Origin of the sequence: Roseovarius dicentrarchi (genome assembly GCF_003316635.1) — a bacterium.
Lineage (GTDB): Bacteria > Pseudomonadota > Alphaproteobacteria > Rhodobacterales > Rhodobacteraceae > Roseovarius > Roseovarius dicentrarchi.
The window spans coordinates 1-201329 of sequence record NZ_QNQP01000006.1 but is presented as its reverse complement, the minus strand read 5'-3'; the positions used below and the strand labels follow the sequence as shown (position 1 = coordinate 201329).

Annotated in this window: 180 protein-coding genes, 1 tRNA gene and 6 pseudogenes; 106 read left to right on the top strand and 81 right to left on the bottom strand. The window is 62.8% G+C overall.

What is annotated here, in order from left to right:
* The coding region (locus tag DQ230_RS06680; RefSeq protein WP_162497383.1) for a type I restriction endonuclease subunit R at nt 1-829 on the top strand (829 nt) is incomplete at its 5' end.
* A gap of 53 nt (nt 830-882) precedes the next feature.
* Here DQ230_RS06680 and DQ230_RS06675 read toward each other — a convergent pair.
* From DQ230_RS06675 to DQ230_RS06665, 3 genes are all read right to left on the bottom strand, one after another.
* Nucleotides 883-2271, bottom strand: a complete 1389-nt coding sequence (locus DQ230_RS06675; protein ID WP_113911790.1) for a tyrosine-type recombinase/integrase — start codon at nt 2269-2271, stop codon at nt 883-885.
* Nucleotides 2272-2372: 101 nt separating this feature from the next.
* A tRNA-Thr gene (locus DQ230_RS06670) sits at nt 2373-2448 on the bottom strand.
* A 45-nt stretch (nt 2449-2493) separates the two neighbouring features.
* Nucleotides 2494-3369 (bottom strand): hypothetical protein, encoded by an 876-nt coding sequence (locus DQ230_RS06665; RefSeq protein WP_113911808.1) that lies wholly within the window; start codon nt 3367-3369, stop codon nt 2494-2496.
* 158 nt (nt 3370-3527) lie between these two features.
* Here DQ230_RS06665 and uvrB point away from each other — a divergent pair, with 158 nt between their 5' ends.
* Both uvrB and DQ230_RS06655 read left to right on the top strand, forming a co-directional pair.
* On the top strand, nt 3528-5726 hold the full coding sequence (uvrB, locus tag DQ230_RS06660; protein ID WP_113911789.1) for an excinuclease ABC subunit UvrB: 2199 nt from the start codon (nt 3528-3530) through the stop codon (nt 5724-5726).
* 80 nt (nt 5727-5806) lie between these two features.
* Nucleotides 5807-5992 (top strand): PLDc N-terminal domain-containing protein, encoded by a 186-nt coding sequence (locus DQ230_RS06655; RefSeq protein ID WP_113911788.1) that lies wholly within the window; start codon nt 5807-5809, stop codon nt 5990-5992.
* A gap of 77 nt (nt 5993-6069) precedes the next feature.
* On the opposite strand, the pseudogene DQ230_RS06650 reads toward DQ230_RS06655, so the two are convergent.
* Nucleotides 6070-6340: pseudogene (locus DQ230_RS06650) on the bottom strand (TFIIB-type zinc ribbon-containing protein).
* 169 nt (nt 6341-6509) lie between these two features.
* Between DQ230_RS06650 and DQ230_RS06645 the strand changes: the two are divergent.
* The 3 genes from DQ230_RS06645 to DQ230_RS06635 are packed head-to-tail and all read left to right on the top strand — an operon-like array spanning nt 6510 to nt 8523.
* Nucleotides 6510-7235 carry a precorrin-6A/cobalt-precorrin-6A reductase gene (locus tag DQ230_RS06645; RefSeq protein ID WP_113911787.1) on the top strand — a complete coding sequence of 242 codons (726 nt, stop codon included), beginning with the start codon at nt 6510-6512 and terminating at the stop codon, nt 7233-7235.
* Nucleotides 7217-7858, top strand: coding sequence for a DNA-3-methyladenine glycosylase family protein (locus DQ230_RS06640; protein WP_113911786.1), 642 nt, complete (start codon nt 7217-7219; stop codon nt 7856-7858). The genes DQ230_RS06645 and DQ230_RS06640 overlap by 19 nt, the downstream gene beginning before the upstream one ends.
* Entirely contained in the window at nt 7855-8523 is a 669-nt protein-coding gene (locus DQ230_RS06635; RefSeq protein ID WP_113911785.1) for an alpha/beta hydrolase, read from the top strand. Before DQ230_RS06640 ends, DQ230_RS06635 begins: the two co-directional genes overlap by 4 nt.
* A 22-nt stretch (nt 8524-8545) precedes the next feature.
* Here DQ230_RS06635 and DQ230_RS06630 read toward each other — a convergent pair whose 3' ends face one another.
* The 5 genes from DQ230_RS06630 to cysS all read right to left on the bottom strand — a co-directional run bounded on the left by DQ230_RS06630 (nt 8546) and on the right by cysS (nt 15010).
* Nucleotides 8546-9766: an MFS transporter gene (locus DQ230_RS06630; protein ID WP_113911784.1), complete on the bottom strand. Its 1221-nt coding sequence runs from the start codon at nt 9764-9766 to the stop codon at nt 8546-8548.
* Between the two features lie 48 nt (nt 9767-9814).
* Complete coding sequence (gene cobA, locus DQ230_RS06625) at nt 9815-10666, bottom strand: uroporphyrinogen-III C-methyltransferase (RefSeq protein ID WP_113911783.1); 852 nt, start codon at nt 10664-10666, stop codon at nt 9815-9817.
* A gap of 214 nt (nt 10667-10880) precedes the next feature.
* A complete protein-coding gene (locus DQ230_RS06620; protein WP_113911782.1) occupies nt 10881-11660 on the bottom strand; it encodes a squalene/phytoene synthase family protein in 780 nt (259 codons plus the stop codon).
* The gene (gene cimA, locus DQ230_RS06615; protein ID WP_113911781.1) at nt 11653-13263 is read right to left on the bottom strand and encodes a citramalate synthase; all 1611 of its coding nucleotides are present in this window, start codon (nt 13261-13263) and stop codon (nt 11653-11655) included. The genes DQ230_RS06620 and cimA overlap by 8 nt, the downstream gene beginning before the upstream one ends.
* Nucleotides 13264-13612: 349 nt before the next feature.
* On the bottom strand, nt 13613-15010 hold the full coding sequence (gene cysS / locus DQ230_RS06610; RefSeq protein WP_113911780.1) for a cysteine--tRNA ligase: 1398 nt from the start codon (nt 15008-15010) through the stop codon (nt 13613-13615).
* A 328-nt stretch (nt 15011-15338) separates the two neighbouring features.
* On the opposite strand from cysS, the gene DQ230_RS06605 reads away from it, so the two are divergent.
* The 10 genes from DQ230_RS06605 (at nt 15339) to DQ230_RS06560 (ending at nt 31460) form a co-directional block, all read left to right on the top strand.
* Nucleotides 15339-16877, top strand: coding sequence for a trimethylamine methyltransferase family protein (locus tag DQ230_RS06605; RefSeq protein WP_113911779.1), 1539 nt, complete (start codon nt 15339-15341; stop codon nt 16875-16877).
* A gap of 46 nt (nt 16878-16923) precedes the next feature.
* A complete protein-coding gene (locus tag DQ230_RS06600; protein WP_113911778.1) occupies nt 16924-17769 on the top strand; it encodes an EamA family transporter in 846 nt (281 codons plus the stop codon).
* An 87-nt stretch (nt 17770-17856) separates the two neighbouring features.
* Nucleotides 17857-21429 carry a hydantoinase B/oxoprolinase family protein gene (locus DQ230_RS06595; RefSeq protein ID WP_113911777.1) on the top strand — a complete coding sequence of 1191 codons (3573 nt, stop codon included), beginning with the start codon at nt 17857-17859 and terminating at the stop codon, nt 21427-21429.
* Between the two features lie 99 nt (nt 21430-21528).
* On the top strand, nt 21529-22278 hold the full coding sequence (locus DQ230_RS06590; RefSeq protein ID WP_113911776.1) for a sulfite exporter TauE/SafE family protein: 750 nt from the start codon (nt 21529-21531) through the stop codon (nt 22276-22278).
* Nucleotides 22279-22396: 118 nt separating this feature from the next.
* A complete protein-coding gene (locus DQ230_RS06585; protein ID WP_113911775.1) occupies nt 22397-24667 on the top strand; it encodes an acyl-CoA dehydrogenase in 2271 nt (756 codons plus the stop codon).
* On the top strand, nt 24664-25962 hold the full coding sequence (locus tag DQ230_RS06580; RefSeq protein ID WP_113911774.1) for an acetyl-CoA C-acetyltransferase: 1299 nt from the start codon (nt 24664-24666) through the stop codon (nt 25960-25962). The genes DQ230_RS06585 and DQ230_RS06580 overlap by 4 nt, the downstream gene beginning before the upstream one ends.
* Nucleotides 25959-28028: a 3-hydroxyacyl-CoA dehydrogenase NAD-binding domain-containing protein gene (locus tag DQ230_RS06575; protein WP_113911773.1), complete on the top strand. Its 2070-nt coding sequence runs from the start codon at nt 25959-25961 to the stop codon at nt 28026-28028. Before DQ230_RS06580 ends, DQ230_RS06575 begins: the two co-directional genes overlap by 4 nt.
* Before the next feature lie 209 nt (nt 28029-28237).
* Nucleotides 28238-29353 carry a GDP-mannose 4,6-dehydratase gene (gene gmd / locus DQ230_RS06570; protein ID WP_113911772.1) on the top strand — a complete coding sequence of 372 codons (1116 nt, stop codon included), beginning with the start codon at nt 28238-28240 and terminating at the stop codon, nt 29351-29353.
* Complete coding sequence (locus tag DQ230_RS06565) at nt 29350-30297, top strand: GDP-L-fucose synthase family protein (protein WP_113911771.1); 948 nt, start codon at nt 29350-29352, stop codon at nt 30295-30297. The genes gmd and DQ230_RS06565 overlap by 4 nt, the downstream gene beginning before the upstream one ends.
* On the top strand, nt 30294-31460 hold the full coding sequence (locus DQ230_RS06560; RefSeq protein WP_113911770.1) for a DegT/DnrJ/EryC1/StrS family aminotransferase: 1167 nt from the start codon (nt 30294-30296) through the stop codon (nt 31458-31460). The genes DQ230_RS06565 and DQ230_RS06560 overlap by 4 nt, the downstream gene beginning before the upstream one ends.
* A 75-nt stretch (nt 31461-31535) precedes the next feature.
* Here the strand turns inward: DQ230_RS06560 and DQ230_RS06555 are convergent, their stop codons facing one another.
* From DQ230_RS06555 to DQ230_RS06505, 11 genes are all read right to left on the bottom strand, one after another.
* Nucleotides 31536-34637: an efflux RND transporter permease subunit gene (locus DQ230_RS06555; RefSeq protein WP_113911769.1), complete on the bottom strand. Its 3102-nt coding sequence runs from the start codon at nt 34635-34637 to the stop codon at nt 31536-31538.
* 65 nt (nt 34638-34702) lie between these two features.
* On the bottom strand, nt 34703-35890 hold the full coding sequence (locus DQ230_RS06550) for an efflux RND transporter periplasmic adaptor subunit (protein WP_113911768.1): 1188 nt from the start codon (nt 35888-35890) through the stop codon (nt 34703-34705).
* A 198-nt stretch (nt 35891-36088) separates the two neighbouring features.
* Nucleotides 36089-36655, bottom strand: coding sequence for a PqiC family protein (locus DQ230_RS06545; protein ID WP_113911767.1), 567 nt, complete (start codon nt 36653-36655; stop codon nt 36089-36091).
* A 4-nt stretch (nt 36656-36659) separates the two neighbouring features.
* Nucleotides 36660-38753 (bottom strand): PqiB family protein, encoded by a 2094-nt coding sequence (locus DQ230_RS06540; RefSeq protein ID WP_238987441.1) that lies wholly within the window; start codon nt 38751-38753, stop codon nt 36660-36662.
* Nucleotides 38750-39400: a paraquat-inducible protein A gene (locus DQ230_RS06535; RefSeq protein ID WP_238987440.1), complete on the bottom strand. Its 651-nt coding sequence runs from the start codon at nt 39398-39400 to the stop codon at nt 38750-38752. Before DQ230_RS06535 ends, DQ230_RS06540 begins: the two co-directional genes overlap by 4 nt.
* On the bottom strand, nt 39397-40038 hold the full coding sequence (locus DQ230_RS06530) for a paraquat-inducible protein A (RefSeq protein WP_113911765.1): 642 nt from the start codon (nt 40036-40038) through the stop codon (nt 39397-39399). The genes DQ230_RS06535 and DQ230_RS06530 overlap by 4 nt, the downstream gene beginning before the upstream one ends.
* A 190-nt stretch (nt 40039-40228) precedes the next feature.
* A complete protein-coding gene (locus tag DQ230_RS06525; protein ID WP_113911764.1) occupies nt 40229-40960 on the bottom strand; it encodes an MBL fold metallo-hydrolase in 732 nt (243 codons plus the stop codon).
* Complete coding sequence (locus DQ230_RS17505; RefSeq protein ID WP_113911763.1) at nt 40957-42000, bottom strand: ABC transporter ATP-binding protein; 1044 nt, start codon at nt 41998-42000, stop codon at nt 40957-40959. The genes DQ230_RS06525 and DQ230_RS17505 overlap by 4 nt, the downstream gene beginning before the upstream one ends.
* Entirely contained in the window at nt 41997-42770 is a 774-nt protein-coding gene (locus DQ230_RS06515) for an ABC transporter permease (RefSeq protein ID WP_113911762.1), read from the bottom strand. The genes DQ230_RS17505 and DQ230_RS06515 overlap by 4 nt, the downstream gene beginning before the upstream one ends.
* The gene (locus DQ230_RS06510; protein WP_238987439.1) at nt 42767-43657 is read right to left on the bottom strand and encodes an ABC transporter permease; all 891 of its coding nucleotides are present in this window, start codon (nt 43655-43657) and stop codon (nt 42767-42769) included. Before DQ230_RS06510 ends, DQ230_RS06515 begins: the two co-directional genes overlap by 4 nt.
* Nucleotides 43629-44687: an extracellular solute-binding protein gene (locus DQ230_RS06505; protein WP_238987438.1), complete on the bottom strand. Its 1059-nt coding sequence runs from the start codon at nt 44685-44687 to the stop codon at nt 43629-43631. The genes DQ230_RS06510 and DQ230_RS06505 overlap by 29 nt, the downstream gene beginning before the upstream one ends.
* 116 nt (nt 44688-44803) lie before the next feature.
* Between DQ230_RS06505 and DQ230_RS06500 the strand changes: the two genes are divergently transcribed.
* The 4 genes from DQ230_RS06500 to DQ230_RS06485 all read left to right on the top strand — a co-directional run bounded on the left by DQ230_RS06500 (nt 44804) and on the right by DQ230_RS06485 (nt 49182).
* Nucleotides 44804-45424, top strand: a complete 621-nt coding sequence (locus DQ230_RS06500) for a TetR/AcrR family transcriptional regulator (RefSeq protein WP_113911760.1) — start codon at nt 44804-44806, stop codon at nt 45422-45424.
* A 344-nt stretch (nt 45425-45768) separates the two neighbouring features.
* The gene (locus DQ230_RS06495; protein WP_113911759.1) at nt 45769-47877 is read left to right on the top strand and encodes a sensor histidine kinase; all 2109 of its coding nucleotides are present in this window, start codon (nt 45769-45771) and stop codon (nt 47875-47877) included.
* The gene (locus DQ230_RS06490; protein ID WP_113911758.1) at nt 47874-48521 is read left to right on the top strand and encodes a LuxR C-terminal-related transcriptional regulator; all 648 of its coding nucleotides are present in this window, start codon (nt 47874-47876) and stop codon (nt 48519-48521) included. Before DQ230_RS06495 ends, DQ230_RS06490 begins: the two co-directional genes overlap by 4 nt.
* A gap of 91 nt (nt 48522-48612) precedes the next feature.
* Nucleotides 48613-49182 carry a L,D-transpeptidase gene (locus DQ230_RS06485; protein WP_113911757.1) on the top strand — a complete coding sequence of 190 codons (570 nt, stop codon included), beginning with the start codon at nt 48613-48615 and terminating at the stop codon, nt 49180-49182.
* A 32-nt stretch (nt 49183-49214) separates the two neighbouring features.
* On the opposite strand, the gene DQ230_RS06480 is transcribed toward DQ230_RS06485, so the two are convergent.
* From DQ230_RS06480 to DQ230_RS06465, 4 genes are all read right to left on the bottom strand, one after another.
* Nucleotides 49215-50066: an ABC transporter permease gene (locus DQ230_RS06480; protein WP_113911756.1), complete on the bottom strand. Its 852-nt coding sequence runs from the start codon at nt 50064-50066 to the stop codon at nt 49215-49217.
* 3 nt (nt 50067-50069) lie between these two features.
* Nucleotides 50070-50927 (bottom strand): ABC transporter permease, encoded by an 858-nt coding sequence (locus DQ230_RS06475; RefSeq protein WP_113911755.1) that lies wholly within the window; start codon nt 50925-50927, stop codon nt 50070-50072.
* A gap of 3 nt (nt 50928-50930) precedes the next feature.
* Nucleotides 50931-52028, bottom strand: coding sequence for an ABC transporter ATP-binding protein (locus DQ230_RS06470; protein ID WP_113911754.1), 1098 nt, complete (start codon nt 52026-52028; stop codon nt 50931-50933).
* Between the two features lie 61 nt (nt 52029-52089).
* Nucleotides 52090-53157, bottom strand: coding sequence for an extracellular solute-binding protein (locus tag DQ230_RS06465; protein ID WP_203228017.1), 1068 nt, complete (start codon nt 53155-53157; stop codon nt 52090-52092).
* Nucleotides 53158-53474: 317 nt separating this feature from the next.
* Here DQ230_RS06465 and DQ230_RS06460 point away from each other — a divergent pair, with 317 nt between their 5' ends.
* The 3 genes from DQ230_RS06460 (at nt 53475) to mnmH (ending at nt 57460) form a co-directional block, all read left to right on the top strand.
* Nucleotides 53475-55076 carry a GMC family oxidoreductase N-terminal domain-containing protein gene (locus tag DQ230_RS06460; RefSeq protein WP_113911753.1) on the top strand — a complete coding sequence of 534 codons (1602 nt, stop codon included), beginning with the start codon at nt 53475-53477 and terminating at the stop codon, nt 55074-55076.
* A 6-nt stretch (nt 55077-55082) separates the two neighbouring features.
* Entirely contained in the window at nt 55083-56186 is a 1104-nt protein-coding gene (locus tag DQ230_RS06455) for a mandelate racemase/muconate lactonizing enzyme family protein (RefSeq protein ID WP_113911752.1), read from the top strand.
* A 203-nt stretch (nt 56187-56389) separates the two neighbouring features.
* Nucleotides 56390-57460 (top strand): tRNA 2-selenouridine(34) synthase MnmH, encoded by a 1071-nt coding sequence (gene mnmH / locus DQ230_RS06450; protein WP_113911751.1) that lies wholly within the window; start codon nt 56390-56392, stop codon nt 57458-57460.
* Here mnmH and selD read toward each other — a convergent pair.
* A complete protein-coding gene (selD, locus tag DQ230_RS06445) occupies nt 57429-59651 on the bottom strand; it encodes a selenide, water dikinase SelD (protein ID WP_113911804.1) in 2223 nt (740 codons plus the stop codon). The two genes, mnmH and selD, sit on opposite strands and share 32 nt — an antisense overlap.
* Before the next feature lie 121 nt (nt 59652-59772).
* Here selD and DQ230_RS06440 point away from each other — a divergent pair, with 121 nt between their 5' ends.
* From DQ230_RS06440 to DQ230_RS06405, 7 genes are all read left to right on the top strand, one after another.
* Nucleotides 59773-60747: a KpsF/GutQ family sugar-phosphate isomerase gene (locus tag DQ230_RS06440; protein ID WP_113911750.1), complete on the top strand. Its 975-nt coding sequence runs from the start codon at nt 59773-59775 to the stop codon at nt 60745-60747.
* 67 nt (nt 60748-60814) lie between these two features.
* Nucleotides 60815-61603, top strand: a complete 789-nt coding sequence (locus tag DQ230_RS06435; protein WP_113911749.1) for a 3-deoxy-manno-octulosonate cytidylyltransferase — start codon at nt 60815-60817, stop codon at nt 61601-61603.
* Complete coding sequence (kdsA, locus tag DQ230_RS06430; RefSeq protein ID WP_113911748.1) at nt 61600-62445, top strand: 3-deoxy-8-phosphooctulonate synthase; 846 nt, start codon at nt 61600-61602, stop codon at nt 62443-62445. Before DQ230_RS06435 ends, kdsA begins: the two co-directional genes overlap by 4 nt.
* 21 nt (nt 62446-62466) lie before the next feature.
* Nucleotides 62467-63351: a DMT family transporter gene (locus DQ230_RS06425; protein ID WP_162497382.1), complete on the top strand. Its 885-nt coding sequence runs from the start codon at nt 62467-62469 to the stop codon at nt 63349-63351.
* 84 nt (nt 63352-63435) lie between these two features.
* On the top strand, nt 63436-64920 hold the full coding sequence (locus tag DQ230_RS06420) for a M81 family metallopeptidase (protein ID WP_113911746.1): 1485 nt from the start codon (nt 63436-63438) through the stop codon (nt 64918-64920).
* 33 nt (nt 64921-64953) lie between these two features.
* Entirely contained in the window at nt 64954-65952 is a 999-nt protein-coding gene (locus DQ230_RS06415) for an MDR family oxidoreductase (RefSeq protein WP_113911745.1), read from the top strand.
* Nucleotides 65953-66408: 456 nt separating this feature from the next.
* The gene (locus tag DQ230_RS06405; RefSeq protein WP_203228015.1) at nt 66409-67785 is read left to right on the top strand and encodes a DNA-packaging protein; all 1377 of its coding nucleotides are present in this window, start codon (nt 66409-66411) and stop codon (nt 67783-67785) included.
* Between the two features lie 50 nt (nt 67786-67835).
* On the opposite strand, the gene DQ230_RS06400 is transcribed toward DQ230_RS06405, so the two are convergent.
* A complete protein-coding gene (locus DQ230_RS06400; RefSeq protein WP_113911743.1) occupies nt 67836-68438 on the bottom strand; it encodes a dimethylsulfonioproprionate lyase family protein in 603 nt (200 codons plus the stop codon).
* Nucleotides 68439-68631: 193 nt separating this feature from the next.
* Here DQ230_RS06400 and DQ230_RS06395 point away from each other — a divergent pair, with 193 nt between their 5' ends.
* The 16 genes from DQ230_RS06395 to cysE all read left to right on the top strand — a co-directional run bounded on the left by DQ230_RS06395 (nt 68632) and on the right by cysE (nt 81981).
* Nucleotides 68632-69837 carry a phage portal protein gene (locus DQ230_RS06395; protein WP_113911742.1) on the top strand — a complete coding sequence of 402 codons (1206 nt, stop codon included), beginning with the start codon at nt 68632-68634 and terminating at the stop codon, nt 69835-69837.
* Nucleotides 69830-70069 carry a GTA head formation protein, RCAP_rcc01685 family gene (locus tag DQ230_RS06390; protein ID WP_108691442.1) on the top strand — a complete coding sequence of 80 codons (240 nt, stop codon included), beginning with the start codon at nt 69830-69832 and terminating at the stop codon, nt 70067-70069. The genes DQ230_RS06395 and DQ230_RS06390 overlap by 8 nt, the downstream gene beginning before the upstream one ends.
* 21 nt (nt 70070-70090) lie before the next feature.
* Nucleotides 70091-70645, top strand: coding sequence for an HK97 family phage prohead protease (locus tag DQ230_RS06385; protein WP_113911741.1), 555 nt, complete (start codon nt 70091-70093; stop codon nt 70643-70645).
* Between the two features lie 36 nt (nt 70646-70681).
* Nucleotides 70682-71872 (top strand): phage major capsid protein, encoded by a 1191-nt coding sequence (locus DQ230_RS06380; RefSeq protein WP_113911740.1) that lies wholly within the window; start codon nt 70682-70684, stop codon nt 71870-71872.
* Nucleotides 71873-72024: 152 nt separating this feature from the next.
* A complete protein-coding gene (locus DQ230_RS06375; RefSeq protein ID WP_113911739.1) occupies nt 72025-72624 on the top strand; it encodes a head-tail connector protein in 600 nt (199 codons plus the stop codon).
* Nucleotides 72624-72962: a phage head closure protein gene (locus tag DQ230_RS06370; RefSeq protein ID WP_113911738.1), complete on the top strand. Its 339-nt coding sequence runs from the start codon at nt 72624-72626 to the stop codon at nt 72960-72962. The genes DQ230_RS06375 and DQ230_RS06370 overlap by 1 nt, the downstream gene beginning before the upstream one ends.
* Entirely contained in the window at nt 72959-73366 is a 408-nt protein-coding gene (locus tag DQ230_RS06365; protein WP_113911737.1) for a DUF3168 domain-containing protein, read from the top strand. The genes DQ230_RS06370 and DQ230_RS06365 overlap by 4 nt, the downstream gene beginning before the upstream one ends.
* A gap of 22 nt (nt 73367-73388) precedes the next feature.
* On the top strand, nt 73389-73802 hold the full coding sequence (locus DQ230_RS06360; protein WP_108691448.1) for a phage major tail protein, TP901-1 family: 414 nt from the start codon (nt 73389-73391) through the stop codon (nt 73800-73802).
* A 1-nt stretch (nt 73803) separates the two neighbouring features.
* Nucleotides 73804-74124, top strand: a complete 321-nt coding sequence (locus DQ230_RS06355; protein WP_113911736.1) for a gene transfer agent family protein — start codon at nt 73804-73806, stop codon at nt 74122-74124.
* The gene (locus DQ230_RS06350) at nt 74121-74321 is read left to right on the top strand and encodes a rcc01693 family protein (RefSeq protein WP_113911735.1); all 201 of its coding nucleotides are present in this window, start codon (nt 74121-74123) and stop codon (nt 74319-74321) included. The genes DQ230_RS06355 and DQ230_RS06350 overlap by 4 nt, the downstream gene beginning before the upstream one ends.
* Nucleotides 74314-74973: a phage tail tape measure protein gene (locus DQ230_RS06345; RefSeq protein ID WP_113911734.1), complete on the top strand. Its 660-nt coding sequence runs from the start codon at nt 74314-74316 to the stop codon at nt 74971-74973. Before DQ230_RS06350 ends, DQ230_RS06345 begins: the two co-directional genes overlap by 8 nt.
* A gap of 12 nt (nt 74974-74985) precedes the next feature.
* Nucleotides 74986-75618 carry a DUF2460 domain-containing protein gene (locus DQ230_RS06340; RefSeq protein WP_113911733.1) on the top strand — a complete coding sequence of 211 codons (633 nt, stop codon included), beginning with the start codon at nt 74986-74988 and terminating at the stop codon, nt 75616-75618.
* Nucleotides 75615-76502 (top strand): DUF2163 domain-containing protein, encoded by an 888-nt coding sequence (locus tag DQ230_RS06335; protein ID WP_113911732.1) that lies wholly within the window; start codon nt 75615-75617, stop codon nt 76500-76502. The genes DQ230_RS06340 and DQ230_RS06335 overlap by 4 nt, the downstream gene beginning before the upstream one ends.
* Nucleotides 76499-76948, top strand: a complete 450-nt coding sequence (locus tag DQ230_RS06330; protein WP_113911731.1) for an NlpC/P60 family protein — start codon at nt 76499-76501, stop codon at nt 76946-76948. Before DQ230_RS06335 ends, DQ230_RS06330 begins: the two co-directional genes overlap by 4 nt.
* The gene (locus DQ230_RS06325; RefSeq protein ID WP_113911730.1) at nt 76948-80970 is read left to right on the top strand and encodes a baseplate multidomain protein megatron; all 4023 of its coding nucleotides are present in this window, start codon (nt 76948-76950) and stop codon (nt 80968-80970) included. The genes DQ230_RS06330 and DQ230_RS06325 overlap by 1 nt, the downstream gene beginning before the upstream one ends.
* A 204-nt stretch (nt 80971-81174) precedes the next feature.
* Nucleotides 81175-81981 carry a serine O-acetyltransferase gene (gene cysE, locus DQ230_RS06320; protein WP_113911729.1) on the top strand — a complete coding sequence of 269 codons (807 nt, stop codon included), beginning with the start codon at nt 81175-81177 and terminating at the stop codon, nt 81979-81981.
* A 73-nt stretch (nt 81982-82054) separates the two neighbouring features.
* Here the strand turns inward: cysE and DQ230_RS06315 are convergent, their stop codons facing one another.
* Nucleotides 82055-82975, bottom strand: a complete 921-nt coding sequence (locus DQ230_RS06315; RefSeq protein ID WP_162497381.1) for a hypothetical protein — start codon at nt 82973-82975, stop codon at nt 82055-82057.
* A gap of 779 nt (nt 82976-83754) precedes the next feature.
* On the opposite strand from DQ230_RS06315, the pseudogene DQ230_RS17345 reads away from it, so the two are divergent.
* From DQ230_RS17345 to istB, 3 genes and pseudogenes are all read left to right on the top strand, one after another.
* A pseudogene (locus tag DQ230_RS17345) lies at nt 83755-84012 on the top strand (DDE-type integrase/transposase/recombinase); the annotation flags it as partial.
* Between the two features lie 107 nt (nt 84013-84119).
* Nucleotides 84120-85652 carry an IS21 family transposase gene (gene istA / locus DQ230_RS06310; RefSeq protein WP_113911727.1) on the top strand — a complete coding sequence of 511 codons (1533 nt, stop codon included), beginning with the start codon at nt 84120-84122 and terminating at the stop codon, nt 85650-85652.
* Nucleotides 85642-86436: an IS21-like element helper ATPase IstB gene (gene istB, locus DQ230_RS06305; RefSeq protein ID WP_113911802.1), complete on the top strand. Its 795-nt coding sequence runs from the start codon at nt 85642-85644 to the stop codon at nt 86434-86436. Before istA ends, istB begins: the two co-directional genes overlap by 11 nt.
* Nucleotides 86437-87083: 647 nt before the next feature.
* Here istB and DQ230_RS06300 read toward each other — a convergent pair.
* From DQ230_RS06300 to DQ230_RS17430, 4 genes are all read right to left on the bottom strand, one after another.
* Entirely contained in the window at nt 87084-88706 is a 1623-nt protein-coding gene (locus DQ230_RS06300) for a GMC family oxidoreductase (protein WP_113911726.1), read from the bottom strand.
* 46 nt (nt 88707-88752) lie between these two features.
* Complete coding sequence (locus DQ230_RS06295) at nt 88753-89160, bottom strand: sugar dehydrogenase complex small subunit (protein ID WP_162497380.1); 408 nt, start codon at nt 89158-89160, stop codon at nt 88753-88755.
* 148 nt (nt 89161-89308) lie between these two features.
* Nucleotides 89309-90661: a cytochrome c gene (locus DQ230_RS06290; protein WP_162497379.1), complete on the bottom strand. Its 1353-nt coding sequence runs from the start codon at nt 90659-90661 to the stop codon at nt 89309-89311.
* Between the two features lie 364 nt (nt 90662-91025).
* Nucleotides 91026-91160 carry a hypothetical protein gene (locus DQ230_RS17430; protein WP_275263522.1) on the bottom strand — a complete coding sequence of 45 codons (135 nt, stop codon included), beginning with the start codon at nt 91158-91160 and terminating at the stop codon, nt 91026-91028.
* Nucleotides 91161-91866: 706 nt separating this feature from the next.
* On the opposite strand from DQ230_RS17430, the pseudogene DQ230_RS06285 reads away from it, so the two are divergent.
* Nucleotides 91867-92030 (top strand): annotated as a pseudogene (locus DQ230_RS06285) (integrase core domain-containing protein); the annotation flags it as partial.
* 35 nt (nt 92031-92065) lie between these two features.
* On the opposite strand, the pseudogene DQ230_RS06280 reads toward DQ230_RS06285, so the two are convergent.
* The 4 genes and pseudogenes from DQ230_RS06280 to DQ230_RS06265 form a co-directional block, all read right to left on the bottom strand.
* Nucleotides 92066-92209, bottom strand: a pseudogene (locus tag DQ230_RS06280) (transposase); the annotation flags it as partial.
* Nucleotides 92210-92244: 35 nt separating this feature from the next.
* Nucleotides 92245-92961 carry an RES family NAD+ phosphorylase gene (locus DQ230_RS06275; protein ID WP_203228014.1) on the bottom strand — a complete coding sequence of 239 codons (717 nt, stop codon included), beginning with the start codon at nt 92959-92961 and terminating at the stop codon, nt 92245-92247.
* Nucleotides 92958-93371 carry an MbcA/ParS/Xre antitoxin family protein gene (locus DQ230_RS06270; protein WP_113911722.1) on the bottom strand — a complete coding sequence of 138 codons (414 nt, stop codon included), beginning with the start codon at nt 93369-93371 and terminating at the stop codon, nt 92958-92960. Before DQ230_RS06270 ends, DQ230_RS06275 begins: the two co-directional genes overlap by 4 nt.
* A gap of 79 nt (nt 93372-93450) precedes the next feature.
* Nucleotides 93451-93672 carry a hypothetical protein gene (locus tag DQ230_RS06265; RefSeq protein ID WP_113911721.1) on the bottom strand — a complete coding sequence of 74 codons (222 nt, stop codon included), beginning with the start codon at nt 93670-93672 and terminating at the stop codon, nt 93451-93453.
* Between the two features lie 246 nt (nt 93673-93918).
* On the opposite strand from DQ230_RS06265, the gene DQ230_RS06260 reads away from it, so the two are divergent.
* Nucleotides 93919-94344 (top strand): class I SAM-dependent methyltransferase, encoded by a 426-nt coding sequence (locus DQ230_RS06260; RefSeq protein ID WP_113911720.1) that lies wholly within the window; start codon nt 93919-93921, stop codon nt 94342-94344.
* A 358-nt stretch (nt 94345-94702) separates the two neighbouring features.
* Here the strand turns inward: DQ230_RS06260 and DQ230_RS17335 are convergent, their stop codons facing one another.
* The 4 genes from DQ230_RS17335 to secA form a co-directional block, all read right to left on the bottom strand.
* Nucleotides 94703-95095, bottom strand: coding sequence for an Arm DNA-binding domain-containing protein (locus tag DQ230_RS17335; protein WP_238987443.1), 393 nt, complete (start codon nt 95093-95095; stop codon nt 94703-94705).
* Nucleotides 95096-95224: 129 nt separating this feature from the next.
* Nucleotides 95225-96784 carry a substrate-binding domain-containing protein gene (locus DQ230_RS06250; protein ID WP_203228013.1) on the bottom strand — a complete coding sequence of 520 codons (1560 nt, stop codon included), beginning with the start codon at nt 96782-96784 and terminating at the stop codon, nt 95225-95227.
* 23 nt (nt 96785-96807) lie between these two features.
* Nucleotides 96808-97827, bottom strand: a complete 1020-nt coding sequence (locus tag DQ230_RS06245; RefSeq protein WP_113911717.1) for a hypothetical protein — start codon at nt 97825-97827, stop codon at nt 96808-96810.
* 126 nt (nt 97828-97953) lie between these two features.
* Nucleotides 97954-100674 (bottom strand): preprotein translocase subunit SecA, encoded by a 2721-nt coding sequence (gene secA, locus DQ230_RS06240; RefSeq protein WP_113911716.1) that lies wholly within the window; start codon nt 100672-100674, stop codon nt 97954-97956.
* Nucleotides 100675-100869: 195 nt separating this feature from the next.
* Between secA and DQ230_RS06235 the strand changes: the two genes are divergently transcribed.
* Genes DQ230_RS06235 through DQ230_RS06225 form a run of 3 tightly spaced genes read left to right on the top strand, consistent with a single transcriptional unit; the run spans nt 100870 to nt 103361 of the window.
* Nucleotides 100870-101730 (top strand): peptidylprolyl isomerase, encoded by an 861-nt coding sequence (locus DQ230_RS06235; protein WP_113911715.1) that lies wholly within the window; start codon nt 100870-100872, stop codon nt 101728-101730.
* Between the two features lie 6 nt (nt 101731-101736).
* Nucleotides 101737-102966 (top strand): bifunctional glutamate N-acetyltransferase/amino-acid acetyltransferase ArgJ, encoded by a 1230-nt coding sequence (gene argJ, locus DQ230_RS06230; protein ID WP_113911714.1) that lies wholly within the window; start codon nt 101737-101739, stop codon nt 102964-102966.
* Nucleotides 102963-103361: a (deoxy)nucleoside triphosphate pyrophosphohydrolase gene (locus DQ230_RS06225; protein ID WP_113911713.1), complete on the top strand. Its 399-nt coding sequence runs from the start codon at nt 102963-102965 to the stop codon at nt 103359-103361. Before argJ ends, DQ230_RS06225 begins: the two co-directional genes overlap by 4 nt.
* Before the next feature lie 76 nt (nt 103362-103437).
* On the opposite strand, the gene infB is transcribed toward DQ230_RS06225, so the two are convergent.
* From infB to pip, 6 genes are all read right to left on the bottom strand, one after another.
* A complete protein-coding gene (gene infB / locus DQ230_RS06220; protein ID WP_113911712.1) occupies nt 103438-105924 on the bottom strand; it encodes a translation initiation factor IF-2 in 2487 nt (828 codons plus the stop codon).
* Complete coding sequence (locus DQ230_RS06215; protein ID WP_113911801.1) at nt 105921-106553, bottom strand: RNA-binding protein; 633 nt, start codon at nt 106551-106553, stop codon at nt 105921-105923. The genes infB and DQ230_RS06215 overlap by 4 nt, the downstream gene beginning before the upstream one ends.
* Before the next feature lie 22 nt (nt 106554-106575).
* The gene (gene nusA, locus DQ230_RS06210; RefSeq protein WP_113911711.1) at nt 106576-108186 is read right to left on the bottom strand and encodes a transcription termination factor NusA; all 1611 of its coding nucleotides are present in this window, start codon (nt 108184-108186) and stop codon (nt 106576-106578) included.
* 5 nt (nt 108187-108191) lie between these two features.
* Complete coding sequence (gene rimP, locus DQ230_RS06205) at nt 108192-108782, bottom strand: ribosome maturation factor RimP (protein ID WP_113911710.1); 591 nt, start codon at nt 108780-108782, stop codon at nt 108192-108194.
* Nucleotides 108783-108947: 165 nt separating this feature from the next.
* A complete protein-coding gene (locus DQ230_RS06200) occupies nt 108948-110498 on the bottom strand; it encodes a Hint domain-containing protein (RefSeq protein WP_203228012.1) in 1551 nt (516 codons plus the stop codon).
* Between the two features lie 89 nt (nt 110499-110587).
* Nucleotides 110588-111559 carry a prolyl aminopeptidase gene (gene pip / locus DQ230_RS06195; RefSeq protein WP_113911708.1) on the bottom strand — a complete coding sequence of 324 codons (972 nt, stop codon included), beginning with the start codon at nt 111557-111559 and terminating at the stop codon, nt 110588-110590.
* A 78-nt stretch (nt 111560-111637) separates the two neighbouring features.
* Between pip and ubiG the strand changes: the two genes are divergently transcribed.
* Entirely contained in the window at nt 111638-112384 is a 747-nt protein-coding gene (gene ubiG, locus DQ230_RS06190; protein ID WP_113911707.1) for a bifunctional 2-polyprenyl-6-hydroxyphenol methylase/3-demethylubiquinol 3-O-methyltransferase UbiG, read from the top strand.
* On the opposite strand, the gene DQ230_RS06185 is transcribed toward ubiG, so the two are convergent.
* The 4 genes from DQ230_RS06185 to DQ230_RS06170 are packed head-to-tail and all read right to left on the bottom strand — an operon-like array spanning nt 112381 to nt 114676.
* Nucleotides 112381-112827: a MarR family winged helix-turn-helix transcriptional regulator gene (locus DQ230_RS06185; protein ID WP_113911706.1), complete on the bottom strand. Its 447-nt coding sequence runs from the start codon at nt 112825-112827 to the stop codon at nt 112381-112383. The two genes, ubiG and DQ230_RS06185, sit on opposite strands and share 4 nt — an antisense overlap.
* Nucleotides 112827-113657 (bottom strand): carbon-nitrogen hydrolase family protein, encoded by an 831-nt coding sequence (locus tag DQ230_RS06180; RefSeq protein WP_113911705.1) that lies wholly within the window; start codon nt 113655-113657, stop codon nt 112827-112829. Before DQ230_RS06180 ends, DQ230_RS06185 begins: the two co-directional genes overlap by 1 nt.
* Nucleotides 113654-113911, bottom strand: coding sequence for a glutaredoxin 3 (grxC, locus tag DQ230_RS06175; protein WP_113911704.1), 258 nt, complete (start codon nt 113909-113911; stop codon nt 113654-113656). Before grxC ends, DQ230_RS06180 begins: the two co-directional genes overlap by 4 nt.
* A 36-nt stretch (nt 113912-113947) precedes the next feature.
* Nucleotides 113948-114676 carry a ComF family protein gene (locus DQ230_RS06170; RefSeq protein ID WP_113911800.1) on the bottom strand — a complete coding sequence of 243 codons (729 nt, stop codon included), beginning with the start codon at nt 114674-114676 and terminating at the stop codon, nt 113948-113950.
* A gap of 44 nt (nt 114677-114720) precedes the next feature.
* On the opposite strand from DQ230_RS06170, the gene DQ230_RS06165 reads away from it, so the two are divergent.
* Nucleotides 114721-115539 carry a methyltransferase domain-containing protein gene (locus DQ230_RS06165; RefSeq protein WP_113911703.1) on the top strand — a complete coding sequence of 273 codons (819 nt, stop codon included), beginning with the start codon at nt 114721-114723 and terminating at the stop codon, nt 115537-115539.
* Between the two features lie 59 nt (nt 115540-115598).
* Complete coding sequence (gene hemH / locus DQ230_RS06160; protein WP_113911702.1) at nt 115599-116669, top strand: ferrochelatase; 1071 nt, start codon at nt 115599-115601, stop codon at nt 116667-116669.
* A gap of 72 nt (nt 116670-116741) precedes the next feature.
* Here the strand turns inward: hemH and DQ230_RS06155 are convergent, their stop codons facing one another.
* Together DQ230_RS06155 and DQ230_RS06150 are read right to left on the bottom strand one after the other, a co-directional pair.
* The gene (locus DQ230_RS06155; protein WP_113911701.1) at nt 116742-116930 is read right to left on the bottom strand and encodes a hypothetical protein; all 189 of its coding nucleotides are present in this window, start codon (nt 116928-116930) and stop codon (nt 116742-116744) included.
* A 144-nt stretch (nt 116931-117074) separates the two neighbouring features.
* Entirely contained in the window at nt 117075-117668 is a 594-nt protein-coding gene (locus DQ230_RS06150) for a L,D-transpeptidase (RefSeq protein ID WP_113911700.1), read from the bottom strand.
* Between the two features lie 175 nt (nt 117669-117843).
* Here DQ230_RS06150 and dalA point away from each other — a divergent pair, with 175 nt between their 5' ends.
* A complete protein-coding gene (dalA, locus tag DQ230_RS06145) occupies nt 117844-118362 on the top strand; it encodes a divisome-associated lipoprotein DalA (protein WP_113911699.1) in 519 nt (172 codons plus the stop codon).
* A 122-nt stretch (nt 118363-118484) separates the two neighbouring features.
* On the opposite strand, the gene DQ230_RS06140 is transcribed toward dalA, so the two are convergent.
* From DQ230_RS06140 to hslO, 5 genes are all read right to left on the bottom strand, one after another.
* On the bottom strand, nt 118485-118982 hold the full coding sequence (locus tag DQ230_RS06140) for a L,D-transpeptidase family protein (RefSeq protein WP_113911698.1): 498 nt from the start codon (nt 118980-118982) through the stop codon (nt 118485-118487).
* Nucleotides 118983-119062: 80 nt separating this feature from the next.
* Nucleotides 119063-120277: a class I SAM-dependent RNA methyltransferase gene (locus DQ230_RS06135; RefSeq protein ID WP_203228011.1), complete on the bottom strand. Its 1215-nt coding sequence runs from the start codon at nt 120275-120277 to the stop codon at nt 119063-119065.
* Nucleotides 120274-121428: a CCA tRNA nucleotidyltransferase gene (locus DQ230_RS06130; protein ID WP_113911697.1), complete on the bottom strand. Its 1155-nt coding sequence runs from the start codon at nt 121426-121428 to the stop codon at nt 120274-120276. Before DQ230_RS06130 ends, DQ230_RS06135 begins: the two co-directional genes overlap by 4 nt.
* Nucleotides 121425-122030, bottom strand: a complete 606-nt coding sequence (locus DQ230_RS06125; RefSeq protein ID WP_113911696.1) for a CoA pyrophosphatase — start codon at nt 122028-122030, stop codon at nt 121425-121427. The genes DQ230_RS06130 and DQ230_RS06125 overlap by 4 nt, the downstream gene beginning before the upstream one ends.
* Nucleotides 122027-123022: an Hsp33 family molecular chaperone HslO gene (hslO, locus tag DQ230_RS06120; protein WP_113911695.1), complete on the bottom strand. Its 996-nt coding sequence runs from the start codon at nt 123020-123022 to the stop codon at nt 122027-122029. Before hslO ends, DQ230_RS06125 begins: the two co-directional genes overlap by 4 nt.
* Nucleotides 123023-123104: 82 nt before the next feature.
* On the opposite strand from hslO, the gene DQ230_RS06115 reads away from it, so the two are divergent.
* Complete coding sequence (locus tag DQ230_RS06115; protein WP_113911694.1) at nt 123105-123548, top strand: NUDIX domain-containing protein; 444 nt, start codon at nt 123105-123107, stop codon at nt 123546-123548.
* Here the strand turns inward: DQ230_RS06115 and DQ230_RS06110 are convergent.
* On the bottom strand, nt 123523-124749 hold the full coding sequence (locus tag DQ230_RS06110) for a PP2C family protein-serine/threonine phosphatase (RefSeq protein WP_113911798.1): 1227 nt from the start codon (nt 124747-124749) through the stop codon (nt 123523-123525). The genes DQ230_RS06115 and DQ230_RS06110 overlap by 26 nt on opposite strands.
* Before the next feature lie 204 nt (nt 124750-124953).
* On the opposite strand from DQ230_RS06110, the gene DQ230_RS06105 reads away from it, so the two are divergent.
* Nucleotides 124954-125277 (top strand): Hpt domain-containing protein, encoded by a 324-nt coding sequence (locus tag DQ230_RS06105; RefSeq protein ID WP_113911693.1) that lies wholly within the window; start codon nt 124954-124956, stop codon nt 125275-125277.
* Between the two features lie 62 nt (nt 125278-125339).
* On the opposite strand, the gene ilvA is transcribed toward DQ230_RS06105, so the two are convergent.
* On the bottom strand, nt 125340-126578 hold the full coding sequence (gene ilvA, locus DQ230_RS06100) for a threonine ammonia-lyase IlvA (protein WP_113911692.1): 1239 nt from the start codon (nt 126576-126578) through the stop codon (nt 125340-125342).
* 245 nt (nt 126579-126823) lie between these two features.
* On the opposite strand from ilvA, the gene DQ230_RS06095 reads away from it, so the two are divergent.
* Nucleotides 126824-128050, top strand: coding sequence for an argininosuccinate synthase (locus DQ230_RS06095; RefSeq protein ID WP_113911691.1), 1227 nt, complete (start codon nt 126824-126826; stop codon nt 128048-128050).
* Between the two features lie 89 nt (nt 128051-128139).
* On the opposite strand, the gene DQ230_RS06090 is transcribed toward DQ230_RS06095, so the two are convergent.
* Nucleotides 128140-128691, bottom strand: coding sequence for an ActR/PrrA/RegA family redox response regulator transcription factor (locus tag DQ230_RS06090; RefSeq protein ID WP_113911690.1), 552 nt, complete (start codon nt 128689-128691; stop codon nt 128140-128142).
* 82 nt (nt 128692-128773) lie between these two features.
* A complete protein-coding gene (locus DQ230_RS06085) occupies nt 128774-129397 on the bottom strand; it encodes an SCO family protein (RefSeq protein ID WP_113911689.1) in 624 nt (207 codons plus the stop codon).
* 115 nt (nt 129398-129512) lie between these two features.
* Here DQ230_RS06085 and regB point away from each other — a divergent pair, with 115 nt between their 5' ends.
* From regB to hslU, 9 genes and pseudogenes are all read left to right on the top strand, one after another.
* Nucleotides 129513-130910, top strand: a complete 1398-nt coding sequence (regB, locus tag DQ230_RS06080; protein ID WP_113911797.1) for a sensor histidine kinase RegB — start codon at nt 129513-129515, stop codon at nt 130908-130910.
* Nucleotides 130911-131017: 107 nt separating this feature from the next.
* Nucleotides 131018-132529, top strand: a complete 1512-nt coding sequence (locus DQ230_RS06075) for a PAS-domain containing protein (protein ID WP_113911688.1) — start codon at nt 131018-131020, stop codon at nt 132527-132529.
* A 40-nt stretch (nt 132530-132569) separates the two neighbouring features.
* The gene (tsaE, locus tag DQ230_RS06070) at nt 132570-133049 is read left to right on the top strand and encodes a tRNA (adenosine(37)-N6)-threonylcarbamoyltransferase complex ATPase subunit type 1 TsaE (protein WP_113911687.1); all 480 of its coding nucleotides are present in this window, start codon (nt 132570-132572) and stop codon (nt 133047-133049) included.
* Nucleotides 133050-133251: 202 nt separating this feature from the next.
* On the top strand, nt 133252-133944 hold the full coding sequence (locus DQ230_RS06065) for a nucleotidyltransferase family protein (protein ID WP_113911686.1): 693 nt from the start codon (nt 133252-133254) through the stop codon (nt 133942-133944).
* Nucleotides 133937-136864: a double-strand break repair protein AddB gene (addB, locus tag DQ230_RS06060; RefSeq protein ID WP_113911685.1), complete on the top strand. Its 2928-nt coding sequence runs from the start codon at nt 133937-133939 to the stop codon at nt 136862-136864. Before DQ230_RS06065 ends, addB begins: the two co-directional genes overlap by 8 nt.
* Entirely contained in the window at nt 136861-140214 is a 3354-nt protein-coding gene (addA, locus tag DQ230_RS06055; protein ID WP_113911684.1) for a double-strand break repair helicase AddA, read from the top strand. The genes addB and addA overlap by 4 nt, the downstream gene beginning before the upstream one ends.
* 49 nt (nt 140215-140263) lie before the next feature.
* A pseudogene (gene trxA, locus DQ230_RS06050) lies at nt 140264-140590 on the top strand (thioredoxin); the annotation flags it as partial.
* A gap of 125 nt (nt 140591-140715) precedes the next feature.
* Nucleotides 140716-141273: an ATP-dependent protease subunit HslV gene (hslV, locus tag DQ230_RS06045; RefSeq protein WP_113911682.1), complete on the top strand. Its 558-nt coding sequence runs from the start codon at nt 140716-140718 to the stop codon at nt 141271-141273.
* Between the two features lie 18 nt (nt 141274-141291).
* A complete protein-coding gene (gene hslU / locus DQ230_RS06040; protein WP_113911681.1) occupies nt 141292-142602 on the top strand; it encodes an ATP-dependent protease ATPase subunit HslU in 1311 nt (436 codons plus the stop codon).
* 72 nt (nt 142603-142674) lie between these two features.
* Here hslU and DQ230_RS06035 read toward each other — a convergent pair whose 3' ends face one another.
* The 3 genes from DQ230_RS06035 to DQ230_RS06025 are packed head-to-tail and all read right to left on the bottom strand — an operon-like array spanning nt 142675 to nt 144958.
* On the bottom strand, nt 142675-143271 hold the full coding sequence (locus tag DQ230_RS06035; protein ID WP_113911680.1) for a Smr/MutS family protein: 597 nt from the start codon (nt 143269-143271) through the stop codon (nt 142675-142677).
* Nucleotides 143271-144305, bottom strand: a complete 1035-nt coding sequence (gene mltA / locus DQ230_RS06030) for a murein transglycosylase A (protein ID WP_113911679.1) — start codon at nt 144303-144305, stop codon at nt 143271-143273. The genes DQ230_RS06035 and mltA overlap by 1 nt, the downstream gene beginning before the upstream one ends.
* Entirely contained in the window at nt 144302-144958 is a 657-nt protein-coding gene (locus DQ230_RS06025) for a Tim44/TimA family putative adaptor protein (RefSeq protein ID WP_113911678.1), read from the bottom strand. Before DQ230_RS06025 ends, mltA begins: the two co-directional genes overlap by 4 nt.
* 112 nt (nt 144959-145070) lie before the next feature.
* Between DQ230_RS06025 and DQ230_RS06020 the strand changes: the two genes are divergently transcribed.
* Both DQ230_RS06020 and secB read left to right on the top strand, forming a co-directional pair.
* Entirely contained in the window at nt 145071-145544 is a 474-nt protein-coding gene (locus DQ230_RS06020) for an FxsA family protein (protein ID WP_113911677.1), read from the top strand.
* A 72-nt stretch (nt 145545-145616) separates the two neighbouring features.
* Nucleotides 145617-146129, top strand: coding sequence for a protein-export chaperone SecB (secB, locus tag DQ230_RS06015; RefSeq protein ID WP_113911676.1), 513 nt, complete (start codon nt 145617-145619; stop codon nt 146127-146129).
* Between the two features lie 50 nt (nt 146130-146179).
* Here the strand turns inward: secB and dnaQ are convergent, their stop codons facing one another.
* From dnaQ to DQ230_RS05995, 4 genes are read right to left on the bottom strand one after another with little or no spacing between them, the layout of a single operon-like run.
* Complete coding sequence (dnaQ, locus tag DQ230_RS06010) at nt 146180-146872, bottom strand: DNA polymerase III subunit epsilon (RefSeq protein WP_113911675.1); 693 nt, start codon at nt 146870-146872, stop codon at nt 146180-146182.
* Nucleotides 146865-147458 (bottom strand): dephospho-CoA kinase, encoded by a 594-nt coding sequence (gene coaE / locus DQ230_RS06005; protein ID WP_113911674.1) that lies wholly within the window; start codon nt 147456-147458, stop codon nt 146865-146867. Before coaE ends, dnaQ begins: the two co-directional genes overlap by 8 nt.
* Nucleotides 147455-148288 (bottom strand): shikimate dehydrogenase, encoded by an 834-nt coding sequence (locus DQ230_RS06000; RefSeq protein ID WP_113911673.1) that lies wholly within the window; start codon nt 148286-148288, stop codon nt 147455-147457. Before DQ230_RS06000 ends, coaE begins: the two co-directional genes overlap by 4 nt.
* Complete coding sequence (locus DQ230_RS05995; RefSeq protein ID WP_113911672.1) at nt 148285-148884, bottom strand: Maf family protein; 600 nt, start codon at nt 148882-148884, stop codon at nt 148285-148287. Before DQ230_RS05995 ends, DQ230_RS06000 begins: the two co-directional genes overlap by 4 nt.
* Nucleotides 148885-149299: 415 nt before the next feature.
* On the opposite strand from DQ230_RS05995, the gene hemJ reads away from it, so the two are divergent.
* The 7 genes from hemJ to DQ230_RS05960 all read left to right on the top strand — a co-directional run bounded on the left by hemJ (nt 149300) and on the right by DQ230_RS05960 (nt 156656).
* The gene (gene hemJ / locus DQ230_RS05990) at nt 149300-149749 is read left to right on the top strand and encodes a protoporphyrinogen oxidase HemJ (RefSeq protein WP_113911671.1); all 450 of its coding nucleotides are present in this window, start codon (nt 149300-149302) and stop codon (nt 149747-149749) included.
* Between the two features lie 118 nt (nt 149750-149867).
* Entirely contained in the window at nt 149868-151142 is a 1275-nt protein-coding gene (gene rho, locus DQ230_RS05985) for a transcription termination factor Rho (protein ID WP_203228010.1), read from the top strand.
* Between the two features lie 25 nt (nt 151143-151167).
* A complete protein-coding gene (mnmE, locus tag DQ230_RS05980) occupies nt 151168-152451 on the top strand; it encodes a tRNA uridine-5-carboxymethylaminomethyl(34) synthesis GTPase MnmE (RefSeq protein ID WP_113911670.1) in 1284 nt (427 codons plus the stop codon).
* A 12-nt stretch (nt 152452-152463) separates the two neighbouring features.
* Nucleotides 152464-154332 (top strand): tRNA uridine-5-carboxymethylaminomethyl(34) synthesis enzyme MnmG, encoded by a 1869-nt coding sequence (mnmG, locus tag DQ230_RS05975; protein WP_113911669.1) that lies wholly within the window; start codon nt 152464-152466, stop codon nt 154330-154332.
* A complete protein-coding gene (rsmG, locus tag DQ230_RS05970; RefSeq protein ID WP_113911668.1) occupies nt 154329-154937 on the top strand; it encodes a 16S rRNA (guanine(527)-N(7))-methyltransferase RsmG in 609 nt (202 codons plus the stop codon). Before mnmG ends, rsmG begins: the two co-directional genes overlap by 4 nt.
* Nucleotides 154930-155739: a ParA family protein gene (locus tag DQ230_RS05965; protein ID WP_113911667.1), complete on the top strand. Its 810-nt coding sequence runs from the start codon at nt 154930-154932 to the stop codon at nt 155737-155739. The genes rsmG and DQ230_RS05965 overlap by 8 nt, the downstream gene beginning before the upstream one ends.
* A gap of 14 nt (nt 155740-155753) precedes the next feature.
* Nucleotides 155754-156656 (top strand): ParB/RepB/Spo0J family partition protein, encoded by a 903-nt coding sequence (locus DQ230_RS05960; protein WP_113911665.1) that lies wholly within the window; start codon nt 155754-155756, stop codon nt 156654-156656.
* Between the two features lie 3 nt (nt 156657-156659).
* On the opposite strand, the gene hemW is transcribed toward DQ230_RS05960, so the two are convergent.
* Genes hemW through rph form a run of 3 tightly spaced genes read right to left on the bottom strand, consistent with a single transcriptional unit; the run spans nt 156660 to nt 159127 of the window.
* Entirely contained in the window at nt 156660-157817 is a 1158-nt protein-coding gene (hemW, locus tag DQ230_RS05955) for a radical SAM family heme chaperone HemW (protein ID WP_203228009.1), read from the bottom strand.
* Nucleotides 157810-158418: an RdgB/HAM1 family non-canonical purine NTP pyrophosphatase gene (gene rdgB / locus DQ230_RS05950; RefSeq protein WP_113911663.1), complete on the bottom strand. Its 609-nt coding sequence runs from the start codon at nt 158416-158418 to the stop codon at nt 157810-157812. The genes hemW and rdgB overlap by 8 nt, the downstream gene beginning before the upstream one ends.
* Nucleotides 158411-159127 (bottom strand): ribonuclease PH, encoded by a 717-nt coding sequence (gene rph / locus DQ230_RS05945; protein WP_113911661.1) that lies wholly within the window; start codon nt 159125-159127, stop codon nt 158411-158413. The genes rdgB and rph overlap by 8 nt, the downstream gene beginning before the upstream one ends.
* A gap of 117 nt (nt 159128-159244) precedes the next feature.
* Between rph and hrcA the strand changes: the two genes are divergently transcribed.
* Both hrcA and DQ230_RS05935 read left to right on the top strand, forming a co-directional pair.
* A complete protein-coding gene (gene hrcA, locus DQ230_RS05940) occupies nt 159245-160309 on the top strand; it encodes a heat-inducible transcriptional repressor HrcA (RefSeq protein ID WP_113911659.1) in 1065 nt (354 codons plus the stop codon).
* Nucleotides 160310-160320: 11 nt separating this feature from the next.
* Nucleotides 160321-160881 (top strand): nucleotide exchange factor GrpE, encoded by a 561-nt coding sequence (locus DQ230_RS05935; protein WP_113911657.1) that lies wholly within the window; start codon nt 160321-160323, stop codon nt 160879-160881.
* 65 nt (nt 160882-160946) lie between these two features.
* Here DQ230_RS05935 and mutS read toward each other — a convergent pair whose 3' ends face one another.
* Nucleotides 160947-163568: a DNA mismatch repair protein MutS gene (gene mutS / locus DQ230_RS05930; protein WP_113911794.1), complete on the bottom strand. Its 2622-nt coding sequence runs from the start codon at nt 163566-163568 to the stop codon at nt 160947-160949.
* A 159-nt stretch (nt 163569-163727) separates the two neighbouring features.
* Between mutS and DQ230_RS05925 the strand changes: the two genes are divergently transcribed.
* On the top strand, nt 163728-165983 hold the full coding sequence (locus DQ230_RS05925) for an NADP-dependent malic enzyme (protein WP_113911655.1): 2256 nt from the start codon (nt 163728-163730) through the stop codon (nt 165981-165983).
* 60 nt (nt 165984-166043) lie between these two features.
* Here DQ230_RS05925 and DQ230_RS05920 read toward each other — a convergent pair whose 3' ends face one another.
* From DQ230_RS05920 to DQ230_RS05910, 3 genes are all read right to left on the bottom strand, one after another.
* Nucleotides 166044-166916 (bottom strand): DMT family transporter, encoded by an 873-nt coding sequence (locus DQ230_RS05920; protein WP_113911653.1) that lies wholly within the window; start codon nt 166914-166916, stop codon nt 166044-166046.
* Between the two features lie 90 nt (nt 166917-167006).
* Nucleotides 167007-167294: an HU family DNA-binding protein gene (locus DQ230_RS05915; RefSeq protein WP_113911651.1), complete on the bottom strand. Its 288-nt coding sequence runs from the start codon at nt 167292-167294 to the stop codon at nt 167007-167009.
* A gap of 119 nt (nt 167295-167413) precedes the next feature.
* A complete protein-coding gene (locus DQ230_RS05910) occupies nt 167414-168892 on the bottom strand; it encodes an AMP nucleosidase (RefSeq protein WP_113911649.1) in 1479 nt (492 codons plus the stop codon).
* A gap of 97 nt (nt 168893-168989) precedes the next feature.
* Here DQ230_RS05910 and DQ230_RS05905 point away from each other — a divergent pair, with 97 nt between their 5' ends.
* Nucleotides 168990-169844 (top strand): SDR family oxidoreductase, encoded by an 855-nt coding sequence (locus tag DQ230_RS05905; RefSeq protein ID WP_113911647.1) that lies wholly within the window; start codon nt 168990-168992, stop codon nt 169842-169844.
* Nucleotides 169845-169924: 80 nt separating this feature from the next.
* Nucleotides 169925-171217 carry a nicotinate phosphoribosyltransferase gene (pncB, locus tag DQ230_RS05900; RefSeq protein WP_113911645.1) on the top strand — a complete coding sequence of 431 codons (1293 nt, stop codon included), beginning with the start codon at nt 169925-169927 and terminating at the stop codon, nt 171215-171217.
* Between the two features lie 13 nt (nt 171218-171230).
* Here pncB and DQ230_RS05895 read toward each other — a convergent pair whose 3' ends face one another.
* The gene (locus DQ230_RS05895; protein WP_113911643.1) at nt 171231-171581 is read right to left on the bottom strand and encodes a PRC-barrel domain-containing protein; all 351 of its coding nucleotides are present in this window, start codon (nt 171579-171581) and stop codon (nt 171231-171233) included.
* A 130-nt stretch (nt 171582-171711) separates the two neighbouring features.
* Between DQ230_RS05895 and DQ230_RS05890 the strand changes: the two genes are divergently transcribed.
* The 13 genes from DQ230_RS05890 to DQ230_RS05830 all read left to right on the top strand — a co-directional run bounded on the left by DQ230_RS05890 (nt 171712) and on the right by DQ230_RS05830 (nt 184548).
* Nucleotides 171712-172362: a histidine phosphatase family protein gene (locus DQ230_RS05890; protein WP_113911641.1), complete on the top strand. Its 651-nt coding sequence runs from the start codon at nt 171712-171714 to the stop codon at nt 172360-172362.
* Nucleotides 172363-172379: 17 nt separating this feature from the next.
* On the top strand, nt 172380-172997 hold the full coding sequence (locus tag DQ230_RS05885; protein WP_113911639.1) for a glutathione S-transferase family protein: 618 nt from the start codon (nt 172380-172382) through the stop codon (nt 172995-172997).
* Nucleotides 172998-173010: 13 nt separating this feature from the next.
* Nucleotides 173011-174060 (top strand): saccharopine dehydrogenase, encoded by a 1050-nt coding sequence (locus tag DQ230_RS05880; RefSeq protein ID WP_113911637.1) that lies wholly within the window; start codon nt 173011-173013, stop codon nt 174058-174060.
* 51 nt (nt 174061-174111) lie between these two features.
* The gene (mtgA, locus tag DQ230_RS05875) at nt 174112-174831 is read left to right on the top strand and encodes a monofunctional biosynthetic peptidoglycan transglycosylase (protein WP_113911635.1); all 720 of its coding nucleotides are present in this window, start codon (nt 174112-174114) and stop codon (nt 174829-174831) included.
* Nucleotides 174832-174888: 57 nt separating this feature from the next.
* Nucleotides 174889-175554 (top strand): FtsZ-binding protein FzlA, encoded by a 666-nt coding sequence (fzlA, locus tag DQ230_RS05870; RefSeq protein ID WP_113911633.1) that lies wholly within the window; start codon nt 174889-174891, stop codon nt 175552-175554.
* 37 nt (nt 175555-175591) lie between these two features.
* On the top strand, nt 175592-176665 hold the full coding sequence (gene queG, locus DQ230_RS05865) for a tRNA epoxyqueuosine(34) reductase QueG (RefSeq protein WP_113911631.1): 1074 nt from the start codon (nt 175592-175594) through the stop codon (nt 176663-176665).
* A 29-nt stretch (nt 176666-176694) separates the two neighbouring features.
* Nucleotides 176695-178698 carry a hydantoinase/oxoprolinase N-terminal domain-containing protein gene (locus tag DQ230_RS05860; protein ID WP_113911629.1) on the top strand — a complete coding sequence of 668 codons (2004 nt, stop codon included), beginning with the start codon at nt 176695-176697 and terminating at the stop codon, nt 178696-178698.
* 79 nt (nt 178699-178777) lie between these two features.
* Nucleotides 178778-179971 (top strand): glycine C-acetyltransferase, encoded by a 1194-nt coding sequence (locus tag DQ230_RS05855; protein ID WP_113911627.1) that lies wholly within the window; start codon nt 178778-178780, stop codon nt 179969-179971.
* Between the two features lie 11 nt (nt 179972-179982).
* Nucleotides 179983-181008: an L-threonine 3-dehydrogenase gene (gene tdh, locus DQ230_RS05850; protein ID WP_203228018.1), complete on the top strand. Its 1026-nt coding sequence runs from the start codon at nt 179983-179985 to the stop codon at nt 181006-181008.
* A 161-nt stretch (nt 181009-181169) separates the two neighbouring features.
* On the top strand, nt 181170-181619 hold the full coding sequence (gene msrB, locus DQ230_RS05845) for a peptide-methionine (R)-S-oxide reductase MsrB (RefSeq protein WP_113911624.1): 450 nt from the start codon (nt 181170-181172) through the stop codon (nt 181617-181619).
* On the top strand, nt 181616-182113 hold the full coding sequence (gene msrA / locus DQ230_RS05840) for a peptide-methionine (S)-S-oxide reductase MsrA (RefSeq protein WP_113911622.1): 498 nt from the start codon (nt 181616-181618) through the stop codon (nt 182111-182113). Before msrB ends, msrA begins: the two co-directional genes overlap by 4 nt.
* Nucleotides 182114-182183: 70 nt before the next feature.
* Nucleotides 182184-183227: an EamA family transporter gene (locus tag DQ230_RS05835; RefSeq protein ID WP_113911620.1), complete on the top strand. Its 1044-nt coding sequence runs from the start codon at nt 182184-182186 to the stop codon at nt 183225-183227.
* Nucleotides 183169-184548, top strand: coding sequence for an NAD-dependent succinate-semialdehyde dehydrogenase (locus DQ230_RS05830; protein WP_113911618.1), 1380 nt, complete (start codon nt 183169-183171; stop codon nt 184546-184548). The genes DQ230_RS05835 and DQ230_RS05830 overlap by 59 nt, the downstream gene beginning before the upstream one ends.
* 2 nt (nt 184549-184550) lie before the next feature.
* Here DQ230_RS05830 and DQ230_RS05825 read toward each other — a convergent pair whose 3' ends face one another.
* The 5 genes from DQ230_RS05825 to DQ230_RS05805 form a co-directional block, all read right to left on the bottom strand.
* Nucleotides 184551-185876 (bottom strand): NAD(P)/FAD-dependent oxidoreductase, encoded by a 1326-nt coding sequence (locus DQ230_RS05825; RefSeq protein WP_113911616.1) that lies wholly within the window; start codon nt 185874-185876, stop codon nt 184551-184553.
* On the bottom strand, nt 185873-186685 hold the full coding sequence (locus tag DQ230_RS05820; protein WP_113911614.1) for an ABC transporter permease: 813 nt from the start codon (nt 186683-186685) through the stop codon (nt 185873-185875). Before DQ230_RS05820 ends, DQ230_RS05825 begins: the two co-directional genes overlap by 4 nt.
* On the bottom strand, nt 186682-187572 hold the full coding sequence (locus tag DQ230_RS05815; protein WP_113911612.1) for an ABC transporter permease subunit: 891 nt from the start codon (nt 187570-187572) through the stop codon (nt 186682-186684). Before DQ230_RS05815 ends, DQ230_RS05820 begins: the two co-directional genes overlap by 4 nt.
* A gap of 3 nt (nt 187573-187575) precedes the next feature.
* Nucleotides 187576-188697: an ABC transporter ATP-binding protein gene (locus DQ230_RS05810; RefSeq protein ID WP_113911610.1), complete on the bottom strand. Its 1122-nt coding sequence runs from the start codon at nt 188695-188697 to the stop codon at nt 187576-187578.
* 64 nt (nt 188698-188761) lie between these two features.
* Nucleotides 188762-189847 (bottom strand): polyamine ABC transporter substrate-binding protein, encoded by a 1086-nt coding sequence (locus tag DQ230_RS05805; RefSeq protein ID WP_113911608.1) that lies wholly within the window; start codon nt 189845-189847, stop codon nt 188762-188764.
* Nucleotides 189848-189993: 146 nt separating this feature from the next.
* Between DQ230_RS05805 and DQ230_RS05800 the strand changes: the two genes are divergently transcribed.
* Nucleotides 189994-190680 carry a GntR family transcriptional regulator gene (locus DQ230_RS05800; protein WP_113911607.1) on the top strand — a complete coding sequence of 229 codons (687 nt, stop codon included), beginning with the start codon at nt 189994-189996 and terminating at the stop codon, nt 190678-190680.
* Between the two features lie 109 nt (nt 190681-190789).
* Nucleotides 190790-192184 (top strand): aspartate aminotransferase family protein, encoded by a 1395-nt coding sequence (locus DQ230_RS05795; protein WP_113911605.1) that lies wholly within the window; start codon nt 190790-190792, stop codon nt 192182-192184.
* Between the two features lie 111 nt (nt 192185-192295).
* Here DQ230_RS05795 and DQ230_RS05790 read toward each other — a convergent pair whose 3' ends face one another.
* Complete coding sequence (locus DQ230_RS05790) at nt 192296-193480, bottom strand: M24 family metallopeptidase (protein WP_113911603.1); 1185 nt, start codon at nt 193478-193480, stop codon at nt 192296-192298.
* 132 nt (nt 193481-193612) lie between these two features.
* Here DQ230_RS05790 and DQ230_RS05785 point away from each other — a divergent pair, with 132 nt between their 5' ends.
* The 7 genes and pseudogenes from DQ230_RS05785 to DQ230_RS17325 all read left to right on the top strand — a co-directional run.
* Nucleotides 193613-194089: an Lrp/AsnC family transcriptional regulator gene (locus DQ230_RS05785; protein ID WP_113911793.1), complete on the top strand. Its 477-nt coding sequence runs from the start codon at nt 193613-193615 to the stop codon at nt 194087-194089.
* A gap of 116 nt (nt 194090-194205) precedes the next feature.
* On the top strand, nt 194206-195576 hold the full coding sequence (locus tag DQ230_RS05780; protein ID WP_113911601.1) for an aspartate aminotransferase family protein: 1371 nt from the start codon (nt 194206-194208) through the stop codon (nt 195574-195576).
* A 315-nt stretch (nt 195577-195891) separates the two neighbouring features.
* Nucleotides 195892-196995: an ABC transporter ATP-binding protein gene (locus DQ230_RS05775; protein ID WP_113911599.1), complete on the top strand. Its 1104-nt coding sequence runs from the start codon at nt 195892-195894 to the stop codon at nt 196993-196995.
* A gap of 106 nt (nt 196996-197101) precedes the next feature.
* Nucleotides 197102-198214, top strand: coding sequence for an extracellular solute-binding protein (locus DQ230_RS05770; protein ID WP_113911597.1), 1113 nt, complete (start codon nt 197102-197104; stop codon nt 198212-198214).
* Nucleotides 198215-198312: 98 nt separating this feature from the next.
* Entirely contained in the window at nt 198313-198600 is a 288-nt protein-coding gene (locus DQ230_RS05765) for a DUF1330 domain-containing protein (protein WP_113911595.1), read from the top strand.
* A gap of 4 nt (nt 198601-198604) precedes the next feature.
* Complete coding sequence (locus DQ230_RS17330; protein WP_113911593.1) at nt 198605-200275, top strand: ABC transporter permease; 1671 nt, start codon at nt 198605-198607, stop codon at nt 200273-200275.
* Between the two features lie 12 nt (nt 200276-200287).
* Nucleotides 200288-201166 (top strand): annotated as a pseudogene (locus DQ230_RS17325) (ABC transporter permease); the annotation flags it as partial.
* Between the last annotated feature and the right edge of the window lie 163 nt (nt 201167-201329).

Here is a 201329-nt window from a genome sequence, read left to right as displayed (position 1 = left end):
ACACTTTCCATCAATATCACCTGCTCATTCCTCCGCGCTATTCGGCGCGGATGCTAACGTCGCAGGTGGGTCAATTTTACTCGCTCATAACCCACCCAAGTGGGTCAATTTTGCATGCCGATTCACATTCAAGGGCGATCTGACCAGCCATGACAGGCTTGAACTGGAAGGCACCGTCAGGCTGGCCGTCGAGCGTTTCAATCTGGATGAGGACGAGGCGCAACAAGAAGAGTTCCGGCAGCTCTTGAAGAGCTTTCAACGGTTCTACGCCTTCGTCGCGCAGGTTGCGTTTCTCAATGACGCGTGGCTGGAAAAGCTCTACGCCTATACTGCTTGGCTGTCCCGTCTTTTGCCTTCACGGGACGTTCCTGCAGACATCACGATCACGGACGACATGCTGACCCTCTCGGCATTCCGGCTTCAACAAGGCGAACAAGGCAATGCCTCCCTCGTGGCCGGTGAAACCAAGAAACTCGTCCCGATTTCCGAGTTCGGTGCCAACCCCTACACCGAAGAGGAAGAGAAGTCGCTTTCCGCGATCATCGACTCGTTCAATGAGCGTCACGGCACAAACTTTAGCCGGGAGGACTTCCTGCGCTTCGAGAGGGTGAACCGCGAAATCCTTGACGACGATATGCTCGACATGATGCGCAACAACCCCGCAGACGTCGTTTACAACGCGTTCTCGCAGGCCTTCTTTCAGGGCATGGTCAGGATGTTCCAGCAGGACAACGAAATGCGCAGTGTGGTCATGACTGACAAAGACGCCCGTGAACAGGCTACGCGGCACTTCTTCAAGCGGGCGCAAAGGCAAGCGCAAGGCGGTTAAGGCTGCACTGAGGATGCGCTCTACGCCGATTCTAAGCGCCCCTCACCATTATATCAGGGCGCGGCCTTTTCGATCCACCTGTGAAGCTCTCTCACACGCGCCTCAACGCTGCCGTAGGTCTTGTCGCCGGTCGACCTCGGAGAGTGACCCGCGAATGGGTCTCGGACGGCTTCGGAAGCACCTGCATCACGCAGCTTGTCGAGCAGTCTATGGCGCAGACTGTGAACTACCAGCCTATCGTCAGTGGCCACCGCGCGGACATGTTTCATAAGTGTCTTGGAGAGGTTGGCGGCTGCCGTCGCGGTCGCGTTCTCGTTGTTCTTCACCTTGGCGTAGGCGGGGAAGACGGCATCGTGCAGGGATGCACCTTCAGAGCGGCGCTGGGCGATGTGTTTTCGAGCGGCATCAAGACCCTCTCCGGTCAACGGCAGGGTCCGCATTCCGCCCAAGTCCTTGATGCGGCGGAACTCGTTTGGTCTGATATGCACGACAGGAATGCCACCGGTCTGGGAACCTTCGAGGTCGACGTCTTTCATTTGGAGAAAACCGATTTCCGAAAGCCTGCATCCGGTAACCACAAGCAAACGCCAGAGGGTCGCTAGTTCGGGTATGCGCGAACGCTCGTCAATTCGAGCCGTGATGTCCGACAGTATCTTGTCGGGCATGGAAGTGACAACCTCGACTGCCTTTAGCTGGTCTTTTTCGGGAAAGGGGAGCCTCATAAACGGGTTGGTGACAGGCTTGTCGAAGTCTACAAACGAGATGGCGTGGTTAACTATCGCCTTCAGATCGGTGGTCATCCTTTGCATCGTGTCGACCGCATAGGGTTTTCCGGTGTTCTCGTTACGATATGCCTTCAGAGCGTCCAGCCAAGCCTGCCCATGAGCTTTCCTGAGATCAACGAGCGCAAGCTCCTTGGCGTTCAACCCGGCTTGCGTGAGGCGCTCGTAAGCTCGGTCTAGGCGCTGCATTTTCTTGATGTTGGCCGCGATGCCCTTGTCCTTCACATACTTGTTGCGGGCATCTTCAAGCGTAAACGCAGGGGGTCCGGCCTCTGGATTGATTAGGACGCTACGGACCAAGGGGTCCATCTTCGGTCCCATTTGCTCAAGAATGAGGTCTCGTGCCTCCCACTCGTCCAGACCGGTCACCCCGGTCAGAAACTCTGTGCGCTGCCTGAGGGCGTCCTTGTAGCGTTCCTCGGGTGACCTCACGTCGGCACCCTTTCGCGCCCTGTAGGTGTCAACCAAGGCCTGCCATTCGCGCATGAGGGCTTCAAATTCTTTGTGGAAATCGACAGTCGCCGTGTCGGAGTTTTTCATCGTGATCTCGAAGAACTGCTTCCCGGACGCCTGATAGACATCAACAGGGAGACGACGCCGGAACTTGATCGAGCCGTTCTTGAGGGCAATGAGATGCTTGAGCTTCATCGTGATGGCCATGAATGTGAGCGTCCTGTGTGCGATAATGTGTGCGAAATCGCAACATCACAAGGAGCTAAGAGCCTGAAAGCCAACGAAACTTAGATTTCTGAGAAATCCAATGGTGCCCCCACACGGACTCGAACCGCGGACCTACTGATTACAAATCAGTTGCTCTACCAGCTGAGCTATAGGGGCAACGACGCGCCAATTAGCAGGGCGCGGAGGCGTTGGCAAGTGGGCTTATGGGGTAAGAAGCGTAATTCCTGAAATTTCCCCGATCCGGGCGACATCCTCGTCGTAAAGGTCGCTCAGATCGTCGACCAGATCTTCGGTCCAGCCGGGCAGGTCCACCTCTTCCTCGATCACGCTTTCGTCGGCGTATTTATCCAGAAAGGCCGATATCACCCGGCGCGTCTGCGCTTCGGTCATGCCGGGGTGGTCTGCCAGGTATGTCTGTAGCCGGGTCATGCCGACGGGGGTCATGATCTCGGCCAGAAGGTCATGCTCGCCTTCCAGCGGGACGGTGTGATCCACGCCCGCCATGTCGCGCAGGATCTGGCCCCAGATCAGCGGCGTATCCTCGTTGCACCAGACGGTGATCGGGATGTCCGGAACGGTGCTGCGGACCTGCGCAATCATGTCGGACCAGCGCATTTCGGCGGGATCGGTGCCGCCGAGATAGCCGGTCATGCTGTCATATTTCGTCTGCGCCAGAATCGCCGGCAGAAAGGTTGCCGGGTTGCAGATTGCAAAGAACATCTCGATCTCGTCTTCGGCGAAAATCTCGCGGAACATCTGCGTGCGGCGTGGGGCCGAGGTGTAGAATGCGCCGCCCGAGGCCGCCATCTTGGGCGTGCCGAAAAAGCCGGGATTGGACAGGATCAAACGGTCTGGCCGCTGCTCGAACCCCATCGCGTCCATCACCACGTCGCGCGTGTCGGGGGCAATGGCGCCCTGCGCAGCGGCGTGCAGGATGTCGCGCAGCAATTTGCGGTAATCCTTTGGGTAGGGCACCTGCGTGCCGCGCTGCGTGAGCATGTCCCGATTGGCGGTCAGGCATTTCACCAGCCGGTCCTCATCGGTGATATGGGCGCCTGCGTGAAGAACGAGCTGCATGGTATGACGGTCCGGATAAGGGGTGACGGGTTTGGCCCCATGTATAAGTGCCTTTGTGGCGCAGATAAACCGCTTATCAACGGCGCCGCGTCCGGGGCCATGGGTTGAACCCTGCGAAAAAAGCATCAAATGTGGCAGGCCCGAAGGAGTCCCCGACAATGCCTTACGCCCATTCCGACAGCCAGCCCCCCGTTCTGGCCAATCCCGCGCCCGATGTGCGCGAGCGGCCCAAGCTGGAGGGCGGCAAAGCGTTCGAGCTGGTGACGGAATTCTCGCCCGCGGGCGACCAGCCGACGGCGATTGCCGAAATCAGCCGGTCGATTCTGGACGGCGACCGCGATCAGGTGCTGCTGGGCGCCACCGGCACGGGCAAGACCTACACCATGGCCAAGGTGATCGAGGCGACGCAGCGCCCCGCCATCATCCTGGCCCCGAACAAGACGCTGGCAGCGCAGCTTTTCGGCGAATTCAAAGGGTTTTTCCCCAATAACGCGGTCGAATATTTCGTCAGCTACTACGACTATTATCAGCCCGAAGCCTATGTCGCGCGCAGCGATACCTTCATCGAGAAGGAATCCCAGATCAACGAGCAGATCGACCGCATGCGCCACTCGGCCACGCGCGCGCTGCTGGAGAGGGACGATGTGATCATCATCGCGTCGGTGTCCTGCATCTATGGCATCGGCAGCGTGGAAACCTACGGCGCAATGACGCAGGATCTGACCGTGGGCACCGACTACGACCAGCGGCAGGTGATGGCCGATCTGGTGGCGCAGCAATACAAGCGCAACGATGCCGCGTTTCAGCGCGGCAGTTTCCGGGTGCGCGGCGACAGTTTGGAGGTGTTTCCGGCCCACCTTGAGGACCGCGCCTGGCGTTTGTCCTTCTTCGGCAACGAATTGGAGGGGATCACCGAATTTGACCCCCTGACGGGCGAGAAAACCGGCACGTTCGAGAAAATCCGCATCTACGCCAACAGCCACTACGTCACGCCCAAACCCACCATGCAGCAGGCCATTCTGGGCATCAAGAAAGAGCTGCGCGTGCGTCTGGATCAGCTGGTCGGCGAGGGCAAACTGCTGGAGGCGCAGCGGCTGGAGCAGCGCACCAATTTCGATCTGGAAATGCTGGAGGCAACCGGCGTCTGCAACGGGATCGAGAACTATTCGCGCTACCTGACGGGCCGCGCACCGGGCGAGCCGCCCCCGACGCTGTTTGAATTCATTCCCGATAACGCCATCGTTTTCGCGGACGAATCCCACGTCTCCGTCCCGCAGATCGGCGCGATGTACAAGGGCGACTACCGCCGCAAATTCACGCTGGCCGAACATGGATTCCGCCTGCCCTCCTGCATGGATAACCGCCCCCTGAAATTTGAGGAATGGGACGCGATGCGCCCGCAGTCGGTGTTCGTCAGCGCGACCCCCGCGAAATGGGAGATCGAGCAGACCGGCGGTGTTTTCACCGAACAGGTGATCCGCCCCACCGGCCTCTTGGATCCGGCAATCGAAATCCGGCCGGTGGAAACCCAGGTCGACGATCTGATCGACGAGGTGCGCCGCGTGACCGCCGATGGATTCCGCACGCTGGTCACCACCCTGACGAAACGCATGGCCGAGGATCTGACCGAATACATGCACGAGCAGGGCATCAAGGTGCGCTACATGCACTCGGAAATCGACACGATCGAGCGGATCGAGATCCTGCGCGATCTGCGTCTGGGCGCCTTTGACGTGCTGATCGGCATCAACCTTTTGCGCGAGGGGCTGGATATTCCCGAATGCGGTCTGGTTGCCATTCTGGACGCGGACAAGGAAGGCTTCCTGCGCTCCGAAACCTCGCTGATCCAGACCATCGGCCGCGCCGCGCGTAACGCCGATGGCCGGGTGATCATGTATGCCGACCGCATCACCGGCTCCATGGAACGCGCGATGAGCGAGACGGATCGCCGCCGCGAAAAACAGATCGCCTATAACGAAAAACACGGCATCACCCCCGCCACGGTCAAGAAGAACGTCGAGGATATTCTGGCCGGTCTTTACAAGGGCGACGTGGACATGAGCCGCGTCACAGCCAAGATCGACAAGCCGATGCACGGCGCCAACCTGACTGCCCACCTGGACGCGCTGCGCGTGGACATGCGCAAGGCCGCCGAGAACCTTGAGTTTGAGGAGGCCGCCCGCCTGCGCGACGAGGTCAAGCGGCTGGAGGCGGTCGATCTGGCCATCTCGGACGATCCGCTGGCCCGCCAGTCAGCCGTTGAAGAAGCGGTGGCTGCCGGGTCGAAATCGCGTGGCAGGTCCACCGCCGGCAAGCCCGGACAACGTGGCGGCAACGTGAAGCGGCGCAAAAGATAGCAGACAGCGCGCCGCGCCGCCGGAACCCTTTGCCAGATATCCGCGTTGCACACCCAATGGTTCATCACGGGAGACACGCTATGGAATATGGCATTTTCGGCATTATCATTCTGGTTCTGGATATTTACGCAATCTACCAGACCCTCACGTCAGCCGCCTCGACACTGGCCAAGGTGATCTGGACGCTGGTCATTCTGATCCTGCCGGTTCTGGGCTTTATCGCCTGGCTTATCGCAGGTCCGCGCGGCGCATCGGCGCGCGTGTAAAATCGGCAATACCACGAGAAAAGAGCGGGCCATTGCGCCCGCTCTTTATTATTGCCAATCGGTAAATGTCCGTTCGATCAGAAGTCGAACAAATCTTCCAGAAATCCGCCGCGCTTTTTGCGTTTGCGAGGCCGGTCATCATATTCCCGGTCCGAAGGCCCGCGCGCGCCGCGGTCGTCGTAACCGCGATCCGGCGCAGGTGGCGGCGCCTCGACAGCCGAGCGTTCGATGATCTTGTCCAGCTCGCCCCGATCCAGCCAGACCCCCGCGACATTGCGGGCAATAGTCGATTTCGACCCCCGCCCGATCCGACATTACCAGTTCCGCGCCATCAACGGGACATTTCATCGCTCTCTCCTCCTGTGTTGCAGATTTTATGTGGGAAGGCAGGGGCCGCACCGCAATGCAGGGCTTGCGATATTTCGCGTTTTTGGCGATTGGCGCCGCCCTGCGGTGCCGCTAACCTGCGCCGCATGACATGCCCCGCCGCCCTGCACCGCGCCCAAGGATGCGCCCCGTGACCCTGCTGCTTATGGCCGGCACCGGAGAGGCGCGGCAGATCGCAGGCGCCTTGCAAACCGGCGGCGCCGATTTCACCGTCTGGCTGCCCGGTGACGGGCGCCTTGGCCGCGACTGGTCTGAGAACGACTGGCCGGGTGATCCCGCACGCGGCGCATTGGCCGATTGCTTGCGCAATCCGCGCATCGGCGCCGTTCTGGACGCATCGCACCCGTTTGCCACTGATACGATCCACCGCGCCAGCCAGCATTGCGGCGCGCATGGCCTGCCCTACTGCCTGCTATGGCGGCCCGAATGGCGCCCCCGCCCCGGTGACCGCTGGACCCATGTGGCCAGCGAAGCAGATGCCGCGCGGCATATACCGCCGGGCGCCACCATCTTCGCCGCGACAGGGCGCGATTGCCTGACGCATTTCGCCGCGATTGGGGCCGCGCATGTCTATTGCCGCCAGATCGGCGCGCCGGATGCGCCGTTTCCCTTTGCGGGCGGCGAATACCTGATCCAGCAGCCCCCCTTTTCGGTAGAGGATGAAACCACCCTGTTCCGGCGCCTTGGCATTGACTGGCTGGTGCTGCGCAACACCGGCAGCACCCGTGCCGAGACCAAGCTGACGGCGGCGCGCCAGCTGGGGCTGAACGTGCTGATGATAGACCGTCCCGCCCCGCCCGATGCACCGCGCGTTGCAACAGTTGCGGAGGCGCTGAAATGGGCGCAGGCGCTGTGACGCATATCATCGAAACCCCCGCCGATGTCGCCGCAGGCGCTGCCGCCCTCTGTGCGGCATGCCCCCGCATGGCACACGCCTATGCCCAGACCGGCCCGCTGCCCCTGCGCCGCAAACCCGGCGGCTTTGCCGAACTGCTGTCGGCCATTGTCAGCCAGCAGGTCAGCGTGGCCTCGGCCAATGCGATCTGGGGCCGGATGCAGGCGGCGGGGCTGACCGCCCCCGCGTCTGTCCTTGCCGCTGGCGAAGACGGGCTGCGCGCCGCCGGCCTCAGCCGCCAGAAGATCCGCTATGCGCAGGAACTGGCCCGCGTCGGCATCGACTTTGACGCGCTGCGCACCGCCACCAGCGACGAGGTTATCAAGACGTTGACGCAGGTGCCCGGCATCGGCACATGGACCGCCGAAATCTATGCGATGTTCAGCCTTGGTCATGCCGATGTGTTCGCCCATGGCGATCTGGCCCTGCAAGAGGCGGCGCGCATCCTGTACGCCCTGCCCGAGCGGCCAAGGGAACGCGCGATGCGCGATATCGCCAGCGCATGGCGCCCCTACAGATCGGTTGCCGCCCGCCTGCTTTGGGCCTACTACCGGACCTGCAAACAAAGGGAAGGCATCAGATGACGCGCGTATTGAACTCGGGCCGCAAAGAGCCTGTTTCGGGTGAAACCAGATCCATCGTTGTGTTCCTGCATGGCTACGGCGCCAATGGGCCTGACCTGCTGGGCCTTGCCGATCCGCTGGCGCCGCACCTGCCCGACACGCTGTTCGTCGCGCCCGACGCCCCCGAAACCGTGCCGGGGATGCCGAACGGATTCCAGTGGTTCCCGATCCCGTGGATCGACGGCAGCAGCGAAGAAGAGGCCGAGCGCGGGCTGCTGGCCGCATCGGACGATCTGAACGCGTTTCTGGATGCGCTGATGGTGGACGAGGACGTGCTGCCCGAACAGGTGGTGCTGTTCGGCTTTTCCCAGGGCACCATGATGGCGCTGCATGTCGCGCCCCGGCGCGAGGATGAGGTGGCGGGCATCGTTGCATTTTCAGGCCGCCTGCTGCGCCCCGATCTGCTGGCGGACGAGGCGGTCAGCCGCCCGCCGATCCTGCTGGTGCATGGGGACGCCGATGAGGTGGTCCCGGCGCAATCCCTGCCCGAAGCCGCCGAGGCGCTGCAATCGGCAGGTTGGAAGGATGTCTACGCCCATGTGATGAAGGGCACCGGCCACGGAATCGCCCCTGACGGGCTGGAAGTGGCGCTGGCGTTTATGGCGGACAAGCTGGGGCTGGGGTAACGTCCCACGCCGCCCCGGCGGCTCAGGCCATATCATCCTTGGGCCGCATCACCAGCCAGATCAGCGCGCCGCCGGCCAACACCAGAAACGGCGCCATGGCGATGTTGACCGCCATCCAGCCAGCCTCGGCGCCGCCGCCCGAACAGTTCATCAACCCGCCCGATGCCAGCGATGCAACCGTGACGCCGCCAAACACCAGCAGATCGTTCAGCCCCTGCATGCGCCCCCGTTCGTGCGGTGCGTGCGCGCTGGCCAGCATCGAGGTGGCGCCGATAAAGCCGAAGTTCCAGCCGATGCCCAGCAGCACCAATGCGATGTAAAAATTCTCCAGATCAACGCCCTGAATGGCGACCACGCCGGCGCCGGCAAGGATCGCAATCCCGGCGCCCAGAATCCTCTCGACCCCGAACCGGGCGATCAGATGGCCGGTGAAAAACGACGGGATATACATCGCCAGCACATGCGCCGTCACCACATCCGCCGCGCTTGCCTTGTCAAAGCCGCAGCCGACAACCGCCAGCGGCGTTGACGTCATCACAAGGTTCATCAGCGCATAGGATACCATCGCGCAAATCACCGCGACGGCGATGCGCGGCGTCTTCAGCAGCTCCAGCCGGGTGCGGCCACGCGGGGCATCAACGCTGGGCAGGGGCGGTTTGGGAATGTTCAGGAACAAAAACAGCACCGATCCGACGATGTTCAGCACGATAACGGCCAGATAGGTGCCCAGAAACGGCACCACCATCGCATCCGCCGTCACCTTGACCAGTTGCGGCCCGATGATGGCGCTGGCAAGACCCCCGGCCAGCACATAGGAAATCGCCTTGGGGCGGAACGCATCGCTGGCGGTATCGGCAGCGGCAAAGCGGTAGAAACCTTGCGCGCTCATGTAAACGCCGGTCAGCAGGCTGCCCAGCAGGAACAGCGGGAATGACGCGGCATATAGGCCGTAGGCGCCCACCGCGCCGCCCAATGCGCCGCCCATGGTCCCAATGAAAAACCCCGTGCGGCGCCCGTATTTCTGCATGATCGCCGAAATCGGCGTCGCCGACAGCATCGACCCGATGATGATCATCGAAATCGGCAGCGTCGCCCAGCACGGGTTGCTCGCCAGCCCCGTCCCCGCGAGCCCGCCGACGACAAAGATCATCGGCATCTGCGCGCCCAGAAATCCGTGCGCAATGACCAGTACGGTCACGTTGCGGCGGGCAAGGGCGGGGTCGGTGGCGGCGGCATCTGTCATGCCGCAGAGTGCTAGTCAGGTTCGCCCCCCTTGGCAAGCGCCATGGCGTCAGGCGACCGCGGCCACCATATCCCTGCCCAGCGGGTCCATATCGCGCACCGGCTGCCCCTCAATCTGACCCTGCCAGTCCAGCACCTGCCGCATCAGCACCGATTTGCCGATGCACAGCAGCGCGGGCGGCTCCAGCCCGCTGGCCGCGATATCGGCGGGCATGTCGGCCAGCGTCGTCTCGATCACTTGCTGCCGGGGCGTGGTGGCGTTGCAGACCACCGCGCACGGCTCGGCCGGGTCGCGGCCATTGGCGATCAGGGAGGCGGAGATTTGCGCGGCATGTTTCATGCCCATGTAGATCACCAGCAGCTGGCTACCATGCGCCAGCGCCTTCCAGTCCAGCGACGCGGTGAGGCCGCCGGTATGGTCATGCCCGGTGACAAAGGTCACCGACTGGTTCACGTCGCGGTGCGTCACCGGAATGCCCGCATAGGCCAGCCCGCCGATGCCCGCCGTGATGCCCGGAATGATGCGCACCGGCACACCGTGCTGCACCAGCGTCTGCGCCTCTTCCCCGCCCCGGCCAAAGACGAACGGATCGCCGCCCTTCAGCCGCAGCACCCGCTTGCCCGCGCGGGCCAGATCGACCAGTTGCAGGGAAATGTCGCGTTGCAGTGCCGACGGTTTGCCGCCGCGTTTGCCGACATAGACCTTTTCCGCCTGTGGCGCCCAGTCCAGGATGCACTCCTGCACCAGCGCGTCGTAGACCACGACATCGGCCTGCCGCAGCGCATTCAGCGCGTGGATGGTCAGAAGGCCCGGATCACCGGGGCCGGCACCGCACAGCCAGACCCATCCGGGCTGGAACGAGGGCCACTGATGTGGCGGGAGGGGGAGTTGATCCAACATGGAAGCCATATTGCGCAGCACGCAGCCCTTGCATAGTGGGCGCGCAGGCCGATGCGACCAATGCGCCGAAACATGGTTCACCGGCGGGCGGCTTCATGGGCGGAAACGTTCGCGCGACCCCGGCGCAATCGGCAGTTCATTCCGAGAAATCACAAATGACAGAACAGAATTCTAATTTGATGCGAAATGCTGCGCAGCATCCGCAATACTGTTCCTACCATCGTCCGGCGATGGACCGACCCAAAAGCGTCAGACTGGACCGAATCGGCGATGACTCCAGCCCGCCTTGCGCGGCGCGTTCGGGATGCGCCACCGCGCGGCGCAGGACGCTGTCGGCCTGCCACGCTGCCAGCAGCGCGGGCCGCGCCGCGGCGCTGACGCCAGACCGCCCCACGCGCGCCGCGCGAAGGCGTCGCAGCCCGGTTTCGGCAAGCGCCCTGATGCCTTCGGGCCGGCCGTCCAGCAGCGGTATGCGCCCCGCATCCTCCAGCGCCGGGATCGCGCGCAGCCAGTTGGCAACCCCGGCGGCATAGCCCGCATCCATGATGACGGACGCCTCAACCGCGCCCAGCGCGCGGGCGGCGGCCAGCATCAGGTTGCCGCTGGTTTTTTCCAGATAATCCGTCAGATGCGCGTCATCCTCGAACGGGTCGCGGTAGATATCCCACTGCCGCGCGACAATCAGCGAATCCAGCAGTGCGGCACCCTCGGCGTCCAACATCCCGGCCAGCGGCGTGACCACCTCGTGCCGGCGCACGGTGCCGCCTTGGGCAATCTCGTCCAGCGCATCGCGCCACCATTGCAGGCGCATTTCGGCAATGATCGATTCCTGCGTCATCCACGGCGCGCGCGACACCTCGACGTTGAAGGCATAAATCGCAAACAGCACCGGGCGCGCCGCCACCGGGGCGGCCATCGCCGCACGGAACCGGTCAGGATCACCGCGCTCGACGATGCCGGCACAGCCGATCAGGTCCTGGCTCAGCTCAGGCATATTGCAGCAGCTTCCAGTTGATCGCATCCAGCAGCGCGTCAAAGGACGCATCGACAATGTTGGCGCTGACGCCGACGGTGGACCACCGATTGCCCTGCCCGTCCTCGCTGTCGATGATGACGCGGGTCACCGCCTCTGTCCCGCCTTGGGTGATGCGCACCTTGAAATCGACAAGGCGCATGTCGTCGATGCCACTTTGATAGCGGCCCAGATCCTTGGCCAGTGCCTTGGACAGCGCGTTGACCGGGCCGCGGTCGCTGCCCGTCTCGTCCATCGATTCGCTGACAGACAGCTTTTTCTCGCCGTCGACCTTCACCACGACGACCGCCTCGGACAGGCTGACCATCTGGTTGCGCTTGTTCTTGCGCCGCTCGACCGTGACCTTGTAGCGCTTGACCTCGAAAAACTCGGGCAGGATGCCCAGCGCGCGCCGCGCCAGCAGCTCGAAACTGGCCTGCGCGCTGTCGTAGGTATAGCCCAGCGCCTCGCGCTCCTTGATCTGGTCAAGGATCAGCGCCAGCGCCGGATCGCCGGGTGCGACGTCGATCCCCGCCTCGGACAGGCGGCGGCGCAGGTTCGACTGGCCAGCCTGATTGGACATCGGGATGATGCGCGTATTGCCGACCTGGGCGGGGTCGATATGCTCATACGTCGAGGGGTCTTTCAGGATCGCGCTGGCATGCAGCCCGGCCTTGTGCGCAAAGGCCGACGCGCCGACATAGGCGGCCTGCCGCATCGGCACGCGGTTCAGGATATCATCCAGCTTGCGACTGATCCGGCTGAGATCCTCCAGCGCGCCCAGCGTGACGCCGGTTTCATATGTGCCGGCGTAGGGTTCCTTGAGCAGCAGCGTCGGGATCAGCGATGTAAGGTTCGCATTGCCGCAGCGCTCGCCCAGCCCGTTCAGCGTGCCCTGAATTTGGCGCGCGCCTGCATCAACGGCAGCCAGCGCGCCCGCTACGGCATTTTCCGTGTCGTTATGGGTGTGGATGCCCAGCCGGTCGCCGGGGATGCCCGCCGCGATCACCTCGGCCGTGATGCGGCCTATCTCGGACGGTAGCGTGCCGCCGTTGGTGTCGCACAGCACGATCCAGCGCGCACCTGCATCCAGCGCGGCGCGGCACACCTCCAGCGCGTAGGCCGGGTTCGCCTTGTAGCCGTCAAAGAAATGCTCGGCGTCCAGCAGAGCCTCGCGCCCCTCTGCCACGAGATGCGCGACCGAGGCGGCGATATTTTGAGTATTTTCCGCCAAGGTGATGCCCAGGGCGCGGGTCACGTGGAAATCATGCGCCTTGCCAACCAGGCAGACGGCGGGCGTGCCGGCGTTCATCACGGCGGCCAGCACGTCATCATTTTCGGCGCTGCGACCTGTGCGTTTGGTCATACCGAAAGCGGTCATCGTCGCGCGGGTTTTCGGCGCGGCATCGAAAAACGCGCTGTCAGTCGGGTTGGCGCCGGGCCAGCCGCCCTCGATATAATCGACGCCGAGCGCGTCCAGCATTTGGGCAATGCGCTGTTTTTCGGCGGTGGAGAATTGAACGCCTTGCGTTTGCTGGCCATCGCGCAGGGTGGTGTCATAGAGGGTAAGGCGGGCGCGGGTCATGGCGCAACACCGGCGATCTGCCCGCGCGGAACCAAGGCGCGCCGTGGCGCGCCGCCGCGCAGCGCCCGACCGCCCCCCGGGCGGGCGCTTTCGCAACGTCCGACCACTGCGGGACCGTTCGATGCACTTGCACCATAAAGCACATTGTTCACCGGGCAGCAGCGCCCCCCCGCGGTCGGGCGCTGCGCGGTCACTTGGCGGTCGTTGGCTACATCCGGGGTTGTCAGGCGCACGCTCGGCTTCGAGCGCCCCGCCCGTGGGAACCACGGGCAGCCCCAGACCGCCCCCACGGGCGGGGGCTTTGCCCCCACCCTCGGCCGGGGGCCGCCCTTGGTGGCTGATGGCGCGGTCATTTGAGGGCGCCCAGTTTGGAGGGGTCGAAACCAACTTCTGGAGTCAGAAGGACCTCGTCCTTGTTCATTCTAACACTGACGTTTGCCAACGTCAGAATATGCTTTATCCGGTCAACTTCGGTAAAATCCTTGCTATCTTTCGCCTCAAATCGCTTGGCTTGAAGATCTTTTGCGATAGCTGCTAAAGTAATATGGGCGTCACGATGCTTTGCCACGCGGGTCGCTAATTGTTTATCGTCAAAAATACCCAAGAAGACTACGTTTCGGGCCAATTTATCAGCATCGCCTGAACCGTTCAATTTGCTGAGGCAGTTGATTGCCGCATGAGTATTCAAATCGTCACAGAGTGCATCAATGATTGCGGTTTCTGGCTCAAGACGACTGGCGTTATCCAGATTTCCGTATTGAGCAATATGCTCAATGAAGCCGTGGATTCGGGATTGGGCTTCGACCGATTTCTCCGCCGTCCAATCCATCGGCTTCCTGTAATGCGTGCTTAAAAACACAAACCGGATCACCTCGCCCGGCACGCCCTGATCCAGCAGATCGCGCACGGTGAAAAAATTGCCCAGCGATTTGGACATCTTCTTGCCCTCGACCTGCAACATCTCGTTATGCATCCAGACCTGCGCGAACCCGCTGCCCGGATGGGCGCAGCAGCTTTGGGCGATTTCGTTCTCGTGGTGCGGGAACATCAGGTCGTTGCCGCCGCCGTGGATGTCAAAGCTGGCACCCAGCAACTCATACGACATCGCGGAACATTCGATATGCCAGCCGGGGCGGCCCCAGCCCCAGGGCGAGTCCCAGCCGGGCTGATCGCCGCTGGACGGCTTCCACAGGACGAAATCCATCGGGTTACGCTTGTAGGGGGCCACCTCGACCCGCGCGCCGGCGATCATGTCGTCGATGCTGCGGCCCGACAGGGCGCCGTATTCGGTATAGCTTTCGACGGCGAACAGCACGTGGCCCTCGGCGGCGTAGGCGTGGCCCTTGGCGATCAGATCCTCGATCATTGCCACCATTTGCGGGATAAACTGCGTCGCGCGGGGCATCTGGTCCGGCTCCAGCGCGCCGAGGCTGCCCATGTCGTCCAGAAACCACTGGATCGTCTCGTTGGTGATGTCCCCGATGGGGCGGCCGGACTCGGCCGCGCGCGTGTTGATCTTGTCGTCGACGTCGGTGAAGTTGCGCACGTAGGTCACGGCGTCCTTGCCATAGACATGACGCAAGAGGCGGTAGAGCACGTCGAACACCACCACCGGGCGCGCATTGCCCAGATGCGCGCGGTCGTAAACGGTAGGCCCGCAGACATACATCCGCACGTTTTCCGGATCGAGGGGGGTGAACTCCTCCTTGCGGCGGGTTTTGGTGTTGTGCAGCTTGATCTTGGTCATGGGGCCTCGCGGGGGGATGGTTGCGGCGGGCTTAGCAATTTCGGCCCTTTAATGGAATAGCCCAGATCGCCGCGCCTTGTGGACAGGGCCGGTAGGGGCCGGGATGGCGGTCTGAAAACGACACAAGTCGCAATCAGGACAGACAGGCCCCTGTTTGTGTGGCGTCATCGCCTGATAACAGGGAGAGGTGGCCATGACGCCATTCAGCAAAATTGCCCTTGTCGTGCGCACCATCGGTGCCGCAAGGGGGCGTGCCGCACGCGGTGGGCCGGGGCGCGGTATCTGACGCCGCCTACCCCCCTCAGCATTTTGCAAGCGAGCCCCTGACATGAACGCAATTCCCCCCCGCCGCACCGGTGGACGCGCCGCGCGGCGCGCCGAACGCTCCGCCCCGATCCTTGCCAACATGCGCTCGGTCCGCCCCGGCATGGAGGGCGGGCGCTACAGCCCGCTGACCGATGCCGAGGTGCTGCGCATCCACCACACCGCGCTGGACGCGCTGGAACAGATCGGCCTGGCCGACGCGCCGCCCAGCGGCGTAGAATACCTGACCGGCGCGGGCGCGATCCTGGGCGATGACGGGCGCATCCGGTTTCCCCGCGCGCTGATCGAGGAGACCATTGCCAAGGCGAACCGCAGCGTCACCCTGTTTGGCCGCGATCCGCAGCATGACATGCAGCTATCGGGCAGCCGCGTGCATTACGGCACGGCGGGCGCCGCTGTGCATATGGTGGACGTGGACGGGCGCAATTACCGCGAATGCACGGTGCAGGACTTGCATGATGCGGCGCGGATTGCCGACACTCTGGACAATATCCATTTCGTCCAGCGCCCCATGGTCTGCCGCGACATTCCCGACAACATGGAAATGGACCTGAACACCATCTACGCCTGCTGCGCCGGCACGACCAAACATGTCGGCGTGTCCTTTACCGAGCGCGCCTTTGCCCGCGAGGGCCTGAAAATGCTGCACATGATCGCAGGCAGCGAGGCGGCATGGCGCGAGCGGCCTTTCGTGTCGAACTCGAACTGCTTCGTCGTGCCGCCGATGAAATTCGCCACCGAATCCTGCGAGGTGATGGAGGAGGTCATCATGGGCGGCATGCCCGTGCTGCTGCTGAGCGCCGGTATGGCGGGCGCAACCGCGCCCTCGACCATTGCGGGGGCCATCGTGCAGGCGACGGCGGAATGCCTTGCCGGGCTGGTTTACGTGAACGCGGTGAAGCCGGGCCATCCGGCGATCTTTGGCACCTGGCCCTTCGGGCTGGATCTGCGCACCGGCGCGATGACCGGCGGCTCGGGCGAGCAGGCTTTGCTGACGGCAGGCTGCGCGCAGATGCACCGGTTCTATAATCTGCCCGGCGGCGCGGCGGCGGGCATCACCGATGCCAAACTGCCCGACATGCAGGCCGGGTGGGAGGCGATGTGCTCGAACGTCATGGCGGGGCTGTCGGGGCTGAACATGGTCTATGAGGCCGCGGGCATGCACGCCTCCTTGCTGGGGTTCTGCCTTGAATCGCTGATCCTTGGGGATGATCTGATCGGCCACGCCCAGCGCTGTGTGCGCGGCATCGAGGTGGATGACGAGACGCTGGCGCTGGAGCAGATCCGCGAGGTGTGCATTGATGGCCCCGGTCACTATCTGGGCACGGCGCAGACGCTGGCGCGGATGCAGTCCGATTATCAGTACCCCAAGATCGGCAACCGGATGAGCCCCAAGGCATGGGACGAGGACGGCAAGCCGGACCTGAACACGGATGCAACCCGGCGCAAGGAGGCGATCCTGTCGGAACCGTCCGCTGCGCGGTTCGCGTCAGACGTGGATCAGGCGATTCGGCAGGCGTTCAAGATTCACCTTCCAACCTGACACGCCCCCGGCGTAGGTTGCCCGCGTAGCAACCAAGGGGCGCGCGATGAGCACCACAGTTTTTGTCGCGGTTCTGGGCGCGGCCATCCTGCACGCCGGCTGGAACGCATTGGTCAAGGGCGGCGCGGACAAGCTGGTGGCGATGGGCGCCGTCGTCATCGGCCACGCGCCGCTGGCCCTGCTGGCGCTGTTTTTCGTGCCGCTGCCGGCGGCGGAATGCCTGCCCTTTCTGCTGGGCGGCATCACGCTGCATGTCGGATACCAGATATTCCTGATGCGCGCCTATCAGACGGGCGACCTGACCCAGGTCTATCCCATCGCGCGCGGATCCGCGCCGCTGATAGTGGCGCTGTTTTCGATGCTGGTTCTGGGCGTCCATCTGGAACGGATGGAGGTTCTGGCCATCGCCATCATCGGTATCGGCATCCTCAGCCTTGCGATTGTGCGGCGCAGCGATGGCCAGCGCAATCCGAACGCGGCCGCGCTGGCGCTGACAACAGGGCTGTTCATCGCGTCATATTCGCTGGTTGACGGGCTGGGTGCGCGGCTGTCCGGCTCGGCTGTGGCGTATTTTTCGTGGATGGCGCTGATCAATGCGGTGCTGATGGCGCTGTATCTGGTGGCGCGCAGGCCCGGAACGCTGCGGCGGATCGCGCGGCAGGGGCGCCTGCCGCTTCTGGTGGGCGGGCCTGCGTCCTATGTGGCGTATTCGGTGGTGACCTGGGCCTTTACCCAGGCGCCCATCGCGCTGGTCACGGCGCTGCGCGAGACCAGCATCGTGTTTGCCCTGCTGATCGGGGTCGTGGTGATGAAGGAACGGCTGGACCTGGCCAAGCTGTTTTCGACCGCCGCGACCCTGTCGGGCGCGATGCTGCTGCGCTTTAGCCGCTGACAGCGGCCCTTGCAGGGGCCGCCTGCGTTTCATTAGGGTCGGGCCGGCAGGCGTCATTCGCGCTCGCATAGCAAGGAGAGACATCCGATGTGGCAATTCTGGGTTGATCGCGGCGGCACGTTTACCGATATCGTCGCCAAGACGCCGGAGGGCGCGCTGCGCACCCACAAGCTGCTGTCGGACAACCCCGAGATCTACCCCGACGCCGCCGTTCACGGGATCCGCACATTGCTGGGGCTGGGTGCGGATGATCCCATCCCGCCCGGCCAGATCGGCGCGGTCAAGATGGGCACGACCGTCGCCACCAACGCCCTGCTGGAGCGCAAGGGCGAGCGAACGCTGCTCTTGATCACCAAGGGCCTGCGCGATCTGCTGCGCATCGGCTATCAGAACCGGCCACGCCTGTTTGATCTGAACATCCAGCTGCCCGAATTGCTGTATGAGGACGTGATCGAGGTGGATGCACGCATCGCGGCGGATGGCGAGGTCATCGCGCCGCTTGATCCCGGCCCCGTTCGGGAGGCGCTGATTGCCGCCCATGCCAAAGGCTATCGTTCGGTCGCGATTGCGCTGATGCATAGTTACCGCTTTCCTTCGGACGAAAAGGCATTGGGCCGGATCGCGGCGGAGGCGGGGTTTAGCCAGGTATCGCTCAGCCACGAGGCCAGCCCGCTGATCAAGCTGGTCGCGCGCGGCGATACGGCGGTGGTCGATGCCTACCTGTCGCCCATCCTGCGCCGCTATGTGCGGCAGGTGGCGGATGCGCTGGGCGCGGGCAGCGGCGGGTGCGAGCGGCTGATGTTCATGCGCTCCAGCGGCGGGCTGACCGATGCGGCGCTGTTCGAGGGGCGCGATGCGATCCTGTCAGGCCCCGCAGGCGGGGTGGTGGGCATGGTGCGCACCGCCGCCGAACTGGGGTATGAGCGGCTGATCGGCTTTGACATGGGCGGCACCTCGACCGATGTGTGCCATTATGCCGGCGAATTCGAGCGCAGCTTCGAGACCGAAGTCGCGGGCGTGCGAATGCGCGCGCCGATGATGTCGATTCACACGGTTGCGGCGGGGGGCGGGTCGATCCTGTCCTACCGCGACGGGCGGATGCAGGTCGGCCCCGATAGTGCCGGCGCCAACCCCGGGCCCACCGCCTACCGGCGCGGCGGGCCGCTGACGGTGACCGATTGCAACGTGCTGCTGGGCAAGCTTCAGCCGGATCTGTTTCCGCCGGTATTCGGCCCCGAAGCCGATCAGCCGCTGGATGTAGAAGCCGTGCGCGCGAAATTCGACGACATGGCGCAGCAGATTGGCGGCGACCGGTCGGTTCAGGAGATTGCCGAAGGATTTCTGCGCATCGCCGTGGAAAACATGGCCAACGCGATCAAGAAGATCAGCGTGCAGCGCGGCTATGACGTGACCAAATACACAATGAACTGCTTTGGCGGCGCGGGCGGGCAGCATGCCTGCCTTGTGGCCGATGCGCTGGGCATGACGACCGTGTTCATTCACCCCTTCGCCGGCGTTCTGTCGGCTTTTGGCATGGGGCTGGCCGATGTGCGCGCGATGCGCGAGCATCAATTCGGCAAGGGGTTTGACGCGCTGGCCGAGGCGGAAGAAGCCCTCACCGCGCTGGTCGAGGACGCGGTGAACGAGGTTGCCGGCCAAGGCATCCCCGAGGCGCAGATCACCGTCGCCAAAATGGCCCATATCCGCCCTGACGGTGCGCAGCAGACGCTGGAGGTGCCTTTCGGATCACCCTCCGACATGACGCAGGCGTTCGAGGCCGCGCATCAGCAACGCTTCGGCTTTGTTCCCAAGGGGGCAAAGCTGCTGATCGACGTTCTGACCGCCGAGGCCATCGGCGCCACCGGCGAGGGCGCGCCTCTGCCCGATACCGGCGGCGGGGCAGAGGCGGGCCAGACCGCGCCGATGTGGTCGGGCGGCGCAATGTGCGACGTGCCGGTGGTGGACCGCACCACAATGGCCAGGGGCGACACCCTGCAAGGCCCGGCGATCCTGACGGAGCCGACGGGAACCACCGTGCTGGAACATGGCTGGGCCGCCGAATGTGCTGCCGGGGGCAACCTGATCCTGCGCCGCACCATCCCCCTGCCCCGGCAGGAGGCGATCGGCACGCAGGTGGACCCGGTCATGCTGGAGGTGTTCAACAACCTCTTCATGTCCATCGCTGACCAGATGGGCGCGACGCTGGCGAACACCGCCTATTCGGTGAACATCAAGGAACGCTATGATTTTTCCTGCGCCATTTTCGACGCGGCGGGCGATCTGGTGGCCAACGCGCCGCATGTTCCTGTGCATCTGGGGTCAATGTCCGAAAGCGTCCGCACGGTGCTGCGCCAGAACGCCGGGAAAATCCGCCCCGGTGACGTGTTCATGATGAACAACCCCTATAATGGCGGCACCCACCTGCCCGATGTGACCGTCATCACCCCGGTGTTTGACGAGGGCGGCACGCACATCATCTATACCGTCGCCAGCCGGGGCCATCACGCCGATATCGGCGGCAAGACGCCCGGATCGTCCCCCCCCGACAGCCGCAGCATCACCGAGGAAGGCGTGCTGATCGACAATTTCCTGCTGGTGGCCGAGGGGCAGTTGCAGGACGCTCAGGCGCGCGATTTGCTGGCCTCCGGCCCTTATCCGTGCCGCAATATCGACCAGAACATGGCCGATCTGGCCGCGCAGATCGCCGCCAATGCAACCGGCGTGGAGGAATTGCAGAAAATCACGCGGCAATTCGGGCTGGACGCCGTGCATGCCTACATGACCCATGTGCAGGACAACGCCGAGGAAAGCGTGCGCCGCGTTCTGGACGTGCTGCATGATTGCCAGTTTACCTATCCGCTGGACAGCGGCGCGCAGATCAAGGTGTCCATCACCGTGGACAAGGCAAGCCGGCGGGCCAAGATTGATTTCACCGGCACATCCGCGCAGAGCGAATTCAACTATAACGCGCCCCTGGCGATCTGCCGCGCCGTGGTGCTGTATGTGTTCCGAACGCTGGTGGGCAGTGACATTCCGATGAACGAGGGCTGCCTGAAACCGCTGGATCTGGTGGTGCCCGAGGGCAGCATGATCAACCCGCGCGCGCCCGCAGCGGTGATTTCGGGCAATACCGAGGTCAGTCAGGCGATTGCCGATACGCTTTACGGGGCGCTGGGGGTGATCGCGGGCAGTCAGGGGACGATGAACAATTTTGTCTATGGCAACGACGTGCATCAGAATTACGAAACGATCTGCGGCGGCACCGGCGCCGGCGACGGGTTTGACGGCACCGACGCGGTGCACAGCCATATGACGAATACCCGCATGACCGACCCCGAAGTGCTGGAGTCGCGCTTTCCCGTCCGGGTCGATGAATTTTCCATCCGCCACGGCTCGGGCGGCGCTGGTGCATACACGGGCGGCAACGGCATCATCCGGCGCCTGCGGTTTCTGGAGCCGATGACCGTCACCGTCCTGTCGTCGCACCGGATCGTGCCGCCCCATGGCGCGGCGGGCGGTGGCCCCGGCGCGTTGGGCGAAAACAGCATCGCGCGCGCGGATGGCACAACCCGGCAGCTCTCAGGCAATGACGAGGCGCAGCTGAGCGCCGGTGATGTGTTCGTGATGAAAACACCGGGCGGCGGCGGCTATGGCCGTTAGTGCCGCGCGCAACAGGGGTCGCGACGCCCACCCTTACGGCCCTTTTGCTGCGGCGCGCGGCGGGCTAAGGCCGGGCGCCTGCCTAATGAAGTGCTGACCATGACCCTGCCCGACATCATCTTGCTGGCGCTTGCCGCGTTTTTTGCCGGCGGCGTGAATGCCATCGCAGGCGGCGGCAGTTTCCTGACCTTTCCGGCGCTGGTCTTCACCGGCGTTCCGACGATTGCGGCAAATGCCACCAGCGCGGTGGCCGTCTTTCCCGGCTACCTGAGCGGCGCGCTGGGGTTCTTGCGCGAATTGCGCGCATTGCCCGTGCGGCAAACCGCGCTGCTGATGGCGGTGGCGGCGCTGGGGGGCTTCATCGGCTCGCTGCTGTTGCTGGTATCGTCGCCCGGTGTCTTTGCGCTGGTGATTCCGTGGCTCTTGGGCTTTGCCACGCTGCTGTTTGCCTTTGGCAGGCATGTGGCCACCTGGGCGCAGCGGCATGTGGATGCAGACGGCTGGCAGGCCCGCGCCGCCAACCTGATCGTGTGCATCTACGGCGGCTACTTTAACGGCGGTCTGGGCATTGTCCTGCTGGCCATGCTGGCGGGGCTGGGCATGCGCGATCTGAACCAGATGAACGGGCTGAAAAACGGCATGTCCTTTGTGGTGTCTGCCGCGTCGGTCGCCACCTTTGCGCTGGCGGGGATCGTGGTCTGGCCGCAAGCGGTGCTGATGATGGTGGCTGCCACGCTGGGCGGATATGCCGGCGCGCGCGTGTCGCGGCGCCTGCCGCCGCAGGTGATCCGCGCGGCTGTGGTGGCGATCGGCGCTGCCATGACGCTGGTGTTTTTCCTGCGGATCTAACGCCGGGCTGGACATGAGGGCGCGAGTGGGTTGATGATGGATCAGGCGGCGCTGCTGCCGCCCGGCCCGGAACACAGCCGCCCCCTGGCGCGTTGTCTTTCGGTAATCGGAGATCGCCATGCCCTCCTTCCGCGCAAACTATATCACCCGTCCCATCCACCGCTGGGCCAAGAAGGCCCTGCCGGCGCTATCGGATACCGAGCGCGAGGCGCTGAACGCCGGTGACGTCTGGTGGGAGGCAGAGCTGTTTTCGGGCAATCCGAACTGGGATATTCTGCACGCCGTCAAGGCGCCCAAGCTGACGGCGCAGGAGCAGGCGTTCATCGACGGCCCCTGCCATACGCTGTGCGGCATGATCGACGATTGGAAGATCAATCAGGAAACCGCCGATCTGCCGCCCGACGTCTGGCAATTCCTGCGTGATAACGGTTTTTTCGGCATGATCATCCCCGAGGCGCATGGCGGGCTGGGATTTTCCGCCTTTGCCCATAGCGAGGTGATCCGCTTCATCTCGACCCGGTCGGTCGCCGTGGCGGTGACCGTGATGGTCCCCAACTCGCTGGGACCGGGCGAATTGCTGCACCAGTTCGGAACGCAAGCGCAGCAGGATTACTGGCTGCCCCGCCTTGCCGACGGGCGCGAGCTGCCCGCCTTTGGCCTGACCAGCGCCGAGGCGGGATCGGACGCCAGCGCGATGGTTGATGACGGCGTCATCTGCAAGGGCGACTGGCAAGGCGAGGAAGTGCTGGGCATCCGCCTGAACTGGACCAAACGGTATATCACCCTGTCGCCGGTCTGCACCGTGCTGGGGCTGGCGTTCAAGCTGCGCGATCCGGATGGATTGCTGGGCGGGGCAAAGGAGATCGGCATCACCTGCGCGCTGGTGCCGACGCATCTGGACGGGGTCGAGATTGGGCGACGGCACATCCCCTCCACCACCATGTTCATGAACGGGCCGACCACCGGCAAGGATGTGTTCATCCCGCTGGAAAATATCATCGGCGGCCCCGATTATGCCGGACGCGGCTGGATGATGCTGATGAGCGCGCTTGCCGCCGGGCGCGGCATTTCCCTGCCCTCGATGGGCTGCGCAGCCATCGCGCTGGCCGCGCACACCACCGGCGCCTATGCGCGTATTCGCCAGCAGTTTCGCCTGCCTATCGGCAAATTCGGCGGTGTGCAGATGTGCATGGGCCGGCTCGCCGCCGATGCCTATGCGATGGACGCCGCCCGCCATCTGACTTGCGCGGGGCTGGATCAGGGCAAATCCCTGTCGGTGATCTCCGCCATCATGAAGGCGCACGCGACCTACCGCATGCGCGATGCGCTGAATGACGCGATGGACGTGCATTCCGGCAAGGCGGTGATCGACGGGCCGTCGAACTACCTCTTGCCGCTATATCGCGCGGTGCCGATCGGGATCACGGTGGAGGGCGCGAATATCGTCACCCGCAGCCTGATCATATTCGGGCAGGGATCGATCCGCGCGCATCCGCACATGCTGGACAACATGATGGCCCTGCAAGAGCCGGATCGCAACAAATCGCTGGAGATGTTCGATAAATCCATATGGGCGCATATCGGCCATACCACGACCACGCTGTTCCGCGCATGGGGCCGTGCCCTGACCGGGGGCCGCTTTGCGCCTGCGCCGGATGCGGGGGGCGCGACGCATATCTACCGCCGTCTGTCACGCTGGTCGGCGGCCTATGCGCTGACGGCTGATTTCTGTTTCCTGACGCTGGGCGGTGCGCTGAAGCGCAAGGAGATGATCTCGGCCCGGATGGGCGATGTCCTGTCGGAGATGTTTATCCTTTCCGCCGCATTGAAGCGCTGGCAGGACGAGGGTCGGCAGGACGCCGACCTGCCGGTGCTGACCTACGCCGCCGAGGCCGGGTTTCAGCGCATCCAGACCGCGCTGGACGATGTGATCGTCAACCTGCCCGCGCGCTGGGCGGCGTGGCTGCTGCGCGCCATCACATGGCCGGGTCGCCGCGAAAAGGGGCCGAGCGACAGACTGATCGCCGAATGCAGCGATCTGATCTATGCCCCGTCGCCCACGCGCGACCGCATCACCGGGGGCATCGGCGGCGGGTGCCTGCATCCGGGCATCACGTTGCTGAATGACTGCTACGCGCAGGTCACCGCAATGGCCCCGGTGATGACGCGCCTGCGCGACGCGCGCAAGACCCCGCAAGAGGCGCTGGAGGCCGGTATTCTGAGCGACGCGGAAATGCAGCAGATCACCGCGATGCAGGATCTGGTCGCCCGCGTGATCGCCGTCGATGATTTCACGCCGGACGAACTGCCCCGCTATTTCAACGGCTACAGCCAGAACGCGCAGAACCCCCATGCGCAGGACAAAACCCCGAAGGAGGCCGCGCAATGACGCAACCCCATGGCCAGCGTGTCTATCTTGTCGATGGCGCGCGCACCCCGTTCCTGAAGGCGCGCGGCGCGCCCGGCCCGTTCACCCCCGTCGATCTGGCGGTGCAATGCGGCCGCCCCCTGCTGGCGCGCCAGCCGTTCGAGCGGGATGCCTTCGATCTGGTGATCTTGGGCTGCGTGAACGTGCTGGCAGATGAAATGAACCCGGCCCGCGTTGCCGCGCTGCGGCTGGGGCTGGGCGAACGGACGGTGGCCTTTACCGTGCAGTTCAACTGCGGCTCCGGCATGCAGAGCATCGACACCGCGTATCGCTATATCCGGTCCGGCACGCATGACATGATCCTTGCGGGCGGGGCCGAATCGCTCAGCCATGCCCCGCTGACCCTGCGCCAGTCGGCGGCTGAATGGATGGGCAAATTCGCCGCGGCGCGCAGCCCGGTCGATAAGGTGCGCGCGATGTCGGGGCTGCGGCCCGAGTTCTTCAAGCCCGTGATCGGGCTGGAGCGCGGGCTGACCGACCCGATCACCGATCTGGGCATGGGCCAGACCGCCGAGATCCTGGCGCATCGCTTCGGCATCGACCGGCGGGCGGCGGATACCTATGCGATGCAAAGCCATCACCGCCTTGCACAGGCGCAGAAGGACGGGACGCTGGCGGGCGAGGTCGTACCGGCCTTTGCCCCCGATGGCACGGTGTACGACCATGACGACGGCGTGCGCCCGGACAGCGATATGGAGGGGCTGGCCAAACCAAAACCAGTGTTCGAGAAGCCCTACGGCAAGGTCACGGCCGGCAATTCCAGCCAGATCACCGATGGCGCGAGCTGGGTCATCGTCGCCTCGCAAAAGGCCGTCGATCTGCACGGGCTGGAGCCGCTGGCAGAGATCACCGACAGCGAATGGGCGGGCCTTGACCCCGCCGTGATGGGCCTTGGCCCGGTTCTGGCCGCGACGCCGATTGCGCAGCGGCACGGGTTCGGCGTGAATGACATTGACCTGTGGGAGCTGAACGAGGCATTCGCGGCGCAGGTTCTGGCCTGTCTGGCCGCATGGAACGACGACGCGTTCTGTAGCGAGGTTCTGGGCTATGACGCCGCCTTTGGCCGGATCGACCGGGACCGTCTGAACGTCGATGGCGGGGCGATTTCGCTGGGGCATCCCGTCGGCACCAGCGGCAACCGGATCGTGCTGCATCTGGCGAATGCGATGAAGAAACGAGGGCTCAAGCGCGGCATCGCAACCGAGTGTATCGGTGGCGGTCTGGGCGGCGCCATGCTGTTGGAGGCTGCGGTATGACCGGTTTCGTGATGGACTTTCTGGGCGCAGAGCTGCGCGAGACGGGCGGCGCGGGCGAGCGCATCGGCAACTGGCGCACGGGGCGGGATACGGCAGGCATCCTGTGGCTGGCAATGGATTGCGAGGGCAGCAGCACCAACGTGATTTCCCGCAAGGTGCTGGAGGAATTGAACACGCACCTGGCCGCTGCCGAGGCGGATCTGCCCCGCGCGCTGGTCATCCGCTCGGCCAAGGATGGCGGGTTTGCGGCGGGCGCCGATATCGCCGAATTCAAGGAGGTTGCCAGCGATCCCGAAACCCTGCTGCGCGAGGGGCACGCGGTGTTTGACCGGCTGGCCGCGCTGGCCTGCCCGACGATCTGCGTCGTGCATGGCGCCTGTCTGGGCGGCGGGTTCGAACTGGCGCTGGCCTGCGATATCCGCATCGGGGTGCGCGGCGCGTCGTTCGCGTTCCCGGAGGTGCAGCTGGGCCTGCATCCGGGGCTGGGCGGCACGTTCCGGTCCGTGGCGCTGATCGACCCTGTCGAGGCGATGACGCTGATGCTGACCGGAAAATCCGCGCATACAAAGAAGGCAAAAGCGCTGGGTCTGCTGGATGCCGTGGTAAAGGAACGCCATGTTGCCGCCGCCGTGCAGGCCGCCGCGAATGGCGATCTGGAGGAGCATGAACAGGGGCTGAAGGCGCGCGCCTTCAGCCTTGGCACCGCGCGCAGCTATGCGGCGCGGCAGATGCGCAGCCAGACCGAGAAAAAGGCGCCGAAAGCGCATTACCCCGCGCCCCACGCCCTGATTGACCTGTGGGAGGAGCATGGCGACGATCCCGCCGCGATGCAAAAGGCCGAGATCGAATCCTTTGGCAAACTGCTGCAAACCGACACATCGAAAAATCTGCAACGCGCCTTTTTCCTGCGCCAGCGGTTGCGCGGCAATGCCAAGGGCAAGGACGGCATCCAGAATGTGCATGTGATCGGTGCCGGCGCCATGGGCGCCGAGATTGCGGCGATGGCGGCGATCCGGGGCAAGCGGGTAACGTTGGGCGATACCTCCAACGCGGCGCTGGGGCGCGCGATGAAGCTGGCGGCGGAGATATGCGTCTCCAAACACCTTGGCGGTATCGAAAAGCGCAACGCGCTGGACCGGCTGATGCCCGACCCCGAAGGCTATGGCATCGCTACCGCCGACCTGATCATCGAGGCCGGGCCGGAGACGATGGAGATCAAGCGCAGCATCTACGAAGGGCTGGCATCGCGCATGAAGGACGGCGCGATACTGGCCAGCAACACGTCCAGCCTGTCGGTGGACGAGCTGGCCACCGACGCGCCCGATGCGGCGCGCTTTGCGGGGCTGCATTTCTTCAATCCGGTGTCGAGGATCGACCTTGTCGAGGTGGTCAAAGGCCCGGACACATCGCAGGAAACCGCCGCCCGCCTTGCCGCGTTCTGCGGCGCGATCGGCAAGCTGCCGGTGCATGTGGGCGACTATCCCGGCTTCCTCGTCAACCGCGCGCTGGTGCCCTACCTGATGGAGGCGATGGCGCTGCTGGACGACGGCGTGCCGAAGGAGGTGATCGACAGCGCCGCGCTGAAATTCGGCATGCCGATGGGGCCGGTGACGCTGGCCGATCAGGTGGGGCTGGATATCGGGCTGCATGTTGCCCAAAGCCTGTCCGAGGGGCTGGAGAAGCCGATGGCACCGATCAGCCAGACCCTGCGGGACAAGGTCGCCGCAGGCGAGACAGGCAAAAAGGCCGGCAAGGGCTTTTACGACTGGTCGGACGGCGCGCCGAACCCGCAAAGTGACAAGGATGGCCCCGACGACCTGACCGACCGGCTGATATTGCCCATGCTGGATGCCTGTGTCGAGGTTCTGCGCCGGGGCGTTGTTGCCGCCGAGGATGACATCGACGCCGCGATGATATTTGCCACCGGCTGGGCGCCGTTCCGGGGCGGTCCGATGCATTACGCACGGTCCCGCGGAATTGACGCGGTGGTGCAGCGCCTGCATGATCTGAGCGCCGCGCACGGCCCACGCTTTGACCCCGACCCCGGCTGGCAGTCGCTGAGCTGAGGCAAGCGCGATCTGGCACCCGGCCGGACAGTTGCCAGCGCGCAAACTGACCGCGCCAAACGCAAGGCGGCGTGATCCTGCCGTCGGGCACCTGCACATATCCGACAGGACCGGCCACCTTGCATGGACAGGCCCGGTGTCTTATCCGGTTAGGTGAAAACAGGGCATATTCGTGTGGTTGCCCCTGCGGCATTTAACGGAGACGGTTTATGAAAAAGGCGTTTGTGACGGGCACCACGGGTCAGGACGGCTCGTATCTGGTCGAGCTGCTACTGGACAAGGGATATGAAGTGCACGGTTTGAAACGCCGGGCATCATCGCTGAACACCCAGCGGCTGAACCATCTGTTTCAGGACATCCACGAAGAGCCGCGCTTTCGCCTGCATTACGGCGATCTGACGGACACATCGAACCTGACGCGCCTGCTGTCCGAAATCCAGCCCGACGAGATCTACAACCTCGGCGCGCAAAGCCATGTCGCCGTCAGTTTCGAGGCACCGGAATATACCGCCGATGTCGACGCGGTCGGCACGCTGCGCCTGGTGGAGGCGATGCGATTTCTGGGGATGGAGAAAACCTGCCGATTCTATCAGGCCTCCACCTCGGAACTCTACGGCCTTGTACAGGAAACCCCGCAATCCGAGACAACGCCGTTTCACCCGCGCAGCCCCTATGCGGTGGCCAAGATGTATGCCTACTGGATCGCCGTCAATTACCGCGAGGCCTACGGCATGTATGCCTGCAACGGCATCCTGTTCAACCACGAGAGCCCCCGCCGCGGCAAGACGTTTGTGACCCGCAAGATTACCCGCGGCATGGCCAATATCGCCCAGGGGCTGGAGGATACGCTGTACATGGGCAATATCGACAGCCTGCGCGACTGGGGCCACGCAAAGGACTACGTGCGCATGCAGTGGATGATGCTGCAACAGGTCACGCCCGAGGATTTCGTTATCGCCACCGGCGTGCAGCATTCGGTGCGCGAATTCATCACATGGGCCGCCGCCGATCTGGGCATCACGCTCAGGTTCGAGGGGACCGGCACGGATGAGGTCGCCATCGTCGATGCGGTCACGGGCGATGATGCGCCCGGTGTCAAACCGGGACAGGTCGTGATGAAGATCGACCCGCGTTATTTCCGGCCCGCCGAGGTCGAGACGCTCTTGGGCGATCCGTCCAAGGCCAAGGCCAAGCTGGGCTGGGTGCCGGAAATCACCGCCCGCGACATGTGCAGCGAAATGGTGGCCGAGGATCTGCGCGCGGCGCGCAGTCACAGCCTTCTGGCCGCGCATGGCTACGCCAGCCATATGGGCCAAAGCCAATGAGCGCGGCAGCACCCCATCGCGGCACCCTGCTTCTGACCGGCGGAAGCGGCATGGTGGGCAGCAATATCCGCGAGCATCCGCGCGCGGCGGAATGGACCATTCTGGCGCCCGGCAGTCGCGAGCTGGACCTGACCGACACCGCCGCGACCTATGACTATATCCAGCGCACGCAGCCCGACATCATCGTTCATGCCGCCGGCAAGGTCGGCGGCATCCAGATGAACATGGCCAATCCGGTGGATTTTCTGGACGTCAACGCCGTGATCGGGCGCAACGTCATCATGGGCGCGCGCGCCGCGAAGATCCCGCAGATGATCAACCTGGCCTCGACCTGCATCTACCCCCGCGCCGCGCCCAACCCGCTGGTCGAGGATGCGATGCTGACCGGCCCGCTGGAGCCGACGAACGAAGGCTATTCGCTGGCCAAGATCATGGCGCTGCGCCTGTGCCAGTATATCCGCGCGGAAACGCCCGAGCTGCTGTACAAGACGCTGATCCCCTGCAACCTTTACGGTCGCCATGACACGTTCGATCCGGCAGCATCCCACATGGTCCCCGCCGTCATCGCCAAGCTGCACGCGGCGCGTGAGGCGGGCATTGACACGATGGATATCTGGGGCGACGGCACCGCGCGCCGCGAATTCATGTATGCCCGTGATCTGGCCGGTGCGGTCCTGCGCGCCGCCGCCGACATGGAGGCGCTGCCCGATCTGATGAATATCGGCGTCGGCCACGATCATTCGGTCACCGACTATTACAACGCCGCCGCCAAGGTTGTTGGCTGGCAGGGCAGCTTTGAGCATGACCTGTCCAAGCCGACCGGCATGAAGCAAAAGCTGTGCGATACCACCCGCCAGACCGATTGGGGCTGGCAACCCCAGACCAGCCTGCATGACGGCATGGCACTTACCTATCAATTCTTCCTGGAAAGGCAGTCTGCATGAGCGCCCGTTTCCCCCTCGCCACGTCATCCTGGGACCAGGCCGAACAGGACGCATTGCAACGCGTCATCGCGTCCGACCGGTTCACCATGGGCGCAGAAGTGGCCGAATTTGAACGTCGGTTCGCCGCCCATTTCGGCACCAATCACGCGATTATGGTCAATTCGGGATCGTCGGCAAACCTGTTGATGGTCGCCGCCCTGACCTATACATCGAACCCCGATCTGAAACTGTCCCCCGGCGACGAGGTGATCGTGCCTGCCGTGTCGTGGTCCACCACCTACAATCCGCTGCACCAATACGGGCTGAAGCTGAAATTCGTCGATGTCGATCTGGAAACGCTGAACTACGATCTGGACGCGCTGGCGGGCGCCGTGACGGACCGCACCCGCGCGATGATGGTGGTCAACCTTCTGGGCAATCCCAATGATTTCGACCGCATCGCCGACATTACCAAGGGCCGCAATATCACGATGATCGAGGATAATTGCGAATCCATGGGCGCCACGCTGGGCGGCAAAAAATGCGGCACATTCGGCGTCATGGGCAGTTTTTCCACCTTCTTCTCGCACCATATTTCCACCATGGAAGGCGGCGTTGTCGTCACCGACGACGAGGAACTGTATCACGTCATGCTGGCCCTGCGCGCCCATGGCTGGACCCGCAACCTGCCAAAGGAAAACCACGTCACCGGCACCAAAAGCGATGATCCCTTCGAGGAAAGCTTTCGCTTCGTTCTGCCCGGCTACAACCTGCGCCCGCTGGAGATGTCCGGCGCGCTGGGGATCGCGCAACTGGCCAAGCTGGACGGGCTGATCGCCGGGCGCCGCCGCAACGCGGCCCTTTTCGTGGACGCCATGCAGGACCATCCGAAATTCACCATTCAGCGCGAGATCGGCCAAAGCAGCTGGTTCGGGTTCAGCCTGATGCTGCGCCCAGAACTGGCCGATAGCCGCGCCGATGTGGTGCGCGGGCTGGACGCGCTCGGGTTCGAGTGCCGCCCTATTGTTGCGGGCAACTTCGCGCGCAAGGAAATCGTCAAACACTTCAATTACGAGGTGCATGGCGACCTGACCAACGCCGACTACCTCGACAAACGCGGCCTGTTCGTGGGCAACCATCATTACCCTGTGGACGAGGCAGTGGCCGAGCTGGCCAGGTTCTGATCTGAACAGACTGCCTGACGAAACAGCCGCCGATGATATCATCGGCGGCTGTTTTTTTGTGGCTCTGGTGCGGCGCTACGTCTTCTTGCGCTGCGTCAGGCGCGCGATGATCGCAAAGAACAGCGGCACGAACAGAACGCCCAGAACAGTGGCCGTAATGGTGCCGGACAAAACGCCCGTGCCGATCGCCGTGCGCCCGCCCGACCCCGCGCCGGTGCTGAGAACCAGCGGCGTTACACCCAGCGAAAATGCCAGCGACGTCATGATGATAGGGCGGAAACGCTGCCGCGCGGCGTCAACCGCCGCCTCCCATATCGTCTCGCCCGCCTCGCGTTTATCGCGTGCAAATTCGACGATCAGGATCGCGTTCTTGCCCGTCAGGCCGATCACCGCCAACAGGCCGACCTGAAAGAACACGCCATTCTCGAAACCGCCGAAATAGGCCCCTCCCAGCGCACCCAGAACGCCGATGGGCATGGCCAGCATCACCGCGAACGGGATCGACCACGATTCATACAGCGCCGCCAGCGCAAGGAAGATCGCCGCCAGCGACAGCGCATATAGCAGCGGCGCCTGACTGCCTGATTCCTGCTCCTCCAGAGACAGGCCTGTCAGCGAAATCTGGAAACCGGGCGGCAGCTGTTCGGCCAGCCGGTAGATTTCATCAATCGCGTCACCGGTGGACACGCCCGGCGCGGGCGAGCCCTGAATTTGCATCGACGGCACACCGTTATAGCGGTTCACGCCCTGCGGTCCCTGGCTCCAGCCGGCCGTGACAAAGTTTGAAAACGGCACCAGCCCGCCACTGGCATTGCGCACGCGCCATTTTTCAATGTCAGACGGGGTACTGCGCGCGTCAGGCTCGCCCTGGACATAGACCCGCTTGATGCGGCCTTCGTCCACGAAATCATTGACGTATTGCCCGGCCCACGCGGTGCTGAGCAATGTGCCGACATCGGTGGCCGACACGCCCATCGCCCCGGCACGGCGCCAGTCGATATCCAGATTGAACTGCGCTGCATCCTCCAGCCCGCTGGGGCGGGCGCTGGCGATCAGCTCGCTTTGAGCGGCCATGCCCAGCATCTGATTGCGCGCCTGAAGCAGTTGTTCATGGCTTTGGCCGCCGCGCGCCTGCACGTAGAAATCAAAGCCTGACACGTTGCCCAGCTCGATCACCGACGGCGGCACGATGGGGAACACCATCGCGCCCTTGATCTGGCTGAACGCCCCGAAGGATCGCCCGGCCAGCGCCTGAACGCTCTGCGCGGCGTCTTTGCGGTCTGCCCAGTCTTTCAGCCGGACAAAGGCAAGCCCCAGGTTCTGGCCCTGACCGGCAAAGCTGAACCCGACCACGCCGAACACCGATTCGACCACGTCCGTTTCCTGCGTCAGGTAATACTCCTCGACCTGTTTGATCACGTCCAGCGTCTGTTCGGCTGTGGTGCCGGTGGGGCCCTGGATCAGCGTGAACATGATGCCCTGATCCTCTTCGGGCAGGAACCCCTCGGGCGTGCGGATGAACAGGCCCACCATGATCGCGACGATCACCAGATAGACAATGCCCATCCGGAACGGCCGCTTGACCATCCAGCCCACCGTGCCCGCGTAGCGGCCCAGCAGGCGATCAAAACCGCGGTTGAACAGGCCAAACGGGCCGCGCTGCGTGGCGCCGTCGTGGTTGGCCTTGAGCATGGTCGCGCACAGGGCCGGCGTCAGGGTCAGCGCCACCAGCACCGACAGCGCCATCGCCGAAATGATCGTGACCGAAAATTGCTGATAGATCACACCGGTGGAGCCGGGAAAGAAGGCCATAGGCACGAACACCGCCGACAGCACCACCCCGATGCCGATCAGCGCGCCGGTGATCTGGTCCATGGATTTCTTGGTGGCTTCCTTGGGCGACAGCCCCTCCTGCTCCATGATCCGCTCGACGTTTTCCACCACCACGATGGCGTCATCGACCAGCAGACCGATGGCCAGAACCATGGCCAGCATGGTCAGCGTGTTGATCGAAAAGCCCATCAGCGACAGGATGCCGAATGTGCCCAGCAGCACCACGGGCACCGCCAGCGTCGGGATCAGCGTCGCGCGCAGGTTTTGCAGGAACAGATACATCACGAAGAAAACCAGAATGATCGCTTCGATCAGGGTCTTGATCACTTCCTCGATCGAGATCTCGACAAAGGGCGTGGTGTCATAGGGGATGACGTATTTGATGCCTTCGGGGAAAAACTCGGCCAGCTCGTCCACCCGCGCCTCTACCGCCTTGGCCGTGTCCAGCGCGTTCGCGCCGGAGGCCAGGCTGATCGCCATGCCCGAGGCGGCCTGCTGGTTATAGCGCGAAATCGTGCCGTAGTTTTCGGCGCCGATTTCCACCCGCGCAACGTCATTGATCAGCACCAGGCCGCCATCGGTTTCGGCGCGGATGACGATCTGGCGGAAATCCTCGGGCGTGGTCAGCAGCGATTGCGCGGTGATCGTGGCGTTCAGCACCTGACCGTCCACCGCAGGGCGCGAGCCGAATTCACCGGCGGAAATCTGGGCGTTCTGCGCGCGCACGGCATTGACCACATCCGCCGGCGTCAGCTCGAACGCGGCCAGTTTGGCCGGGTCCAGCCAGATGCGCATGGCATACTGCGCGCCAAACACCTGCACGTTGCCGACGCCGTCAACGCGGCTCAGCTCGTTCACCATGTTGGTGCTCAGGTAATCGCCCAGATCGGTCGCGTCATAATCGCCGTTCTCGGCAATCAGCGCGATCACCATCAGGAAGCCCGAGGACGATTTTTGCACCGTCACGCCCTGCCGCTGTACCGGCTCTGGCAGCAGCGCTGTGGCCTGCGCCAGCTTGTTCTGCACCTGCACCTGCGCGATATCGGCGTCTGTTCCCGTCTCGAATGTCAGCGTGATACTGGCGCCGCCCGCACTGGTCGAACTGGAAGAAATATAGCGCAGCCCGTCCAGACCGGTCATCTGCTGTTCGATCACCTGCGTCACGGTATTGGCCACCGTTTCGGCGCTGGCACCGGGGTAGGATGCGTTGACGGAAACGGTGGGCGGCGCGATTTCGGGATACTGCGCCACCGGCAAGGTGACGATGGACAGAATGCCGATCCCCATGATGAAGATCGAAATGACCCAGGCAAAGATCGGTCGGTCAATGAAAAAACGTGCCATGCTTGGGCGCTCCGGGGTCAGGTCGGGGTCAGGTATGCAGCAGAAGGCCCGCTGCGCAATGGGGCTTATTCGGCAGTGTCGGGGTCTGCCGGCGCGGGCGCGGCATCGGTCGCCGCGCCTTCGGCATCGGCGCTCTGGCGTTCTTCGGGGGTCACCTTTGCGCCGGGCGATGCCTTTTGCAGCCCTTCGACGATGATCCGGTCGCCGCTCTCGACCCCGCCGGTCACAACCCAGTCAAGGCCCAGATCCTGCTGCACGGTCAGAACGCGCTGCTCGACCGTGCCATCGGGGCCGACAACCATCGCCGTCGGCTGGCCGCGCCGGTTGCGCGAGACGCCTTCTTGCGGGATCAGAAAAGCGCCCTTGGCCTGTCCGCTGGGCATTTCGGCCTGGACATACATGCCGGGCAGCAGCAGCTTGTCGGGATTGGCGAAGGTGATGCGCAGCACGACGACGCCGGTCAGCGGATCCACAACCGGCTCGGCGGCGGTCAGCTGGCCGGATTGTTCGAACGTGGTGCCGTCGGCCAGCGTCAGCTTGACCTCCTGCACGCCGGTGGTGGCACGCGCGTCGCGGTCACCGCGCCGGAAATCGAGGATTTCCGCCGCCGATTGCGTGACGTCCACATAGATCGGATCAATGTTGCGCACCGTGGCCAGCGGCGCTTGCTGACTGGCGGTGACCAGTGCGCCGGGGCTGACCATGGAGCGGCCGATTTCACCCGAAAGACGCGCCCGGATCACGGTGCGGTCCTGCTCGATCTCGGCCGATTGCAGCTGCGCCTGCGCGGCCTGAAGGCTGGCAACCGCGCTGTCGCGGTCGGCCACGGCGGTATCCAGCGCCTGCTCGCTGACGACATTGCGCTGCGACAGGGTCTCCAGGCGGTCAGCCTCGCGGCTGGTCGCCTTGACCTGCGCTTCGGCCTGCGCAACGGCGGCCTTGGCCTGCGCAACGGCGGCATCATAGCTGGCCGGGTCGATTTTATAGAGGATGTCCCCCTCCTCGACGCGCCCGCCCTCGTCGAACAGACGTTCGGTGATGATGCCGGCAACCTGCGGGCGCACCTCTGCCTCGGCGGAGGCGACGACGCGGCCCGGCAGCGTGGTCGTCAGATCAACGTCCTGCGCCTCGACAGTGACCACGGTCACGGCGGGGGGCGGCATGTCGCCCTGCTGCGCCAGCGCCGGGACGCTCATCAATAGCGGCGCGATCAGCAGCGCCGCCCGGCGCGCGTGGGTGAGGAGGTAGGTCATAAGTGCAGAATCCAGACAAAAAGCGAATGTAATCGACCGGGCGGAGAATAGCCCATTAAAAGCAGGGAGCAAGAGGCCCACCCGCACCATTGCGTGAGACAGCCCGGCACAAAGACCGCCGGCACCGATCGCAGCGCCGGCAAGGGGACCCGATTTTTCGCGAAAAATCGCCGCCCGCCCCGCAGGGTGCGCGCAAGGTCAGCGCAGGCCCCTGGCCGCAATCTCGCCCGCCAGCTGGCGCATCGCCGCGCCGCGCGCCGCCGCGATATCCTGCGCGGTAAATGCGCCGCCGATGGGCGTGACCAGCGAAAACAGGTTCGCGCGGTCGCGGCCACTCTCCGGCGCGACAAAATACTGACCCGACAGGCGGAAGGTGCCATCCGCATGGGCCAGCATTTCCTCGATCCGCAGCTCAACCTCGACCTGCGCGCGGTCCAAAAACGGCCACGGCTCGGACGCGACGCGCGCGCCGGTGATCTGCGCCAGATAGCGCGTCAGCTCCAGCGTGATGGCGCGGCCCGGCTCGTCGGCCCACAGCAGCCCGGCGCCGGGGCTGATGACGCCATCCAGTCCGGCGATATAGATGTCTTCGGCCGCCGCATAGGTCGGAAGGGAGACCGCGCGCAGGGCCACGGTGCCGTAGGCGATACGCTGCTTTTGCACCACATCGGCGCGCGGCACGGCGACGCGCGCATCGGGGGTGCCGCCGCAGGCCGCCAGCAGGGTGGTCGCGGCCAAAATGGCCAGTGGTCCTGATTTCAACATGGCATCATCTTCCTGTCAGTAGGGAATTTGGATTGCGTTCAATGGCTTTGGCCAGTGACGACACGGCCTGCGCCGCCCGCTGCACCTCGCGCAGGGTGTCGCGCGCATCGCGGCCAAGGCCGGCGTTGGCCTGATAGCCCTCGATCGTGGTGCCCGCCTGTGCCAGAATCCGCCGCGCCTGTTCGATCAGGCGGGGCAGGTCCGCGCTGGCGCCGGCAACGGCATCGGCGGCGTTGCTGGCCGAATTCAGCGTGTTCTTGGCCGTTTCGACCACGCCGGCCTCGCGCAGCTGGGTCAGAACGGCGCTCAGCTCGGTCAGAGAGGTGTTCAGGCTGGCGGGCAGTTCGCGCGTGCTGGACTGGTTCAGATAGCTGTCGACGGTGGTCAGCAGCTCGGTCATCTGGCCGGCCATCTTGTCGATGGCGACCTCTTCGATATTGGCGGCAACCGCGTTGATCCGCGCGATCAGGTCCGGCACGCCCTCGACCGCGGAATTCACGCCGCCCGCCGCCTCGGCCGCGTCGTCCAGCGCCTTGCCCAGACGGGCCGACAGTTCCTGACTGTTGAAGCTTTCGATCAGGGTCGCCATCTGGTCGATCACGCCGCTCAGCTGGTTCGGCAAAGCCTTGATATCGTCGGACGTGATGACGCCGCGCGCATCGGCCAGCAAACCGTTCAGGTTATCGGGCGCGTTGCGAATCCCCTCGCTGGTGATCAGCGCGTTGAAGTTGCCCAGCAGGCTGATCGCCTGTTCCATGATTTCCTCAACCGGCAGATTGTTGATGCGGTTGAACACCCCCTCGGCGGTGGCCGACACGTCGGATATGTCGCTGCTGGTGGTCGGGATACGCGCGCCGCCCTCGTCCATGCGGACAATTTCGGCGGGCGGCGCATCGGGCACCTGCGCCAGTTCCACCTTGAGGCCGCCGGTCAGGATCGACGTAGTTGCCAGCCGGGCGCGCAGCCCCTCGCGCACCCGCTCGGCCAGAAATTCCATCGCCGCCGTGTCATCGGCCGCACCATCGAGGCCCAGCCGTCCGGGCCGGATCGACAGGGTGGCCACCAGACGAACGCGGTTGTCGCCGAAGGTTTCAGGATCAACCAGACCGTTCAGCGCCGACACCCGGCCAATGTTCAGGCCGGCCATTTCCACGGGCGCATCCACGGCAAGCCCGGCGATGTTCTCCTCGAACACCGCCGACAGGGTAACGGTATTGCCCTCATCCCCCGAGAAGACGGCGGCCCGTGCCGATGCCTCGTCGGCGTAGATCGACATGACGGATCCCGGCTCCAACGGCTCCCCGCCCGATACCATCGTGGCGAAGGTGACGCCGCCCGAAATCAGCGATGCGATGGACGAAAAGTCCAGCGCCGCGCCGCCCGGTCCCAGCGAAAAGGAAAAACCGGAGGTGTCCCAGAACCGGGTTGCACTGTCGACCAGACGGTCGTGCGGCTCGTAGATGATGGCCTCGGCTTCGGCGGTGCTGCCATCCTCGGAAATCGCGGTTTTGCCGATCCGGCCCACTGCGATGCCCCGGTAGATTACCGGCGCGCCTTCGGTCAGTGATGTCTTGCCGGTGGCGCGCAGGGTCAGCAGCAGACCCTTTTGGTTCAACCGCTCCAGCGGGGCGTCGGTCAGACCCTCGAATTCGGTGTGCATGCCGCCGGGCGTGCTGTCCCACAACCCTTCGATAAAGACGCCCGACAGAACCGTATCCAGCCCCGAAACACCCTGCGCCGTGACCTGCGGGCGCACCACCCAGAACTGCGCGTCGGCATCCACGAATTCGGCAACATCCTTGTTCAGGCGCACAGATACCAGAACCCGGTCCAGCCCATCGGTAAAGCCGATCTTTTCGACCATGCCGACGGTGACATCGCGGTAATGCAATTCCGTCGATCCCGCCGATATGCCCGAGCCGTTGTCGAAAGCGATCTCAATCAGCGGGCCGCGATCCATATACGTCTTGACCGCCACGCCGATGACAGCCAGCAGCGCGATGGCCGGAATGATCCAGACCACAGACAGCCGCCGGAACGGGCTGGAGCCGGCAGGCTTGACCGGCGGAAGGGGCGGGTTTTCAGTGCCGTGTGTCACGCAGGGCGTTCCTTTTCAGCGATGGGTTCGGGCGGCAGATCCGGCTTAGGCGTGCGGCCCGTGTCCCAGATCAGCCTGCTGTCGAAGCTTTGTGCAGATATCATGGTAAAGATGACGGACAAGGCGAAAAAGATACTCGCGCGGCCGGGCGATATATTTACCAGTGTTTGCAACTGCACCAGCGCCGACAGCACCGCGACGACAAACACGTCGATCATCGACCAGCGCCCGATATATTCAACCACCTCATACAGCCGCTGGCGCAGCCCGTCGGAAATTTGCGGCCCGTGCTGCACGCCGATCACAAGGCCCAGAATGATCACGAATTTGGCCATCGGGATCACGGCGCTGGCGATCAGGATGATGATCGCGACGCCCCAGTTGCCATGCTGCGCCAGTTCGACCGCGCCGCCGATGATGGTGTTGCTCTGGGTCGAAACCAGCGTTTTCGTCTCCAGCATCGGGTAAAGGTTGCCGGGGATGTAGCAGGCCACACCCAGCACCCACCACGCCATCACCTTTTGCAGTGACATCGGATCGCGCGATTGCACCCTGCCGCCGCAGCGCGGGCAGATTTCCGTCCCCGCCGGGGACACGCGCGTGCAGCGCTTGCAGCCGATCAGGCCCATTTCACGTGCTGTTTTCATGGCTCCAGCGATTTCCAGATCGAATAGCGGCACATCAGGCTGTCGGTCAGCACAAAGATGATCATCAGCGCCGCGAACATCCACGCGGCGGGGCCAAGGCTGACCTCGGCCAGATCGCTCAGCTTCACCAGCGCCACGGCGCAGCCGATGGCAAAGATTTCGGCCATCGACCATGGGGTCAGGTCTTCGGCAAGGCGGAATGCCTGCCGGGCCAGTGGCGCGGGCGGCTTGTCCTGAATGATCGGCACCAGCACATAGATCAGCAGGATCAGCCGCGCCATCGGGATGAAGATGATGAACGCCAGAATGGCGGGCGTCAGAATGGCCAGCATTCCGGTAAAGGCAAAGCTGGTCTGCACAATCGACGTGCCGTGGTGCAGCCCCCCTGCCCCGATGGACAGGAACGGGAAAAACATCGCGCCGGTGATCAGGATCAGGATGCTGGAGGCCAGCGCGATCAGACGCTTGCCCGCCCTGCGGCGCGGGGCAATCAGCGTGGTGTGGCACCTTTGGCAATAGGCGCGCTCGTTCCGGGCCACCTGCGGCGTGGCATAGACCAGATCGCAATGCGGACAGGCGATAAGCTGGTCCAGCTCATCGTCGGAAAGGTGTGATTGAGGTGCGCGCGTCTGGATCATTCGGCGCACATTGTCGCTGGAGTTTGCGGCAACCGCAAGCTGGGTTGATGCGCGCAAGGCTATCGGCGGCCAGGCAGCGTGGCGATTTCGGCGTTAGGGTGATGTTTTCAAACGCATATATCCGACTTCACGTCTTTGCAAGGTTCCGGGCGCAGGTGGCCGGATTGCCGCCAACGCGCGCATACAGCCCCTAAAGCCGCTCGCGCGCGTTCAGCCAATCCCTGATGATCTGGCGGTGCCGGTCTGCACCATAGCTGGAAAAGTGGCCGCCATGCACAACACGAACCGGCAGATCATACAGCCGCACCATCGAGCGGTGATAATCAGCCGCATCGGCGTGATATGTATCCTCGATCAGCGGGCCGTCATAGACGATGTCGCCGGAAAACAGGATGCCGGTCGGGGCCTCCCACAGGGCGATGCCGCCGGGCGAATGGCCGGGGGTGTGGATCACCTCAAATTGGCGGTCGCCCAGATCAATCATGTCGCCATCGGCCAGGATGCGGGTCGCGGGGGCGGATTTGACCCTGTAATCCTGCGATGTATAGGGCAGCGGCGGCAGTTGCGTGAAAATATCGTCGGTGACGTAGGGATCGGCCAGCGTCGCGGCGTTGGTGGGATCGGCCAGAATATGCGCCTCGGCCTCGTGCACGCAGCGGTCGTCGAATTCGTGGTGGCACCCGATATGGTCGAAATGCGTATGGCTGGCCACGGCGGTCAGCGCGCGTTCGGTCACCAGCGGCACCCATTCGCGCAGGCTGACTACACCCATGCCGCTATCGACCAGCATATCGCGGTCGCGCCCCCGGACGTGCCACATGTTGCAGCGATAGAATTCCTGGATATGAGGCTCGCAGATATAGGTCACATCATCGGCGCGTTTTTCGGTGCGATACCAGTCTTCGGGTTTGGCGCGTTTCATCTTGTGGCCTCGAAAATGGACAGGTCGGCAGGATCGGCGGACAGGCAGACGGTGCTGCCCTGTTCAGGCCTTGCATTTGGCGGCAGATGCGCGATCAGCACAAGCTCCGGCGCGGCCACAGGTGCCAGTTGGCAGCGGAAATGCGTGCCGAAAAACGCCGCATCCATGATCCGCGCCTGCCCCATGTCCCAACCGCCCTTGCCCGTGCCGATCTGTTCGGGGCGCAGGCAGAGCGTCAGCGCGCCCGCGGGCGTGCCATCCGGCGCAGGCAGGGGGCCGATGGCAGTCTCTATTACAGCGCCTTTGCGGGTTCCGGGTATGCGGTTCATCTCGCCCATGAAGCCGGCGGCGAACAGCGATCCGGGCTGGCGATAGACCCGGTCGGGCGCACCGCAATCCTCGATCCGGCCGCTGTTCATCACCACGATGCGGTCGGCGATGGCCATAGCCTCCTCCTGATCGTGGGTGACGTGGACGAAGGTGGTGCCGATCTTGCGCTGGATCTGCTTCAGCTCGTCCTGCATGGCGCGGCGCAGGCTGAGGTCCAGCGCGCCCAAGGGTTCGTCCAGCAGCAGCACGTCGGGATCGACAGCCAGACTGCGAGCCAGCGCAACGCGCTGGCGCTGGCCACCCGACAGCGCATATGGGCGCTTTTTCGCGGCCTCCTTCAGCCCGACAAGGTCGAGAAGGTCATCCGCCTTGGCATCGCGCGCCGCCTTGGCGACGCCGGCCATGCGGGGGCCAAAGCCGACATTGTCGCGCAGGGACATATGCGGAAACAGGGCGTAATCCTGAAACATCGTGGTTGTGGGCCGCTTGGCCGGGGCAACGCCGGTCATGTCGCGCCCGCCGATCAGGACGGTGCCGCGCGACGGCTTGATAAACCCGCCGAGGACCGACAGCAGGGTCGTCTTGCCACAGCCCGAGGGACCCAGCAGGACGATGTATTCGCCCGCTTCGATATCAAGGTTAATATCATCGAGCGCGCGAAAATCACCGAACTCATGGCTGATGCCGGACAGGGAAATGGGTGCGGTCAACGGCGTTTCCTTCCGAAGATGAAGATTTCCAGCCCGATCACCAGCGCAACCGAGACGAGGAAGACGAGGCTGCCGATAGCGTTGGTGCGCGGCGACAGACCCGAGCGCAGAAGGCTCCAGATTTCGACCGGCAGGGTCACGTCAAACCGGGTCATCAGGAACGCGATGATGAATTCATCCCAGCTGAGCGTCAGGCACAGGAAAAACGCGGCAAGGATCGCGGGGGCCAGCATCGGGATCGTCACCAGTGTCAGAACGCGGCCCTCGGACGCGCCAAGGTCGCGCGCGGCGCGCTCGGCGTTTTCCTGCTGCGCGCCCATCGACGCGTAGATGATGGCAAAGGCCAGCGGCAGGTTGATGACGACATGGCCAACGCCGGCGGCCCACAGCGACGGGCCGGGGCCGTAATTGTTGAACACAATCAACAGGCCCAGCCCGATGATCAGGTAGCTGACCGTCATCGGCGCAATCAGCAGCCCGCGCAGAAGCAGCGCGCCGGGCAGCACGTGCCGCGCAAGGCCGTAAGCGGCAAGGAACCCCAAGGCGCAGGACAGCGCGGCAGAGCCTGCGCCGACCAGCAGCGAATTGCCCAGCGCCGACATCAGCCGCGTGTCGCCCAGCACATCGGCATACCATTTCAGCGTCGGCCCGTTGAAGGGCGGCACCGGCAGGCGCCCGTCCTGAAACGAGAACAGCACCAGCGTCACCACCGGCAGAAATATGAACGCGTAGGCCAGCGCCATGTAGATCCAGGGGATCGCGCGCCTCATAGCCGGTCCAGACGCAGCCAGCGGGAGGCGGCCAGATAGGCCAGCGTCACCAGCGCCATCAGCACGATGGACATCGCGGCGGCCAGCGGGAAATTGGCCCCGCGCCCCAGCTGCACCATGATGATCTGCGGGCCTGTCAGCTCGTTATTGCCGCCCAGAATTTGCGGCGTGATATAATCGCCGATGCACAGAACGAAGGTCAGGAAGGCGCCGGTTGCGATGCCCGGCATGGTGAGCGGCAGCACGACATGCCGAAACGCCTGCCAGCTGGACGCGCCCAAATCTATTGCCGCGCGGCGGTAATTGGCGGGCAGTTGCACCAGATTGGCGTAGATCGTCAGCGTCAGCAGCATGACGAAGAAATGCACAAACCCGGTGACGGTGGCAAACCGGGTAGAGGCCAGCGTCAGCGGCTCGGATATCACACCCAGCCCCAGCAACGTCTGGTTAATCACCCCCTCGCGCGACAGCACCAGAAGCCACGCGTAGGAGCGCACCACATAGGACGTCCAGAACGGCAGGATCGCCAGGAGCAGCGCCAGCCGCTGCCAGCGGGCGGGCACGCGGTAGGCGATGATCCACGCCAGCGGATAGGCCAGCACGATTGACACGATGGTAACGGTCAGGGTGATTTCCAGCGACACGGTGATGGCGCGCAAAAGGTAGCTTTGCCCGAACAGCCGCGTGTAGTTTTCCAGCGAAAACCCCCAGACCAGTTCGCGCCCGTCAAGCGTGGCAAGGCTCATCGCGGCCATGACGCCGAACGGCACCACAAAGAACGCCAGCGTCCAGATCAGGGCCGGGGCGACAAAGCCCCAGCCGCGTATCGTGTCGGGCCGTGCCATCAGCGCCGGGCCATCAATGCTGAAGCATTTCCAGCCAGACATCCTGCATCTGGCCGTCCAGATCGGCATCGGGCGCCGGGTAAAGCTGCGCGCGCTTCAGATATTCGGGCTGATCATCCCAGCGCAGCACCTTTTTCTGCGCGTCGCTCAGATGCGCGCCCGCCTTTTGGTTCGCGGGCATGCCCCAGTAGCAGGAAGAGGTGGCCAGCCGCGCCTGCCCTTCGGGGCCGGTGATGTATTTGACGAATTCCACCGCCAGATCCTTGTTCTCGCTGGTTTCCAGCACGCCGATGGATTGCGCCCAGCGCACGGCGCCCTGATCGGGGATGGTCCATGTCAGCTCGGGCTGTTCTTCGGCCAGAACGGCGGTCAGCCATTCGCCGCCGCCGATGACGATATCAACCTCGCCCGTGGCCAGCGCGGTCTGGCTGGCGACCACCTCGCCCACCGAGCGGGCGTTGTCCTTCATGGTAAAGAGGGTTTCCTTCAGCGTCGGCAGATCGTTTGCGGTGATGTTGCCGGTGTCGATGTCATTTGCAATCGCGGCAAGGCCCATGACCGGCAGGTAGTAGTCATAGACAGCGATGCGGTCCTTGTATTTCTCGCTCCAGATCGTCGACAGATCCTGCATGTCGGCGGCGTCGACCTTGTCCGAATTGAACGACACGGTGTTGTAGCCGAATTTCTCGGTCACCGCGTAGGTTTTGCCGTCCACTTGCGTTTGCGCCTCCATCGCGACGCCGGGGAAAAAATCGGTTGTTGCCAGCTGATCGGCCGGCAGCTCGGCCATCAGGCCCGCGTCGACCGCACGCGGCACGTCGATGGCGTCGATTACCAGAACATCCCAGTCACCGGGGCGCGACTGTTCCAGCAAGGCCAGCGCGGTGGCGGTGCCCTCGTATTCGCGCAGGTTGACGCGGATTCCATGCTCCTGCTCGAACGGTTCGATCAGGGCGGGGTCGGTGTGGTCGCACCAGACCAGCGCGTTAAGGTCTTCGGCGGCCATCGCGGCGGCGGGCAGCGCCAGCATCGTGGAGCTCAGTAAGGCACGGCGCAGGGGGCGATATGTCATGGTCATCTCTCCTGGTTGGGGTGGGGTGACTGCTGCGCCCCTTGGCTGAAAAAATGAGTTGCTTCAAATTTGAAGTCAACTGTAAAAACGGGCGCGGACTGCGAAAGGGACAAAATATGACGGGACTGCGCGCCAGACATAAGGCAGACCGGCAGGCGCGCATCCTGAAGGCCGCCGTCACGCTGTTTCGCCGCGACGGATACCGCGCCGCCCGGATCGAGGATCTGGCCGGAATGGCAGATGTCTCACCGGGCACGGTTTACAACTATTACGGCTCCAAGGGGGATATCCTGATCGCCACCGTCGCGATGGAAGTCGAAGAAGTGCTGAGCGCGGGCGCCGCCATCGTCGCCGACCCGCCCAAGGGCGCGCAGCAGGCAATCACGGCGCTGATCGCGGTCTATTACGATCATTCGCTGGAATATCTGAGCAAGGAAATGTGGCGCACCGCAATGGCCCTGTCGGTCGAGGCACCGCATACACCCAACGGCGCGCGATACTCGCAGCTGGATGGCGCGCTGAGCGCGCAGGTGGTCGCGCTGATCGCCGGCTTGCAGCAGCGCGGCGAGGTGATGGCGGGGCTGGACGTCCAATCGCTGGGCGAGATTGTGTTCAACAATCTGAATGCCATGTTCATGGATTTCGTCAAGGATGACGCGATGACGCGCCAGACACTAAAACTGCGCGTCGCCCGCCAAACCGAAACGCTGGCGCGCCTGATCGCGCCGCGCGGATAAATCCCTCCATCCCCTGAACAGGGGAGTGTCAGACAGCCCGATTTGACCGACACTGTCTGCGGTATCCCGATGGCTTCGCAGTGCGTCGGGGATGCCGGTCAGTGTAATTTAAACAAGTCCTTTTGATCCATTTATTGTCGGCGCAGGGGTTCTGCCGCTCGGTCATGCCAGGTTATCGGCACGCCCGGTGGCGGACCCCTGCTAGCCGCGCGGGCGATGAACTGCGCAGGGCGCCCCCCCGAAGCCTTGCCCGGACGGCGCACCAAATTTCAGCCCCGCGCGTCAAAGCGCTTGACCGGGCGGCGGGGACGCGGCTGGATAGACCGAACCAAGGACCCTGCCCTATGAGCCTTCTGCGCCGTGATCTGCCCCATTCCCCTGCAACGACGCTGGCCATTGCGGCACTGCTGGCCGTTCTGGGGCCTGCGCTGGCGATCTGGCTGGCCACCGGGCAGCCGCAGCTGGATCTGCCGGAGGGCGCCGTGCCGGTCCGGCTGGGCGCGCAGGATGTGACGCCGGCCGATCTGATCGAAGAGCCTGACACGCTGGGCAGTTTCGCCGCGATGTCCGCCTTTTACCAGCGCCAGACGCAACTGGCCGAGGTTTTGGGCCAGGATAGCGTTGCGGCGGTCTGGCGCCTGCCGGGCGGCGGCACGGATGCGGGCGAACTGGTGCCACGCCTGCGTAGTTTGGGCGATCTGCCATTCGTATTCTGGTTTCAGCAAGGGGTGGCCATTCTGGCGCTGCTGGTCGGCGGCTGGGTTCTGGCGCTGAGGGCCAGCATGCCGGGCGCCGCGATGTTTGGGCTGACATCGCTGTTCCTGCCCCTGTTCACCCTGCCCGCATCTGTCTATTCGACGCGGTTTGTCGCGCTGGACGGCAGCCTGTTTCGCGTGCTTTCGGGGATCAACCATTTTGGCGCGGTGGCGTTTGGCACGGCGCTGGTCGCGCTGTTTCTGTTGTATCCCCGGCCCTTGATCCGGGGCCGCTGGCTGTGGCTGATCGCCGCCTTGTATGGCGCGCTATACGTGGGCGATCAGCTGGCGCTGTGGCCGATGACCATCGTGCCGCTGATCGTGATGAGCCAGATGCTGGGCGCGATCATCATCGCAACCCTTCAATGGATACGCGCCCGCGGCGAGCCGCTGGACCGGGCCGGCCTGCGCTGGTTTTTCCTGACATCGTTGCTGGGCTGTTCGCTGTTCATTGCCCTGTCGGTGATGCCGCCGACGCTGGGGCTGAGCGATGCGGGCCTTGTGCAGCAGGGCTATGCGTTCGGGTTTTTCAACCTGATGCATATCGGCCTTGCCTTTGCCGTGACGCGCTGGCGGGTGTTCGATCTGGATCGCTACGCCTATTATGTCTGGCTGTGGCTGGCGGGGGCCGCGCTGATCCTGGCGGTGGATCTGGCGCTGGTTGGCTGGCTGAACCGGCAGCCTTGGGCGTCGCTGTCGATGTCGCTGCTGGTTGCGGGGTTCCTGTATTTTCCGCTGCGCCAGATGCTGCTGCGCTGGCTGTTCACCCCGCGCCGGGCCACGATCGAGGGACATACGGCCGATCTGCTGGGGGTCGCGCTGGCGCCCACGAATGCGCAGCAGGATCGCCGCTGGGACGCGCTGCTGACGGCGATCTATGCGCCTGCCGTGGCAATCGAGCGGCCGGAGCCGGGGCCGGATGCGCCCCGCATTGCCGAAAACGGGCTGGCGCTGGAGCTGCCGGGCGCCGCCGGTCTGGCGCCGCGCCGGCTGCGCTATGCGGCAGGGGGACGGCGATTGTTCAACCGCAGCGATGTGGCCACCGCGCGCACCCTGATCGACATTCACGGCATGGTCAGCCATAGCCGCGATTCCTACGAATCCGGCGTGCGCGGCGAACGCGAGCGGATCAGCCGCGACGTGCATGACAATATCGGCGCCCAACTGCTGAGCGCGCTGCACACCGCCGACGGGCGCCGCAAGGATGACCTTCTGCGCGATACGCTGGGCGATCTGCGCGGGATCATCAACGCCGGCTTCAACGCGCGGTTCGATCTGGCGGAAATCGCCGCCGACCTGCGCACCGAACTGGCCGACCGGCTGGAGCTGCACGATATCGCGCTGCATTGGCCGCAGCCGGGCGCGCCCGACCTGTCCGACATTCAGCTGGATTTCCGTCAGGCCAACAGCTTGCGCGCCATCCTGCGCGAGGCGGCCAGCAACACCATCAAACATTCCGGCGCCACCCGGCTGGAGGTGGCCCTGTCCTGCGAGGGCGGACAATTACGGCTGGTGATGCGCGATGACGGCTGCGGCTTTGCGGCCCCCGGCGGCGCTGGCAACGGTCTGGCAAACATCGCCGAACGGGCGCGCCTGCTGAACGGATCGGCACGTATCAGCACCGATGACGGCGGCACCGAAATGGCGCTGAGCGTGCTACTGAGCGCGCCCGAACCGGCCCGGCAGGGTGCCGCATGACCGCGCGCGTTCTGATCGTCGAAGACATCCGCGCCAGCCGCCTTTTTCTGGCCGACCGGGTGCGCGCGGTGTTTCCGGGCGCCGAAATCTGCGAGGCGTGCGACGTGCGCAGCGCTCTGGAGGCATGCGGGCGCTATCAATTTTCCATCGCGCTGGTGGATATCGGCCTGCCCGATGGCGACGGCTATGACGTGTTGCGCAAACTGGCACAGTGCCAGACCTCCGTTCTGCCCATCGTCACCACGGTCATGGGCAGCGACAGCGCCATCGTCGCTGCGCTGTCAGCGGGCGCCCAAGGCTACATCCTCAAAAGCGATCCGCCCGGCCTGATCGAGCGGCATTTGCAGCTGATCGGCGACGGCGTGCCGCCCCTGTCGCCCGCCATCGCGCGGCGCGTCATGGCCCACTTCCGCGCCACCGGCCCGATTGCCGAGGATGGCGGCGCGCTGACCCCGCGCGAGGCCGAGGTTCTGGGCCTGATCGCGCGCGGCCTGCGCGTGGCCGATGTGGCGCTGGCACTGGATCTGGCGCCCTCCACCGTGGCCAGCCATATCAAGGCGATCTACCGCAAGCTCAACATCTCCAGCCGGGCCGAGGCCACGTATCAGGCCGCGCGCATGGGCCTGATCGCTGGCAAGGATTAGCCAGATTACAGGGCACGGCGCCCATTCCTTAAGCTGCCCTTAAGGCTGCTGCGATCCCTTTCGGCCCAAAGACAGAGCAGAAAGGAGAATCATGTCCAATCACATGACAAGACGCCGCGCGCTGATGTCCGGCCTTGCAATCGCCGGTGGGGCCGCAGGCGGGCTGGCCATGCCCACGGTGCTGCGCGCGGACGAATTCAGCCGCCGCAACGCGTCCAGCTTCGTCGTGCAGAACTGGCAGGACCATTTTGACGATCTCGGCGTGGCAACAATCGTGTCGGACACGCAGTCGCGCGCCCTGCATTACTGGAGCGGCGACGGCAAGGATTACCGCGTCTATCCCACCTCCGTGCCCATCAGCGAAGAATTGACCAAGCGCGGCTATACCAAGATCGTGCGCAAAAAGGTCGGTCCCGACTGGACGCCGACCGCGTCGATGATGAAGCGGTTTCCGCATTACAAATACATGCCGCCCGGCCCCGATAACCCGCTGGGAACGCACGCAATGTACCTCAGCTGGCCCGCCTACCTGATCCACGGCACGCATGACACGCGCAAGATCGGGCGCAAATCGTCCGACGGATGCATTGGCCTCTATAATGCCAAGATCGAAGAGCTGTTCGCGCTCTGCCCCGTTGGCACGCAGGTTCGCCTGATCTGACCGCAGCGGCGGCGCCCTGTTGCGGCGCCGCCCTAGCTGCGTTTCTGAAACGCGATCAGGATCAGCGCCAGAACGAATGATCCCAGCATCAGCAGCAGCGACACCGCGTTCAGCAGCGGGGTCGACCCCTCCTTCAGGCGGTCAAACATCGCAATGGTCAGCGGCGCGTCCGAGCCGACCAGCATCAAGGTGGTGTTGAAATTCTCGAAACTCATCAAAAACGCCACCACCGCCGCGCCGACGATGGCGGGCATCAGGAACGGGATGGTGATGGTGCGCACCGCCGTCAGGCGGCTGGCACCAAGGTTCAGCGCCGCCTCCTCCAGCGAGGTGTCGAATTTTTGCAGGCGGGCTGAGATGACCAGTGTGGCGATTGTGGTGATAAACGAAAACTGGCCCAGGATGACCAGACCCAGACCGGGCCGCAGAAACGCCGAATCGATTTTCGCAACATCCCAAAGCTGATTGGCCATGGTGGATGAAAACACCAGAATCGAAATGCCCAGCACGATCCCCGGCACCACCAGCGGAAGCAGCATCAGAATATACAGCAGGCCGCGCCCGCGAAACTTGTAGCGGTTGAACAAAAACGCGTTGGACGTGCCGACCGCAACGGACAAGGCCGCGACGCAAACGCCGACAAACGCCGAGGTGCCGATCGCGCCAAGGATGGCCTGTTCGTGAAAGACGCCGATCTTGGGCGCCGCGCTGCCGAAAAACCAGTCCAGCGTGAAGCCCTGCCACGGCAGCGACGGAAACTGGCTGTCGTTGAACGCAAACACCGCGACAACCGCCAGCGGCAGCGTCAGGTAGACAAAGAACAACACGACATAGCTGGTCCAGATGACCGTCAGCGCGCGGGGTGTGGGGATGGTGGGTATCATGGCTTATCCCATTGTCCGCTCAAGCGTCTGGCCGGTCAGGCGCAGCACGATCCAGATGATGAAGGATGACAGGAACAGCAGCATGAACCCGAACGCCGCGCCCAGCTCCCAGTTGAACCTGACGATGAACTGCGAATAGATCATTTCGGTAAACCACAGGCTGTCCTTGCCGCCCAGCATGGTGGGCGTCAGGTAGTTGCCCAGTGACAGCATGAACACCACGATGCAGCCCGAAACGATGCCCGGCACCGCATGGGGAATGACGATTTCGCGCATGACGGACCAGCCCGATCCGCCCAGATCATAGCCCGCCTCGATCACCGCATCGTCCAGACTGTCCAGCGTCGTGACCAGCGGCACCACCATGAACAGCATGGAGGTATAGACCAGCCCGACCATGATGGCCGCGTCGTTATACAGCATTTCAACCGGGCCCGAGACGATGCCCGTCCATTGCAGGAATTGCGAGATGACGCCGGTTTCGCGCAACAGGATCATCCAGCCAAAAGTGCGCACCAGCTCGGACACCCAGAACGGGATCAGGCACAGCAGAAACAGCGCGGACCGCGCACGACCCCGCACCATTTTTGCGATATAGTAGGAAACCGGGAATGCGATCAGCAATGTGATCGCCGTGGCCAGAACGGACATGACGGCGGTGCGCATGAAGGTGCGCATATACAGCGGCTCGGTCGCGATGGTGGCGTAATTGGCGATGCTGGTCTGATATTCGCCCACGCCGACGCGTTCGCGCAGCGACAGCAGCAGCATATCGATATGCGGGATGATGATCAGCAACGTCAGCCACAGCAAAAGCGGCAACAGCAGCAGGATAAATCCCAGACGGGCGCTGGCGGCCATGCCCTAACCCTCGCCCGCGGCAAAGCAGTTGGCGTTTTCGGCAGTCCAGCCGATATGCACCGGCACGCCGCGCTTGAGATCGGAAAACTCGCCCGATTGCGGCAAGGTCACTTCGACCTCGCCGCCGCTTTCATAGCTTTCCACCAGAATACGGCTGGCCGCACCGTTGAACAGCAGGCTGCTGACGCGGCCAAAAATGCGGTTGTCGAATTGCGCCAGATCGGCGTCGTCATGGGCCAGCCGGATCGCTTCGGGGCGCACGAATATATCGACGGTGGCGCCCTTGGCCTGGGGCGATTTGGCGGCGGCGCGCATGGTCAGGCCGGTTTCTGTTCGCAGCTCGACCGTGCTGCCGCTTGTGCGTTCGACCGTGCCGCGCCAGCGGTTGCTGTCGCCGACAAAGCTGGCAACGAAGGGGGTTTGCGGGCGGAAATACAGATCCTGACCGGTGCCGACCTGCTCAAACTTGCCCTTGTTCATGACGGCAATGCGGTCTGACATCACCAGCGCCTCGGACTGGTCGTGGGTGATGTAGACGAAGGTGGTGTCAAACTCGGCCTGTAGCGCCTTCAGCTCGATCTTCATCCGCTCGCGCAGCTTCAGGTCCAGCGCGCCCAAGGGTTCGTCCAGCAGCAGAACGTCCGGCTCCAGCACCATGCAGCGGGCGATGGCGATCCGCTGGCGCTGGCCGCCCGACAGCTCGTCCACCTTGCGCTTGCCCACGCCGGGCAGGCCGATCCGCTCCAGCACCTCGTCCACCTTGCGGGAAATTTCTGGCTTGGCCATGCCCGCGCGGCGCAGGCCATAGCCGATATTGGCCTCGACATTCATCATCGGGAACAGCGCCAGATGCTGAAACACCATGTTGACCGGACGCTTGTTCGGCGGCACGTCCAAAACCGAGCGGCCCTTGATCTGAATATCCCCGGAGGTGGGCTCAAGAAAACCGGCGATCATGCGCATGATCGTCGTCTTGCCACAGCCCGAAGGCCCCAGGATCGAGAAAAAAGACCCGGCAGGCACCGAGAAAGAGACATCGTCAACCGCCAGCGTCTCGCCAAAGCGGCGGGTCAGGTCGGTGCATTCCAGGTCAGGCGTCATGGGGATTTCCGTATAAACAGGATACGGGCGGCCCGTGGCAGGGCCGCCCGTCAATTTCAGATTATTGCGCGACCTTGACGCGGTCCAGAATGCCGCCTTCGATCACTTCCAGACCTGCGGGGACCGGCGGATACCACTTGATATTATCCACGGCCTCGGGCGGGAAGCTGCCCTGATACTGTGCCTTCATCTCGTCCGACGCAAATTCATCCGCGCCCTTGGAAGCGGTGAAATTTCCAGCCGATTCGGTGATCATCGCGGCCACTTCGGGCTGCATCACGAAGTTGATCCAGTCATAGGCGGCCTGATCGGATTGCCCCTTGGCGGGCAGCGCGAACGTGTCGATCCAGCCCAGCGCGCCGGAGGCGGGCGCGACAAAGTTGATGTCGGCATTGTCGCTGTTCAGCTTCCAGCCGCCGGTATCCCATGCCATTGCCGCCGTCACCTCGCCCGAGCGGACAAGGTTCAGCAGCTCGTCACCGCCGGACCAGTAGGTTTTGACCACCGGCTTGCATTCGACCAGCTTGGCCTCGACCTGCTGCATGATATCGGTATAGGCGGCCTCGTCGCCATAGGCGGCGAAGGGGTCAAGGCCCATCGCAAAGGCAAAGCCGATCAGCGTCGGGCGCTTGAGGCGGTAGGATACCTTGCCCTCCAGCGCGGGATCGCACAGGTCGGTGTAATCCTTGACCATGTCGGCCTGCGCGGTGTTCACGATCAGGCCGCTGGTTCCCCAGATGTGCGGAACGGCATAGACATCGCCGCCGACGGTCGAATTTGTCTTGGTCGCGTCCAGCATCGAGGCGACGAACAGTTCGGTCTTGATCTGGCTCATGTCGATGGGCTTGTAGATGCCGAATTCGGCCTGCGGGCCGGCGATGCGGTCCTGGCTGGGCTGGGCCAGATCAAAGCCGCCGCCGCCGGTGGCGCGCAGCTTGGCAATCATTTCCTCGTTATTGGACATCGTGACTTCGACGGTGTGGCCGGTTTCGGCCTCGAATTTCTCGATGACGTTTTCGGGCGCGTAACCGCCCCATGTCAGCAGGCGCAGCGTATCGGCCTGCGCGGCGCCGGCCAGCAGCGCCGTGGTGGCGACGCCCGCGGTCAGCATTGTCAGAAGGTTTTTCATGTCTTTCTCCCTTTGTCTTTCTGGAAATCCACGCCACATTCCTATTTTATAATTGCAACAGTTTAGTGACATGCGCGGAAACCGCCGCCTGATAAAATTTGGCAGGGTCGTGCTGTGGCACAATAGGCCCAAGTTACGCCCCACCGTCAACCGAGGACGGCAGGACTACGTCCTAAAATTTAACTTTCGGTAAAATTCTCTGGTGCATCCTGTGAAATCGGGGCTGCCTGATACGCCGTTCGCCATGCGGGCCTTCTACAGCGGCGCCGGTTACGTGGTGCTTGCGTCGATTGTTCGTCATGATACCCCTGACGCTGATGGAACAGTTTCAATATATCATCGTCGGTGCAGGATCGGCCGGGGCGGCGCTGGCGGGGCGGCTGGCCGGGGCGGGCAAATCCGTCCTGCTGCTGGAGGCGGGCGGCGCGGGACGGCACCCGTGGGTCAATATCCCGCTGGGCTATGGCAAGGTGTTCCACGACGCGCGTTTCAACTGGAAATACAGCACGGAGCCAGAGCCGGAGCTGAACGATCGCGCCATATACTGGCCGCGCGGCAAGGTTTTGGGCGGATCATCGGCGATCAATGCCATGGTCTGGGTGCGCGGGCATCCCGACGATTACGCCGAATGGGGCGCCGCCGCGCCCGGCTGGGGCTGGGCGGATGTGGCCCCGGTGTTCCGCAGGATCGAGCGGTGGTCGCGCGGCGCCTGCGCGCACCGGGGCGGCGACGGCCCCTTGTCCGTGACGGATATGACCGGCGCGATGCATCCGCTGACGCGCGCCTATGTCGCGGCGGCGGCGCAGGCGGGCATCCCGACCAACACCGATTACAACGGCGCTGCGATGGAAGGGGCGGGTTTGTACCAGATCAGCACCGCAGGCGGACGCCGCGCCTCGACCGCGCAGGCCTATCTGCTGGCCGCGCGCAAGCTGAAGAACCTGCGCATCGAGACGGGCGCGATGGCGACCCGCATCCTGATGGAGGGGCGGCGCGCGACCGGGATCGAATACATCAAGCGCGGCAAAGCGCACTCTGCCCATGCGCAGGAGGTGATCCTGTGCGGCGGGGCGATCAACTCGCCCCAGTTGCTGATGCTGTCGGGCATCGGACCTGCCGGACATTTGCGCGAAACGGACATCGACGTGGTCCATGACGCGCCCCATGTGGGCCGGAACCTGATGGACCATCTGGGCAGCGATCATCTGTTTCGCACGCGCACGCCCAGCCTGAACCAGGTGCTGCGCCCGTGGTGGGGCAAGGCGCTGGCGGGGTTGCAATATGTCGCGGCGCAGCGCGGCCCGCTGGCGATGAGCCTCAATCAGGCCGGCGGATTCATCCGGCTGGCCGCCGGGGATGGCCCGCCAGACACGCAACTGTATTTCTCGCCGCTCAGCTATTCCAGCGCGCCCACGGGCAAGCGGCCCTTGATGAGCCCCGATCCCTTTCCGGCGGTGCGCATCGGGTTCAACCCCTGCAAGCCCACCAGCACGGGCAGCATTACCCTGCGCAGCAGTGATCCACTGGCGCCGCCCGTCATGCGCGGCGGGTATCTGGCCACCGAACACGACCGCGCGCTGATGATCGCAGGCACGCGCGAAGTGCGGCGCATCGCGTCCATGCCGGCACTGAAAGGCGTGATAGAGGCTGAACTGGACCCCGGCCCCGATTGCGCCAGCGATGACGAGATCCTCGACTTCGCCCGGCGCGAGGCTTGGACAGTGTTTCACCAATGCGGCACCTGCCGGATGGGGCAGGAGGCCGCCACTTCGGTCGTTGATCCGCAGCTGCGCGTGCATGGCATCGGCGGGCTGCGCGTTGCCGATGCGTCGATTTTCCCCACAATCCCCACAGGCAACACCAACGCCCCCGCCGTCATGGTGGGCGAGCGCGCGTTTGACCTGATCTGCCAAGGTTAGAGTGCGATGAAAATCCGGCAAATCGAAACCTTCACCACCGAATTCGTCGGTTTTGTCCGCCTGACGGGCGAGGATGGCAGCATCGGCTGGGGGCAGGTGTCAACCTACCACTCGGACATCACCTGCACGGTTCTGCACCGGCAGGTCGCGCCGCATGTTCTGGGCCGCGATACCACCGATCTGGATGATCTGCTGGATCTGGTGGCCGAGCGGGAGCATAAATTTCCCGGCTCTTACCTTCGCCGGGCAATGGCGGGGTTTGACACCGCGCTTTGGGATCTGCGCGGGCGGCAGGCGGGCAAGCCGGTGACCGAATTGCTGGACGGCACGCCGGGGCGCATCCGCGCCTATGCCAGCTCGATGAAGCGCGACATTACGCCAAAGGATGAGGCCGAGCGCATGAAGCGGCTGCGCGATACGCACGGCTTTGACGCGTTCAAGGTGCGCGCAGGCGCCGAGGTGGGGCGCGGGCGCGATGAATGGCCGGGCCGGACGGAAGAGATCATCCCGCTGATGCGACGCGAAATGGGCGAGGATGCCGCCCTGCTGATCGACGCCAATAGCTGTTACGCACCCGACCGCGCCATCGACGTGGGCCGGATGCTGGAGGATCACGGGTTTTGCCATTTTGAGGAGCCTTGCCCCTATTGGGAGCTGGAGCAGACCAAAGAGGTGACAGACGCGCTGGATATCGACGTGACGGGGGGCGAACAGGAGTGCGATCTGCCCACATGGCGGCGCATGATCGACATGCGCGCGGTGGATATCGTGCAGCCAGATATTCTCTATCTGGGCGGTATCGCGCGCACGTTGCGGGTGGCAAAAATGGCCGGGGCCGCAAACCTGCCGGTCACGCCGCATTGCGCGAACCTGTCGCTGGTCACGCTGTTCACCATGCATCTGCTCCGCGCCATTCCGAACGCCGGAAAATACCTGGAGTTTTCGATTGAGGGCGCGGATTACTACCCGTGGCAGGAGGGGCTGTTCACCTCGGACCCATATGTCATCAAAGACGGGCATGCGACCGTAACAGGCGCCCCCGGCTGGGGGATCGAGGTGGCGCCGGACTGGCTGGCACGGTCGCAATACAGTGTCTCAACCGCCGGTTAGGGTCGGTTTATGCAGTTCAGCCGGTGATCTGCCACAACAAATCTGGCGCTCTGGCCGTGTCCTTGGCAGGCTCCCGCATTGACGAGAAGCGCATAAAACGTGCGCAAGGCGCGGATCGTCCTGTCAGCGCCACGCACACTGCGCTATCTGAAGGGCATGATAGTATTCCCCGCAAAGGCGCCCATGCGCGCAGGTGACCGGCAATGAAACTGACCCTGACAGACATCGCCCAACTGGCGGCGTTGCCGGTCGATACGATCATCGACGCACGCTCGCCCGCCGAATACGCCGAGGACCACCTGCCCGGCGCGATCAACCTGCCCAGTCTCAGCAATGCCGAACGGGCCGAGGTCGGCACGATTTACGTGCAGCAGGACCGGTTCAAGGCGCGGCGCATCGGCGCGGCGCTGGTTGCGCGCAATGTGGCGGCGCATCTGGAGGGGCCGCTGGCGGGCAAGGATGGCAGTTGGCGCCCGATGGTCTATTGCTGGCGCGGCGGGCAAAGGTCAGGCTCGTTCGCGTCGATATTGGAGCAGATCGGCTGGCGCGTGTCGCTGCTGGAGGGCGGCTATCGCGCCTATCGGCGGCTGGTGGTTCAGATGCTCTACGAGGCGCCTTTGGCGCTGACGCCGGTACTGCTGGACGGCAATACCGGCACGGCGAAAACGCGGCTGCTGGAGCTGCTGGAGGACGCGGGCGTTCAGGTGATCGACCTTGAGGGGCTGGCCAATCATCGCGGCTCGGCCTTGGGCGCGCGGGCGGGCGGGCAGCCTTCGCAGAAGCTGTTCGACGGCCGGCTGGCGCAGCGTATCGCGGCGCTGGACCCGGCCCGCCCCGTGGTGATCGAGGCGGAATCGCACAAGGTGGGCGCGCGCGTGGTGCCGCCCAGCCTGTGGAGCGCGATGAAGGCCGCGCCGGTGGTGCGCGTCACGGCGCCAGTGGCGGCGCGCGCGGCCTATCTGGCCGACGCATATGGCGATATGACCGATCAGCCGGATCTGCTGAAGGGCAGTCTGGATCTGCTGCGCAATCTGCGCGGGCATGAGACGGTGGACCACTGGCAACGGATGGTCGATGCCCGCGATTTCAACACGCTGGCGCGGGAATTGATCGTGCAGCATTACGATCCGGGCTATGATCGCGCCCGCGTGCGGCATGACATGGCCCGGCCTGAGACGGTGGATTTGCCTGCATTGGATGATGCGGCATTGCAGGCCGCCCTGCCCGGTCTGATCGAGGCGATCAATCGCGCGTCAGGCGCGGGCGCAGGGTAACACGCGGCGGCGCGTCCAGCATTTCACCGATTTTGACGGCGGGGATGCCGCTGGCGTGCATTTCGGCAAGGGCCTGTTTCGCGGCGTCTGGTCGAAGCGCCGCAAGGAATCCGCCTGCGGTTTGCGGATCGAACAGGATTTCATGTGCGCCGGGGCGCAGCCCCTCAATATCGGGCTCTGACCATGCGCGATTGGCATCGTGCAGCGATGACCGGTGGCCCGCGTCCAGCAACGCCCGCGCGCCCTCCAGCAGCGGTATGGCGTCCATCTCCAGCGCCGCGCCACAACCGCTGGCACGGCAGATCGCCAGTAGATGCCCGGCAAGGCCGAAGCCGGTGACATCGGTCATCGCGTGCGCCGATATCAGGCTCTGCGCGGCGATTTTGGGACTGGTTGCCATGCGATCCAGCGCGCCGCGCACAACATCACCATCGGCGGCGCCGCGCATATCGGCGGCCAGTATGACGCCGGTGCCCAGCGCGCCGGTCAGGATCAGGTGATCACCGGGCTGCGCCCCGTCGACGCCGATGGGCGCGCGGCCCTCGGGCATCAGGCCGGTGACGGTGAACCCTATCGTCAGTTCGGCGCCTTGGGTGGTGTGCCCGCCAATGATCTCGGCGCCTGCATCGTCCATGACACCTTGGGCGGCGGCCATGATTTCGGCCAGTGTGCGGGCCTGAAGCGGGCCGCTCATCCGGGGCAGCACCAGATTGACCAGCGCCGCCTGCGGCGCGGCGCCCATGGCCCAGACGTCGCCCAGCGCGTGCAGCGCGGTGATACGCGTCATCTGCCACGGATCACCGGTATAGGCGCGCAGGTGGTCGGTGCTGATGACCTGCACCTGCCCGCCGATGCGCAGCGCGCCGGCATCGTCGCCGGGGCGGATCAGCACATCCTCGCGCGGGGCGGTGTGCTGTCCGGTGCGCGCGCCTGCAAGGGCGGTGTTCAGCGCCTCGGGGCCGACCTTGGCGCCGCAGCCGCCGCAGATCATGGGGTGATCGGACAGCTCCTGTGCCACGCCCTGGGCTGTCTCTTGCGGCAGGGGCGGCGTGGGCATGGTAGGCAGATCGCGGAATTTTTGCATGAATTGCTGGTCGATCCGGTCCTTCCAGTGCCAAAGGCCCGGAAGGTGGACGCCCAGCGCGCCACGGTCGGCTATCGCGGCTTTGCCGCCCAGCGAAATCAGCTTGAGATAGCTTTTTTGCGGTTTGAACCGGCGGTAGTGGCCCTTTTCGGTCAGCGCCGCGCGCAAGTTGTCATGCAGGACCGGCGCGGCGCGCACGGCGTACACCCCCGCCTTGGGACGGGGCGCATGGGTCAGGTGGGCGCAGTCGCCCGCCGCAAAGATCGCCGGATCACAGGTGCTGCGCAAGTCCGGCCCGACCGAGATGAAGCCATCGCTCAGATCCAGCCCCGTCTGTGCCAGCCAGGGCCAAGGCCGCGCACCGGCGGCACTGATGCACAGCGCGGCGGGAATGGCGGTGCCATTCGCGAATGTGACACTATCACGGGTGATTTGCGCGATTTCGGCGCCTTCGGTCAGGGCGATACCCGCCCTCTTCATCTGCGCGCGCAGCAGGCGGGCGGTGCTGGCGGCAACACCGGCGAGCGCCGTCCCTGTGTCGATGACATGCACGCGGGGCGCGCGGTGGACTTGCGCCAGCCGGTGGCGCATCGCCAGCGCCAGCTCGATCCCGGCCACGCCGCCGCCCAGAACGGCGCAGTCGGGCGCGGTTTTACCCGCTGTCACGTCGGCAACGAAACGCGCCCAGCGATCGGCATAGGGGCCGAGCGGTTTGGCCGCGATACCGTACTGCTGGAACCCCGGCAGATCGGCAGGGGCGGAGGTGATGCCGATGTCTATGGACAGCACGTCATAGGCAATGTCTGGCCTACCCGGCACTTGCACCCGGCGCGCACCCCGGTCGATCCCGGTCGCGTGGCCGACGATCAGCCGCGCACCGGCAAAGCGGGCAAGGCGCCCCAGGTCGATGTCCAGCGCATCGCGCGGATAGTGGCCCGCGATATGGCCGGGCAACATGCCGGTATAGGGCGCCTTGGGGTTCGGGTCGATCAGGGTCAGGCGCGCGCCGGGCAGCGGATTCATCCCCCATTTGCGCAGCACCAGCGCATGGGCATGACCACCGCCGATCAGCACAAGGTCGCGTGTAAGGGGGAGATTGCTGTTCATGACAGCCCGGATTTGCCCGATATCGCGGCGACTGTCGAGTGCGGGAAACTGGCGCAGCCATTGACGCCCTGCCCCATCCGCATCAAACCGGACATAAGCAGCCATGACGCAAGGAGCAGCCATGACACAGGCAGGCACGGATCAGCACGACAGCGCCGCCGCGGCGCGCGATGTTCTGGCGCTGGAGGCGGACGCGCTGCGGCAACTGGCGGACGCCCTGCCCGATGATTTCAGCGCGGCGGTGGATCTGATCCTGAACACCAAGGGGCGCGTGATCGTGTCGGGTGTCGGAAAATCAGGCCATGTGGGGCGCAAGATTTCGGCCACCCTGGCCAGCACCGGAACGCCCAGCTATTTCGTCCATGCGGGCGAGGCCAGCCATGGCGATCTGGGGATGATCACCACGGGCGATGTCTGCCTGCTGATGTCCAATTCGGGCGAGACGCCGGAACTGGCCGACGAGATCGCCTATTGCGCGCGGTTTGGCATTCCGGTGATCGGCATGTCCAGTAAACCCGGCAGCACCCTGATGAAGGCCGCCGGTCTGCGCCTGACCTTGCCGCCGGTGCCGGAGGCGTGTCCGATGGGCATGGCGCCGACCACCTCGACCACCATGATGATGGCGCTGGGCGATGCGCTGGCGGTGGCGCTGATGCGCGCGCGGGGCTTCGAGGTGGCGCATTACCGTGATTTTCATCCCGGCGGCAAACTGGGCGCGCAGATGAGCCGGGTTTCCGACCTCATGCATGGGCAGGATTCGCTGCCGCTGGTGGGGGCGGATATGGCGATGCCGGAAACGTTGCTGACCATGTCGGCCAAGAATTTCGGGATCGCGGCCGTGACCGACGACGCGGGCGAATTGATCGGGATCATCACCGATGGCGATTTACGCCGCAACATGACGCATCTGATGGAGCGCACCGCCGGCGCCATTGCCACGCGTGATCCGGTGACGGTGACGCCCGATATGCTGGCCGCCAGCGCGCTGGCCCTGATGAACGGGCGCAAGATTTCGGTCCTTTTGGTGGTGGACGCGGAGCGCCGCCCTATCGGCGTGCTGCATATCCACGATTGTTTGCGCGCCGGGGTAGCGTGATGCAGCGCGATTGCCCAGCCCTGTGCGATATGGTCTAAGGCGCGCGAAACAGCCTCTGAGGTGACGCATGAAAACGGTGATCTTCATTCCGGCGCGATACGCCTCGACGCGCTATCCGGGCAAGCCGCTGGTCGAGCTGCGCCAGAAGGACGGCAGCATGCGCAGCCTGATCCGGATGAGCTGGGACGCGGCCTGCGCCATTGAGGGGGTCGATGCGGTCTATGTCGCCACCGATGATGCGCGCATAGCCGATCATGCGCGCGGGTTTGGCGCCGAGGTGGTGATGACATCCGAGGCCTGCGAAAACGGCACGGCGCGCTGCGCCGATGCGCTGGCGCAGCTGGAGCAGCAGCCCGATCTGGTGGTAAATTTTCAGGGCGATGCGCCGCTGACCCCGCCGTGGTTCGTGGAAAAGCTGATTGCCGCGATGAAGGCCGACCCGAGCGTGCAGATGGCCACGCCAGTGCTGCGCTGTGACCGGCAAACCTATGAGAATTTCATCGAGGACCGGCAGAATGGCCGCGTTGGCGGCACGACGGCGGTGTTTGATCGACGCATGAATGCGCTTTATTTCTCCAAGGAAGTGCTGCCCTATATCGCCCCCGGCAAGCTGCCCGAGCCGATCCCGGTGTTTCACCATGTCGGCGTTTATGGCTACCGGCCCGCTGCGCTGAAATCCTATATGGATGCGCCTGTGTCGGAGCTGGAGACCCTTGAGGGGCTGGAGCAGCTGCGGTTCCTTGCGTCCGGCATCCCGGTGCGCTGCGTCGAGGTGGACGCGCGCGGGCGGGTGTTCTGGGAGTTGAACAATCCCGGCGACGTCGCCCGCATCGAGGCGGCATTGGAGGCACTATGATCGAAACACGCAGCATCACCGTTGGCGATATTTCCATCGGGGCAAGGCATCCCTTTGCGCTGATCACCGGGCCGTGCCAGCTGGAGAGCCTGGACCACGCGCGCATGATGGCCGGGCGGATCGCGGAGGCTTGCGAGGCGACCGGCACCAAGTTCATCTTCAAGGCCAGCTATGACAAGGCGAACCGGTCGTCCCTGTCCACCCAGCGCGGGCTGGGGATGGACGAGGGGCTGACAATTCTCGCCAAGATCCGCGACGAATTCGGCTGCCCGGTGCTGACCGATGTGCATGACGCGCATCAATGCGGCCCGGCGGGCGAGGTGGTGGACGTGATCCAGATCCCCGCGTTCCTGTGCCGACAAACCGATCTGCTGCTGGCCGCGGGCGAGACGGGCTGCGCGATCAACGTCAAGAAGGGCCAGTTCCTGGCGCCCTGGGACATGGGCAACGTGGCCGAGAAGATCGCCAGCACCGGCAACGAGCGCATCATGCTGTGCGATCGCGGCACGTCGTTTGGCTATAACACGCTGGTCAGCGATTTTCGCGGCCTGCCGGTCATGGCGCGCACCGGTTATCCGGTGGTGTTCGACGCGACCCATTCGGTCCAGCAGCCCGGCGGGCAAGGCACAACATCCGGCGGGCAGCGCGAATTAGCACCGGTTCTGGCGCGGGCGGCTGTCGCGGTGGGGGTTTCGGCGCTGTTTATCGAAACGCATGAAGACCCGGACAATGCGCCCAGTGACGGGCCGAACATGATCCCGGTGGACAGGATGCAGGCGCTGATCGGGCAGTTGCGGTCCTTGGACGATCTGACGAAATCACAAGACGAGATCGCGCTTTGACGCATCTTGCGGAGCGGTGAGGTGCAGGGCAGGCCCGCACCGCTGACCCTGGCGCTGGTGGCGCTGGTCGGCATCCTGTGGGGGCTGAACTGGCCGGCGGTCAAATTCATGCTGGCGGAGGTGCCGCCCTTTACCCTGCGCGCGGCGGGGTTCACCGGCGGCGCGGTGGTGCTGTGGGGTATCGTCCGGGCCCTTGGGCATCGCCTGACCCCTGCACGCGGCGAGGTTGGCCCCATCATCGCGGCCGGGCTGTTCGTGCTGTTTGGCTTCAACATCCTGACCGCGCTGGGCCAGCTGTTTACCGAGGCATCGCGGGCTGCGATCATCGCCTACACCATGCCGGCGATGACGGCGGTTCTGGCGTCGGTTTTTCTGGGCGATGCGCTGACGGCGCGGCGCATTCTGGCCGTTCTGGTCGGGCTGGCGGGGCTGGCCGTGCTGGCCTCGGGCGATATGGCCGCGCTGATCGCGTCACCGCTGGGGCCGGTTCTGATGCTGCTGGCGGCGCTGTCATGGTCCGTTGGCAATGTGCTGGTGCAGGGGCGGCAATGGTCGCTGTCGCCGCTGGCGCTGACCTTCTGGTTTTTCATCGTGTCGCTGGTGCTGGCATGGCCGCTGGCGCTGTGGCTGGAGCCGCCCGGCGCGCGTGCGGTGCCGCCGCTGCCCGTGATCGCGGTGTTTGCGTTCCATGTCGCGGGGCCGATGGCGACGTGCTACCTGCTGTGGGCGGTTCTGCTGCGCCGCCTGCCCGCGACGGTGGCGGCAATTTCGATCCTCACGGCGCCGGTGGTGGGCGTTCTGTCGTCATTCCTGCTGCTGGGCGAGGCCGCATCGTGGCAGAAAATGCTGGCGCTGGGGCTGATTGTCTTGTCCATCGGCATCACGCTGTCCGGCAGGCGGAGGTGATTATTGCGCAGCCGCGCGATCCGTGATCGTTATATGTGTGCGGGCATCGCCCTGTCCCATTCCATAGCCCAAGGAGCCCCCCTCATGCGTATCGTCGCCGCCCGGTTCAACCACGAAACCAACACATTCTCGCCCGTGGCGACACCGCTGGAGGCGTTTGCGCCGGTGCATGGCCCCGATGCCCTGGCATTCGGCAAGGGGTCCGCGACCGCGCTGGGCGCGTTCATCGAATACGCCGAGGCGCAGGGCGCCGATCTGGTCACGCCGCTGGCGGCCACGGCCAACCCCAGCGGCAAAGCAACTGCCGAAGTGTTCGAGGCGCTGGCGGCGCCGATTGTGGCGGCCGCCCGAGCGGGCTGTGACGCGATCCTGCTGGATCTGCACGGCGCCATGGTGGCCGAGGGCATCGACGATTGCGAGGGCGAATTGCTGGCGCGTGTGCGCGCTGCGGCGCCGGGCGTGCCCTTGGGTGTGGCGCTGGACCTGCATGGCAATATCACGCAGCGTATGGTCGATAATTGCGATTGCATCGTTGGATTCAAGACGTATCCGCATATCGACATGTACCAGACGGGGCGGCATGTGGCGCAGATTGTCGATGCGATGCTGCATGACGGCTTGAAGCCGGTGATGGCGCGGGTCCATCCGCCGATACTGGCGCATACGCTGAAGATGAACACCGAAGAGCCGTGCCTGATGACCGATCTGGTCGCTGCCGCGCGCGAAGGCGAGGCGCGCGATGGGGTGCTGGGCGCGACGATCTTTGGCGGATTTCCGATTGCCGATCTGGCGGAAACGGGCGTGTCTGTTGTCACGGTAGCTGGTGACGCGGGCGCGGCCAAGCGGCTGGCCGACGATCTGGCGCAGATGGCGTGGGACGGACGCGAGGGGTTTGTCTATCACGAGGCGCCACTGGAGGCGTCGCTGGCCGAGGCGGTGCGCGCCGCCGAGGGGCCGGGCGACGGGCCTGTGCTGCTGCTGGATCATGGCGACAACTGCATGTCGGGCGGCACCTGCGACACGGTGGATGTGCTGCAAGCGGCGCTTGAGGCCGGGATGCGGGGCATCATTGCCGGTCCGATCTGCGATCTCGAAACGGTGGCGCAGATGATCGAGGCCGGGACCGGCGCGGCGGTTACCGTGCAACTGGGCAACAAGGTGCCGCTGCCCGGCCTGCCGTCCAAGGCGCCGCTGGCGCTGACAGGCACGGTCGGCGCGATCAGCGATGGCAGCTATGTGGTGACCGGGCCGATCTATACCGGGCAGACCTGCCATATGGGCCGCGCTGCGGTGCTGGAGACCGGCGGCGCGACCGTTCTGGTGACCGAACTGCCGCACGAGCCCTGGGATCTGGGCGTGTTCGGCTGCGCGGGGATTGACCCTGTGTCGGCGCGATATCTGATCCTGAAGTCGCGGATGTATTGCCGCCCCGTCTTTGGCCCCTTGTCGCGGGCGGTGATCGAGTGCGCAAGCGAGGGGATCACCAGCTCGAATTTCGATCTGTTCCCGTTCGAAAAACTGCAAAGGCCGATTTTTCCCATCGACCGTGATATGAGTTGGACAGCCTGACAGCTCGCCAACCGGATATGAAGGAGATGACAGATGACTTTTAGCGCTTTGGTCGTTGAAAAGGACGAAGACAGCGGCAAGACCAGCGCCGCGATCCAGCAGATTTCGCTGGACGATTTGCCCGAGGGTGAGGTGACGGTTGCGGTCGAATATACCACGGTCAATTACAAGGACGGTCTGTGCATGGGGCCGGGCGCGGGTTTGGTGCGGAATTATCCGCATGTTCCGGGCATTGATTTTGCCGGCACAGTCGAGACGTCCAGCGACGGGCGCTACAAACCCGGCGACAAGGTGGTCCTGACCGGCTGGCGCGTGGGTGAGGCGCATTGGGGCGGTTATGCGCAAAAGGCGCGGGTAAGGGCCGACTGGCTGGTGCCGCTGCCTGAGGGGCTGGACACGCGGCGCGCGATGGCGGTGGGCACAGCCGGTTTGACCGCGATGCTGGCGATCATGGCGCTGGAGGATCACGGCCTGACGCCCGGCGCCGATCCGGTGCTGGTGACGGGCGCATCCGGCGGGGTGGGCAGCGTTGCCATCGCCGTGCTGGCACAGCTGGGCTACAAGGTGGCGGCGGTGACGGGGCGGCCCGAGACCGGCGATTATCTGCGCGATCTGGGCGCGACGCAGATCGTGCCGCGCGAGGATCTGACGGAAGTCACCAAAAAGCCGCTGGAGGGCGAGCAGTGGGCCGGCTGCATCGATGCGGTGGCCGGCGCGATGCTGGGCCGGGTTTTGAAACAGATGAAATACGGCGCGTCGGTTGCCGCCATCGGGCTGGCGGGGGGCGCGGCGATCGAGGGGGCACTGATCACGCCGTTCATCCTGCGCGGGGTCAAACTGCTGGGGATTGATTCCGTTCGGCAACCCTATTCGCGCCGCGTCGAAGCGTGGAAGCGCATCGCGCTGCATCTGCCGATGGACAAGCTGGAGGCGATGATTCAGCCCGCCGTACTGGCCGATCTGCCCGGTCTGGGGCGCGATATTCTGGATGGAAACGTCAAGGGTCGCATCGTGGTCGACGTGAATGGCTGAGGCGGCATTCGTTAAGAAAGTGTAACAGTTACGGCCTGTTAGGCGGACGCAAAGACGTCAAGCGCATTGACTCTGCGAACGGTTTTGCGTATAGGTTGTGACATGCTGGAAGAAGTGGGCAAGCGGCCACGGGGGGGTTCCCCGGTGGTCGCTTTTTCATTTCGCGCGGGCGGTGGGGCAAGCAACGCAATCGCATGAGGCAGTGATCACGTATGACTTTGATAACACCCGAAGAGGGACCTTCGGGTCTGAGCGCAACTGTCACCACACTGGAACGGCAGCTGCGCGGAATGTGCGAGGATCTGGAGGCCCTGTCAGAACAGGTCAGGGCGCAGCAGTTCGACGATATCAAGAGCCAGAGCCGGATACTGGGCGACATCCGGCAGTGGTTGAAAATGGCAATCGAAGCGGAGACACAACTTGAGCAACGCAAAAAGAAAGAGCAGGGAATCGTCAATGGATACGCGCTCGACATGGACGCCGCACGGGATTCGATCGGGTGCCGACTGGATCGCCTCAGAAGAGCCAGATGTCCGGGACGCTTTCCTAGATAGTCTGGACGAGGGCGAGCTGCTGGCGCTGCCCTATCTGTTCGAGTTCTGGGCGATGGAGCATCAGCTCCCGCCGGAGGGCGACTGGCGGTCCTGGGTCATCATGGGCGGGCGCGGCGCGGGGAAAACCCGCGCCGGGGCCGAGTGGGTGCGCAGCATGGTCGAGGGGGCGACGCCACTGGATGCCGGGCCGTGCAGGCGGCTGGCGCTGGTGGGCGAGACGGTGGCGCAGGTTCGGGACGTCATGGTGTTCGGCGAGAGCGGGATACTGGCCTGCTCGCCGCCCGACCGGCGGCCTGAATGGCAAGCGACGAAGGGGCGTCTGGTCTGGCCCAATGGCGCGATTGCGCAGGTGTTCTCCGCGCATGAGCCGGAGGGGCTGCGCGGGCCGCAGTTTGACGGGGCCTGGGTGGACGAGATGGCCAAGTGGAAGAAGGCGCGCGAGACGTGGGATATGTTGCAGTTTGCCCTGCGTTTGGGGGAGCGACCGAGGGTCTGCGTGACGACGACGCCGCGTAATGTGGGGGTGTTGAGGGAACTCTTAAAGTCGCCATCGACCGTGGTGACCAGCGCGCCAACCGAAGCGAATAAGGCGTTTCTGGCGGAAAGCTTTCTGGAGGAAGTGCGCGCGCGCTATGCCGGAACACGGCTGGGGCGACAGGAACTGGACGGTATTTTGATGGAGGATGCCGAAGGGGCGCTGTGGACGACCAGCGCGCTGGAGGCGGCGCGCGTGGATCTGGCGCCCCAGATGGATCGGATCGTCGTGGCGGTCGATCCGCCGGTGACGGGGGGCGCCAAGTCGGACGAATGCGGGATCATCGTGGTCGGTGCGGTGACGCGCGGGCCGGTGCAGGACTGGCGCGCCTATGTGCTGGCGGATGCGTCGGTGAGTGCCGCCAGCCCCGCGAAATGGGCCGCTGCGGCGGTGCGGGCGATGCAGGATTGGAGGGCGGAGCGGCTGGTGGCCGAGGTCAATCAGGGGGGCGACATGGTGACGGAGGTGATCCGCCAGATCGACCCCATGGTGCCGGTCAGGGCCGTCCATGCGTCGCGTGGCAAGGTGGCGCGGGCGGAGCCTGTGGCGGCGCTGTATGAACAGGGGCGCGTGCATCATTTGCGGGGCTTGGGCGATCTGGAGGACCAGATGTGCGCGATGACGGTGCAGGGGTTTGAGGGCAAGGGCAGCCCGGACCGCGTCGATGCGTTGGTCTGGGCCTTGCATGAGCTGATGATTGAACCGGCGGCGAAGTGGCGACATCCGAGGGTGCGGGCGGTTTGACGGATTTGAAAGGGGCGCAGCGGCTGATCGCTGCGCCCCTTTTTTGTTTGTCAGCGGTCCTTGGGTTCGGCCCATAGCGCCCAGAGGGCGAGCAGCGGGGCCTCGCCGGACAGCATGGCATGCAAAATGCCCGGCGGGTTGTAGAGCGAGCCGCCTATGCCCGGCTCGAACCAGTTGCCCTCGCCCTGCATGAACTGGCCGGGGCTGAGGACGAGGTAATTCTCCTCGGGTGGGTGGGTGTGGTCGGGGTAGCGGATGTCGGGCGCGACCAGCGACATGCCGATCCAGACGTCGCTGCGCCGCTCGATGCCGCCGGGGCCGACGATATAGGCGTTTGCGTGGTTTTCCGCAAAGCCCGGCCCGGCGTTCGTGCAATCGCCGCTGCGGGGGCGCCATTGGAGGTCCGGCTCCAGATTGGCGAATGCTTCGATCAGACGGCGCAGGGACGGGTCAGCGAAATGCGCGAGGCCGGTCGCCTGGGCCAGATGCGCGCAGGCCGGGATCCGGGCGCCGGGGCTCTGTGACATCTCGCTGGGCGATTCGAGGGCGGTGAAAATGCGATCCAGCGAGGCTGTCGCGTCCGGGTGGGTCACATGCGCGGCAAAGGCGGCGCGGGCGGCGTCGAGGAAATCCGACAGGGATTCGGGTCGCATGGGCGGGCCTCCGTTTTGCACGACGGTAGCGGCAGATTTTCTCGAATGCCAGTGTTTGCTGGTGTTTCAGACGTTGGGCGGGCCGGCGCGCGGTCCTGTTCAGATTTCTTAAACCTTTAGGTGTCTGATGCCTTCAACAGCGGATCAAGCGCAGTCGCCACGATCCGGCGCGAAACAGCAAGGAGAGCGGCAGATGATCATGGACTTCTTTCGGCAGGGCGCGGCGCAGACCGCTGCAAGTGCTGAGACCCCCGAGGTCAAGGCCAGCGCAGCGGGCCGGGTCATGGCGTGGCACGGCGCGAACCGCGCTGTCTGGGGCGCGCGCGACAGCGGGACGCTGACGCGGCAGGGTTTTGCCGCCAATCCGGTGGGGTTTCGCTGCGTCAAGATGATCGCGGAGGCGGGGGCGTCCTTGCCCTTGGTCCTGCAGAATAGCGAGCAGCGGTTTGCCGAGCATCCGATGCTGTCGCTGATGCGCCGCCCAAACCCGGCGCAGGGGCGGGCCGAGCTGCTGGAGGCGCTCTATGGGCAGTTGCTGCTGACCGGGAACGCCTATGTCGAGGCGGTGGGCGATGCGGCTGGCGTGCCGGTGGAACTGCATGTTCTGCGCTCGGACCGGATGAGCGTGGTGCCGGGCAATGATGGCTGGCCGGTGGCGTATGAATATGCAGTGGCCGGGCGCAAGCATCGGTTTGATGTCAGCCAGGGTCACCCGGCGGTTTGCCATATCAAGAGCTTTCATCCGCAGGACGATCATTATGGGCTGTCGCCCATGCAGGCCGCGGCGCAGGCGGTGGATGTGCATAATTCGGCATCCCGCTGGTCCAAGGCACTGCTGGATAACGCGGCGCGGCCCTCGGGAGCGATTGTCTATCGCGGTGCCGAGGGTCAGGGCAGCCTGAGCACCGATCAGTACCAGCGCCTGGTGGACGAAATGGAGAGCCACCATCAGGGCGCGCGCAATGCCGGGCGGCCGATGCTGCTGGAGGGCGGGCTGGATTGGAAACCTATGGGCTTCTCGCCCTCGGACATGGAATTCCAGAAAACCAAGGAGAGCGCGGCGCGCGAGATTGCGCTGGCGTTTGGGGTTCCGCCGATGCTGCTGGGGGTGCCGGGGGACGCGACCTATTCCAACTATCAGGAGGCGAACCGGGCGTTTTTCAGGCTGACGGTTCTGCCGCTGGCAAGCCGCGTCGCGGCAAGTCTGTCGGACTGGTTGAGCGGGTTTGAGGGGCAGTGTCTGGATCTGAAGCCGGATCTGGATCAGGTTCCTGCGTTGGCCGTTGAGCGGGATGCGCAATGGGCGCGGGTGGCTGGGGCTGATTTTCTGACAGACGGTGAAAAGCGGTCGCTGCTGGGGCTGCCTGCCCTGCCCGAGCCAGGGTGCGCGGATGGATGAGGAGCGGCGGTCAGAGCGCTACGGCTTTGAGGCGTTCGATTGTGCGCCGGCGCTGCGGCTGGAGGCGAACGAGCGGGTTGCCCTGTTGAAGTTTCAGGCGGTCGCGGAGCGGCAGAAGAAGCTGGAAGAGGCGATGGAACGGCTGGAGCGGCGGCTGTGGCTGGCGGTTTACGGGATAGCGGGCGCGATTGTGGCGCAGGCGTTGCAGCCGCTGATCGTGGCGCTGCCGTGAGGGTTTGAAAGGATGAGGTTTATGGATTTTGATACGGGGCTGGAGCGGAAATTCGCGCGGTTCGATGCGGATTTGACCGTCAAGGATGGGGTCGGGATCGAAGGCTATGCCAGCTATTTCGGCGATACCGATCAGGGCGGCGATGTGGTGGTGGCAGGTGCCTATGCGAAGTCGCTGACGCGGCTCAATGCCGAAAGCCGCCAAGTCAAGATGCTGTGGCAGCATGATCCGGCGCAGCCGATCGGCGTCTGGGACGAGGTGCGCGAGGACAAGCGCGGGCTATACGTCAAGGGGCGTCTGCTGGAGGCGGTGGGGCGCGGGCGCGAGGCGGCCGCGCTGATCGGCGCGGGCGCGATTGACGGGCTGAGCATCGGCTATCGCACGGTGCGGGCGACAAGGAATGACAAGGGCCAACGGCTTTTGCAGGAACTGGAGCTGTGGGAGGTGTCGCTGGTGACGTTCCCCATGCTTCCCAGTGCGCGGGTGGCGGCCAAGGGCGATAGCCTGAGCGGCGGCGATCTGCGTGATTTGGCGGCGACGTTCAGTGCCGCGGGCCGCGAATTGGCGCGCGGATAACGCCGGGCAAACAAACACCAGAACAAGGAGCAGGTGATGAGTGAAACCGGAAATTCCGGTGCCGGGGAAGGCGTGCCTGACGGGCGCGCGCCGGTGGCCGAAGTGAAGTCTGCCGTGGCGGGCTTTGTGGGCGAATTGAAGGGCTTTCAGGCCCGGATCGAAGAACGACTGAAACAGCAAGAAGAGAAGATGACAATGATTGAGCGTAAATCCTTTGTGCCTGCACGTCCTGTTCTGGCGGGCGGCAATGACGGCCCTGCCCCGCATCAGAAGGCGTTCAACGCCTATCTGCGCTCGGGCGACGATGACGGGCTGCGCGGTCTGGAGCTGGAAGGCAAGGCGCTGGGCACGACCATCGCCGGCGATGGCGGCTATCTGGTGGACCCGCAGACGGCGGGCGCGATCAAGTCGGTGCTGAGCAGCACGGCGTCGATCCGGGCGATTGCCAATGTCGTGGCGGTCGAGGCGACCAGCTTTGACGTGCTGATCGACCATGGCGACGTCGGCCATGGCTGGGCGACCGAGACGGCGGGCGTGAGCGAGACGGCGACACCCGGCATTGACCGTATCACCATCCCGCTGCACGAGCTGAGCGCGCTGCCCAAAGCATCGCAGCGTTTGCTGGACGATTCGGCTTTTGACATCGAGGGCTGGCTGGCTGGCCGTATCGCCGACAAGTTTGCACGTGCCGAGGCCGCTGCGTTTGTCGCCGGCAACGGTGTGGACAAGCCGACCGGTTTCCTGACCAAGCCGACGGTCGATAACGACGTCTGGACCTGGGGCAATCTGGGCTATGTGCCGACCGGCGCCGATGGCGATTTCAACGGTGCAGATGCGGTGATTGATCTGGTTTATGCGCTGGGGGCTGAGTATCGCGCCAATGCCAGCTTTGTCATGAACTCGAAAACGGCGGGTTCATTGCGCAAGATGAAGGATGCGGATGGCCGGTTCCTGTGGTCGGACGGTCTGGCGGCGGGCGAGCCTGCGCGCCTGCTGGGCTATCCGGTGCTGATCGCCGAGGACATGCCGGATATGGTCAGCAATGCGATGTCGGTTGCATTTGGTGATTTCGGCGCGGGCTATACCGTTGCCGAGCGTCCCGACCTGCGCGTTCTGCGCGACCCCTTCAGCGCCAAGCCGCACGTCCTGTTCTACGCCACCAAGCGCGTCGGCGGTGATGTCAGCGACTATGCGGCGATCAAGCTGTTGAAATTCGCGGTCTCCTAAGCGAGGCGCGGATCGGGCGGGGGATCTGCCCCCGTCCGGGGCGTGCGCCGCCAATCACTTGATGCGTTGTCCAGCTGCTCCCCTCCGTCCGAGCAACGTGGGTGGCGCGCGCCTGAACCACCGGAGGGATCCGGAACTATCGGAGTTATTCCATGATGTTGATTGAAGAAACCGCCGTGCCGGAGGCCGCCCTGCCGGTGGCCCAGTTCAAGGCGCATCTGCGGCTGGGCACCGGGTTTTCGGACGATGATGTGCAGGATGCGGTGCTGACCAGTTTTCTACGCGCGGCGATTGCGTCGATCGAGGCGCGCACCGGCAAGGTGCTGATCGAGCGGATATTCTCGTGGGAGTTGGTTGCGTGGCGTACCGGCTATGGTCAGGCGCTGCCGGTGGCACCGGTCAAGGCGATCGAGGATGTGGTGCTGCGCCATATGTCGGGTAGCGAGGAGATCGCCGATCCCGCGCATTTCCGGCTGGAGAAGGACACGCATCGCCCGCGCTTGATGCCGGTGGGCACGGTTCTGCCGCCGGTGCCGTCGGGCGGCGCTGTGGTGGTGCGGTTCCGCGCCGGCATGGGCGCGGCCTGGGGCGATCTGCCGGCCGATCTGGGCCAGGCGGTACTGCTGCTGGCGGCACATTATTACGAATATCGCGCCGATACGGCGCTGGGCGGTGGCTGCATGCCCTTTGGCGTGACCAGCCTGATCGAGCGGTATCGCACCGTTCGGATGCTGGGCGGGGGGGTGATGTGATGAAGCATATCAACCTCAACCGGCATCTGGTGCTGGAAGCGCCTGAGCGGGTTGCCGATGGTGCGGGCGGCTTTGCCGAGACGTGGCAGCCGATTGGCGAGGTCTGGGCCGAAATCATCGCACGCGCGGGGCGCGAGGTGACGGAGGGCGCGGCGCAGGTTTCCAGCACCGGGTATAAAATCACGGTTCGCGCGGCGCCCTGGGGTGCGCCCTCGCGCCCAAAGCCCGAGCAGCGGCTGCGCGGCGGCGGCCGGATTTTCAGGATTGAAGCGGTGACGGATCGCGACCCTTTGGGCCGCTACCTGACCTGCAATGCGCAAGAGGAGGTGGCGGTATGAGCTATGGCGGATCGGCGGCGCTACAGGCGGCGGTTTACGGGCAGTTGATTGGCGATGCGGAGCTGTCCGCGCTGGTCGGCGGGGCGATTTACGATGCGCCGCCGGCGGGCGCCTTGCCCTCGCTTTACGTGACATTGGGGCCGGAGGATGTGCGTGATCGGTCGGACGGCACGTCTGGTGGCGCTTGGCATCGGTTCACGGTGTCAGTGGTCAGCGATGCGGCTGGTTTTGCAGCGGCCAAGCAGGCGGCGGCGGCGGTGGGCGATGCGCTGACGGATGCGGAGCTGAGCCTCGACCGGGGGCATCTGGCGGCGCTGAATTTCTATCGGGCGCGGGCGCGGCGGGATGATCAGCTGCGGCGGATCGATCTGACGTTTCGGGCGCGGGTTCAGGACGCGGTTTAATCAATATTAGCGGAGACAAGACATGGCAGTTCAAAACGGCAAGGACCTGTTGATCAAGGTCGATCTGACGGGCGACGGTAACTTTGAGTCGGTGGCGGGGCTGCGCGCGACGCGCATCAGCTTCAACGCCGAAAGCGTGGATGTGACCAGCCTGGAGAGCGCGGGCGGCTGGCGCGAATTGCTGGGCGGCGCCGGCGTCAAATCGGCGGCGATCAGTGGTTCGGGCATTTTCCGCGATGCGGATTCGGATGAACGGACGCGGCAAATCTTCTTTGATGGTGAAACGCCCGCCTTTCAGGTGGTGATCCCTGATTTCGGGATCATCGAGGGGCCGTTTCAAGTGACGTCGATTGAGTATGCCGGCACGCATGACGGTGAAGCGACTTACGAGCTGTCGCTGGCGTCGGCGGGCCGCATGATTTTCACGGCGATCTGAGATGGCAAACCCATGGGCAGGTGAGGTGGCGGTGGTCATCGACGGCGAGCGGCGCGTGCTGAAGCTGACTTTGGGCGCTTTGGCCGAGCTGGAGGCAGGGCTGTCGGCAGGATCGCTGGTCGATCTGGTCGAGCGGTTCGAGGCGGGCGGGTTTTCGACGCGCGATGTACTGGCGCTGATCGTCGCGGGGCTGCGCGGCGGCGGCTGGCAGGGGTCCGCCGGCGATCTGATCGCCGCCGAGATCGAAGGCGGGCCGCTGGCGGCGGCCCGCGCGGCGGCAGAGCTGCTGGCGCGGGCCTTCATGCTGCCGGAGGCGCAATGAGTGGTTTCGATTGGCCGGGGTTGATGCAGGCGGGCCTGCGCGGTCTGGGCCTGAAGCCCGCCGAATTCTGGGCGCTGACCCCGGCCGAGCTGCGGCTGATGCTGGGCGAGGCGCAGGGCGCGGCACCGCTGGTGCGCGGCCGGCTGGATGCCTTGATGCAGGCCTATCCCGATACGCGAGGAGAGAATGATGAGTGACAGTGAAGACCTTGGCGCGCTGGACGCGCAACTGGAGGCGCTGGACGGATCGTTGGGCGCGGCCACGGATATGGCGGCGGCGTTCAATGCAGAGTTGGGGCGCGTACGCGGCACATTTGAGCGGACCGGCTATGACGTGGCGACGCTGGACCGCGGAATGAGCCGGGGATTGCGGCGCGCGATTCAGGGCGCGGTGGTGGATGGCGACAGCCTGTCCACCTCGCTGCGCAGCCTCGCCAATTCGATGATCAACACGGCGTTCAACGCGGCTGTGAAACCGGTGACGGATCATGTTGGCGGGCTGCTGGCCAGCGGGGTTGGCAGCCTCGTGGGCGGGCTGATGCCGTTCGCCAACGGCGCCAGTTTCTCGCAAGGACGGGTGCAGCCCTTTGCCAGTGGCGGCATCGTCAGCGGGCCTGTGACCTTTCCGATGCGGGGCGGCACCGGCCTGATGGGCGAGGCGGGGCCGGAGGCGATCATGCCGCTGGCGCGGGGCGCGGACGGCAAGCTGGGCGTGCGCGGCGGTGGCGGCGGAAATGTGAGCGTGGTGATGAACATTTCCACGCCCGATGCCGAAGGGTTCCGGCGCAGTCAGGGCCAGATCGCGGCGCAGATGAGCCGGGCCATCGGGCGCGGTCAGCGCAATCGGTAAGGGAGAAAAACGATGGGTTTTCACGAAGTGAGATTTCCGGCGAACCTGAGCTTCGGCTCGGTCGGGGGGCCGGAGCGGCTGACCGACGTGGTGACGCTGGCCAACGGGTTCGAGGAGCGCAACACGCCCTGGCAGCATTCGCGCAGGCGGTATGATGCGGGCGTGGCGATGCGGGGCCTGGACGATATTGAGGCGCTGATCGCGTTTTTCGAGGCGCGGCGCGGGCAAATCCACGGCTTTCGCTGGAAGGACTGGGCCGATTACAAATCCGGCGGCGCGCTGCTGGATGTGGCCTACGAAGACCAGATCATCGCCTTTGGCGACGATGTGACGCCCGGATTTCAGCTGATGAAAACCTATCGGTCGGGGCAGCATGAGTACGCGCGCCCCATCTCCAAACCCGTGCGCGGCACCGTGCGGATCGGGATTGGCGGCGACGAACAGAAAGAGGGCGTGCATTACGAGGTGGACACATCGACGGGGATCGTCACGTTCAATCACCCGCCCAATGCGGGGGAACGGATCACTGCCGGTTTTGAGTTCGATGTGCCGGTCCGCTTTGACACCGACCGCATCATGGTCAGCGTTGCCAGCTTTCAGGCCGGGGACGTGCCGAATGTGCCGGTTGTGGAGATCCGGGTATGAGCGGGCTGAACGCGGCGCTGCACGCGCATTTGCAGACCGGAGTTACCACAACCTGCCGCGCCTGGGCGCTGACACGCAAGGACGGCACGGTTCTGGGGTTTACCGACCATGACGGGCCATTGTTTTTCGACGGCATCACCTTTCGCGCCGATACCGGGCTAAGCGCGCTGGCAATCCAGCAGACAACCGGCCTGTCGGTGGACAATACCGAGGCGCTGGGCGCGCTGAGCGATGCGTCGATCCGCGAGGAGGACATCGAGGCGGGCCGCTATGACGGCGCCGAAATCCGCGCGTGGCTGGTCAACTGGCAGGACGCCGCGCAACGGCATTTGCAATTTCGCGGCACGATCGGCGAATTGCGCCGGTCGGGCGGGGCGTTCGAGGCGGAATTGCGCGGGCTGACCGAGGCGCTGAACAGGCCGCTGGGGCGGGTCTATCAAAAGCCATGCTCGGCTGTGCTGGGGGATGGCGGCTGCCGGTTTGACATGCAAACGTCCGGTTATGTAAAGGAAGTTCCCGCCGCTCAGATCAACGAACGCAGGATTTTTCACTTCGTGCCGTTTGGCGGTTTCGATACCGGCTGGTTTCAGCACGGGCGGCTGATCGTGCTGGACGGCGCGGCAAAGGGGCTGAGCGGTGTCATCAAGCGCGATGGGCTGGCCGGCGGGCAGCGGGTGATCGAGCTATGGCATCCGCTGCGCGCGGATGTAAGCGCCGGCGATCGGCTGAGGCTGGAGGCCGGGTGTGACAAGCGGGCCGCAACCTGTCGGCTGAAGTTTCAGAACTTTGTCAATTTTCAAGGATTTCCGGACATTCCGGGCGATGACTGGTCCATCTCGGACCCGTCCAAGGCCGGCAGCCTGAATGGAGGGAGCCGCAGATGAGTGACGTTCAATCACAGCGCATCGTCGGCGCTGCACGCGGCTGGATCGGCACTCCGTACCTGCATCAGGCATCGTGCAAGGGGGCCGGGACCGATTGTCTGGGCCTTTTGCGCGGTGTCTGGCGGGAGGTGCTGGGCGCGGAGCCGGAAGTGCCGCCCGCCTATTCGATGGACTGGTCAGAGCCGGCCCGCATCGAGGCACTGTGGCAGGCCGCCCGGCGCCATTTGGTGGCAAAGGTCCAGACTGATGAGGCGCCTGGCGATGTGTTGCTGTTTCGCATGCGCGACGGCTCGGTGGCCAAGCATCTGGGCATCGCGGGGCGTATAGGCGCCGATGCATCGTTCATTCATGCCTATTCGGGCCACGCGGTGGTCGAAAGCCCGCTGAGCATGCCCTGGCGCCGCCGCATCGTGGCGCGGTTCACATTCCCCGAGGAGCGTATCTGATGGCGACTATTTTATTATCTGCCGCAGGCGCGGCTATTGGCGGATCTGTGGGCGGCACCGTGGCGGGACTGTCTATGGCCGCCGTCGGGCGATTTGCGGGGGGCATCATCGGGCGGTCGATAGATCAGCGGCTGATGGGCCAGGGCTCGGACGTGGTGGACACGGGCCGGGCCAATCGCTTGCGCCTGACCGGATCGGGCGAAGGCGATGCGATTGCCCAGGTTTTCGGGCGGATGCGCGTGGCCGGACAGATCATCTGGGCCACGGAGTTTCGCGAGGAAGTGAACGTGACCAGCACCGGCGGCGGCGGCAAGGGCGCGCCCAAAGGACCGACCGTGCGGCAATTCAGCTATTCGGTCAGCGTCGCGCTGGCGCTTTGCGAGGGCGAGATCAGCCATGTCGGCCGGATCTGGGCCGATGGCACGGAGGTGGCGCGCGACAGCCTGACGATGCGCATCTACAACGGCACCCGTGACCAGCTGCCGGACCCTAAAATCGAGGCCGTCGAGGGCGCAGGCACCGTGCCGGCCTATCGCGGCACCGCCTATGTGGTGATCGAGGATCTGGAGCTGGGCGCGTTCGGCAACAGGGTGCCACAGTTTACGTTCGAGGTGACACGTCCCTCGCAAGCCGATCAGGATCCTGCCGGGCTGGATCCGGTCCGGTCTGTGCGCGCGGTGGCGCTGCTGCCCGGCAGCGGCGAATACGCGCTGGCCACGACGCCGGTGACATTGAATTTCGGACCCGGATCGTCGCGGATTTCCAACGTAAACACACCCTCTGCCAAATCCGACTTTGCGACCGCGCTGGACAACATGACGGGCGAGCTGCCGCATTGCGGCTCCACCTCGCTGGTGGTTAGCTGGTTCGGCGACGATCTGCGCTGCGGCGAATGCAGCCTGCGCCCCAAAGTGGAGCAGAAGAAATACGATTCCAGCAACATGCCCTGGGGCGTGGCGGGCCTGAGGCGCACAACCGCGCAGCAGGTGCCGCAGGTGGATGGCAAGCCGATCTACGGCGGCACGCCGACGGACAAATCGGTCATAGAAGCCATCGACGCGCTGAAGGCGGCGGGGCAGGACGTCATGTTTTACCCGTTTATCCTGATGGACCAGATACCCGGAAATGCCCTGCCCGATCCCTACAGCGATGCCGACAGTCAGCCGCCCCTGCCTTGGCGCGGGCGCATCACCCTGTCAGAGGCACCGGGCCGACCGGCAAGCCCGGATGGCGGTACGGCCGCCGAAGCCGAGGTTGCGGCGTTTTTTGGAACGGCTCGGGCAGAGCATTTCACGCAGGTTGCAGATTTGCCGCCGCCGCCGCCACGCCCTTTCATACCCGGTCAGGACCGGCCTGCGTTTCAATGGCCCTTACCGACAGCCGCACGGTCTGCCGGTCCGGTTTACTATGGCGGGCCGGACGAGTGGAGCTATCGGCGGTTCATTTTACACAACGCGGCGCTGTGCGCTGCGGCCGGCGGCGTCGAAAGCTTCTGCATAGGGTCAGAAATGCGCGGCCTGACGCAAATTCGCGGGGCCGATGGCAGCTTCCCCGCCGTCGCCGCGCTGATCGATCTGGCCGCCGAGGTCCGCACGCTGCTGGGGCCGGACGTCAAGATCGGCTATGCTGCGGACTGGTCCGAATATTTTGGCTATCAGCCGCAGGATGGGACCGGCGACAGGTACTTCCATCTCGATCCGCTATGGGCAGACGACAACATCGATTTCATCGGAATCGATAATTACATGCCGCTGTCAGACTGGCGCGACGGGGCGGATCATGCGGATTCCGATTGGGGATCAATCTACGATCTGGAGTATCTGAAGGCCAATATCGAAGGCGGTGAAGGCTATGACTGGTTCTATCATTCGCCCGAGGCGCGCGCTGCGCAAATCCGCACTCCGATCACGGATGATGCGTATGGCGAGCCATGGATCTGGCGCTACAAGGATATCCGCAACTGGTGGCTGAACGGGCACCACGACCGTATCGGCGGGGTGCGTACGGCGCAGCCGACGGCATGGGTGCCTGGATCAAAGCCCATCCGCTTTACAGAGATTGGCTGCGCGGCTGTGGACAAGGGCACGAATGAGCCGAACAAGTTTGTCGATGTGAAATCCTCCGAATCGGCGCTGCCGCATTTTTCGGACGGGACGCGGGACGAGTTGATTCAGCGGCAATATCTGCGCGCCATGCGCGACTATTGGACCGATCCGGCGCATAACCCGATTTCGCCGGAATACGGCGCGCCGATGATCGACATGGACCGCGCGCATGTCTGGGCATGGGATGCGCGCCCGTTTCCGTTCTTTCCCAACAACCGGACGCTGTGGGACGATGGGCGCAATCATGCGCTGGGCCATTGGATCACCGGGCGCACGGCGGCGCGGTCACTGGCCTCCGTGATCGAGGAAATCGCGGCGCGCGCCGGTTTGAAGCATGTGGATACCTCAAAACTGCACGGTTATGTGAGCGGATATATCATTGATCAGGTGGCAGACGCGCGCGCGGCCTTGCAGCCATTGATGCTGCGCTATGGGTTTGATGCGGTCGAACGCGATGGCGTGCTGACCTTTCGGATGCGCGATGGTCTGGCCGACACGCGAATCGGCATGGACCATCTGGTGCGCGACGGCGAAAGCGGTACGCGGCTGGAGGAAACCCGCGCCGGCGCTGCTGAAATCGCCGGGCGCGTGCGCCTGCGATTTATCGAGGCAGACGGCGATTTCGAAGTCATCGCCGAGGAGGCAGTCCTGCCGGATGATGCAACGCACGCGGTGTCCACCTCGGAAATTCCGCTGGCGATGACGCGGGCCGAGGGGCGCGCCGTGACCGAACGCTGGCTGTCAGAGGCGCGCGTATCGACCGATACGGTGCGGCTGACGCTGCCGCCTTCGCAGCTGGCGCTGGGGGCTGGCGACGTCATCGCGCTGGACGAGGCCGGAGGCAAGGGTCTGTTCCGCATCGACCGGGTCGAGCAGATGGGCAACGCGCAGCGCATCGACGGTGTGCGCATCGAACCCGAAAGCTATCGGCCGATCCACATCAGTGATGTCGCGCCGTCGGTGCGGCCTTTTGTGCCGCCGGTGCCGGTGCTGCCGCTGTTTCTGGATCTGCCCTTGATGACGGGTGACGAGGTGCCGCACGCGCCGCATCTGGCGGTGACGGCCCAGCCATGGCCGGGCAGCGTGGCGCTGCATGTCGGGGCCAGTGACGCCAACTACCGGCTGGACAGCCTGATCGAGGCCCGCGCGACCGTTGGAATACTGGAAACGGCCCTGCCAGCCGCGCCGTCCGGCCTGATTGACCGGGGGGATGGCGTCACGGTGCGGATGTTGTCAGGCCGGCTGGAGAGCATCGAAACCGACGACTTGCTGGGCGGCGGTAATCTGTGCGCGATCGGCAATGGCGTTACTGACGGCTGGGAGCTGGTGCAGTTTCGGGATGCTGTCCTGGTCGGGCCTGACACCTATATGCTGAGCCATCGGCTTCGCGGGCAGTTGGGGACCGAAGCGGCCGGCGAAGCCGGTTGGGGTGAGGGTAGCTTCCTTGTGATGCTGAACGGCATCCCCGATCAGATCAATCTGAGCGACACGATGCGGCGCCGCGCGCAGCATTACCGGATCGGACCCGCTGGGCGCCCGGTGGACGACCCTTCCTTCCAGCACGAAATCATAGCGTTCGAAGGTGTCGGCCTGCGGCCCTACAGCCCGGCCCATCTGCGCGCCGTGCGCCGACCGGGCGGCGGCATCGATCTAAGCTGGATCAGGCGCACGCGCATCGATGGCGACAGGTGGGACACGCCCGACGTCCCCTTGGGCGAAGAAAGCGAAAGCTATGTTTTGCGCATTCTCAAGGATGGCGCCGTCTTGCGCGAAACCGTGCTGAGCGCGCCGCAGTGGCGTTATGAAGTGGCCGCACAAACCGCGGACGGCGCCGACCTGCCGTTTGAGGTTCAGGTGGCGCAAGTGTCCGCAAAGTTCGGTGCGGGCGTGCTTGCAAGGACGATCGTGGCGGCCTGATTTTATCCCTTGTGGCAACGTCAATCAGCGGTTGGGCGCATGCCCCGCCGCTGATTGCATTGCATTGCCACCTGACTGCGCTGCCCTGCGAGCGCGCGGCAAATTCACGTTGCGCGCCTGCATCCGCTACATTTCTTTGCTGCATTGCGTTTTGCCATTGCCGCAGCTGTGCTATATTGAGCGGCAGGAAAAAGGAGCTTGGACATGGGCAAATCGCACGTAAAGCTGACCGAATGCGATCCGGTCTGGGACCAGATCAAAACCGAAGCCGAGGCCGCCGTCACGGACGAGCCTTTGATGGGCGGCTTGGTTCATTCCAGCATTTTGCATCACAAATCGCTGAATTCATCACTGGCCTATCGCACCTCCATGAAGCTGGCCTCGAACGAATTGCCCGAGCAGATCCTGCGCGAGATATGCGACTGGGCCTATCGCAGCGATCCCGACATCGGCAGCGCTGCGCGCGCGGACATCGTAGCAGTGTATGACCGCGATCCGGCTTGCGATCGCTACATCCTGCCGCTGCTGTTTTTCAAGGGTTTTCAGGCACTTCAGGCCTATCGGATTTCGCACTGGCTGTGGCGTGAGGGACGGCGCGACATGGCGCGGTTTTTCCAGATGCGCGTATCCGAAGTCTTTGGCGTCGATATTCATCCGGCTGCCAAAATCGGCAAGGGTATCATGATCGACCACGCGCATAGCATCGTCATCGGGGAGACGGCGGTTGTCGGCGACAACGTGTCGATGCTGCACTCCGTCACACTAGGCGGCACCGGCAAAGAAGAAGAAGACAGACACCCCAAAATCGGGAACGGTGTTCTGATCGGCGCCGGCGCCAAGGTGCTGGGCAATATCAAGGTGGGTTATTGCAGCCGCATCGCCGCAGGATCGGTCGTGTTGGAGGAGATCCCGCCGTGCAAAACGGTCGCCGGCGTTCCGGCCCGCATTGTGGGCGAGGCAGGCTGCGATCAGCCGTCGGTGCGCATGGATCAGCTGCTGGGTGTACGCTGACGCAACGCCGGTATCAGTCATGCAAGGGGGCGGATGCGATCATCCGCCCCTTTTTTCGTAGGCTCGTATGAGATCAGTAAAGATTGTCGTAGAATGTCGATACCGCATTATGGCGCGGCGACATGGCGTTGTTCGCCGCACTGTTAAGCGGGGCCTTGCCATTGCGCAGCCCCAGCGGAATCGTCACGCCCAGCCGGATGGAATCAATATCCGTATTGCGCCCGACCGGATCAACCGTGGTGCGCGCCAATTCCAGCGACAACTGCGCAGGGACCTGTGCCATCTGGCCAAAGTCATAGCCAATCCCCAAACCATATGACGTGGCGTCAATATTCAGCGCGTCAAAATTCAGACGGCTGATCCCGCCGAACCCGCTGAAGCCGTACCCGAAATCATGCACGGCGCCGACGCCGTAGCTGGTCGCGTCGGTTTCAATCGCCGGCGCGTCGATATCACTGCGCATCCAATGGCCGGCCACCGTGGTGCTGTGCGTCGGCGTGTAGGCCACGTTCAGGCCATAATCTGTCCAATCAGATTTGGCCCCGATGATGGTACTGGCATCTGTGCCACCGTAAAACAGCTTGGCCTGCAATAACGGCCCCTCATAACCGCCCGTCAAGCCGTAGGACGTGGCGTTGATATCGCGGCCCAGCAGGCCATTACTGTCCAGACTGGCATATTCCAGATACGCGCCCACGACCGGGCCCGGCCCAAAGTTGTAGTTCAGCACGCCGCCTGCATCGAAAACGCCCATATTGCTGCCACGGTCGGGATTGGCGTGATGAAACGAGCCGTCAACGTCCAGACTGAACCCATTCATAAAGTCCAGCGTGCCGGCGCCATCGATCGTGTAGGTATTCACGTCCGGGCGGACGTTCGAAACCGATGAATAGCCGTATCCCAGCGTCGCCGCGCCACTAAAGTCCTGCGCCAGCCCGGCACCTGGCGCGGCCAAAACGGTGACAAGCGCCAGCCCGCCTGATTTGATTTTCATGATGCTCACCTCAGTTTTTTCCGTTTATTTTTATGCCGCTATTGGATCATATTCCGGTCACAGATTTCAAGCGTTTGCTGCGGCGCGCCCCAGCCCACGGCCAAGGCCGACCATACGTGCGTGCCACAGGCGCATTGAGCGCGCCTAACCATTTAAATATGTTGTGTTATTTGGAATTCTCCGGCCTATCTGCGTCTGAAACGCCATACGCGATAGGCGAAATGCGGCCTAGACGCATAAATTCGGCGCCAAGGCGTCTGACGAACTTGTCCGGCCACAGCAGCGAATGCTGCGCGTCTCAAAAATTCCAGCAACTGAGGCAAGAGTGATGCGTGCCAGATAGTTTGCGACTCGGACGTTGGGAAAACCGCCGATTCCTACCCGGTCATACTTCGGCTGCATCACGTAAATCCGACGCTTGGCCAGATTGGCACCGACCCGGTTGCGCTGTGAGGCAAAAAAGGGCCGACCCGGAGGTCGGCCCACCGCTGACATACCGGAATCCGCTTATTTCCGACCGAAATCCGCGCGTTTGCAGATACACCAGTTCGTCGCGATTTCCGCGCGAGGCTTGATACCGCGTGCCGCCTGATGTTGCACGTTTGGACCGGGTTCCCGATTGGCCGCGAATGCAAGGTCGCCGAGCGACACGTATTTTTCGCGAAATCTTCGCCGCGACTGCGACGTCACGTAGGGATCGCTTGGCTTGCGTATCCAAGCTTGATGTTTCTTTCGACGAGATTGCCTGAAGCGGCCGGTTCGGGGATGGTCTGGACTAGGTGTCTGATGCGCTGACGGACAGTCGCCGGCTCCGCGCCCTGACCTTGGTGGATGACCACACTCACGAGAACCTGGCACTTCTGGCTGACACATCACTGTCGGGCTTGCGGGTCACGAGAGAGTAGGCGCGGCTGATGGACGAGCGGGGCACACCAAGGACCATTATGTTCGACAACGGCATCGAGTTTACCAGCACGGCTGTGCTCAGATGGGTGCAGGAGACCGAAATTGACTGTCATTACGTTGCCCCCTGTAGATTTCCATGCAGAAGTGACCCGGGTAGCGGTATAATTTCCATTGAGAATTGACCCATGTGACCCTTCTCCCAAAGCAGTAAGCGGCGGGGGGCATCGGAGTGATCCACATGGGACTTTTGAACATCATCAGACGTATGGCATTGCGAGAGAAGCTGCCGATCCGAGAGATTGCGCGGCGGACTGGAATGTCACGCAACACCATCAAGAAGTATCTAAATGCGGGCACGATTGAGCCGCAGTTCGCGACGCCTGAGCGGCAGAGCAAGCTTGATCCTTATGCGGATAAACTGGCTGGCTGGTTGAAGACGGAGGCTGGGAAGTCGCGCAAGCAGCGGCGTACGCTGAAGCAGCTACATGCTGATCTGGTGGTGCTCGGTTTTACTGGGTCCTACGGTCGGGTCGCTGCGTTTGCACGGAACTGGCAGGCTGATCGACAGCGGGAGAGCCAGACAACAGGGCGCGGCACCTTCGTGCCATTGGTTTTTGGTCCGGGGGAAGCATTCCAGTTCGACTGGAGTGAGGATTTTGCCGTTCTGGGCGGTGAGCGCACGAAGCTGCAAGTTGCTCACATCAAGCTGTCGCACAGCCGGGCCTTCTTGGTTCGGGCCTATCTGTTGCAAACCCATGAGATGCTGTTCGACGCTCACTGGCACGGGTTCCGCGTCTTTGGCGGTGTTCCGGGGCGCGGAATCTACGATAATATGCGCACCGCGGTCGACCGCGTGGGTCGCGGTAAGGAGCGACAGGTCAACATGCGTTTCCTCGCGATGGCGAACCACTATGTGTTCGAACCTGAGTTCTGCAACCCTGCGGCGGGATGGGAGAAAGGCCAGGTTGAGAAGAACGTCCGGGACGCGCGGCATCGGTTTTGGCAGCCTATGCCGGAGCACTCTGATCTTGCGGCGCTGAACGATTGGCTGGAACAGCGCTGTATAGCGCTGTGGCACGACATCCCTCACGGAGCTCTGCCCGGCAGCATTGCCGATGTCTGGATACAGGAGCAGGCTACACTGATGCCGTTGCCGCGCGCTTTCGATGGGTTCGTTGAGCACAGCAAGCGTGTCTCACCCACTTGTCTGATCAACTTCGAGCGCAATCGCTACAGCGTTCCAGCGTCTTTTGCGAACCGGCCGGTCAGCTTGCGCATCTATCCCGAACGGCTCGTTGTGGCGGCAGAAGGCCATATCCTGTGCGAACACTCACGCATCATCGACCGCTCACACAAGAACCTGGCGCGCACGGTTTATGACTGGCGGCATTATCTGGCGGTCCTTCAACGCAAACCAGGTGCGCTTAGGAATGGCGCACCCTTCGCAGAGTTACCTCCTGCATTCAGGCAATTGCAGGATTTGATGCTACAGCGCCCTGGTGGCGATCGCGAGATGGTCGATATCTTGGCGCTGGTCTTACATCACGATGAACAGGCCGTGCTGGTCGCTGTGGAAATGGCCTTGGCAGAGGGTGTCGCGACAAAGACCCATGTGCTGAACCTCCTACACCGGTTGATCGACAGAAAGACGACAGGCGGGCCCAATATCGACACGCCGCAGGCCCTTGCTCTGAACCATGAGCCAAAGGCGAATGTCGAACGCTACGACGGCCTGCGTGCCCGAACCGCCGGAGGTCGTCATGCGTCATGACCCTGCCAGCGGCGCCGTCATCATCATGCTGCGCAGTCTGAAGATGCACGGCATGGCCCAAGCCGTCACCGGCCTCATGGAGCAAGGCGCACCGGCCTTTGATGCCGCGGTGCCGATGCTTGCCCAGTTGCTGAAGGCCGAAGTGGCAGAACGGGAGGTGCGCTCCATTGCCTATCATATGAAGGCCGCACGCTTCCCGGCTTACAAGGATCTCTCCGGCTTCGACTTCGCAGCCAGTGAGATCAACGAGGCCACGGTGCGACAACTTCATCGTTGCGAGTTTATGGACGGCGCGCAAAACGTCGTGCTGATTGGAGGCCCTGGGACTGGAAAAACCCATGCCGCAACCGCCCTCGGCGTTCAGGCCGTCGAACATTATCGTCGGAAAGTGCGCTTCTTCTCGACCATCGAACTGGTCAATGCCCTCGAGCAGGAGAAGACCCTTGGCAAGGCCGGAAAGATTGCCGAAAATCTCACCCGGCTTGATCTCGTGATCCTGGACGAACTGGGCTACCTGCCGTTCAGTGCCTCGGGTGGCGCTCTGCTTTTCCACCTGCTGAGCAAGCTTTATGAGCGCACCAGCGTCATCATCACCACGAACCTGAGCTTCAGCGAATGGGCCACCGTCTTCGGCGATGCCAAGATGACAACCGCACTCCTCGACCGCCTGACCCACCGCTGCCACATCCTGGAGACCGGAAACGACAGCTTCCGCTTCAAGGCAAGCTCAGCCGCAGCAGCCAAAAAGAAGAAGGAGGACAATCATGTCTTGACCCAAGACTGACCACCGAAACATAATCTAAAGGTGGGTCAGTTCTCGATGGAAAACCCGGGTCACTTCTGCATGGAAATCTACACGCCCAGAGCAGTGCAGCAGCGCGGCGTCTCATCCTCGACCCCGCCAGTAGAAAATACGCCGCATGGCAGATTATTCAGTGGAAAATCCGTTTCAGGATCATTGGCGCTTTTAACCAAGCTTCTCAGCATCGACATTGCACACCTCTCAGTTTTGCCACGGACCTGAACGTCCGGCGCATTGTTGGTCACAGCATACAGCCCTTGGCCATATGCAGTGGGACGCCAAAATCGGAATTTGCGTTTATTTGGCGGATTGACACACCAGCACTGCAATCGGCTTTGCACGATCCTTTCCGATGATCATTCCGCCCTCGCACATCTGTCGGGGTACAAGGCAGGGTGCACGCCGCCAGCTACTCCCGGCTTCAGCGATCTGTTCGGCGATGACAAAGCTCCTGAGATGGCCCGCATGGCGCATGTCCGGCGGAAATGCCGTCGACGTTTTTTATCACAGGGGCCGGTAAGGAGGCGATCGGGCGGGCCGCTGTCCTCTATGCCTTGGAAAGGGGCATCCGCAGAAAGCCTCCAAAAGATCGCGCGCCCCCCCCATGGCGCGGACGGCGGGTTAGGCGCTCACAAGCTTTTGACGGAATTTGCGATAGCGTCCACAGCCCGAAGTGATGTTGCCGCAATGGTCAGCGTCGGATTGGCGGTCGCAGAGGTCGGGAACGTGGCCGATCCGAGTACGAACAGATTTGGATGATCGAAGCTTCGCAGATCTCCGTCAAGCACCGCAGTTGCGGCGTCCTCGCCCATTCGCACGGTTCCGATGACATGACCCGACCCCTGATATTCGGACATCTGGCCGATATTCGTGGCCCCGATCGCCGTCAGGATCTTTTTCTGCGTTTCTGCCGCGGCATCCAGCCCGGCGCGGGTATAATCCGAGAAATCGAAATGAATACGCGGCAGCGGCATGCCGTTGGCATCCTTCTTGTCCGGATCAAGCGTTACACGGTTTTCCGCTTCGGGCGATTGTTCGACCAGCGACGCAAGCGATACCTGGCGCGAGGTCGCATCGCGCAGCGCTGTGTCCAGCGCGTCACCCCTCAGCCCTTGCCGGGCGAGATCCTGCGCCGTGCTTTCGGGCGCGCCTTTGGGCCAACTGTGCCCGTCGTTGCTGATCTGGATGCGGAAGGCCGCCCGGTCGCGGCGGAAGTCGCCATCGCGCAGATCCTCGAAGCCGGAGGTGGAAATCGGCCCGCGATAGGGCCAGACCGGGTCCGTAGTCTCGCCGTAAACGACGGTGGCGGGGTGATCCATCAGGTTGCGCCCGACCTGACCGGAGCTGTTAGCGACCCCGTCCGGCGCAGCCTCCTGAACTGAGTTCAGCAAGAGGCGCGGCGTCTCGATCCCGTGGGCGGCGACGACCACGACCTTACCGGACGCCGTGCCGGTAGACCCGTCAGCGCGGCGGAAATCCACCGTGGCAACGCGGCCGTCCGGCCCCAGGTTCAGCCGGGTGGCGGTGGTCTGGTCATAGACCTTTGCGCCCGCTTTCTCGGCCCGGTCGATGTGCACGGTGGCATCGTATTTCGCCTTTGTCGGACAAATTGGCACGCAGGAGGCGTTGCCGCAGCAGGCCGGGCGCCCTTCGTGGACCTGCGAGTTCCGGGCCTGCGGGGTCGAGCGGGCCGTGAAGGGGCTGCCCTCAAGACGCGCGTTGAAATACTTGTCCATATAGCTGGGCGGGATCATCGGCATCGGATAATCGCCAGAACGCGGCGAACCCAGATCCTCGCCGCTGTCTCCGGCGACTCCGATTTCCTGTTCGGCCTCCGTATAGAATGGCTCCAGCTCATCATAGTCATAGGGCCAGTCCACCCCGTGGCCATAAAGCGATTTCAGTTTGAAATCGGCGGGCACATTGCGCAGGCTGGTCCCCAGCCAGTGCCAAGTCGTCCCGCCCACAAGCTTGATGTAGGTTGACCGAAACAGTTCGGGGCCTTGCTGCTGATAGTAGTCCTCGATCTTGGTCGTCTCCGGATGGGGCGCGGTGTCTTCATTCGGATACGGCGATGGCGGTGTTTTGGCCGGGGCGGACCAGAACCGGTTAAGCGCGTCAAAGCGGGAAATGCGGCGACCCGTCTCCAGAAAGGCGACGTTCAGCCCTTTTTCAGCAAGTCTGGCCCCGGCTAGTGCGCCCGCGATGCCGGTGCCGACGATAAGAACGTCAGCGGAAATGTCATTTGCCATCGAATTTTCTCCTGTCGAAACATCTGGGAAGCTTGCCGTCGGGCCGTCACGTCGCTGGCGGGTCAGCCCAATGGCCCATGGCACCGCCGCACATCGCCATCGGCGTGGCGTAATCCAGCGCGCGCCACATCAGCGCTTCCTGATAGCCGAGGACTGTGGGGCTGTCGGGATCTGGCGAGGCGCCGCTGTACCAGGCAGCCACGACATCATTGGCCAAATCGGGGTCATCCGCCCCATCGATCAGCGCCGAAATGCCTTCGCCGCGACCAACGGACTCGAAAGCCGCCAACATGCGGTTCGCAAATGGCGCGCCCAAGTCAGATTTGCCGGTCAACCGGCGCGACAGATCGAGAAAATCCTTGGCGCCCGCATCGGACGCTGCGCGCGACGCGATCGGCACAAGGGCAAGGGCGGACGTTGCGGTAAGCGCGGCGAGCGCACGTCGCCGGTTCATGACGCCGGATCGGTGTGACCTCACAGGATTTGTCATAGGACGTCCTTTCCTTTGAAACGGCTAAGGCGGGAGAAACAGGTAACGCTTGATCGGCAAAGAGGTTCCTTGGCCCGCGACTGTCGCTTGGTGGGGTATGCGACGCCCATGTTCAGCCGTGGCTTGCGTTGCGGTTGCGGAGGCGGCCCGTTGCCCAGATCAGCACGGCAATCAGCAAGAGTGCCGCAACGGCAATACCGACTATGGAAAGCCAAAACGCATTTCGGATCAGCCAAGGCGCCTCGCCGGTGCCATCGAGAATCGCGTTTACATTGGCGGCATCAATATCTGAGTCGATCCCGCCGAACGTGGTGCGCGTATAATTTGTCACAGCAGCGATTTGCGCGTCGCTCATCTCGTCACGGAATCCTGGCATCAGCGTGGTTTTTCCTTGTGTCGTCAGGCTGATGCCATGGGCGATGACCTGCACCAGGTTGTTGGCTTCGGGTGCGCGGATGTCGTTGGTGACCACCAGATCGGGGCCGAACAATCCGACGCCGTCCATGCCGTGGCAACTGGCGCAGGCACCCTGATAAAGCTGGGCGCCGTCGGTCGCGGCATCGTCCACCTGTGTCTGCCAGTCGCTCGACGACTTTTGAAGAACGGCAAGGCTGACGGCGGGTGCCTCGGCCAAGGGCGGGGGCACCTCTGCGGTCGCGATGGCGGGAACCTCGCGCAGATAGGCCCCGATGTCTGCGATATCCTCATCTGGCAACTTGCTGAGACTGTGTTCAACCGCAACCGCCATCTTGCCACCCGCGACGGCGATCGCGTTGTGGCCAGTCTGGAGGTATGCCGCCAGATCCGCATCGCTCCATCGTCCGATGCCGCTGTCGTCGGGGGTGATGTTGGGGGCATGCCAGCCGTCCACCATCGCGCCGGACAGGTGCAGGTCGTCCCTCTCACCCATCAGCGCGTCGCGCGGTGTGTGGCAGGCCGTGCAGTGACCCAGCGTTTCAACCAGAAAGCGCCCGTTCGTCGCCGCATCGCCTGTGACGTCAATGGCGCCGACCGGGTGCCCCTCGTCAAGGTTGAGCAGGTTCCATGCCATCATCGCCGGCCGTATGAACGGAAACCCAAGGTCCGTTTCCTGAACGCTGTTTTCGACTGCCGGGATACTTTGGAAATAGGCGTAAAGGGCTGCGACATCGTCATCGGACAGCCCGGTATAGGACGTGTAGGGCATCGCGGGAAACAACCACCCCTTGCCCGGTGCGCGCCCTTTGCGCAGGGCATCGGCAAAGTCGCTCTCGCTCCATCCGCCGATGCCGGTATTGGCATCGGGGGTGATGTTGGATGCATAGATATTGCCGATCGGGCTGGCAATGGGATCGCCGCCGGCGAAATCGATGCCGTGGCAAGCGGTACAATCCGCCGCCGTGGCCAGATATTTGCCACGCTCAATCGCCGCGTCATCATCACTGTCCTGCGCAACTGCGGCGAGCGGTATAAAGGCTGTTAGCACGCATGATGCTGTCAATGAAAAGCGCATGAACATGGCTCCTTTGCAATCTGTTGTCCGGCCCGTATGAACAGAACCATGCCGGACGGCGTCGGGTTCCCTTCGCTGTCGCGATGCCGTCAGCCGTTAGGCCGATCGTCTCATTAACGTGAGCTACGCAGCCTTGGGCCGCAGATGGCTGACCCGTTTGCCAACGTGCGCGCGCAAATTTGAATAATCGTCCGGCACGCGCTGGTGCCGCGCCGTCATATATTCGGAAACCTTGTACCACAAACCTTGTACCGCAGAGTGATGGCCAGCTGGTCCAGCACATCGCGATAATCGGACTTCACGTCGACGGTGGAGGCGCGCGATGTTTTGCGCGATTTTAATGGTTCATCGTGTTGCCGGTCTTGCCGTCATCCAGCGCCTCCTGCGCCATGCTCAGCGAACGTGGGCCGCGCAACAACTCATCGCGGGCCGACGGGATCCGGCCACGTTCGGATATGTTGCGTCGCTGCATGATCGAGCCGTGGATGTTCTGTTCCCTCCCGGTCCAATAGGGATCTTCGCCTAGGTTTACCGAAGAACCGTTGAAAGACTCCGCCTCCGGGTGGCAGGGGTGAAAAGTACATTCGTAGAGTTCTCTCCGCTATCCGACCTTTCCTGAATGTCAGGTTCAGGGCTTAAATTGCCTCACTGTGCGTGGGGCATGCTACGTTGCAATTCGATAGACATTCCCTGCATCCGCGCAGCCCTCTCAGTAACTACCGATTGTTGAACGGTGGCCGCTAAACCGGCCTTGGTGTTTGGCGGCGCGAAAGGTCAGGAAACTGATCTAATCGAAGGTCGATCGCAGAATGGCGAAGCACCCCTCTCGATAGGCCAGAGCTGCACAATCGTGCCCATTGCGGCGCGCGACAGGGGACGAGGTCGCATGCCATCATGTCCGCGCAGCGACTCGCTGCCGCTCTTGGAAACCATGAATCCATGAAACGGGCCGGGCGTGACGTTGCGGTCGAGGGGTCAGGCGCTTCCCGCAGGCGCTTGCCCGCCCGATCTTCACCGGCACGCCCGCGCATGATCGCGCAACCACTGAGCGAGAGCATCGCGATCCCGAGGACGGCGGCTGGCGGCGTCGAGCATCTGGCGTTGGATGTCACGGGCTTTCTGCGAAGTTTGCAAACGCTCCGCCAATCGCCCGGTACGCGCACCCGCGCGGCGGAGGTTACAACCGCACAGTCAGGCACGAGTGGCTTGACCAATACATCATCGAAAGCATCGAGGAGGCCCAAGATCACGCCACACAATGCCTCTGGACTACAACAACGATCGCCCGAACATGGGCATCGGCGGCATCACACCCGCCCAGAAACTGAAAATGGCCGCGTGAATTCTACGCATGGACCCCGTTAAAAATGGGGAGATTACCCCGCCATACTTGGACTTGAGCTTGTAAAATGTCGCCGGGCTCAGCCCATGCCTGCGGCACATCTCGGCCACCGGCATGCCCGCCTCTTGCTCCTTGAGCATCCCGATGATTTGCGCCTCGGTGAAACGGCTCTTTCGCATTCGTCTGCTCCTTCAAACTTGGCGCAGACTCTACATCATGATGAGGGATTTCGCGGGGGGCAGGTCACCACGCTCATGATCTTCCCGGTATCCAGCCTCTTGACGTAATCGACTGCGCTGCCATTCCAGTGATAAGCGAAATGCGCGCCTTGCGTTGGGATCGGCACCACATCCGGCCAGAATGCGGCGATGCAGTTGCCGCCCGCAAACCTCACGCTGGGCCAGGTGATGCCATCGGAGCCTGCCGCGCGGCGCTGGGCGCCAAAAAGCTGCGATGCGGCGTAGTCGTCGGGATCCAGCAGGTCGGCCATCCCGGTGACGTCGTCAAATTCGGCATCGACAGACCCGATCAACTCGCGGAACTGCGATGTCCAACCGGGAGATTCCTCTGTGGCCAGCATGGTTTTCGTATGGTGGTGGATGGTCTCGGCGATCGCCACCTCGGTGCTGTCGCCCGCATAGTACAGCCCAAACGTTCCATCGGAGAACCGTCCGGGCCGCAACGGCGAGCAATGGACAAAGGGAGCCATGACCCAGCTTGCGCCGGGCCCGGTGACGCGTCGGACCAGCGGGACCTTTGCCAGATCACCGATGCTGTCACGGATGCGTGGATTGAACTTGGCCTCGGCCGAGGCCAATGCCTCCCAATCCGCCGGATCCGCGATATCCTCGAACAGGTCAATCGGCGGATAGATCGAGCGGATGATCCGGACGCTGCGCGGCCAGATCACCGGGCGTACCGGCGCTGTCACCACGCGCCGCGCTCGGCATCCAGATAGCTGCGCAGGTCGATCAGATCGGTGATCTCGCCGCGCATCATGACGTCGAGTGCGCTTTGACCGTTGAAGGCCGCGTTCGGTTTTCTGATCCAGTCATAACCGCGCGCAGGATCGGTGAAGAGATAGCGCAGACCTTTGTGAATCCCCATGAGGATCGCCATGCGCGCCCGCAGGTCACGGTCGATCCGGCCGATGCTGCCTTCTTTCCAGCGCGCCCATGTGCGCTGAGCCATATCGCCCAGCAGCGTGCGGGCCTCGATATCGCTGAGATGCCAGACGCGGAACAGGTTCACCGTGGTGCGCGCGAGGGCGGCCGCCTCCTCGTGCGTGATGGCGGGAAGGTCCGGGCGGGACGCGGTGGGTTCGATCGTGGCAAACTGCATGGCAAATCTCCCTTGGCACATATATATAGGTTACATGCCATTTGGCAAGGATTGGTTTCCGATGAGATCGTCGCGCACGTCAGCGCCACGGTCGCATTTTCGGCATCACCGCCGTCACCTCAACCTCTCGCAGCATTCCGCCCATCATCAGCCCATCGCTTACCCAGTCCAGCGCCCGCCACCAACCCTCATAGCCGCGCCCGGCGCGGGCCAGTTCCGCCACGCGGATGGCCATGCGGATGCCACCGATGCTGCTCCGCTTGATGGCTGCATTGGTGCCGCGTGCTAAAGGCTCGGTCATGCTGAATAATGATCCGCAGGCGAGATTGCCCCGTCAGGAAGTGGCCCGACGCATTGCCACAATATTTCGTGTCCGCGCAACCACGCTGCGTGATCCTATCGATGACGCCATCCTGTTTCGTTTCTGCTGTCTTGAGGAGTAATCCATGAGACCATTTCTTTTTGCCTTTATCCTTCTGAGTGCAACTCCCGCCCTTGCCAAAATTTATGAGGTACGGATGTTCAACCGAAATGATCGCGTCAACAGGTGCTGGAACTTGCCTGTGGAACCGGCGAGATCACACAACTGGTGCATAATCTGGGGCATGAGGTGACGGCGCTGGATTTCTTCGAAGCAATGCTTGTAGTGGCAAAGGCCAAACATGCGGACAAGACGCGCTTGCGGTTTTTGCATGCTGATGCCGGTCAGACCATGGAGCCGGATGGCAGCTATGATGCGATCCTGTGCCGTTGTCTGGTCTGGACCCTGACGGACCCCGCAGAAGCATTCGATGATTGGTTCCGCATATTGCGGCCCGGTGGGCGGCTTTTGATTTATGACGGCGACTGGGCCAAACCCTGCCCGTCTGGCAGGTGGGCCGCGCAGATACTTGAAACGTGGGAAAAGCTGTTACCCGACCCTAACCATGATGCGGCAATGGGAGATTTGCACGGGCACATCATGAAAAGTTGATGAAATAATTGATACCAGTGGGTCAAGGCGTTTCGGAAAGCTGGGTCAATTCTTCTCAGAATTCAACAGCTTGGCCCCAAAAGGTGCCGCTTTTGAACCATATGGTGTTCATCAGGCCCTCGATACACGACGACGTTCCTCCAAGTCGCGGGAGAGCGGCTCACTACGCCGTTGCAATGCACGTGTTTGGCGCATTCAAGGCGAAACCCAGGGGTGACCCATGCCCCCCTCTCGAACCGTAAATATTACGGAACGCTACGATAATCTTTACGGCAACAGCGTCTTAAATCTTGGTTTAACCGCGTTCCCCTATCTCTTGCGTCTGAACACATACAGGAGAAAAGGAATGGCGAAGCAGTTACTTACCAAGCAGATCGCTGCAGAGATGAAATCGCTTCTCAAAAGTGAGGGCGCGAAGGTCGCGCCCCTCCCCAAGATCACGTCTCACCTCTTCTGCAGCGATACGCGCGTCGCGAAGCGTCTTCTCCCTGAGCGAGCCCAGCCCCAACTCCTTGCGCCGTCCGTAAAGTGAGTACTGATAGGACCACTGTCCGCCGCCATCTGGGCGCTTCAGCAGCCAGAGGCCATTTCCATCGCCATTTCGCAACCCGCATAATATCCACCCTCCCGTCAACACTCGGTCACAACATTTTCCGGCTCCAGCTGGAGCCACATGGGAAACGTAACGCACTGGAGTTAAGCCAGGTTTAAACCGGTGGAACGTCCTGACGCCAATTGGCCGAATCCACATGGCACCAGTGTACCCCTCCGGCAGGAGTATTTTGACCAAGATGAAGGCCGTCTTGGCTTTTCTTGGTGTAAATACCCAAATCCCATCCGCGCCGCCGGGCGCCGCGCGTATCTGGTTGGGCGAGTCTGCTTACCGCATCCAGATTTCTACGCGGCGGTTTGCGCGGCGACCCCATTCGCTGTCATCGCAAGCCATCGGCATCGCTTCGCCGAACGCTTCGGTTTCCAGCTTCAGCCGGTTAAGCTGCGCTGTTTCGGCGGCCTTTACGACAGCGTTGCGCACCGCGTCGGCGCGTCCCAGCGCGATGGCGCGATTGCCCGAGGCGGGCCCTTCGCCGTCCGAAAAGCCTACAAAAACCAGTTGCCGGCCGTCATAAAATCCGCTTTCCAGCGCGCGCGCCAGGCTATCGACGTTTGACCGCGATTGTGGGTCAAGCCGGATCGACCCCGGCTCGAACCGAAAGGTGGTGGTCAGGCGTTTGAGCGGGCGCAGAACCTGAACCATACGCTGCAAATCGGCCAGCGTCACGTCGCCGCCTGCGCGCAGCACGGCATTGGCAAACCGGTCACCTTGGGCGTCGATCTCGATTTCTTCGGGCAGCTGATCGACGAATCCCGCACGGCGGATAACCAGTTGCGCGGCCGGCTCGCGGGTAAAGACCAGAAATTCGCGCACCAGTTTGGGCAGCCGATGCGCGGGCAGGTACAAAAACATGGGCGCGGTCAGTGGGTAATCCTCGGTTTTGACAGCGCGGCGTGTCGCCTGAATTCCAAATCCGCAATCACCGGTCAGGGCCAGCTCGAATGTCAGCCCCTTTTCCGAACGGCTGCCGATGCCCAGCGCAAAAGGGTCTTGTGACACGGCCTGCGCCAGCGCCTCGCCATCCGCGTGGCGGGTGGCGTCCGGCGCAAACCCGTCGGCGCCGTCGGTCAGCATCTGGCGCTCGGTGGTCTGGCCCAGCCCGGTATCGGCCGCGTGCAGATGCACCGCAATGGGCGCGTCTGCCCCGCCCAGCGCGACCCAGTCCGCGATGTCCCCGGACAGCACCTTGGCCAGTTGCGGCGTGGTGATTGTCGTCACCGGATTGCCTGCGGAAACCAGCGGCACCAGCGCATCCAGCGCCAGAACGCGGCTGCGCCGGGCATCGCGCAGATCGCCCAGCCCGGCCTCGCGGCCGCGAATTGCCTCGTCTCGGGTCACTTCGCGCAGGGACATGACAATCTCTGCCTCGCCCGCCAGCAGATCGGCAAAGCCTTCGTCGGTATTGGTCAGGCGCAGATGAAACCGGCCACGCGCCTGCCCGCCATCCGGATCGCTGAGCGTGAAGGTCGCGCCAAGACCCGACCCCGTTTCGCGCGACAGCTCCAGCCCCTGGCGCAGGGCGAATGCCTCGATCAGGGCCGGCATCAGGACGCGGCCAATGGTCGGCGCACCAGAGATCGTCACTTCGGCGACATAGGCGTTCAGGTTCGGGCATCCGGGGCCTTCGCACAGAACGCCGGACCCGTCGATCGTGAGTTCGCCGTAAATGGTCTCGACGCGGTAAAATTCACCGTCAAATCCCTGAAGGTTGCCTGAAATCTCGACATCGCCATCGCGCGATGTCAGCGTGACATCCTGGGCGGCGGCAAGCGTACCGGTGCAACATATTGTAAGTGCGGCGAAAATCGCCGCACGCAGACTTGTCATCAGGGAACCTCGGACGCTGAAATTCAGTTGCGCGCGATGGTGAGGTCATTCAGCAGGTTTTTCAACACCAGAAAATCGCCTACCGCGTCACATTCGGGAATCGCCAGCGTCAGTTCCTGCACCCTGAGCGTGCCACCGGGCTGAGTTTGCAGCGCTTGCGCCTCGATGTCGCGAGCGCAGTTGCCTTGGGTGACTTCGGCCTCGACGCTGAGCGCGACATTGCCATCACGACCCTTGAGGCGGCTGGGAAATGTATAGACCTCGGCCAACAGCGCGTCCGGCTGATCTGCGTCACCCAGCAGCGTCATGAACCCACGGTTGCCATCCGCCGCAGCGGCGACATCGCGCCGCGCGCCCGACCAGACATGGCCGTCGCTGCCCATTTCGGCGTCAAATTCCAGCGCGTGCAACTGCACGCCGCTGTTGCCCTGCCATTGCACGACAACGCGCTGATAGTAATCGACGCTTTCCACATCGACGCTGGCAACCGCGCCTTCGCCGTTGGGAAAGGCGGCGATGAAAACAGCCGCGGACGCCAATGCCGGCACCAGCATGGACGCATGACCGCCCTCATCCGTCACCTGTGTAAACATCAGGCCGTTATGGTGCAGCGTAAACCGTTCGCTTTTCGCACAAGGCGCATCCAGCGACAGCGCCACCATGGCGCCAGGCGCGGTGTCTGCCGTCAGGGCATAATCGCAGGTCAGGCTGGGCGCGACCACTTCGCGCGGCAGCGCGTCGCTCATTGTCGCGGTGGCATCGCCCAGCGCGGCCTCCCGCACTGTGCCCTCGGGCAGTGCGGGCAGTCCGGCAGGCGCCTGTGCGTCACCGGGCGGCGTGGGGGTTGCCGATGTCATTTCGATGGATTTCAGATCCAGCGCGCCATCCGCCGGGGCAGGCCGAACCGCCGCAATGTCGGGCTGTTGCGCGACCGGTGTCGCGGCAGCGGTTTTTGGCGATTTGGCGAGTTGCATGAAATGGCCGGCCCCCAAGGCGAGCGCCAGCGTGCCGCACCCAATCGCGAACATTCTGATTTTCTGCATCTAAACTCTCCACACAACTCAAAACGGGTTACACGGAAAACCCTACAGGCCAATAGCGGCGGTCATATGGCAGCGGTGCGGAGTCATTCAGGCCGCCCGGCGGCCGCCTGAATTGGTTATGACGCGTCAGGCCAAGCGCCCGTGGCAATGCTTGAACTTCTGGCCCGACCCGCAAGGGCAGGCCGTGTTGCGGCCCGGATCGCCCCATGTGGCCGGATCGTTTTCGTCAAAGCCCGGCAGCGGCGCCTCTTGCGTGGTGTGTGCGGTGGGGCGTCCATCCTCGCGCGGGGTGGCTGCGTCTGCCTGGGATTCCAGCGCCGCACGTTCCTGCCGCATCTTTTGCAGCATCGCCTCCTGGTCGGCCTGCGGCATCGGCTGGACCTGCGCCAGCTTGCGCGTGACGTCCTGGCGCAGGGTGTCCAGCATCGTTTCGAACAGCTGGAACGCCTCGTTTTTATATTCGTTCAGCGGATCGCGCTGCGCATAGCCGCGGAAGCCGACGACGCTGCGCAGATGCTCCAGCATCAACAGGTGGTCGCGCCATTTGCTGTCGATGGTCTGCAAAAGCAGCTGCTTTTCGATCAGGCGCATGTTGGCCGCGCCGAAATCGACCGCCTTTTTCGCCATCATTTCGTTGGCGTGCTTCTCGATCCGCTCGCTGATCTGCTCGTCGTCGACGCCCTCTTCGTCCGCCCATGCCTGCACGGGCAGGTTCATGTTCAGTGCGTCTATGACGGCCTCGTGCAGACCTTCCATGTCCCACTGATCGGCGTAGGTCTTGGGCGGCATGTACTGATCGACCAGATCGTCGATCACCTCGCCGCGCATGTCCTTGACGATGTCGCTCAGGTCGGCGGCGCGCATGATATCAAGGCGCTGCTTGAAGATCACCTTGCGCTGTTCGTTCATGACGTCGTCGAATTTCAGCAGCTGTTTGCGGATGTCAAAGTTGCGGCCCTCGACCTTGGCCTGCGCGCGCTCCAGCGATTTGTTCACCCATGGGTGAATGATCGCCTCGTCCTCTTTCATGCCAAGGCCGGCCAGCACCTTCTCCAGCCGTTCGGAGCCGAAGATGCGCATCAGGTCGTCGTCCAGTGACAGGAAAAACGACGATTGCCCCGGATCGCCCTGACGGCCCGACCGGCCGCGCAGCTGGTTGTCGATGCGGCGGCTTTCATGCCGTTCGGTCGCCAGAACGAACAGACCGCCGGCATCCTTGACCGCCTGCTCCTCGGTCTTGTGGCCTTCTTCGATCCGGGCGCGGATTTCGGCGGGGTCGCCGTCCGGGTCGGCATTGATCGCCTCAAGGATCTTCATGTCGATATTGCCGCCCAGTTTGATGTCGGTGCCGCGCCCCGCCATGTTGGTGGCGATTGTCACGGCGCCCAGCTTGCCCGCGTCGCCGACGATCTGCGCCTCTTTCTCGTGCTGGCGCGCGTTCAGGACGTTGTGGGTGATGCCCGCATCGGTCAGCATCTGGCTGAGCATTTCGGATTTTTCAATCGACGTGGTGCCGACCAGCGTGGGCTGGCCCTTGGCATTCGCTTCCTTGATTTCCTCGATCACGGCCTTGTATTTTTCCGCCGTGGTGCGGAACACGGCGTCATCCTTGTCGATGCGCGCGATGGGGCGGTTGGTGGGCACCTCGACGACGCCCAGACCGTAGATTTCGGCAAATTCCTCGGCCTCGGTCGAGGCGGTGCCGGTCATGCCGGCCAGCTTGTCATACAGGCGGAAATAGTTCTGGAACGTCACCTGCGCCAGCGTCACGTTCTCGGGCTGGATATTGGCGCCTTCCTTGGCCTCGATGGCCTGATGCAGACCGTCGGACAGGCGTCGGCCGGTCATCATGCGACCGGTGAATTCGTCGATCAGCACCACCTCGCCGTCGCGGACGATGTAATCCTTGTCCTTCTGGAACAGCTTGTGCGCGCGCAGACCCTGATTGACGTGATGCACGATGGTCGTGCTTTCGGGATCATAGAGCGATTGATCCTGGGGCAGAACGCCGCGTTCGACCAGTAGGGTTTCCAGAAACTCGTTACCCTCATCGGTAAAGGTGCAGCTGCGCGCCTTTTCGTCGATGGTAAAATGTTCATCCTTCAGCTCGGGGATCAGCTTGTCGATGGTCAGGTACAGATCGCTGCGGTCCTGCGCGGGGCCTGAAATGATCAGAGGCGTGCGCGCCTCGTCGATCAGGATGCTGTCCACCTCGTCCACGATGGCAAAGTTGTGGCCGCGCTGGCTCATGTGGGTCAGCTCGGATTTCATATTGTCGCGCAGATAGTCAAAGCCCAGCTCGTTATTCGTGGCATAGGTCACGTCACAAGCGTAGGCGCGCTGTTTCTCATCCTCGGGCTGCTGCGGGTAGACGACACCGGTGGTCATTCCCAGCGCGCCAAAGACCGCGCTCATCCATTCGGCGTCGCGCTTGGCCAGATAATCGTTGACGGTGACGATGTGCACGCCCTTGCCGGTCAGCGCGTTCAGATAGGCGGGGAAGGTGGCAACCAGCGTCTTGCCCTCGCCGGTCTTCATCTCGGAAATGTTGCCCTGATGCATGAAGATGCCGCCCATCAGCTGCACGTCGAACGCGCGCAGTCCCAGCGACCGGCGCGCCGCCTCGCGGCAGTTTGCAAACGCCTCGGGCAGCAGCGCATCCAGCGATTCGCCGCTCTGCGCGCGTTTGCGCAGCTCGTTTGTCTTGGCCATGATGCCGTCGTCGTCCAGCGCCTCGATCTCGGGCTCCAGCGCGTTGATCTTGTCGACCAGAGGGCGCGTTGCCTTGACCTTGCGGTCGTTCGGTGTGCCGAAAACCTTACGGGCGACGGTGCGAATACCCAGCATGTTTAATCTCAATCCCGTTTGTGATCTGCTCTGCGCCTTGGCGAAGGCTTGCCCCGTTTCCATTGCGCCCCTACATCGGGCAAGGTATCAGCGGGAAAGCCTGTATTGACAGGCGATGTAAGGGCCTGCTGGCTAAGTGTCAACGTCGCGCCCCCGTGCGCGGCCTCAACCGACCAAATGCAAAGGATCTGCCGAATGTTCGACCGTCTCAAACCGATTGCCGCCACCGCCCTGCTGATGGGGGCCGTCGGAACCGCGCCGGTCCTGGCCGATGACACGGCGCCCACCATCGACACGGTGGTCGCCACCGTTGGCGGCACCGATATCCTGCTGGGTCATATGCTGGTGCTGCGCGCCGGCCTGCCCGAGCAATTCGCAGACGTGCCTGCCGATGTCCTCTATGTCGGGATTCTGGATCAGCTGGTACAGCAGACCCTGCTGGCAAACGCCCGCGACGGTGCATTGAACCGCCGCGCCGAGCTGGTGCTGGACAACGAGCGCCGTGCCTTGATGTCGACCGATGAAATGGCCGACGTGATCGAGGATGTCGTCACAGACGAGGCTGTTCAGGCCTATTTCAGCGAAAACTACATGAACAGTGACAGCGTGGTCGAATACAAGGCGGCGCATATTCTGGTCGAAACCGAAGAAGAGGCCGCAAAACTGGCAGAAGAGGCGCGCGGTGGCGCTGATTTCGGGCTGCTGGCGCGGGACAATTCAACAGGCCCGTCCGGCCCCAGCGGCGGCGATCTGGGATGGTTCAGCGATGGCATGATGGTGCAGCCATTTCAGGACGCCGTGGCCAACATGGAGCCGGGAAACGTCAGCGATCCGGTGCAAACGCAATTTGGCTGGCACGTGATCAAGCTGAACGAAACCCGCGTCAAGGATGCGCCCACGATCGACGAACTGCGCCCCGAAATCGAGGACGCCCTGCGCCAGCAGGCCATTGAGGACCGCATTACCGAGCTGACAGAGGCGGGCGATATCGACCGCGCGGCCGGCGATGCGCTGGACCCCGAAGTTCTGAACCAGATCGACATTTTGGAAGAGTAATCGAACGTGGCAAAAATCACCTCCGTCTCGCCGCTGGCGCCCGCTGCCTTTCCGGACATGCCGGTTATCGAAGGCGTCCGTTTCGCCAGCACGGCCGCCGGCGTGCGCTATAGCGGGCGCACCGATGTCATGCTGGCGCATCTGGCGCCCGGCAGCACCGTGGCGGGGGTGTTCACCCGCTCCTCCACCCGCTCTGCGCCGGTTCTGGACTGCCAGTCCAAGATCGGCCGCAGCGGCGACGAGGGCGCGGCGATCATCGTAAATTCGGGCAATTCCAACGCCTTTACCGGGCGCTTCGGTGTCGAATCCGTGCAGGCCGTGACCGCGGGTGTCTCGGATGCGCTGGCGATTCCGGTTCACCGGGTCTTTTCCTCCTCGACCGGCGTGATCGGCGAGCCGATGAAGCACGAGCGCATCATTGCCTGCCTTGGCGATCTGACCGGCGCGCTGCGCGAGGATGGCATTGAAGGCGCCGCGCGCGCCATCATGACCACCGACACCTTCCCCAAAGGGTCGACAACCGAGGTCGAGATTGACGGCAAAACCGTCAAGATCGCCGGCATCGCCAAAGGCTCCGGCATGATCGAGCCGGATATGGGCACGATGCTGGTCTATATCTTTACCGATGCCGCGGTGCCGCAACCGGTGCTGCAATCCATGGTATCCGCGCTGAACCGCACGACGTTCAACTGCATCACGGTCGACAGCGACACATCGACGTCCGACACGCTGCTGGTCGGGGCGACCGGCGCCTCGGGCGTTCAGATCACCGAACATTCCATCGGCTTTATGGAAGCGTTGCGGCGCGTGATGCTGGACCTTGCGCAGCAGGTCGTCCGCGACGGCGAAGGCGCGACCAAACTGGTCGAGGTATCCGTCACCGGCGCCGCCAGCGACGCGGACGCGCATCGCCACGCCAAGGCGATTGCCAATTCCCCGCTGGTGAAAACCGCCATCGCGGGCGAGGATCCGAACTGGGGCCGCGTGGTCATGGCCATCGGCAAATCCGGCGCGCGGGCCGACCGCGATACGCTGGCCATTTCGTTTGGCGATATCAAGGTGGCCGAAAACGGCTGGGTCAGCCCCGACTATGACGAGGATCGCGCCGCCGCCTATATGAAACAGGCTGAGCTGACGATCCATGTCGATCTGGGGCTGGGCGGCGGAACCGCGCGCGTCTGGACCTGCGATCTGACGCATGGCTATATCGACATCAACGCCGACTATCGCTCGTGAAGGTGGTTCTGGTATCTGCGGTCGTGCTCATCGATGTTGATGGGCGCGTCCTGCTGGCGCAGCGGCCCGAGGGGAAATCCATGGCCGGCCTGTGGGAGTTTCCGGGCGGCAAGGTCGAGCCGAATGAGACGCCCGAGGCCGCGCTGATCCGTGAATTGCACGAGGAGCTGGGCATTGACACATGGGCCAGCTGCCTTGCCCCGCTGACCTTTGCCAGCCACTCCTATGAGGGTTTCCATCTGCTGATGCCGCTGTTTGCCTGCCGCAAATGGGACGGTATCGTGCAGGGGCGCGAGGGGCAGGCGCTGAAATGGGTGCGGGCGAATGATCTGCGAAACTATCCGATGCCGCCGGCCGACATACCGCTGATCCCGATCCTGCGCGACTGGCTGTAATCCACCCGCACAGCATTGAATAGAGAAAGGGCGCCCGCTACAGGCGCCCTTCTCAATAGTCTATCGCGTCCGAAGATCAGTCCAGCGTGCGAACGATTTCTTCGCGCTCAAAGATTTCGATCACGTCATCGGCGCGGATATCCTCATAGCGTTCGAACGCCATGCCGCATTCCTGACCGGACTGGACTTCCTTGACCTCGTCCTTGTAACGCTTGAGCGTTTTCAGCGTGCCCTCGTGGATCACAACATCGTCGCGGAGCAGGCGCACACCGGCAGAGCGGCGCGCGATGCCTTCGGTGACGATACAGCCCGCCACGTTGCCGACGCCAGTGACCTTGAAGACTTCCTTGATCTTGGCGTATCCGATGAACTTCTCGCGGATCTCGTTGCTGAGCAGGCCCGATGCGGCCGCTTTCACGTCGTCAACCAGATCGTAGATCACCGAATAATACCGGATCTCCACACCCTTCTGGTTCGCGCTTTGGCGTGCAGGTGCATTGGCCCGGACGTTGAAGCCCAGAACAGGCGCGCCCGACGCTTCGGCAAGGCTGATATCGCTTTCGGTGATGGCACCGACGCCCGAATGGATGACGCGAACGCGCACCTCTTCGTTGCCGATCTTCTCCATCGCCTGCGTGATTGCCTCGGCCGAGCCCTGGACGTCTGCCTTCACAAGAATGGCCATTTCGGCGATATTCTTGTCTTCCTTGGCCTGCGCCATCAGCTGGTCCAGCGTCACGGCCGCGCCGGCTGCCGCACGCTTTTCCTTGGCCGCGTTCGAGCGGTACTGCGCAATCTCGCGCGCCTGCGCTTCGGTATCGACGACGTTCAGAACATCGCCCGCCGCAGGTGCGCCGTTGATGCCCAGAACCTCGACCGGGACCGAGGGGCCGGCCTCTTTGACGCGCTCGCCCTTGTCATTGATCAGCGCGCGCACCTTGCCGTACTGTTCGCCCACGACAAAGATATCGCCTTGGCGCAATGTGCCCTTCTGGACCAGAACCGTCGCGACGGGACCGCGGCCCACATCAAGCTGCGCCTCGATCACGGCGCCTTCGGCGGCGCGGTTCGGGTTTGCCTTGAGTTCAAGGATCTCGGCCTGAAGCGCGATCGCCTCCAGCAGGTTATCCAGCCCGGCGCCGGTTTTGGCGCTGACTTCGACGTCCTGCACATCGCCCGACATCGCCTCGACCACGATTTCGTGCTGAAGCAGATCTGTCCGCACTTTTTGCGGGTTCGCGGCAGGCTTGTCGATCTTGTTGATCGCCACGATCATCGGCACCTTGGCCGCCTTGGCGTGGTTGATCGCCTCGATGGTCTGCGGCATGACGGCATCGTCGGCGGCAACCACCAGCACGACGATATCAGTCACTTCGGCACCGCGCGAGCGCATCGACGTGAACGCGGCGTGACCGGGCGTATCAAGGAAGGACAGCACAGAACCACCCGCGGTTTTGACCTGGTAGGCACCGATATGTTGCGTGATTCCGCCCGCTTCGCCGGTCTGAACCTTGGCATCGCGGATGGCGTCCAGCAGGGACGTCTTGCCGTGGTCGACATGGCCCATGATGGTGATGACCGGCGGACGCGGCTTCATGTCCTCGGGCTTGTCTTCGACCTTGGCGATAACGTCCTCCACGTCGGCGTCAGAGACGCGCACGACCCGGTGGCCGAATTCCTCGATGATCAGTTCGGCAGTGTCGGCGTCGATCGCCTGATTTTGCGTGACCATCATGCCGTTGTTCATCAGCGCCTTGACCACGTCGGCCACACGCTCGGCCATGCGGTTGGCCAGTTCGGCCACGGCGATGGTTTCGGGCAGCTGAACGTCGCGGATAATCTTTTCGCGCTCTTGCTGGCCGCCCATCGCCTTCTGGCGATTGCGTTCCTGCTTGCGCTTCATTGCGGCCATGGATTTCTGGCGGCCGCCTTCGCCACCCGAAAGCGCCTGATTCAGCGTCAGCTTGCCCGAGCGGCGGCTGTCCTCGCCCATGCCCTTGCCCTTGGCGGGGCGCTTGGTCTCGTTCTCGCGGTCCTGCTTGCGCGGGGTCGATGTGGGCGCGGGGCCACCGCGCGGCGCGACGCGTGCGGCATCCGGCTCGGACGGGGCGGCGGCCTGCTTGGCTGCGTCCTCGGCAGCGCGGCGCTGCCGCTCGTCCTCTTCGGCCTTGGCTTTCAGCGCCTCGATACGCTCCTGCTCTTCACGCTCCTTGGCCTCGGCCTCTTCGCGGCGGCGCTGGCGCTCTTCCTCGCGTTCCTTTTCTTCGGCAGCACGGCGCGCGGCATCCTCGCCTTCGCGGGCCTTGGCGGCCTGAAGCGCCTTCATCCGGCGCTCCATCTCCGCGTCGGAGATGCCTGCGGGGCGTTTGGAGGGGTCACCAATGGGCGCGGGTTTGCCAGCGCCCGCCATGTTGCCTGCACCCGGCTTGGGCACAACAACGCGCTTGCGCTTGGTTTCCACCACGACGTTCTTGGTCCGGCCATGGCTGAAGCTTTGCTTCACGTTGCCCGCACGCGGACCGCCACGAACACCCAATGTCTTCTTTCCGTCGTTGTCGCTCATTTGGTCTTCTTCCCTTTCCGATGGCCGCTGCCATCGTCCGAAACGCGCAGGCCCTTGAGCCTTGCCGCTTCCTCTACAACACGTTGCGTCAAACCGCCAGCAGACAGTGCTGCATGGATCGTGGTTTGTCGCCCGAAGGCCTGTCCCAGCTCATCGGCGGTCAGCCAGCCGATGAAATTGCCGTAATGCGGTGTGCTGAGCTTGGACTTGCCCCGCTCTGACCCGTCGCTGGCCTGTATCAAAACTTCGGCCTCTTCCTTGTCCAGACTGGCCTTTACCTTTTCATAGCCCGAAATGGCCCGTCCGCCCTTGCGGGCAAGGCTGATCAGGTTGACCACCCGCTGCGCCAGAAGGGATTCGACCCAGTCGGTCAGCCCATCGGGCACCTGAACGGGCTGCCTGGCGGCGCGGGAAAACAGGCCCTTTGTCGCCGCCTTGTCCAGCGCCGCGCGGTCGGCCGCGACCCAAATACCACGGCCCGGCAGTTTTTCCATCAGGTCGGGGGCGATCTGCCCCTCCGGCCCGATGACGAACCGGATCAACCCGAATTTCGGCTGCACCTCACCCGTGGCGATGCATTTACGCTCGGGACCATTTTCATGGTCTTTGGGATGCCCACCGCGGCCCATCTGATACATCCGAAGCCTGCGATCAGGCTTCGGACTCCTCCTCAAGGCCGTCTTCATCGGCGTCGTCGGCCAGTTCGGTGGGATCGACCCAACCCAGCATGACGCGCGCCGTCATGACCATGTCCTGCGCTTCTTCCAGCGACACCTCGAATGCCTCGAGCAGGCCTTCGTCCTTGACGCGCTCGCCGTCCTGAACGGTCCAGCCGCCGGCCAATTCCCAATCGGCGCAGGTTGCGAAATCCTCCAGGGTTTTTACACCATCCTCGGCCAACGCAAGTACCATCTGGGGTGTCAGTCCCTCGAATTCAACCAGGCTGTCCTCGACACCCAACTCGCGCGCCTTGTCCAGCGCGGCCTTGGCCTTGGCTTCGATGATGTCGCGGGCGCGGGCCTGAAGCTCCTGCGCGGTATCCTCGTCGATGCCGTCGATCACCATCAGCTCGTCCAGATCGACATACGCGACCTCTTCAAGATTGGTGAAGCCTTCGGATACCAGAAGCTGGGCAAAGAATTCGTCCAGATCGAGGTTCTCCATGAACAGCGCGGTGCGCTCCTCGAATTCCTTCTGGCGGCGCTGGCTGTCTTCGGCCTCGGTCATGATGTCGATGTCCAGACCGGTCAGCTGGCTGGCAAGGCGCACGTTCTGGCCGCGGCGGCCAATGGCCAGGCTCAGCTGTTCCTCGGGCACGACGACGTCGATCTTGCCGGCTTCCTCGTCCAGAACCACCTTGGTCACTTCGGCCGGTTGCAGCGCGTTCACCAGGAACGTCGGCTGATCGTCATTCCACGGGATGATGTCGATCTTCTCGCCCTGAAGCTCGTTCACCACGGCCTGAACGCGGCTGCCGCGCATACCCACGCAGGCGCCGACCGGGTCGATCGAGCCGTCATAGCTGATCACAGCGATCTTGGCGCGGCTGCCGGGGTCGCGGGCCACGGCCTTGATCTCGATGATGCCGTCATAGATTTCCGGCACTTCCATCTTGAACAGCTCGGCCATGAATTCCGGCGCGGTGCGGCTCAGGAAAATCTGCGGGCCGCGCTGCTCGCGGCGCACGTCCTTGATATAGCAGCGGATGCGGTCGCCGGGGCGATAGGCCTCGCGGCCGATTTTCTCGTTCCGGCGCAGGATGGCTTCGCCGCGGCCCACGTCGACGATGACGTTGCCGTATTCCTCGCGCTTGACCAGACCGTTGATGATGGTGCCGGCGCGGTCCTTGAATTCCTCGAACTGGCGGTCACGCTCGGCTTCGCGGACCTTTTGCAGGATCACCTGCTTGGCCGATTGTGCGGCGATTCGGCCCATCTCGACCGGCGGCACCTCTTCGGCGAATTCGTCGCCGATTTGCGGATCGGCCATGTATTGCTTGGCTTCCTTGACGGTGAATTCGGCCTGATAGTTTTCGACCTCGTCATCGGCGACCACGGTGCGCACGCGGGTGAACGTGGCGCGGCCTGTCTTGCGGTCGATGGACACGCGGATGTCCATTTCGGCACCATAGCGCGATTTCGCCGCGCGGCTGAGCGATTCTTCCATCGCCTCGACCACCAGACCGGGGTCGATCATCTTTTCGCGGGCCACGGCCTCGGCTGTTTGCAACAGCTCAAGCTGGTTTGCGGATGTGATTGCCATGGGTTTCAGTCCTCCTCAGAACCGGTGTCAGTCTGGATTTCGTCAAAATTTGTTTCGTCGATGTCGCCACCGTTCAGCGCGCCCGCGGCTTTGCGCTGGCGCAGCATTTCCTTGATCAGATCGTCGGTCAGCACCAGCTTGGCGTCGGCCAGCCAGTCAAATTCAAGGCCGATGGTGCCTTCCTCGACGTTGATCAGCACTTCGGTGCCTTCAACGCCGGCCAGCATTCCCTTGAACCGTTTGCGCCCGTCGATCAGGTCGTTCGTCTCGATCTTGGCCTCATAGCCCTCGAACGCCTCGAAATCCTTGAGCCGGGTCAGCGGGCGGTCGATACCGGGGCTGGACACCTCAAGCGTGTAGGGCTCGGCCAGCGGATCCTCGACATCCAGCGTGGCGCTGACGGCGGTGCTGACGCGCGCGCAGTCATCCACCTCGATGCCGCCCTCGGGGCGTTCGACCATGATTTGCAGCGTGTGATATTTGCCGCCCATCAGCCGCACGCGCACCAACTCAAACCCCAGATCCTCGATCACGGGAGTGATGATTCCGGCCATGCGGCGATCAATGGCGGCTTTGGCGATAAGGTCGTTATTCATGGCGGTCAGATCAGTCTTTCTCAGAATGTGTCGGCAAGCACAAAAAAACGGGCGCGCGGCCCGTTCGATTACCCGGTGGTACGCTTCGGTTTGGACCCGAAGCGCGCCGCTATTCCGGTCTGTCTACACCTCCCGCAACCAAAGCGCAAGGCGGATTCGGGGTGCCTACTGCCGGGGCACCTGTCCGGGCTGGTCGCCCGGCGGCTGTAATTGGCTGGCGGCGGTTCCGGCCCGGCTGTGTAACGGCGCAAACCTGGCGCCGCACAACCCGGCGGGATCGCGGCGGATCTGCCGTGCCGCCCGCATCCGTGGCCGGTCCAGCCATCGGCGCTGGATGTCCGGTGGCAGCCGCAGCAGGCTGCGCGTGGTGACCAGAAGGGATTCGATGCCCAGCCCGGCGGTGCCCAGTATGGCATGGCTGTCCAGCAGGATGTTGTAATACTCCGCCGTCGCGACACCGCGCATACGGCGGACACCCCGCAGGCCGATCAGCTTGACCGCCGGGACAAGATATTCGGCGTCACCATCGCGGTCTGCCATCAGCACGCGGTGCTGCGGCGACAGGCGCAAATCCTGTCGGGGAAGGTTATCACCCAATGCGCCCTGTGCGATCAGTATGGGTCGCCCACGATCCTCGCGGCAGTTGAACAGGTGCGTTTCGCGCAGGATCAGGCGCACGGCCATGGGCGGCCCGTCTTGGGTCACGACCAGATCGCCGGTGCGAAGCCGTTCCACTGCAACGCGGCCATCCGGCGTTTCGACCATGGTGCCCGCGCACAGACAGATCGGTCCATCGACGGACTGCACATTTGACGGGCGCAACTGGTCCCTTGAGACGTTTTGCAGCCGAACGGTATCGCCGTTGTCAAATGTGAATACGGTGTCAGGCCCATCCTGCGCCATACGGGCCTGTGCATCCGGAAAGCGGCTGATTTCCGTCATGTCAAAGGCAAGAATATCCAGCTCGACGTCGAAATCGGTAACAATGTCATGGCCGTTACCGTCGCGAATGATAAAGGTATCGCCGCCGGCGCCGCCTGACATCGTATCGTTGCCGGCGCCGCCGGTCAGCTGATCGGCGCCCTCGTCGCCCCACAGCTCATCATTGCCGGCGCCGCCATCCAGCGTATCGTCGCCAACGTCGCCGCCCAGCGTATCATCGCCGGCACCGCCATCCAGCTGATCATGTCCAGCGCCGCCCCACACCTTGTCAGCGCCGTCGCCGCCGCGGACCACGTCATTACCCTCATCGCCGCCAACGGTGTCGTCGCCGCTGCCGCCGTCAAGGCGGTCATTCCCGGCGCCGCCCGAAATCCTGTCGTTGTCGTCACCGCCATAAATCGTGTCATCGCCGGTGCCGCCGTCCATGGTATCGGCACCCGTGCCACCATGCATCGTGTCGGATTCGGTGCCACCCTCCATGTGGTCATTCCCGGCGCCGCCCTCCATGTAGTCGCGGCCGGCATCGCCTTTCATGTGATCGTTGCCGTCATCGCCGTAAAGGCGATCATTGCCATCGCGGCCCAGAATATAATCACTCCCGCCCCGGCCGCTGATCGTGTCGTCACCGTCTCCGCCAATCAGCTTGTTTCGCTCGTCCGTCCCGACCAGCCTTTCGCCTTTTGCAGGGGGTAATTCTCCCTCGCGCGGACCGTCGCCGTTATCAAAGGATGCCTTATCAGGGTCGCCGCTGCCGGTTCCGTCGCTATCTACCATTTTCGTCTCCAGTTTCCCGAAGACAGTCATGCACCGCAAAATATTGACAAATAGATAAGCGGAAAATTTTACCTAATGTCCCCGCCTGCTTACCCCTTGCGCAGGCGATCCATGACGCGCACCAGCTCGGCGCTGATGCCGGGCTCGGACAGGGCGTGGCCGGCCAGCGGGATCATGTGCAGACGGCATCCCGGCCACGCATTCGACAGCTCATAAGCCGTGCCGGGGGGGCAAATCATGTCAAAGCGGCCCTGCACGATCGTGCCGGGCACCTGCGCCAGCTTGCTCATGTTGGACAGGATCCATCCGTCATGTTCCAGAAAACCGGCATGGGTGAAGTAGTGATTCTCCAGCCGGGCAAAGGCGCGGGCGTAATCAGCGGGGCTGTCCCCGCCGGCGCCGTTGGACTGCACCGTGGCAAGCGCATTTTCCCACCCGCTCCACGCCTTGGCGTGCAGGATTTCGGTGTGCAGATTGCCGGAAAACAGACGTTTGTGATAGGCGCCGATCATATCGCCGCGCTCGTCCTGGGGGATCAGATCGGCAAAACGGTTCCAGGTTTCGGGCCAGAAGCGCCCGGCGCCGCCGCCGTAGAACCAGTCAAGCTCGGCCTGGGTCATCGTGAACACGCCGCGCAGCACCAGATGCGCGCAGCGGTCCGGGTGGGTGATGCCATAAATCAGCGCCAGCGTGGCGCCCCAGCTGCCGCCGAAGACGATCCATCGCTCAATCTCCAGCGTGCGCCGGATCAACTCGATGTCATCGACCAGATGCCACGTCGTATTCGCCTCGACCGAGGCGTGCGGCGTGGATCGTCCGCAGCCGCGCTGGTCGAACAGGATGATCCGGTATGTGGCGGGGTCAAAATAGCGCCGCATCGCCGGGCTGCATCCGCCCCCCGGCCCGCCGTGAAAGACGATGACCGCAGGCCCCTCGGGGTTTCCCGACTGTTCGACATAAACACGGTGGCCATCGCCCACGTCCAGCATCCGCCTGTCAAACGGCTCGACCGGCGGGTACAGATACTGGATTGCGCTCTTATGACCCAAGATTTTATCCATGCCTGCCCTATGTTATGCCGCAGGCGCAGGATACAAGGCAACGCGCCCAAGGCGCAACTGATCACACGGGAGAGCGAAATGCAAAGGGCGGCATCCACCATAGACGAAGGCGAAGTTGCCAAGTTTCAGGCCATGGCCGAAGAATGGTGGGATCCCGCCGGCAAGTTCAAACCGCTGCACCTGATGAACCCGTGCAGGCTGGATTATATCACCCGGCAGATCGCGGCCGAGTTTGACCGGGATCTGAGCCAGGACGCGCCTTTCGCCGGGCTGCGCCTGCTGGATATCGGCTGCGGCGGCGGCCTGCTGTCCGAACCGATGGCGCGGCTGGGCGCCGATGTGGTCGGCGCCGATGCCGCCGAGCGCAACATCCCCGTCGCGCGCCTGCATGCCCGGCAGTCGGGGCTGGACATCGACTATCGCCACACCACGGCCGAGGCACTGGCCGAGGCGGGCGAGCAGTTTGATGTCATCCTGAATATGGAAGTGGTCGAGCATGTCAGCGATCCGCTGGCCTATCTGACCGCCTGCCGCCAGCTGTTGAAACCCGGCGGATTGCAGGTCTGCTCCACCCTCAACCGCAATCCGAAAAGCTATGTCATGGCCATCATCGGCGCCGAACATGTGATGCGCTGGCTGCCCAAGGGCACGCATGACTGGTCCAAATTCATCACCCCGGACGAGCTGTACGACCTGCTGAGGCAGGCCGGGCTGGAGCCGGTCGATCGCAAGGGGTTCGTGTTCAATCCCATCAGCTGGAAATGGTCGATCTCGGATCGTGACCTGAGCGTGAATTACGTCACCGCCAGCCGCAAACCCAGCTAGGCGTCGCTGCCCAGCCGGGCGCGCAGGCTGCGCAGTACCGGCAGGGCGCTGCGCACCTTGTCCTCGCCCAGTTCGGACACGACTTCGGAAATCAGCGGGGTGATGGACGAAATCGCCGCCTCGCGGGCGGTGCGGCCTGCGGGGCTGATCGATACCCGCTTGCGGCGCGCGTCATCCCAATCGGGGCGGATATGGACATATCCGGCCCATTCCAGCCGGTGCAATGTGTTGGTCATGGCGCCGCGCGTCACGTGAAAGCTTTTCGCCAGTTCAGCGGGCGACCGTTCGGCACCGGCCCGTGCCAGATGATTCAGCACCGAAAAATGCGAGATCTCCATCCCCTTGGGCAACACGCGGGTCAGCTGATTGCGGATCAACTGATCATTCGTCAGGATCTCGCTGAACAGCGCGACGGCAAGGGCATTTGTCGGCGTGTCGTCCATCACGGGCCGCCATATGGCGCATCATGCATCAGCGCCGGGATGCGGCGGCGCGCTTGCGCCACTTCGGCCATATCCAGATCAACATAGCTCACGCCCGGATCCGTGCCGCCATCCGCCAGCACCTCGCCCCAGGGCGATACGGCCAGCGAATGGCCATAGGTCCGGCGCGGCGTGCCATTGCTGGCGGCGTGTGTGCCGGTTTGCGCCGGGGCCAGCACATAGGCGCCGGTTTCAATCGCGCGGGAACGCAACAGCGTTTCCCAATGCGCGGCGCCCGTGACCGGCGAAAACGCCGACGGCACGGTCAGAATGCGCGCACCGGCACGGCCCAGATTGCGATACAGATGCGCAAAGCGCACGTCATAACAGATCGTCATCCCCAGCGGGCCACATGGCATATCCGCCAGCACCGCCTGCGCGCCGGGGCGGTAGCCGGCCGATTCGCGATAGCTTTCACTGGCCGAGATTGTGACATCGAACATATGAATTTTATCATAACGCGCGCGGATATTCCCATCCGAGCCAATCAGGAACGACCGGTTGGCAAACCGCCCGCCGGGGTCTGTGGTCTTCAACGCCAGCGATCCGATCAGCAGCCATATTCCCCGCGCCGCCGCCAGATCGCGCAGCGCGGCCAGCGTGATATCCTCGCCCTCAGGGCGCAGGACCTCCATCTGGCGCGCCCGGCTGGACGAGACGCAATTTGTCACTTCGGGCGTCAGGACAAACTCCGCACCAGCCGCAACGGCCTGCTCGATCAGGGCCACCGTGACGGGCAGGTTTGCCGCAGGATCATCCCCGCTGCACAGCTGAACCAGCGCGGCCTTCATGCCGCCAGCAGCGCGTCCAGCTTGCCCGCCCGCTCCAGCGCGAACAGCTCATCACACCCGCCGACATGGGTATCGCCGATGAAAATCTGCGGCACGGTCCGCCCACCCTTGGCGCGCTGTGTCATCTCGGCGCGCCGCTCGGGCTGGCGCGCGACGTCGATTTCACTGAAATTGACACCTTTTTGAGACAAAAGCCGCTTGGCAGCGTGGCAAAAACCGCAAAGCGGCGATGTATAGATCTCAACGGGTTGCATGGCGGGCCTCTCCTCGCTTCGGACATGACCGCAAATCTAGGCGTCCTTGCCCGCGCGCGCCAGTACCAGAATATCAACGCCCGCCGCCCCCGCCGCAAGGCACGCCTCGGTTGCCGCGGCAAAGGTGGCGCCCGATGTCATCACGTCGTCCACCAGCAGAATATGCCGCCCCGCCATGCGCATGCGCCGCCTTGGATGCACGCGGACCGTCCCCTCCAGTGTGGCAAACCGCGCATCGCGCCCCAAACCGCCCAAGGACGGCGTGGCGCGGGGGCGAATCAGCAGATCGGGGCAGATCGGGCGGCCGACCTCGCCCGCCACGGCGCGCGCCAGCAGGGCCGCCTGATTATACCGGCGCTTCAGCAGCCGCAGCCAATGCAGCGGCACAGGCGCGATCAACGTGTCGGGCCGCAGCAGCGGCTGCGCGGCGCGCGCCATCCAGACGGCGGCGGGGCGCACCATATCCTGCCGGTCGCCATGTTTCAGCGCCAGAACCAGTTTGCGCCCGTTTCCCGAATACATCAGCGCCGCGCGCCCTGCGTCCCATGGTCGCGGGGCGCGCAGGCATTCGTCACAACTCAGCAGATCGCCCGGCGCATCCGGCCCGGCAGGCAGCGAAATACCGCACATATTGCACACTTGCCCCATCACAAACGGCGTATCGCGCCAGCACGGCCCGCACAGGCCGAAATCACTGTCCACCAGATCGCCGCAAACGGTGCAGCGCGGCGGATAGACCAGCCGCAGGGCCGATTGCAAATGCAGGGCCATCACCTATATGTCCGATCCATGCAAAAGATGTTCCTTCGATGACTGTTCAGATGACAGACCGCGCCGCCCTGCTGCGCCAACGCACCCGCGCCGCTGCCGCAGGCCCGGCGCTGTTCCTGCACGAGGCCGCGATTGACGAGATGCAGGATCGCATCTCGATGGTTAACAAAGCGTTTACCGCGCCCGCAATCATCACCGGATGGCCCGCCCCGTGGCGCGATGCGTTTCCAGACGCTACCATCATCCCCGACGACGCCACCCTTGAGCTGGAGCCGGAGGCGCATGATCTGATCATCCACGCGATGGCGCTGCACTGGTCGGATGACCCTGTGGGCCAGCTGATTCAGGCGCGCCGCGCATTGAAACCCGACGGTCTGTTTCTGGGCGTCATGTCCGGCGGCACCACGCTCAACCAATTACGCGCCAGCCTGGCGCAAGCTGAATCCGAAGTCACCGGCGGCCTGTCACCCCGCATCGCCCCCACCGGCGAGGTGCGCGATCTGGGCGGGCTGCTGCAACGCGCGGGGCTGGCCCTGCCCGTGGTGGACAGCGTACCGCTGACCGCCAGCTACGCCGATATGGCCGCATTGATGCACGATTTGCGCGCAATGGGCGAGGGCAACGCAATGCAGGCCCGCCCGCGCCATTTCACCCGGCGCGCCGTATTCGACCGCGCCGCCGAAATCTATGCCAGCGCCTTCGGTGATGGCGCAGGCCGCATCAACGCCACCTATGATCTGATTTTTCTGACCGGATGGGCGCCCCATGCCTCGCAGCAGCAGCCGCTGCGCCCCGGATCGGCGACCACCCGGCTGGCCGACGCCCTGAACACCAAAGAGACCCCGCTGGGCGATTGACCCCCGGCCCCATTCGCTTATGTCCCGGTGCAGACCGGCGCAGGATAAAGGACGACCCCATGACGCATCCCTCAGATCGGGCCTCCAGTCAGGCCACCTGCCCCATGCACGCCCCCGAAGGCCACCCGGCGATCCCGCGCGAGAAGACCGGCATCCTTCTGGCCAACCTCGGCACGCCGGACAATACCGACTATTGGTCGATGCGCCGCTATCTGAATGAATTTCTGTCCGACCGCCGGGTAATCGACTATTCGCCATGGAAATGGCAGCCGCTCTTGCAACTGGTGATCCTGACCAAGCGGCCCTTCACCTCGGGCAAGGCCTATAAATCGATCTGGAACGAGGAAAAGAACGAAAGCCCGCTGATGACCATCACGCGCGATCAGACAGACGCGATGCGCAGCAAGCTGACGGCCGAATATGGCGACGACGTGATGGTTGATTTCTGCATGCGCTACGGCAACCCCTCGACCAAATCCAAGGTGCGCGAAATGACCGAGGCGGGCTGCACCCGTATCCTGTTCGTGCCGCTCTATCCGCATTACGCCGGCGCCACATCCGGCACCGCGAATGACCAGTTCTTTCGCGCGCTTATGGAGGAAACCCGCCAGCCCGCCGCGCGCACGATCGAGCCGTATTTCGAACACCCCGCCTATATCGACGCGCTGGCCCGCTCGATCGAGGCGGTCTATGCCGGCGCGGCGAACCCCGAAATTCTGGTGGTGTCCTATCACGGCATGCCGAAACGCTACCTGATGCAGGGCGATCCCTACCATTGCCAGTGCCAGAAAACCACGCGCCTGCTCAAGGAACGGCTGGGCTGGGACGACAGCCAGATCACCACCACATTCCAGTCGGTCTTTGGCCCCGAAGAATGGCTGAAACCCTACACCGTCGAAGAGGTCGCGCGCCTTGCCAGGGAAGATGGCAAACGCCGCATCGCCGTAATCGCGCCCGCGTTTTCCGCCGATTGCATCGAAACGCTGGAGGAAATCAACGACGAGATTCGCGAAAGCTTTGAAGAGGCCGGCGGCGAGGAGTTTACCTATATTCCCTGCCTGAACGACAGCCCCGACCATATCGACGCGCTGGCTGATGTCATTCGCCAGAACCTGAACGGCTGGCTGTAACAGATCGGCGCATGGAAAAAGGCGCTGAGCCGATGGGTTCAGCGCCTCTGGATCAGCGAATATCGCTAAAGCTTAGTCGGCTGCGATGACAGCTGCGACAACGGCCAGCAGGACCAGCGGCACCCAGATGCCAGCGGACGACGAGCTTGCGTTTGTTTCTTCGACGATCACGGGCGCTTCCATGACGGGCGGCTCCATGTTGCCGGCAAAGGCAGTGGATGCGGCAGCGGACAGAGCGGCGGCGAGAACGAGTTTCTTCATAGTATCCTCCAGAAATTAGCCTGCGCCACGTGTCGCAACGGCAAGCACCCAAGACATTTACCTCGTACGCGATTTCTAAACAGCAAATTTACGTGATTGCAATTGATACTTCATCAACATGTGCCATGGCGCGCCATTATTTCGTCAAATTAGCAACACTTGCGTGCCGACTTTGGTCAGGCTGAAAAGCTCGGCAATATGTTCATTATACAGGCCAATACAGCCGTTCGATGATTTGCGCCCGATCTTGCGCGTGTCATGCGTGCCGTGAATGCGGTAGTATTTCCACCCCAGATATAGCGCATGCGTGCCCAGCGGGTTGTCCGGGCCGGGCGGCACGAACCGGGGCCAGTCCGGATTGCGCTTCAGCATATTGGCCGTCGGGCTCCAGCTGGGGCCGACGACCTTGCGGGTGACGGTCGTGCGGCCACGGCGCGTCAGATCCTCGGACAATGGAACCGACGAGGGGTAGAGCTTGTAAGTGCCGCCATCAGCGCTCCAGAAATGCAGGGCGCGCGAATCGATATCCACCAGAACCGCGCCATTTCGAAGCGTCTTGAAATAAGGCTGCCAGCTCATCGACCGAAAGCTGGAGATGTTCCGCCGCACCGCGCCGGTCACGTCCTGTTCCATCTGGGTGGTATTGACGCTCTGCGCGAGGGCAGGCGCGCCGATGGCTGCAGCTGTTGTCGCCAGAAAATTGCGCCGGCTAAGCAGCTTTGGGGTATCTCGCTTCATAGGTGCCTCCAGGACGTGCAGGATAGTTCCGCTGGCAGCAATTATATTGCGCGAAAGACGCAGTCGCAATTCAATCCATACCATAAAAGCGAGGTTGCGGCCATGTGGGTTTGAATCGCAACGCACGGCGCTGTAGAGGTATCATACACAAATCATGCCGGGTGGTCCTAAGTCTATGTCGCGAATTCTGGTTCTTCTCTTCACTGCACTGCTCGCGCTCAGCGCCTGTGCGCCTTCTGCACCGATGCAGCCTCAAATCGGTCCCGATGGCAGGCCATTGCCAAAAGTGTACAACATCCGCTCGGGCGACACATCGGCAATCCAGTACCGGATGCTGGATTCGGTCAATGCCCTGCGCGGCGCCGCAGGCCGCAGCCCGGTGACGCTGAACGCGCAGCTGAACGCGGCGGCGGCGACGCATTCGCGTGATATGTCGGTTCAGAACCGGCCATGGCATTTCGGCTCGGACGGCTCTTCGCCAATCGACCGGATCCGACGCGTGGGATACACCGGCAACCTTGTGGGCGAAAACATCTCGGAAACCTACGAGACCGAGCTGGAAACCCTGGCCGCCTGGATGGACGAGCCTGCGACGCGCAAGGTGGTCCTGTCGCCCAATGCGCGCGATCTGGGCTTCTCCTGGCTACAGGAAAACAACGGTAAAATCTGGTGGACCATGGTGATGGGCGGCTGACAGCCTGCCGCACCGCTCTACTTCATCGACATGAACAGCGCCGGTGCGGGTTTGTTCCTGCACCGGCGCTGTCTTCATCTTGGCGAAAAATACTCATTCCGGCGCCATAGCCGGGCGCGGCGTCACTGGTAAATCGTGATCGGCGTCCCATCCTTGACCATCGCGTAAATCCACTCGATTTCCTTGTTGGTGACAGCCACGCAGCCCGCGGTCCAGTCGCGCCCCTGGCGCCCTTTTGCCCCATTGGGTTGGCCGTGAATGAAAATGTCGCCTCCGGGGCTTTTGCCACGGGCATAGGCTTGGGCGCGGTCGACGACGTTGGGGTATGAGATGCCGATGGACAGATGAAATTTGCTGTTCGGATTGCGGCGATCGATCAAATAAGTGCCCTCGGGCGTGCGCCCGTCGCCCTCTTCGGTCTTGTGACCCACCGGCATGAAACCAAGGTCAAAATCGTAATCCTCCAGCACCTTGTCATGATGCAAAAGATACATCTTGCGCTCGGTCTTTTTCAGCACGACATGCGTGACCTCCGGACCGTTATACGTCTTGAACTTTGATCCGCATGCCGACAACCCGACGACAACCAGCGCAATCGCGAAAAACTTCAGAATCCTCATGTGCCCTACTCGATCTGTTTTTTTTCCATCCATACCCCAGATCGGGTGCCCCTAGATAGGGGGGATTTTCGGCGCGCCCCTTACGCTCTGGTGAAGTCCGCGACCAACTCGACATGGCTAGACCAGCGAAACTGGTCAACAACGCGCAGGCCGTTCAGGGTAAATCCGCCCGCGACCAGCACTGCGGCATCCCGCGCAAAGGTGACGGGGTTGCAGGAGACGTAGGCGATGCGCGGTATCGCCGCGCCTGCCAGCTGCGCAATCTGCGCCTCTGCCCCGGCGCGCGGCGGGTCTATCACCGCAGCGTCAAAACTTTTCAGTTCCTCCGGGCGCAGCGGGCGGCGAAACAGATCGCGCGGCTCGGCGACCACCTGCTTCAGCCCGCTTGCCTTGCGCCATCCGGCATCCAGCACGTCGGTCATCGCGGCCTCGCCCTCGACCGCATGCACCTGCGCGCGGGCGGCCAATGGCAGCGTAAATGTCCCGCATCCGGCAAACAGATCAACGATGCGCGCGGCGCCTGACATGGCATCCATGACATCGGCCAGCAGCGCCGCCTCACCTTCGGCGGTGGCCTGCAAAAATGCGCCCGGCGGCGGCACGATCCGGACGTTGCCGAACCGCTGCACCGGTGGGCGGCGCGTGGCGATCACCTCGCCCTCCCACGAAAGGCGGGCCAGATCATGCGCCTCTGCCAGACCGGCCAGCACGATCCGCAGCGGTCCGTCCAGCGGCCTGCCGCCGGTGACATTTACGTCCAGACCGCCATCTGACAGGCATGCGGCCACATCCAGCGCGCCCTTGCGGCTGGCCGTCGCCACCGCCAGCGCCTCGGCCACCGGGATTGCCCGCATCAAATCGGGGTGGAGCAACTGGCAGTCCGGAATTTCCACAATCACATCGGACGCGCGGCCGTGAAGACCAGCCATCGCGCTCTTTTTCGTGCGCCGCGCCGACAGCGTCGCCCGGCGGCGGGCGCGGGCGGGTGACGTTGCGATAGGCCTAAACGGTGCCTCCAGCCCATGCGCGGCAAGCGCCGTGCGCACGACGTCCTCTTTCCACTCCGCGACAAAGGCATCATCGGCGTGCTGTAACTGGCACCCGCCGCATGCCTTGAAATGGCGGCACGGGGGCGCGACGCGGCGCGCGCTGGGGTCCATGATGCGAATATCCGTCAGGCGCTGGCCATTCAGGATGCCACTGACCACCTCGCCGGGCAGGGTCATGGGCGCAAAGACCGGGCCGACGGCAATCCCGTCACCCTGATGCCCCAGACGGTCGATGCGATAGGTCATGATGTGCCTTTCAACAGTTGCTGCCGCGTCAGCGCGAAATCCGAGGCGATCCATCGCGCTTCCAGCGCTTTCATCCGGTCGCCCAGTGCCGGCCCTTGATAGTCCGGCATCAGATCGCGCGCCTTGAGCGGAAACACCGCTTGGGCGCCGGCAGACGCGGCGGCCATATCGGCCGGATCGAGCGGCGCTTCCAGCATGGCCGCGCGCAGCAACAGAATGTCACGCGCCACATCCACCCCATGCCTGTAGCCCAGCGCGGCAGCGCCCGCCAGTGTGCCAACCTCGCGCCGCAGCAAATCCAGCCGCGCAGTGTCGGCATTGGACAGGCGCAGATTATCGCGCGCCTCATCCCCGCCAATCGCCGCAAGGCGGCGCATGGCATCGGGCGCCGTGCCTGTCTGGCTCTCCAGATACACCAGCGGCGACAGGGCGCGCGGATCCGCTCCCGGCAAAACACGCACCAATGCGCCCACCTGCGCCATCGCGGCGATGGCGGGTGCCGGATCCGGCGCAGACAGCAGGCGCCGCATTTCGGCGCCAACGCGCTCGCGCGCCAGTCCGTCCAGACCATCCAGATTATCCGCGACAGCAGCCAAGCCATCTTCATCTATGCCGCCATCCCCGCCGTACTGCGCATGAAAGCGGAAGAAGCGCAAAATGCGCAGATAATCCTCTGCAATGCGCAGGCCTGCGTCGCCGACAAATCGCACGCGCCGCGCCAGCGCATCGGGCAAGCCGCCCAGCGGGTCAATCACTGCACCGCCGGCATCCGCGTAAAGCGCGTTCATCGTGAAATCGCGGCGGCGGGCATCCTCGGCCATCTCTTGCGTGAACTCCACCGTCGCGCGGCGTCCGAATGTTTCAACATCCCGGCGAAACGTGGTGATCTCATGCGGTACGCCGCCCGCGACCAGCGTCATCGTGCCATGATCGGCGCCTGTCGGCACCGCCTTGATCCCCGCCGCCTGCGCCAGCGCGGCCATCTGATCGGGGGTTGCGTTGGTGGCCAGATCCAGATCGCTGACCGCCTCGCCCAAGACCGCGTTGCGCACGGCGCCGCCGACCAGCCACGCCCGATAGCCTGCGTTTTCAAACGCGGCAAAGACCGATTGAAGCGGTGCGGCGGTCAGCCAGGGCGCATCGATCCTCACGGGCGCCCCGCAACATCGGCCAGCGCGCGCAGCATCCGGGCGGTCGCACCCCAGATGTAGTAGGGTCCGAACGGCACGGTGTAATATCGCCGCATCGTGCCGCGCCAATAGCGCGACTCGATCCGGTATCGCTGCTGTTGCAGGACGTGATCCAGCGGCACGTCAAACACTTCGGCGACCTCCGCCTCCTCGGGGTGGGGCGTATAAGGGGAAATGACGCGCCCGACGACCGGCGTGACAAGGAAACCCGTCACCGTCTCGTGGGTGGGCAGATATCCCAGAACCTGCACGTTTTCAGGGTGCAGGCCAATCTCTTCGCGCGCCTCGCGCAGGGCGGCGGCGGTCACGTCCGCATCGCCCGCGTCCTGTTTGCCGCCGGGAAAGGCAATTTGCCCCGGATGATGTTTCAGCGCCGATGACCGCTGCGTCAGCACAACGCGCGCACCGCCTGGCCCGGCCATCAATGGCACCAATACACCGGCGGGCCGCAGCCGCCGACCATCGGCCAGAACGGTTTCGGGGTTCAAATCAAAATCCGACGTCGGCCCGCCCGCGCAGCCCAGCGCGGCGGCCACCGCCCCGATTGGATCGACGCTGCTCATTTCTTGCTGCCGGAATCCTTGGCCTCGAACCCAAGTGTCGCGGGGTCCATATCGTAATGCGCACCGCAAAACTGGCAATCGGCGGTGACCCGGCCATCATCGGTTGTCATCGTCTCGATATCCTTGGACGAATAGATCGACAGGCTCTGGCGCACACGCTCTTCGGAGCAGGTGCAGCCGAACCGCACGGCCTGCGCATCGAAAACACGGGGGCCTTCCTCGTGAAACAGGCGCAGCAACAGATCCGTCGGCGCAAGACTGGGACCGATCAGTTCCAGATCATCCACCGTGCTGAGCAGCATGTTCGCGCGGGTCCAGTTTTCGCCCGCCTCCCCCTCTGGCACAACGTCCTCGGGTTGCAGCAAGCCCTGCTCGCCACTGCCGCCGCCGGCCATCAGGGGGGACGCCTTTGGCATATGTTGCAACATGACGCCGCCGGCGCGCCAACGCTCCGGCCCCGACTGCTCGGTCGAGCGGCCAAAGCTGAGCGCGAAGCTGGTCGGGATCTGCTCGGACTGGGCGAAATACGCTTCGGCGCAGGCGCGCAGGCTGCCACCCGCGAGCGGGGTGATGCCCTGATAGGGCGTCGTCCCCTCGCCCTGATCGATCATAACCGCAAAATACCCCTCGCCGACCTGCTCGAACGGGGCCGCGTCTGTCACGCGCTCCGCGTCATAGCTGGCATAGGCGCGTATGCGCGCAGGCTCGCCCTCCTCTTGCGGGCCGTAGTAATCCGTGGCGATCATGCGCACGGGACCGTTGGACTGCACCTGCAGGGACAGTTTCCATCGCAGTTTGATCGTCTGGCCGATCAGCGCGGTCAGCAGCGCCATCTCCGCAACCAGCGCCTCGACCGCGGGGGGGTAGTCATGCTGACCGAGAATGCCGCCAAGCGCCCCGTCCAGCCGCGCAACGCGGCCGCGAATGTCTGAATTATCCAGCTGGAACGGCAGTACCGTGTCGTCCCAGGCAAGTGCTTTACCGAGTGTCATGGGGTTTCCTTATGTGCCGGATCTTGGCATATCGCGAAGATATAGGTAGGGGCAACCCGCCGTCCAAGGGGAAGCAAGGCATATGATCCGACGCGTGGGAAATTCGCCCCGGCCCGATATCTCGTATCGGTTGCGTCATGGCGTCTACGCGATCCTGCCGCATCGTAAGGGGCTGCTGGTCACACTGCAAGAGGCGCCCAAGATGGAAATGCAGCTGCCCGGTGGTGGAGTGGACCCTGGCGAATCGCCCCTGCGCGCCCTTCACCGCGAAGTCATGGAAGAAACCGGTTGGATTATCGCGGCGCCGCGTCGCCTGGGCGCGTTTCGCAGGTTCGTCTACATGCCGGAATACGATCTGTGGGCGGAAAAGCTGTGTGCGATTTACATCGCCCGGCCCGTTCGCGCCATCCGCGCCCCGACCGAGGCTGGCCACCGCGCCCTGACAGTCAGCGCCGACATTGCCGCCCGGCAGCTGGGGAATGAGGGGGATCGCATGTTTGTCAGCCAGTGGGCAGGATTGGCTTGATCTCCATCAGGATTGCCGAAACATCATCGCTAAAGCTGTCATTTCCGGCAAAATCGGCCAGTTTCCACATCAACGATTCCAGACAGGCCGTCGCATGTGTGCTGCGCAGCTCACCCAGCATCAGCGCAAGCCCCGCATCATCCAGCAGTTTGCCATTCTGATCCGCGCATTCAGTTACCCCGTCCGAATGGATCATCAGCCTGTCTCCGGGGGCAAGATGAACTTCGAATTCCTCAAATTCGGCGCCCGGTATCAACCCCACGGGAAGCCCGCCTCGCCCCACCATTTCCACTGAACCATCAGCGCGCTGAACCGCCGGATAAGGGTGCCCGGCCTGCGCCATGACCACCCTGCCCGTTTGCAAATCCACATCCGCGAGCAAAAGGGTAAAATAATGTTCCGTATCCAGTTCGCTCAGAAAAAGGTCGTTCAGCGCCGCGATCGTCTGACCCGGAGGACGCGGTGCGAAGCTGCCATCAGGTAGCCGCCTGAGCGCGACATTCTGCTCGGGCGCCGCCCCGGACAGATACCCGGCAAGCCGCGCGGTCATCAACGCAGAGCTGATTCCATGCCCCGACACATCGATTCCATATAGACCGATGCGCGTGTCACACACCGAAAACGTTCCGACCAGATCGCCCCCCACATGCCCCGACGAACGAAGCAGCATCGACACCTCGGCCGTGCCGTAATCACGGTGGCGGTCACTGACCAAGGACTGCTGTAGTTTTTTGGCTTCAATCAGATCGTTATCCAGCAGCTCGTAAAGCGCGCGTAGTTCGCCAAGTGTGGTGTTGACCAAACGGTTTTTCGCGTTCAGCTCCCGCTCCATTTGCAGAATTCGCTCGCCCGCAGATATGCGCGCGCGCAACTCGCCGGGATTTACGGGTTTCGTCAAAAAATCATCTGCGCCGGAATCCAAGCCATCGGCGATCTCTGCCTTGTCTGACTTTGACGTCAGCAGAATAAAGTATCCGTAATTTTCACGCGGCATGCGCCGAAACTCTCGGCAAAACTCGATGCCGGACATGCCTGGCATCATCCAGTCGCTTAAAACCAGATCCGGTGGGGTTTCGTGGCAAATCTCCAATGCACGCTCTGCCGAGTCCGCCTCAGTTATCACGAATCCCCACTTTCGCAGGGACGCACCTAGGATCCGCCGTTGCAACCGGCTGTCATCAACGATCAGGACATGCCGAATTGCCTGAGTGTAACCGGTATCGTGCTGTATCGAATCATCTGATGTACTGAAGGCCTGGGACACACTGCTTCTCTGCTGAAATCACGGTTCAGCATTGAACCCAAATAGTTAAGGTGACGTAAAATATTTCGATTTTCATTTTCTGCCCTTAACCGGGTATTAGGACTTTTGCAGCAATCTGGTCTGTAACGCGATGGGGATAGTATGATCGACTGGGCCAGAGTCGCCGAGCTTAGAAATGAAATCGGGGATGAGGACTTCACCGATGTCGTTGAAATTTTTCTGGAGGAGGTTGAGGGTGAAATCAGAAGTTTGAAATCGGATTGCACGCCGACAGATCTGGAATCCAGATTTCACTCTTTAAAGGGAAGTGCATCAAGCTTGGGATTCAAAAGATTCTCTGAGCTTTGTCAGATCGGCGAAGCGGCCGCAGCTATGGGAGAGGAGTCAGAAATAGACATCAATTCGGCAGTTGAAGTTTTCAACCGCTCAAAATCTGAATTTCTGGCTGGTTTAGGAGTACTCTGAGGTTGGATACGAATCGGTCCAGCCCAAGCATTGATGTCTGCGCCCACTAAAAACGTTTGATTTCAAATTAAAAACTCGGCCAGGATATCATCATCCGTAATGTCGCGGTAATCGAACCCGGCAGATTTGAACGCTTCCAAAAGGCGCACAAAGTTATTCTCATTACTCGTTTCAATCCCGATCAAAACCGACCCAAAGTTCCGTGCGGATTTTTTCAGATACTCGAACCGCGCGATATCATCATCAGGCCCCAATAAATTCAGAAAATCCTTCAGCGCCCCCGGCCGTTGCGGCATCCGGAGGATAAAATATTTCTTCACCCCAGAATGCCTCTGAGCGCGTTCCTTGACTTCCGGAAGACGTTCAAAGTCAAAGTTTCCGCCAGATGTGACGCAGACCACCGTCTTGCCCCTGATCCGGTTTCTCATGTCTTTCAATGCGTCAACCGCCAATGCGCCCGCGGGCTCCAGCACGATCCCTTCGATATTGAGCATCTCGATCATCGTTGTGCATAGACGATTTTCGTCAACGCTTATGGCCTGTCCGGGATCGAAATGACGCAGACGTTCAAACGTGCGCACCCCGATCTGGGCGACTGCGGCACCGTCCGCGAATGTGTTCACGTGATCCAGACGGACCGGCGTACCCGCCATCAGGGCAGCATGCAGGCTGGCGCCGCCGGCAGGCTCGACCAAAGTGATCTCGGCGCGATCGCCGACATAGCTGCAAACGCCCGCAGAAAGGCCGCCGCCGCCGACCGGCATCACGATGTGGTCCGGCATTCCGCCCAGGTCGCGTTCGATCTCGACCATGACGGATGCCTGCCCTTCGATGACATCCTCGTCGTCAAACGGCGACAGGAAATGCGCACCAATCCGGGTGCAGTATTCCTGCGCGGCGGCAAGTGTGACGTCAAAATAATCGCCGGTCAGTTCGATGCGTACATTATCGCCGCCAAAGATCCGGGTTTTGCCAATTTTTTGCTGCGGTGTCGTAATCGGCATATAGATCACGCCTTGTACACCGAAATGCCTGCACATGAATGCCACGCCCTGCGCATGATTTCCCGCGCTCGCGCAGACGAATGTCGGTGCCGTCGATGCCGCCGCCAGAACCTTGCGCATGGCGTTGAACGCGCCGCGCAACTTGTACGAACGCACCGGGGTCAGATCCTCGCGTTTAAGCAGGATGTTGGCGTCATACCGCTCGGACAGATGTTCGTTGCGTTGAAGCGGTGTGGCGTCAAAGACGTGGCGCATCGCGGCTTCGGCGGCGCGGGCGTTTTTCTGAAAATCACTCATGGCGATATGCCTGCCCCAACCACCCTGCGGACGCAAGGTATTGCAGGCAACGCGGCACGCGTTTTTGGCTGGACGCACGTAAATATTGGGCAACACGCCGAAACGTCCCCCAAACCATGACGGCGAATGTCAGGTTGCAATCCGCACAAACGCCATGCGCGACAGCGTTACAGTCGCCGCGCGCCTTGCCTGCCCATGCAAAACCCGCTAAGCCCCGGCGCGACCCTGACAAAGGAAAATGATATATGTCCGCGCCCAAGAAAGTCGTGCTGGCCTATTCCGGCGGCCTCGACACCTCGATCATTCTGAAATGGCTGCAAACCGAATATGGCTGCGAGGTGGTAACCTTCACCGCCGATCTCGGCCAAGGTGAGGAGCTGGAACCGGCCCGCGAAAAGGCCATCATGCTCGGGATCGACCCGAAAAACATCTATATCGAGGATGTGCGCGAAGAATTCGTGCGTGATTTCGTCTTTCCCATGTTCCGCGCCAATGCGGTCTACGAGGGCCTTTACCTGCTGGGCAGCTCCATCGCGCGCCCGCTCATTTCCAAACGCCTCGTCGAGATTGCCGAAGAAGTCGGCGCCGATGCCGTCGCCCATGGCGCGACAGGCAAGGGCAACGATCAGGTTCGCTTTGAACTGGCCGCCTACGCGCTGAACCCCGATATCAAGGTGATCGCGCCGTGGCGCGAATGGGATCTGACCAGCCGGACGAAACTGATTGATTTCGCCGAGAAAAACCAGATTCCCATCGCCAAGGACAAGCGCGGCGAAGCCCCGTTTTCAGTCGATGCAAACCTGCTGCACACCTCCTCCGAAGGCAAGGTGCTGGAAGATCCGGCCGAAATGGCGCCCGATTACGTCTATCAGCGCACGGTCAATCCCGAGGATGCACCGAACGAGCCTGAATATATCGAAATCGGGTTCGAACGCGGCGATGCGGTCAGCGTCAATGGCGAGCCGATAAGCCCTGCCACCGTCCTGACCAAGCTGAACGAGCTGGGCGGCAAACACGGCGTCGGCCGGCTTGATCTGGTTGAGGGCCGTTTTGTCGGCATGAAGTCACGCGGCATCTATGAGACGCCCGGCGGCACGATCCTGCTGGAGGCGCATCGCGCGATTGAAAGCATCACGATGGATCGCGGCGCAATGCACCTCAAGGATCAGCTGATGCCGCAATATGCCGAGCTGATTTATAACGGTTTCTGGTTCTCGCCAGAGCGCACGATGCTGCAAGCCGCCATCGACGCCAGCCAGACCCACGTCACCGGCAACGTCCGGATCAAGCTTTACAAGGGCAGCGCGCGCACGGTCGGCCGCTGGTCCGATCACTCGCTGTATTCCGAAGCGCATGTGACGTTCGAGGATGACGCGGGCGCCTATGATCAGAAAGACGCCGCCGGCTTTATCCAGCTGAACGCGCTGCGCCTGAAACTGCTTGCCGCGCGTGACCGCCGCGTTAAAGGCTAAGCAGACACAGAAAGGGCAGAGACACCCTCTGCCCTTTCATCTTCCTGAAAATACTCGATAAACCATAGCCCAGCAGCGCAAACGCTGCCTTATCTGGGCGACCGCTTTGCCAGAATCCGCTGAAGCGTGCGCCGATGCATATTCAGCCGCCGGGCGGTTTCAGACACGTTGCGGTCACACAGCTCATAGACCCTTTGAATATGCTCCCACCGCACCCGGTCGGCGCTCATCGGGTTTTCGGGCGGCGGCGGCAGGTCATCGCCGGTTGCCATCAACGCGTTCACGATATCATTGGCGTCGGCAGGCTTGGACAGATAGTCGGTCGCGCCGATCTTGACTGCGGCCACCGCTGTGGCGATGGCGCCATAGCCGGTCAGAACCACAACCCGGCTTTCGGGGCGGTTGGCGCGGATCACTTCGACCACGTCCAGACCGTTGCCATCCTCCAGACGCAAATCGCAAACAGCATAGGCCGGCGGGCGCGCCGTGGCGCTGGCGCGCCCTTCCTCGACCGACAGGGCGACATCCACGTCGAAGCCGCGTTTTTCCATCGCCTTGGCCAGTCGCCGCACGAATGCTTCGTCATCATCGACCAAAAGCAACGTTTTATCGTCACCCAGATCCAGCTCGGTATCGGCCATTGCGCATATCCAGTTCCTGATTGTCCCTGGGACGGGATTTAGCCCGCCAACATGCGCCGGTCAAACCCGGTCGTCCAGTCCGTCATCCGGCATTTAAGAAGCACTGTACCTGATCGGCCATCTGCTCGCCGCTGATGTCGCGGCGAAAGAACTCGACAAAGCCATGGCCGGGCATGGTCAGATAGGTAAATGTCGAGTGATCCACCAGATAGTAATCCTCTTCTCCGGGGACAGGCTCCTGCGCCTGATAATAGGTGCGGTAGGCTTGGCTCGCTTCGCGGACCTGCTCGGGCGATCCGGTCAGACCCAGCATGCGGGGATGCATGGCATCGGTATAGTCTGCGACGGCTTCGGGCGTGTCGCGCGCCGGGTCGATTGAGATGAACACCGGTTTGACCATCAGACCGCGCTCTTCCAGGATTTCGACCGCCTCGGCATTGCGGGCCACGTCCAGCGGGCACACATCGGGACAGAACGTGTAGCCAAAATAAATCAGCGACGGCATGTCCAGCACCTCGGCGCTCGTCACCGTCTTGCCCGTTTCATCGACCAGCGTGAAATCACCGCCGATATCGCCACCTCCGGCAACTGCGCTGGTGCGACACTCGGCGAAATCACCGCCCGAGCGGCCCATCGTCATCATGTAGATGCCCGCGCCCAAGGCAACGACAGCGGCGGCAATAGCTATGATCAACGTGCGCGACATAATGTGTCCTTCGGCGTTTTCTGACGGGCTCGCAGCCCGGCTTCTGGGCAAGACCGCCCGTATGTGCCACATCTACCAAAAGAAACCGGTCACGCAACGGGGCGATTTACCGCAGATGACGAACAGACCCGCTCAGCCAGACATCGCCGCCATGGGCAGGGGCAGCTGGATCCGCCTGCGGACGTTGATACTGTTGCGCTGGTGGGCCGTTGTCGGGCAGATCACCGCGCTGATCGTCGCCGAACGCGCGCTGCATCTGAATCTGGAAATCGGCCTGTGTTACATGGTGATCGGCGCGTCCATCATCAGCAATCTGGTCGCTTCGCTGGTGTTTCCCGCAAACAAACGCCTGACGGAGACAGAAAACCTGGCCATGGTGCTGTTCGATCTGGTGCAGCTGGGCCTGCTTTTGTACCTGACCGGCGGGCTGAACAATCCGTTTTCCATCCTGATCGTCGGTCCTGTCGTTGTGTCGGCCTCGTCGCTTTCGTCGCGGTCCAGTCTGTTTCTGGGCATGGCGGCGATCGTGATCGTGACGGCTCTGGCCCGGTTTCACCTGCCCTTGATCACCGATGCGGGGACGGTCCTGCGCGTGCCGGTGATTTTCCTGTTTGGCAACTGGGTGGCCATCGTCATCGGCATCGTATTCCTGGGCGTTTATTCGCGCTGGACGGTCAACGAAATCCGCACGATGTCAGGCGCGCTTCAGGCGACGCAAATGGCCCTTGCGCGCGAACAAAAGCTGACCGATCTGGGCGGTGTGGTCGCCGCTGCGGCGCATGAATTGGGCACACCGCTGGCCACGATCAAACTGACCAGTTCCGAGCTGGCCGACGATCTGCCCGAGGGGAGCGATGCGCGCGATGATGCGCTGCTGATCCGCGATCAGGCGGATCGCTGCCGCGATATTCTGCGGTCGATGGGCCGCGCCGGCAAGGACGATCTGCACCTGCGCCGCGCACCCCTGACCGCCGCCATAGAAGAGGCGGCCGAGCCTCACGCCCAGCGCGGCAAAAGCCTGCTGTTCGATCACGGCCCGGCAGGCGGCGCATCGCAGGATCCGCCCATCATTCCGCGCAGCCCCGAAATCATCCACGGCCTGCGCAACCTTATCCAGAATGCGGTGGATTTCGCCGATAGCCGCGTCTGGATCGAATCGCGTTGGTCCGACGCGCAAATCACGCTGCGCATCATGGATGACGGCCCGGGCTATCCGCCCCACCTGCTGGGCCGGATCGGTGATCCCGTAGTGCGCCGGCGGGTGCGCGATGTCATGTCCAACAGACCCGAATACGAGGGGATGGGGCTGGGCCTGTTCATCGCCAAGACTCTGTTGGAAAGGTCGGGCGCGGCCCTCAGCTTTGCCAACGGGTCCGAGTCCTTTCAGGGCGATTCGCTGCGGCGCGAACGCATCGGCGCCGTGGTCGAAGTGGTCTGGCCCCTCGCCGATCTGGCTTATGCTGCGCCAGATGGCACGGGCGGCATTGGCCAAAACACACCGTTTTCGCATTGAATTTGATCGGTTTTCTGGAATTTCTGCCAGATATTTTTGCTGTTTAACGCATCGTTAACTCGCAACGGGCAATGATCAGGCCGTAGGAATTCAAAAGGGACAGACGCATGGCTGTCGTATCCGTGATGTTATGGCTGGGCCTTGCGGCAACGGCCGGGGCAGTTTCATTCGCTGTTTTGTGGGCCATCGGCCGGTGGGCGCCATCGGCCAACGTCGCCTCCGCCAGTCCTGCGTTTGGCGGGGGCGAGGCGGTGTTTTTGTTTCAGGGCGACCACATGTTTGATCACAATGCGGGCGCCCTTCCGGAAGGGTCGGACATTGCGCCATCCTGGGCTGAAATGCGCGTCTGGTTCGCTGATCGCTTCCCGGATCTGCCTGAAACGCTGGGCGATCTGGTCGAAGATCAGCCGCTGTCCGTCAGACCCTCCAAAGACGGCGACAGCGCCGAGCTGCGCCTTTTGCGGACCCAGCATGGGACCCGCATAACGCTCAGCGATCCGCCCCATGCCTGCCCGGCGGAGCGGCATCAGATGATGGCCCAGCGCGGATGCCTTCAGCGTGAAACCGAAATGCTGCAATGCGCCCCCTATCCGATCTGGCGCACAACCCTTCAGGGTGCGGTTCTATGGCAGAATGCTGCTTGCCATGCCGCGTTCGGCATCGGCGCGCATGAGGTGACACTACCGCCACAGGGCGAGAGCCGGACAACGCGATTTTCCGTCCAGCCGAACAGCAAGGCCCGCCCGATCTGGTACGAGGTTCATTCTCAGGCGGATCAGTCCCAGGTGCTTCATCACGCGACCGATGTGACCAAGATCGTGACCGCCGAAAAGATGCAAAAGGATTTCTTGCAAACCCTGACCAAGACGTTTTCTTACCTCACCATCGGGCTGGCGGTGTTTGACCGCAACCGCAAGCTGGCGCTGTTCAATCCCGCGCTGGTAGATCTGACATCGCTGCCGGCGCATTTTCTTAGCGCCCAGCCTGATTTGATGGCGTTCTTTGACAATCTTCGCAACCGCTGCGTGATGCCCGAACCGCGCAGCTATGCCTCGTGGCGCACACAGATCGGCGAAGTTATCGAAAGCGCGCAAGGCGGGCTTTATCAGGAAACGTGGTCATTGCCCAACGACGTCACCTACCGCGTTACCGGCAGGCCGCACCCGGACGGCGCAGTCGCCTTTTTGTTCGAGGATATCACCGCCGAGGTTTTGATGGCCCGGCGCTTCAGGACGCAACTTGACCTGCGGCAATCATCGTTGGACTGCCTGCCAGACGCGGTGCTGGTGATTGGTGCGGACAACGTTCTGGCATTTTGTAACGCTGCGGCCACGCGGCTGCTGGGAATTGACCCCGATACCTGTTTTGCTGACATGACGGTCACCGACCTTGTACGCGCCTGTTCCGCCGCGCTGCCCGCCCCGGCCATCTGGCAAGACGTCGAAGCCAGCCTCAAGGCCCGCGATCACAGTGACGGCGCGTGCAAGACGATTGCGGCGATGAACGGTCGCAACCACCAGTGCCGGCTGGAGCCTTTGCCGGGCGGCGCATGCATGATGACGCTCAGGGCGGATACATCCGTGCCGCAAGCAGCGCCTCTTGCGGCCATCGCCGGCTGAACCCTGTTGCAGGCACCGGCACCTTGTGTAGTGTTTGGCCATGCACACACCGCACACCCGCACGCTTGCCTTGGCCAGCCCCGAACAGACCTGCGCCGCCGCTCAAACGCTCGCGCCTTTTCTGGTTGCCGGCGATGTGGTCCTGCTGACTGGGGATATCGGCGCCGGGAAGACACATTTCGCCCGGTGCATGATTCAGAGCCTTCTGGCAATCCCCGAGGATGTGCCCTCGCCCACCTTTACGTTGGTGCAAACATATCCGGGCCGCGAGGCGGAAATCTGGCATGCTGATCTTTATCGGCTGACCGATACGAACGAAGTGTTCGAACTGGGGCTCATCGACGCGTTCGAAAGCGCGATCTGCCTGATCGAATGGCCCGACCGGTTGGGAGATCTGGCACCGCAAAGCGCGCTTCACATAACCCTGTCACCAGCGGTCGAACCGGATGCCCGGATGATGACCCTCGAATGGCAAAACCCGGTTTGGACCCGGCGCATTGCGGCTGCTTTGGAGAGGTGAATTTCAAAATCCCGGACGCTGCGGCACCGGCAGCGCCGAACGCAGATATCATTCATGGTGGCCGCGACAGACATTGCCGAATTGATACGGCACCTTGCCGGATGCTCCATCGCGCTGACGCGACTTGCGACCACGGGGCGCCACGCCTAAGACCGTCATAACTCCAAGCGCCACCAAGTTTCTATTGAGGACAGCTGACCCGATGCACTCTGCACCCAACGCGATAATGCTGTTTGCGGCCGGTTTTGGCACCAGAATGGGCGACCTGACCGCCGATCGCCCAAAACCCTTGATTTCTGTGGCCGGACGAACATTACTGGACCACGCGCTGGATATTGCCGCCGACGCCGGTCACGCGCGCATCGTGGTTAACGCGCATTATAAATCTGACCAGATCGCCGCGCATCTGGCAGGCCGTGATATTGCCATCGCGTATGAAACGCCGGACATCCTGGACACCGGCGGCGGATTGCGCGCGGCGCTGCCACTACTGGGCGCAGAGACGGTTTACACGATGAATACCGATGCTGTCTGGCGCGGGCCCAATCCACTTCGCCTTCTCAGCGCGGCATGGCAGCCTGATGCCATGGACGCGCTTTTGCTGTGCGTGCCGCCGTCGCGCGCCATCGGACATTCGGGCGAGGGTGATTTCCTGATGACCGAGGCCGGCGTTCTGTCACGTGGCGCCGGGCTGGTCTATTCCGGTGTCCAGATCATCAAGGCCAGCACGCTCGCCGATATGCCCGATGGGGCGTTTTCGCTTAACAAGGTCTGGGATAAATTGCTGGCAACGGGCCGTTTGCATGGCTGCACCTATCCGGGCGCGTGGTGCGATGTCGGGCATCCCGCCGGCATCACCCTTGCCGAGCAGATGCTGAATGCACCCGATGTTTGAGCCTGCATCCCAAGCGCGCGTTTTCGGCCTTCCGCCCGGCGTTGATTTTCCCGCCGCTCTGGTCGAGGGCATGATGAACCGCCTGGCAGGCACCCCGCCAGAGGCGTTGGGCCGCGTTCATCTGATCGTCAACACCAGGCGCATGGCGCGCCGCATTCATGCGCTGCTGAGCGATGGCGGCGCCCGGCTGCTGCCCCGGATTTCGCTGGTCACGGATCTGGGTCACAGCTGGCGCATGGCCGATATAGACCAGCCCGCGCCGCCATTGCGGCGGCGGCTGGAACTGATCCAGCTGATCTCATCCCTGCTGGACCAGCAGCCGGGGCTGGCCCCGCGCACTGCGCTGTACGATCTGGCCGACAGCCTCGCCAAGCTGATGGACGAAATGGAGGGCGAGGGCGTATCCCCCGACGTCATCGACCAGCTCGATATCAGCGACCAGTCGGGCCATTGGGAACGCATCCGCGCCTTTTTGAACATCGTGCGTCACTTTACCGAAGGCCGCGGCGCTGCCGGGTCCGAAGCGCGCCAGCGCCAGGTGGTTCAGCGGACAATCGACGGCTGGCAGGCGGCTCCGCCGCAGCATCCGGTGCTGCTGGCCGGGTCCACCGGATCGCGTGGCACGACGCATCTGCTGATGCAGGCGGTCGCCCGGCTGCCGCAGGGCGCGGTCATTCTGCCGGGCTATGATTTTGACATGCCGACCCGTGTCTGGGGCGCGTTGAATGACCCAATGCTTAGCGAAGACCACCCGCAATACCGGTTTCACGCCCTGCGCGCCGCATTGGATCTGGCCGAAATAGACCGCTGGTCAGATGCGCGCCCGCCCAGTCCCGAGCGCGCGCGTCTCGTATCGCTTGCCCTCCGCCCGGCCCCAATTACCGATCAGTGGCTGGAAGAAGGCCCGAAATTGAGCGGCATTGCCGGCGCCATGCACGGCGTGACCCTGCTGGAGGCGCCATCCCAACGGATCGAGGCGCAGTGCATCGCCATGCGCCTGCGCGCGGCGGCCGAACAGGGTCAGACCGCCGCGCTGATCACGCCCGATCGCGGCCTGACGCGCCGCGTCGCCGCCGCGCTGGACCGGTGGGGAATCATCCCCGACGATAGCGCCGGCGTACCGCTGCACCTGTCACCGCCGGGCCGGTTCCTGCGCCATGTGGCCGAGTTGTCACTGGCGCCGCTCACCGCCGAATCGCTGCTGACGCTGCTGAAACACCCGCTGACCCATACCGGCGGCGCACGCGGCACGCATCTGCGCCTGACGCATGAGTTGGAGCTGCATCTGCGCCGCAACGGGCCGCCCTATCCGTGCCGCGATGACATCACGGCGTGGGCCGCCAAGCTGAGCGAGCCGATGGCTGGCCCATGGGCCGAGTGGATTGCAACGTATATCGCGGCGCAGGCATCCCCCCATGCGCAGCCGCTTGCCGCGCGCGCGGACGCGCATCTGGCAACGGCAGAGGCTATCGCACTGGGCTGCGTCGGCGACAGAACCAGCCAGTTGTGGCAGAAGGACGCCGGCAAGAAAGCGCGCGATATTTGCGATATGCTGATCGCCGAGGCGCCGCATAGCAGCGATATGATCGCGCCGGATTACACCACGCTTTTCACCGCGATCCTTCAGCGCGAAGAGGTGCGCAGCGCAACCACGCCCCATTCCGGCATCCTGATCTGGGGCACGCTGGAGGCGCGCGTTCATGGCGCCGATATGCTGATCCTTGCCGGCCTGAACGAGGGTAGCTGGCCGGAATCGCAGCCGCCCGACCCTTGGCTGAACCGGGCGCTGCGGCATCAGGCGGGGCTGCTTTTGCCCGAGCGGCGCATTGGCCTTGCCGCGCATGATTTTCAGCAGGCGGTCCTGTCCGGTGAGGTCTGGATCACCCGCAGCATCCGCTCCGATGACAGCGAAACCGTTGTGTCGCGCTGGCTGAACCGTTTGCAAAACCTGCTGGCCGGTTTGCCCGGTCAGGGCGGCACGGCGGCGCTGGACGACATGCGCGCGCGGGGCCGGATCTGGCTGGACAAGGCCGCCATGCTGGAGGCCGTCACCCCCGTCCCGCCCGCACCGCGCCCCGCCCCCTGCCCACCGGCCGAAGCGAGACCAAACCGCCTGTCAGTGACTGAAATCAAGCGTCTGATCCGCGACCCATACGCCATTTACGCCAAACATGTTTTGCGCCTGCGCCCGCTCAATCCGCTGATGCAGGCGCCCGATGCCCTGCTGCGCGGCATCGTCCTGCATGAAGTTCTGGAACGCTTCATAAAGGAAAGCACCCATGATCCCAGCCGCCTGACACGCGAGGCGCTGATGGATCTGGCGCAGGAGGTGCTGACGCGCAAGGTGCCATGGGCCGAAGCGCGCGCGCTGTGGCTGGCCCGGCTGGAGCGTGTCGCCGATTGGTTCATCGACACCGAAATCGCGCGCCGCGATCTGGCAACGCCCACCGCGTTCGAGGCGCGCGGCATGGCGGTGATGGCCGATCTGGGCTTTACCCTCGTGGCCGAGGCGGACCGGATCGACATCGACGCCGATGGGCGGCTGCATCTGTACGACTACAAGACCGGAACGCCGCCCTCCAAAAAAGAGCAGGCGATTTTCGACAAGCAGCTTCTGCTGGAGGCGGCGATTGCCCAGCGTGCCGGCTTTGGCGATCTGGCGCCCTGCGATGTGGCGCGCGCGGTCTATATCGGCCTGGGCAGCAGCCCGTCCCAGGTGCCTGCCCCGCTGGACGAGGAACCCGCCGAAAAAGTGTGGCAGGGTCTGCATGATCTGATCTCGGCCTATCGCGATCTCAGGCAAGGCTACACCGCCCGCCGTGCGATCAAGCGCAAGGATGAGGTGGGCGATTACGATCAGCTGTCCCGCTTTGGCGAATGGGACATCACCGATGATCCGACACCGCAGGAGTTGCCATGATGCAGCGCGATGATGCCACACTGCGCCAGATGGCGGCGGCGCGCCCGGATGTGTCGACATGGCTCAGCGCCAATGCCGGCTCGGGCAAGACGCGGGTTTTGACAGACCGCGTGGCACGCTTGCTACTGAACGGGGTCGACCCGCAGCATATCCTGTGCCTGACCTATACCAAGGCCGCGGCCAGCGAGATGCAGAACCGCCTGTTCCTGCGCCTTGGCGCCTGGGCGATGCTGGAAAAGGACGCGCTGACCGCTGCGCTGTCCGAACTGGGCGTCACGGGCCCGCTCGGCGATACTGCCCTGCGCGATGCCCGGCGCCTGTTTGCACGCGCGATCGAGGCACCCGGCGGGCTGAAAATCCAGACGATCCATTCCTTCTGCGCCTCCCTTCTGCGCCGTTTCCCGCTGGAGGCCGGCGTCAGCCCGCAATTCGTTGAGATGGAGGATCGCACGGCCAAACTGCTGCGCGCCGAGATTGTCGAGCAGATCGCGGCCGGCCCCGACGCGGCCAAACTCTATGCGCTGGCGCGCCACCATACGGGCGAAACGCTGGATGAATTGACCGCCGAGATCGCCGGCAAGGCGCCGCTGTTCGACGAAACCTGGACCGAGGCCGGCCTGGCCAAGGCGCTGGGACTGCGCCCCGATGCATCGCGCCAAAGTGTCGAGGCCGACGTGTTTCACGGACACGAAACCCAGCTATTGACCAGATTGGTCGCTGCTTTGACAGCTGGCAGCAAAACAGACGTGGCAGCGGCGGCCAAACTAAAGCGCATCAATGCGCTGGATTTCGGTGCGCTGCCTATCCTCGAAGACGTATTTCTGACCAAATCCGGCAAGGCGCCTTTCACCGTCTCCACCCGCTTTCCGACCAAGGGGACGCGGACCGCACTGGGCGATACGATGGATCTGATCGACGCGTGGATGCATCGCGTCGAGGCGGCGCGCCCCGAACGTATCGCGCTGGAGGCGCTCCATTTCAGCATCGCCCTGCACGATTTCGCCCAAGTGTTCCTGCCCGCCTATGCGCGCGCCAAACAGCTGCGCGGCTGGCTGGATTTCGATGATCTGATCCTGCGCGCGCGGGCGCTGCTGACCCGGTCGGACGTGGCCGCTTGGGTGCTGTTCCGGCTGGATGGCGGCATTGACCATATTCTGGTGGACGAGGCGCAGGATACCAGCCCGGTGCAATGGCAGGTGATCGACCGGCTGGCGCAGGAATTTACCAGCGGTCTGGGCGCGCGGCAGGATGTGCAGCGCACGATATTTGTCGTGGGGGACAAGAAGCAGTCGATCTATTCGTTTCAGGGCGCCGATCCGCGCGAATTTGACCGTATGCAGCGCGACTTTGCCGAGCGGTTGGACGCGGCCGGCACGCCGTTGCAAACCCAGCGGTTGGAACATTCCTTCCGCTCCTCCAGCGCCATACTTGACGCTGTTGACGCCACGTTCGAGGGCCGCGACGCGTCAGGGTTTTCCCCGGAACAGAGCCACATTTCCTTCTGGCCCGCCCTGCCTGGCCGCGTCGATCTGTGGCCGATCAAACCCGCGCCGGACGCGCCGGATGATCCGCCCTGGCATGCGCCTGTGGACGTGCGCGCCGAAAGCGATCCTGACGTGGTGCTGGCGGGGCAGATCGCAGACTCCATCGCCCGGATGATCGCCGATGCACAGCCCATACCGGATGGCAAGGACATGCGCGCCATCCGCGCCGGCGATTTCCTGATCCTGGTTCAGCGCCGCGCCGCGCTGTTTCACGAGATCATCCGCGCCTGCAAGGCCCGCAACCTGCCCATCGCGGGGGCGGATCGCCTCAAGGTCGCGGGAGAATTGGCAGTCAAGGATCTGGCCGCGATCCTGTCCTTTCTTGCCACGCCCGAGGATGATCTTTCGCTTGCCGTTGCGCTTCGCTCGCCTGTTCTGGGCTGGGATGAGGCGCAGCTTTATGGCCTGGCTCAGGGCCGCCGCCAGAAATACCTGTGGGAAGCACTGCGCGAACGGGCCGCGGAATTCCCCGAAACCATGCAGATCCTCAACGATCTGCGCGATCAGTCCGAATATCTGCGCCCTTACGACCTGATCGAGCGTATCCTGACGCGCCACGATGGCCGCCGGAAAATGCTGGCAAGGCTGGGGTCCGAGGCCGAGGACGGCATTGACGCTTTGCTATCACAGGCACTGGATTATGAACGCCGCGCGGTGGACAGCCTGACCGGCTTTCTGGTCTGGCTGGAGACCGACGATATGGAGATCAAGCGCCAGATGGACAGTGCCGGCGACCGGATCCGCGTGATGACGGTCCACGGCTCCAAGGGGCTGGAGGCGCCCATCGTGATCCTGCCGGAGGCCGGCAAGCGGAAGATCAACATCCGGGATCAGATCCTTAAAACCGGCGGCGCACCGCTTTGGCGTATGCGCGCTGCCGCGATGCCGGACGCGCAAACCGCCATCATTGACGCAATGAAAGACGCGCAGGAGGCGGAGCGTGACCGCTTGCTCTACGTCGCCATGACGCGCGCCGAAAAATGGCTGATCGTGGCTGCGGCCAAGGATCCCGGCGATGGCGGCGACAGCTGGATGGAGAAAATCAGCAACGGCCTGACGCGGCTGGGCGCGGTGCCGCACCGCTTCGACGGCGGCGATGGCCTGCGGCTTGAGCGCGGCGACTGGTCAGCCAAGGCGGTTATATCCACGCCGATAACAGAGCCTGAAACACCCGTGTTAGAGCCGTTTTTTCACGCCCTCGCCCCACCACCCCCGGAGGAGTTGCAAACGCGCAGCCCCTCCGATCTGGGCGGCGCCAAGGCGCTGCCCGGCGACCCCGGACAGGACGAAGACGCGGCCAAGCTGCGCGGCCGGCAGATCCACGCCCTGCTGGAGTTTCTGCCCACCCTGCCCCAGCCGGACTGGCCGGAGGCGGCAGACGCGATCCTCAGCCAAGGCCCGGATGCCGCAACCCCCGATCAGATTGTCGCCCTGCACTCCGAAGCAGCACGCATTCTGCAAAATGACGCGCTGGCGCCGCTTTGGGGCGCGGATGCCCTGCCAGAGGTCGGCATTACCGGCGATATCCCCGGTCTTGGCCGCCTTCAGGGTGTGATCGACCGCCTGATTATCCAAGACGACAGGGTCCTGATTGTCGATTTCAAAACCAACATCCTCATTCCGGGCAGCGCCGCCGCCTGTCCCGAAGGACTGCTGCGGCAAATGGGCGCTTATGCCGCCATGACCGCCGAAATCTATCCAAACCACCGGATAGAAACGGCGATTCTGTGGACCGGCACCGCCGAACTGATGATCCTGCCCCATGATCAGGTGATGGCCGCCCTGCGCCGCGCCGGCGCAACTTGACCTTGCCAGCATCGCTACTTAGGTATCCTCAGAACCCAAAACGCAGGAGAGCATCATGGCCACCGTAGCCGTCACAGACGAGACTTTCGACGCCGAAGTGAAAAATTCCGACATCCCCGTAGTGGTCGATTTCTGGGCCGAATGGTGCGGCCCCTGCAAGCAGATCGGCCCCGCACTGGAAGAACTGTCCGAAGAAATGAAGGGCAAGGTCAAGGTCGTCAAGGTCGACGTCGACAGCAACCCGAACTCGGCCGTTGCCATGGGCGTGCGCGGCATCCCGGCGCTGTTCATCTTCAAGGATGGCGAAGTGGTGTCCAACCGCTCGGGCGCGGCGCCCAAGGCCGCACTGCAAAGCTGGATCGAAGACGCGATCTGATTTCCGCCGCTTCGCGATAGTCAAAGGGCGCCGCACGTGGCGCCCTTTTTGCATGCCGCGCCGCAAAACTTGCAGTCTGGCGGCGCGGCTTCCATATAGTTCCAAAGACACGAAGGAGCGACCCCATGGCAAGCGACCAATTCCCCGGCTGGCACGGCACCACCATCATCGGCGTGCGCAAGGACGGCGAGGTGGTGATTGCGGGCGACGGTCAGGTCAGCCTGGGCCAGACCGTGATCAAGGGCACCGCCCGCAAGGTGCGCCGCCTCAGCCCCGGCGGCTTTGACGTGGTGGCAGGGTTTGCCGGGTCCACCGCCGATGCCTTCACCTTGCTGGAACGGCTGGAGAGCAAGCTGGAGGCCACCCCCGGACAGCTCCAGCGCGCCAGCGTCGAACTGGCCAAGGACTGGCGCACCGACAAATACCTGCAAAAGCTGGAGGCGATGCTGATCGTCACCGACGGCGCCGAGCTATACGTGATCACCGGCGCAGGCGACGTGCTGGAGCCCGAGCATGACGTGACCGCCATCGGATCGGGCGGCAACTACGCCTTGGCCGCCGCCCGCGGCATGATGGACAGCGTTCGCGATGCCGAACAGATCGCGCGCGATGCGATGGCGATCGCCGCCGATATCTGCGTCTATACCAACGGCAATCTGACGATTGAAAAGATCGCCAAGTAAGCCGCCGAAAGGACCCCCATGACCGATCTTACCCCCCGCGAAATCGTCAGCGAACTGGACCGCTTCATCATCGGCCAGCAGGATGCCAAACGCGCCGTTGCCGTCGCCCTGCGCAGTCGCTGGCGCCGCCGCCAGCTGCCCGATGACCTGCGCGACGAGGTGTATCCGAAGAACATCCTGATGATCGGCCCCACCGGCGTCGGCAAGACCGAAATCAGCCGCCGCCTGGCAAAACTCGCCCGCGCCCCCTTCATCAAGGTCGAGGCGACGAAATTCACCGAAGTCGGCTATGTCGGCCGCGACGTGGAGCAGATTATCCGCGATCTGGTGGACAGCGCCATCACCATGATCCGCGAGCAAATGCGCGAGGATGTCGCCGCCGCCGCCCGCACCGCCGCCGAGGAACGCGTGATCACCGCCATCGCCGGCGAGGATGCCCGCGACGGCACCCGCGGCCTGTTCCGCAAAAAGCTGAAAGCGGGAGAGCTGGACGATACCGTGATCGAGCTGGACGTTGCCGATACGTCCAGCCCCATGGGCATGATGGACATCCCCGGCCAGCCCGGCGGCGGCCAGATGGGGATGATGAACCTTGGCGACATTTTCGGCAAGGCGTTCGGCGGGCGTACCGTGAAACGCAAGATGACCGTCGCCGACAGCTATGACATCCTGATCGGGGAAGAGGCCGACAAGCTGCTGGATGACGAAACCGTCAACCGCGCGGCACTGGAGGCGGTCGAGCAGAACGGCATCGTGTTCCTGGACGAGATCGACAAGGTCTGCGCGCGCAGCGACGCGCGCGGCGGCGATGTCAGCCGCGAGGGCGTGCAACGCGATCTGCTGCCGCTGATCGAGGGCACGAATGTCAGCACCAAATACGGCACGGTCAAGACCGACCATATCCTGTTCATCGCATCTGGCGCGTTCCACATTGCCAAACCATCCGATCTGCTGCCCGAATTGCAGGGCCGCCTGCCCATCCGCGTCGAATTGCGCGCCCTGACCGAAGATGATTTCGTGCGCATCCTGACAGAGACGGATAACGCGCTCACGCGCCAATACACGGCCCTGATGAACACCGAAGACGTTACCGTCACCTTCACCGACGATGGCATCAAAGCGCTCGCGCATATCGCCGCCGAGGTAAACGCATCGGTCGAAAACATCGGCGCCCGCCGCCTTTATACCGTCATGGAACGCGTGTTCGAAGAGCTGAGCTTCAACGCCCCCGACCGGATGGGTGAAGAAATCACCGTAGATCAGCAGTTCGTCGACAAAAATCTGGGCGAGCTTGCGAAATCCACCGATCTCAGCCGCTACGTCCTTTGATCATACAGGCGACTTGGGTTTTTTCTTGGTAAAAATACCCAAATCCAACATCACGACACACGGCGTCCCAAATTATCTGGGGCGCCGCAAATAGACGTAATAGGCGCCGCCGCCGCCGTGACGGTTATGCGCGTTCGTGACCTGCATCACCAGCCCCGACAGCGGCGGAATGCTCAGCCAATGGGGCACGTTATGGCGCAAAACGCCTTGGCGCACCGGCATGGGGCCGCCATCGTCACTGCGCCGTCCCTTGCCGGTAATCACCAGAACCAGACGTTTGCCCTGACTGTGCGCGCGGAAAATGAACCCCGAAAGCGCACCATGCGCGCGATCTACGGTCATGCCGTGCAGATCAATGCGCGCCTCGGGTGCCAGCTTGCCCTTTTTCAACTTGCCATAGGCCTTGCGGTCCATGGTGACGGGCAGGGCGCGCATCCGGTCGGTCAGGCCCGGCAGGACATCATGCGCGGGCCGGCCCTGCGTCGCTTTTTGTCCCAGCGAGAAGGGCTTGACCGGCGGCGCGGGCGTCTTCTGCGCGGGTTTGGCAGGACGTTCGATGGTTTGAGCGGGCGTTTTGGGGCGCGGCTGAACAGGGTCCAGCGGCGTCGCCGTCTGTGCCACCTGCTTCCACAGGTCCAACTCTTCGGGGCGCAGGCGACGGCGGCTCATCACATCGCATCCGGCGCCATCGCATAGGCGCGCTGGATCGGCATCAGAACCAGCATACGGCCCGCATCGCGCAGGGTTCCGGCGGCGCGCCCGGCGGCATCGCCTGTGCCCATGAACAAATCGGCGCGCTGCGCACCCTTGATCGCCGATCCTGTATCTTGCGCCACCATCAGCCGGTGCACCGGTTCGGCGCCGGCCTTCTCGATCCAGACAGGCGCGCCCAATGGGATGAACGCCGGATCGACAGCAATCGAGCGGCCCGTCGTGATCGAACGATTCATTGCCCCGCGCGGGCCATGGTTGGGGTCCAGATCGTCGATCTGGCGAAAAAACACGTATGAGTCGTTGTGCATCAACAGTTCGGCGCCCGCGTCAGGATTGCGCCGGACCCAATTCTTGATTACTTGCGCCGAAACCTGATGCAGGTTGTACGTGCCGCGCCGCACCAGCTCGGCCCCGATGGAGCTGTATTCATGACCGTTCTTGCCACCATATCCCACGCGTATCGTCCGGCCATTTGTCAGGCGGATGCGTCCAGACCCTTGGATTTGCAGAAAGAACAGCTCTACCGGGTCATCGACCCACGCAATCTCCAGTCCCCGGTCCTTCATGACGGGGCCAGTTTCAATTTCCCGCCGCGTCAGCCATGGGGATTGCGCGCGCGCCTCGGGCGGCTGGCGATATAGCGGGTACTTAAACCGGCTATCGGGGCGCAGCGCGCCGTTCAGCTCCGGCTCGAAATAGCCCGTGAACAGCGCCGGCTTGCCATCGCTGATCAGAACCGGGCGAAAAAACAGCTCGAAAAATTCGCGCGCGCCCGGCTTTTGCTGCGCCAGCGCGCAAAGCGGGCGCCAATCAAAGCCTTTCATATCCTGACACGTCTGCGCAAAGACGTTCAACGCGCTGGCGTGATCGTCATCCTGCCACCCGTCCAGATCGGCAAAGCTGAGAATATCATAGTTGATATCCGACGCGGCTGCGCTGCCAGCCCATGGCAGCGCCAGCATCAAGGCGGCGAGTGCCGCCCTGATCATTCGCCCGTGGCGACGAGCCGCCAGTTGGGATCGTCGGCGCCCATGACACGCTCGAACGTCCATGTATCCTTCTGGCGTTGTGCCTTGCCCGGCTCGCCCTCCAGAATCTCGCCATCGCCGCTGCGCACGACCGATACCAGCTCGCTCACGAAGCGGACGGTGATTTCGGCCGTGTTGCTGGCCTCGTCAAATGCCGCCGATGTCAGCGTCATGTCGCGGATACCGATAAAGTCGGATTCGATGGTCAGGCCTTTTTCCTCGCGGATGGCGATGACCTCGGCAAAGGAGTTATAGACGTCTTCGGACAGGAAGGGGCGCATATCGTCAATCTCGCCGCGCTCGAACGCCATCAGGATCATCTCATACGCGCCGCGGGCGCCGCCCAGAAAATCTGTCACGCCAAAGGAGGGTTCGGCGCGTTTCATCCGGGCCAGGGCGGCGGCGGTATCGCTGCCCTCGGGGACGTGGTCAATGATGTCGTGATCCGGGCCACCCTCGATCACTTCGAGGTTGTGCGCGCGCGGTTTTTGCGGCGCTTGCACCTCGCGCGTCGGCTCGTGCCCGTCGCGGGTGCCAAGGACGCTTCTGAGCCGCAGGATCAGGAAAACAGCGATGCCGGCGAGCACCAGAAGCTGCAAAACGGGCGAGTTCATTAGGACCTCATTCAGGCAATGCGTTGAAAACCGAGTGTTGTTGATCATATGTAGGCGTGACCACGTGCCAAGTCCACCTTGGCGCGCCGCAAAACAAAGGATGCACCCGCTCATGTGGCTATTGATAGCGTTCATACTGGTTCCGCTGATTGAAATCGGCCTGTTCATTCAGGTTGGCGGGGTCATCGGGCTGTGGCCGACACTGCTGATCGTGCTGCTGACCGCGGTTTTGGGCACGTGGCTGGTCCGGGCGCAGGGGGCCTTGGCCATGAGCCAGCTTCGCGGATCATTCTCGCAGCAGACAGACCCGACCGAGCCATTGGCCCATGGCGCGATGATCCTGATTGCGGGCGTTTTGCTGCTGACGCCGGGGTTTTTCACCGACGCGCTGGGATTTGCGCTGCTGACGCCGCCGTTTCGGCGCGCGGCCTTTGCCTATCTGCGCAAAAGGGTTAACGTCCAGAGCTTCAGCACCACACCGCAAGGCGCGCCGCGCACGCGCGGCCCCACCACGATCGAGGGTGATTACCACGAAATCCCCCCCGAGGATACGCCGCGCGGCCCATCCGGCTGGACCAGGGATTGAGGCAGCACCGCCGACCTGCTAATTCTGGCGCATATTTCGTCTAACCAAATTTCGTCCAACAAGGAGATCCCAATGGCCGAGCAGGAAAATGGCGCCGAGGGCGCGCAGAACGATCAGCCCCAGCAGCAACCGCAAGTAAAGATGAACACCCTGACGCAGTTCGTGCGCGATCTGTCGTTTGAGAACATTCTGGCCCAGCGTGGCACCGGCGGCGAAGTTCAACCCGACATCACCGTCAACGTGCATCTGGAGCCGAAAAAGCGCAGCACCGAAAACCAGTACGAGGTGATCGCCAAGCTCAAGATCAACTCGAAAAACAAAGGCACCGATGAGGATCTGTTCGTGTTGGAGCTGGAATATGCCGGCGTGTTCCACATCGAAGGCGTGCCAGAGGACCAACTGCATCCGTTCCTGATGATCGAATGCCCGCGCATGATGTTCCCGTTCTTCCGCCGGATCGTATCGGACGTGACCCGCGATGGGGGCTTCCCGCCGCTGAACCTGGAAAATATTGATTTCGTGTCGATCTACCGTCAGGAAATCGCGCGCATCCAAGCCCAGAAGGGCCAGCGCGCCGACGCCTGAACGCATACTGCCAAGGCATTTCAGGCCGCCCGGCGCGGCCTGAAACTTCTCTATCCCAGCGTTGACCACAGCGGCGCATCGCCAAGCGTTTTGATGAATGCGTCATGCGCCTCGGCCTCGGCGGCCGTCAGGCGGGCGGGCAGGGGGCGCTGGCGCGGCGCAGGGCGCCAATCGGATTGCGTGCCTGATCCCTTGCTTCGGCTTTGATCCGTGGACATGACCAGATTCGGCTGACGCCCGCCGATCAGCTCCAGATACACTTCGGCCAGAATTTCCGAATCCAGCAGGGCGCCGTGCAACGTGCGCGCGCCATTATCAATATTGAACCGCCGGCACAGCGCATCCAGCGACGCGGGCGAGCCGGGAAATTTCTTGCGCGCGATGGCCAGCGTGTCGATCGCCTGTTCCCACGGCAACTGCGGCAGGTTTTGCCAGCGCAGTTCGGCGTTGAGGAATTTCATATCAAACGCAGCGTTGTGAATGACCAGCTTGGCGTCACCGATAAAGCTGAGGAATGCCTGCGCGACGTCGGCAAACAGCGGCTTGTCCCGCAGAAAATCATCGCCCAGCCCATGCACCTTGAACGCATCCTCGGGCATGGCGCGCTGCGGGTTGATATACTGGTGATATGTGCGCCCCGTCGGCATGTGATTGAGCAATTCAACCGCGCCGATTTCGACGATGCGGTCACCCTGCTCAGGCTCGAACCCAGTGGTTTCAGTGTCTAATACGATCTCACGCATGGGCCCGGCCCTTCCTGATGTCATCGACGATACCCTGCACCTGCATACGGGCATTTTCAAGCGTGTCAGTGGTGACAACCCATGTCGCGCGGCGGCGTTTTTCTGCATCGGGCATCTGCTTGGCCAGGATCGCCTCGAACTGTGCCGCGCTCATCGTGCCGCGCTCCATCACGCGGGCGCGCTGAACGTCCGGCGGGGCCGTGACGCACACCGTCGCATCCATCATCGCGTCAAATCCGCCCTCGAACAGCAGCGGGATGTCCAGAACCGCGATATCAGCCTCTGTTTCGGACAAAAACGCTTGTCTGTCGGACGCAACCAGCGGGTGAACAATGCCCTCGATCCGGGCCAGCGCGGTGTCGTCGGCGGCCAAGATCGCCTTGAGCCGGGCGCGCGATACGCCGCCATCCTCGATCGCGTCTGGAAAAACCGCCCGCATGGGCGCCACGGCCGCGCCGCCCGGCGCATATAGACGGTGCACCGCCGCATCCGCATCCCACAGCGCGCAGCCCAGATCGGCAAACATGCGCGCCGTCGTCGATTTTCCCATGCCAATCGACCCTGTAAGGCCCAATAGATACGTCATTGCAATGCGGCAGCCCGCGTCGCGGCGTCCACTTCGGGCCGCTGGCCGAACCACCGCTCGAACCCCGGAACCGCCTGATGCAGCAGCATCCCGAGGCCATCAACGGTGTGGCAGCCCATCTGCTCGGCAACGTCCAGCAGTTTGGTGCGCAGCGGCGCGTAAACAATATCGGTGACAACCGCACCTTTTTGCAATCCGTCCAGCGGCACGCGCAAAGGCTGCTGGCCGGTCATGCCCAGCGACGTGGTGTTCACCACCGTTGCGCAATGCTCCAGCATGTTGCCGGCCTGCACCCAGTCGAACACGCGCACGCGCTTGCCAAATTCCTGCGCCAGCGCATCGGCACGCACGCGGGAGCGGTTCGACAAAAGCAGTTCAGGCACGCCCGCATCCAGCAGCGCGGCAATCACCGCGCGCGATGCGCCGCCGGCACCCAGCACAGCGGCGGGCCCGGCGGCAGCATTCCAGCCACATTCGGCACCCTCCAGATTTTTGATAAATCCGTAGCCGTCTGTATTATCTGCGTGAATCTTGCCATCTTCGCGGAAAATCAGCGTGTTGGCGGCCCCGATCAACGTCGCGCGATCGGTGACAACATCGGCTAGATCCAGCACCTTTTCCTTGTGCGGAATGGTGATATTGACGCCGACAAAGCCCGCGGCGGGCAGCACACGCAGCACGTCGGCCAGATTATCGGCGCTGACATCCATAGGAACGTAATGACCGGGCAACCCCATGGTTTTCAGCCAGTGGCTGTGAATTTTCGGTGACTTTGAATGGGCAACGGGCGATCCGATCACGCCGGCCAAGGGTATTTTTTGCTCTGTCATGTGTCCAGCACTCCTCGCGTCATCAGAAAGCCAAGCAATTCAAGCAGGGGCAAGCCCAAAACGTGGAAGTAATCCCCGTCGATCCGCCCGAACAACCGCACGCCTTCCTCTTCCAGTTTGTAGGCGCCGACCGTATGGCGGATACTGTCCCAGTTGCGCGCAACATAATCGGCCAGATAGGCGTCCGATACCGGGCGCATCTGCATTTCAACAACGCCAATGTGCCGCCACACGGGCGCGCCGCCCTCACATATTACCGCCGCTGAGATCAGGCGATGCGACTGGCCGCGCATCTGCGCCAGCTGCGCGATGGCCTGCTCTGCCGTCGCAGGTTTGGACAGAACCGCGCCGTCCAGCTCCAGCACCTGATCGCAGCCGATGACCAGCGCATCGGGATGACGGTCGCTTATCTTGCGCGCTTTCATTTCGGCCAGGGCATCGGCGATATCGCGTGGTTTTGCACTTTCCGACGCAAGCGCCGCCTTGGCCGCATCCTCGTCAACGCGGGGGGCGTGCGTTTCAAACGCAACGCCCGCGTTGCGCAGCAGCGTTGCGCGGATTTCAGAGCTGGAGGCAAGAAGGATGCGGACAGTCATGTGGACAACTCATGGGCAAGTGGTGGTGAATGCCCCCGTCTTATCCACATTTCAGCGGCGGCGCCACTTTGACGGGGATAATGGCCCCGTCCCAGCGCCGTTCAACCCGGCTGTCCCATAGTGGATTGTACGGAATCCCACGCTGTAGGAATCGGTAGAAATGGCAGTTATACACAGGCCGGGATGCGGCAGCATTATATTTCAGATTTCTAGATATTATTTTGATATCAGCATCTTGTGAGATTGATAATCGTCACAGATAAATCAAGTCAACACCTTTATCCCCGCCTGGCTTCCCTGTGGACCAACCTGTGTGCAGGTGAATAATCCACAGCGAACAACGCCCCTACCTAATCATCTTCTTTCTCTATATCTCTATTTATTATTAAGAAGAAAAAGTCGCCGGAGGCGTCTCATGCTCTCAATCTTGTCTGATTTCTATCTTTGGACGAAATCGCTTCATATCATCTCCGTGATCGCGTGGATGGCGGGGCTGTTCTATCTGCCCAGACTGTACGTGTATCACGTCGAGGCCGCGCAGAAGGGCGATAGCCGGGATGAGATCTTTCAGGTGATGGAACGGCGGCTGCTGCGCGCTATCATGAACCCGGCGATGATCTCGACCTGGGTGTTCGGTCTGGCGCTGGTCATGACGCCCGGAGTGGTTGATTGGTCGTCCGTCTGGCCATGGACCAAGGCGGCAAGCGTGCTGGCGATGACATGGTTTCATCAATGGCTGGCAATGCGCCGCAAGGAACTGGTTGCCGGCACATGCACCGTGCCCGGCCGCAGGTTCCGCATGATGAACGAGGTGCCGACGCTGCTGCTGATCGTCATCGTCTTTTCGGTGGTTCTGAAATTCTAGGCCGGATTGACTCAGGCGCAGACAGCGCGTAATCAATCGGCCATGCGCCCCGTCCGGGGCTATGCAATTCCCTGATGATCTTTTGATGTTTGCGCCGACGCGCCTGTGAGGCTGATCCATGTCCGATGATGACCGTTTGAACCTGTGCGACCTCAAGGCGCATACCGCCAAAGACCTGCTTGCCATGGCAGAAGAGCTGGAGATCGAAAACGCCTCGACCATGCGCAAGGGCGAGATGATGTTCTCCATCCTCAAGGAACGGGCCGAGGACGGGTGGAAAGTGTTCGGCGATGGCGTGATCGAGGTTTTGCAGGACGGTTTCGGCTTCTTGCGCTCGCCCGAGGCGAACTATCTGCCCGGTCCTGACGATATTTATGTGTCGCCCGACATTATCCGCCGCTATTCGCTGCGCACCGGCGACACCATCGAAGGCGAGATGAAGCAACCCGACGATACAGAACGGTATTTTGCGCTGACCACCGTTGCGCAAATCAACTTTGAGGATCCCGCAAAGGCGCGCCACAAGATCGCGTTCGACAACCTGACCCCGCTATATCCAGACGAACGTCTGACGCTGGAAATCGACGACCCGACCATCAAGGACAAGACGGCGCGCATCATCGACCTGGTCGCACCCATCGGCAAGGGCCAGCGGTCGCTGATCGTCGCGCCGCCGCGGACGGGTAAGACCGTGATTTTGCAAAATATCGCGGCCAGTATCGAGCGTAACCACCCCGAATGCTACCTGATCGTTCTGCTGATTGACGAACGACCCGAGGAAGTCACGGACATGCAACGCTCGGTCAAGGGCGAGGTCGTCAGCTCGACCTTTGATGAGCCTGCGACACGGCACGTCGCCGTCGCCGAAATGGTCATCGAAAAAGCCAAGCGTCTGGTGGAACACAAGCGAGATGTGGTGATCCTTCTGGACTCGATCACAAGACTTGGTAGGGCCTACAACACCGTCGTGCCGTCTTCGGGCAAGGTTCTGACGGGCGGCGTGGACGCGAACGCCCTGCAACGTCCCAAGCGTTTCTTCGGCGCCGCGCGAAACATCGAAGAGGGTGGGTCGCTGACCATCATCTCGACCGCGCTGATTGATACGGGCAGCCGGATGGACGAGGTGATCTTTGAAGAATTCAAGGGCACCGGCAACTCCGAATTGGTTCTGGATCGCAAGATCGCGGACAAGCGGGTGTTCCCGGCCATCGACATCCTCAAATCCGGCACCCGCAAAGAAGAGCTTTTGGTCGATAAGATGGACCTTCAAAAGACGTTCGTCCTGCGCCGCATCCTGAACCCGATGGGCACGACGGACGCCGTTGAGTTCCTGATTTCCAAGCTCAGGCAGACGAAAACGAATGCTGAATTCTTCGATTCGATGAATACCTGACACTCACATAATTTGGGGGGCGGTCGTGGAAACGATCTTTGCAATGTCCTCGGCGCAGGGCAAGGCGGGCGTATCTGTGTTGCGGGTATCCGGCCCGCACGCTTTCGCGGCGTGCCTTTCCTTGTGTGGTGACGTCCCGCCCATCCGCATCGCATCAGTTCGCACGCTGAAAAACGCGGCAGGCGGTGTGCTGGACCAGGTACTGGTTCTGACCTTCGCCAAAGATGCCAGTTTTACCGGCGAGGAAAGCGTTGAGTTTCAGGTACATGGCGGTATTGCGGTCGTATCCGCCGTTCTCAATACCTTGGCAGCGCAGGACGGTCTGAGAATGGCCGAACCGGGCGAATTCACGCGCCGGGCGCTGGAAAATGGACGCCTGGACATCGCGCAGATCGAAGGTCTTGCTGACCTTATCGACGCCGAAACCGAGGTGCAGCGCACGCAAGCGTTGCGTGTGCTGTCGGGCGATCTTGGCGCCCGCGCGGAGCGATGGCGGCGCGATCTCATTCGGGCCGCCGCCCTGATCGAAGCGACAATAGATTTCGCCGATGAGGATGTTCCGGTCGACGTATCGCCCGAGGTCACCGCCTTGGTTTCCGCCGTGATTGCAGATCTTGACCGGGAAATTTTCGGGGTTGTGGTGGCGGAGCGGATTCGCACAGGATTTGAGGTCGCTATTCTGGGATCGCCCAACGTTGGAAAATCTACCTTGCTCAATACGTTGGCGGGCCGGGATGCCGCGATCACGTCAGACGTTGCGGGGACAACTCGCGATGTGATCGAAGTTCGGATGGATCTACGGGGGCTGCCGGTCACGCTACTGGATACAGCCGGTTTGCGCGATACAGATGACCGCGTCGAGGCGATAGGCGTGGAGCGCGCAAAGATGCGCGCGTTGCAGGCGGATTTGCGTGTGATATTGGTCGAGCCGGGGGAGGGGTTGCCGATTGACCCTCAGCCGGATGACATCATCCTGCTGGCAAAAAGCGATATCCACGTCGGTGCGTATCCCGGTATTTCCGGGCAAACCGGCGCCGGTGTGGATGATCTTGTCGCAAGGATCGCCGACACTTTGAGCGGTCGTGCATCCCAGGCTGGCGTTGCAATCCGGCTTCGCCACAAGGAGGCAATGCAGCGGGGCGTGGAATATTTGCGCGCCGCGCTGTCCTTGGCGGGTAACCCTGATACCGCCGACCTTGCGGCGGAGGAGCTGCACAGCGCTGTTCGTGCGCTTGATTCTCTGGTAGGACGGGTGGATATCGACAATATCCTCGATGAGATTTTTGCCAGCTTCTGCCTTGGCAAGTAAGGAGTGTTTCACGTGAAACATTGTGACTTTGACGTTCTTGTCATCGGCGGGGGACACGCCGGCTGCGATGCTGCCCACGCTGCGGCACGGATGGGTGCGCGTACCGCGCTTATCACGCTGAGGAAATCGGGAATCGGCGTGATGTCATGCAATCCTGCCATTGGTGGTCTTGGGAAAGGCCATCTGGTGCGGGAAATCGACGCTCTGGATGGGGTCATGGGTCGGGTGGCCGATGCGGCCGGCATCCAGTTCAGATTGCTTAACAAGCGTAAGGGGCCCGCAGTGCGGGGACCGCGCGCCCAAGCTGATCGTCACATTTACCGGTCGAAAATGCTGGATGAGATGTCACAGTGCGAAAATTTGGCGATCATTGAGGCGGAAGTCGTCGATTTTAAAATGCAAGGTGGCGCAGTTGCCGGGGTCGTTCTGCGGGACGGATCCGAGGTGTCGGCCGCTTCTGTCGTCCTGACCACCGGCACGTTTTTACGCGGCGTTATCCATATTGGCGATCAGTCCTATCCGGGTGGCCGGATGGGCGAAGATCCCTCCATAAAGCTTGCGGAGCGGATTGACGGCTTTGGTTTGGCGATGGGTCGGCTGAAGACTGGAACGCCGCCGCGTTTGGACGGGCGGTCTATCGACTGGGCAAAGCTGGAAAGCCAGCCCGGTGATGACGAACCCAGCCTGTTTTCGTTTTTGTCTAAAGATGTGCAAGCTAAGCAGATTGCCTGCGGAATCACGCACACCAACGAAGCCACCCACGACATTATTCGCGATAATCTGTCGAGGTCGGCAATGTATGGCGGCCACATTGACGGTGTCGGCCCTCGGTACTGTCCATCGATCGAAGATAAAATCGTCCGCTTTGCGGATAAAACGTCCCACCAGATATTCCTGGAGCCGGAAAGTCTGTCAGATCACGCGATCTATCCGAACGGTATTTCGACATCCTTGCCCGCCGAGGTTCAAACCGAGTATGTTCGGTCAATCCTTGGCCTTGAAAAGGCGGAAATCCTGCAACCCGGCTATGCAATCGAATATGATTACGTGGACCCGCGGTCACTTGATGCGACACTGGCCGTGCGCGATGTGCCGGGCCTCTACCTCGCCGGACAAATCAATGGCACGACCGGATACGAGGAAGCGGCGGCGCAAGGGCTGGTGGCCGGGCTGAACGCTGCGCGCGCCGCCGCTGGAGAGGAGGCCGAGGTCTTCAGCCGGTCTTCGAGCTATATTGGCGTAATGATTGACGACCTAATCACAAGGGGCGTGTCCGAACCCTATCGAATGTTTACGTCCCGCGCTGAATTTCGCCTATCGTTGCGGGCGGATAATGCGGATCAGCGCCTGACCAGCCGGGGAATTGCGATTGGATGCGTATCAGAGGCGCGGAAGATCAGCTTTGAGCTCAAGACGGACAAGCTGAGTAGCGCGCGGATGCGGTTGGATGACATAATCGTAACTCCGCGTCAGTTGGCGGATCTCGGTCTGACTGTAAACCAGGATGGGTCGCGCAGATCGGGCTTTCAGGTTCTTGCCATCCCCGAGGTCAAGCTTTCGCATTTGCACCGGTTGGAGCCGTCGCTTGGCGATATTGATGCGGATATTGGGGAGCAGTTGGAGAATGATGCCCTCTATTCAAACTACATTTCGCGCCAAGATCGCGATATTGCTGTTTTGCAACGTGATTCCGCTCAGTTGATCCCAAAGGATTTCGATTACAACTGCTTGGGCGGTCTATCGAATGAATTGAAGTCCAAGCTGAACGCCGTCCGCCCGGCGAATTTGGCCCATGCGGCGCGGATTGACGGAATGACGCCTTCAGCGTTGACGTTGCTCCTTGCTCGTATCAGGCGTTTATCAGAAGGCCGAAGCGCGTGAAAAATACACTTGGCGATGTTTCACGTGAAACAATTGAACGGCTTCGCATATTCGAAAGCACTGTGCTTAAGTGGACGCCAAAGATAAATCTGGTATCGCGTCTGGATCGTGAAGTGATCTGGGATCGGCACATTCTCGATTCTGTTCAGTTTTACGAAGCTGCGCCTGATCGATTTTCGCTCTGGTTGGACTTTGGCTCGGGTGGGGGATTTCCCGGTGTCGTTGCGGCCATTCTTGCGCATGAGTTGAACCCAGGAGGGGCAGTCACTATGGTCGAAAGCGACGCCAGAAAATGTGTCTTTCTGCGCACGGCATTGCGCGAGGCGGGCGTAAAAGGGAATGTCATCAACGACCGAATCGAAAATCTGGTGCCGCAGAACGCGGATATCGTCTCCGCGCGGGCATTGGCAGATCTGACGGCGCTGCTGGGCCTCGCACACAAGCACCTGAAACGCGGCGCAACCTGCATATTCGCCAAAGGCGAAAAGTGGCGGAAAGAAGTGGCCGACGCAAAATCGAAATGGGATTTCGAATACACGGCCGATATAAGTAAGCTTGACCCCAACGCCGCAATTTTAAGCATAAAGGAGCTGTCGCGTGCTTGACCCTACACGTTCAAACGGACCGCGGATCATTGCAGTCGCCAATCAAAAGGGCGGCGTTGGCAAGACGACCACTACGATCAACCTGGGCGCAGCGCTTGCTGAAAAAGGCGCACGTGTCTTGATTGTCGATCTGGATCCGCAAGGAAACGCTTCTACCGGCTTGGGCGTTCAGGCCGAAGATCGTGAATTCACGACCTATGAGTTGTTGCTGGAGGATATTGACCTGGGGCAGGTTATTCAGCCGACCAGTTCGGAAAACTTGATGATTATTCCGGCAACGGTTGACCTGAGTTCTGCCGATATCGAACTGATCTCGCATGAAAAGCGAAGCTTTTTGTTGCATGATGCCTTGCGGCAGACTGCGATGGATCGCTACGATCTGGATTATGTCCTGATTGATTGCCCGCCGTCGCTGAACCTGCTGACAGTTAACGCAATGGTTGCGGCACATTCTGTTCTGGTCCCGCTTCAAAGTGAGTTTTTCGCGTTGGAAGGTCTGTCGCAGCTTATGCTGACAATTCGGGAAGTGCGGCAATCTGCCAATCCCAAGCTGGGCATTGAGGGCGTCGTTTTGACCATGTTCGACGCACGAAATAACCTGTCGGGGCAGGTTGAGAAGGACGCCCGTGACAACCTGGGCGATCTGGTGTTCAAAACCTTGATTCCACGAAACGTCCGGCTGAGCGAAGCGCCGTCGTATTCGATGTCGGTGATTGATTATGATCCGCAGTCGCGGGGGGCCGAAGCCTACAGGGCGTTGGCTGTTGAATTGATGAAAAATCGTGCGCTGGTAGCGGCGTGACCGAGGAGCAGAAGATGGTGGAAAAAGTACAGCGACAGCGCGGATTGGGTCGGGGATTGTCGGCCCTGATGGCGGATGTCGGGGAGTCTGCAACCGGGCCGGAGGCGGCGCCAAGACAGCCGGATATGATGGTCCCAATCGAACAGGTTGTTGCCAACCCGGACCAGCCACGCCGCCGGTTTGACCCGGAGTTGCTGAATGATCTCGCCGCATCGATCAAGGAAAAAGGCATTATTCAGCCCCTGATCGTGCGCCGCAAAGGCGAGGGATATGAAATTGTCGCTGGTGAACGCCGCTGGCGCGCTGCACAGCAGTCCAACCTGCACCAGATACCTGTCGTCATTCGCGATTTCGACGATACCGAAGTTCTTGAAATCGCGATCATTGAAAACATCCAGCGCGCCGATTTGAACCCGGTCGAGGAGGCCGCGGGGTACGTTCAGTTGATGAATAAATTCGGACATACTCAGGAAAAGCTGGCCGAAGCGTTGGGTAAAAGCCGCAGTCATATCGCGAACACGATGCGTTTGATGCAGCTGCCCGAGGCCGTTCAGGCCTATGTGACCGAAGGCAAACTGTCGGCGGGCCATGCGCGGACCTTGATCACGTCGCCCGATCCGGTTGCGCTGGCCAAGAAGGTTATCGCAGGCGATTTGTCCGTTCGCGACACGGAAAAGCTGGTCCGGAAGGCGGCGGAGGCGCTTAATCCTGACGGTGCCAAGTCCTCAAAGCCTGCCGCCCGCGGGAATGCAAAATCAGCCGACACCACCGCGTTGGAGAACGATCTGTCGGCGAATTTGGGTATGAAAGTGTCGATTGATCACAAGGATGGCGCCGAAAGTGGCTCAATCACGATCAGCTACAAGACGTTGGATGATCTGGACGCGCTTTGCCGGATCATGTCGACCGGCCGGTAGCGGTCAGTCGGGCAACAATTCAGTTATGATAGCGTTCAGAACCATGCGCCCCTGAGGGGTCGCTGCCAAGGTCGGACCATCCAGGTGAACCATCCCAAGCTCTTCCAACCTGTCGATGGTGGATTGGGGGAGGGCGGAACCGGCCAGATGTTCATATCGCTGCATGTCTATTCCCGTGGATAGACGCAGGCCCATCATCAAGTATTCGCCAGCGCGGTCGTGCGCTGGCGTCGATGTCCAAGGCTTCTCGGTCTTGGCGTCCTGGCTGGCAGTCAGCCATTTTGCCGGGTTTGAGTACGCCTCCGTTGCCCAGCGAGTGTCGCCCAAAGTGAGCCTACCATGCGCACCGGGCCCTATTCCGATGTAATCGCCCTGGCGCCAGTAGATCATGTTGTGGCGCGATTCCGATCCGGGCGCCGCGTGGTTGGACACCTCATAGGCGGGCATTCCGGCGGATTCGCACAGCTCCTGCGTCACCTCATACATATCAACGGCAAGATCGTCCGTGGGTAAACCGCGAAGCCCGCCTGCATCGAACCGCGCGCCAAAGGCTGTGCCGGGTTCAATCGTCAGTTGGTACAGCGAAAGGTGATCGATCGTCATTGACAGGGCTTCGGTCAGTTCGGCGCGCCAATCGGCAAGCGTCTGATCCTGTCTTGCATAGATCAAATCAAAGCTGACCCGATCAAACTGGGACCGCGCAATATCAAAAGCGGCGCGCGCCTCGGAGACGGAATGAATACGGCCCAGTCGCCGCAGATCGGCATCATTCAGTGCCTGAATGCCCATCGAGACCCGATTCACGCCCGCCGCGGCGTAGCCGGCAAAACGCGTAGCCTCGACCGAGCCGGGGTTCGCTTCCAGCGTGATTTCCTGATCGTTCGCCGGGGTCCAATGGTGGCGGATGCGCTCCAGAATGGCGTGAACCGTTTCCGCTGGCATAAGGCTGGGCGTGCCGCCGCCGAAGAAGACCGAGCTTAGAACGCGGCCCGGTGTAAGAGCCGCATATCTGTCAATCTCGCGCAGGTAGGCGTCGCGCCACGCGTCATGATCGACAGAATTGCTGACGTGGCTGTTGAAGTCACAATAGGGGCATTTAGCCGCGCAAAACGGCCAGTGCAGATACAGGCCAAAGCCGCCCTGGCGCCAGTCTTCAATCAAAGCAGCCCTTCACCAATCTGGCAAATGCATCGGCGCGGTGGCTGATACGGTTTTTCAGATCGGGCTCCATTTCAGCAAAGGTTACATCATAGCCGGACGGCTGAAAAATCGGATCATAGCCGTGGCCCTTGTGGCCGCGCATCGGCCAGGTGATCTGGCCCTCGACCGTTCCGGGGAATATCTCATCATGGCCATCGGGCCAGGCCAGGACCAGCGTACAGCAAAACCGGGCGGTCCATGGCTGGGCGGCGCCACTTGCCAGCAGTTTCTTATGCGCTTTCGTCATTGCCATGGCAAAGTCGCGGCCATTGGGGGTTTCAGCCCAATCGGCGGTATAGACACCAGGCGCGCCGCCGAGTGCGTCAATCTCGATCCCGGAATCGTCGGACAGGGCGGGCAGGCCGGTTGCCTGTGCGGCGGCGTGCGCCTTGATCCGGGCGTTGCCGGCAAAGCTGGTTTCAGTCTCATCGGGTTCGGGCAGATCGCATTCGGCGGCGCCCACGACCTTGATGCCGTATGGCGCCAGCAGGCTGACGATTTCCGCCAGCTTGCCTGCGTTATGTGTGGCCACCAGCAGCGTATCGCCGGTAAATTTACGCATTGATTGCCGCCATCTGCGCGGCGGCCAGTTCTGCAACGCCTTGCTCGGCCAGATCCATCAGCTGGTTCATCTGGTCGCGGTTGAACGTCGCGCCCTCGGCGGACATCTGCACCTCGATCAGCTTGCCCGATTGGGTCATGATGAAATTGCCATCAACGCCGGCCTCGCTGTCTTCGGGGTAATCCAGATCCAGCACCGGCTGCCCGGCATAAAGGCCACAAGACACAGCCGCGACCGGATCGGTCAGCGGGTCCGACACAACCGCGCCGGTTTTCATCAGCTTCTGAACAGCCAGCTTCAACGCGACCCAGCCGCCGGTGATCGCCGCGCAGCGTGTGCCGCCATCGGCCTGAATGACATCACAATCGACGGTGATCTGCCGCTCGCCCAACGCGACGCGGTCAACACCGGCGCGCAGGCTGCGGCCGATCAGACGCTGGATTTCCACGGTGCGCCCGCCTTGCTTGCCCGCCGTCGCTTCGCGTCGCATCCGCGATGTTGTAGAGCGGGGCAGCATGCCGTATTCTGCGGTGACCCAGCCCAGGCCGGACCCTTTGATAAAGGGCGGCACGCGGTCCTCGATCGTGGCGGTGCACAGAACGTGGGTGTCGCCCACGCGGATCATGCAGGATCCCTCGGCGTGCTTTGTCACACCTGTTTCGATTGAAACGGCGCGCATTTCGTTTAGTTTTCTTCCCGACGGACGCATGATAGTACCTCTTGGCTGTTTAGCGCGCCAATACAGGGGCGCGGGCCGGTATGGCAACCCCGATTGACGGCGCGCACTGTGCGGCCTTTACTGCCCATGCAAGGCAAGGAACCTGATATGAGCGACGGCAGAAAGCTGCTGGAAGAGATGAACGACCGGTCGCGCGAGGTGTTTCGCCGCGTGGTCGAAGGGTATCTGCTGACCGGATCGCCCGTCGGATCGCGCAGCCTGACCCGCGACATGAGCGAGAAAATCAGCGCCGCAACCGTGCGCAACGTGATGCAAGACCTCGAATTCATGGGCCTGCTGGACAGCCCGCATGTCAGCGCCGGCCGCATTCCCACGCAAAGCGGCCTGCGCATGTTTGTCGATGGCCTGATGGAGGTCGGCGATCTGCAAACCGCCGACCGCGAACTGATGGACAGCTCAACATCCTCGAACGCGCAGGATGTCGCCGGGGTGCTGGACCGGATCGGGCAGACATTGTCGGGTGTCACGCAGGGCGCGTCGCTGGTTCTGGCGCCCAAACATGAGGCGCCGATCAAACATATCGAATTTGTCGGGCTGGGCCATGACCGTGCGCTGGTGGTTCTTGTGTTCGCGGATGGGCACGTCGAAAACCGCATATTCACCCCGCCGCCGGGGCAGACGCCCAGCTCCATGCGGGAGGCGGCGAATTTCCTGAACGCGTTGGTCGAGGGCAAGACGCTGAGCGAAGTGCAGACCGTCATCGCCCGTCATATCTCCGAGCGTCGGCAGGAGATTGACCAGCTGGCGCGCGCCATGGTCGAGAGCGGCCTTGCCGTTTGGACCGGGGAGGGCGAGGGACCAGAGCGGCTGATTGTCCGGGGCCGCTCCAACCTGCTGAACGCGGGCGGCGATGAGGCGGATCTGGAACGGATCCGCACGCTGTTCGATGATCTGGAACGCAAGCGCGACATTGCCAATTTTCTGGAACTGGCCGATGAGGGCGAGGGCGTGCGCATCTTTATCGGGTCCGAGAATAAACTTTTCTCACTTTCGGGTTCCTCTTTGGTCGTCTCTCCTTATATGAACGCTGACCGGAAGATCGTCGGCGCCGTGGGGGTCATTGGACCAACACGGCTCAACTATGGGCGCATCGTTCCGATCGTGAATTATACGGCGCAGTTGGTGGGCAAGCTGATCGCCGATAGAAGTTGAAGGGCTAAGACATGGCAGAGCGTAACGAAAACGATTTCCTCGACGACATAGCAGAGGCCGAGGCCGAAGCGTATGACGACGCAGGGGCAGAGATTTCCGACGAGGCGATCGAGCTGGATACACTTCGCGCCGAGCGGGATGCGTTTCAGGACAAATTCATGCGCGCACTGGCAGACGCGGAAAACGTGCGCAAGCGCGCCGACCGTGACCGCCGGGAGGCTGAAAACTACGGCGGCTCGAAACTGGCCCGCGACCTGCTGCCGGTGTACGACAATATGAAACGCGCCGTTGACGCCATCGGCGAGGATCAGCGCGAGGCATCCGCCGCCCTGATCGAAGGGATCGAGCTGACGATGCGCGAGCTGATCTCGATCTTTGCCAAGCACGGCGTGCGCATCGTGTCGCCGCAGGTTGGCGACCGGTTCGATCCGCAGCATCACGAGGCGATGTTCGAGGCGCCGCTGCCCGGCACCAAGGCCGGCGATATCATTCAGGTATCGGCCGAGGGGTTCATGCTGCACGACCGCATTCTGCGCCCGGCGCAGGTGGGTGTGTCGTCCATGAAGGACTGATTTGCCGGCAAGACCGCCGTGAAACAACAGCGCCCCGAATGTACGTTCGGGGCGCTGTTTCGTTTTCAGGGGCTATCCTGGTCAAGCAGCGATTTCAGGTCGTAGATCACCTGAAGCGCATCGCGCGGGCTTAGGTCGTCGGGCAGAACATCCCGCAGCGCGGCCTCCACCTGCGACGGTGCAGCGCGGGCCGGCGGCGGCGCCGGGCGGGTTGAAAACAGCGGCAGGTCGTCGATCAACGCCTGCCGGGCGCTGCCGCCCTCACGCTCGCCGCGCTCCAGCGCGTCCAGCACCACGCGCGCACGGTCGATCACGGCGGCCGGAAGGCCGGCCAGTTTCGCCACCTGCACGCCGTAGGACCGGTCAGCGGCACCGCGCCGGACCTCGTGCAGGAAAATCACGTCGCCCTCATGTTCCTTGACCGTGACCGTGGCGTTGTCGACGCGGTCCAGTTTCTCCGACAGGTTGGTCAGCTCGTGGTAATGGGTGGCAAACAGCGCCCGGCAACCGTTGACATCGTGCAGATGCTCCAGCGTGGCCCACGCAATCGACAGCCCGTCATAGGTAGCCGTGCCGCGCCCGATTTCGTCCAGAATAACCAGCGCCTGCGCGTCGGCCTGATTGAGGATCGCGGCGGTTTCCACCATTTCCACCATGAAGGTGGATCGCCCGCGCGCCAGATCGTCCGAGGCGCCAACGCGGCTGAACAGCTGGCTGATCATGCCGACATGCGCAGATTTCGCAGGCACGAAACTGCCCGTTTGGGCCAGCAGCGCGATCAGTGCATTTTGCCGCAGGAATGTGGATTTGCCCGCCATGTTCGGGCCGGTCAGCAGCCAGATATCGCTGGCGCCGCCCAAGGCGCAATCATTGGCAACGAACGGCCCGGCGCCCTGACTGCGCAGCGCGTGTTCCACGACCGGGTGGCGCCCCTGCACGATGTTCAGCGTGCGGCTGTCATCCACCTCAGGCCGGCACCAGCCGCATTCGACCGCCAGATCGGCCAATGCCGCCGTCAGATCCAGTTCGGCCAAGGCGCGTGCCACTTGGGTCAGCTTCGCTGCTTCGGCCAGAATGGCGCCTTTCAGCGCGTCATAGAGCCGTTTTTCAATCTCCAGCGCGCGCCCGCCGGCGTTCAGGATCCGCGTCTCCATTTCCGACAGGGGAACGGTGGTGAAACGCACCTGATTTGCGGTGGTCTGGCGATGTTTGAACGTCTCGTTCAGGGGCGCTGACAGCATTTTTTCGGCGTGCGTCGCGGTCACATCGACGAAATAGCCCAGCACGTTGTTATGCTTGATCTTCAGCGATGCAATGCCGGTTTGCTGCGCATATTCGGCCTGCATTTTGGCAATGACGCCGCGCCCTTCGTCGCGCAGTTGCCGCGCCTCGTCCAGATCGGGGTCATACCCCGCCGCGATAAACCCACCATCCCGCGCCAGATGCGGCGGTTCGGCGATCAACGCCTGATCCAGCAGGTCCGCCAGCGTGTCATGGCCGGTCAGATCGGCCACCATCTGACCGTATTCGGGCGGCATGTCACCCTGCGGCATCAGCTCGGCGATGGACTCTGCGCCCTCCAGCGCGTTGCGCACGGCGGCCAGGTCGCGCGGCCCGCCGCGATCCAGTCCGAGGCGGGACAGCGCGCGGTCAAGGTCCGGAACCTTGCGCAGAAGGTCGCGCAGCGCCTGACGGAATCGAGACTGTTCCACGGCAAAAGACACCATATCCAGCCGCGCCTGTATCACGTCCAGTCGCCGCGACGGCGCCGACAAACGCCGCTCCAGCAAGCGCGCGCCGCCTGCGGTAACGGTGCGGTCCATGACCGCCAGAAGCGTGCCGGCCCGCCCCCCGGACAAGGCATGTGTCAGTTCAAGGTTGCGCCGCGTGGCGGCATCAATCTGCATGACGCCGTCTAGATTTTCCCGTTGCGGCGGTTGCAGCAGGGGCAGCTTGCCCTTTTGGGTGATCTCCAGATACTCGACCACGGCGCCAAGGGCGGCAATTTCCGCCCGCTCGAACGTGCCGAACGCATCCAGCGACGTGACGCCAAACAGCGCGCACAGCCGGGCGCCCGCACTGGTGCTGTCAAAGGCCGAGCGCCCAAGCGGAGTGACAGCGGCCCCTGATTCAGTCACTAAATTGGGCAAATCAGTCTCTGACCCGTCCGCTATCAGAACCTCGCTGGGGGCAAGGCGGGCCAGTTCGGGACCGATGCGCGCCGCCTCCAGCAACATGACGTGCAGGGCGCCGGTGGAAATATCGCTCCAGGCCAGCGCATAAGCGCCGCGCACTTCGGCGATGGCGGCCAGATAATTGTGGCGCCGCGCCTCCAGCAGCGAGTCCTCAGTCAGGGTGCCGGGCGTGACCAGCCGGACAACGCCGCGCTTGACCACCGATTTGCTGCCACGCTTTTTCGCCTCCGCCGGGTTTTCCAGCTGCTCGCACACCGCGACGCGAAACCCCTTGCGGATCAGCGTCAGCAGGTAGCCTTCGGCGGAATGCACAGGCACGCCGCACATGGCGATATCCTTGCCCTCATGCTTGCCGCGTTTGGTCAGCGCGATGTCCAGCGCCTCGGCAGCGAGGGCGGCATCGTCAAAGAACAGCTCGTAGAAATCGCCCATGCGATAGAACAGCAGGGCGCCCTGATGTTCGGCCTTGATCTCCAGATACTGCGCCATCATCGGCGTGGCTGTGCCCGTGTTCACTGCATGCTCCCATTCGTCTGCGGGGAACCTACAAACCAACGCCGCGCGGCGAAAGCCCCGAATACCTGAGCAGTTGAGGCGGGCGCATTTGGCCGCTATGCATAGATATAACGCATTTTCAGGACGCACACGCACATGGCAAACCCCAAGTTCACCGCCGAAGAGGCACTGGCCTTCCACCTTGAGCCGACGCCGGGCAAGTTCGAGATTACCGCGACCGTTCCAATGACGACGCAGCGCGATCTGAGCCTTGCCTATTCGCCCGGCGTGGCGGTGCCGTGCCTTGCCATTCAGGACAATCCCGAGACGGCGTATGACTACACCAACAAGGGCAATCTGGTCGCGGTGGTGTCCAACGGCACCTCGGTTCTGGGTCTGGGCAATCTGGGCGCGCTGGCCTCCAAGCCGGTGATGGAGGGCAAGGCGGTGCTGTTCAAACGCTTTGCCGACGTCAATTCGATCGACATCGAACTGGATACCGAGGACGCGGACGAATTCTGTAAGGCGGTGCGCCTGATGGGGCCGACCTTCGGCGGCATCAACCTTGAGGATATCAAGGCGCCGGAATGCTTCATCATCGAACAGCGCCTGAAGGAAGAGATGGACATCCCCGTGTTTCACGACGACCAGCACGGCACGGCGGTGATCTGTGCGGCCGGGCTGATCAACGCGCTGCACCTGTCGGGCAAGAAGATCGAGGATGTGCGCATCGTGCTGAACGGGGCGGGGGCCGCCGGGATTGCCTGCCTTGAGCTGCTGAAGACGATGGGCGCGCGGCATGAAAACACCATGATGTGCGACACCAAGGGCGTGATCTATCAGGGCCGCACCGAGGGCATGAACCAGTGGAAAACCGCGCATGCGGTCATCACCGACCGCCGCACACTGGCCGATGCGCTGGACGGCGCCGACGTGTTTCTTGGGGTGTCGGCCAAGGGCGCCGTAACGCAGGAGATGGTCGCCAGCATGGCGCCCAACCCGGTGATTTTTGCGATGGCCAACCCCGATCCGGAAATCACCCCCGAAGAGGCGCACGCCGTGCGCGAGGATGCCATCATCGCCACAGGGCGCAGCGATTATCCCAATCAGGTGAACAACGTGCTTGGGTTTCCCTATCTTTTCCGCGGCGCGCTGGACGTGCATGCCCGCGCCATCAATGACGAGATGAAGATCGCCTGCGCCGAGGCGCTGGCCGCGCTGGCGCGTCTGGATGTGCCGGACGAGGTGAACATGGCCTATGGGCGCAAGCTGTCCTTTGGCCGCGATTACATCATCCCGGCGCCGTTCGATCCGCGGCTGATCCACATGATCCCGCCATCGGTGGCGCAGGCCTGCATGGATACCGGTGCGGCCCGGCGCCCGATTACCGACATGGAGGCGTATGAAGCATCGCTGAAGGCACGGATGGATCCGACCGCCAGCATCATGCGGTCGATCAACGCGCGGGCGCGCAATGCGCAGGCGCGCATGATCTTTGCCGAAGGCGATGATCTGCGCGTGCTGCGCGCCGCCGTGCAGTATCAGCGCGCCGGCATGGGCAAGGCGCTGGTTGTGGGGCGCAGCGATGACGTCAAGGCCAAGCTGACCGGGGCCGGCATGGCCGATGCGGTGGACGAGCTGGAGATTGTGAACGCCGCCAACACCCCGCATCTGGAGCAGTACCGCAATTTTCTGTATGATCGCTTGCAACGCAAAGGCTTTGACCGGCATGATATCAGCCGCCTTGCCAGCCGCGACCGGCATGTGTTTGCGTCGCTTATGCTGGCGCATGGGCATGGCGACGGGCTGATCACCGGGGCGACGCGAAAATCGGCGTATGTTCTGGAGCTGATTAACCATGTGTTCGATGCGGATGCCGAACATGGCGTTGCCGGCGTCACAGCCCTGATGCTGAAGGGGCGTATCGTTCTGATCGCCGACACGCTGGTGCAGGAATGGCCGAACGAGAATGATCTGGCCGATATCGCCGAGCGGGCCGCGACCGTGGCCCGCAATCTGGGGCTGGAGCCGCGCGTGGCCTTTGTCAGTTTCTCGACATTCGGCTATCCCAAATCCGAGCGCGCGGAAAAGATGCACCGCGCCCCGACCGTGCTGGAAAAGCGCGGCGTCGATTTTGAATTCGAGGGCGAGATGACCGTCGATGTCGCGCTGAACCCCGCCGCGCAGGAGGCCTATCCGTTCCAGCGTCTGACCGGACCGGCGAATATTCTGATCGTGCCTGCGCGGCACTCGGCCTCGATTTCGGTCAAGTTGATGCAGGAAATGGCGGGGGCGACGGTGATCGGGCCGATCCTGTCGGGACTGGATCATTCAGTGCAGATCTGCTCCTCGACCGCGACGGCCACCGATATCGTTAACATGGCGGTTCTGGCGGCGTGTAAAGTCGGCTGAACGCGCGCCTGCCTTGACCGGCGGGATTTGGGTATTTTTACCAAGAAAAGCCTGGGGGCGTTACCGCGCCTTCGGGCGGCGCGCCAGCTGCACCGTCAGGATGCCGGCAGTAATGATGGCAACGCCGATCATGTCGGTCAGGTGCAGTTTTTCGCCCAGGATGACCGCGGCGATCGCAACGCCAAGGAACGGGTTCAGAAAGTGGAACGTGGCCGCGCGCGTCGCGCTGATGCGTTCGACCAGACGAAACCACAGCAGCGTGGCCGCAAGGCCCGGAACGAGGGTGGTCCAGGCGAAGGCGGCGATCAGTTGCCAGCTCCACTCGATCACCAGCGTTTCGGTGCCGACCGCCACGACGCTCAGCACCGCGCCGCCGACCAGCATTTGCAGGCCGACGATCATCATGAAGTTGCCCCCCGACGTGGCGCCCCGGACGCTGAGTGTGGCAACGGTCAGGGCAATGACCCCAAAGCCGCAGAGGATCAGGCCGTACAGATCAATCCCGGCCGACAGGCGGCTGCCCATGATCAGCGCGACCCCGGCGATGCCGGCCAAAAGACCGGCAGCCGCCAGCGGCGACAGACGCTCGCCAAAAAAGGCCCAGCAGGCCAGCGCCACCAGCAGCGGCATCAGTGACGCGACGATGGCGGCGACCGATGCCTCGACGGTTTGCATGGCAACGAAATTCATCCCCAGATAAAGCGCGTTCTGGCAGATGCCGAGGATGATGCAGGCGCGCCATTGCGGCGCCGTCAGGCGCCAGGTCTGGCCCAGCAGGCGCGCGATGATAACGCCCAGCAGCCCCGATATGACAAAGCGGAGGGCCAGCGCGCTGATCGGCGGGGCAGAGGCCACGATGATGCGTGCGGACGTAAAGGCGCTGGACCACATCAGCGAAAACGCGACGCCCATCACGATGCTGCGTATATCCATGCCTGCCGCGCTCCTGTGGGCCATGTGCGAAAATGCGAAAGGGCCGCCTGTTACGGGCGACCCTTTCGGAAACTCAGCCGTGATGCAAGATCAGCCGTTCACGCTGTCCTTCAGCGCCTTGGCAATGGTCATCTTGACGACCTTGTCGGCCTCTTTCTTGATCTGCTCGCCGGTGGCGGGGTTGCGCACCATCCGCTCGGGGCGTTCGCGGCAGTAGATCTTGCCGACGCCGGGCAGGGTGACGGCGCCGCCGGCGGACACTTCGTTTGTGATCACGTTGATGATCGAATCCAGCGCGGTGCCGGCTGTTTTCTTGTCGCTGCCCATTTCTTCTGCCAGAGCGGCGACAAGCTGGGTCTTGGTCATCGGTTTTGCCATCAGATGGTCTCCTTCTACTGCCCGCTGGTGGGCCTCGGTGTCACGTGTAACGCTATTTTGAAGGGCATTACAACGCATACCGCCGCAATGCCGACTGAAATTGCGCAAAAATACGCTGGTCAGAGGAACGCGGTTTCGTCGAACGCGCGCAGTTTTCTGCTGTGAATCCGGTCCAGCGGCATTTCGGACAGCATTTCCATCGCGCGGATGCCGATCATCAGGTGCCGCGCCACCTGATCGTTGTAGAAGGCCGACGCCATGCCGGGCAATTTCAGCTCGCCATGCAGGGGTTTGTCCGACACGCACAGGAGGGTGCCATAGGGCACGCGAAACCGAAATCCGTTCGCTGCAATCGTGGCGCTTTCCATATCCAGCGCGATGGCGCGGCTTTGGCTGAGGCGGTGGACCGGGCCGGACTGATCGCGCAGCTCCCAGTTGCGGTTATCGACGCTGGCGACGGTGCCGGTGCGCATGATGCGCTTCATCTCGAACCCGTCCATATGGGCGATTTCCTCGACCGATTGTTCCAGTGCGATCTGGATTTCGGCCAGCGCCGGGATCGGCACCCATGTCGGCAGGTCGTCATTCAGCACGCCATCCTCGCGCAGATAGGCATGGGCCAGCACATAATCGCCCAGCCGCTGTGAATTGCGCAGGCCCGCGCAATGGCCGACCATGATCCATGCATGGGGGCGCAGCACCGCGATATGATCGGTCGCCGTCTTGGCGTTGGAGGGGCCGACGCCGATATTGACCAGAGTGATCCCGGACCCGTCGGGTTTTTTCAAATGATAGCTGGGCATTTGCGGCAGGCTGAGCGGCGGCGTCATCGGCTGATCGGGCGCGGTGATTTCGGCGTCGGAGGTGCCGACAAAGCTGGTATAGCCGCTGTCGGGATCGGCCAGTGCGCGGCGGGCATATGCCTCGAATTCGGTGACGTAGAACTGGTAGTTGGTGAACAGGACGTGGTTCTGGAAATGCGCGGGCGATGTGGCGGTGTAATGCGCCAGCCGGGCCAGTGAATAATCCACGCGCTGCGCGGTGAAGGGCGCCAGCGGCGCGACAGAGCCGGGCGTTCGGTCATAGATGCCGTTGATGATATCGTCGTTCGTGGTATCCAGATCCGGCACGTCGAACACGTCGCGCAGGGTAAATCCGGCCGCGCCTTCGTGCGGGACGGTCATGCGCGCGTCCTGCGCCACGGCGAAATGCACCGGGATTGGCGTATCCGACGGGCCGATCCAGACGGGGACATCGTGGTTTTCGACCAGCAGCTTGATCTGGTGGACCAGATAATTGCGGAACAGGCTGGGCCGCGTCACGGTGGTGGCATGGGTTCCCGGCCCTGACACATGGCCGAAGGCAAGGCGGCTGTCGATCTGCACAAAGCTGGACGTGGTCAGCCGGATTTCGGGATAAAACGCCCTGATCCGCTGTTCAGGGACAGGTCCGGCAAGGGCCGCCGCAAAATGCTGGCGCAGGAAATCGACCGCTGTGTCGTAGAGCGTGCACAGATGATCCACCGCTGCCGCGGGATCGGTGAATTTGCGGGCGGGGGGCGATTCCGGGGTCAGGGCGGGGCGCTGCGTGGGGGTCATCTGTAGTCCTTTTCAGGTTCTGGTGGCACGTTTGCACGGGGGGCGGCGGCGTTCAAGCGGCCTTGCCAATGCGGCGGCGGTGCCACATATCTGGGGAATGACACGCACGCTTCTTTCCTTTGGTCATGGCTATTCGGCCCGCGCGCTGACGCCGCTTTTGCTTGCTGACGGCGGATGGCGCGTGATCGGCACGACGCGCAGCCCGGACAAGGCGGAGGCGCTGGAGCGCGAGGGCGTTCAGCCGCTGATCTGGCCCGGCGCCGATATGCGCCCCGCGCTGGAGGCTGCGACGCATCTGCTGATTTCTGCCGGGCCGGGCGAGGATGGCGATCCGGTTCTGGCCGCGCTGGAGGGTGAGATTGCGCGCATCGCGCCCCGGCTGGAATGGGCCGGGTATCTGTCCACCACCGGCGTTTATGGCGATCATCAGGGCGGCTGGGTGGATGAGGCGACGCCGCTGACCCCCGGCACGCGGCGCGGCGCATTGCGCAAGGACGCCGAGGCGGCGTGGCAGGCCATTCCGGGCCTGCCGCTGCATATTTTCCGGTTGGCCGGTATTTACGGCCCCGGCCGCGGCCCCTTTGCAAAGGTGCGCGCAGGCACCGCGCGGCGTATTATCAAGCCGGGTCAGGTGTTTAGCCGCACCCATGTCGAGGATATCGCGCAGGTTCTGGCCGCCTCCATCCGCCGGCCTGATCCCGGCGCGGCCTATAATGTGTGCGACGATGATCCGGCGCCGCCGCAGGATGTGATCGGCTTTGCCGCCGAACTGCTGGGGTTGCCCCTGCCCGAGGCGGTCGCGTTCGACGACGCTGACATGTCACCGATGGCGCGCAGTTTCTATGCCGAATCCAAACGCGTCTCGAATGACCGGATCAAGCGGGATCTGGGGGTGACCTTGCGCTATCCCACCTATCGCGACGGACTGCGCGCGATGGCCGCAGGCGGGTAAGGCGGCAGATCACACGCCAAGGCTTTCAATCTTGGCTGCGCCCTGATTTAAGATTTCGGAACATATTTCCGGAGGCCGACATGGTCGATATCGCCGAACGCGTGCACAATCATAAGTGGAAGATCGACCCGATCGTCCGGTCCCTGATCGACACGGATTTTTACAAACTGCTGATGTGCCAGTCTGTGTTTCGCAACCGGCCCGACACGCAGGTCACGTTCAGCCTGATCAACCGGGCCACGCATATCCCGCTGGCCGATCTGGTGGACGAGGGCGAGCTGCGCGAGCAGTTGGATCATATCCGGTCGCTGTCGTTGTCGCGCGGCGAAAGCACGTGGATGCGCGGCAACATGTTCTACGGCAAGCGGCAAATGTTCAATCCGGCCTTCATGGACTGGTTCGATAAGCTGCGCCTGCCGCCTTATCATCTGGAGCGTGTCGGCGACCAATACGAGCTGACCTTCGAGGGCAGCTGGCCCGAAGTCATGCTATGGGAGATTCCCGCGCTTGCGGTCATCATGGAGCTGCGCAGCCGCGCGGTGCTGCACAAGATGGAGAAGTTCGAGCTTCAGGTGCTGTACGCTCGCGCCATGACCAAGCTATGGGAAAAGGTGGAAAATCTGCGCGAGGTGCCGGACCTGCGCATTGCCGATTTTGGCACGCGGCGGCGTCACAGCTTTCTCTGGCAGGATTGGTGCGTGCGCGCGATGCACGAAGGGTTGGGCGAGAAATTCGTTGGCACATCCAACTGCCTGATCGCCAAGAACCGCGATCTGGAGGCGATTGGAACCAATGCGCATGAATTGCCGATGGTATATGCCGCACTGGCCCAGTCGGACGCCGAACTGGCGCGCGCGCCCTATGATGTCCTGAGTGACTGGCACGAAGAACACGAAGGAAACCTGCGGATCATCTTGCCCGACACCTACGGCACCGAGGGGTTTTTGAAAAATGCGCCGGAATGGCTGGCTGGTTGGACCGGTATACGCGTCGATTCCGGCGATCCGGCCAAGGGCGCCGAAATGGCGATTGAATGGTGGAAGGCGCGCGGAGAGGATCCGTCGCAAAAGCTGATCATTTTCTCTGACGGTCTGAACGAGGAAAAGATCGTCCAGCTTCAGACGCAGTTTTCAGGCCGCGTGCGGGTATCGTTCGGCTGGGGTACGCATTTGACCAATGATTTTCGCGGATTGGTGCCAAATGATGCGCTGGCGCCGTTTTCGATGGTGTGCAAGCCTGTGAGCGCGGATGGCAGGCCCACCGTCAAGCTTTCGGATAACCCGAAAAAGGCGATGGGCCCGGCCAGTGAGATCGCGCGCTACAAACGGGTGTTCGATGTCGGCGCGCAGCAGGAATTTGACGTTATAGTCTGATTGTCAATCCGGCTTACTCGTCCCAGGGCGCCAGATTTTCCAGCTGCTCCTCGGTCATTTTTGAAACATATTCCTTGCCGTTCCATTCCAGCGCGCCCAGCGGCACGGAAACATCGTGATCGCCGAAGTTCAGCAATCCGCCAAGGTCAATCAGGAAGCCGGCCGGCTGGCCGTCTGAATCGACAAGGATCTCTTCGACCTCGCCGATTTTCTCGCCATTGGCGTTGATCACGTTGGTGTCGTCGACGCTTTGCAAAAATGTGCCGTCGCGTGTGTCAACGACGCCGGCGCCCTGGGCGGCCTCCTGCGCGGCCAGTGGCATGGCGGTCAGCATGGTCGCGGCGATGATCATGGGGCGTGGCATAAGTATCTCCTTTCAGCGTGTGGGTTACGGCGTCAACGTTCCATGTTCGCGGCAGTTCCCTGCGCCGCCCTTTAACACCTTGCGCCGCGCCGCTACTGTGCGGTTCTGGCGAACGAGGGAGGGCGCGCGCGTGACCGAAATAATCCTGGTGCGACACGGACAGGCCAACAGCGGCGCCAAGGACGAGGCCAGCTATGACCGGCTGTCCGATCTGGGCCACCGGCAGGCGGCGTGGCTGGGCACGTGGCTGACCGAAACAGAGCCGCATTTCGACCGCGTTCTGACCGGCACCCTGACGCGCCAGCGCCAGACCGCCAGCGCCATGGGATACCAGACCACGGTGCAGGATCCCCGCCTGAACGAGCTGACATATTTCAACCTTGCCCATGCGATGCAGGCCCAGCACGGCGTCCCTGCGCCCGACACGGCGCAGGAATTTGCGCGCTACCTGCCTGATGTCATCACCCACTGGTCCGAGGACAGGCTGATAGGCGTGCCGGAAACTTTCGGCAGTTTCCGCACCCGTATCGTGGCCCTGATGGAGGAGGCCAGCGATGCCCATGGCCGGACGCTGATGGTGACATCGGGCGGGGTGATCGGCATGGTCATGCAGCATGTTCTGGGGCTGGACGCGCGCATGATGGCGAATATGATGCTGCGGATCCAGAACAGCTCGGTTCACCGGCTGCGGTATGTTCATGGCGCATTGGTACTGGACACGTTCAACGCCACGCCGCACCTTGATGCGGCAGACCGGGCGCATGCCCGCACATTCATCTGAACCGGCAGGAGGCCGCCATGAAACTGCACTATGCCCCCGGCACGATATCCATCGCTGTCGCCATTGCCCTGCACGAGGCAGGGCTGGATTTCGAGGCCATCCGCGTTGATCTCAAAACCGGCGCCCAGACGCAGCCCGCCTATCACAGGATCAATCCCAAGGGCCGCGTGCCCGCGCTTGAGACGGGCGCCGGCATCCTGACCGAAACGGGCGCAATTCTGGATTATATCGCCGCAATCGCGCCCGCCGCGGGCCTGAAGCCTCAGGACCCGTTTCAGGCGGCGCGGCTGCGATCGGTGATGTACTACCTCGCCAGCACGATGCACGTGAACCACGCCCACCGCATGCGCGCCTCGCGCTGGGCCGATAGCGCAGATGCGCAAGAGGACATGCGCGCCAAGGTGCCGGAAACCATGGCAGACAGCTGCGCCTATATCGAACAGCACTGCCTTGCCGGGCCGTTTATTGCGGGCGACCGGATCACGGTGGCGGACCCCTATCTCTATGTCATCTGCACATGGCTGGAAGGTGACGGGGTGGATGTCAAAGACTACCCGCGTCTTGCCGCCTTTTGCGACGCGATGGCGGCGCGCCCGTCGGTGCAGGCGGTCCGCGCTGCCGGCATGCTGCGCTGAGGGGGGCCGGGACATGACACATATCTGGGTCCGGGCCGAACAGCGCCCGAATGAGGAGCGCACGCCGCTGACGCCCGCCGGCGCCGCCGATCTGCTGGCCACCGGGATGCAGGTAACTGTCGAGCAAAGCGATCAGCGCGCCATTGCTATTGATGACTACCGCGCCGCCGGTTGCAGTATCGCGCCGATGCATAGCTGGCCGGACGCGCCCACGGATGCGATCATCCTGGGGCTGAAAGAGCTTCCCGAGGACGGCACGCCGCTGCCGCACCGACACATCATGTTCGGCCACGCTTTCAAGGGTCAGCACTCCGGCAAGGCGCTGCTGCGCCGTTTCGCTGCCGGTGGCGGCACGCTTTACGATCTGGAATATCTGGTGGACGTAAAGGGCCGCCGCATCGCCGCTTTCGGCTATTGGGCCGGATATGCCGGCGCTGCCATCACGCTCAAGGCATGGGCGGCGCAGCAGGCCGGCGGCCTCTGCCCGCCGGTCACGACCTATGGCGGCAAAGACGCGCTGCTGGCCGATCTGGCACGGGATATCGCAAATCTGCGCACGCCCACGGCGATCATCATCGGCGCGCTGGGCCGTGTCGGAGCCGGCGCGGCGGATCTTTGCACCAACATGGGCCTCAGCCCGACCCTATGGGATATGGAGCAGACGGCAGGCGGTGGCCCGTTCCCCGAAATCCTGACGCATGACATGTTTCTGAACTGCATCTTCGCACGGCCCGGAACCCCTGTATTCGTGCCGCAATCGGCCCTGTCACAGCCGCGAACACTGACCGCGATCGGCGATGTCGCCTGCGATCCGGACAGTGACTATAATCCGGTGCCACTCTATGACGCGGCCACCACCTGGGCGGCGCCCGCCCGCCGCGTGCATGACGCGCCCATCATGGACATCATGGCTATCGACAACTTGCCATCGCTCTTGCCGGTAGAGGCGTCGCATGATTTTGCCGGGCAGCTTCTGCCGTCCCTTCGGGATTTGCCACATCTCGGCGCAGGGGTGTGGGGCCGCGCGCAGGCGACCTTCAGCGCGGCAATGAACGCGCTATAGATTCGCTGCGGCTTTCATCTTTCTGAAAATACTCATCTGAATCGGTCTGCCATGCCACGCAACACTGCCAAACAGCCGCGCCGCGCCGATCCGCTGGGCCGCCTTGTCCGCGGCGCGCGGCGCTGGCTGATGTGGGCCGCGCTGACGGCCGTGACATGCGTCGCGCTTGCGCAGCTTGCGCATCGCTACGTTCCGCCCGGCCCGACCTATTACATGAAACAAGAGGCGCGCCGTCTGGGCACGATCCGTCACCAATGGGTGCCGATGGACCAGATCGCCCCGGTCATGGCGCGGTCGGCAGTCGCGGCCGAGGATGCCAATTTCTGCCTGCACTGGGGCTTTGACATGCAGGCGATCCGGCAGGTTCTGGAAAAGGGCGCGGCGCGCGGCGCCTCCACCATCAGCCAGCAAACGGTCAAGAATGTCTACCTGTGGCAAGGCCGCTCATGGCTGCGCAAGGCGCTGGAGGCGGTGATGACCCCGATATCCGAAATCATCTGGCCCAAGCGCCGCATCATCGAGATCTACCTGAACATCGCCGAATTCGATCAGGGCATCTTTGGCATCGATGCCGCCGCGCGGCACTATTTCGGCGTCGCGCCTGCCGATTTGTCGGATCTGCAGGCTGCGCGGCTGGCGGCCGTTCTGCCCGACCCCAAGGACCGGTCTGCCAGCAAACCGTCAGCGTGGCTGCGCAAACGGACCGGGTCGATCATGGATGGCGCGGCCACGATCCGCCGTGACGGGCGCGCCGCGTGTTTCGAGGATTGAAACCCACAGGCCAAACAGGCATTGAAGAGGAACACCCAAACAAAGGTCTGCCGCGCCATGGCCAAGCTCTATCATGTTGCCCTGTCACCCTTCTGCCGCAAGGTGCGCCTGAGTCTTGCTGAAAAGAAGATCGAGTGCGAATTGATAGAAGAACGGTACTGGGAAAATCACCCCGATTTTCATCGCCGCAACCCCGCGCGAAAGGTGCCGATCCTGCGCATAGACGGCCGTATCATGCCCGAAAGCGCCGCAATCTGCGAATATCTTGAGGAAAAATACCCCGAGCCGCCGCTGATGCCCCGCAGCTCCGAAGGACGCTATGAGGTGCGCCGGCTTGTGGCGTGGTTCGATGACAAGTTTCATCATGAGGTGACGTCAAAACTTTTGTATGAGCGCGTCAACAAAAAGATAATGGGCGCCGGTTTTCCAGATAGCGGAAACGTCAAATCGGGCGCCAAGGCGATCAAGTATCACCTTGATTACATGGCGTGGCTGCTGGACCACCGCCGTTGGCTGGCCGGCGATACCATGACGCTGGCCGATTTTGCCGCCGCCGCGCATCTGAGCTCGCTCGACTATATCTCGGATGTGGATTGGAACCGTAGCGAGGTGGTCAAGGATTGGTACGCCAAGATCAAATCGCGCCCCGCGTTCCGCAGCATTCTGGCCGATCAGGTGCCCGGCTTCCCGCCGCCGAAACATTATTCGGACCTCGATTTTTGATGCTGATGTCGATTGGGTATTTTTACCAAGAAAAAACATGGACCCGCTAAAGCAGAAACTGGTCGCCCGGGCGCAGGCCGAAGGATTTGGTCTGGCGCGGATCTGCCGCCCCTGGGACGTGCCGCAGGTGCCGGGCAGGCTGGAGACATTCCTTGACAAGGGGCGGCACGGGCAGATGCAGTGGATGGCCGAGCGCAGCCATTGGCGCGGTGATCCGTCGGCGCTGTGGCCCGAGGCGCGGTCGGTTATCATGCTGGGCGAAAGCTACACGCCCGCGCATGACCCGCTGGCCGTTCTGGAGCGGCGCAGCGAGGGTGCGATCAGTGTCTATGCGCAGAACAGGGATTATCACGACCTGGTCAAGAAGCGGCTGAAACGGCTGGCGCGCTGGCTGATTTCCGAAACGTCGGACAAGACCGAGGTGAAGGTGTTCGTCGACACGGCGCCGGTGCCGGAAAAACCGCTGGGCGCGGCGGCCGGGCTGGGCTGGCAGGGCAAGCATACCAATCTGGTCAGCCGCGATCTGGGCAGTTGGTTCTTTATCGGGTCGATCTTTACCACCTTGGACATCGAGGCCGATGCGGGCGAGGCCGACCATTGCGGCAGATGCCGGGCCTGTCTGGATGTGTGCCCGACGGGCGCCTTTCCTGCGCCGTATCAGCTGGATGCCCGGCGCTGCATTTCCTATCTGACGATCGAGCATCACGGCCCGGTGGACGCCGAGCTGCGCCCGTTGATGGGCAACCGCATTTATGGCTGCGATGATTGTCTGGCCGTCTGCCCGTGGAACAAATTTGCCCAAGAGGCGCGCGAGGTGCGCTATCACGCGCGTGCAGATCTTTTGGGGCCGCCTTTGGCGGAGCTTGCGCAGCTGGATGATGCAAGTTTTCGCGCGAAATTTTCGGGCAGTCCGATCAAGCGCATCGGTGTCGCGCGATTTTTGCGTAATGTTCTGTATGCTATCGGCAATTCGGGCGACCCTGCGCTGGTGTCCACAGCGCAGGCGCATTGCGATGCGGAGGATGCCACCGTGGCAGATGCGGCGCGATGGGCCGTGGAGCGACTACAGGACGTCGAAAACAGGATGGATCGGTCGCAAAATCCGGCATAGTCCTGATTGGGCGTCGGGTGGGGGAATGCATGGCGATCTTGTTGGGTGTGGATACGGGCGGAACCTATACGGATGCGGTTCTGATACGCGACGAATCAGAGGTCATCGCGAGCGCCAAGGCGCTGACGACACGCCACGATCTGGCGATTGGCATTGGCGGCGCGGTGGCAAATGTTCTGGCGGCCAGCGGCATCGCGCCGGATCGCATCGCGCTGGCGTCGCTGTCCACCACGCTTGCCACCAATGCATTGGTCGAGGGGCAGGGCGGGCGCGTCGGGCTGATCTATGTCGGGTTCCGCGAGCAGGACATGGAGGGTCATGGCCTGCGCAGCGCATTGGACGGCGATCCGGCGCTGGTTCTGGCGGGCGGGCATAATCATGCGGGAATGGTGGCGCATCCACTGGATACCCGCGCGCTTGAGGCGTGGCTGGCCGAGCAGCGGGGCATTTCGGCATTCGCGGTCGCGTCGCAATTCGCGACCCGCAACCCCGAGCACGAGCTGGAAATCGCGCGCATCATAGCCGAGAGGGCGGGGCGCCCGGTGTCCTGCTCGCATCACCTGTCGGCCAAGTTGAACGGGCCAAAGCGCGCGCTGACGGCGCTGCTGAATGCCCGGCTGATCGGCATGATTGCCAGTCTTATCGAAAAGGCCGAGGGCAAGTTGCAGGATCTGGGCATCACTGCGCCGCTGATGGTGGTGCGCGGTGATGGTGCGCTGATTAGCGCAGCTCAGGCTCGGGAACGCCCGATAGAGACGATATTGAGCGGGCCGGCCGCCTCGATCGTGGGGGCGCGGTGGCTGACCGGGGTTGATACCGCGCTGGTGTCGGATATCGGCGGCACGACCACGGATGTGGCTGTGTTGCGCGGCGGCAAGCCGATGATTGATCCGGCCGGCGCGCAGGTTGGCCCATGGCGCACGATGGTCGAGGCGGTGGGCATGCGCACGACCGGTCTGGGCGGTGACAGTGAGGTGCATGTTCAGGGCGATGGCTTGGCTGGCGGCATCGTATTGGGCCCGCGCCGGGTGCTGCCCGTCAGCCTGATTGGCCATGAGGCGCCGGATGTGGTGCATCGCGTGCTGGACGCGCAGCTGCGCAATTCGGTGCCAGCCGATCATGACGCGGCGTTTGTGCGCGCGGTGCCGGGTGTCGACGCAGGCGGGTTGCCGGACAAGGATGCGGGTCTGCTGGCGCGGATTGTCGGCGGCGGGGTTCAGCCCGTCGGCGCGGTCCTGAAGACGCGGATGGAGGCGCAGGCGCTGCGGCGCCTTGTTGCGCGCGGGCTGGTGCAGGTCTCGGGGGTGACGCCGTCGGATGCCAGCCATGTTCTGGGCAATGTCGACACGTGGGATATCGAAGCGGCGGAAAAGGCGCTGAGCCTGCTTGCGCGGCGCCGGACCGGGTCGGGCAATACACTGGCGCAGGATGCGGCGGGCATGGCGCGGATGATTGTCGACCAGCTGACCAACCAGACCGTGTTGGCCATGTTAGAGACCGGTTTCGCCGAAGAAGCCGAGCAGTTTGGTCTGCCCGCTGACGTGCTGGCGCGGCATGTGCTGACGCAGCGCGGTCTGGATGGTCACAAGGGGCTGCTGCGGTTCGAAACGGGGCTGAATGTGCCTGTGGTCGGGCTGGGCGCGTCGGCGGGGTGCTATTATCCGGCGGTCGGGATCAGGCTGGGCTGCGCGATGATCCTGCCCGAACATGCGGACGTGGCCAATGCCATCGGTGCGGTGGTGGGCCGGGTCACGATCCGGCGCAGCGGCACGGTGACATGCCCGGTTGAGGGGGTTTATCGCGTGCATCTGGCGACCGGCCCGGTCGACTACACGGAAGACGCCACGGCGCTGGACGCGCTGCAATTCGCGTTGGAGCAGGACGCCCGCGCCGAAGCTGTTGCCGCCGGGGCCGAGGATATCCACATCACCGCCACCCGTGACCTGCGCACCGCCCAGGCCGAGGCGCGGCAGGTGTTTCTGGAGGGGGAGATCACCGTCGAGGCATCAGGCAGGCCGCGCATTGCCGCGTGACAGCCCCATGTTACCGGCGCAGATAATGCGTTAGCCTTCGGGCAATCACCCCGGCGGGGCAGCAGGAAAGGGAAACGAAATGAGCGCATCGAATAGGTTCGACACGGATATGGCCACACGGCTGGAGGGCCTGAAGGATGACGGCCTTTACAAGGTTGAGCGGGTGATCACATCGCCGCAAGCGGGCCGGGTGTCGCTGAAAAGCGGGGCGGAGGTGATCAACCTGTGCGCCAATAACTACCTGGGGCTGGCCGACAATGCCGACATCATCAGCGCCGCCCATGAGGCGCTGGATCGCTACGGGTTCGGCATGGCATCGGTGCGGTTCATCTGCGGCACGCAGGAGGTTCACAAGGCGCTGGAGGCGCGCATTGCCAGCTTCCTCGGGACTGAGGATTGCATTCTGTATCCCAGCTGCTTTGACGCCAATGCCGGATTGTTCGAGACGATCCTTGGCCCCGAGGATGCCATTATCAGCGATGCGCTGAACCATGCCAGCATCATCGACGGTGTAAGGCTGAGCAAGGCGCAGCGCTATCGCTATGCCAATAGCGACATGGCGGATCTGGAGCGGTGCCTGAAGGAGTCGCAAGGCGCGCGGCACCGGCTGATCGCCACGGATGGCGTGTTTTCGATGGATGGCTATTATGCCAGGCTGGACCGGATTTGCGATCTGGCCGATAAATATGACGCGCTGGTGATGGTAGACGACTGCCACGCCACCGGTTTTGTCGGCGCCACCGGGCGCGGCAGTATCGAGCATTGCGGCGTGATGGGCCGGGTCGATATCCTGACCGGCACGCTGGGCAAGGCGCTGGGCGGCGCGTCGGGGGGCTATACCGCCGCCTCGGCCAAGGTGGTGGATTGGCTGCGCCAGCGCTCGCGCCCCTATCTGTTTTCCAACACGCTCGCGCCCGTGATTGCGGGTGCGTCGCTGAAAATGTTCGACATGATCGAGGAGGGTGATGACCTGCGCGCGCAGCTTTGGGATAATGCCGCGCATTTCCGCACGCGTATGACCGATCTGGGGTTCGAGCTGTTGCCGGGCGAACATGCGATCATCCCCGTCATGCTGCGCAATCCGAAACTGGCGCAGCAGATGGCGGCCAAACTGGGCGAACATGGGGTGTACGTGACCGCCTTCAGCTTCCCCGTGGTGCCAAAAGATCAGGACCGCATCCGCACGCAGATGAGCGCCGCGCACACCCGCGAGATGCTGGACGAGGCGATTGCCGCGTTCGAGGTGGTGGGCCGCGAATTGGGGGTGATCTGATGGAAAACCGCATGAAGGCGCTGGTCAAGGCGCGCCCCGAGCCGGGGCTGTGGATGGAATATGTCCCGGTGCCCGAGCCGGGGCCAAAGGATGTACTGATCAAGGTACGCAAATCCGCGATTTGCGGCACCGACGTGCATATCTGGAAATGGGATGAATTCAGCGCGAAAACGGTGCCGGTGCCGATGGTCGTCGGCCATGAATTCGTGGGCGAGATCGCTGATATGGGCGCCGCGGCGACGCGGTATAAGATCGGGCAGCGGGTGTCGGGCGAGGGGCATATCGTCTGCGGCACCTGCCGCAACTGCCGCGCCGGGCGCGGGCAATTGTGCCGCAATACCAAGGGGGTGGGCGTACACAGGCCCGGCAGCTTTGCCGAATATGTCTGCATTCCCGAGATGAATGTTGTGCCGATCCCCGAGGATATCCCCGATGAAATCGCGGCGATTTTCGATCCTTTCGGCAATGCCGTTCACACCGCGCTCAGCTTTGACATGGTGGGGGAGGATGTGCTGGTCACGGGCGCCGGCCCTATCGGCATCATGGGCGCGCTGGTGGCGCAGAAGGTGGGCGCGCGCAAGGTGGCGATCACCGATATCAACCCCTACCGGCTGAATCTGGCGCGGCAGATGGGCGTGCAGCATGTCGTTGACGTGTCCAAAGAGCAACTGAGCGACGTGATGGAGCGTATCGGCATGACCGAAGGGTTCGACGTGGGGCTGGAGATGTCAGGCGCGCCCGCGGCCATGCAGCAAATGATCAGCCGCATGAATAACGGCGGCAAGATTGCCCTTCTGGGCATCGCTCCGACCGAGTTTGCCGTGGACTGGAATGCGATCATCTTCAAGATGCTGCATGTCAAGGGCATCTATGGCCGCGAAATGTTCGAGACGTGGTACAAGATGATTGCGCTGGTTCAGTCCGGACTGGATGTTTCGGGGTTGATCACGCACCGTATCGGGATTGACGATTTCGAGGCGGGCTTTGCCGCGATGATCTCCGGTAATTCGGGCAAGGTGGTGATGGATTGGGCCTGATCAGGGGGGTGTTCGTGCATTTGCCGCCGGAATTTGGGTATTTGGACCAAGAAAAAACCATGGCGGATCAAGCCGGGGTGAGGCTTGTGTAATATCGCTTGGATTTTGGCGCGGTGCGCCCATTTACCTGATCAGGATGTTTTGACACCAAGGAGCCAGCCATGAGCCGCTATACCAAAGATCCGGACGCCATTGCGCGCCTGTCGCCCGAAGAATACCGCGTCACCCAGCAAAGCGGGACAGAGCGGCCCGGCACCGGCAAGCTGCTGGGCAACAAGGCGCCGGGCATTTACGTTGATATCGTTTCGGGCGAGCCGCTGTTTGCGTCTTCGGACAAGTTCGAGAGCGGATGCGGCTGGCCCAGCTTTACCAAGCCGATCGAGCCCGCGCATGTGGCCGAGTTGCGTGATGAAACGCTGGGGATGAGCCGGATCGAGGTGCGCAGTACCCATGGCGACAGCCATTTGGGCCATGTGTTTAACGATGGGCCGCGCGACCGGGGCGGATTGCGGTATTGCATCAATTCGGCGTCATTGCGGTTTGTGCCGAAGGCCGAGATGGAGGCCGAGGGGTATGGCGAGTATCTGGATCAGGTGGAGGATGTAGCATGAGCGAAGAGCGCGCAGTATTGGCAGGGGGCTGCTTCTGGGGAATGGAGGATCTGATCCGAAAGCGGGACGGTGTCCTGTCGACGCGGGTCGGATATACTGGCGGAGATATACCGAACGCCACCTATCGCGATCACGGCACCCATGCCGAGGGGATCGAGATCATCTTTGATCCCGATAAAATCAGCTACCGCCAGATTCTGGAGTTGTTTTTCCAGATCCATGATCCCACCACGCCGAACCGTCAGGGCAACGACATCGGGATGAGCTATCGCTCGGCCATCTATTACGTGAACGAGGAGCAGCGCGAAGAGGCGCTGCGCACCATTCAGGATGTGGAGGCCAGCGGCAACTGGCCCGGCAAGGTTGTGACCGAGGTGGAGCCGGCAGGCGATTTCTGGGAGGCCGAGCCGGAGCATCAGGATTATCTGGAGCGGGTTCCAAACGGCTATACCTGCCATTTTCCGCGGCCGGATTGGGTATTGCCGCGGAGCTGAGCCGCCGAACATGCCCGGCCTTGACGCGCGTTGAGGCCGGGCGCAAGCATGGCGCAAAGGAGCCATGCCGATGCAGCCAGTCAAGGCGATCGCGCTGAAATTATGCGCGGTCATTCTGTTCATTTTCATGTCGGCGCTGATCAAGGCCGCCTCGGACCGGGTGCCGCCCGGCGAGGCGGTGTTTTTCCGGTCGTTTTTCGCGATTCCGATCACCCTGCTTTGGCTTGTGATGCTGGGAGAGTTGCGCACCGGGCTGCGGGTCAAATCGGTCTGGGGTCATGTGCGGCGCGGCGTTTCGGGTACGGTCGCCGTTGGCATGGTTTTTGCCGGGCTTGGCCTGCTGCCGCTGCCCGAGGTGACGGCGCTGAGCTATACTTCATCGCTGTTGATCGTGATCTTTGCCGCGCTGTTTCTGGGCGAGCGTGTGGGGCCGCTGAGGATTGGCGCTGTCTGCCTTGGGATGGGCGGGGTTCTGGTCATCCTTGCGCCGAAGCTGAGCGTGTTTGGCGCCGAAACGGTGAACCGGGGCGAGATTCTGGGCGCTATTGTCGTGCTGATCGGCGCGACCTGCGCCGCCTTTGCGCAGATCACCATCCGCAAGCTGGTGCAAACGGAACATCCCGCTGCCATCGCATTCTATTTTTCGGTCACCGCCACCGTTCTGTCGCTGCTGACGGCGCCGTTTGGCTGGGTCTGGCCCGGTGGGTGGCTGGCGGCGCAGCTGGTTCTGGCTGGTGTTATCGGCGGGACCGCGCAGATATTTCTGACCCTGTCATACCGCTATGCCGACGCGAGCATCGTCGCACCGTTCGATTATGCGTCGATGCTGTTCGCGCTGGGCATCGGGTATTTCATTTTTGACGAGGTGCCGACAGGCGCCATGCTGGTCGGGGCCGCGATGATTGCCGTTGCCGGCATCGCCATTATCCTGCGCGAGCATCAGCTGGGCCTGAACGGGGCCGCGCCCGCGCGGCACGTACACCGGAAGGGTGATGGAACGGTCTGGGTGGGCCATGCGTTTTACGTGCAAATTCACCCGAGACGCGAGGTACGACATGACCGATACATTCCAGACGATCAACCCGGCCACGGGCAAGGACATTCAAACCTATAGCTATATGAGCGATGATGACGCCAACGCCACGATTGAAAAATGCCACGAGGCATTTTTGGCGTGGCGCAAGCGCAGCCATGAGGACCGTGGCAAGGTGCTGAAGGCAATCGGCGCCAAGCTGCGCGACCGCAAGGAAGAGCTGGCGCAACTGATGACCCAGGAGATGGGCAAGCTATTGGAGCAGTCCTATCAAGAGGTCGATCTGTGTGCCGCGATTTGTGACTACACCGCCGAGCATGGCCCATCGGAACTGGCGACCGAGGATCGCGAGATTGCGAATGGCAAGCGTGGCCGCGTTGCGCATGCGCCGCTTGGCGTTATTTACGGGATTCAGCCGTGGAATTTTCCGGCGTATCAGGTTGTGCGGTACTCCATCGCCAATCTGATGGCTGGTAACGGCGTTCTGCTGAAGCACGCATCGAATGTGACAGGCTCTGGCCTGCTGCTGGAGGAAATTTACCGTCAAGGTGGCTTGCCCGACGGTTTGTTTGCAACGCTGGTGATTTCGCATGATCAGTCTGACAAGATTATCGAGCACAAGCTGGTGCGCGGTGTCACGCTGACGGGCAGCCCCGGTGCGGGCAGTCATGTTGGCGAGCGGGCCGGCAAGGCGCTGAAGAAAACCGTGCTGGAACTGGGGTCGAACGATGCCTATCTGGTGTTGTCGGATGCCGATTTGGAGACCGCGGTCGAGACATGCGTGAACGGGCGTCTGTACAACAACGGTCAGACTTGCATTGCCGCCAAACGCTTTGTCGTGGTGGATTCGATGTATGACGCGTTCCGCGCGGCGTTCGTCAAGCGGATGAAGGCGATCAAGGCTGGCGATCCCACCAAGGACAGCAGCGACATTGGCCCGATGGCGCGCAAGGATCTGCGCGACGGGCTGCACGATCAGGTCGAGAAAAGCGTTGCGAACGGGGCGACGGTTCTGTGCGGCGGTGAAATCCCCGAAGGAGACGGATATTACTATCCTGCAACCGTGCTGGCAGATGTCGCACCGGGACAGCCTGCCTATGAGGACGAGTTGTTCGGTCCGGTCGCATCCCTGATCCATGCCCGCGATGACAAGGATGCCATGCGCATCGCCAATGACAGCCGGTTCGGGCTGGGCGGCGGTATTCTTTCTCAAAATACCGAGGCGGCGGTGAAGCTGGCCGAGGAGGAGTTTGACACCGGCATGGTGTTCATCAACGGGTTTGGCATGGCGACCCCGAACATGCCGTTTGGCGGGGTGAAAGATGCCGGATATGGCCGCGAACATGGCGGTTTCGGCATGAAGGAATTCACCAACGCCAAGGCCGTGATGGTGATGAGCTGACTTCAGGCCCCCGTCGCCCACATGGCGGCGTAAATCGGTGCGAACCACGCCCGCCGAAACCGGCCCAGCGGCCAGCGTTTCGGCGGGCTTTGCATGATCTGGGGGTAGGGATCCTGTGGCGCGCGGTCCTGCGCAAGATCGGCCAAAAGCGCGCCGGCATAGGTGGCCATGGCCACGCCGTTGCCGTGGTAGGATATGGCGGTAAAGGCGCCGGGCATGGTGTCGATCGGGCCGACATAGGGCGTCAAATCGCGCGCGATGCTAAGCAGCCCGTGCCAGCTGTGCGGCGTTTCGACATGGCGCCACGCGGGGAACATCGCCTCGAAATGCTGGCGGATACTGGCGTGCATCCGCGCATCGGCCCATGGCGCGCTGAACAGCCCGCCGCGCATGCCGAACAGCATACGCTTGTTGGGCATCAGCCGGAAATAATGCAGGAAAAACCGGTCATCATAGCATGCCTGCGCGGTGGTCCAGCCTTGCGCGGCCAGTTCCGCATCGGTCATTTCGCGCGTGACCAGCACGTTGGATTGGGTCGGCAGATAGCGCGCCTTCATCCAGTCCGGCAGATCGTCCGAGCTGTAGCCGTTTGTCGCCACGATCAGGCGGCGCGCCTGAACGCGCGCCTCGGGCGTGGTCAGGGTAAAGCTGCGGCCCTGCTCGATTTTCACAACCGGGCTGCGCCCCCGGATGCGCGCGCCGGCGGAGGTGGCGGCGGCGGCAAGGCCGTGCGCGTATTTCAGCGGGTTCAGGGAAAAGCCGATGGGGATGGTCAGCGCGCCGTGAAACGGGCCGTTCATGCCGTTTTCGATCAGATCCGCCTTCGGCGTCAGGGTCGGGGTCACGCCATAATCGCGTTCGATATCAGCGGTTTGCGCCTCCAGCCCGCGATAGGCGGCTTCGGTATGGGCCATGGTGGTTTCGCCGTCTGAATGGCGGTCCACCTGCATGGCGTGGCGATCTATCAGCCGCTCGGCCAATTCAACCGCGCGGCGTTCGGTCATGCGATAATCGCGGCGCGCATCCTCGCCGAATTGGCGGCGCAGCGCCTTGTCCGATGCGGCCGATCCACCGAGGCAGCAGAACCCGCCATTGCGCCCCGACGCGCCCCAGCCGACATCCTGCGCCTCCAGCACGATCACATCGGCGCCGGCCTCGGCCAGATGCAGCGCCGCCGACAGGCCGGTAAACCCGGCGCCGATGATCGCCACATCCGCCGACAGGGTGCCGCGCGCGGGCGGGTTATCCGCCTCGGGCGCGGTGGTGCGCCAATAGCACGCCTCGCGCGGGGCCTCGCCATAGGCGTGGAGCGGGTAGATCCGCCTCATGTGCCGGCCGCGCGTTCGTCTGCCAGCCGCTTCATACTGCTGCGTTTGCTGATCAGCGACGCCGTGATGACGCCCACCGTGACCACCCCGATCATCAGCGTGGACAGCGCGTTGATTTCGGGGCTGAGGCCAAGGCGGATCGACGACCATATCTTGATCGGCAGCGTGGTCGAGGATGGTCCGGCGGTAAAGCTGGCGATCACCAGATCATCGAGGCTGAGCGTGAACGCCAGCAGCCAGCCGGAAATGACGGCGGGCGCGATGATCGGCAGCGTGACAAGAAAGAATGCCTGCATTTGCGAACAGCCCAGATCCAGCGCCGCCTCCTCCAGCGACTGGTCGAAACTGACAAGGCGGGAGGAGACGACGACCGACACAAAGCACATCGAAAACGTGGTATGCGCCAGCACGATGGTCATCACGCCCCGGTCAATGTTCAGCCCGATGAACAGCAGCAGCAGCGACAGGCCGGTGATGACTTCGGGCATGACCAGCGGCGCATAGATCATGCCGGAAAACAGGGTGCGCCCCGAAAACCGCCCCGACCGCACCAGCACCAGCGCCGCCATCGTGCCCAGAACCGTGGCGATGGTTGACGACAGGACCGCCACCTTGAGCGTGACCCATGCCGCATCCAGAAACGACTGATTGCTGAGCAATTCGCCATACCATTTGGTGGAAAACCCCGCCCAGACAGTGACCAGCTTGCCCGCGTTGAAGCTGTAGATGATCAGGATGATCATCGGCAGGTAAAGGAACGCGAACCCCAGCGTGAGCGAGGTGACGTTGAACCATGTGACGCGTCTCATCCTTCGGCCTCCCGCTGTTTTTGCTCGTTGCGCTGGAACAGGATGATGGGGATGATCAGCAGCAGCAGCAGGATCACCGCCACGGCGCTGGCCACCGGCCAATCGCGGTTGTTAAAGAATTCCTCCCACAGCACCTTGCCGATCATCAGGGTTTGCGATCCGCCCAAGAGGGATGGGATGACAAATTCGCCGATGGTGGGGATGAACACCAGAAAACACCCGGCAATGATGCCGTTTTTCGACAGCGGAAATGTGACCAGCCAGAAGGCGGTGATGCGGCTGCATCCCAGATCCTCGGCCGCCTCCAGCAGGGATGCGTCCATCCGCTCCAGCGCGGAATAGATCGGCAGGATCATGAAGGGCAGGTAGGTGTAGACGATGCCGATATAGACCGCCGTGTTTGTGTTGAGGATGGTCAGCGGCGATGAAATGATGCCAAGCGACAGCAGAAGCTGGTTCAGATACCCCTCGTTCGACAGGATGCCGATCCACGCATAGACCCGGATCAGAAAGCTGGTCCAGAACGGCAGGATCACCAGCATCATCAGAGTCGGGCGCCAATGGTCGGGTGCGGCGGCCATGCCGTAGGCGATGGGATAGCCCACCAGCAGCGTCAGGAAGGTCGCGATCAGGGCGATCTTGAACGACGACAGATACGCCTTCCAATAGAGGTCATCAGTGGTCAGGAAGGTGAAGTTCTCAAAATCCAGCTCGGCGAGAAACGCGCGAAACCCTTGCCACCCCTCGGACAGGTCCAGCGTGGGTGTGTAGGGCGGAATGGCCATCGCCGTATCGCTGAGGCTGATTTTCAGCACGATCAGGAACGGCACCAGAAACAGCGCCAGCAGCCAGATATAGGGAATCGCGATCAGGGCAAAGCGGCGCATAATCTACCCCTCCAGCAGCACGGCGGCGGTGTCGGTCCAGCTGAGCCACACCGGATCCTCCCACGTGAAGCTGCGGCGCGACAGGCGGCGGGTGTTGGCGGTTTGCGCCTTGATGATCTGCCCCGTCCCGAGTTTGACGTGGTAGGTGGACAGATTGCCCAGGTAAGCGATATCCAGGATCGTCCCCTTCAACGCGTTGCGCGTGTCCGGCTTGTCGGCGGTGATCGCCACCTTTTCGGGGCGAATCGCCAGATGGCAGGACTGTCCGTTTTGAAATGATTTGCTGGATTCGGCGTGCAGCGTCGGCTGCCCTTCGGCAAAGGCGATGTCATAGCCATTGCCGTTTGCCGTTGCGCGCCCTTCGATGATGGTGACGTCACCAATGAAATCAGCGACATAGACCGAATTTGGCCGCTCATAGATGTTGGCGGGCGTGTCGGCCTGCATGATCTTGCCGTCATCCATCACGGCAACGCGGGTGGCGACGGTCATCGCCTCTTCCTGATCGTGGGTGACGATGACAAAGGTTGTGCCGGTCTTTTCCTGAATGTCCACCAGCTCGAACTGGGTATCCTGACGCAGCTTGGCATCCAGCGCGCCCAGCGGTTCGTCCAGCAGCAGCAGCTTGGGCGCCTTTGCCAGGCTCCGGGCCAGTGCGACGCGCTGGCGCTGGCCGCCCGATATCTGGTGCGGCTTGCGTTTGGCGAATTTCTCCAGCCGGGTCAGTTTCAGCATCTGCGCGACGCGGTCGGCGATCTCTTCCTTCGGCTTCTTGTCGCGTTTCAGGCCAAAGGCGATGTTTTCCCAGACGCTGAGGTGCGGAAACAGGGCGTAGGACTGAAACATCATGTTCACAGACCGCTTGTTCGGCGGGATTGGCGCCATGTCCTGACCGGCCAGCAGGATCTTGCCCTCGGTCGGCTTTTCAAAGCCGGCCAGCATCCGCATCATGGTGGTCTTGCCGCAGCCCGACGGGCCGAGAAGGGCGAAAAACTCGCGCTCGTATATATCGAATGTCTGGTTGTCGATGGCCACAAAATCGCCAAAGCGTTTTGTGACATTCTGGAACTGAATCAGTGGCTTGGCCTGTGGGTCGGTCCACGGCTCGAAAACGGTCTGGCTCATCTTGGCTCCGGTCTGGAGGGGCAGGGTGGCCCGCGCGACGATCCCCGCGCGGGCGCCGGGTCATTTAGGTGCCTGACTTGATCTTTGTCCACAGGCGCGTGACGACGCGCTGCACCTTGGGCTCGAACGGGGTGACCGTGAACAGGTTCTCCAGCGTCTCCTCATCGGGGTAAACCGCGTTGTCGCCGATCACGTCCTCGACCAGAAACTCCTGCGATGCCTTGTTCCCATTGGCATAATAGACATAGTTCGACGCGGCCGCCGCATTCTGCGGATCCATGATGAAGTTCAGGAATTTATGCGCGCCATCGGGGTTGGGCGCATCGACCGGGATGGTCATCTGGTCGAACCACATCTGCGCGCCCTCTTTCGGGGCGTTATAGACGATTTCGACGCCGTTATCGGCCTCTGCCGCGCGGTCGCGCGCTTGCAGGATATCGCCGGACCAACCCACGGCAACGCAGATATCGCCGTTCGCCAGCGCATTGATGAACTCGCTGGAGTGGAATTTGCGGATGTAGGGGCGGACGGGCATGAACACATCCTCGACCTTGGCGATCACGTCGGGGTCGTGGCTGTCGGGATCTTCGCCCAGAAACTTCAGCGCCATCGGGATCATCTCAGCCGGGGCATCCAGGAAATGCACGCCGCATTCGGCCAGTTTTTCCATGTTCTCCGGCTTGAAGACCAGATCGAGCGATTTGATCGGAGCATCCTCGCCCAGCACTTCGCGCACCTTGTTCACGTTGACGCCGATGCCGGTGGTGCCCCACATGTAGTTGATCGAATATTCGTTGCCGGGGTCGTACTGCGCGGTGCGCTTTTCGATCAACTCCCACATGTTTTCGATGTTTGGCAGCTTGGATTTATCCAGCTTCTGAAACGCGCCGGCGGCGATCTGGCGCTGCATGAATGTGCCGGTGGGCACAACCACGTCATAGCCCGATCCGCTGGACAGCATTTTCGTTTCCAGCAATTCGTTGCTGTCAAAGACGTCATAGATCAGGTCGATCCCGGTCTCTTCCTCGAATTTGCCCAAGAGCGATTCGTCGATATAGTCGGACCAGTTATAAACGCGCACCTCTTCGGACACCGCGGCGGTTGCGGTCATCGCCAGTGTGATGGTCGCGGTCAGAATTGTTCTTTTCATTGTCTTCTCCCGTTGGTTCGGTGATCTGGTCACCGCTGCCGCGAATTTGATCAAGTTTTTTCGCGTATGGCAATATGGTAATGTTTTCACGGGGTCGGTAAACTGGCAACCTCAGTGATCCCCAAGCCGTCGGAGCGTTATGCGTCATGCAGCAAACTGCCCAGATTTCAGGCACCGTACCGGGCGCATTGCCGGCCCATGCGCAGGTCTATCTGCGCCTGCGCGACATGGTCCTGTATGGCGATCTGACGCCGGGGCAGGCGGTGACCATTCAGGGCCTGACCGAAGGGCTGGGCGCCGGCATGACCCCGGTACGCGAGGCGATCCGCCGCCTGATATCGCAGGGCGCGCTGGAATTTCAGGGCAACAGGCGGGTCAGTGTGCCACTGCTGACAGCGGCGGATATCGACGAAATTATCGTTGCGCGCGAATGGCTTGACCCATATCTGACGCGCAGGGCGATGGCGCATGTCACGGCGGTGGACATTGCGTCTCTGACGCAACTCGACCGCGCGCTGGACGGGGCAATCCGGCAGGGCGATCTGCGCGGATATCTGCACCTGAATCACCAGTTTCATCTGGCGATTTACCGGCTGGCGCAATCGCCCATCCTGGCCGATCTGGCCGAGGGGCTATGGCTGCGCTTTGGCCCGTCAATGCGGGTTTTGTGTGGCCGGATGGGCACCCAGAACCTGCCCGACAATCACAAGCAGACGCTCAGCGCCATGCAGGCGGGCGATTCAGACGCCGCTGCCGCCGCGATTGCCGCGGATGTGCGGCAGGGCATGGACCAGCTGCGCGCATCTCTGGCTGGAAACCCCGCAGATGAGTGATTCGATTGACATTGAATAATTTGATCATATTCTTGCGCCATCCCGGTACGCCGCGCCGCGGCCCTCCCGTAATTCAGACGCATACGCCCAGCCAACGAAAGGCCAGCCCATGAACATGATCGCCAACCATCCGCCCACAGCCGAGCTTCAGGCGCTGGACGCCGCCCACCACATGCACCCCTTTACCCATAATGACGATCTGGGCAAAAAAGGCGCGCGTATCATCACCCGCGCCAAGGGCGTGACCCTGACCGACAGCGACGGCAACGATTATCTGGATGCGATGGCCGGGCTGTGGTGCGTCAATATCGGCTATGGCCGGGGCGAAATGGCCGATGCCGCCGCCCGCCAGATGCGCGAGCTGCCCTATTACAACACGTTTTTCCAGACGTCGCACGTCCCGGCCATCGCCCTGTCGGCGAAGCTGGCCGAGCTGGCGCCGCGCGATCTGAACCATGTGTTTTTCGCCGGCTCGGGGTCCGAGGCGAATGATACCAACATCCGCATGGTGCGCACCTACTGGGCGCAGAAGGGCAAGCCGGACAAGAACGTCATCATCAGCCGCAAGAATGCCTATCACGGCTCTTCCATGGGCAGCGGCAGCCTTGGCGGCATGTCGTTCATGCACGAACAGGGCGGCCTGCCGATTGAGAATATCTGCCACATAGATCAGCCCCATTGGTGGGCCGAGGGCGGCGACATGTCCCCCGAGGATTTCGGGCTGGAGCGCGCGCGCCAGCTGGAGCAAAAGATCGAGGAGCTGGGCGAGCATCGCGTCGCCGCCTTCATCGCCGAGCCGATTCAGGGCGCCGGCGGCGTCATCATCCCGCCCAGCACTTACTGGCCGGAAATCCAGCGTATCTGTGACAAGTACGAGATCCTGCTGATCGCGGACGAGGTGATTTGCGGATTTGGCCGCACCGGCACGTGGTTCGGCAGCGAAACGCTGGGTATCCGCCCGCATATCATGACCATCGCCAAGGGGCTGAGCAGCGGCTACGCGCCCATCGGCGGATCGGTCGTGTGCGACGAGGTGGCGAAGGTCATCAATGATTGCGAATTCGCGCATGGCTACACCTATTCCGGCCACCCGATGACCTGCGCGGTTGCCTTGGAAAACCTGCGTATCCTGCAGGAAGAAGGCATCGTTGACCGCGTGGCCGACCATTCCGCCGCCTATCTGGCGGGCAAATGGAAGGGGCTGGCCGACCACCCGCTGGTGGGCGAGGCGACGACGATCGGCATGATGGGGTCCATCGTGCTGACGCCGGACGCATCCAGCCGCGCCGCCTTTGCCGGGAACGAGGGCGACGCGGGGCTGATTTGCCGCGAGCATTGCTTCCAGAACGGTCTGGTGATGCGCCATGTCGGCGACCGCATGATCATCTCGCCCCCCTTGGTGATTACCGATGCCGAGATGGACACGCTGGTGGACCGCGCGTGGACCGCGCTGGATCTGGCGTACAAGCAGCTGAAGGCCGAAGGCCGCATGAAAGCCGCCTAGACGCTTTTACCGCCCGGATATGAACAGGCGCAGCCGGCCAGCTGCGCCTGTTTTCTTTTGGGGCCACGCTTTTCAGGCGCCGGGTTTAGAGCCTAAAGCGCCTTTCAGGGTCTAATCCTTGATGAACAGCTTGCGGGGCTGGTTGCACAGCGGCTCTGCCGCGCCGCTGTCCTTGATCAGGATCGTCTCGGTCGTCTCAAGGCCCCAGGTGTCCATCCAGAGGGCAGGCATGAAGTGAAAGACCATGCCGGGCTCCAGCACGGTGTCATCCTCGCTGCGGATCGACGCGGTGCGCTCGCCCCAGTCGGGCGGATAGCTGACGCCGACGGGATAGCCCATGCGGCCTGACCGCTCGATCCCGTGGCGCGCGAGAACGCCCATGAAGGCATTGGCAATGTCGCAGGTCCGCGCGCCGGCGCGTGCGGCCTCCAGCCCGGCCTCGATTCCCTCGATCTGGGCGGCCTCGGCGCGCAGCATGTCATCCGGCGGTGTTCCCAGGAACACCGTCCGGCTGAGCGGCGCATGATAACGGCGATAGACGCCCGACAGCTCGAAAAACGTGGCCTCGCCCGCCTTCATCGGTTTGCCGTCCCAGGTCAGGTGCGCCGCGGTGGCATCGGCGCCCGAGGGGGTCAGCGGCAGGATCGCCGGATAATCGCCCCAATCGTCCCCCAGCCCGGTGATGCCGGCGTGCAGGACATCGGCCACCAGATCATTCTTGCGCACGCCCGGCGCGGCCCGCTCGATCGCGGTTTCGATCACCTTGTCGGTGATACGGGCGGCGCGGCGCATGAACCCGATTTCCTCGTCCGATTTGACCAGACGCTGCCAGTTGACCAGTGCGGTCGCGTCGATGAATTCGGCCTCGGGCAGTTCGGCGGTCAGAACGGCATGGGCCTTGGCCGAGTAGTAATAGTTCTCCATCTCGACGCCGATGCGCGCGCTGCCCAGCCCCATGCCCTTGATACGCGCGGCAAGGTCCTGCATCGGGTGGCGCACGGTGCTTTGGATATAGTGATCCTCGTAGCCAAGGATGTGTTCATCCTCCATCCAGCAGGTGCGCCGCCCGCCCATCATGTCCATGTAGCGCCCCCACCAGACGGGCGGCCCATCAAGCGTGACCAGCACGCCCTGATGGACATAGAACGACCAGCCGTCATAGGCGGTCAGCCAGTTCTGGTTGCTGGGATCGGTGCAAAAAAGCACGTCGATGCCTGCGGCCTTCATGGCATGTCGCGTCTTCACCAGTCGCCGCTGATATTCGGCGCTGCTGAAGGGGATGTCCTTTTCAATCATGTCGGGGCCTTTCTGTTACGCTTGATGCGCGGCATCTCATGCCGAATTTGCGTTTTACGCAAGGGCTGCGTTGACCGCGCCCGCGCGGGGCCGCAAAACAGGCGCTATGAAACCCAGCCGAGCCAACACATGATCCGCCTTGACGCCCGCGATCTGGATATCCTGCGAGCGCTGGCCGCCAATGGCCGGATGACCAACGCCGATCTGGCGGCGGCGGCGGGCCTGTCGGCCAGCCCCTGCTGGGAGCGGGTGCGCAAGCTGCAAGCGGCCGGCGTGATCGACGGTATCCACGCGCGCATTGCGCTGAAGAAGATCGGCCCGCATGTGACGGTCTTTGTCACCGTGGAGCTGACAGATCATACTGCCGATGCCTTCCGCCGGTTCGAGGCGGCGATGGCGCGTTACGATCAGGTGACGGGCTGCTGGGCGCTGGGCGGCGGCTATGACTATCTGCTGCATATCGTGGCGCGCGATATCGAGGGGTATCAGGCGCTGCTGGACGACATGCTGGACGCCGGGATCGGGCTGGCGCGGTATTTTACCTATGTCGTGACCAAGACGGTCAAGGACAGCCCCGTGCCGCCCTTGGCCGCGATACTGGGCAAATAACAGAAGATTCTTCTGCGCGCGGCCCCGATTTCGGTTACACAGCCTGCATCATTTGCGGCAGGTTGCGCGCAAAGCCGCGCCGCGCTTCAGCGCGCCCCGAAGTCAAGGAGACACCGATGCTACGAAACGATCAGCTGGCCGAATGGGACCGCGAGAATTTCTTTCACCCCTCCACGCATCTGGCGCAGTTCGCGCGCGGCGAGATGTCCAGCCGCATTATCTCAGGTGCCAAGGATTGCCATATCGAGGACCGCGAGGGGAACAAGCATCTGGATGCCTTCGCCGGCCTTTATTGCGTCAACGTCGGCTATGGCCGCACCGAAATTGCCGACGCCATCGCCAAACAGGCGCAGGAGCTGGCCTATTACCATGCCTATGTCGGCCACGGCACCGAGGCGGCGATCACCCTGGCCAAGATGGTGCTGGACCGGGCGCCCGATCATATGTCGAAGGTGTATTTCGGCCTGAGCGGCTCGGACGCGAACGAGACGAACATCAAGCTGATCTGGTATTACAACAACATCCTTGGCCGCCCGCAGAAGAAAAAGATCATCAGCCGCTGGCGCGGCTATCACGGCTCGGGCCTGATGACCGGCTCGCTGACCGGGCTGGAGCTGTTTCACAAGAAGTTCGATCTGCCGCTGGAGCAGGTCATTCATACCGAGGCGCCGTATTATTTCCGCCGCGACGATCTGGACATGAGCGAGGAGCAGTTCGTCGCCCATTGTGTCGCCAAGCTGGAAGAACTGATCGAGGCCGAGGGCGCGGACAATATCGCCGGCTTCATCGGCGAGCCTGTGCTGGGCACCGGGGGCCTTGCGCCGCCGCCCGCTGGCTACTGGCCCGCGATTCAGGCGGTGCTGGACAAGCACGACATCCTGCTGATCGCCGACGAGGTCGTCACCGGCTTTGGCCGTCTGGGCAGCATGTTCGGGTCGGACCATTACGGCATGAAGCCCGATCTGATGACCATCGCCAAGGGTCTGACCAGCGCCTATGCGCCGCTGTCGGGCAGCATCGTGTCGGACAAGATGTGGAAAGTGCTGGAGCAGGGCACCGATGAGAATGGCCCCATCGGCCACGGTTGGACCTACTCGGCGCACCCCATCGGGGCGGCTGCGGGCGTGGCCAACCTGAAGCTGCTGGATGATCTGAACCTGATTCAGAACAACCGCGACGTGGGCGGATATCTCAACACCGCCATGCGCGATGCGCTGGGCGATCACCCCAATGTCGGCGATATTCGCGGCGAGGGGATGATGTGCGCGGTCGAATTCGTGAAGCACCGCGATGGCCGCGTGTTCTTTGACGCCGCGGACAAGATCGGGCCGCAAGTCACTGCCGCGCTGGGCGCGAATGGCGTGATCGGGCGGGCGATGCCGCAGGGCGACATCCTGGGCTTTGCCCCGCCCTTCTGCCTGACCCGCGCCGAGGCGGATGAGGTGGTGTCGAAAACCGTTCAGGCGGTCGCGTCCGTATTGGGCTGATCGCAGGCAAATATGTGTGTCAGGGGGCCTCGCATCTGCGCAGGCCCCTTTTCGTTTCGGGGCTGCCCCTGTGCGCGCACGGGTGCGCCGCAAACAGGGCATTTATTCTTGGCAATGAAAAATGTTTCCGGCGCGTCACCGGGCCGTCACGATCGGGCCAATGCCGGGCAGACCCGTGATCTTTCAATCTTTTAGGAAGTGCCGTTTTACATTCATAAAGTGACGCATCATGGTTGCAATGCACTGCAAATGGCGGTTTACTCTGCCTTCAACGCGGCCTGACCGCGAAAAACGATAAACAACGGGGAGACTCATTTGGCCGAGTCGCACAGTCGCGATGCGTTCGTGGAATTCGAACGCGTGCAAAAGAGTTATGATGGGGAAACGCTGGTCGTCAAGGATCTGAACCTGTCTGTTCCAAAGGGTGAGTTTCTGACGATGCTGGGCCCCTCGGGGTCGGGCAAGACGACATGCCTGATGATGCTGGCCGGGTTTGAAACCGCCACGCATGGCGATATTCGCCTTGGCGGTACGTCGATCAACAACATTCCGCCGCACAAGCGCGGCATCGGCATGGTGTTTCAGAACTACGCCCTGTTCCCGCATATGACCATTGCCGAAAACCTCGCCTTCCCGCTGGAAGTGCGCAAGATCGGCAAGGATGAGCGCGAGAAGAAGGTCAAGCGCGCGCTCGATATGGTCGAGATGGGCAAATTCGGCGGCCGCCGCCCCGCGCAGTTGTCTGGCGGACAGCAGCAGCGCGTCGCACTTGCCCGCGCGCTGGTGTTCGAGCCCGAGCTGGTCCTGATGGACGAACCGCTGGGCGCGCTGGACAAGCAGCTGCGCGAGAAAATGCAGTTTGAGATTACCCATCTGGCGCATCAGCTGGGCATTACCACGGTTTATGTGACCCACGACCAGACCGAGGCGCTGACAATGTCGGACCGCGTCGCCGTGTTCGACGATGGCCGCATTCAGCAGATCGCCGCGCCCGACATCCTGTACGAGCAGCCCGAGAACAGCTTTGTTGCGCAGTTCATCGGCGAAAACAACACGCTGCAAGGCGTCGTCAAGGAGATCAAGGCCGACAACCTGGCCCTGGTCGAGCTGGACGACGGCGAATTGATTGATTGCAAGCCGGTCAACGTCAGCAAGGTGGGCGAGCGCACACAGGTCTCGATCCGCCCCGAGCGGGTGGAGTTCGACAAGAAACGCCTGCAACCGGGCGCGCACACGCTGAAGGCCGAAGTGCTGGAATTCGTCTATATGGGCGATATTTTCCGCACCCGCCTGCGCGTGGCCGGCAATGACGATTTCATCGTCAAGACGCGCAACGCGCCCGACCAGAGGCGCCTGCAACCGGGCGAGCAGCTGGAAATCGGCTGGCTGCCGCAGGATTGCCGCGCACTGGATGCGTAAGCGCAGAAATATCGCGGCCATCGCTGGCCCGATGAAAAGGGGGACCGGCTGCCTTACCCGTGGCGGCACCCCCGAAGCAAATAACGGGACACCAAGGGAGACTATGATGAAATTCACTGCAACATTGATGGCAACAACGGCGCTGACAGCAGCGGCCAGCATGGCATCGGCGCAGGAAATGGCCGATTCGATGACAATCGTATCCTGGGGCGGCGCCTATCAGGACAGCCAGAAAAAGGCCTATGCCGAGCCCTACAAGGAGGCCAACCCCGGTCTGAGCATTTCGTGGGACGAAAGCTCGAACGAGGCGGTCGCCAAGCTGCGCGCGCAGAACGAGGCCGACAATATCACATGGGATCTGGTCGACGTCGTCGGCGCCGATGCCATGCGCCTGTGCGACGAAGGTCTGGCGATGGAAATCGACCATGACGAATTCCTGGCGCAGGGCGACGACGGGTCGATGGCGAGCGACGATTTCGGCGAAACAATCGTCTCGGACTGCTTTATCCCGCAGATCGTCTATTCGATCACCTTCGGCTATCGGACCGACATGGTTCCCGAGGGCACCGAGCCGCCCAGCAAACTGTGCGACGTGTTCGACCTCGAGACATATCCCGGCAAGCGGTCGCTGGAAAAGCGCCCGATCAACAACATGGAATGGGCGCTGATGTGTGACGGCGTGGCAAACGAGGACGTGTATGACACGCTCGCCACACCCGAAGGTCAGCAGCAGGCGCTGGACAAGCTGGCAACGATCAAGGACAGCGTTGTCTGGTGGTCCGCCGGTGCCGACACGCCGCAGCTGCTGGCAGATGGCGAAGTCTTTATCGGCTCCACCTATAACGGCCGTCTATTCAGCGTGATCGAAGAGCAAAAGCAGCCCGTTGCAATGCTGTGGGACGGTCAGGTTTACGACTTCGACGGCTGGATCATTCCCACTGGCCTGTCCGAAGAGCGTCTGGCGCGGGTCAAGGACTTTGTGAAGACCACCACCGACACCCAGCATCTGGCAGATCAGGCCAAGTACATCTCGTACGGTCCTGCGCGTGCATCTTCGGCGCCGCTGGTCGGCAAACACGCCGATCTGGGCATCGACATGGCGCCGCACATGCCGACCGATCCGGCCAACGCGGGCAACGTGCTTCAGCCGAACTTCGTGTTCTGGGCCGATTACCGCGATGACATCGACACCAAATTCCAGGCGTGGCTGGCTCAATAAGACCGGTTCAAGGCGGGGATGACGCCCCGCCTTTTGCCTTCTAAAAAGTGCGGCCCGCAATGTACGGGCCGCACATACCAAACGGGGACAATGACCTTATGCCCAAAGGGTATCTGATCGGCCATATCACGGTGAATGATCCGGACGCGTATGCCGAATACGTCGAGCGGGACACGCCGATTTTGCAAAAGCACGGCGGGCGGTTTGTCGTACGCGGCGGCGCATCCCGCACCTGCGAGGGCGAGACGCTGGACCGGCATGTGGTGATCGAATTCCCCAGCTATGCCGCGGCCGAGGCCGCCTATAATGACCCCGAATATCAAAACGTCGCCGACATTCGCAGACGCACGGCCGACAGCGTGATCATCCTGGTCGAAGGGACCTGAACACATGAGCGATACCGCCACCAATGCGCCGGTCCTGGCCGCCGACGGAACCCCGCTGAAGCGTAGCCTCAGCCGCGCCTTGCGCGTGCAGAAGATGCGCGCACTGGCCCTGATTGCGCCGCTGCTGATCTTTGTCCTGATCTCGTTCATCCTGCCGATCGGCGATATGCTGTTCCGGTCCGTCGAAAACCAGATCGTCGAAAACACGCTGCCCTACACGGTGGATGAATTGGCAAAATGGGACGGCGCCAGCGATGACCTGCCGCCCGAGCCGGTGTTCCGCGACATGTATTTCGACCTGTTCTTGGCCGCCGAAATGAAGCGCCACACGCGCCTCGGCTCGCGCCTGAACTACGAGTCAAGCGGCATGTCGTCGCTGTTCCGTCAGGCCGGCCGCAAGCTGGACGATCCGGGCGATGATGCTCAGGCCGCATTGGAAGAGGTTGACCCCATCTGGGGCGAGCGCGAGACATATTACCAGCTGTTCAACGCCGCCGATGGCGCAGCCGTTGACGATGCGCTATTGGCCGCGCAGGAAAAGCGGATTCGATCGCTGGCCGATGAAAAGCCGGTGGGCGAAATGAATTTCGCCCCCTCCGCCGAGGTGTCCGGACTGCTGCCGCTTGCGGCGCGCGTCTATACGTCTTTCGCGGTGATCACCGGCCTTGTTGAAAACAAGGTGGTGGCCAAGACCAAGCCGATGGAATCGCTCTATCTGGCGCTGCTTCAGGACGTGACGCGGCCCGATTTCAAGGCCGATCTGGCAGCCTATAACGGCCCGCACAAGGAGGCACTGACGGCACTGGCAAACGCGCCGCTGCTCGCGCCCAACTATACCGAGATTTTTACCGACGTGGACAAGGAGTGGGCCAACGTCGAAACATGGCGCATCATTCAGACGCATAGCGGGCCATACACGTCAGGCTATTTCCTGAACGCCATCGACATGCAGAAAACGCCCGAAGGCGCCGCCGTGCAGCCCGAAAACAAGCGCGTGCTGATCCAGCTGTTTATCCGCACGATCATCATGTCGCTGACCATCATGGGCGCGTGCATCCTGCTGGGCTATCCCATCGCCTGGCTGCTTTCAAACCTGCCGATGCGCACGGCCAACCTGTTGATGATGCTGGTGCTGCTGCCGTTCTGGACATCGCTTCTGGTGCGAACATCCGCGTGGAAGGTGATGCTCCAGCAAAACGGCGTGGTCAACGATGTGCTGGTCTGGATCGGGCTGGTGGCGGACAATGACCGGCTGGTGCTGATCAACAACCAGATCGGTACGATCACGGCGATGACGCATATCCTGCTGCCCTTCATGATCCTGCCGATGTATTCGGTGATGCAAACGATCAACCCCAGCTACCTGCGCGCCGCGAAATCGCTGGGTGCGACCAACTGGACCGCCTTCTGGCGGGTCTATTTCCCGCAGTCCATTCCCGGCATCGGGGCGGGGTCGATCCTGGTCTTCATCCTGTCGATCGGCTACTACATCACGCCCGAAATTGTCGGCGGCACCAAGGGTGTCTTCATCTCGAACCGGATCGCCTACCACATCTCGTCCAGCCTGAACTGGGGCCTTGCCGCCGCGCTGGGCACCATCCTGCTGGTCGTCGTTCTGGCGCTCTACTGGTGCTATGACAAGATCGTTGGCATCGACAACGTGAAACTGGGGTAACGCGACATGAGCCTTCCTATCTACGCCACCTTCGGCCAACGCGTCTGGTACTATGCCTTCCGGGTGATCTGTGCGCTGATCTTCATCTTTCTGATCACGCCCATCCTGGTGGTCATCCCGCTGTCGTTCAACGCCGAGGATTTCTTTACCTTCACGCCCGAAATGCTCAGCTTTGATCCCGAGGGGTATTCGCTGAAGCATTATCGCGACTTCTTTACCAACAACGAATGGCAGCGCAGCTTCAAGAACTCGCTGATCATCGCGCCGATTGCGACGATCCTGTCGGTCAGCCTTGGCACGCTGGCGGCAATCGGACTGTCGCAATCGCATGTCCCGTTTCGGCGTGGTATCATGGCGATCCTGATCTCGCCGATGATTGTGCCGCTGATCATTTCGGCCACCGGCATGTTCTTTTTCTACTCGAAAATCGGCAACTTCATGGAAGGTACGCTGGGGCTGGACAAGAACTTTGTCGGATATGTCAAAGTCATCCTGGCCCATGCCGTGCTGGGTATTCCGTTCGTGATCATCACCGTGACGGCAACGCTGGTCGGCTTTGACCGGTCGCTGACCCGCGCGGCGGCGAATATGGGTGCGAACCCGGTGACGACATTCTTTCGCGTGCAGATGCCGCTGATCCTGCCGGGCGTGATTTCGGGCGGTCTGTTTGCCTTCATCACATCCTTTGACGAGGTGGTCGTCGTGCTGTTCGTCGGCTCGGCCAGCCAGAAAACCCTGCCTTGGCAGATGTTTATCGGCCTGCGCGAACAGGTATCGCCCACCATTCTGGCCGTGGCCACGATCCTTGTGGGGGTTTCGATCCTGCTGCTGACAACCGTCGAATTGCTGCGGCGCAGATCCGAACGGCTCCGCGGCATGTCGCCCGGATAATCAGGCAAAGAGATTGAAAAAGGGCGCCCGTCAAAGTGACGCATTCCGCCCCGTGGGACACAGCCACAACGAAGCCTGTCGCGGAAACGCGGCAGGTTATTGATTTAATGTGATATTTTGGTGGCAACTAAGACGCCATAAGAAGAGAAAGTGCGAGAAAATA

What these genes read in the sequence shown, in the direction of transcription:
- DQ230_RS05995 (WP_113911672.1), bottom strand. Translation starts at nt 148,884, where the DNA reads ATGACTGTCCGCATCCTTCTTGCCTCCAGCTCTGAAATCCGCGCAACG.
- DQ230_RS06330 (WP_113911731.1), top strand. Translation starts at nt 76,499, where the DNA reads ATGAGTGACGTTCAATCACAGCGCATCGTCGGCGCTGCACGCGGCTGG.
- DQ230_RS06325 (WP_113911730.1), top strand. Translation starts at nt 76,948, where the DNA reads ATGGCGACTATTTTATTATCTGCCGCAGGCGCGGCTATTGGCGGATCT.
- DQ230_RS06655 (WP_113911788.1), top strand. Translation starts at nt 5,807, where the DNA reads ATGGAATATGGCATTTTCGGCATTATCATTCTGGTTCTGGATATTTAC.
- rdgB (WP_113911663.1), bottom strand. Translation starts at nt 158,418, where the DNA reads ATGCGTAAATTTACCGGCGATACGCTGCTGGTGGCCACACATAACGCA.
- istA (WP_113911727.1), top strand. Translation starts at nt 84,120, where the DNA reads ATGGGACTTTTGAACATCATCAGACGTATGGCATTGCGAGAGAAGCTG.
- DQ230_RS06475 (WP_113911755.1), bottom strand. Translation starts at nt 50,927, where the DNA reads ATGGCCGCCAGCGCCCGTCTGGGATTTATCCTGCTGCTGTTGCCGCTT.
- DQ230_RS05915 (WP_113911651.1), bottom strand. Translation starts at nt 167,294, where the DNA reads ATGGCAAAACCGATGACCAAGACCCAGCTTGTCGCCGCTCTGGCAGAA.
- DQ230_RS06405 (WP_203228015.1), top strand. Translation starts at nt 66,409, where the DNA reads ATGGATACGCGCTCGACATGGACGCCGCACGGGATTCGATCGGGTGCC.
- DQ230_RS05825 (WP_113911616.1), bottom strand. Translation starts at nt 185,876, where the DNA reads ATGAGGCGGATCTACCCGCTCCACGCCTATGGCGAGGCCCCGCGCGAG.
- DQ230_RS06090 (WP_113911690.1), bottom strand. Translation starts at nt 128,691, where the DNA reads ATGGCCGATACCGAGCTGGATCTGGGTGACGATAAAACGTTGCTTTTG.
- DQ230_RS05820 (WP_113911614.1), bottom strand. Translation starts at nt 186,685, where the DNA reads ATGAGACGCGTCACATGGTTCAACGTCACCTCGCTCACGCTGGGGTTC.
- mltA (WP_113911679.1), bottom strand. Translation starts at nt 144,305, where the DNA reads ATGATCAGGGCGGCACTCGCCGCCTTGATGCTGGCGCTGCCATGGGCT.
- DQ230_RS06620 (WP_113911782.1), bottom strand. Translation starts at nt 11,660, where the DNA reads ATGCCTGAGCTGAGCCAGGACCTGATCGGCTGTGCCGGCATCGTCGAG.
- DQ230_RS06440 (WP_113911750.1), top strand. Translation starts at nt 59,773, where the DNA reads ATGACACAGGCAGGCACGGATCAGCACGACAGCGCCGCCGCGGCGCGC.
- gmd (WP_113911772.1), top strand. Translation starts at nt 28,238, where the DNA reads ATGAAAAAGGCGTTTGTGACGGGCACCACGGGTCAGGACGGCTCGTAT.
- selD (WP_113911804.1), bottom strand. Translation starts at nt 59,651, where the DNA reads ATGAACAGCAATCTCCCCCTTACACGCGACCTTGTGCTGATCGGCGGT.
- mtgA (WP_113911635.1), top strand. Translation starts at nt 174,112, where the DNA reads ATGCCACGCAACACTGCCAAACAGCCGCGCCGCGCCGATCCGCTGGGC.
- uvrB (WP_113911789.1), top strand. Translation starts at nt 3,528, where the DNA reads ATGCCTTACGCCCATTCCGACAGCCAGCCCCCCGTTCTGGCCAATCCC.
- DQ230_RS05960 (WP_113911665.1), top strand. Translation starts at nt 155,754, where the DNA reads ATGGTGGAAAAAGTACAGCGACAGCGCGGATTGGGTCGGGGATTGTCG.
- DQ230_RS06470 (WP_113911754.1), bottom strand. Translation starts at nt 52,028, where the DNA reads ATGACGCCTGACCTGGAATGCACCGACCTGACCCGCCGCTTTGGCGAG.
- DQ230_RS06300 (WP_113911726.1), bottom strand. Translation starts at nt 88,706, where the DNA reads ATGGCAAATGACATTTCCGCTGACGTTCTTATCGTCGGCACCGGCATC.
- DQ230_RS06415 (WP_113911745.1), top strand. Translation starts at nt 64,954, where the DNA reads ATGACTTTTAGCGCTTTGGTCGTTGAAAAGGACGAAGACAGCGGCAAG.
- DQ230_RS06515 (WP_113911762.1), bottom strand. Translation starts at nt 42,770, where the DNA reads ATGAGGCGCGCGATCCCCTGGATCTACATGGCGCTGGCCTACGCGTTC.
- DQ230_RS06585 (WP_113911775.1), top strand. Translation starts at nt 22,397, where the DNA reads ATGCCCTCCTTCCGCGCAAACTATATCACCCGTCCCATCCACCGCTGG.
- tsaE (WP_113911687.1), top strand. Translation starts at nt 132,570, where the DNA reads ATGCACACACCGCACACCCGCACGCTTGCCTTGGCCAGCCCCGAACAG.
- DQ230_RS06375 (WP_113911739.1), top strand. Translation starts at nt 72,025, where the DNA reads ATGATGTTGATTGAAGAAACCGCCGTGCCGGAGGCCGCCCTGCCGGTG.
- DQ230_RS06500 (WP_113911760.1), top strand. Translation starts at nt 44,804, where the DNA reads ATGACGGGACTGCGCGCCAGACATAAGGCAGACCGGCAGGCGCGCATC.
- DQ230_RS06035 (WP_113911680.1), bottom strand. Translation starts at nt 143,271, where the DNA reads ATGAGCCGCCGTCGCCTGCGCCCCGAAGAGTTGGACCTGTGGAAGCAG.
- tdh (WP_203228018.1), top strand. Translation starts at nt 179,983, where the DNA reads ATGAAGGCGCTGGTCAAGGCGCGCCCCGAGCCGGGGCTGTGGATGGAA.
- DQ230_RS05780 (WP_113911601.1), top strand. Translation starts at nt 194,206, where the DNA reads ATGCTACGAAACGATCAGCTGGCCGAATGGGACCGCGAGAATTTCTTT.
- DQ230_RS05795 (WP_113911605.1), top strand. Translation starts at nt 190,790, where the DNA reads ATGAACATGATCGCCAACCATCCGCCCACAGCCGAGCTTCAGGCGCTG.
- DQ230_RS06455 (WP_113911752.1), top strand. Translation starts at nt 55,083, where the DNA reads ATGAAAATCCGGCAAATCGAAACCTTCACCACCGAATTCGTCGGTTTT.
- DQ230_RS06075 (WP_113911688.1), top strand. Translation starts at nt 131,018, where the DNA reads ATGGCTGTCGTATCCGTGATGTTATGGCTGGGCCTTGCGGCAACGGCC.
- msrB (WP_113911624.1), top strand. Translation starts at nt 181,170, where the DNA reads ATGAGCCGCTATACCAAAGATCCGGACGCCATTGCGCGCCTGTCGCCC.
- DQ230_RS06150 (WP_113911700.1), bottom strand. Translation starts at nt 117,668, where the DNA reads ATGAAGCGAGATACCCCAAAGCTGCTTAGCCGGCGCAATTTTCTGGCG.
- DQ230_RS06095 (WP_113911691.1), top strand. Translation starts at nt 126,824, where the DNA reads ATGTCCGCGCCCAAGAAAGTCGTGCTGGCCTATTCCGGCGGCCTCGAC.
- hslV (WP_113911682.1), top strand. Translation starts at nt 140,716, where the DNA reads ATGGCAAGCGACCAATTCCCCGGCTGGCACGGCACCACCATCATCGGC.
- DQ230_RS06350 (WP_113911735.1), top strand. Translation starts at nt 74,121, where the DNA reads ATGAGTGGTTTCGATTGGCCGGGGTTGATGCAGGCGGGCCTGCGCGGT.
- DQ230_RS06315 (WP_162497381.1), bottom strand. Translation starts at nt 82,975, where the DNA reads ATGAAAATCAAATCAGGCGGGCTGGCGCTTGTCACCGTTTTGGCCGCG.
- DQ230_RS06605 (WP_113911779.1), top strand. Translation starts at nt 15,339, where the DNA reads ATGAACGCAATTCCCCCCCGCCGCACCGGTGGACGCGCCGCGCGGCGC.
- DQ230_RS05815 (WP_113911612.1), bottom strand. Translation starts at nt 187,572, where the DNA reads ATGCGCCGCTTTGCCCTGATCGCGATTCCCTATATCTGGCTGCTGGCG.
- DQ230_RS06140 (WP_113911698.1), bottom strand. Translation starts at nt 118,982, where the DNA reads ATGAGGATTCTGAAGTTTTTCGCGATTGCGCTGGTTGTCGTCGGGTTG.
- ilvA (WP_113911692.1), bottom strand. Translation starts at nt 126,578, where the DNA reads ATGAGTGATTTTCAGAAAAACGCCCGCGCCGCCGAAGCCGCGATGCGC.
- DQ230_RS06635 (WP_113911785.1), top strand. Translation starts at nt 7,855, where the DNA reads ATGACGCGCGTATTGAACTCGGGCCGCAAAGAGCCTGTTTCGGGTGAA.
- DQ230_RS06630 (WP_113911784.1), bottom strand. Translation starts at nt 9,766, where the DNA reads ATGACAGATGCCGCCGCCACCGACCCCGCCCTTGCCCGCCGCAACGTG.
- DQ230_RS05805 (WP_113911608.1), bottom strand. Translation starts at nt 189,847, where the DNA reads ATGAAAAGAACAATTCTGACCGCGACCATCACACTGGCGATGACCGCA.
- DQ230_RS06560 (WP_113911770.1), top strand. Translation starts at nt 30,294, where the DNA reads ATGAGCGCCCGTTTCCCCCTCGCCACGTCATCCTGGGACCAGGCCGAA.
- DQ230_RS05800 (WP_113911607.1), top strand. Translation starts at nt 189,994, where the DNA reads ATGCAGCAAACTGCCCAGATTTCAGGCACCGTACCGGGCGCATTGCCG.
- rimP (WP_113911710.1), bottom strand. Translation starts at nt 108,782, where the DNA reads ATGAATAACGACCTTATCGCCAAAGCCGCCATTGATCGCCGCATGGCC.
- secB (WP_113911676.1), top strand. Translation starts at nt 145,617, where the DNA reads ATGGCCGAGCAGGAAAATGGCGCCGAGGGCGCGCAGAACGATCAGCCC.
- DQ230_RS06525 (WP_113911764.1), bottom strand. Translation starts at nt 40,960, where the DNA reads ATGAAACGCGCCAAACCCGAAGACTGGTATCGCACCGAAAAACGCGCC.
- istB (WP_113911802.1), top strand. Translation starts at nt 85,642, where the DNA reads ATGCGTCATGACCCTGCCAGCGGCGCCGTCATCATCATGCTGCGCAGT.
- hrcA (WP_113911659.1), top strand. Translation starts at nt 159,245, where the DNA reads ATGAGCGACGGCAGAAAGCTGCTGGAAGAGATGAACGACCGGTCGCGC.
- msrA (WP_113911622.1), top strand. Translation starts at nt 181,616, where the DNA reads ATGAGCGAAGAGCGCGCAGTATTGGCAGGGGGCTGCTTCTGGGGAATG.
- DQ230_RS06665 (WP_113911808.1), bottom strand. Translation starts at nt 3,369, where the DNA reads ATGCAGCTCGTTCTTCACGCAGGCGCCCATATCACCGATGAGGACCGG.
- DQ230_RS05925 (WP_113911655.1), top strand. Translation starts at nt 163,728, where the DNA reads ATGGCAAACCCCAAGTTCACCGCCGAAGAGGCACTGGCCTTCCACCTT.
- DQ230_RS06235 (WP_113911715.1), top strand. Translation starts at nt 100,870, where the DNA reads ATGTTCGACCGTCTCAAACCGATTGCCGCCACCGCCCTGCTGATGGGG.
- DQ230_RS06505 (WP_238987438.1), bottom strand. Translation starts at nt 44,687, where the DNA reads ATGACATATCGCCCCCTGCGCCGTGCCTTACTGAGCTCCACGATGCTG.
- DQ230_RS06105 (WP_113911693.1), top strand. Translation starts at nt 124,954, where the DNA reads ATGATCGACTGGGCCAGAGTCGCCGAGCTTAGAAATGAAATCGGGGAT.
- DQ230_RS06360 (WP_108691448.1), top strand. Translation starts at nt 73,389, where the DNA reads ATGGCAGTTCAAAACGGCAAGGACCTGTTGATCAAGGTCGATCTGACG.
- DQ230_RS06185 (WP_113911706.1), bottom strand. Translation starts at nt 112,827, where the DNA reads ATGGACGACACGCCGACAAATGCCCTTGCCGTCGCGCTGTTCAGCGAG.
- cysS (WP_113911780.1), bottom strand. Translation starts at nt 15,010, where the DNA reads ATGACCAAGATCAAGCTGCACAACACCAAAACCCGCCGCAAGGAGGAG.
- DQ230_RS05855 (WP_113911627.1), top strand. Translation starts at nt 178,778, where the DNA reads ATGAGCGCATCGAATAGGTTCGACACGGATATGGCCACACGGCTGGAG.
- hslO (WP_113911695.1), bottom strand. Translation starts at nt 123,022, where the DNA reads ATGACACTCGGTAAAGCACTTGCCTGGGACGACACGGTACTGCCGTTC.
- dalA (WP_113911699.1), top strand. Translation starts at nt 117,844, where the DNA reads ATGTCGCGAATTCTGGTTCTTCTCTTCACTGCACTGCTCGCGCTCAGC.
- DQ230_RS06420 (WP_113911746.1), top strand. Translation starts at nt 63,436, where the DNA reads ATGCGTATCGTCGCCGCCCGGTTCAACCACGAAACCAACACATTCTCG.
- DQ230_RS06400 (WP_113911743.1), bottom strand. Translation starts at nt 68,438, where the DNA reads ATGCGACCCGAATCCCTGTCGGATTTCCTCGACGCCGCCCGCGCCGCC.
- DQ230_RS05905 (WP_113911647.1), top strand. Translation starts at nt 168,990, where the DNA reads ATGACACGCACGCTTCTTTCCTTTGGTCATGGCTATTCGGCCCGCGCG.
- DQ230_RS06530 (WP_113911765.1), bottom strand. Translation starts at nt 40,038, where the DNA reads ATGATCCAGACGCGCGCACCTCAATCACACCTTTCCGACGATGAGCTG.
- DQ230_RS06180 (WP_113911705.1), bottom strand. Translation starts at nt 113,657, where the DNA reads ATGAAGGCCGCGCTGGTTCAGCTGTGCAGCGGGGATGATCCTGCGGCA.
- queG (WP_113911631.1), top strand. Translation starts at nt 175,592, where the DNA reads ATGGACCCGCTAAAGCAGAAACTGGTCGCCCGGGCGCAGGCCGAAGGA.
- fzlA (WP_113911633.1), top strand. Translation starts at nt 174,889, where the DNA reads ATGGCCAAGCTCTATCATGTTGCCCTGTCACCCTTCTGCCGCAAGGTG.
- cysE (WP_113911729.1), top strand. Translation starts at nt 81,175, where the DNA reads ATGGGCAAATCGCACGTAAAGCTGACCGAATGCGATCCGGTCTGGGAC.
- DQ230_RS05920 (WP_113911653.1), bottom strand. Translation starts at nt 166,916, where the DNA reads ATGGATATACGCAGCATCGTGATGGGCGTCGCGTTTTCGCTGATGTGG.
- DQ230_RS06250 (WP_203228013.1), bottom strand. Translation starts at nt 96,784, where the DNA reads ATGACAAGTCTGCGTGCGGCGATTTTCGCCGCACTTACAATATGTTGC.
- DQ230_RS06020 (WP_113911677.1), top strand. Translation starts at nt 145,071, where the DNA reads ATGTGGCTATTGATAGCGTTCATACTGGTTCCGCTGATTGAAATCGGC.
- DQ230_RS06490 (WP_113911758.1), top strand. Translation starts at nt 47,874, where the DNA reads ATGACCGCGCGCGTTCTGATCGTCGAAGACATCCGCGCCAGCCGCCTT.
- DQ230_RS06065 (WP_113911686.1), top strand. Translation starts at nt 133,252, where the DNA reads ATGCACTCTGCACCCAACGCGATAATGCTGTTTGCGGCCGGTTTTGGC.
- DQ230_RS06295 (WP_162497380.1), bottom strand. Translation starts at nt 89,160, where the DNA reads ATGAACCGGCGACGTGCGCTCGCCGCGCTTACCGCAACGTCCGCCCTT.
- DQ230_RS06115 (WP_113911694.1), top strand. Translation starts at nt 123,105, where the DNA reads ATGATCCGACGCGTGGGAAATTCGCCCCGGCCCGATATCTCGTATCGG.
- kdsA (WP_113911748.1), top strand. Translation starts at nt 61,600, where the DNA reads ATGATCGAAACACGCAGCATCACCGTTGGCGATATTTCCATCGGGGCA.
- DQ230_RS06385 (WP_113911741.1), top strand. Translation starts at nt 70,091, where the DNA reads ATGGATTTTGATACGGGGCTGGAGCGGAAATTCGCGCGGTTCGATGCG.
- DQ230_RS05790 (WP_113911603.1), bottom strand. Translation starts at nt 193,480, where the DNA reads ATGATTGAAAAGGACATCCCCTTCAGCAGCGCCGAATATCAGCGGCGA.
- DQ230_RS06355 (WP_113911736.1), top strand. Translation starts at nt 73,804, where the DNA reads ATGGCAAACCCATGGGCAGGTGAGGTGGCGGTGGTCATCGACGGCGAG.
- DQ230_RS06125 (WP_113911696.1), bottom strand. Translation starts at nt 122,030, where the DNA reads ATGAGCAGCGTCGATCCAATCGGGGCGGTGGCCGCCGCGCTGGGCTGC.
- DQ230_RS06565 (WP_113911771.1), top strand. Translation starts at nt 29,350, where the DNA reads ATGAGCGCGGCAGCACCCCATCGCGGCACCCTGCTTCTGACCGGCGGA.
- DQ230_RS05935 (WP_113911657.1), top strand. Translation starts at nt 160,321, where the DNA reads ATGGCAGAGCGTAACGAAAACGATTTCCTCGACGACATAGCAGAGGCC.
- DQ230_RS05860 (WP_113911629.1), top strand. Translation starts at nt 176,695, where the DNA reads ATGGCGATCTTGTTGGGTGTGGATACGGGCGGAACCTATACGGATGCG.
- DQ230_RS06380 (WP_113911740.1), top strand. Translation starts at nt 70,682, where the DNA reads ATGAGTGAAACCGGAAATTCCGGTGCCGGGGAAGGCGTGCCTGACGGG.
- DQ230_RS06345 (WP_113911734.1), top strand. Translation starts at nt 74,314, where the DNA reads ATGAGTGACAGTGAAGACCTTGGCGCGCTGGACGCGCAACTGGAGGCG.
- ubiG (WP_113911707.1), top strand. Translation starts at nt 111,638, where the DNA reads ATGCAAAGGGCGGCATCCACCATAGACGAAGGCGAAGTTGCCAAGTTT.
- DQ230_RS06495 (WP_113911759.1), top strand. Translation starts at nt 45,769, where the DNA reads ATGAGCCTTCTGCGCCGTGATCTGCCCCATTCCCCTGCAACGACGCTG.
- cobA (WP_113911783.1), bottom strand. Translation starts at nt 10,666, where the DNA reads ATGTTGGATCAACTCCCCCTCCCGCCACATCAGTGGCCCTCGTTCCAG.
- DQ230_RS06555 (WP_113911769.1), bottom strand. Translation starts at nt 34,637, where the DNA reads ATGGCACGTTTTTTCATTGACCGACCGATCTTTGCCTGGGTCATTTCG.
- grxC (WP_113911704.1), bottom strand. Translation starts at nt 113,911, where the DNA reads ATGCAACCCGTTGAGATCTATACATCGCCGCTTTGCGGTTTTTGCCAC.
- DQ230_RS06390 (WP_108691442.1), top strand. Translation starts at nt 69,830, where the DNA reads ATGGATGAGGAGCGGCGGTCAGAGCGCTACGGCTTTGAGGCGTTCGAT.
- DQ230_RS06370 (WP_113911738.1), top strand. Translation starts at nt 72,624, where the DNA reads ATGAAGCATATCAACCTCAACCGGCATCTGGTGCTGGAAGCGCCTGAG.
- DQ230_RS05810 (WP_113911610.1), bottom strand. Translation starts at nt 188,697, where the DNA reads ATGAGCCAGACCGTTTTCGAGCCGTGGACCGACCCACAGGCCAAGCCA.
- coaE (WP_113911674.1), bottom strand. Translation starts at nt 147,458, where the DNA reads ATGACGTATCTATTGGGCCTTACAGGGTCGATTGGCATGGGAAAATCG.
- DQ230_RS17335 (WP_238987443.1), bottom strand. Translation starts at nt 95,095, where the DNA reads ATGTGGATTCGGCCAATTGGCGTCAGGACGTTCCACCGGTTTAAACCT.
- DQ230_RS06435 (WP_113911749.1), top strand. Translation starts at nt 60,815, where the DNA reads ATGAAAACGGTGATCTTCATTCCGGCGCGATACGCCTCGACGCGCTAT.
- DQ230_RS06545 (WP_113911767.1), bottom strand. Translation starts at nt 36,655, where the DNA reads ATGTTGAAATCAGGACCACTGGCCATTTTGGCCGCGACCACCCTGCTG.
- DQ230_RS06550 (WP_113911768.1), bottom strand. Translation starts at nt 35,890, where the DNA reads ATGACCTACCTCCTCACCCACGCGCGCCGGGCGGCGCTGCTGATCGCG.
- DQ230_RS06480 (WP_113911756.1), bottom strand. Translation starts at nt 50,066, where the DNA reads ATGATACCCACCATCCCCACACCCCGCGCGCTGACGGTCATCTGGACC.
- DQ230_RS05835 (WP_113911620.1), top strand. Translation starts at nt 182,184, where the DNA reads ATGCAGCCAGTCAAGGCGATCGCGCTGAAATTATGCGCGGTCATTCTG.
- dnaQ (WP_113911675.1), bottom strand. Translation starts at nt 146,872, where the DNA reads ATGCGTGAGATCGTATTAGACACTGAAACCACTGGGTTCGAGCCTGAG.
- DQ230_RS06025 (WP_113911678.1), bottom strand. Translation starts at nt 144,958, where the DNA reads ATGAACTCGCCCGTTTTGCAGCTTCTGGTGCTCGCCGGCATCGCTGTT.
- DQ230_RS06595 (WP_113911777.1), top strand. Translation starts at nt 17,857, where the DNA reads ATGTGGCAATTCTGGGTTGATCGCGGCGGCACGTTTACCGATATCGTC.
- hslU (WP_113911681.1), top strand. Translation starts at nt 141,292, where the DNA reads ATGACCGATCTTACCCCCCGCGAAATCGTCAGCGAACTGGACCGCTTC.
- DQ230_RS06590 (WP_113911776.1), top strand. Translation starts at nt 21,529, where the DNA reads ATGACCCTGCCCGACATCATCTTGCTGGCGCTTGCCGCGTTTTTTGCC.
- DQ230_RS06000 (WP_113911673.1), bottom strand. Translation starts at nt 148,288, where the DNA reads ATGACAGAGCAAAAAATACCCTTGGCCGGCGTGATCGGATCGCCCGTT.
- DQ230_RS06535 (WP_238987440.1), bottom strand. Translation starts at nt 39,400, where the DNA reads ATGAAAACAGCACGTGAAATGGGCCTGATCGGCTGCAAGCGCTGCACG.
- regB (WP_113911797.1), top strand. Translation starts at nt 129,513, where the DNA reads ATGACGAACAGACCCGCTCAGCCAGACATCGCCGCCATGGGCAGGGGC.
- DQ230_RS06200 (WP_203228012.1), bottom strand. Translation starts at nt 110,498, where the DNA reads ATGGTAGATAGCGACGGAACCGGCAGCGGCGACCCTGATAAGGCATCC.
- DQ230_RS06675 (WP_113911790.1), bottom strand. Translation starts at nt 2,271, where the DNA reads ATGGCCATCACGATGAAGCTCAAGCATCTCATTGCCCTCAAGAACGGC.
- DQ230_RS06640 (WP_113911786.1), top strand. Translation starts at nt 7,217, where the DNA reads ATGGGCGCAGGCGCTGTGACGCATATCATCGAAACCCCCGCCGATGTC.
- DQ230_RS06365 (WP_113911737.1), top strand. Translation starts at nt 72,959, where the DNA reads ATGAGCTATGGCGGATCGGCGGCGCTACAGGCGGCGGTTTACGGGCAG.
- DQ230_RS06485 (WP_113911757.1), top strand. Translation starts at nt 48,613, where the DNA reads ATGTCCAATCACATGACAAGACGCCGCGCGCTGATGTCCGGCCTTGCA.
- DQ230_RS06460 (WP_113911753.1), top strand. Translation starts at nt 53,475, where the DNA reads ATGGAACAGTTTCAATATATCATCGTCGGTGCAGGATCGGCCGGGGCG.
- DQ230_RS06580 (WP_113911774.1), top strand. Translation starts at nt 24,664, where the DNA reads ATGACGCAACCCCATGGCCAGCGTGTCTATCTTGTCGATGGCGCGCGC.
- DQ230_RS06270 (WP_113911722.1), bottom strand. Translation starts at nt 93,371, where the DNA reads ATGCAGTTTGCCACGATCGAACCCACCGCGTCCCGCCCGGACCTTCCC.
- DQ230_RS06395 (WP_113911742.1), top strand. Translation starts at nt 68,632, where the DNA reads ATGATCATGGACTTCTTTCGGCAGGGCGCGGCGCAGACCGCTGCAAGT.
- DQ230_RS06265 (WP_113911721.1), bottom strand. Translation starts at nt 93,672, where the DNA reads ATGACCGAGCCTTTAGCACGCGGCACCAATGCAGCCATCAAGCGGAGC.
- DQ230_RS06215 (WP_113911801.1), bottom strand. Translation starts at nt 106,553, where the DNA reads ATGGGCCGCGGTGGGCATCCCAAAGACCATGAAAATGGTCCCGAGCGT.
- DQ230_RS06245 (WP_113911717.1), bottom strand. Translation starts at nt 97,827, where the DNA reads ATGCAGAAAATCAGAATGTTCGCGATTGGGTGCGGCACGCTGGCGCTC.
- DQ230_RS06510 (WP_238987439.1), bottom strand. Translation starts at nt 43,657, where the DNA reads ATGTCTGGCTGGAAATGCTTCAGCATTGATGGCCCGGCGCTGATGGCA.
- DQ230_RS06155 (WP_113911701.1), bottom strand. Translation starts at nt 116,930, where the DNA reads ATGAAGAAACTCGTTCTCGCCGCCGCTCTGTCCGCTGCCGCATCCACT.
- DQ230_RS06340 (WP_113911733.1), top strand. Translation starts at nt 74,986, where the DNA reads ATGGGTTTTCACGAAGTGAGATTTCCGGCGAACCTGAGCTTCGGCTCG.
- mnmH (WP_113911751.1), top strand. Translation starts at nt 56,390, where the DNA reads ATGAAACTGACCCTGACAGACATCGCCCAACTGGCGGCGTTGCCGGTC.
- rph (WP_113911661.1), bottom strand. Translation starts at nt 159,127, where the DNA reads ATGCGTCCGTCGGGAAGAAAACTAAACGAAATGCGCGCCGTTTCAATC.
- DQ230_RS06465 (WP_203228017.1), bottom strand. Translation starts at nt 53,157, where the DNA reads ATGAAAAACCTTCTGACAATGCTGACCGCGGGCGTCGCCACCACGGCG.
- cimA (WP_113911781.1), bottom strand. Translation starts at nt 13,263, where the DNA reads ATGACCCGCGCCCGCCTTACCCTCTATGACACCACCCTGCGCGATGGC.
- DQ230_RS05830 (WP_113911618.1), top strand. Translation starts at nt 183,169, where the DNA reads ATGACCGATACATTCCAGACGATCAACCCGGCCACGGGCAAGGACATT.
- pip (WP_113911708.1), bottom strand. Translation starts at nt 111,559, where the DNA reads ATGGATAAAATCTTGGGTCATAAGAGCGCAATCCAGTATCTGTACCCG.
- DQ230_RS06165 (WP_113911703.1), top strand. Translation starts at nt 114,721, where the DNA reads ATGACTGTTCAGATGACAGACCGCGCCGCCCTGCTGCGCCAACGCACC.
- addB (WP_113911685.1), top strand. Translation starts at nt 133,937, where the DNA reads ATGTTTGAGCCTGCATCCCAAGCGCGCGTTTTCGGCCTTCCGCCCGGC.
- rho (WP_203228010.1), top strand. Translation starts at nt 149,868, where the DNA reads ATGTCCGATGATGACCGTTTGAACCTGTGCGACCTCAAGGCGCATACC.
- DQ230_RS06135 (WP_203228011.1), bottom strand. Translation starts at nt 120,277, where the DNA reads ATGACCTATCGCATCGACCGTCTGGGGCATCAGGGTGACGGGATTGCC.
- addA (WP_113911684.1), top strand. Translation starts at nt 136,861, where the DNA reads ATGATGCAGCGCGATGATGCCACACTGCGCCAGATGGCGGCGGCGCGC.
- DQ230_RS17430 (WP_275263522.1), bottom strand. Translation starts at nt 91,160, where the DNA reads ATGCAGCGACGCAACATATCCGAACGTGGCCGGATCCCGTCGGCCCGC.
- DQ230_RS06575 (WP_113911773.1), top strand. Translation starts at nt 25,959, where the DNA reads ATGACCGGTTTCGTGATGGACTTTCTGGGCGCAGAGCTGCGCGAGACG.
- DQ230_RS05910 (WP_113911649.1), bottom strand. Translation starts at nt 168,892, where the DNA reads ATGACCCCCACGCAGCGCCCCGCCCTGACCCCGGAATCGCCCCCCGCC.
- DQ230_RS05880 (WP_113911637.1), top strand. Translation starts at nt 173,011, where the DNA reads ATGACACATATCTGGGTCCGGGCCGAACAGCGCCCGAATGAGGAGCGC.
- DQ230_RS05885 (WP_113911639.1), top strand. Translation starts at nt 172,380, where the DNA reads ATGAAACTGCACTATGCCCCCGGCACGATATCCATCGCTGTCGCCATT.
- mutS (WP_113911794.1), bottom strand. Translation starts at nt 163,568, where the DNA reads ATGATGGCGCAGTATCTGGAGATCAAGGCCGAACATCAGGGCGCCCTG.
- hemH (WP_113911702.1), top strand. Translation starts at nt 115,599, where the DNA reads ATGACGCATCCCTCAGATCGGGCCTCCAGTCAGGCCACCTGCCCCATG.
- pncB (WP_113911645.1), top strand. Translation starts at nt 169,925, where the DNA reads ATGGTCGATATCGCCGAACGCGTGCACAATCATAAGTGGAAGATCGAC.
- DQ230_RS06085 (WP_113911689.1), bottom strand. Translation starts at nt 129,397, where the DNA reads ATGTCGCGCACGTTGATCATAGCTATTGCCGCCGCTGTCGTTGCCTTG.
- hemJ (WP_113911671.1), top strand. Translation starts at nt 149,300, where the DNA reads ATGCTCTCAATCTTGTCTGATTTCTATCTTTGGACGAAATCGCTTCAT.
- infB (WP_113911712.1), bottom strand. Translation starts at nt 105,924, where the DNA reads ATGAGCGACAACGACGGAAAGAAGACATTGGGTGTTCGTGGCGGTCCG.
- DQ230_RS05765 (WP_113911595.1), top strand. Translation starts at nt 198,313, where the DNA reads ATGCCCAAAGGGTATCTGATCGGCCATATCACGGTGAATGATCCGGAC.
- DQ230_RS06335 (WP_113911732.1), top strand. Translation starts at nt 75,615, where the DNA reads ATGAGCGGGCTGAACGCGGCGCTGCACGCGCATTTGCAGACCGGAGTT.
- DQ230_RS05770 (WP_113911597.1), top strand. Translation starts at nt 197,102, where the DNA reads ATGAAATTCACTGCAACATTGATGGCAACAACGGCGCTGACAGCAGCG.
- DQ230_RS17330 (WP_113911593.1), top strand. Translation starts at nt 198,605, where the DNA reads ATGAGCGATACCGCCACCAATGCGCCGGTCCTGGCCGCCGACGGAACC.
- secA (WP_113911716.1), bottom strand. Translation starts at nt 100,674, where the DNA reads ATGCTGGGTATTCGCACCGTCGCCCGTAAGGTTTTCGGCACACCGAAC.
- DQ230_RS05895 (WP_113911643.1), bottom strand. Translation starts at nt 171,581, where the DNA reads ATGCCACGCCCCATGATCATCGCCGCGACCATGCTGACCGCCATGCCA.
- nusA (WP_113911711.1), bottom strand. Translation starts at nt 108,186, where the DNA reads ATGGCAATCACATCCGCAAACCAGCTTGAGCTGTTGCAAACAGCCGAG.
- DQ230_RS06600 (WP_113911778.1), top strand. Translation starts at nt 16,924, where the DNA reads ATGAGCACCACAGTTTTTGTCGCGGTTCTGGGCGCGGCCATCCTGCAC.